The 177,951-nt window shown below is 61.1% G+C and carries 149 protein-coding genes, 4 pseudogenes and 1 riboswitch; of the genes and pseudogenes, 78 read left to right on the top strand and 75 right to left on the bottom strand.

What is annotated here, in order from left to right; genetic code table 11:
• On the bottom strand, positions 1-975 hold a 975-nt coding region (locus L6D81_RS17340; protein WP_236181203.1), incomplete at its 3' end, for an NAD(P)H-hydrate epimerase.
• 63 nt (positions 976-1,038) lie between these two features.
• On the opposite strand from L6D81_RS17340, the gene queG reads away from it, so the two are divergent.
• Positions 1,039-2,139, top strand: a complete 1,101-nt coding sequence (gene queG / locus L6D81_RS17335; RefSeq protein ID WP_236181202.1) for a tRNA epoxyqueuosine(34) reductase QueG — start codon at positions 1,039-1,041, stop codon at positions 2,137-2,139.
• A gap of 49 nt (positions 2,140-2,188) precedes the next feature.
• Here the strand turns inward: queG and L6D81_RS17330 are convergent, their stop codons facing one another.
• The 6 genes from L6D81_RS17330 to orn all read right to left on the bottom strand — a co-directional run bounded on the left by L6D81_RS17330 (position 2,189) and on the right by orn (position 12,475).
• On the bottom strand, positions 2,189-6,910 hold the full coding sequence (locus tag L6D81_RS17330) for an RHS repeat domain-containing protein (RefSeq protein WP_236181201.1): 4,722 nt from the start codon (positions 6,908-6,910) through the stop codon (positions 2,189-2,191).
• A gap of 81 nt (positions 6,911-6,991) precedes the next feature.
• Positions 6,992-7,978, bottom strand: coding sequence for a hypothetical protein (locus L6D81_RS17325; protein WP_236181200.1), 987 nt, complete (start codon positions 7,976-7,978; stop codon positions 6,992-6,994).
• A gap of 355 nt (positions 7,979-8,333) precedes the next feature.
• Positions 8,334-9,851 carry a leucine-rich repeat domain-containing protein gene (locus tag L6D81_RS17320; RefSeq protein WP_236181199.1) on the bottom strand — a complete coding sequence of 506 codons (1,518 nt, stop codon included), beginning with the start codon at positions 9,849-9,851 and terminating at the stop codon, positions 8,334-8,336.
• 185 nt (positions 9,852-10,036) lie between these two features.
• Entirely contained in the window at positions 10,037-11,068 is a 1,032-nt protein-coding gene (locus L6D81_RS17315; protein WP_236181198.1) for a hypothetical protein, read from the bottom strand.
• Between the two features lie 169 nt (positions 11,069-11,237).
• The gene (locus tag L6D81_RS17310) at positions 11,238-11,849 is read right to left on the bottom strand and encodes a trimeric intracellular cation channel family protein (RefSeq protein WP_064379088.1); all 612 of its coding nucleotides are present in this window, start codon (positions 11,847-11,849) and stop codon (positions 11,238-11,240) included.
• A gap of 83 nt (positions 11,850-11,932) precedes the next feature.
• On the bottom strand, positions 11,933-12,475 hold the full coding sequence (orn, locus tag L6D81_RS17305; protein WP_007950739.1) for an oligoribonuclease: 543 nt from the start codon (positions 12,473-12,475) through the stop codon (positions 11,933-11,935).
• 107 nt (positions 12,476-12,582) lie between these two features.
• Between orn and rsgA the strand changes: the two genes are divergently transcribed.
• From rsgA to L6D81_RS17285, 4 genes are all read left to right on the top strand, one after another.
• On the top strand, positions 12,583-13,614 hold the full coding sequence (rsgA, locus tag L6D81_RS17300) for a small ribosomal subunit biogenesis GTPase RsgA (RefSeq protein ID WP_039766628.1): 1,032 nt from the start codon (positions 12,583-12,585) through the stop codon (positions 13,612-13,614).
• Positions 13,615-13,825: 211 nt separating this feature from the next.
• Positions 13,826-14,233 carry a TIR domain-containing protein gene (locus tag L6D81_RS17295; protein WP_236181197.1) on the top strand — a complete coding sequence of 136 codons (408 nt, stop codon included), beginning with the start codon at positions 13,826-13,828 and terminating at the stop codon, positions 14,231-14,233.
• A gap of 2 nt (positions 14,234-14,235) precedes the next feature.
• Positions 14,236-15,195: a caspase family protein gene (locus L6D81_RS17290; protein WP_236181196.1), complete on the top strand. Its 960-nt coding sequence runs from the start codon at positions 14,236-14,238 to the stop codon at positions 15,193-15,195.
• Positions 15,195-15,680 carry a toll/interleukin-1 receptor domain-containing protein gene (locus tag L6D81_RS17285; protein ID WP_236181195.1) on the top strand — a complete coding sequence of 162 codons (486 nt, stop codon included), beginning with the start codon at positions 15,195-15,197 and terminating at the stop codon, positions 15,678-15,680. Before L6D81_RS17290 ends, L6D81_RS17285 begins: the two co-directional genes overlap by 1 nt.
• Positions 15,681-15,728: 48 nt before the next feature.
• Here the strand turns inward: L6D81_RS17285 and motB are convergent, their stop codons facing one another.
• Together motB and motA are read right to left on the bottom strand one after the other, a co-directional pair.
• A complete protein-coding gene (gene motB / locus L6D81_RS17280; RefSeq protein WP_236181194.1) occupies positions 15,729-16,808 on the bottom strand; it encodes a flagellar motor protein MotB in 1,080 nt (359 codons plus the stop codon).
• A gap of 3 nt (positions 16,809-16,811) precedes the next feature.
• Positions 16,812-17,663, bottom strand: a complete 852-nt coding sequence (motA, locus tag L6D81_RS17275) for a flagellar motor stator protein MotA (RefSeq protein WP_236181193.1) — start codon at positions 17,661-17,663, stop codon at positions 16,812-16,814.
• A 167-nt stretch (positions 17,664-17,830) separates the two neighbouring features.
• On the opposite strand from motA, the gene L6D81_RS17270 reads away from it, so the two are divergent.
• From L6D81_RS17270 to asd, 3 genes are read left to right on the top strand one after another with little or no spacing between them, the layout of a single operon-like run.
• Positions 17,831-19,369: an HDOD domain-containing protein gene (locus L6D81_RS17270; protein WP_236181192.1), complete on the top strand. Its 1,539-nt coding sequence runs from the start codon at positions 17,831-17,833 to the stop codon at positions 19,367-19,369.
• A 39-nt stretch (positions 19,370-19,408) separates the two neighbouring features.
• A complete protein-coding gene (locus L6D81_RS17265; RefSeq protein WP_236181191.1) occupies positions 19,409-20,224 on the top strand; it encodes a rhodanese-like domain-containing protein in 816 nt (271 codons plus the stop codon).
• 18 nt (positions 20,225-20,242) lie between these two features.
• Positions 20,243-21,103 (top strand): archaetidylserine decarboxylase, encoded by an 861-nt coding sequence (asd, locus tag L6D81_RS17260; protein ID WP_134021611.1) that lies wholly within the window; start codon positions 20,243-20,245, stop codon positions 21,101-21,103.
• Between the two features lie 60 nt (positions 21,104-21,163).
• On the opposite strand, the gene L6D81_RS17255 is transcribed toward asd, so the two are convergent.
• Positions 21,164-21,565 (bottom strand): lectin OAA family protein, encoded by a 402-nt coding sequence (locus L6D81_RS17255; RefSeq protein WP_064379080.1) that lies wholly within the window; start codon positions 21,563-21,565, stop codon positions 21,164-21,166.
• A 222-nt stretch (positions 21,566-21,787) separates the two neighbouring features.
• Here L6D81_RS17255 and L6D81_RS17250 point away from each other — a divergent pair, with 222 nt between their 5' ends.
• Positions 21,788-23,542 carry a molecular chaperone gene (locus tag L6D81_RS17250; RefSeq protein WP_236181190.1) on the top strand — a complete coding sequence of 585 codons (1,755 nt, stop codon included), beginning with the start codon at positions 21,788-21,790 and terminating at the stop codon, positions 23,540-23,542.
• Between the two features lie 39 nt (positions 23,543-23,581).
• On the opposite strand, the gene serB is transcribed toward L6D81_RS17250, so the two are convergent.
• Positions 23,582-24,796 (bottom strand): phosphoserine phosphatase SerB, encoded by a 1,215-nt coding sequence (gene serB / locus L6D81_RS17245; protein ID WP_039766615.1) that lies wholly within the window; start codon positions 24,794-24,796, stop codon positions 23,582-23,584.
• A 134-nt stretch (positions 24,797-24,930) separates the two neighbouring features.
• On the opposite strand from serB, the gene L6D81_RS17240 reads away from it, so the two are divergent.
• Entirely contained in the window at positions 24,931-26,439 is a 1,509-nt protein-coding gene (locus L6D81_RS17240) for an AhpA/YtjB family protein (protein WP_236181189.1), read from the top strand.
• Positions 26,440-26,588: 149 nt separating this feature from the next.
• On the opposite strand, the gene L6D81_RS17235 is transcribed toward L6D81_RS17240, so the two are convergent.
• The 9 genes from L6D81_RS17235 to L6D81_RS17195 form a co-directional block, all read right to left on the bottom strand.
• Positions 26,589-27,299 (bottom strand): PqiC family protein, encoded by a 711-nt coding sequence (locus L6D81_RS17235; RefSeq protein WP_236181188.1) that lies wholly within the window; start codon positions 27,297-27,299, stop codon positions 26,589-26,591.
• Between the two features lie 177 nt (positions 27,300-27,476).
• Complete coding sequence (parC, locus tag L6D81_RS17230; RefSeq protein WP_236181187.1) at positions 27,477-29,741, bottom strand: DNA topoisomerase IV subunit A; 2,265 nt, start codon at positions 29,739-29,741, stop codon at positions 27,477-27,479.
• 7 nt (positions 29,742-29,748) lie between these two features.
• The gene (locus L6D81_RS17225; RefSeq protein WP_236181186.1) at positions 29,749-30,273 is read right to left on the bottom strand and encodes a retropepsin-like aspartic protease family protein; all 525 of its coding nucleotides are present in this window, start codon (positions 30,271-30,273) and stop codon (positions 29,749-29,751) included.
• Positions 30,270-31,259, bottom strand: coding sequence for an esterase-like activity of phytase family protein (locus L6D81_RS17220; protein WP_236181185.1), 990 nt, complete (start codon positions 31,257-31,259; stop codon positions 30,270-30,272). The genes L6D81_RS17225 and L6D81_RS17220 overlap by 4 nt, the downstream gene beginning before the upstream one ends.
• On the bottom strand, positions 31,259-33,166 hold the full coding sequence (parE, locus tag L6D81_RS17215) for a DNA topoisomerase IV subunit B (RefSeq protein ID WP_236181184.1): 1,908 nt from the start codon (positions 33,164-33,166) through the stop codon (positions 31,259-31,261). The genes L6D81_RS17220 and parE overlap by 1 nt, the downstream gene beginning before the upstream one ends.
• Before the next feature lie 41 nt (positions 33,167-33,207).
• The gene (locus tag L6D81_RS17210; RefSeq protein ID WP_236181183.1) at positions 33,208-33,816 is read right to left on the bottom strand and encodes a YqiA/YcfP family alpha/beta fold hydrolase; all 609 of its coding nucleotides are present in this window, start codon (positions 33,814-33,816) and stop codon (positions 33,208-33,210) included.
• Between the two features lie 96 nt (positions 33,817-33,912).
• Positions 33,913-34,728: a 3',5'-cyclic-AMP phosphodiesterase gene (gene cpdA / locus L6D81_RS17205; RefSeq protein ID WP_236181182.1), complete on the bottom strand. Its 816-nt coding sequence runs from the start codon at positions 34,726-34,728 to the stop codon at positions 33,913-33,915.
• 105 nt (positions 34,729-34,833) lie between these two features.
• Positions 34,834-35,286, bottom strand: a complete 453-nt coding sequence (locus L6D81_RS17200; RefSeq protein ID WP_236181181.1) for a DUF1249 domain-containing protein — start codon at positions 35,284-35,286, stop codon at positions 34,834-34,836.
• Positions 35,277-35,894 carry an NUDIX domain-containing protein gene (locus tag L6D81_RS17195; RefSeq protein ID WP_236181180.1) on the bottom strand — a complete coding sequence of 206 codons (618 nt, stop codon included), beginning with the start codon at positions 35,892-35,894 and terminating at the stop codon, positions 35,277-35,279. Before L6D81_RS17195 ends, L6D81_RS17200 begins: the two co-directional genes overlap by 10 nt.
• Before the next feature lie 221 nt (positions 35,895-36,115).
• Here L6D81_RS17195 and L6D81_RS17190 point away from each other — a divergent pair, with 221 nt between their 5' ends.
• Positions 36,116-36,862 carry an RsiV family protein gene (locus L6D81_RS17190; RefSeq protein ID WP_236181179.1) on the top strand — a complete coding sequence of 249 codons (747 nt, stop codon included), beginning with the start codon at positions 36,116-36,118 and terminating at the stop codon, positions 36,860-36,862.
• Here the strand turns inward: L6D81_RS17190 and cytX are convergent.
• Together cytX and thiC are read right to left on the bottom strand one after the other, a co-directional pair.
• Positions 36,831-38,123, bottom strand: a complete 1,293-nt coding sequence (cytX, locus tag L6D81_RS17185; protein WP_236181178.1) for a putative hydroxymethylpyrimidine transporter CytX — start codon at positions 38,121-38,123, stop codon at positions 36,831-36,833. The genes L6D81_RS17190 and cytX overlap by 32 nt on opposite strands.
• Positions 38,124-38,207: 84 nt before the next feature.
• The gene (thiC, locus tag L6D81_RS17180; protein WP_108559280.1) at positions 38,208-40,097 is read right to left on the bottom strand and encodes a phosphomethylpyrimidine synthase ThiC; all 1,890 of its coding nucleotides are present in this window, start codon (positions 40,095-40,097) and stop codon (positions 38,208-38,210) included.
• A gap of 146 nt (positions 40,098-40,243) precedes the next feature.
• A riboswitch (TPP riboswitch) is annotated at positions 40,244-40,349 on the bottom strand.
• A 196-nt stretch (positions 40,350-40,545) separates the two neighbouring features.
• Here thiC and L6D81_RS17175 point away from each other — a divergent pair.
• Positions 40,546-41,979, top strand: coding sequence for a TolC family outer membrane protein (locus tag L6D81_RS17175; protein WP_236181177.1), 1,434 nt, complete (start codon positions 40,546-40,548; stop codon positions 41,977-41,979).
• Positions 41,980-42,010: 31 nt separating this feature from the next.
• Here L6D81_RS17175 and waaA read toward each other — a convergent pair whose 3' ends face one another.
• Complete coding sequence (waaA, locus tag L6D81_RS17170) at positions 42,011-43,291, bottom strand: lipid IV(A) 3-deoxy-D-manno-octulosonic acid transferase (RefSeq protein WP_236181176.1); 1,281 nt, start codon at positions 43,289-43,291, stop codon at positions 42,011-42,013.
• An 11-nt stretch (positions 43,292-43,302) separates the two neighbouring features.
• Complete coding sequence (locus L6D81_RS17165; protein WP_236181175.1) at positions 43,303-44,205, bottom strand: LysR family transcriptional regulator; 903 nt, start codon at positions 44,203-44,205, stop codon at positions 43,303-43,305.
• A gap of 102 nt (positions 44,206-44,307) precedes the next feature.
• Between L6D81_RS17165 and L6D81_RS17160 the strand changes: the two genes are divergently transcribed.
• The 4 genes from L6D81_RS17160 (at position 44,308) to L6D81_RS17145 (ending at position 47,755) form a co-directional block, all read left to right on the top strand.
• Positions 44,308-44,640 (top strand): DMT family transporter, encoded by a 333-nt coding sequence (locus tag L6D81_RS17160; protein ID WP_085585270.1) that lies wholly within the window; start codon positions 44,308-44,310, stop codon positions 44,638-44,640.
• Positions 44,641-44,770: 130 nt separating this feature from the next.
• Complete coding sequence (locus L6D81_RS17155) at positions 44,771-45,946, top strand: NAD(P)/FAD-dependent oxidoreductase (protein WP_236181174.1); 1,176 nt, start codon at positions 44,771-44,773, stop codon at positions 45,944-45,946.
• Entirely contained in the window at positions 45,943-46,755 is an 813-nt protein-coding gene (locus L6D81_RS17150) for an aldo/keto reductase (protein WP_236181173.1), read from the top strand. Before L6D81_RS17155 ends, L6D81_RS17150 begins: the two co-directional genes overlap by 4 nt.
• A 31-nt stretch (positions 46,756-46,786) precedes the next feature.
• A complete protein-coding gene (locus L6D81_RS17145; protein ID WP_236181172.1) occupies positions 46,787-47,755 on the top strand; it encodes a metal ABC transporter ATPase in 969 nt (322 codons plus the stop codon).
• 66 nt (positions 47,756-47,821) lie between these two features.
• Here L6D81_RS17145 and hldE read toward each other — a convergent pair whose 3' ends face one another.
• From hldE to msbA, 4 genes and pseudogenes are all read right to left on the bottom strand, one after another.
• Entirely contained in the window at positions 47,822-49,246 is a 1,425-nt protein-coding gene (hldE, locus tag L6D81_RS17140; protein ID WP_007952241.1) for a bifunctional D-glycero-beta-D-manno-heptose-7-phosphate kinase/D-glycero-beta-D-manno-heptose 1-phosphate adenylyltransferase HldE, read from the bottom strand.
• A 102-nt stretch (positions 49,247-49,348) separates the two neighbouring features.
• Positions 49,349-49,872 (bottom strand): annotated as a pseudogene (locus L6D81_RS17135) (adenylyl-sulfate kinase).
• Positions 49,865-49,969 (bottom strand): annotated as a pseudogene (locus L6D81_RS17130) (sulfotransferase family 2 domain-containing protein); the annotation flags it as partial. The pseudogenes L6D81_RS17130 and L6D81_RS17135, both read right to left, overlap by 8 nt.
• Before the next feature lie 198 nt (positions 49,970-50,167).
• Positions 50,168-51,970, bottom strand: coding sequence for a lipid A export permease/ATP-binding protein MsbA (msbA, locus tag L6D81_RS17125; protein ID WP_236181171.1), 1,803 nt, complete (start codon positions 51,968-51,970; stop codon positions 50,168-50,170).
• Between the two features lie 154 nt (positions 51,971-52,124).
• Here msbA and L6D81_RS17120 point away from each other — a divergent pair, with 154 nt between their 5' ends.
• Entirely contained in the window at positions 52,125-53,987 is a 1,863-nt protein-coding gene (locus L6D81_RS17120; RefSeq protein WP_236181170.1) for a bifunctional O-antigen ligase/aminoglycoside phosphotransferase family protein, read from the top strand.
• Positions 53,987-55,204, top strand: a complete 1,218-nt coding sequence (locus tag L6D81_RS17115; RefSeq protein ID WP_236181169.1) for an acyltransferase family protein — start codon at positions 53,987-53,989, stop codon at positions 55,202-55,204. The genes L6D81_RS17120 and L6D81_RS17115 overlap by 1 nt, the downstream gene beginning before the upstream one ends.
• 18 nt (positions 55,205-55,222) lie before the next feature.
• Here the strand turns inward: L6D81_RS17115 and L6D81_RS17110 are convergent, their stop codons facing one another.
• From L6D81_RS17110 to glnE, 15 genes are all read right to left on the bottom strand, one after another.
• The gene (locus tag L6D81_RS17110; RefSeq protein WP_236181168.1) at positions 55,223-56,107 is read right to left on the bottom strand and encodes a glycosyltransferase; all 885 of its coding nucleotides are present in this window, start codon (positions 56,105-56,107) and stop codon (positions 55,223-55,225) included.
• The gene (locus L6D81_RS17105; protein WP_236181167.1) at positions 56,104-57,258 is read right to left on the bottom strand and encodes a glycosyltransferase family 4 protein; all 1,155 of its coding nucleotides are present in this window, start codon (positions 57,256-57,258) and stop codon (positions 56,104-56,106) included. The genes L6D81_RS17110 and L6D81_RS17105 overlap by 4 nt, the downstream gene beginning before the upstream one ends.
• Positions 57,255-58,700 (bottom strand): PIG-L deacetylase family protein, encoded by a 1,446-nt coding sequence (locus L6D81_RS17100; RefSeq protein WP_236181166.1) that lies wholly within the window; start codon positions 58,698-58,700, stop codon positions 57,255-57,257. Before L6D81_RS17100 ends, L6D81_RS17105 begins: the two co-directional genes overlap by 4 nt.
• 8 nt (positions 58,701-58,708) lie before the next feature.
• A complete protein-coding gene (locus L6D81_RS17095) occupies positions 58,709-59,605 on the bottom strand; it encodes an antimicrobial resistance protein Mig-14 (protein WP_236181165.1) in 897 nt (298 codons plus the stop codon).
• On the bottom strand, positions 59,605-60,735 hold the full coding sequence (locus L6D81_RS17090; protein ID WP_236181164.1) for a glycosyltransferase: 1,131 nt from the start codon (positions 60,733-60,735) through the stop codon (positions 59,605-59,607). The genes L6D81_RS17095 and L6D81_RS17090 overlap by 1 nt, the downstream gene beginning before the upstream one ends.
• Positions 60,719-62,476: a carbamoyltransferase family protein gene (locus L6D81_RS17085; RefSeq protein ID WP_007952261.1), complete on the bottom strand. Its 1,758-nt coding sequence runs from the start codon at positions 62,474-62,476 to the stop codon at positions 60,719-60,721. The genes L6D81_RS17090 and L6D81_RS17085 overlap by 17 nt, the downstream gene beginning before the upstream one ends.
• Positions 62,477-62,648: 172 nt before the next feature.
• On the bottom strand, positions 62,649-62,984 hold the full coding sequence (locus L6D81_RS17080) for a YceK/YidQ family lipoprotein (RefSeq protein WP_236181163.1): 336 nt from the start codon (positions 62,982-62,984) through the stop codon (positions 62,649-62,651).
• Positions 62,985-63,143: 159 nt separating this feature from the next.
• Positions 63,144-64,595: a lipopolysaccharide kinase InaA family protein gene (locus L6D81_RS17075; protein ID WP_236181162.1), complete on the bottom strand. Its 1,452-nt coding sequence runs from the start codon at positions 64,593-64,595 to the stop codon at positions 63,144-63,146.
• Positions 64,595-65,347 (bottom strand): lipopolysaccharide kinase InaA family protein, encoded by a 753-nt coding sequence (locus L6D81_RS17070; RefSeq protein ID WP_236181161.1) that lies wholly within the window; start codon positions 65,345-65,347, stop codon positions 64,595-64,597. Before L6D81_RS17070 ends, L6D81_RS17075 begins: the two co-directional genes overlap by 1 nt.
• Positions 65,344-66,078 (bottom strand): lipopolysaccharide kinase InaA family protein, encoded by a 735-nt coding sequence (locus L6D81_RS17065; protein WP_236181160.1) that lies wholly within the window; start codon positions 66,076-66,078, stop codon positions 65,344-65,346. Before L6D81_RS17065 ends, L6D81_RS17070 begins: the two co-directional genes overlap by 4 nt.
• Positions 66,078-66,884: a lipopolysaccharide core heptose(I) kinase RfaP gene (gene rfaP, locus L6D81_RS17060; protein ID WP_236181159.1), complete on the bottom strand. Its 807-nt coding sequence runs from the start codon at positions 66,882-66,884 to the stop codon at positions 66,078-66,080. The genes L6D81_RS17065 and rfaP overlap by 1 nt, the downstream gene beginning before the upstream one ends.
• A complete protein-coding gene (locus L6D81_RS17055; RefSeq protein ID WP_236181158.1) occupies positions 66,885-68,006 on the bottom strand; it encodes a glycosyltransferase family 4 protein in 1,122 nt (373 codons plus the stop codon).
• A complete protein-coding gene (gene waaC / locus L6D81_RS17050; protein WP_236181157.1) occupies positions 68,006-69,067 on the bottom strand; it encodes a lipopolysaccharide heptosyltransferase I in 1,062 nt (353 codons plus the stop codon). Before waaC ends, L6D81_RS17055 begins: the two co-directional genes overlap by 1 nt.
• A gap of 1 nt (position 69,068) precedes the next feature.
• Complete coding sequence (gene waaF, locus L6D81_RS17045; protein ID WP_039766536.1) at positions 69,069-70,103, bottom strand: lipopolysaccharide heptosyltransferase II; 1,035 nt, start codon at positions 70,101-70,103, stop codon at positions 69,069-69,071.
• A 51-nt stretch (positions 70,104-70,154) separates the two neighbouring features.
• The gene (gene glnE / locus L6D81_RS17040; RefSeq protein WP_236181156.1) at positions 70,155-73,094 is read right to left on the bottom strand and encodes a bifunctional [glutamate--ammonia ligase]-adenylyl-L-tyrosine phosphorylase/[glutamate--ammonia-ligase] adenylyltransferase; all 2,940 of its coding nucleotides are present in this window, start codon (positions 73,092-73,094) and stop codon (positions 70,155-70,157) included.
• A 384-nt stretch (positions 73,095-73,478) separates the two neighbouring features.
• Here glnE and aceE point away from each other — a divergent pair, with 384 nt between their 5' ends.
• The 5 genes from aceE to msrA all read left to right on the top strand — a co-directional run bounded on the left by aceE (position 73,479) and on the right by msrA (position 83,483).
• Positions 73,479-76,124, top strand: coding sequence for a pyruvate dehydrogenase (acetyl-transferring), homodimeric type (aceE, locus tag L6D81_RS17035; protein ID WP_064592997.1), 2,646 nt, complete (start codon positions 73,479-73,481; stop codon positions 76,122-76,124).
• Between the two features lie 11 nt (positions 76,125-76,135).
• Positions 76,136-78,100, top strand: coding sequence for a dihydrolipoyllysine-residue acetyltransferase (aceF, locus tag L6D81_RS17030; RefSeq protein ID WP_236181155.1), 1,965 nt, complete (start codon positions 76,136-76,138; stop codon positions 78,098-78,100).
• Between the two features lie 279 nt (positions 78,101-78,379).
• Positions 78,380-79,777, top strand: a complete 1,398-nt coding sequence (locus L6D81_RS17025) for an alkaline phosphatase D family protein (RefSeq protein WP_236181154.1) — start codon at positions 78,380-78,382, stop codon at positions 79,775-79,777.
• Positions 79,778-80,015: 238 nt separating this feature from the next.
• Positions 80,016-82,712, top strand: a complete 2,697-nt coding sequence (locus L6D81_RS17020) for a putative bifunctional diguanylate cyclase/phosphodiesterase (protein ID WP_236181153.1) — start codon at positions 80,016-80,018, stop codon at positions 82,710-82,712.
• A gap of 105 nt (positions 82,713-82,817) precedes the next feature.
• Positions 82,818-83,483: a peptide-methionine (S)-S-oxide reductase MsrA gene (gene msrA / locus L6D81_RS17015; protein ID WP_236181152.1), complete on the top strand. Its 666-nt coding sequence runs from the start codon at positions 82,818-82,820 to the stop codon at positions 83,481-83,483.
• A gap of 49 nt (positions 83,484-83,532) precedes the next feature.
• On the opposite strand, the gene L6D81_RS17010 is transcribed toward msrA, so the two are convergent.
• The 5 genes from L6D81_RS17010 to putP form a co-directional block, all read right to left on the bottom strand.
• Positions 83,533-84,372, bottom strand: coding sequence for a 23S rRNA (adenine(2030)-N(6))-methyltransferase RlmJ (locus tag L6D81_RS17010; protein ID WP_236181151.1), 840 nt, complete (start codon positions 84,370-84,372; stop codon positions 83,533-83,535).
• A gap of 240 nt (positions 84,373-84,612) precedes the next feature.
• Positions 84,613-84,933, bottom strand: a complete 321-nt coding sequence (locus L6D81_RS17005; RefSeq protein ID WP_236181150.1) for a hypothetical protein — start codon at positions 84,931-84,933, stop codon at positions 84,613-84,615.
• 328 nt (positions 84,934-85,261) lie between these two features.
• Positions 85,262-86,014, bottom strand: a complete 753-nt coding sequence (locus tag L6D81_RS17000; protein WP_236181149.1) for a DUF4123 domain-containing protein — start codon at positions 86,012-86,014, stop codon at positions 85,262-85,264.
• The gene (locus L6D81_RS16995) at positions 85,959-87,974 is read right to left on the bottom strand and encodes a type VI secretion system Vgr family protein (protein ID WP_236181148.1); all 2,016 of its coding nucleotides are present in this window, start codon (positions 87,972-87,974) and stop codon (positions 85,959-85,961) included. Before L6D81_RS16995 ends, L6D81_RS17000 begins: the two co-directional genes overlap by 56 nt.
• 228 nt (positions 87,975-88,202) lie before the next feature.
• On the bottom strand, positions 88,203-89,687 hold the full coding sequence (putP, locus tag L6D81_RS16990) for a sodium/proline symporter PutP (RefSeq protein WP_236181147.1): 1,485 nt from the start codon (positions 89,685-89,687) through the stop codon (positions 88,203-88,205).
• A 456-nt stretch (positions 89,688-90,143) separates the two neighbouring features.
• On the opposite strand from putP, the gene putA reads away from it, so the two are divergent.
• Together putA and L6D81_RS16980 are read left to right on the top strand one after the other, a co-directional pair.
• The gene (gene putA, locus L6D81_RS16985) at positions 90,144-94,097 is read left to right on the top strand and encodes a trifunctional transcriptional regulator/proline dehydrogenase/L-glutamate gamma-semialdehyde dehydrogenase (RefSeq protein WP_236181146.1); all 3,954 of its coding nucleotides are present in this window, start codon (positions 90,144-90,146) and stop codon (positions 94,095-94,097) included.
• Positions 94,098-94,255: 158 nt separating this feature from the next.
• Positions 94,256-96,058 (top strand): acyl-CoA dehydrogenase, encoded by a 1,803-nt coding sequence (locus L6D81_RS16980; protein WP_236181145.1) that lies wholly within the window; start codon positions 94,256-94,258, stop codon positions 96,056-96,058.
• 64 nt (positions 96,059-96,122) lie between these two features.
• Here L6D81_RS16980 and L6D81_RS29835 read toward each other — a convergent pair whose 3' ends face one another.
• The 4 genes and pseudogenes from L6D81_RS29835 to L6D81_RS16965 form a co-directional block, all read right to left on the bottom strand.
• Complete coding sequence (locus L6D81_RS29835) at positions 96,123-96,854, bottom strand: methyl-accepting chemotaxis protein (RefSeq protein WP_445009270.1); 732 nt, start codon at positions 96,852-96,854, stop codon at positions 96,123-96,125.
• Between the two features lie 135 nt (positions 96,855-96,989).
• Positions 96,990-98,015 (bottom strand): annotated as a pseudogene (locus tag L6D81_RS29830) (cache domain-containing protein); the annotation flags it as partial.
• 145 nt (positions 98,016-98,160) lie between these two features.
• The gene (locus L6D81_RS16970; protein ID WP_039766503.1) at positions 98,161-98,463 is read right to left on the bottom strand and encodes a cell division protein ZapA; all 303 of its coding nucleotides are present in this window, start codon (positions 98,461-98,463) and stop codon (positions 98,161-98,163) included.
• A complete protein-coding gene (locus tag L6D81_RS16965; RefSeq protein WP_007952320.1) occupies positions 98,460-98,690 on the bottom strand; it encodes a hypothetical protein in 231 nt (76 codons plus the stop codon). Before L6D81_RS16965 ends, L6D81_RS16970 begins: the two co-directional genes overlap by 4 nt.
• Before the next feature lie 251 nt (positions 98,691-98,941).
• Here L6D81_RS16965 and L6D81_RS29685 point away from each other — a divergent pair.
• The 5 genes and pseudogenes from L6D81_RS29685 to selO all read left to right on the top strand — a co-directional run.
• Positions 98,942-99,691 (top strand): annotated as a pseudogene (locus tag L6D81_RS29685) (MCP four helix bundle domain-containing protein); the annotation flags it as partial.
• Between the two features lie 30 nt (positions 99,692-99,721).
• A complete protein-coding gene (locus L6D81_RS29680; RefSeq protein ID WP_371850982.1) occupies positions 99,722-100,594 on the top strand; it encodes a methyl-accepting chemotaxis protein in 873 nt (290 codons plus the stop codon).
• A 172-nt stretch (positions 100,595-100,766) separates the two neighbouring features.
• Entirely contained in the window at positions 100,767-102,509 is a 1,743-nt protein-coding gene (locus L6D81_RS16955; RefSeq protein ID WP_236181142.1) for a potassium/proton antiporter, read from the top strand.
• 34 nt (positions 102,510-102,543) lie between these two features.
• Positions 102,544-105,897, top strand: coding sequence for a mechanosensitive channel MscK (mscK, locus tag L6D81_RS16950; RefSeq protein ID WP_236181141.1), 3,354 nt, complete (start codon positions 102,544-102,546; stop codon positions 105,895-105,897).
• A gap of 48 nt (positions 105,898-105,945) precedes the next feature.
• Positions 105,946-107,409 (top strand): protein adenylyltransferase SelO, encoded by a 1,464-nt coding sequence (selO, locus tag L6D81_RS16945; protein WP_236181140.1) that lies wholly within the window; start codon positions 105,946-105,948, stop codon positions 107,407-107,409.
• Between the two features lie 6 nt (positions 107,410-107,415).
• On the opposite strand, the gene L6D81_RS16940 is transcribed toward selO, so the two are convergent.
• Both L6D81_RS16940 and L6D81_RS16935 read right to left on the bottom strand, forming a co-directional pair.
• On the bottom strand, positions 107,416-107,817 hold the full coding sequence (locus L6D81_RS16940) for a helix-turn-helix domain-containing protein (protein ID WP_236181139.1): 402 nt from the start codon (positions 107,815-107,817) through the stop codon (positions 107,416-107,418).
• Positions 107,814-108,110, bottom strand: coding sequence for a type II toxin-antitoxin system HigB family toxin (locus tag L6D81_RS16935; RefSeq protein WP_207984807.1), 297 nt, complete (start codon positions 108,108-108,110; stop codon positions 107,814-107,816). Before L6D81_RS16935 ends, L6D81_RS16940 begins: the two co-directional genes overlap by 4 nt.
• 194 nt (positions 108,111-108,304) lie before the next feature.
• On the opposite strand from L6D81_RS16935, the gene trxC reads away from it, so the two are divergent.
• Positions 108,305-108,739, top strand: a complete 435-nt coding sequence (gene trxC / locus L6D81_RS16930; RefSeq protein ID WP_236181138.1) for a thioredoxin TrxC — start codon at positions 108,305-108,307, stop codon at positions 108,737-108,739.
• A gap of 6 nt (positions 108,740-108,745) precedes the next feature.
• On the opposite strand, the gene L6D81_RS16925 is transcribed toward trxC, so the two are convergent.
• The gene (locus L6D81_RS16925) at positions 108,746-109,516 is read right to left on the bottom strand and encodes a ParA family protein (RefSeq protein WP_236181137.1); all 771 of its coding nucleotides are present in this window, start codon (positions 109,514-109,516) and stop codon (positions 108,746-108,748) included.
• A 369-nt stretch (positions 109,517-109,885) separates the two neighbouring features.
• Here L6D81_RS16925 and L6D81_RS16920 point away from each other — a divergent pair, with 369 nt between their 5' ends.
• From L6D81_RS16920 to queC, 22 genes are all read left to right on the top strand, one after another.
• Positions 109,886-110,611: a beta-ketoacyl synthase chain length factor gene (locus L6D81_RS16920; protein ID WP_236181136.1), complete on the top strand. Its 726-nt coding sequence runs from the start codon at positions 109,886-109,888 to the stop codon at positions 110,609-110,611.
• Positions 110,587-111,396, top strand: coding sequence for a lysophospholipid acyltransferase family protein (locus L6D81_RS16915; protein WP_236181135.1), 810 nt, complete (start codon positions 110,587-110,589; stop codon positions 111,394-111,396). The genes L6D81_RS16920 and L6D81_RS16915 overlap by 25 nt, the downstream gene beginning before the upstream one ends.
• Entirely contained in the window at positions 111,377-111,637 is a 261-nt protein-coding gene (locus L6D81_RS16910) for a phosphopantetheine-binding protein (protein ID WP_085701087.1), read from the top strand. Before L6D81_RS16915 ends, L6D81_RS16910 begins: the two co-directional genes overlap by 20 nt.
• A 9-nt stretch (positions 111,638-111,646) precedes the next feature.
• Positions 111,647-111,901: an acyl carrier protein gene (locus L6D81_RS16905; protein ID WP_007947135.1), complete on the top strand. Its 255-nt coding sequence runs from the start codon at positions 111,647-111,649 to the stop codon at positions 111,899-111,901.
• A complete protein-coding gene (locus L6D81_RS16900) occupies positions 111,898-112,443 on the top strand; it encodes a COG4648 family protein (RefSeq protein ID WP_236181134.1) in 546 nt (181 codons plus the stop codon). The genes L6D81_RS16905 and L6D81_RS16900 overlap by 4 nt, the downstream gene beginning before the upstream one ends.
• Positions 112,440-114,119 (top strand): acyl-CoA synthetase family protein, encoded by a 1,680-nt coding sequence (locus L6D81_RS16895; RefSeq protein ID WP_236181133.1) that lies wholly within the window; start codon positions 112,440-112,442, stop codon positions 114,117-114,119. The genes L6D81_RS16900 and L6D81_RS16895 overlap by 4 nt, the downstream gene beginning before the upstream one ends.
• Entirely contained in the window at positions 114,112-114,846 is a 735-nt protein-coding gene (locus L6D81_RS16890) for a glycosyltransferase family 2 protein (RefSeq protein ID WP_236181132.1), read from the top strand. Before L6D81_RS16895 ends, L6D81_RS16890 begins: the two co-directional genes overlap by 8 nt.
• Positions 114,843-115,790, top strand: a complete 948-nt coding sequence (locus tag L6D81_RS16885; RefSeq protein ID WP_236181131.1) for an LpxL/LpxP family acyltransferase — start codon at positions 114,843-114,845, stop codon at positions 115,788-115,790. The genes L6D81_RS16890 and L6D81_RS16885 overlap by 4 nt, the downstream gene beginning before the upstream one ends.
• Positions 115,771-117,315 (top strand): HAL/PAL/TAL family ammonia-lyase, encoded by a 1,545-nt coding sequence (locus L6D81_RS16880; protein ID WP_236181130.1) that lies wholly within the window; start codon positions 115,771-115,773, stop codon positions 117,313-117,315. The genes L6D81_RS16885 and L6D81_RS16880 overlap by 20 nt, the downstream gene beginning before the upstream one ends.
• On the top strand, positions 117,308-117,733 hold the full coding sequence (locus L6D81_RS16875; RefSeq protein ID WP_085648031.1) for an acyl-CoA thioesterase: 426 nt from the start codon (positions 117,308-117,310) through the stop codon (positions 117,731-117,733). Before L6D81_RS16880 ends, L6D81_RS16875 begins: the two co-directional genes overlap by 8 nt.
• Positions 117,730-118,332: an outer membrane lipoprotein carrier protein LolA gene (locus L6D81_RS16870; RefSeq protein ID WP_236181129.1), complete on the top strand. Its 603-nt coding sequence runs from the start codon at positions 117,730-117,732 to the stop codon at positions 118,330-118,332. Before L6D81_RS16875 ends, L6D81_RS16870 begins: the two co-directional genes overlap by 4 nt.
• Positions 118,316-120,655, top strand: coding sequence for an MMPL family transporter (locus L6D81_RS16865; protein WP_236181128.1), 2,340 nt, complete (start codon positions 118,316-118,318; stop codon positions 120,653-120,655). Before L6D81_RS16870 ends, L6D81_RS16865 begins: the two co-directional genes overlap by 17 nt.
• Complete coding sequence (locus L6D81_RS16860) at positions 120,652-121,812, top strand: cation:proton antiporter (protein WP_236181127.1); 1,161 nt, start codon at positions 120,652-120,654, stop codon at positions 121,810-121,812. The genes L6D81_RS16865 and L6D81_RS16860 overlap by 4 nt, the downstream gene beginning before the upstream one ends.
• Positions 121,799-123,046 carry an NAD(P)/FAD-dependent oxidoreductase gene (locus tag L6D81_RS16855; protein ID WP_236181126.1) on the top strand — a complete coding sequence of 416 codons (1,248 nt, stop codon included), beginning with the start codon at positions 121,799-121,801 and terminating at the stop codon, positions 123,044-123,046. Before L6D81_RS16860 ends, L6D81_RS16855 begins: the two co-directional genes overlap by 14 nt.
• Positions 123,043-123,768, top strand: coding sequence for a class I SAM-dependent methyltransferase (locus L6D81_RS16850; RefSeq protein WP_236181125.1), 726 nt, complete (start codon positions 123,043-123,045; stop codon positions 123,766-123,768). Before L6D81_RS16855 ends, L6D81_RS16850 begins: the two co-directional genes overlap by 4 nt.
• The gene (locus L6D81_RS16845) at positions 123,768-124,250 is read left to right on the top strand and encodes a hypothetical protein (RefSeq protein ID WP_236181124.1); all 483 of its coding nucleotides are present in this window, start codon (positions 123,768-123,770) and stop codon (positions 124,248-124,250) included. The genes L6D81_RS16850 and L6D81_RS16845 overlap by 1 nt, the downstream gene beginning before the upstream one ends.
• Positions 124,247-125,443, top strand: a complete 1,197-nt coding sequence (locus tag L6D81_RS16840) for a beta-ketoacyl-[acyl-carrier-protein] synthase family protein (RefSeq protein ID WP_236181123.1) — start codon at positions 124,247-124,249, stop codon at positions 125,441-125,443. The genes L6D81_RS16845 and L6D81_RS16840 overlap by 4 nt, the downstream gene beginning before the upstream one ends.
• The gene (locus tag L6D81_RS16835) at positions 125,440-125,904 is read left to right on the top strand and encodes a hotdog family protein (protein WP_236181122.1); all 465 of its coding nucleotides are present in this window, start codon (positions 125,440-125,442) and stop codon (positions 125,902-125,904) included. Before L6D81_RS16840 ends, L6D81_RS16835 begins: the two co-directional genes overlap by 4 nt.
• Positions 125,897-126,625, top strand: a complete 729-nt coding sequence (gene fabG / locus L6D81_RS16830) for a 3-oxoacyl-ACP reductase FabG (protein WP_236181121.1) — start codon at positions 125,897-125,899, stop codon at positions 126,623-126,625. The genes L6D81_RS16835 and fabG overlap by 8 nt, the downstream gene beginning before the upstream one ends.
• Positions 126,625-127,860, top strand: a complete 1,236-nt coding sequence (locus tag L6D81_RS16825) for a beta-ketoacyl-ACP synthase (RefSeq protein ID WP_236181120.1) — start codon at positions 126,625-126,627, stop codon at positions 127,858-127,860. Before fabG ends, L6D81_RS16825 begins: the two co-directional genes overlap by 1 nt.
• A 20-nt stretch (positions 127,861-127,880) precedes the next feature.
• Positions 127,881-128,321, top strand: coding sequence for an excinuclease (locus L6D81_RS16820; protein WP_085648021.1), 441 nt, complete (start codon positions 127,881-127,883; stop codon positions 128,319-128,321).
• Between the two features lie 174 nt (positions 128,322-128,495).
• Positions 128,496-129,194, top strand: a complete 699-nt coding sequence (gene queC, locus L6D81_RS16815; RefSeq protein WP_108559214.1) for a 7-cyano-7-deazaguanine synthase QueC — start codon at positions 128,496-128,498, stop codon at positions 129,192-129,194.
• A gap of 48 nt (positions 129,195-129,242) precedes the next feature.
• Here the strand turns inward: queC and L6D81_RS16810 are convergent, their stop codons facing one another.
• Both L6D81_RS16810 and L6D81_RS16805 read right to left on the bottom strand, forming a co-directional pair.
• Positions 129,243-130,121, bottom strand: a complete 879-nt coding sequence (locus tag L6D81_RS16810) for a queuosine precursor transporter (protein ID WP_236181119.1) — start codon at positions 130,119-130,121, stop codon at positions 129,243-129,245.
• On the bottom strand, positions 130,105-130,707 hold the full coding sequence (locus tag L6D81_RS16805; RefSeq protein ID WP_236181118.1) for a helix-turn-helix domain-containing protein: 603 nt from the start codon (positions 130,705-130,707) through the stop codon (positions 130,105-130,107). Before L6D81_RS16805 ends, L6D81_RS16810 begins: the two co-directional genes overlap by 17 nt.
• A gap of 341 nt (positions 130,708-131,048) precedes the next feature.
• Between L6D81_RS16805 and L6D81_RS16800 the strand changes: the two genes are divergently transcribed.
• From L6D81_RS16800 to L6D81_RS16790, 3 genes are all read left to right on the top strand, one after another.
• Positions 131,049-131,378, top strand: a complete 330-nt coding sequence (locus L6D81_RS16800; protein ID WP_373874308.1) for a DUF6124 family protein — start codon at positions 131,049-131,051, stop codon at positions 131,376-131,378.
• Positions 131,379-131,449: 71 nt separating this feature from the next.
• Positions 131,450-131,734 carry a hypothetical protein gene (locus tag L6D81_RS16795; protein WP_230734898.1) on the top strand — a complete coding sequence of 95 codons (285 nt, stop codon included), beginning with the start codon at positions 131,450-131,452 and terminating at the stop codon, positions 131,732-131,734.
• A gap of 290 nt (positions 131,735-132,024) precedes the next feature.
• Positions 132,025-132,462, top strand: a complete 438-nt coding sequence (locus tag L6D81_RS16790; RefSeq protein WP_236181117.1) for an excinuclease — start codon at positions 132,025-132,027, stop codon at positions 132,460-132,462.
• Here L6D81_RS16790 and L6D81_RS16785 read toward each other — a convergent pair whose 3' ends face one another.
• Positions 132,463-133,359 carry a LysR family transcriptional regulator gene (locus L6D81_RS16785; RefSeq protein WP_236181116.1) on the bottom strand — a complete coding sequence of 299 codons (897 nt, stop codon included), beginning with the start codon at positions 133,357-133,359 and terminating at the stop codon, positions 132,463-132,465.
• Between the two features lie 178 nt (positions 133,360-133,537).
• Between L6D81_RS16785 and L6D81_RS16780 the strand changes: the two genes are divergently transcribed.
• From L6D81_RS16780 to L6D81_RS16770, 3 genes are all read left to right on the top strand, one after another.
• On the top strand, positions 133,538-134,755 hold the full coding sequence (locus L6D81_RS16780) for an MFS transporter (protein ID WP_373874310.1): 1,218 nt from the start codon (positions 133,538-133,540) through the stop codon (positions 134,753-134,755).
• 77 nt (positions 134,756-134,832) lie between these two features.
• Entirely contained in the window at positions 134,833-136,104 is a 1,272-nt protein-coding gene (locus tag L6D81_RS16775; RefSeq protein WP_236181114.1) for an AAA family ATPase, read from the top strand.
• A complete protein-coding gene (locus L6D81_RS16770; RefSeq protein WP_236181113.1) occupies positions 136,101-136,745 on the top strand; it encodes a retron system putative HNH endonuclease in 645 nt (214 codons plus the stop codon). The genes L6D81_RS16775 and L6D81_RS16770 overlap by 4 nt, the downstream gene beginning before the upstream one ends.
• Before the next feature lie 71 nt (positions 136,746-136,816).
• Here L6D81_RS16770 and hemE read toward each other — a convergent pair whose 3' ends face one another.
• From hemE to L6D81_RS16715, 11 genes are all read right to left on the bottom strand, one after another.
• Entirely contained in the window at positions 136,817-137,884 is a 1,068-nt protein-coding gene (hemE, locus tag L6D81_RS16765) for a uroporphyrinogen decarboxylase (RefSeq protein ID WP_007952372.1), read from the bottom strand.
• A 168-nt stretch (positions 137,885-138,052) separates the two neighbouring features.
• On the bottom strand, positions 138,053-139,471 hold the full coding sequence (locus L6D81_RS16760) for an FAD-dependent oxidoreductase (protein ID WP_007909438.1): 1,419 nt from the start codon (positions 139,469-139,471) through the stop codon (positions 138,053-138,055).
• Positions 139,472-139,504: 33 nt separating this feature from the next.
• Positions 139,505-143,950: a glutamate synthase large subunit gene (gltB, locus tag L6D81_RS16755; protein ID WP_236181112.1), complete on the bottom strand. Its 4,446-nt coding sequence runs from the start codon at positions 143,948-143,950 to the stop codon at positions 139,505-139,507.
• 349 nt (positions 143,951-144,299) lie between these two features.
• Positions 144,300-145,901, bottom strand: a complete 1,602-nt coding sequence (locus L6D81_RS16750; protein ID WP_236181111.1) for an AAA family ATPase — start codon at positions 145,899-145,901, stop codon at positions 144,300-144,302.
• Positions 145,902-145,911: 10 nt separating this feature from the next.
• Positions 145,912-147,012, bottom strand: coding sequence for a 3-dehydroquinate synthase (aroB, locus tag L6D81_RS16745; protein WP_236181110.1), 1,101 nt, complete (start codon positions 147,010-147,012; stop codon positions 145,912-145,914).
• A gap of 152 nt (positions 147,013-147,164) precedes the next feature.
• On the bottom strand, positions 147,165-147,683 hold the full coding sequence (aroK, locus tag L6D81_RS16740) for a shikimate kinase AroK (RefSeq protein ID WP_011332081.1): 519 nt from the start codon (positions 147,681-147,683) through the stop codon (positions 147,165-147,167).
• Positions 147,684-147,687: 4 nt separating this feature from the next.
• Positions 147,688-149,766, bottom strand: a complete 2,079-nt coding sequence (locus L6D81_RS16735; protein WP_236181109.1) for a type IV pilus secretin PilQ — start codon at positions 149,764-149,766, stop codon at positions 147,688-147,690.
• Positions 149,767-149,780: 14 nt separating this feature from the next.
• A complete protein-coding gene (locus L6D81_RS16730; RefSeq protein WP_236181108.1) occupies positions 149,781-150,305 on the bottom strand; it encodes a pilus assembly protein PilP in 525 nt (174 codons plus the stop codon).
• Entirely contained in the window at positions 150,302-150,925 is a 624-nt protein-coding gene (pilO, locus tag L6D81_RS16725) for a type 4a pilus biogenesis protein PilO (RefSeq protein ID WP_236181107.1), read from the bottom strand. The genes L6D81_RS16730 and pilO overlap by 4 nt, the downstream gene beginning before the upstream one ends.
• On the bottom strand, positions 150,922-151,488 hold the full coding sequence (locus tag L6D81_RS16720; RefSeq protein WP_236181106.1) for a PilN domain-containing protein: 567 nt from the start codon (positions 151,486-151,488) through the stop codon (positions 150,922-150,924). Before L6D81_RS16720 ends, pilO begins: the two co-directional genes overlap by 4 nt.
• Positions 151,488-152,552, bottom strand: coding sequence for a pilus assembly protein PilM (locus L6D81_RS16715; protein WP_236181105.1), 1,065 nt, complete (start codon positions 152,550-152,552; stop codon positions 151,488-151,490). The genes L6D81_RS16720 and L6D81_RS16715 overlap by 1 nt, the downstream gene beginning before the upstream one ends.
• A 219-nt stretch (positions 152,553-152,771) precedes the next feature.
• Between L6D81_RS16715 and L6D81_RS16710 the strand changes: the two genes are divergently transcribed.
• A complete protein-coding gene (locus L6D81_RS16710) occupies positions 152,772-155,216 on the top strand; it encodes a penicillin-binding protein 1A (protein ID WP_373874309.1) in 2,445 nt (814 codons plus the stop codon).
• 158 nt (positions 155,217-155,374) lie between these two features.
• Here L6D81_RS16710 and L6D81_RS16705 read toward each other — a convergent pair whose 3' ends face one another.
• The 3 genes from L6D81_RS16705 to rpmE all read right to left on the bottom strand — a co-directional run bounded on the left by L6D81_RS16705 (position 155,375) and on the right by rpmE (position 157,869).
• A complete protein-coding gene (locus L6D81_RS16705) occupies positions 155,375-156,643 on the bottom strand; it encodes a malic enzyme-like NAD(P)-binding protein (RefSeq protein WP_007952395.1) in 1,269 nt (422 codons plus the stop codon).
• Positions 156,644-156,826: 183 nt separating this feature from the next.
• Positions 156,827-157,609 carry a thermonuclease family protein gene (locus L6D81_RS16700; protein WP_236181103.1) on the bottom strand — a complete coding sequence of 261 codons (783 nt, stop codon included), beginning with the start codon at positions 157,607-157,609 and terminating at the stop codon, positions 156,827-156,829.
• Positions 157,610-157,650: 41 nt separating this feature from the next.
• The gene (gene rpmE, locus L6D81_RS16695; protein ID WP_236181102.1) at positions 157,651-157,869 is read right to left on the bottom strand and encodes a 50S ribosomal protein L31; all 219 of its coding nucleotides are present in this window, start codon (positions 157,867-157,869) and stop codon (positions 157,651-157,653) included.
• Between the two features lie 328 nt (positions 157,870-158,197).
• On the opposite strand from rpmE, the gene L6D81_RS16690 reads away from it, so the two are divergent.
• From L6D81_RS16690 to L6D81_RS16645, 10 genes are all read left to right on the top strand, one after another.
• Positions 158,198-160,417 carry a primosomal protein N' gene (locus L6D81_RS16690; protein ID WP_236181101.1) on the top strand — a complete coding sequence of 740 codons (2,220 nt, stop codon included), beginning with the start codon at positions 158,198-158,200 and terminating at the stop codon, positions 160,415-160,417.
• Positions 160,418-160,559: 142 nt separating this feature from the next.
• The gene (gene argS / locus L6D81_RS16685; protein ID WP_236181100.1) at positions 160,560-162,296 is read left to right on the top strand and encodes an arginine--tRNA ligase; all 1,737 of its coding nucleotides are present in this window, start codon (positions 160,560-160,562) and stop codon (positions 162,294-162,296) included.
• A gap of 1 nt (position 162,297) precedes the next feature.
• Complete coding sequence (locus L6D81_RS16680) at positions 162,298-163,011, top strand: SPOR domain-containing protein (RefSeq protein WP_236181099.1); 714 nt, start codon at positions 162,298-162,300, stop codon at positions 163,009-163,011.
• 155 nt (positions 163,012-163,166) lie between these two features.
• Positions 163,167-163,703 (top strand): ATP-dependent protease subunit HslV, encoded by a 537-nt coding sequence (gene hslV / locus L6D81_RS16675; RefSeq protein WP_236181098.1) that lies wholly within the window; start codon positions 163,167-163,169, stop codon positions 163,701-163,703.
• 49 nt (positions 163,704-163,752) lie between these two features.
• Positions 163,753-165,090 carry an ATP-dependent protease ATPase subunit HslU gene (gene hslU, locus L6D81_RS16670; protein WP_236181097.1) on the top strand — a complete coding sequence of 446 codons (1,338 nt, stop codon included), beginning with the start codon at positions 163,753-163,755 and terminating at the stop codon, positions 165,088-165,090.
• Between the two features lie 76 nt (positions 165,091-165,166).
• Positions 165,167-165,544, top strand: coding sequence for a gamma-butyrobetaine hydroxylase family protein (locus tag L6D81_RS16665; RefSeq protein WP_011332068.1), 378 nt, complete (start codon positions 165,167-165,169; stop codon positions 165,542-165,544).
• 258 nt (positions 165,545-165,802) lie between these two features.
• A complete protein-coding gene (gene phaC, locus L6D81_RS16660) occupies positions 165,803-167,482 on the top strand; it encodes a class II poly(R)-hydroxyalkanoic acid synthase (protein WP_039772445.1) in 1,680 nt (559 codons plus the stop codon).
• A gap of 69 nt (positions 167,483-167,551) precedes the next feature.
• On the top strand, positions 167,552-168,406 hold the full coding sequence (gene phaZ, locus L6D81_RS16655; protein ID WP_007952412.1) for a poly(3-hydroxyalkanoate) depolymerase: 855 nt from the start codon (positions 167,552-167,554) through the stop codon (positions 168,404-168,406).
• 152 nt (positions 168,407-168,558) lie between these two features.
• Positions 168,559-170,241, top strand: coding sequence for a class II poly(R)-hydroxyalkanoic acid synthase (gene phaC / locus L6D81_RS16650; protein ID WP_236181096.1), 1,683 nt, complete (start codon positions 168,559-168,561; stop codon positions 170,239-170,241).
• 28 nt (positions 170,242-170,269) lie between these two features.
• Complete coding sequence (locus L6D81_RS16645) at positions 170,270-170,890, top strand: TetR/AcrR family transcriptional regulator (RefSeq protein WP_236181095.1); 621 nt, start codon at positions 170,270-170,272, stop codon at positions 170,888-170,890.
• 100 nt (positions 170,891-170,990) lie between these two features.
• Here L6D81_RS16645 and L6D81_RS16640 read toward each other — a convergent pair whose 3' ends face one another.
• From L6D81_RS16640 to L6D81_RS16630, 3 genes are all read right to left on the bottom strand, one after another.
• Positions 170,991-171,857: a phasin family protein gene (locus L6D81_RS16640; RefSeq protein ID WP_236181094.1), complete on the bottom strand. Its 867-nt coding sequence runs from the start codon at positions 171,855-171,857 to the stop codon at positions 170,991-170,993.
• 10 nt (positions 171,858-171,867) lie between these two features.
• Positions 171,868-172,290, bottom strand: coding sequence for a phasin family protein (locus tag L6D81_RS16635; protein WP_039772451.1), 423 nt, complete (start codon positions 172,288-172,290; stop codon positions 171,868-171,870).
• A 161-nt stretch (positions 172,291-172,451) separates the two neighbouring features.
• Complete coding sequence (locus L6D81_RS16630) at positions 172,452-172,727, bottom strand: polyhydroxyalkanoic acid system family protein (protein WP_007952417.1); 276 nt, start codon at positions 172,725-172,727, stop codon at positions 172,452-172,454.
• Positions 172,728-172,891: 164 nt separating this feature from the next.
• Here L6D81_RS16630 and ubiE point away from each other — a divergent pair, with 164 nt between their 5' ends.
• The 8 genes from ubiE to tatC all read left to right on the top strand — a co-directional run.
• Positions 172,892-173,662: a bifunctional demethylmenaquinone methyltransferase/2-methoxy-6-polyprenyl-1,4-benzoquinol methylase UbiE gene (gene ubiE / locus L6D81_RS16625; RefSeq protein WP_007952418.1), complete on the top strand. Its 771-nt coding sequence runs from the start codon at positions 172,892-172,894 to the stop codon at positions 173,660-173,662.
• Positions 173,662-174,285, top strand: a complete 624-nt coding sequence (locus L6D81_RS16620; RefSeq protein ID WP_236181093.1) for a ubiquinone biosynthesis accessory factor UbiJ — start codon at positions 173,662-173,664, stop codon at positions 174,283-174,285. The genes ubiE and L6D81_RS16620 overlap by 1 nt, the downstream gene beginning before the upstream one ends.
• Positions 174,282-175,886 (top strand): ubiquinone biosynthesis regulatory protein kinase UbiB, encoded by a 1,605-nt coding sequence (gene ubiB, locus L6D81_RS16615; protein ID WP_236181092.1) that lies wholly within the window; start codon positions 174,282-174,284, stop codon positions 175,884-175,886. The genes L6D81_RS16620 and ubiB overlap by 4 nt, the downstream gene beginning before the upstream one ends.
• A gap of 80 nt (positions 175,887-175,966) precedes the next feature.
• The gene (gene hisI / locus L6D81_RS16610) at positions 175,967-176,368 is read left to right on the top strand and encodes a phosphoribosyl-AMP cyclohydrolase (protein WP_007909357.1); all 402 of its coding nucleotides are present in this window, start codon (positions 175,967-175,969) and stop codon (positions 176,366-176,368) included.
• On the top strand, positions 176,361-176,693 hold the full coding sequence (locus tag L6D81_RS16605; RefSeq protein ID WP_236181091.1) for a phosphoribosyl-ATP diphosphatase: 333 nt from the start codon (positions 176,361-176,363) through the stop codon (positions 176,691-176,693). Before hisI ends, L6D81_RS16605 begins: the two co-directional genes overlap by 8 nt.
• Before the next feature lie 25 nt (positions 176,694-176,718).
• A complete protein-coding gene (locus tag L6D81_RS16600) occupies positions 176,719-176,997 on the top strand; it encodes a twin-arginine translocase TatA/TatE family subunit (RefSeq protein WP_007952423.1) in 279 nt (92 codons plus the stop codon).
• Between the two features lie 10 nt (positions 176,998-177,007).
• Positions 177,008-177,454: a Sec-independent protein translocase protein TatB gene (gene tatB / locus L6D81_RS16595; protein WP_236181090.1), complete on the top strand. Its 447-nt coding sequence runs from the start codon at positions 177,008-177,010 to the stop codon at positions 177,452-177,454.
• Positions 177,451-177,951: twin-arginine translocase subunit TatC (tatC, locus tag L6D81_RS16590; protein ID WP_236181089.1), on the top strand; the 501-nt coding region annotated here is incomplete at its 3' end. The genes tatB and tatC, both read left to right, overlap by 4 nt.

Here is a 177,951-nt window from a genome sequence, read left to right as displayed (position 1 = left end):
CCCCAGCCCCGGCCCGACCACCAAAACCGACACCTTGTCCAGCAGCCCCATCAATTGATTGGCCGAAGAAGTGCCCAGCGCCATGGCTTCCGGCACCCTGCTCAACGCCGCTGGTACATGTTCCGGGCGAGTCGCCAGCGACACCATCCCGGCGCCACTGCGCAGCGCGCTTTCGGTGCTCAACAGGATCGCCCCGCCAAAGCCATGATCGCCGCCGATCAGCAGCACATGGCCGAAACGCCCCTTGTGCGCAGCCGGCGCACGGGCAGCCAGATGCGCAAGGTTAGTCACGTCAAGCCGACGCGCAGCGAGAGGCATGTCACTGAAGGTTTCGGCCGAGGCCTGCAGATCGTTAAACAGCAGTTCGCCGACGTGATCCGCCGCCGCCCCCGTGAACAGCCCGAGTTTCAGCCCGATGAAAGTCACAGTGAGGTCGGCGTGCACCGCTTCACCCAGCGCATGGCCGGTGTCGGCGCACAACCCGGACGGAATGTCGACCGCCACCACTGGCAGTCCGCTGGCATTGATCGTCGCAATCGCGGCGGCATAGGGCTCACGCACCTCCCCGCTCAGACCGGTGCCGAGCAATGCGTCAACGACGATACCGCGCAACTCGCAGGACAGATCCCATGGAGCAATCGAGACGCCGTCGGCCACGGCCTCGGCGTGCGCCACGGCGGCATCCCCCTTCAAACGCTGCGGCTCGCCGACAGCCAACACTCGTACCGACCATCCCGCCCGATGCGCCAGCGCTGCCACCAGATAACCATCGCCGGCGTTGTTGCCGTGTCCGGCCAACACCGTCAATTCATTCCCGGACGGCCATTGGCGCACCAGTGCGCGCCAGGTGGCGTGGGCGGCACGCTGCATCAATTCGAAGCCCGGCGTGCCGGCGGCGATCAGCCGTGCGTCGAGTGCCCGAACCTGCGCGGCGCGGTACAGCGCGTCGGGTAATTGATCTTTAGTGTGCGGCATGCGTCTTCGGGCTCCGATGTCTGGCAGAATTATACGCACCTCAGCTCCGGTTTCTCTCGCCTCATGTCCGCCATCACCACAGATCTGCCTGCCCTCGCCCAATCCATCAAGGACTGGGGCCGCGAGCTGGGCTTCCAGCAAGTCGGCATCAGCGGTCTGGACCTGGCCGAGCATGAGCAGCACCTGCAACGCTGGCTCGAGGCCGGCTACCACGGCGAAATGGATTACATGGGCGCCCACGGCAGCAAACGCTCGCACCCCGAAGAGTTGGTGCCGGGCACCCTGCGCGTGGTGTCGCTGCGCATGGATTACCTGCCGGGCGACACGCAAATGGCGCAATTGCTGGCCAAACCGGAAAAAGCCTACATCTCGCGTTATGCCTTGGGCCGCGATTATCACAAGTTGATCCGTAAACGTGTTCAACAACTGGCGGACAGGATCCAGTCCGAAATCGGCCCGTTCGGCTTTCGCGCCTTTGTCGACAGCGCCCCGGTGCTGGAAAAAGCCATCGCCGAGCAGGCCGGCCTGGGTTGGATCGGCAAGAACACCCTGGTGCTGAACCGCAAGGCCGGCAGTTACTTCTTTCTCAGCGAACTGTTCGTCGACCTGCCCCTGCCGGTGGATAAACCCCACGGCACCGAACACTGCGGACGCTGCACCGCGTGCCTCGACATCTGCCCGACCAACGCCTTCGTCGGCCCGTATGTGCTGGACGCGCGACGTTGCATTTCCTACCTGACCATCGAACTGAAAAACGCCATCCCCGAAGACCTGCGACCGCTGATCGGCAACCGCGTGTTCGGCTGCGACGATTGCCAGATCTGCTGCCCGTGGAACCGCTTCGCCCGCCCGTCCGGCGAAAGCGATTTCAAGCCACGGCACAACCTGGACAATGCCGAACTGGCCGAGCTGTTCTTGTGGGATGAAGACAAATTCCTCAGCCGCACCGAAGGCTCGCCCCTGCGGCGAGCCGGTTACGAGCGCTGGCTGCGCAATCTGGCCGTGGGGTTGGGGAATGCGCCTTCAACGATTCCGGTGCTGGAGGCGTTGAAGGCGCGACGGGACTATCCGTCGGAGTTGGTCAGAGAGCATGTGGAGTGGGCACTGGAACAGCATTCCAGATCTGCGCAGACAGTACCGGCGAACAACGTGCTCAAATCGTAGTTGAATGCCGTTACCGCATGCCAGTAATGCCCGGCCTTGTCATTGATGCCTATTTTTTTTCGTTATAGTGGCCACCCAACTGTTTGATGATGACGATCCTTTTTTCAGGGTTCTCCGTAATATAAATACGGTCCCCCTTCGACAAGTAAAGATGCATGGGTCTTGATGTCGAGGAGGACGGACCGTGCATTGGCGTATATTCGGCATGAATGAGTTTGGCCGCGTCGGCCGGGGAGTTATTCGCTTCAACATGCTTCATGAATATTTCTGCCCTGTCCTCCGAGGCCTTGCGCGCCTCAATCCTGAGAAAATTCATCTTGTCTTTGGGCCTGACCAGTGTCCATGGAATGTCGACCTCTTCCTCCACCGGTGCATTGGCTTTCTTGGCCGCGGCCTTGGCGCCTTTTCCCTTGGCGAGTACCTTGCCCATTTTCATCGTCCCCTTTGAACTGAGTCCCTGCTCAAAGGCTGACGCCAGCTTTCTCCCGGCATTAACAGCAGCTTTGGCGCCAGCCGCCAGACCGGCACCGAGCGAAGCCAATCCAAGGCCGGCACTGATCCAGCCCAACACCTCTCCCGCTGGCGAGTCCGGCGCATGGCCATTGACCACTTCGCTGGCGATACCGGTCAAACCCGAAGCGACGGTCAGTCCCAACGCCGCCAGCGCCCATGGCGTTGCGGCGCCCATCGTCAGCACGCTGGCAACAATCCCGAGAACACCGACTCCGACGCCCAGTATCGATTGCCAGGATATATGCCCTGTCGGGTCGACACGATTGACGGGATCGCCCAGGCAATAAGCGTAAGCACTCAATCCACCCCCGCCAAACGGACTCATGCTGTCGGGACTGAGAAAACGCATCAACGTCGGGCTGTAGGCCCTGTAACCATTGCCCAACAGGTAAAGGCCGGTTGCCCGATCGAGCTGCTCACCATTGAACCCCGCCAGACTGAACATCCCGCCTTCGGCAGGACGATGCCCATACGGGCTGTAAACGCAATCGGTCAGATTTTTTTCATCCAGTTCTGTCAGCACACTGTGTTGCTGATCGGTACCGAACAGCTGCGTGCCGGCGCTCGATCCCAGTTGCTGCTGCCCCACAAGCAGTCCACCGTGACGCACGACACTGGATGAACTTTTACCACTGACTTCATGGATGACACGCCCCTCGTGGTAATAACGCTGGGTAGGTGCATTTTCCGGTTGCGACAGTTCAACCAGATGGTCGAAGCCGTCGTAATGGTAGTTGCGAATGACCGTGCCTGCTGCACCGGTCAGTTGCTCAAGACGCCCGAATGCGTCATAGGCCAGGACTCGCGCCTGGTCATCCTTGATCATCCTGCCGTTGGCGTCGTATTCCAGAGTCACTGCCGGTGGATAGTCGACGTGGGAATGCCTGACGGCACTCAGTTGTACAGGGTCCGGATTGTCGTAGCTGAAGGTGGTCAGATTCACCCCCAGCGGGAACCGCGTCTGTACGGTCAGAAGGTTATCCAGCGCATCGAAAGTGAATGTCTGCTGAATAATCTCCTTGCCATAAGGATCCCGGGGTTTCTGGGTACCCGCACAGTCGTACTGGATCAGCCGCCCACGCACATCGTAGACAAATCGTTCATCACGTAACATTTGTGTACCGCGCATGGACACTTTCTGTGCCAGTTTGCCGGCGAGCGTATATGACGACACCAGTGTCTGGTCGGGCTGGCCCTTGATCTCGAAAGTACGGCAGGTCTCACGACCGATATCATCATAGGTAAACCGAGTGATCATGCTTCGCTTGATCGAAGTGTCTGCGGTCTTCGTCCATTCAAGCATCCCGGTCAGGGTGCTGTAGTGGAATTCGGTTTTCAGCGCCCCCCGCAAAGTTGACAACAAGCGACCGTGGTCATCGTATTCGCAAATTTGCTCGACCCCGAGTACATCGACATAGGTGAGCGGTCGCCCCTCGAGGGAATAGGTAAAGGACGTTGCTTTGCTGATATCACCGAAGGTCGTCGTTTCGGATTTGATACGCCCGGAGGGATGATATGCAAAACGATGTTCTCTGCCGTTTTCGGTGCAGGTCAACGGATGACCACTGACGGGATCGTACGTCATGGTCGTGAGCAACGCCCCCGCCTTGCGCTCAGTCAGTAAACCGCCCAGATCTCGCAAATAAGTGAATTCGGTCTTCTTGCCATCAGCGCTCCTGTACCACGTAGGTTGACTGAAGCCCGCTTCGTAACCAGCCTGCGACGTGCGCCCGCCCACCGTACTTTCCGTCAGACGATTCAAACCGTCATGGATCTGCCGACCCAACACCTTGCCATCGACATGGATCCCGACCGCAAGCGCTTCGTCAGTGTGATCGGCGTAGTCGGTTACTACCACGCTGGCGTCGGGCATGACATTGCGAATCAGGCGATCAAAGACGTCGTATTCATATCGAGTGGTATTGCCAACCGGATCGGTCTGGCTGACCGTGCGCCCGAGCCCGTCATAGGTATAAGCGGTTTTACCGAGGCTCTCGCCCCTCAGATTGAAGCGCTCGACACTCAGAGGTTTACCAAACTCGTTTAGGAGAGTGACTGTCTTGCCCATCCCCTGAAACCAGTTCGTTTGCTGGCGAGCGACCGGATCGATCTCGCTGTATTCGATACGCCCATCGGCATGGAGGGTCTTGCTGAGCTGGCCCCAGTGATCGAATTCGTAGCGGGTCGCCACTGGATAAGGCTTGCCATCACGCCAATCGGTCAGCGTGACTTTTACCTTGTGACCCGCCGAATCATGAATGGCGGAATAAAGCGTTCGACTCTGAATGAGTCCGTCCTCGTCCGGATGATCACAGTCCTTTTCCGCAACGGCGATCACCCTTTCCAGGCCGTCATAGGCCACTTTTTGCTCACCACCGGCAGGATCGGTGGTCACTACCGTAGCGGGCTGCTGCTTGCTGGAGGGTAAATAGGCCCATCGGGTAAAGGTTTCGCAGGGGGTATCACGGGCAACCGTTTTGCACACTGCCCGGCCGATCGCGTCATATTCATATTCGATGCGTTCACCATCGACACCGATGTTCGCGACCTGTAATCCGCTCAGCGTCGAGAGCACTTTCTCACTGGTCTGCAGCGAGCCATCAAACCCGTGTGTACTGGACTTTACCTCCAGTCGGGTGCCCTTGAGCTCATAGGAAAATTCAGTACGGGTTGTTTTACCCGCCAGGGTGATGCTTTGCTCTTTCATGGCCCCGTGCTTGAGCGGGTCCTCGGGTGTATTCAGGTAACGCTTGCCGGTCTTCGATCGCAGGATTTCAACCCCCTCCACCAGCTCGAAAAAACGCTCCTCAACCGGCAGGACGAAGGCCAGTTCCGCACCGTCCAGTGCGGGATGCTGAGCATAGTCATAGTACGTAACCGTCGAGTTTCCGCCCCCCGCGGCTGCGGTGACCGTTCTTCTTTTCTGAAACCTGGCGAAACCCAGCGGATCCTCAGGGCAGTTGTCCCCACCACTTGCCGGATAAAATTCCGACACAGTGGTCATTCCATTCGGCTCGACAAACCTGATCAAGTTGCCTTCACCATCGAACTCGGTAACGGTGACTTCCTCACGCATGTGTTGGGTACGCCGGTCGAGGTAGGTCACCTTCTGAACCTTCGGCATGCGGAACTGGGCGGGCTGCTCATTGAATGGCTTGGTGACGCTACAGTGATACTCGATAGTCGTTGAGGTCTGGGCATCGCCACTTGTCGTGACCTCTGCGACCAACAAATGGAATTTGTTGTAGGTGCGATTGATGCGAGTGTGCACCTTACCGTTGACCACCAATTGCTCGTCCGAGGAATAGACGTAGCTGGCGGGTGCCAGATAGAGAGGGTCTCCGTCATTGCTTCTGGTCGGGATGAGGCCCTGCCCGAGAAAATTATGGTCAGAATACGAGTAGGCCTTGCAGATCCTGGGTTGATGGCGCCCGGGGTAGATCTCGTGGGCAATGACAAATGGCAGTGTTTGTTCGACGCCATTCACGAAGCGGTGACCTTGTCGCTTGTAGCGAATGATTTCTACACCGCGCAACGGGTTGACGATACGCCGCAAATAGATAGCCTGATCAATGACTTCATATTCCAGCTCCCAGCCTTTGCCGACCGGAAGCTCGATTGCCGTTACCTGACTGTTTTTCAGGATCAATCCGTAATCGGAACGAGCCGAAGTATCGGGATGCCGGATCAGCGTTACCTGACCTGCATTGCGTGTGATTTTCAGCAGGCATCGCTTGGTGTCACTGATTTCAGCCAACATGGGAAACTGATTGAACAACACATGCTTCAGCGTGATGCTCACACCATTAGGGGCAATGATTTTTTCCACTACCGCAACTTGAGTGCCGGCCTGAACCTTCAGCAGCTCACGCCGACCGTCCTTGTAGCGAATTTCATAGCGCCCCGCCCCGATCTCCAGCACCTTGGCGGTTTGCAGTTTCATCTCCTTGAACTTCAAGCCGGTAGACGTCTCCACCGCCTTATAACGTTCACCGTTGGCCAGCGTCATGACTTTGCTGCGCAAGTCGTATTGCGCCATGGTCAAAGACCAGCCTACGCCGAAACCGGTATCCACCTGACTGAGCGGATTAAAGCCCAACGAAAGTGCAAGCTCAGGGCCATTGAGCTCCGCCGAGTGCAACTTGCCCAAGGACAGCGCACACGTATACATACCGGTGCGAGGATCAACGCCCCCGGAAACGAACTCACTGAAGTTGAAAGCATTTGAATGAGCATTGGAAGAAGAGTTACTTTCCATTGAAAAAACGTCCTTTATTTTCAGATTCAGACATTGGAAACATCATGTGACCTGCAATAATTCGCTGGTCACATGCCGAAATCAGGCAAGCTGTTTCATTGATCGCCGAGACTCATCCAAAATAAAAGTACGCTGTTCCTTATTACCGTCGAGAGAGAGCCTGTGCTCCGTGCCAAACTCATCGATTACTGCAAACTCGAATGCGCTTTCGTTCTCTCGAGCCACTTGCAGGTCTGCTGAAATATACTGAACAAGTGTCAATTGCCCGGGCACTTTGTTAATCGGTACGGTTACGTAGCCGAGAGGACTGCGAAACGTGGCTTTTCCCCCATAAATCGGCGCCAGATAACCGTAAAAATTTCTACGACCATCCTGTGTACCGGGAATATTGCCGGATACGTAGACCCGCACCGCTTCTTCGGAGTCATAAGGGTCAAGTTTTACCTCACTGCTGTACCAGTCGAGGAGATGAACCTGCCTTCCTTCCGCGTGCAGACCAATATGATAATGCTGAATCCAGTCGTAATTAGCCCTCCGCTGCATCTCTCCGTATTTCCTCAACGAAAAACTGCTCAGCGGGTAAACCTTCGGAGGAATAGCTTCCAGCGTAACACTGCTATCAAAACCGATTCCGTTAGTTCGCAATGTCACGTCATTCATGACGATTTCGGCAGCCACTTCCATAGTTCCAGGCCTGGAGGCGGAAACCCAGAATTCAAAAACCTGCACAGGGTCAGAATCGTCACTGATTCGATTGTCCGTTACACGAGGGACTTCAGTAATACGCGGTGCCCCACCCGACATTTCGTGTGCATAGCGATTTTCCTGGGTGGACACGCTCCAGTCGCCCTCCAGAGGCCGGGCGCCGTTATAGGCAATCAGTCGCAGCGTCTGCAAGGCGGGATGCCCATACAGGGACGCGTTGTCTCCACTATTATCAACGCCGTGTAAAAGTACCAACACGCGTACTTGCATGCGACCGTTGGCGTAAAGCACTTTATGCTGGCCAGACCTGCCGGCGTCAAACTTCACCTCGATACGGGAAATACTAAGCTGCTCATCAAACATCAAATAATACCTTGGCAATGAATAAGTTTCGCCCCTCTCAGGACGTGCCGAAGTATTGACGCACGATCAAAACGACAATAAAACCCTTAACACTCTACAAACTATTAACAGACCCAAGTGAGGAAACACCTGAATATCAAATAAAAACTCACACACATTTTTCAAACTTTCAAAAAAGCGGCACCCTTCGCAGACAAACTTAAAGACCATCTTTCCCGGTCCCTTGATTCTGAAGCCTTATTGCCCCCTTCCCTTCCTGCCCCAAGTGAAGCCAAAAGCGGAAGAGGGCAGATGGATTATCCATAGTTATCAAAACATGTTAGACAAACTGGAGATTTGTTACTTCCTCCAACATTCAGTCACTGTCTGAATCCGTCCCGAATCCGCTCTCCGAGGATTCACTGTCGGACTCCACCTCTGAAAGTGGCTCATCCATCTGGATTTCTATTTTTCGATCCAGGCTGGAATTGTCCAGATATTGCTCAATCCGCTGCCGCGATACGTGACTCAAGGGGTTATTCACCAGCCCGACAAACAAGCTCTGCGTGTCCGGAATATCGAACAAATCATCGCCCACATTGGAAATATTATTATTCTGCAACGCCAGCACCCCGAGTTCTTTCGGTGTATGTATTCCTGAAGGAACATTGGAGAGGTTGCCGTCATGCAGTATCAACTCTGTCAACTCCGACATGAAGCCCACGTGCGGCGCGACTGTCAGGGGATTGTGCGCCAGATTCAACAATGTGAGCGTTTCTATTCGAGACAGCCCCTCAGCCGTCACCTCTGTCAGTCTGAGCGAGCAATTTTTCAATGTAAGTTCGCGCAACTCACGCATTTGAAAGATGCCTGACGGAAACTCTTCCGCTCTTAGGCCAGTGACCATCAAGTATTGAACATTGGGAAAACTGTCAAGGAACGCGCCTATTCGTACACTGGTTACCGGCGCGGTCAGTATTAACTCTGTTACGTACTCGAAACGGGTGGACAACCTTGGCAATTCACCAGAAAAATCGACGCTGGAAGAAAAATGGTAGTCACCGTACCCCCATCTCGACACTGACTTGCGTTGCCAGATATCTTGCAGCATTGCGCTGAATTGCTCACGAGCCTGGCGTTCTGCGGCGAACATCGGCGCGCTGCCCGGCGCTGACGATTCCGAACGAGGCGAGGCCTCGCCGGCACTCCATATCGCCAGTTCATCACGCAACATCGCGAACTCTTTTTCAAGCCGCTTCATTACGCCGAATGGATCACTCCTCAAGTGCTGGTTGATAAACGTCGCGACCTCCTCGTCCGAGATCTGTGGATAAAGATCACGTACGCGCTCGGCAACAGACATCCGTCTGTGTACCGGGTCGAGACTTGCAAGGCGGTCAAGCGAATCATGGCTGTCCACCGCATGCCAGAACCTGCCTTCGCCACTGGGCTGCAGCAGCGGGCCGGAAGGGTTGAGCTCTCTGGCTTGTGTGGCACGAAACAAGCCACTCTCCGCGTCCGGAACCACTTGTACGAACTGGTTCTCGGCGACTTCCACAAACTGACGCCCCTTGTACATCCGGATGCCCTGCGCATCGGCGTCGCCGAGGTGTGTTGATTGGGGTATCCGGTAGTCAGCCAGCGAGGGGAGCGCGGAAAGTATCGCAAGCTCACTGGTCGCCAAAGAGATCGGGGTCGCGCTCATACTGGCCTCCTGCGTCAGTGCGCCCAAATCTTGCCGGGAAAAAGCGTGCGCCGGCTCCAGTCGATGCGGCATGGATATCTGCGGCGCTGCAGAAGTGGGGGGCGGTGGCCGATGTGAAAAATCGATGCTGAAATCGGGTGAATGGTTTGGGGTAGTAACAGGTTTGACCTTTGGCATTTTGTCGGCCATGAGCTCTCATCCTTGAGGGGTCGTTGCGCTGGCCCCGCAAAACCAAAGGGCCAACGCGAGTCATGAGTACTGCACTGTCTATGCGAATACCTGATGGTTGGACATCACAGCCTATCGATACTCGCAGTATAAAAGCGCATATATACCTACTACTCCCACCGCATGTGCATCAGCAAACCAGCAACTCAACCTCGCTCCAGCGTGAAGTTGCGCGTGTAAAAATCCAGCCTGAACGCCAGCTTGTGCTCGGTGCCATGTTGATCAATGGCACGAAAGTGAAGAACTTCGCCGTACCTGGAGACTGGGGCAAGTTCAGAATACTCGGACAGCGCCTGAACAACCGTCAGTTCTCCGTCGTGATCATTGACCCTTACAGAATACTTTTTAGATTTTCTTGTGATGGCATCGGGAAAAAGGAACGCAATAGGATCTCCATTAAATGGCAGTTGCACGTCCAGAGTGTGTCGTTCCGGGCGGACAAAAGTGGCCAGCATATAATTGGTTCTCGACTCTTCTAACTTGTTCCCTCCAGCAAAGGCGTAGTCCTCCCCTGCTTGAGCGCCGTCTGCAATCCAATCAATCAGTTTGATCTGCTGTCCCTGCGGGTAAAGCCCCAGATAATAGTTAAAGATACGATTACCGGATTGTTCATTGCCGCGCCGGGATTGATACCAGCGGAACTGTTCAATGGCATAGGCCGCAGGCGTCTGTGATTCGATCGTGATGCTGCTGTCATGGACGCTGGACAGCGTGGTCCCGTTACTGAGAACCCTCACCCCGTTCAGCGACAAGCGTGCAGCAATTCTGGTCGTTCCCGCGACCGACGAGGATACCCAGAAAGTGCGAACCTGAGGATGGACGCTATCACTTTCGGCATCGTCTTCGTGAACGATCCCGACTGCAGCCGAAGTCTGTGCTTCAAGGGTGTAACGCCCTTGCTCGGTGCTCGCGGCCCAGCCATCACGTAACGTCCTGCCAGTGCTGTAATGGATAAGCTCTATGCTATTCATTACATCATCCGGCACGTGCATGGCGTCGCCGTCGGCGTCTACCCCGGAAACCAGAACTTGCACTTTCACCTGCATACGGCCATTGCCGTAAAGCGATTTACTGCTAGTGCCATCACCGGTATCAAACTTTACCTTGAAACTGGCGAGTCCTTCGAGAACAGGCGGGGTAGTTTGCTGATGCCGTGTTGCGCTCACATCTTCACTCATGAAGTATTTCCTTTGAAAAGCTCTATTTAAGGTTTGTCCTTGAACAACCCATCAACAAAAGAAATAACACGACTTCAGAATAACCAACAAAGCGGAAAATGTAAGAAACATGCACTTGCAAGTCCCTCACCACTTGCAATCAAGCAAAAACAATTCGCGGCAAAAAATATCAATGCTCGTCGTTATAGACAAACTTTGGCATTTCCCAATGGAAACGAATCGCCAACAACCGCAACAAAAAACCGCCAAACAAGGTGATCAGGATTGCCTGCTCACTCGGCACATTGAGGTACAGGCACAGCATGTAACACCAGGCCGCTGCAAAAGAGACGCTGGCATACAGCTCGCGGCGGAAGATCAACGGAATATCGTTGCAGAAGATATCGCGCAGGATGCCCCCGAACACGCCGGTGATCACGCCACTGACCGAGGCCACCAGCATGCCGTGGCCCATTTCCAGGGCGGTCATGCAACCGATCAGGGTGAACGCCACCAGACCGACCGCGTCGAGCACCAGAAACAGCGAACGCAGGTGACGCATCCACCGTGCGGTGAACACGGTGATCATCGCCGCAACCGTCGTCAGCACCAGGTATTCCGGGTGTTTGACCCAGGTCAGCGGGTAGTGCCCGAGCAGCACGTCGCGCACCGAACCGCCGCCCAATGCCGTGACGCAGGCAATCAGCACCACGCCGAACCAATCCATGCCGCGACGGCCCGCAGACAGGGCGCCGGTCATGGCTTCGGCAGTGATGGCGACGAGGTAGAGCATCAGCAACATGGTGGCGATCCTGGCAGGAAGGCGCGCAGTCTACTCACTTCACCGAGGCACCAAAAGAGGGCGCCTCGGCGTGGGTGCCGATCTCAGAACTTGATGAAGTGCTTGCGGTAGTGCTGCAGCTCGGCGATGGATTCACGGATGTCGTCCAGCGCCAGGTGAGTGCTGCCCTTCTTGAAGCTGTCACGCACGTCCGGCGCCCAGCGCGCGGCCAGTTCCTTGAGCGTGGAAACGTCGAGGTTGCGGTAGTGGAAGTAGCTTTCCAGCGACTTCATGTGGGTATAAAGAAAGCGCCGATCCTGGCAGATGCTGTTGCCACAGATCGGTGACTTGCCTTTCGGCACCCATTTTTCCAGAAAGGCGATGGTTTCGGCCTCGGCCTCGGCCATGCTCACGCGGCTGTCGCGCACACGCTGGGTCAGGCCGGAGTTGCCGTGGGTGCGTGTGTTCCACTCATCCATGCGCGCGAGGACTTCATCGCTATGGTGGATGGCGATCACCGGGCCTTCGGCCAGGGTGTTCAGGTCACTGTCGGTGACGATGGTGGCCATTTCGATGATGACGTCGTTTTCAGGATCCAGACCGGTCATTTCGAGGTCGATCCAGATCAGATTCTGCGGGTTTTGCATATTTCGGCTCCTGAGCAATGCTGCGCAGTTTAGCCTAGGCAGCCTGCCGGGCGTGCTAAACTCGCGGCCGTTTTACCTAATCGCTGCATTCTTCAGACGGAACACCCATGGCCAAACGCCAACTCAATCGTCGTCAAAACTGGCGCATCGAAAAGATTCAGGGCGAGCGCGCCGCCCGCGCCGCCAAACGCGAGTCCTCGGCCGTCGAGGCGCTCGAAGGCGGCGACCTCGGCCCGGAACAGCACGGCCTGGTGATCGCCCACTTCGGTGTGCAGGTCGAGGTCGAGGCCGTTGACGGCGAACTGGCCGGCCAGGTCTTCCGCTGCCACCTGCGGGCCAACCTGCCTGCATTGGTGACCGGCGATCGGGTGGTCTGGCGCGCCGGCAACCAGGGCATCGGCGTGATCGTTGCGCAACTGCCGCGCACCACCGAGCTGTGCCGTCCGGACAGCCGTGGCCAGCTCAAACCGGTGGCCGCCAACGTCGACATGATCGTCATCGTTTTCGCCCCGCTGCCCGAGCCCCATGCCAACCTGATCGACCGCTATCTGGTCGCCGCCGAGCACGCCGGCATCCGCCCATTGCTGCTGCTGAACAAATTCGACCTGATCGACGAGCAGAACGCCCCGGCGCTGAATGCCCTGCTGGCGGTGTACCGCACGCTGGGTTATCCGGTGCTGGAAGTCTCGGCGCACCACGGCAACGGCATGGAGCAATTGCAGAAACAACTCGACGGGCGCATCAGCGTGTTCGTCGGTCAGTCCGGTGTCGGCAAGTCGTCATTGGTCAACAGCCTGTTGCCGGAAGTTGAAACCCGCGTCGGCCCGCTGTCCGAGTTGTCCGGTCAGGGCACGCACACGACGACCACTGCGCGCCTGTTCCATTTCCCCGGTGGCGGCGAGCTGATCGACTCCCCGGGCATCCGTGAATTCGGCCTCGGCCACGTCAGCCGCGCCGACGTCGAAGCCGGGTTCATCGAGTTCAACGACCTGCTCGGCACCTGCCGCTTCCGCGACTGCAAGCACGACCGCGAACCGGGCTGCGCCCTGCTCAAGGCCCTGGAAGATGGCCGCGTGCAGCAGCAGCGAATGAACAGCTACCGCTCGATCATCGCCAGCTTGCCGGAAAACGGTTACTGAACATCCGCGACGGCAGCACCTCGCCCGAGGGCTGCCGGATGTCGGACCGCGTCTGACAAATCCGGTAATCCGTTAAACGTCAGATTCTTCTGAAAGCCCCGACTGCACCTGCTTGCAGGACATTTCTCTTTCACCGCTCAGACCTTGCCGGCACGCGCCAGATGCCTAAATTGGGTTCCTCTTTCGCACTACGCGACCTCCGAGGAACCTCATGCAAACCTATCATTTGTTCATCAGTCACTCGTGGAACTACTCCGGCTCCCACGACAATCTGATCCGCCTGCTCAGCGATCACCCGACCTTCACCTTCAAGAATTTCTCGGTGCCACCGCATAATCCGATTACCGATGCGCGCACTGACAAACAGCTGGAAGAAGCCATCGAAAACAAGATCCGCCCCTGCTCGGCGGTGCTGGTCATGGCCGGGATGTACTCGGCCTACAGCAAGTGGATCCAGAAGGAAATCGAGATCGCCAAGCGTCTTGGCAAGGTGATCATCGCGATTCGTCCCCATGGCGCCGAACGCACCGCAAAAGTGGTCAGCGACGCCGCGCACGTCGAATGTGCGTGGAATACCAATAGCATCGTCAGTGCCATACGCCTTCATACGGCGGTGTAATCATGCGCAAGGGACTGTTTATCGGCATTAACCACTACACCCACGTTTCGCCGCTCAGCGGCTGCAACAATGATGCAATGGCCATGGCCTCGGTGCTGGAGCGCCATGCCAGCGGGCGACCGAACTTCAGCAGCAAGGTGCTGACTTCGTCGGAGGAAAACCTCTCGCTCGCGGCAATGAGGCAACACATACAAAGCCTGTTTTCGGGCGACTGCGATGTTGCGCTTCTGTATTTCGCCGGCCATGGCCAGTTCGACACCAGCATCGATGAAGGGCTGTTGATCCCGCAGGATTACCAGCCTGGCGGCGACGGCATTCGCATCAGCGACATTCTGCAGTGGGCCGACAACGCCCAGCAAATCAAGAACAAAATCATCATCCTCGACTGCTGCCAGGCTGGCGCCGCCGGTGCCCTGCGCAACTTGCGCGGCGGCAGCAGCGTGATCGGCGAAGGCGTGACCATTCTCACCGCCTGCAAAAAAGAGCAGTACGCCCTGGAAAGTCGTGGCCATGGCGTGTTCACGGATCTGTTGCTTCAAGCACTGCACGGCGGCGCGGCCAACGTGCTCGGCAAGGTCACTCCCGGCAGCGTTTACTCGTTCGTCGACAATGCCTTGGGGGCATGGGAGCAGCGGCCGGTGTTCAAGACCAATGTGTCGCAGTTCGTACCGTTGCGCGAAGTTGCACCGCTGATTGCCGAGGAGACCTTACGCAAACTCAAGGACTGGTTTCCAGAGCCGAGTTTTGTGTTCCGGCTAGACCCGAGTTTCGAACCCACCGCCGCCTCTTTCGATCCCGATCACGGTGACATCTTCAAACAATTGCAAATGTGCAACCGCCACAGCCTGATCGAGCCGGTGGACGCCGAACACATGTATTACGCCGCCATGCACTCTACCGGTTGTCGCCTGACAGCTCTTGGTGCCTATTACCGCGAACTCGCCCTCAAAGGACATTTCTGATGCCCGTATTCATCAGCTACCGCCACATGGACCGCGCCCACGCCCTCGCGATCGATGCGCGCCTGAAGCAGGCCAATATCAAAACCTATCTGGACGTGCTGGACCCCGAATCCCAGACCACCGACGACATCACCGGGGTCATCACCCGCAATATCACCGAATGCACACACCTGCTGGCGGTGGTCTCGGAATCGACCGCATTGTCATGGTGGGTGCCGTTCGAGATCGGCGAGGCGACGATCAGCAACCGGCGAATCTGCTCCTTCAGAACGGGCGCCGCACAGCTGCCGCTGTACCTGGACAAATGGCCGAAGCTGAGCACGGCCAAGGACCTGAACTTCTTCATCGACGCCTACCGCGAAGAGGTGACGAACAAACGCTCAATGACGCTGGATTCAAGTAACGAATCCTTCAGCGGCACCTACAGACGCAACGCCGAGATATTCCATGAACAACTGAAAAACCGTATTCGGCGCGGGCTCTGACATGTCTAGTCCTGAAACAGGTGTAAACCTTATTCAGGACTAGACACATCACTGTTTCGGCGCAGGCGCCGGTGCAGTGGCCGGTGCAGCAGGCGCCGGGGCTGGCGCCGTGCTGCCCGGTTCAGTCGGTTTCGGCAACGGGTCGTCGAACAGGTTCAGCCGTTCGCGCAACTCGTGGGCCGGTACCGGTTGCTGATCCGCCGGCAAGGCGTTCGGGTCGACCGGGGTAGCCGGAGCCGCGCCGTTCTGACCTTGGTCTGCCGGTGTTGCCGCATCGGCGCCTTGCGCACCTTCGATGGCGGCCTGGGCCTTCTTGGTCAGCACCACGATGTCGATACGGCGATTGACCGGGTTGAACGGGTTTTCCTTGTCGAACAGCGCCGACGAGGCATAACCCACCACGCGCGCCACTTGCGAGTCCGGATAACTGCCCGCCACCAGCGCACGCCGGGCGGCGTTGGCACGGTTGGCCGAGAGCTCCCAGTTGCCGAAGTCGCCGTTGCCCACGTAAGGCTTGGCATCGGTGTGACCGCTGATACTGATCTTGTTCGGCACCGCCTTGATGGTGTCGGCCATGGCCAGCAGGATGTCTTCGAAGTACGGCTTAAGGCGTGCAGAGCCGGAGTCGAACATCGGCCGGTTCTCGGCGTCCATGATCTGGATGCGCAAGCCGTTCGGCGTGATCTCGAACAGGATCTGATCCTTGAACTTCTGCAGCTGCGGGTTCTCGTCGACCTTGTTCTGCAGTTCCTGCAGCAACAGTTCCAGGCGTTCTTTCTCGACCTGCTCGGCCATGCCTTCGACCTGATCGGTATCGATCGTGACCTTGTCCGGCTGCGGCTGCGACTTCACTTCAGGGTTGAGGGTGTTTTCCGGCGCCAGGGTCGGCGTGCCGCCCAGATCGATGATGTAGGGTGTGCCGCTCTCGGAGAAACCGACCGGGTCCTTGAAGTAACCGGCGATGGCGATCTTCTGTTCCGGGGTCGCGGTGGACAGCAGCCACAACACCAGGAAGAACGCCATCATCGCCGTCGCGAAGTCGGCGAAGGCGATCTTCCACGCCCCGCCGTGGTGCCCGCCGGCGATGCGCTTGACGCGCTTGATGATTATCGGCTGGTTATTTTCCATGACTTAGCGACCGCGAACGGCTTGTTCCAGCTCGGCAAAGCTTGGACGGTGAGCCGGGTACAGAACCTTGCGACCGAACTCGACAGCCAGCGACGGCGGCATGCCGGAAGCCGAAGCCACCAGCGAGGCCTTGATGGCTTCGTAGACGTTCAGTTCTTCCTTGGCATCGTGGGCCAGGGAGTGCGCCAGCGGGCCGAAGAAACCGTACGCCGCGAGAATACCGAAGAAGGTACCCACGAGTGCCGCACCTACGTGCAGACCGATGGACTTCTGATCGCCGTCACCCAGAGACGCCATGGTCACCACGATACCCAGTACCGCCGCGACGATACCGAAACCCGGCATGCCGTCGGCAATGCCGTTGACGGCGTGCGACGGGTGCTCCAGTTCTTCTTTCAGGCTGTAAAGCTCCATGTCGAACAGGCCTTCCAGCTCGTGGGGAGCCATGTTGCCGGAGGACATGATGCGCAGGTAATCGCAGATGAACGCGGTCATGCGTTCGTCTTTCAGTACCGCCGGGTACTTGGCGAAGATCGGGCTCGCGGCGGCGTCTTCGATGTCGCCCTCGATGGCCATCATGCCTTCGCGGCGGCTCTTGTTGAGGATCTCGTAGATCAGGCCCAGCACTTCAAGATAGAACGTGTGACTGAAACGCGAACTGAACATGCTCAAGGACTTCTTGAGCACGTGCATCGTCATGTAGCCGGGGTTGGCCTGGAGGAATGCTCCGAGTGCCGCACCGCCGATGATCAGCACCTCGAAGGGCTGGATCAGAGCGGCAATCTTGCCGTGGGAGAGCACGTATCCGCCGAGCACGCTCGCGAATACGACGATGATGCCGATAATTTTAGCCATAGGTAGAAAGGTACTTGTTTAAGTCGGGTTCAAGGTCATATTCGGAAGTTAAAAAATCTCTTCTTCTACTTATCGGCAAAACTGCGCCAGACTATAGCCAGTTCAGGCGAAAAGCCAATTTAGCCCACGCCGGGCGCGTCTACAGTCAGTGAAGATCTCGTCCAGACATGGCTAATGAAACGAACGTCCCACACGCACAACCGACCACACTCGATGGCTGGGTGAAGCTGCTCGACAGCGTTCGCCTGCCGGTGCCGCAAGATGCCCATGACCGGGTGTGCCGGGCGATTCGCGATGACCGCAGATCGCTGCGCGACATCGCCGACCTGATGCAAGACAGTCCGGCGCTGGCCCTGAGCATCATCCGGGAGGCCAACCGCCACACCCACGGCAACATGGCCGCACCGGCAGAAAACCTCGAAGTGGCGATCAATCGCCTCGGCCTGGCCCGCACCGAAGAGTTGCTGGCGCGCCTGCCCGCCGAACCTGCCGCACAGATCCCCCAGGCCCTGCGCCAGTTGCAGATGATCAGCCAGCACGCCACGCAACAGGCCAACGGTTTTTTCGCCAGTCGCCTCGCGCGGCTGTGGCAGGACATTCATTGGGGCAGCCTGCTGTTTCTGTCGCCGCTGTGGCCATTGGCGCTGACCTTTCCCAAACTGCTTGAAGAGTGGGAAGTGCGGGTTATCCACAAGGGTGAATCCGCGCGAGTCGTGGAAAAACAGCTGTTCGGCGTGCGTCTGCTGAAAATCGGCGAAGCGCTGGTGCAAGCCTGGCGTTTGCCGATCTGGGTGCAGCAAGGCTATCGGCTGTTGCTGACCGAGCAACGTGAACTGGTCAAGGTCCTGCGCATCGCTCGCGATGTCGATCACCCGCTGCGCCAGCAAAACCGCCTCGACGACGATCCGACCCTGCGCCGCTGGCTCAACCAGCCGGCCAACACCGTGCTGTTGGCCAACGGTCTGGCACTCTCGGCGCAACAGGCCTGGGACTGTCCGCACAGCGAGCGCTGGCAATACCTGACCAGTCTTTACCTGCAAATTTCCATGGATGAAGTGCAACAGCAATTGCACCAGCAAGCCGCCGTCAGCGCTCGCCATCATTTCATGCCCGACCTGTGGCACCCGGCGGTCTCGCTGCTGTGGCCCTGGGGCACCCGGCGCCTGCCCGCCGGCATGCTGCCGGCCGCGGCGCCGTCCGCTGAAGACCTGACCCAGTGGCGCCGGCAATGCGCCGAACTGCTGGCGGTGCCAAGCCGTTTCACCAATGCCATGAGCCTGACCGTCGCCGCCCGCGACGCGCTGGTCGCCAGCGGCATGCGCCGGGTGATGATCCTGATGGCCGACCGCAGCCACGCCAATCTGCGCGTCCATCAAATTTCGGGATTGCCGAAGGACGCTGCTGCACTGAATTTCGTCGTCAGCCAGAGTTCGGTGCTACAACGCTTGCTCGCGCAGCAGGCGCAAGTGCGGATCACCCCGGACAACAACGCCCAGTTTTCCGCCCTGCTGCCGCCTTCGCTGCGTACGCTGTTCCGTGGCGAACACCTGTTCCTGCGTTCGCTGGTGAACAACGGCCGAGTGATCATGATCGTGGTCGCCGACCAGGGAGGCGGGCCGCTCGCCGACATCACCGTACAAGCCTTCGGCAAAACCGCGCAGTGCATCGAGAAAGCCCTGCACAGTTTTAGCCAGCGCGGCCAATGACAGCTACAATCCCTCCCCTTTGTGCTCTGGAGACCTCACATGTCTGATTTCTCTGGCCTGGCCCTGGTGATCGAGCCGAGCGACCTGCTGCCGCGCCTCGACTCCCGCGATCTGATTCTGGTGGATCTGACCAGTGCCGCCCGCTACGCCGAGGGACACATTCCCGGCGCACGCTTCGTCGATCCGAAACGCACCCAGCTGGGTCAGGCGCCGGCTCCGGGGCTGTTGCCGAGCAAGGAAAAACTCGAAGAACTGTTCGGTGAGCTGGGTCATCGCAAGGACGCGGTCTACGTGGTCTATGACGACGAAGGCGGCGGCTGGGCCGGGCGCTTCATCTGGCTGCTCGACGTGATCGGTCACGCCAACTACCACTACCTCGACGGCGGTCTGCCGGCGTGGCTGGCAGAAGGTTCGCCGATGTCGATCCAGGTGCCTCCGGCGGTGGGTGGGCCGGTTGCCCTGACCCTGCACGAGGACCCGACGGCCACCCGCGAATACCTGCAAAGCCGTCTCGGCGCCGCTGACCTGGCAATCTGGGACGCCCGCGGGCCGCTGGAATACTCTGGCGAAAAGGTCCTGGCGGCCAAGGGTGGACACATCCCCGGCGCGGTCAACTTCGAATGGACCGCAGGCATGGATCAGGCGCGCCAGTTGCGCATCCGTACCGACATGCCGAAGATCCTGGAAAACCTCGGGATCACCAAGGACAAAGAAATCATCACCCACTGCCAGACCCATCACCGGTCCGGTTTCACCTATCTGGTGGCCAAGGCCCTCGGTTATCCGCGGGTCAAGGGCTACGCCGGTTCCTGGGGCGAATGGGGCAACCACCCCGACACCCCCGTCGAGCTTTAAGGATTTTTAAGGACAGTCATGAAAGAGCGTTTGTTTATCATCAGCCAATACCTGCTGCCGCATCACCTGCTGTCGCGCCTGGCCGGCTGCGTCGCCGAGTGCCGCGTGCGCTGGTTCAAGAATGCCTTCACCACCTGGTTCGCCAAGCGTTATCAAGTGGACATGTCGCAGGCACTGGTTGAAGACGTGACCGCTTACGAGCACTTCAATGCCTTTTTCACCCGTGCGCTGAAAGACGGCGCACGTCCACTGGACCAGACCCCGGGCGCGATCCTCAGCCCGGCCGACGGTGCGATCAGCCAGCTCGGCCCGATCGAGCACGGTCGCATCTTCCAGGCCAAGGGCCACAGCTTCAGCGTGCTGGAACTGCTGGGAGGCGATGCGGCCAATGCGGCGCCGTTCATGGGCGGCGAGTTCGCCACCGTTTACCTGTCGCCGAAGGATTACCATCGCGTACACATGCCGCTGGCCGGCACCCTGCGCGAAATGGTCTACATCCCGGGCCGGATCTTCTCGGTCAACCAGACCACCGCAGAAAACGTTCCGGAACTGTTCGCCCGCAACGAGCGCGTGGCGTGCATCTTCGACACCGAGCGCGGGCCGATGGCCGTGGTGCTGGTGGGCGCGATGATCGTGGCATCGATTGAAACCGTGTGGGCCGGTTTGGTCACGCCGCCGAAGCGCGAGCTGAAAACCTTCCGTTACGACGAAGCCGCCCGTGCGCCGATTCATCTGGAAAAAGGTGCGGAACTGGGGCGCTTCAAGCTGGGTTCGACCGCGATCGTGCTGTTCGGGCCGGATCAGGTGAAATGGGTTGAAGAACTGAGAGCCGGCTCGCCGGTACAGATGGGCCAGGCCTTGGCACTGTCGAACGCCTGAACCGGTTGATCCGCCCTTTCGCACGTCTGCGAAGGGGCGGATACGACCTGGGTGGCGCCGTTACTCTATCTGCCCACGGAAGCCGATCGGCCCTTCGTTGGCGTAGGTGTTGGTGCCACTGAGGTTTTTCCCTCCGTCATTGGACGTGACGCTCAACGCGATAACGTTCTGGTTATCCCGCCCGCCGATCACCCACTTGCCACCTGGATGCCAGGGGGCATCGTTGCCACCCCACTGGTTCTCGACGTTGTACTGGTTCTGGCCAGTGCGCTGAGCCTTGAAGCCAATGGGGCCTTCGCCGGCGTAGGTCATGGTGCCGGTAAAGGTTTTGCCACCGTCGCCGGACTTGATGTCGATCGCGACGACGTTCTGGTTGTCCCGCGCGCCCAGTACCCAGGTTCCACCCGGATGCCAGGGTGCCGAACTACCGCCCCATTGATTTGCCACTGCGTATTTAGACATGAACCTCATCTCCTTGAAGTTTCGGGAGACCTGCCCCGACGTTGACGGCAGGCCGTGCAACCGTGCGTTTCCGATCGCACGTCTGAGAGCCTAGTAGCGCCTGCGGAAATGGCACCAGGCCAGCAGACCAACGGTAAAAAAGCCTGACAAACGCCTGCGAAACAGACCACAACTGCTAGAGTTTTTGGCATTGCCCTATTCGCCGCCGGAGCTTGTCACGGCATGAGTGAGCCACGATTCCGACCACCACTGAGCGCCCCGACGCCCACGCGGCTGCGCCTGTCCTTCTGTGAAGCCACCCCGCGCGACCTCAAACGCTGGATCGCCGACCTGCCCAAGGCCAACATCGGCGAGACCGCCCGCCTGCTGTACCAGGGCCTCGGCGAACTCAATCAACTGCTGACCCCCAGCGACAACCGCCTGCACCTGCTGGAACTGCTGCGGCCCGAGGTGTATTTCGTCTGCCAGTACCTTGAGCGGCATTTTCTGCATCAGGCGATCATGCTCGATGAGCGCTCACGCAAGATCAGCAACCTGTGCCAGGCCCTGCAAAGTCAGCTGGCCATCGGTTACAAACACATCATTCTGCGGATCGCCCCCAAGTACTCCCGGGATCGCGCAGCCCTGGTGAGCGAAGCGCTGCAACGTGCGGCTCATGCACTGAAAGGGCAACTGGTTCGCGCCACGCAGTTGTACAGCCCGCCGCCGGAACAGCTGTGGTTTGAACTGCATCAGTTGTTTCGCTGCGCCTGTGAACTGCAATTGCAGCATCGCCGGGTACGCGACGACCTCGCCAGTCTGACCGCAGAGCTGAGCGTCGAGCAGACCTACCTTGCGGCCCTGTTGCTGGGTAGCGCCCGCTGCAATCAGTTGCGGCAGAATCAGATCGCACGCCTGGCTCAAGTGGTGGAGCCCTGGAGCGCGTGGCTGAAGCTGCATCCCGCCAACCCGGGCGAGGGCTTGTTCGCGGTCTCGGCAGACATCGACGCCGGTCCGCGCTACCGCTCGCAGTTTCGCAGCCAGCAACAATCAGGGCTGCTCGGCTTCGATCCGCAACCGCTGGTGAATGCCATCGAGGCTCACCTGCTGCATCAGGACGCAACGACACCACTGCCGGTGCCGGCCGGCTTGACCCTCGACACCCTGCACCATTTGCACGCGACCTGGGGCGAAGCCGCCGAGCGCAGCTTCCAGCGCACCGTCGGCCAGGGCAACCTGACCGTGTGCGTCGGCATGAGCGCCCTGCACTTCTACCTCGGCGGTGAACGCACCTTCAGCGAACTGCTCAAGCACCCCGGAACCCGTGCGGCAAATTTCAGCCGCGCGGTGGCTCAGGGCGAGAAGGACAGCTGGAGCCAGGCGTTCGATGCCGCGCCGCAGGGCACGTCCGACGAATTGTTGCCCTACGAAGAAATCCGCTACGAACCGCTGGCCGACGACGAAAGCGACTCCGACAGCCCGCCGCATTACCCGACCTATGCGTTGCCCGTCATCAACCACAGCCCCGGCGGTTACTGCCTGGCCTGGCCAAAAGAAGTACCTGCCGAATTGCAGGCCGGGGAAATGGTCGGGATTCAGGACAGTCTCAATCAGGGCTGGAGCATTGCCGTGGTGCGCTGGATCCGCCAGGTGCGCGGCGCCGGCACGCAGATGGGCATCGAACTGGTGGCACCACACGCTCAGCCCTGCGGCTTGCAGTTGGTGCGCACCCGGGATGATCACAGCCATTACCTGCGAGGGTTGTTATTGCCGGAGATCAGTGCGATCGACTTGCCGGCGACGTTACTGGCGCCACGGCTGCCGTTTCAGGAAGGCAATAAAGTGCTGATCAACACCCAGGGTGAAGAGCACCGCGCCGGGCTGGATCGGCGAGTGGCCAGCACCCACAGTTTCAATCAGTTTGCCTATCGCTCGCTGGAAACCGCGCAGGATGGCGGCAGCGAAGAGGATTTCGACTCGTTGTGGAAATCCCTTTGAGCCAGGACCGCCGCCCAGGGCTGCGATCCTGTGCCTTGGTCAGAGCTGCCCGTCGCGATCGCGGAAGCCCAGCAGGTACAGCACGCCATCCAGCCCGAGGGTCGAGATCGCCTGCTTCGCCGACTGCTTGACCAGCGGTTTGGCGCGAAACGCCACGCCCAGACCGGCAATCGCCAGCATCGGCAGGTCGTTGGCGCCATCGCCCACGGCGATGGTCTGTTCCAGGCGCAAACCTTCTTTTTCAGCCAGCTGTTTCAGCAGATCGGCCTTGCGCTGGGCATCGACAATCGGCTCGATCGCCACGCCGGTGCACTTGCCGTCGACCACTTCCAGCTCGTTGGCGAACACATAGTCGATGCCGAGTTTGGCCTGCAATTGCTTGGCGAAGTAGGTGAAACCGCCGGACAGGATCGCGGTCTTGTAGCCCAGACGCTTGAGTTCGGCGAACAGGGTCTCGGCACCTTCGGTCAGACGCAGCGAGGCGCCGATCGAGTCGAGCACGCTCACGTCCAGCCCCTTGAGCAAGGCCAGACGCTCTTTGAAGCTGGCGCGGAAGTCCAGCTCGCCGGCCATTGCCCGTTCGGTGATTTGCGAAACCTGATCGCCAACGCCGGCGGCTTTGGCCAGTTCATCGATGACTTCGGCTTCGATCAGGGTCGAGTCCATGTCGAACACCGCCAGACGACGATTGCGACGGAACAGCGAGTCTTCCTGGAAGGCGATATCGACGTTGAGTTCCTGGGCTACGCTGAGGAACTCGGCGCGCAGGGCCTGCGGGTCGGCCGCTTCGCCACGCACGGAGAATTCGATGCAGCCCTTGCCCTTGTCGGCCGGGGTGTCGAGCGGCATGCGACCCGACAGACGGTCGATATGGTCGATGTTCAGACCGTATTTGGCGGTGATCGAGCTCACCGCCTGCAACTGGCCGGCGGTGACCTTGCGGGTCAGCAGGGTGACGATGTGGCGTTTTTTGCCCTGATTGCCCACCCATTGCTGGTAATCCTCTTCGGACACCGGGGTGAAGCGCACCTGCTGGTCGAGCTCGTAGCCTTTGAACAGGATGTCCTTGAGCACCGACTTGCCTTGCTCGGAGTCGGGAATTTCCACAAGGATGCCGAACGAGAGCATGTCGTGGATCACCGCCTGACCGATGTCGAGGATATTCACACCACCCTGGGCCAGAACACCGGTAATGGCCGCCGTCAGACCCGGACGGTCGACTCCCGTGATGTTAATCAGGACGATTTCGCGCAACGCGCACCCCCGCAACTGGAAAAAAACCGCATTCTACCCACTTTCAGTGACCATCGGGCACCGCCAGCGCTTTGCCGGTCTAGGGCCTGTCGCTATACTGCGCGTCAACTTCACGGACAAAAGAGCCGAGCTCAGTGAACCGGCCCACGCCAGTTAAAACCGATAACTTCTTTCTGCTGATCTTCCGTGCACTGCGCCACCGCCGTGTACCGATTGCACTGCGCATTGCCAGCCATAACGTGATCCTGGTCGCTCTGGCCCTGGTGATCTATGCCTGCGTGATGGGCCTGCAGTTCAAGCAGGCCATGCACGAGCAGGCTGATGCGCTGGGCGAAAGCCTGACCACGCAGACCGCCACCTCCGCCACCGAGCTGCTGGTGTCCAACGACATCCTCAGCCTCAACGTGCTGCTCAACAACCTGACCAAGAACAAGCTGGTGGCCCACGCCGCCATCTACAGCGTGGACAACCGCATCCTCGCCGAGTCCGGCCAGCGGCCCAAGCACGGCCTGCTGGGCGAGGCCGAGGGCATGTACGAGAGCAAGATCACCTTCCAGGACGTGACCGCCGGGCAACTGCGCATCAGCCTGGACATGGATCAGTTCCAGCAGCCGATGACCATCAGCCTGCAAAGCATGGGCATCCTGAGTGCGATCCTGCTGGCATTGTCCCTGGCCCTGAGCCTGCGTCTGGGTCGGCACATCTCTACACCGCTGCTGCAACTGCGCGTGTGGCTGCGTCGGATCGACGAATACACCCCGGGTATCGAGCGCCAGGATGAGATCGGCGATCTTGCCCGCCAGTTGCACGCCAACTACGCCCCGGAGCCGGCGGAACCGGAGCCAGAGCCGGAACCCGAATTCGAGGACGACGAGCCGGAATTCGAAGTGCGCAACCTGCGTGATCCGAGTTTCGACGAAAGCCGCCCGATGACCGCGCAGAAACCTGCGCCACGCCATGTCGTCAGCACCGTTGAAGACGACGATGACGAAGACCCGTTCGCCGATCTGCGTGACGAATCGCTGAGCGATGTCGCACAACCGGCGGTGCGCCGGCCGACTCCGAGCGTGCCGCAGCACTCGGCGGTGCTGGCGGTGCAACTGGGCTCACAGGAACAACTTCGGCGTTTGCCGCGGGCACGCCTGGAAGAGTTGCAGGATCGCTATCGCGATTGCCTGGAGCAGGCTGCTTCGCTGTATCAGGGCGAAATCGAAACCCTGAACGACGGCAGTACGCTAATGCTGTTCCACACCGAGGACAGCGGCGACGATTACCTGACCAACGCCATCTGCTGCGGCGAACTGCTGCGGGCACTGGGCCACCAGTTGCAGATCGAAGTCGCCGACAGCGGCATCACCCTGCAATTGCAGCTGGGCCTGACCCTGGGCGACGAGCTGTTCGGCCTGAGCCAGATCGACCTGCTGCTGACCGACTCCGCCCAGGACGCCCTGGCCCTGTCGCAACACAGCCGCAACCTGCTGCTGGTTGAGCGCAAGATCGGTGACGATGCACTGATCCGTCAGCGTGCGCGGATCCGGCCGATCGCCAGCCCTGAGGGTGCGTGCTGCGTAGAGCGATTGATGGAGCCCTATCCGTCGATGCTCGAGCGGCAACTGGCGCGGATGCATGAGCGCCGGGCCTGAGGCCTTGCCCTTGATGTGAAGAAGCCCGCAGACGAGTGATTGTCTGTGGGCTTTTTTGTGCGTGGTGTTTTGGTGATTGCGCCAGGCTTTGGAGCCCCAGAAACAACAAAGCCCGCACAAGGCGGGCTCTGTTCTGAGTCGATCCAGTCCTAGAAGCGAAACACTTCCATGTCGGTGCGAATCGGCGAAGCCATTGGAATCTTCGGCTGCTTCTCGGCTTCCGCCGCCGGTGCTGCCGGTTTCGCTGCCGATTTGCGCGGCGCCTCGGCGACCGGTGGCTGATTGGCCAAGGGCTTGAGCGCTACCGACAACTGCGCGGCCAAGCGCTGCAACAACACGCCTTGCGCCTGTACCTGAGCGGCGGTGGTGCCGGCATGCTGTTCCTGCAGATGCACGATGCGATTGTCCCGCACCTGACCACGACGGTCGATCAGACGCCACTGCGCGTCCAGAATCGCCGGTTGCTTGGCACCGGAATCCAGACGAGTGATGGTCAACAGCACCTGCACATCAGGGGTGAAGCCCACCGTGGCCGGCGCCAGCACTACGCGCTGACTGTCCAGATGCCCGGCAACCTGACGCAACAGCAGTTGATCGATGTCCGACGAAAGGCTACCGGCCCAGCGACCATCGGTCGAAGCCTGCAGGCTGCCGTCCGGTTGACGTTGCAACAACGTTTCCCGTTGCAGGTAATCGGCAACGATCACAGGGCCCAGCAAAACTGCCATGCCCGCGCTTTGCGCAGGCTGAGCCGGACTTCCGCTGTCCAGCTGATACAGCGACACCGGCTGGTGAACACTGCAACCCGCCAGGCCAAGAACGCCGGCGAGCAGGAAAATAAGGGGGCGCAGAGAAGTCATCATCCCGTCCAGGTGGCCGCCACAAGGCTGACCACAGTGAAAATACTCAAAAAATATGAAGAACGCTCGGCCACGCCGACGCTTTGAAAGGCCATATCATCCGTGAATATGCGTTCCGACTCCAGCGCCAAAGCGCCGATCTACGGGTTAAATCGTAGATCGGAGCCTCTAGGACGCTTAATTGAGGTTTTCGACGAGCAGCGCATCCACCCTTTGGAAGCCTCGTGGCAGTTTGTTGCCACGGCGACCACGCTCACCTTTGTAGTGTTCGAGGTCGTCGGCCTTCAGCGACAAAGTGCGTTTTCCGGCCTGCAGCACCAAGGTTGCGCCTTCAGGAAGAACGGCGATGTCCGTGACATATTCTTCGCGACTGGCCACGCGCTCACCGGAAATACCGATGATCTTGTTGCCTTTGCCCTTCCCTAATTGTGGCAGGTCGCTGATCTTGAAGATCAACAGGCGCCCCTCGGTCGTCACCGAAGCCAGCCAGTTGTGCTCGCGGTCGGCGACCGGACGCGGCGCAATCACCTTGGCGTTGTTCGGCAGGCTCAACAGAGCCTTGCCAGCCTTGTTCTTGGCTTGCAGGTCTTCGCCTTTCACCACGAAACCGTAGCCGGCATCGGAGGCGATCACGTACAGCGAGTCCTCCTCAGGCATCAGCACACATTCGAACGTTGCCCCCGGCGGCGGCGTCAGACGGCCCGTCAACGGCTCGCCCTGGCCCCGTGCCGATGGCAGGGTATGGGTTGCCAGCGAGTAACTGCGACCCGTGGAGTCGATGACCACGGCCGACTGGTTCGAACGCCCCGCCGCCGAAGTCTTGAAGCCATCCCCGGCCTTGTATGACAGGCCAGTGGCATCGATATCGTGGCCCTTGGCCGAACGGATCCAGCCTTTTTCCGACAGCACAACGGTGACTTTCTCGTTCGGCAGCAGATCGTGCTCGGTCAGCGCCTTGGCTTCAGCGCGTTCGACGATTGGCGACCGACGGTCGTCGCCGTAGGTTTCGGCGTCTTTCAACAGTTCACTGCGAACCAGCTTCTTCAACTTGGCTTCGCTGCCCAGCAGGGCTTGCAGCTTGGCCTGTTCCTTGAGCAGTTCGTCCTGCTCGTCGCGCAGTTTCATCTCTTCCAGTCGCGCCAACTGACGCAGACGGGTGTCGAGAATGTAGTCGGCCTGGATTTCGCTGAGGGCGAAACGCTCGATCAGCTTGGCTTTCGGATGCTCTTCGGTGCGGATGATGTGGATCACTTCATCCAGGTTGAGGTAGGCAATCAGCAAACCGTCCAACAGGTGCAGGCGGCGCTCGACCTTGTCGAGGCGAAATTGCAGGCGGCGACGCACGGTCAGCACGCGGAACTCCAGCCACTCAACCAGCAACGCACGGAGGTTTTTCAGCTGCGGCTTGCCGTCCAGACCGATGATGTTGACGTTGACCCGGTAGGTCGACTCCAGCTCGGTGCTGGCGAACAGATGCTGCATCAGCGCGTCGTGATCGACGCGGCTGTTGACCGGGATGATCACGATGCGGCACGGATTTTCGTGGTCGGATTCGTCGCGAAGATCGGCAATCTGCGGCGCTTTCGACGGTTTGGCCTGCATCAGCGCAGCGATCTGCTCCAGCACTTTGGCCCCGGAGACCTGGTGCGGCAGCGCGGTGACGATGATGTCACCGTCCTCGACGTGGTACACGGCGCGCATGCGCACCGAGCCCTTGCCGGTTTCGTACATTTTCAGCAGGTCGGCGCGCGGGGTGATGATTTCCGCTTCGGTCGGGTAGTCCGGACCCTGAATGTGTTCGCAGAGCTGTTCGACCGTGGCTTTTGGCTCATCGAGCAGGCGCACGCACGCGGTGGCGACTTCGCGCAGGTTGTGCGGCGGCACGTCGGTGGCCATGCCCACGGCGATACCGGTGGTGCCGTTGAGCAGGATGTTCGGCAAACGTGCCGGCAACACCAAAGGTTCCTGCAGGGTACCGTCGAAGTTCGGACCCCAGTCCGCGGTGCCCTGGCCCAATTCGCTGAGCAGCACTTCGGAGTAACGCGACAGCCGCGCTTCGGTGTAACGCATGGCGGCGAAGGATTTGGGGTCGTCCGGCGCACCCCAGTTGCCCTGGCCGTCCACCAGCGTGTAGCGGTAGCTGAACGGCTGGGCCATCAGCACCATCGCTTCGTAACACGCCGAGTCGCCGTGCGGGTGGAACTTGCCGAGCACGTCGCCGACGGTACGCGCCGACTTCTTGTGCTTGGAATCGGCATCCAGCCCCAGCTCGCTCATGGCGTAGACGATACGCCGCTGTACCGGTTTCAGGCCGTCGCCGATATGCGGCAGGGCGCGGTCCATGATCACGTACATGGAGTAGTTGAGGTAGGCATTTTCGGTGAAGTCAGCCAGCGAGCGGCGTTCTACACCGTCCAGGCTGAGATCAAGGGAGTCGCTCATGCGGGCCTCATCGGTTCGTTGTCTGGCGCAGCAGCATGGTGCCACCGCGCTGGGTAAATTCAAGTTTGTTCAGGGCGCTCATGCCGAGCAGCACCTGATCGCCATGCAGGCCGGGCGCCACCAGTGCGCGGACGTCCCGCAGCACGATGTCGCCCAGTTGCAGGCGGTCGATACGGGTGCGATAGCCCTGGCTCAGGCCATTGGCCGTGCTCAGGGTCACACCGAAACCTTCTTCCAGCCTGAGATCTTTCGCCACCTTGGCCGGGATTGCCACGTCGGTCGCGCCGGTGTCGAGCATGAACTCCACCGGCCGACCGTTGATCAGGCCGCTGGCGACAAAATGTCCCTGGGCGTTGCCGATCAATTTCACTTCGATAAAGCCCTTACCCTGCTGCGAAGCCACTTCCACATTGGGATTACGCTGGCGTTCTTCCCACTGGCCGAAAAACCGCGTGGCCAGAAACAGCGCCGCACACCACGCCAGAATCATCAGCACCCGGCCGGCGCGCCTGCCCGGTGGTTGCTGGCTCACGGCTTGGCGCTCCAGCCACCTTCAGGCGCGGCGAAACGCCAGATAATCGGGCGAACCTCGCCATCGGCGCGCGGGCCGAAATTGTTGTCGACGCCGATCCAGGCGCCTTGAGCATCGACGACCAGCGCCTCTTCCAGCCCGAAGTTCTGCGAATACCGCCGATTGGCCTGCAACAGCTCGGCCGCATACGACCAGCAGAGCTCGACCTTGGCCGTCTGCGCATCGCGACGGCAGATCTGGTAGGCGTTGCGCTCAAGGGTAAACAGTTTGCCGTTGAACAGGGACACGTCGGAAAAATCGCGATTGACCGGCCGGGCTTTCGGGAACTGCGGCGGTTGCATTTCCATCCCGCCTTCGCTGAGCAATACGCAGCGGCCGTCACAATCCCACACCGTTTGCTGGCGCTTGATCAGCAGCAAGCCGCGACTCTGCCGCTCGGCAGCCAGCCACATCTGGTCGCCCGCCGGGTTGATCGCCAAGCCTTCAAACAGAGCGTTGAACTGCAGCAGCATCCCGCTGGCCCGCGCTTCGCGAACCATCATCGGCGAGATTTTCAGCCACGCCGAAGGCCCCTGCGGCGGCACTTGCAACACCGCGGCATGGGCCTCGCTGACGATGTAACGGTTGCCGGCCCCGTCGCAACTGATGCCCTCGAAATCCAGATCGCCGCCACGAATGAATGACGCCGCCCAGGTGCGCGAACTGATGCCCCACGGCAAACCGCTGTCCGGCACTTTCGGCGGATCGATACGCACGGCCGTGGCTTGCCAGACCCGGTCGCGGGTGTCGAGACGGTAGATCTGGTCATCGTCGCGATCCGAAACGCTCCACAGGTCGTTGCCGCACAAGGCCAGCCCCGACAGGTTGCCGCCGCGCATGCCCTCGACCGGGTGTTCGGCGAGCACGCGCAGCTCTTGCACAGGCTCTGCCGACACCGTCATCGAACCCAGCAGCAACGCACCCGCCAAGGCCCAGCCAAACCGCATCAGGCCAGAACCTCGGCAAGGTTTCCCTTGGATTCGAGCCAGGTCTTGCGGTCGCCGGCACGTTTTTTCGCCAGCAGCATGTCCATCATTTCCGAGGTCTGGGCGAAGTCGTCCCCGAGGGTCAACTGCACCAGGCGCCGGGTGTTCGGGTCCATGGTGGTTTCGCGCAGTTGCGGCGGGTTCATTTCACCCAGGCCTTTGAATCGGGTGACCTGCGGTTTGCCACGTTTCTTCTCGGCCACCAGACGGTCGAGAATCCCGTCGCGCTCGGCGTCGTCGAGGGCGTAGTAGATCTCCTTGCCCAGGTCGATGCGGTACAGCGGCGGCATTGCCACGTAGACGTGACCGGCATCCACCAGCGGGCGGAAATGCTGGACGAACAAGGCGCACAGCAAGGTGGCGATGTGCAGACCGTCGGAGTCGGCGTCGGCGAGGATGCAGATCTTGCCGTAGCGCAGCTGGCTCATGTCCTCGGCGCCCGGATCGACACCGATGGCCACCGCGATGTTGTGCACTTCCTGGCTGGCCAGCACTTCGCTGCCGTCGACTTCCCAGGTGTTGAGGATTTTGCCGCGCAACGGCAGGATCGCCTGGAACTCCTTGTCCCGCGCCTGTTTGGCCGAACCGCCGGCGGAATCACCTTCCACCAGGAACAGCTCGGAACGCATCGGGTCCTGCCCGGCGCAATCGGCCAGCTTGCCCGGTAATGCCGGGCCCTGGGTGATGCGCTTGCGCTCGACCTTTTTGCTGGCCTTCAGGCGACGGCCGGCGTTGCTGATCGCCAGTTCGGCCAGCGCCAGACCGGTTTCCGGGTTGGCGTTGAGCCACAGACTGAACGCGTCCTTGACCACACCGGAGACAAACGCCGCCGCTTCACGGGACGACAGACGCTCCTTGGTCTGGCCGGAGAATTGCGGCTCCTGCATTTTCATCGACAGAACGAAAGCGATGCGCTCCCAGACGTCTTCCGGCGCCAGCTTCACGCCGCGCGGCAGCAGGCTGCGGAATTCGCAGAATTCGCGCATCGCATCGAGCAGCCCCTGACGCAGACCGTTGACGTGGGTGCCGCCCTGCTCCGTCGGGATCAGGTTGACGTAGCTTTCAGTGACCGAGGTGCCACCTTCCGGCAGCCACAGCAAGGCCCACTCGACCGCTTCCTTGGTACCGGCCAGGTTGCCGCAGAACGGCGCATCCGGCAGACGCTCGAATTCACTGACCGCATCCACCAGGTAGGAGCGCAGGCCATCTTCGTAGTGCCACTCGACCTTCTCGCCAGTGCCTTTGTCTTCGAAGCTGATCAGCAGCCCCGGGCACAGAACGGCCTTGGCCTTGAGCACGTGCTTGAGGCGGCTGATGGAGAATTTTGGCGAATCGAAGTATTTCGGATCCGGCGCGAAGTACACGCTGGTACCGGTATTGCGCTTGCCAACGGTGCCGATCACTTGCAGATCGGTGGCCTTGAAGCCGTCGGCGAAGGTCATTTCGTACTCGTTGCCGTCACGCTTGACCCGCACCCGCACCTGGGTCGACAGCGCGTTGACCACCGAAATACCCACCCCGTGCAGACCGCCGGAGAACTGGTAGTTCTTGTTGGAAAACTTGCCGCCCGCATGGAGCTTGGTGAGGATCAGTTCGACGCCCGACACGCCCTCTTCCGGGTGGATGTCGACCGGCATGCCACGGCCGTCGTCGCAGACTTCCAGCGAGTGATCGGCGTGGAGGATGACCTGGATCGATTTGGCGTGGCCGGCCAGGGCTTCGTCGACGCTGTTGTCGATGACTTCCTGGGCAAGGTGGTTCGGCCGACTGGTGTCGGTGTACATGCCGGGGCGTTTGCGCACCGGGTCGAGGCCCGAGAGGACTTCGATGGCGTCGGCGTTATAGGAGCTAGCGCTGGGAGTGGCCATAGGGTCTCGTCGTCAGTAATTCAATGAAATGGGGCAAGACTTCACAGTGCGTTGAAATCGATTGCCTGATAGGTATCGGCGCCAATCCCGGCAAAGCTGAGCAATGCCGGCAATTGTGTAACAAAACCCTGGAAACTGTGGTCGCCGCCGGCCTGAATGCGCAAGGCACAAGCCCGGTAATACTGCTGGGCAAGGCGATAATCCAGCGTTTCATCCCCGGTCTGCAACCACACCTGATAGCGCTGTGGATCCTGCGGTGCCGGCACTTCCAGCTCGGCCAGGGCCGTCACGTGATCGTGGGTCAGCTCCCAGGTTTCGTCGGTGTACAGGTTTTTCTGGGTGCCCAGGTATCCGTCGAACATCCGGTGCGGACTGACGGCCGGGTTGACCAGCAGGGCTTTCAGGCCATGGCGCTCGGCCAGGTGAGTCGCATAGTAGCCGCCGAGCGAGCTTCCCACCAGCAATGGCCGCCCCAGTTCGGCGATTGCCTGTTCCAGCTGACCGATGGCTTCGCGCGGGTGGTGATGCAGCGCCGGGACACGCAGTTGATCGCTCAGGCCCAGCCGTTCCATCACCTCGACCAGCTGACAGGCCTTCTTCGAGGCCGGCGCACTGTTGAAACCATGGATATAGAGAATCGAACCGGACATTTGAGCTCCCTGGGCGTCGGCTGAAGAAAGCGGAGTTTACAGGGAGTCGAGGGGTGTTGGGCCAGCACCCGAGGAAATCAGCGCTGCCCCCGTCCATCAGTAACCGTTGGAGCCGTAATCCACCTGAAAATTGAAACCGGTGACACGTTCCACGCCAGTCTCCAGCCGACCATCCGGCCACAACCGCAACCAGCGATACCCCGGCGCCTGCTCGCCGACCTTGAAGTCTTCACTGCCCGGCTCGAACTGAATGCAGGTCGACGGCGAGGCAATCAGCCGCACGCCGTTGCGCTCGCGATCGATCTCCTGATGGACATGCCCCCACAACACGGCGCGGGCCTGCGGGAAACGATCGAGCACCTCGAAAAAGGCTTCCGGATTGCGCAAACCGATCGGTTCCATCCAGGCGCAACCGATCGACACCGGATGGTGGTGGAAGCACACCAGATGATGGCGATCCGGCGCTTCGCTCAGGGAACGGGCGAGCAATTGCAGTTGATCATCCTGCAGATACCCCGGCACCGATCCGGGCACTGCCGAATCGAGCAGGGTCACGCGCCAGTTGCCGACATCCACCACGGACTCCAGCAATGCACTCTTCACCGTCGCCTGCGCCATGATGTGCGGTTCGTCGTGGTTGCCGGGGATCCAGCGGGCCGGCGCGTCGATCTGCGCCGTCATCTGGCGAAACAGCTGATAAGACTCCAGCGTACCGTCCTGGGACAGGTCGCCGCTGGCAACGATCAGGTCGATCCGCGGTTGCTGCTCAAGCACCAGCTCGATGACTTTTTGCAGGCTCTCGCGGGTGTTCATGCCCAGCAGCGTTCCATCCGCCTCGGCGAACAGATGACTGTCAGAGAGTTGCACCAGCAACGCCGTATCGGCGGTGGTCAAAGTCGATACGCTCGGCAAGGCGTTCTCCCCGGGGATCACGGGACTGGATAGGTGCGGCAATTATGCGGGGGGACAGCGCAAAGAGAAACCGGCGAACCGGACGCAGTTCACAACTTGCGGCGGTTATCGGACCGCCGCGTATTCGTGTCCGCACGCCAGGCAGTGACTCAACCATTCGCCCAGGAACAGATTGAGCTGGGACTTTTCATCCGGCTGATGCATGGCCGCATTCGGGTAAGGATAGACGCCGCGAAAACGTCGCGCATGCTCGGCGCTGACCACCTCGGCCATGCGCGCGTCGTGATAGACCTGCACTTCCAGTTGCGGCACCGGCAGCCACGGCAGGCTGTGTTCCTGGCGCACTTGCAGGGTCGTGGTGTACGGACAGGCCTGCAGCACTTCCAGAGTCAGCACGCCAAGCATCTGGTCGCCCTGGGTCACGGCGATGCGCCGGGCTTCGGGGTCGCTGCGCATGTCCGGCAACAGTCGCATCAGGCGCGCGTAGTTCGCCTCGCAGGCGGCTTGCAGCCCCACGAGGTCGACGCGGTAGCGATCGCGCAACTTGTTTACGACCATAGCCCCCTCACTTCGGCGCGATTGAGCGCCAGCCACTGCAAGGCGATGATGCTCGCCGCATTGGCAATCCGTCCGTCACGTACGGCCTGCAAGGCATCTTCAAAGGCCCAGACCGTGACGCGAATATCTTCGGCTTCTTCCTCCAGCCCATGCAGGCCGCCCGCGCCTTCGGTGCTGCAACGCCCCAGATACAAATGCACGAATTCGTTGCTGCCACCCGGCGACGGAAAGTATTTGGTCATCGGCCACAAGGCCTTGATGTCCAGCCCAGCTTCCTCCTGTGCCTCGCGGTGAGCAACTTCTTCCGGCTGTTCGTCCTTGTCGATCAGACCGGCGACCAGTTCCACCAGCCACGGGTTGTCCGCCTTGCCCAGAGCGCCGACACGAAACTGTTCGATCAGCACCACTTCATCGCGCTGCGGATCGTAAGGCAGCATGCACACGGCATCGTGGCGCACGAACAGCTCACGATTGATTTCGCGGCTCATGCCACCGGCGAACAGTTCGTGGCGCAAGTGCAGACGGTCGAGCTTGTAGAAGCCCTTGTAGCACTGCTCGCGTCGCACGATATCGACGGCGGTGGGAATGGCTTTGGCAAAATCGGTCATGAGCATCCTCTTTACTGCAAATCCAACACGAGGCGCCTTACCGGCAACCTCGACTTCGCGCCATCCTAACGCGCCCGTGACGTTTGATGCAGCCCCTTTACTGTCAGCGGGATGGACGGTGGAGGCGAAACCCACTCTAATTAGCTTAGTGGCGAACTGACCGCTTCGTTGAGAGTCGAAGCGGTAACTTTTTGCCTTCCCCTGCTTCAGAAAGGACGCCCATGTCGCTTTTCAAAATCGCCTCCGTGGCCGCCATCGCCCTGACCCTGGGCGCCTGCGCCAGCCTGTTCCAGCCCAACTACCGCACGCCGCTGGAAACCACCCGCGACGCCTCGGAAACGCTGAAACCGGGTTGTTCCAACCAGGACTGCCCGCTGGTGAACATCGATACGCTGCGCTTCCCGGCAGAACCGGCGCTGGACGGCATCATCGAAAAACGCCTGCTGCAAATGACCCGCACCGCACCGAACTCCCCGGTGGCGCCGACGCTGGCAGCGTATCGCGAGCAGTTCCTGGCCAACGCCGGCCCGCGCAACAGCAGCTATTTGCAGGCGAAAGTACGCGAGCAGCATGACGGTCTGGTGATCATCGAAACCTCGAGCTACCTGGACACCGGCGGTGCCCACGGTACGCCGGGACGCGGTTTCATCAACTATTCGCGCCAGCAGCACAAGGTACTGACCCTCTCGGACATGTTGCTGCCGGGTCAGGAAGAGGCGTTCTGGAAAGCGGCGCAAGTCGCGCACAACAGCTGGCTGATCAGCACCAAGCTCGATCAGGAACCGGAATTCGTGAAGAGCTGGCCGTTCGTTAAAACCCCGAACGTGGCACTGACCTACGGCGGTGTGATCCTCAAGTACGACGTGACCACCATTGCGCCTTATGCGCTGGGCCACGTCGAACTGAAGATCCCTTACCCGCGCCTGAACGGCATTCTCAAGCCCGAGCTGTTTCCCGGCCGTAACTGAAAGCCCGGCCGAGCACGAGTTGCAGCAGCCCTGCCAGCACCAGCGCCGGCAGGGTTGCGCCGACATCCGGGTACAGATTGGCCAGCAGGTGATAGGTGCTGATGCCACCCAGCCAGGCCAATAGCGCCGGCCAGCGCAACGCGGCCGACGCCACCTGAGCACTGCGCTTGCGCAGGATGAAATGATCCACCAGCACCACGCCGAACAGCGGCGCGAACACCGAACCGATCAACAGCAGGAAGTTCTGGTACTGCGCCAATGGCGCGAGCAAGGCGATCAGGGTGCAGATCACACCGATGGCCAGCGCCAGATGCTCGACTTTCAGACGCAACACAATCCCGCTGGAAACCGCCGCCGAGTGAATGTCGGCGAATGCGTTTTCCGACTCGTCCAGCAGAATCAGCAGCAGCGGAATGCCCAGGCCGGCACCGGCCAGTGCCAGCAGCAGCGCGTTGACTTCACCACTTGGCGCAAAGGCCAGGGTGTAGGCCACGCCCAGGCTCATCAGCCAGAAGTTGCCAATGAAGAAACCGATCGCCGTGCCGCCGAATACGTTCTTCGCCCGCTTGCCGAAACGCGAGTAGTCGGCAATCAGCGGCAGCCACGACAGCGGCATCGCAATCGCAATGTCGAAACCCACGGCGAGCGGCATCGAGCCATCCCCGGCCTGCGCCCACAAGGCGGCGAGATCGGCCTTGGCGAAGAGATTCCAGGTCAGCCAGAGGCACGCGGCCAGAATCAGCCAGATGCCCCATTTGCGCAGGATCTTGCGCACGAACGTCAACGGCCCGCTGACCGCGAGCAAGGTCGCCAGCGCACCGAAGCACAGCGTCCACAACATCGGACTGGCCCACAGCGAACCTTCGCTGAATGCACGAGTGCCGAGCAGGCTCGCCGCATCGCGCATGACGATGATTTCGAACGAACCCCAACCGATCAGTTGCAGCAGGTTAAGCAGCGCCGGCAGGCTCGCGCCTTTGCTGCCGAGGCTGAGTTTCAGCGCGGCCATCGACGACAGGCCGGTGTCGCTGCCGATCACGCCAACGGCAGCCAGCAACAGGACGCCGACCAGGGTGCCAAGGAAAATCGCCAGCAGTGATCCCGACAGGCCCAGCCCCGGCGCCAGCAACGCGCCGGTCTGCAACACCATCAGGCCGATGCCGAGGGAAAACCACAGGGAAAAGAGATCACGACCGCCGAACACACGCTTGTCGGCGGACACGGCGAGGTCGGGGGAATAAGTACCGGGTTGAATGCTCAAGGGTGTTATCTCGGAGGAGTATTTTTTGTCATTGAGATCTTTGTGATCGTTCCCACGCTCCGCGTGGGAACGATCAGTGCGGGATCAAACTTTTTTGTACAGCTGACTGCCTTCCTTCCTGAACCGCTCGGCCTGCTCCGCCAGGCCCTGGGCGACATCCACGTCGACCGCATCGATCCGCTGGTTGGCCGCGTATTCGCGGACTTCCTGTGTGATCTTCATCGAGCAGAATTTCGGCCCGCACATCGAACAGAAATGCGCGACCTTCGCCGAATCCTTCGGCAGGGTTTCATCGTGATACGAACGGGCGGTGTCCGGGTCCAGACCGAGGTTGAACTGGTCTTCCCAGCGGAATTCGAAACGCGCCTTGCTCAAGGCGTTGTCGCGGATCTGCGCGCCCGGATGTCCTTTGGCCAAATCCGCCGCATGGGCCGCGATCTTGTAGGTGATGATCCCGGTCTTCACGTCATCCTTGTTCGGCAGCCCCAGGTGTTCCTTCGGCGTCACGTAGCAGAGCATCGCGCAACCGAACCAGCCGATCATCGCCGCACCGATGCCGGAGGTGATGTGGTCATAACCCGGCGCAATGTCGGTGGTCAGCGGGCCGAGGGTGTAGAACGGCGCCTCGTCGCAGCACTCCAGCTGCTTGTCCATGTTCTCCTTGATCAACTGCATCGGCACGTGGCCCGGGCCTTCGATCATGCATTGCACGTCGTGCTTCCAGGCGATCTTGGTCAGTTCGCCGAGGGTTTCCAGTTCGCCGAATTGCGCTTCGTCGTTGGCGTCGGCAATCGAGCCCGGACGCAGGCCGTCGCCCAGCGAGAAGCTGACGTCGTAGGCCTTCATGATTTCGCAGATTTCGTCGAAGTGGGTGTAGAGGAAGTTCTCTTTGTGGTGAGCCAGGCACCACTTGGCCATGATCGAACCGCCACGGGACACGATGCCGGTCACCCGTTTGGCGGTCAGCGGCACGTAGCGCAGCAACACGCCGGCGTGGATGGTGAAGTAGTCGACGCCCTGCTCCGCCTGCTCGATCAGCGTGTCGCGGAACAATTCCCAGGTCAGGTCTTCGGCGACGCCATTGACCTTTTCCAGCGCCTGATAGATCGGCACGGTGCCGATCGGTACCGGCGAGTTGCGGATGATCCACTCGCGGGTTTCGTGGATGTGCTTGCCGGTGGACAAGTCCATCACCGTGTCCGAACCCCAGCGAATGCCCCAGGTCAGTTTCGCCACTTCTTCTTCGATGGACGAACCCAACGCACTGTTGCCGATGTTGCCGTTGATCTTCACCAGGAAGTTACGGCCGATGATCATCGGCTCGAGTTCGACGTGGTTGATGTTGGCGGGAATGATTGCGCGGCCACGGGCAATTTCCTCACGGACGAACTCAGGGGTGATTTCTTTCGGGATGCTCGCGCCGAAGCTGTGGCCGGCGTGCTGCTGCTTCAACAGGCCGGCAGCGCGGGCCTCTTGCAGCTTCATGTTTTCGCGGATGGCGACGTATTCCATCTCCGCAGTGATGATGCCTTTGCGGGCGTAGTGCATCTGACTGACGTTGGCACCGGCCTTGGCGCGGCGCGGGTTGTTGACGTGGGCGAAGCGCAGCTTGGTCAGCTCAGGGTCGGCGAGGCGTTCCTGGCCGAAGTTGGAGCTCAGGCCTGGCAGGCGCTCGGTGTCGCCACGGTCGTCGATCCACGCCGAACGCACATCACCCAGACCTTTGCGCACATCGATCACCACGTTCGGATCGGTGTACGGGCCCGAGGTGTCGTAGACGGTGACCGGCGCGTTGATTTCGCCGCCGAAGTCGGTCGGGGTCACATCGAGGGTGATTTCGCGCATCGGCACGCGGATGTCCGGGCGGGAGCCCTGAACGTAGACTTTTTGCGAACGGGTGAACGGTTGAACCGACTGCTCGTCGACCTTGGCCGAGTCACTCAGGTTGATCGCGTTTTTAGATTTTGTAGTCATCACGGGCTCTCCAGACAGCATCCAGGCAGTGGATTGTCGGAGCAGAACCTGAAAGGCACGGACGCACCAGGACTGGTGCTGTGCATCGTCGTCGAGCGTTCGATTGTCGAACAATATCCCGGACGAAGCACAAGAGGACTCGCCGGGTGACGAGAAATCTTGTTCCCTACGCAGGCGCTAACCTGATCAGGTTCAACGGGATCCGAAATTATTCGATCTCAGCCTCATATCAAGGCACCCCGACAAGAACCCGGCCAGTCTAGACACAACCGGCAAAGAACGCCAACACCGCGGCAAACACCATGATGAATGGCGCAATTGGCAGATTGTTGCCTGCGGCCTGCGCAACTACACTCGCTACGCCATGCTGCGCCTTGACGCTGCAGGGGCCGCGCCTTACCTTTGGCGCCCGGATTATTTCCATAATATTCATGCTAGGGATCGCCTCATGCTGCGCAAACTCTCACTGGCTGTCGCCGTGTCTTGTGCGTCCACCGCAACGGCCTGGGCAGCAGAAGCGCCTTTATCGACCAAGACTGATCTGGTCAGCGTCTATCAGGAAGCCGTCGACAACAACGCCGACCTGGCCGCCGCCCGCGCCCAGTACGGCGCGCAGAAAGAGGTCGTGCCCCAGGCCCGCGCCGGGCTGCTGCCGAATCTGTCCGGCGGTGCTGAAGTCGCCAACGTGCGCACGTCGATCGACCAGCCCTCGGCCATCGCCAATCGCAGCGCGCACTCCTATCAGGCGACCCTGGCACAACCGCTGTTCCGCGCCGATCGCTGGTTCCAGTACCAGGCCGCCAAGGACGTCAACGAGCAGGCCGCACTGCAACTCTCGGCCACCGAGCAGAACCTGATCCTGCAAACCGCCGAAAGCTACTTCAACGTATTGCGCAGCCAGGACAACCTGGCCTCGACCAAGGCCGAGGAAGCCGCGTTCAAGCGCCAGCTCGACCAGTCCAACGAGCGCTTCGACGTGGGCCTGTCGGACAAGACCGACGTGCTGCAATCGCAAGCCAGTTACGACACCGCACGGGCCAACCGGATCGTCGCCCAGCGTCAGGTCGATGATGCGTTCGAAGCGCTGATCACCCTGACCAACCGCCAGTACAACTCGATCCAGGGCATCGTCCACACCCTGCCGATCCTGCCGCCGGCACCGAACGACGCCAAGGCCTGGGTCGATACCGCCGCGAAACAGAACCTTAATCTGCTGGCCAGCAACTACGCGGTCAGCTCCGCCGAACAGACCCTGAAACAGCGCAAGGCCGGCCACCTGCCGACCCTCGACGCCGTGGCCAAATACGAAAAAGGCGACAACGACGCCCTCGGTTTCTCCAACCCGAACGCGTTCGGTACGCCTTACAGTGGCAACGTCGAGCAAAGCACCGTGGGCCTGCAACTGAACATCCCGATCTACAGCGGCGGGCTGACCAGTTCGCAAGTGCGCGAGTCCTATTCACGGCTCGACCAGACCGAACAGCAGCGTGAAGGCCTGCGTCGGCAAGTGGTAGAGAACACTCGCAACCTGCACCGTGCAGTGAACACCGACGTCGAGCAGGTGCAGGCGCGCCGCCAGTCGATCATCTCCAACCAGAGCGCGGTGGAAGCCACGGAAATCGGCTATCAGGTGGGCACGCGCAACATCGTCGATGTGCTCGACGCCCAGCGTCAGCTCTACACCTCGGTGCGCAACTACAACAACACCCGCTACGACTACATCCTCGATAACCTGCGCCTGAAACAGGCGGCAGGGACGTTGAACCCGGGTGACTTGCAGGATCTGACCCGCTACCTGAAGGCCGACTACAACCCGGACAAGGATTTCCTGCCGCCGGATCTGGCCAAGGCTGCCGAAGCCCAGCTCAAGGCCCGGCCCTGAACAAAAAACGCAGCCCTGAGGCTGCGTTTTTTTATGCGCGGTCGATCAACCTTCCAAGGCCATCGAGCAAGCGCTGCAACGCGCCCTGATTGCGGCGCATCACGCTCAGCCCGGCTTCTGCCATGCGTTGTGCGTCACGCGGCAGTTCAAACAGACGCTGCACTTCTGTCGCCAGACCTTCGGCGTCATCCACCTCGGCCAACGCCCCGGCGCTGCGCAATTGCGCGGCAATGTCGAGGAAGTTGAACAGATGGGGGCCGCTGATCACCGGTTTCGCCAGCGCGGCCGGCTCCAGCAGGTTGTGCCCGCCGTTGGGCACCAGGCTGCCGCCGACGAATGCGCTGTCGGCCAGGGCATAGAGAAACAGCAGCTCGCCCATGGTGTCGCCGAGCAGCACCGAAGTCTGCGCATCGACATTCGCACCGGTCGAACGGCGCACCGTGGCCAAGCCTTCACGCTGACACAACTCGAACACCGAGTTGAAACGCTCCGGGTGACGCGGCACCAGAATCAGCAGCGCATCGGGATGGTTGGCCAACAGGCGACGGTGAGCATTCAGCACCACTTCGTCTTCGCCTTCATGGGTGCTGGCGGCGATCCACACCGGACGCTCCAGCGCCTGCCATTGGCCACGCAGTTCAGCAGCGCGTTGCAGCAGTTGCGGGTCGATAGTCAGATCGAACTTGATCGAGCCGGTGACTTCGACTGTCTCAGGGCGCGCACCGAGATCACGGAAGCGCTGGGCTTCGGCCTCGGTCTGCACGGCGAACAGGCTCATCTCGGCGAGCATCGGCGCGGTCAGTTGGCTGAACCGGCCATAACCCTTGGCCGAACGCTCTGACAGGCGCCCGTTGGCCAATGCCACCGCAATCCCGCGTTTGGCACATTGGTGAATGTGGTTGGGCCACAGTTCGGTTTCCATGATCACTGCCAGTTTCGGCTGCACGCGATCCAGAAAACGCGCCGCCGCGCAGGGCAAGTCGTAAGGCAAGTAGCAGTGCTGGATGCGTGGCTCGTTGGCGAACATCGCGTGAATGCGTTCCGATCCGGTCGGCGTCATGCAGGTCACGGTGATCGGCAGTTGTGGATAACGTTGCAGCAGCGCACGGATCATCGGCGCGGCGGCGATGCTCTCGCCCACCGACACGGCGTGAACCCAGATGCCGCCCGGTTGCAAGGTCGGCATGCCATAGGAGAAACGTTCGCCAATCCGCTTGGCATACGCGGGCGCCTTGCGCGAACGCAGCCACAGCCGAATCGCCACCAATGGCAGCCCCAGGTAAAACAGCGCGGTGTAGAGAGTTCTATTCATGGCGGCGGAGTTTATCGGCTTTTGCCGCCGATCGCCCGCAGGTGTATGGCAAATCGCTCCGCCAGCCAGCGGGCGGCCGGCCCCAAGGGTTCGTCGCGGCGCCAGACCAGTTCCACCACCAGCGCCGGCGGCGTCCATTCGCTGTCCAGTTCCACCATCAGGTCCTGATACGCCGAGTACTGCACCACGTGGCGCGGCAGCCAGGCCCAGCCGAGGTCACGCACCAGCCATTCGGCCATCACGTAGAAACTGTCAGCGCGCCATACCTGCGGGCTCGCCGGTTCGTTGCCGGGATAAATGCTGGTCTGGGTCGACATCAACAACTGCCGATGCTGCGCCAGTTGCTGGCAGGTGACGTAAGCCTGCGCTGCCAAGGGATGGTTGACGCCGCAGACCGTGACCATTTCCACACTGCCCAACACCCGGCGCTCCAGCGCTTCAGGGATTTCATCGTGATAGAACAACAGCCCGAGATCGGCCCGGCGTTCCACCAGTTTGCGCGAGACTTCGCCCTGGGCGGCGCTGGTCAGCTGGACTTCCAGACTGGGAAACTGCTCGGCCAGCGCGGCAAAACTTTCCACCAGCGCCTGATAGGGCATCGCCTCGTCCTGCGCCACCCGCAGCTGCGCTTCCTGCCCACGCATCATCGCCACGGCCCGGCCATTCAGGCGCTCGCATTGACGCAGCACTTCCCGCGCCTCTTCCAACAGCGCCTCCCCGGCCTCGGTGAGAACCGGCTGGCGACCGCTGCTACGCTCGAACAGACTGACACCGAGGTCGTCTTCGAGCATGGCAATCGCGCTGCTGATCGCCGACTGCGCCTTGCGTTGCTGACGCGCCACGGCAGAAAACGAGCGCTGCTCGGCAACGCCGACAAACACCCGCAATTGCTCCAGATTCCACTGCATGCTCATCAGGCCGACCCATCTTGTAAACAGATAGGTAATGACTTTACCGCATCTGGGGAGTCTCTAGAATGCCGACCCAAGAGCAACGTTTCACATGAGGATCAAACCATGACCGCCTACGCCTACCTGGCCATTGCCATCTGCGCCGAAGTGATCGCCACTGTCTCGATGAAAGCCGTCAAAGGCTTCAGCACGCCGTTGCCGCTGCTGCTGGTCATCGTCGGTTATGGCATCGCGTTCTGGATGCTGACCCTCGTGGTACGCAGCGTGCCGGTGGGCGTGGCCTACGCGGTATGGGCCGGCATGGGCATCGTGATGGTCAGTGTCGCCGCGCTGTTCATCTATGGGCAGAAGCTGGATATCCCGGCGATGCTCGGGATGGCGCTGATCGTGCTCGGCGTGGTGGTGATTCAGCTGTTCTCGAAAACCGCCGGCCATTGATCCTGACTTGAGCCCTTGCAAGCACTCGCGCCTGTAAGGGCTCACGCCTTCCCTCTGTTGATCATCGACAAATCCCCCCTTTCCCCGAGTCTGTATACTGCGCCCTCGTCTTGAACACTGAGGTCGTTGCATGCCATCTCCAATTTCCACCGACGTGCTGATTGTCGGCGCGGGTGTCGCCGGTCTCTGGCTGAACGCGCGCCTGCGTCGCCAGGGTTTCTCGACCGTGCTGGTGGAAAGCGCCAGCCTCGGCGGCGGCCAGAGTGTGAAGTCCCAGGGCATCATCCACGGTGGCGCCAAGTACGCGCTGCACGGTGCGCTGACCGGTGCCTCGGAAGCCATCGCCGACATGCCGCGCCGCTGGCGTGAAGCCCTGGCCGGCAACGGCGAGCTGGACCTGAGCGGCGTGCGCCTGCTGTCCGAGGCCCATTACCTGTGGTCACCCGGCACCCTGGCCGGCAACCTCACCAGTTTCTTTGCCAGCAAAGCGGTGCGTGGCCGGGTCGATCAGGTCAAGGGCGATCAACTGCCGCCGGCCCTGCAGGACAAACGCTTCAAGGGCAAGGTCTACCGTCTCGCCGAACTGGTGATTGATGTACCGAGCCTGATTCAGCGCCTGGCCGATTTGTCGGGCGACGGCCTGCTCGCTGGTCAGACCCTCGAGCCGTTGCTCGAAAGCGGCGTGCTGGTTGGCCTGAAAGTCGACGGCCGCGAGATCCGCGCCCAGCGCATTGTCCTCAGTGCCGGTGCCGGCACGGCCGACCTGCTCGGCACGCTGGGCCTGAGCCAACCGGCCATGCAACGCCGGCCGCTGCACATGATCATTGCCAAGGGCCCGGGCCTGAAGCCGCTGTACGCACATTGCCTCGGCGGCGGTACCAAGCCGCGCATTACCGTGACCACCCACCCGGCAGCCGACGGTCAGTGGGTCTGGTATCTGGGCGGCGACATTGCCGAATCCGAAGGCGTGGCGCGCGAGCCGGCGCAACAGATCGCCACCGCCCAGAAAGAACTCGGTCAGCTATTGCCATGGATCGACCTGAGCACCGTGCAATGGGCGACCCTGCGCGTCGATCGCGCCGAACCGTTGCAAACCGGCCTGACCCGTCCGGACAATGCCTTCCTCGCCGAAGAAGGTCGCCTGCTGGTGGGTTGGCCAACCAAACTGGCCCTGGCGCCGGACTTCGCTGACCGGGTAATCGCCTCCCTGGAACGCGACGGTATTCAGCCGAGCCACCCTGCTCCGCTGCCAGAATTGCCAAAACCACCGATGGGCGTTCCCGCCTGGGAGCAACTGCTGCCATGAGCCTGCCGACCCTGCACGATTTGCATCGCCCGCTGGGCAGCACCGGACTGCTGGTTTCGCCGCTCGGCCTGGGCACCGTCAAACTCGGCCGCGACCAGGGCGTGAAATACCCCAACGGCTTTCAGATCCCCGACGACGAAGCCGCACGCATGTTGCTCAAGCAGGCGCGCGAGCTGGGTATCAACCTGATCGACACCGCCCCGGCCTATGGCCGCAGCGAAGAACGCCTCGGCCCGCTGCTGCGCGGCCAGCGTCAGGACTGGGTGATCGTCAGCAAGGTCGGCGAAGAATTTGTCGACGGCCAGTCGACCCACGACTTCAGCGCCGCTCACACGCGGATGTCGGTTGAGCGCAGCCTGCAACGGCTGGAAACGGATTTTATCGACCTGGTGCTGGTGCATTCCGACGGCAACGACCTGGCGATTCTCAATGACAGCGAGGTCTACGCAACCCTCGCGGCGCTGAAGGCCGAGGGCAAGATTCGCGGCTTCGGCTTCTCCGGCAAAACCGTCGACGGTGGCCTCAAGGCACTGGAGCAAGGCGACTGCGCGATGGTCACCTACAATCTGAACGAACAAAACGAGAAGGCGGTCATTGACTATGCTGCTGCCCACGGCAAAGCCATTCTGGTAAAGAAGGCCCTGGCCAGCGGTCATGTGTGCCTGAGCCCCGGGATGGACCCGGTGCGCGCCAGCTTCGAGTTGCTGTTCGCCCAGCCCGGCGTGGCCAGTGCCATCGTCGGGACCATCAATCCGCTGCACCTCGCCCATAACGTTGCGACCGTTGCCCAGGTCCTTCGTGATCACTGACGCCGCCTCGCGGCCTTAAGCAGGAGCCGACATGCCGCGTACGCTCATCAGAAAGAACCCCAGCAACTTCAAGACGCTGCCGTTGTTCGTCGAAGCCACGCCGGAAGGCCTGACCTACCAGAGCGTCGGCATGCCGCTGAATTTCGCCCAGACTCTGCAGCGGCGCAAACCGGTCAGCGTGGCCGATGCCGAGCGTTTTGCGCTGGAGCTGGCCAACCTCGGCGTCTCGGTGCGCCTGACCCTGCACTGGCAGAATCGCGATTACTGGGTGCTGGTGCGCCAACGTCGGCAGGATCGCGGCGATGTCGTGCTCAAGCTGATTTCCGGTTACGTACCGGCGCATGAGCTGAATATTCCGCTGCACACCGCGATCCAGGAGATCGCCGAAGAATGCCTGCTGGAAACCCCGGAAGGCTGGCTCGGCGGGCGCTTCAACGACACCTGGCTGCCGGCGCCGTACGCATCGGCGCTGCATTATCGCGAGGCCCTGCCCTTTCGCCTGACGCCGCTGTCCGGCTCGGCGCGGCCGGTGCGCTGCGCCAATCTGCAATTGCTCGAACGGCCGAGGGCCTACGTGCACTTGCCGACGGCGTCCCTGCAGTTGATCTACGACTTGCGGCTGGACGTGCCCAAGGAAGCCAAGAACCTCAGCCTGTTCCATGTCGATGAACGGCTGGAAGGCGACCAACTGGTGGCCCGGCTCGACCGCAAACGCCCCGACCTGTACTTGATGCCGTTGCAGGACGGCGAACCGCTGCCTGAGCTGTATACGCTGAAGAAGGGTCAGCTGTATCCGGCGGGCACTCGCGGTCTGTATCTGGCGGAGAGTTTCGCCAAACAGGACGGCTGGCTGGTGCGCGATGAGCGGATTCGCTGGAAAGACTGGCTGCGCCAGCAGGGTTTGACACCGCCGCCCAAGGACACGGGGCTGGCGCGGTTGCGCGGCAAGGCGAAGCAACTGCTGAAGAAGATCGTGCCGCGCAAGAAAGTGAATTCCTGAACGGCAAAAGACCGCGCCTGCGAGTGACTCCGGAGAGTCATCGCAGACGCGGTCTTTATGTTTGCATCACTCCGACTTGCGGATTTTTTCCACAATCGCCGTGGTCGAGCTGTTTTCCACCAGCCCCAGCACCTTGACGGTGCCGCCGTAGGCTTTGACGATGTCAGCGCCGACAACCTGGTCGATACCGTAATCGCCGCCCTTCACCAGCACGTCCGGCTTGACCTCGCGCAGCAGGTTTTCCGGGGTGCCCTCGGCGAAGCTGATGACCCAGTCCACCGCACCGAGACCGGCGAGAACCGCCATGCGCCGGTCAACGCTGTTGATCGGCCGGCCCGGCCCTTTCAGGCGGCTGACCGACGCATCGTCGTTGATTGCGACGATCAGACGATCGCCTTGCGCTCGCGCCTGCTCAAGATAGGTCACGTGGCCGGCGTGCAGGATGTCGAAGCAGCCGTTGGTGAACACGATCTTCTCGTTGTGCGCACGGGCATCGGCCACGGCCAGCAGCAGTTGCTCCAGACCCAGCACGCCACGCTCGGAACCTTCTTCACGCTGAATGGCGCGACGCAGTTCCGGAGCGCTGATCGCCGCTGTACCCAACTTGCCGACCACGATGCCCGCCGCCAGGTTGGCCAGCGCCACCGCGTGGGGCAGTTCTTCGCCGGCAGCAATCGCCGCGGCCAGAGTAGAAATCACCGTGTCGCCGGCACCGGTCACGTCGAACACTTCACGGGCCCGCGCCGGCAAATGCAGCGCCGGATGATCCGGACGCAGCAGGGTCATGCCGTGTTCGCCACGGGTCACCAGCAAGGCGCCGAGATCCAGGTCGTGCATCAGTGTCGCGCCCTTGGTCACCAGTTCGTGCTCATCGGCGCAACCGCCGACGATGGCTTCGAATTCGCTGAGGTTCGGGGTAATCAGGCTCGCGCCTCGGTAAATCGAGAAATCCTTGCCCTTGGGATCGGCCAGCACCGGAATGCCTTTGGCACGCGCGGCCTGGATCAGCGCCTGATGGTTTTTCAGCGCGCCTTTGCCGTAGTCGGACAACACCAGCACCTTGATGCCTTCGAGCAGGTCGTCGACCTGGGCGCCGAGGGCCAGTGCGTCGGTGGCGAACGGTTCTTCGAAATCGATACGCAGCAATTGCTGGTGCCGGCTCATGACCCGCAGCTTGACGATGGTCGGCTGGTGCGCGATGCGCTGGAACAAGGCTCGCACGCCCGCCCCCTTGAGGCTGTTGCTCAGGCTGTCGGCGGCTTCGTCGTCACCGGTCACACCGACCAGCGACGCCGGCGCACCCAGCGCGGCAATGTTCAAGGCAACGTTGGCGGCACCGCCCGGGCGGTCTTCGATTTGCTCGACTTTAACGACAGGAACCGGCGCCTCAGGGGAAATCCGTGAGGTACCACCATGCCAGTAACGGTCGAGCATGACATCGCCGACCACCAAGACAGGGGCTTGATCGAATCGCGGCATGGACAACTTCATGGAGCAACCCACATACAAAATGAACAGGGGCGCGATATTAACACAGGGTTGGCGAAGGCTTGTGCGGCGGCTGCAACAGGATGAAGCGACAGGCTTTCATGCTCATTTTTTGAGCAGAAAAGTGGCCAGCCGATGACAGGCATCGTCCAGCTCGACCGCATCGGTATCGATCCGGCACTCGGCGGCCAGCGGCGCCTCATACGGACTGTCGATCCCTGTAAAGTCCTTGATCCGACCTTCTCGCGCCGCCCGATACAGCCCACGGGCCGCGTCCCGCTCGACTCGAAACGGCGCGATGGCCGCGACGATCACGATCAGCCCGGCCTCCACCATCAACTTCGACACTTCGGCGGTGCGCCGGATATTTTCCCGGCGGCAGGCCTCGGCCATGCCCAGATCCCGGCAAAGTCCGCTGCGCAGATTGTCGCCATCGTATGCAGACCAAATTGATGCAGATGCAGCTCCAGCGCATTGGCCAGTGTCGACTTGCCGGCACCGGACAACCCGGTCAGCCACAGGCAGCGCGGTTGCTGCGACTTCAGCGCAGCCCGGGACCGAGCCGGGAGTGTCAGTAAATAGGGACGAATGGCCGGAGTTGGCAGGGAACCCGATAATGCTTCATTCATAGCCGAGCATCTCGTAGTCGCGTGCATAGACCCGGCGCACCAGACGTCGGGTGCGTTGCGTACAGAAATCCCGTGCCGGCAACGGCCGCCGCTGCTTGGGCAGCAATTTCCAGAGATAACGTTGCAGCATGCCTGCACCCGCGCGAAGAAGATGGCCCCTTCGATTTGAAGTCAGAGTTCGTTCAGGAACCTTAACAAGCGCGATGCCGGGTTTTATGCCGATTTGGTCAAGAAGGGTAAAGGTCTGGATACAAATCGCCGGGCGCATGGCGCGCCCGGCGTTATCGAGGCGGGATCAGGCGATGTCTTCGGCCGGGGCATCGAGACCCATGGCATTGAGACGCGCGTAGTAGCCGTTCTGTGCCAACAGGTCGTCGTGGGTGCCACGCTCGACGATCCGGCCCTGATCCATGACCAGAATCAGGTCGGCTTTCTCGATGGTCGACAGACGGTGGGCAATCACCAGTGTGGTGCGGCCTTTCATCACCTGATCCAGCGCGGCCTGAATATGCCGCTCGGACTCGGTGTCGAGGGCCGAGGTGGCTTCGTCGAGAATCAGCAACGGCGCATTCTTGAGCAGGGCGCGGGCAATTGCCAGACGCTGGCGCTGGCCGCCGGACAGCAGCACGCCGTTCTCGCCGACCTGGGTGTCCAGGCCTTCGGGCAACTGCGCAATGAAGTCCATCGCGTAGGCATCACGCGCAGCTTTCTCGATGTCTTCACGCGGCGCCCCGGCCAGATCGCCATAGGCGATGTTGTTGGCCACGGTGTCGCTGAACAGCGTCACGTGCTGGGTGACCTGGGCGATATGGCGGCGCAAGTTCAGCAGCTTGTACTGCTCGACCTCGACGCCGTCGATCAGGATCTCGCCCTTGTCGTGGTGATAGAAGCGCGGAATCAGATTGGCCAGGGTCGACTTGCCGCTGCCCGAACGCCCCACCAGCGCCACCATCTGCCCCGGTTCGACCGAGAAGCTGATGTCATCGAGCACCTGACGCTCGGTGCCTGGGTAGGTGAAGCTCAGGTTGCGTACATCGAGGCGCCCGCTGACCGAGTCGCGCTCGACCGTGCCGGTATCGACTTCCGGCTCGACGTCCAGTTGCTCGAAAATGCTTTCGGCACCAGCCACGCCTTTCTGGATGGTCGAACTGACTTCGGACAACTGACGGATCGGCTTGGGCAGCAGACCCGCGAGCGTGATGTAGGCGACCATGTCACCGGCAGACGCGTCGCCGCGAAGGTACAGCACAAGGAACATCAGGATCGCCATGGCGCTGTAGATCACCAACTGCAGCAGAGGCGTGTAGATGGCCCCGGTACGGGTCATGCGCAACTGTTTGTCGGTATTGCCCTGGCTGGCATCGAAGAAGCGCTTCTCTTCATAGGCTTCACCGCCGAAGCTGCGTACCACTCGGTAACCCTGGATGGTCTCCGACGCCACGTGGGTCACGTCGCCCATGGCCAGCTGGATCTTCTTGCTCTGCTTGCGGAATTTCTTGCTCGCGGTCCGCACCATCACGGCGATGAGCGGCAGAATCGCAATCATCACCAGCGTCAGCTTCCAGTTCATGAACAGCAGGGAGGCGAACAGGAAGATCACCGTCATGCCTTCACGGATTACGACCTTGATCGCATCTGTTGCCGCCCCCGTGACCATTGTCACGTTGAAGGTGATACGCGAAATCAGGTGACCGGAGTTATGCTTGTCGAAGTAACGGTTGGGCAGGACCAGCAGGTTGTTGAACAGTTGCACCCGCAGGTCATGCACCAGGCCCAGGGAAACCTTGGCCAGGAAATAGTTGCCCAGATAGGAGCCCAGTCCCTGCCACGCAGCGATCAGGATGATCAGCAGCGGAACGGCCTGCAACAGTTGCAGATCGCGCAGGTAAGGCACGGTCGGAAACAGCACGGCCTCTGGATTGGACAGACCGTCGACAAAGTACTTGAGGATGTAGCCCAACATCGGCTGGGTCGAGGCAAAAATCAGAAAACCGACGATGCTGATCAGGAACAGACTGATGTACGGCCGGACATAGCCGAGCAGGCGGAAGTAGATTTTCAAGCTCGAAGGGCTTGCGGCGGGACTGGAGTCGGTCATATCACGCGAAAGTCGATAAAAAGGACGCTGACTTTAGCACAGCTTCTTCAGGGTTCTGGCAATCGGCCAAAGGCTGTTATTGTTAGGCGTCTTTTTCAGCATCAAATAGCCATCATCGAAATGGCCGATCAACTTCAGGATTGAATCTCTCAGCATGCAACTTCGCGGCTTCAGCAGTACGTCCAATCGAATTTTCGATTTCATCAGCCTGTGGATACTTCCCATCGGCTACTTCCTGCTCTTGTGCGCGCTGTTTTTCCTGCCGGGTCGCAGTCTTCATCACAAGCTGTTTTATGGCCTGTTCAGCATTCCGACGCTGATTGCACTGTGCCTGCGCCCGCGAGAACTCAAGGAAATGCTGCGTGAGCCGGTGTTCATTGCGCTGCTGCTGTTCGCCGCCTGGGCACTGCTGAGCCTTTGCTGGGGTCCGCAGGACGAACCGATAGGCGGCATGTTCAAGCCTCCGCTGCATACCCTGATGCTGTTCGCCGGTTGTTTCCTGCTGGTTCGCTACCGCAGCGACATCCTTTCGCCGTTACTGTTCGCCGCGGCGCTGGTGGCCCTGGTCGCAACGATCAGTTTCCTGATTCCATTCGTGCTCCACTCTGAACCCGGCGCGCGCCTGATTGGCGGCGGCGCGTTCGACAACCCGTTGCTCAGCTCCCATCTGTTCGGATTTTTCTGTGCCTACTGGCTCAGCCTGAGCATGACCTGCAAGAATCGCCGACTGTACTGGCTGAGCATCCCCGCGATGCTGATCATGTTCATGGCCGTGATCGGAACGGGCTCGCGCACCCCGCTGGTGGCGCTGACCATGGCGGCATTGTGGCTGAGCCTGATTTGCTGGAACCGTCGCTCGCTGGTGCTGCTGGGGACATTGGCGGTCGGTGGCGCAACCGTGTCGGTGTTGTTCTCGAAGATGATCATCGAACGCGGTGACTCCTACCGTTTCGAAATCTGGCAGCAAGCCCTGGAAAAAATTGCCGAACACCCATGGATCGGCCACGGCTACAACGCCGCATTGGCGATTGACCCGGGTGTCGGTTACAACTTCCAGGAACCGCACAGCTTTGCGCTGGGCGTGCTTTATTACGTCGGCATCCTCGGCATGCTGCCCTGGCTGTTTTTTCAGGCCTGGGGATTGCTGAGCAGTTGGCGGCTACGGGTTCAGCCACTGCTGATCATTGCCTCGACCTGGCTGGTGTTCGGCATCGGTGCCGGGCTGACCGAGGGCGGCGGGATCATTTCGCGCCCCAAGGAGCACTGGTTCCTGCTGTGGATTCCGCTGGCACTGATTGCGGCCCTGAGCATCAATCAGCGGGCCCGGCGTCTCCTGACAATACCGGTACAGAAACTCTCGGCATCCGCTCTGCAACTGCTGAGCAGCGACGCTCAGGTCATCGAGGAAGACGGGTTGGGGCCCAAAGTCCTGCGCCTGTCCGATGGCAGCTTTCTCAAGCTGTTCCGTCGCCGCCGCTGGTACACCTCGGGCAGTTTCAATCCGTATTCCGAGCGGTTTGCCGTCAACAGCGAGCAATTGCGCCGGATGGGCATTCCCACGCCGCAGGTGCTGAACCTGTATCGCCTGGACGACGGCAGCAGCGCCGTGCATTACACCCCGCTGCCGGGCCATACCCTGCGCCAGGTCTTGCAGGGCATCACCGCGCCGGCCGTGCGACAGGCGCTGGTGGAACGTTTCGGCAAATTCATGGCCGGCCTGCATGAACAGGGCGTGTATTTCCGCTCGCTGCATCTGGGCAATGTGCTGGTGCTGGAGGATGGCGAGTTCGGGTTGATCGATCTGGCCGACCTGCGGATCTACCCTTCGCCCCTCAGCCTGTCACTGCGCCAGCGTAATCTGCGCCACATGCAACGCTACACCGTCGACAAACGCTGGCTGTTCGAGGATCACCTCGAAGCGCTGCTCCAGGGGTACGCCGTAACGGCGTCGAAATCCGCCGTAGACAATCTGCACAGGCAAGTGCTGGCCGGTAACACGCCGGCTCGGGTTCATTGATGATTCAGACCAGTCCGTTCATTGCGCTGGCCGCCTATCTGCTGGCCATCGTCACCGCCGCGTTGCTGCTGCGAGCCGTGCCGAAAATCGCACGCCATCTGCAGCATTCGGGTGAAAGCCGCTATGCCAGTATCGATGGCCTTCGCGGCTATCTGGCATTCGGTGTATTCGTGCATCACTCGATCATCACCTGGATCTTTCTGCGCACGGGCGTATTCGAATTTCCGCCGAGCAATTTCTACTCGATGCTGGGCCAGGGCAGCGTGGCCCTGTTCTTCATGATTACCGGTTTCCTGTTCTGGAGTCGCCTGCTGGCCCAGGGCCGTCAGCATGACTGGCTGGCCTTTGGTATTTCGCGGGTGTTCCGGTTGTATCCGCTGTATCTGCCATTGATGCTGGCGGTGTTCGTCACCGTGTTCTACCTGCAGGACTGGCAACTGAAGGAGCCGCTGTCACAACTGCTCAAACAGGGCCTGTTGTGGCTGACGTTCGATCGCCCCGACGTCAACCAGTATCCGCAGACCGGCATGCTGATCTCCAACGTCACCTGGACGCTGGCCTATGAAGTGTTTTTCTATCTGGCGCTGCCACTGGCAGCCCTGATATTCGTTTATCGCGGCAACTGGCTGCAGGTGGTGCTGTGCCTGATCGGGATCTATGCGCTGTACCAGTTGGTCGGTTGGGAGCATTCGCTCAAGAAGCATTTCCTGGCCAGTTTTCTCGGCGGAATTGCCGCCGCTTATTGGGTCCGGCGCCCGCAGCTGGTGGCCTGGAGCCGCACGACGCTGGCCAGCGTGATCGCCCTGGCGGCTCTGGCACTGGCCTTCACGGTGTTCAACCGGGCGTTCAAGACCGCGCCGCTGTTTCTGCTGTCGCTGTTTTTCGTGATCGTGGCTTCGGGCAACACCCTGTTCGGCGCCTTGAAGCCGCGCAGCATCCGCTGGCTGGGGGAAATCAGCTACAGCACTTACCTGCTCCATGGTTTCGTGCTCTGGCTGATGGTCCAGCGCCTGCCGCTGATACTGCACCTCGATGCGCGGGAGGCCTGGGTTTACCTGCCGTTGATGGCGGCCTGCACGTGCCTGTTGATTCTGGTCAGCAGCGCGACGTTCCTTTACATCGAACAGCCAGGCATGAACGCGGGCAGGAAACTGGTGCAATGGATTCGCCAGCGGCAAAAAGGCAGCAAGCAACTGGCGGAAAAAGTCGCTCGCTGAATGCGAGCGACAACGACCTCAGTCTTTTTCCAGCGGCGAAAACAGTAACCGGCCCAGCCCGCGCCAGGTCTTCTTGTTCCAGACCTTGAAAGGAATCTGCGCCAGCAGCTCCCGCGCCAGCTTGCGGTCACGGTTGGCGGTTTTCAGGAACATCGAATTGAGCGACTTGTAGCGCACTTCGTCGTACAGCGGATGATCGCTGAACAGCGCGTAGGTCCGCAGGATGTTTTCGATCATGAATCGGTGGTTCTTGTAGGAGTTAGTGGCGTGCTTGCGGTAGCGCGCCATCACCACGTTCAGGCCGTCAATGAAGTAACCGGCGCGGGTGATTTTCAACTCGATGTACAGATCCTCAAGCCGAATCGTCGGATCGAAGCCACCCACCTTGTCCAGCGCCTCGCGACGGATCATCAGGGTCGGTGCCGGCGGATACGGCTTGCGCTCCAGAAACATGTCATCGAAATCCAGACGCCGGAACGGCACGTCCCGGCGCTGACGTTTTTCCGGGTAGAGGTTGCCGTCGGCGTCCATCAGCTCGATGTTGCCGGCGCAAATGCCCACTTCCGGCTTGCCATCCATATAAGCGACCTGTGTCGCGATACGGTCCGGGTACATGATGTCGTCGGAACCGAACGGTACGATCAGGCTGCCTTTGGCCCGCGCGATCGCGCCGTTGAGCGTATTGGTCAGGCCCTGGTTCTGCTGCACCCGGAAGTCGAAGCCGTGCTGTTCCTGCAAGGCCTGGATACGCTTGACGCTGTCGTCCTTCGAACCGTCGTCGACCACCAGCAGCTCGATGTTCTTGTAGGTCTGGTTCAGGACGCTGAGGATGCTTTCCTCGATGTACGGCCCGTGGTTGTAGGACGCGATGATGACGGTGACGAGGGGCTGCTCGGCGCTCATGGCTGTTCCTTGCGGGCCTGCTCAAGGCCGGAGTCGATCAGGTTCAGGTATTCCTGGCGGAAGACTTCGATGTCGTGCTGTTCCTGCAAATAGCGGTAAGCCTGCTCACCCTTGGCCTTGAGCTCGTCATCCGACAGCGCGAGGTAGGTGTCCAGTGCCGCAACCAGGCTCGGTACGTCCTTGGGCGTGATCGACAAGCCACCGGCACCTTCGATCAGCGGCAGCATGGCCGGCACGTTCGAGGCAATCACCGGCAGGTGCCCGCTCATGCCTTCCAGCAAGGCCAGACCCAGGCCTTCGGCCAGCGACGGCATGGTCCAGATATCGAACGCACGCACGTATTGCAGGGCGTTTTCCTTGAAGCCCAGCAGATGCGCCCGGCCGCTCAGGCCCAACTGTTCAATCTCGGCGGCCAACGGCGCCTGCAGGCGTCCGGCACCAATGATGGCCAGCTGGGTGTTCGGGTATTTGTCTTTGAGTTGGGCGAAAGCCTGCAACAGATAAGTGTGGCCCTTGACCGACACCAGCCGCCCCAGCGCCCCGATCAGGCGCACCTTCGAATCGATGCCCAGCAACTCGCGCGCACGTTCGCGGCTGTGCTGCAAACCCTCGGCCTGTTCGATGTCGATGGCGTTGGTGATTGCGTACGTGTTCTGGTCAGTGAAACCGCATTCGCAGTCCAGCAAATACTGTTTGACCGCCGGCGACACGCCGACAAAACGCCAGTGCCGGTCGATCAGGCGCTGAGTCTGACGACGACGGTAGAAGCGGTCGTACTCGCCGAAGCCGTGGGAAATGCCGATGCACAATGGCACTTTCAACCAGCGGTTGAGCGTCAGCATCATGTTCACCGGTTTGAAACGGTTGCAGATCACCACGTCGAACTTTTCCCGGCGGCAGAACTTGTACAGCTGCCACATCGCCCGCAGACGCATGCCTTTGAGGGACTTGTCGGAAAACTCGAAATACACCGAGCGGTCGGCCCGGCTGACGGCTTCGCCCGGCCCGGGCTTGCCGCGCAGGAAGGCGGCGGTCACTTCGTAACGATCGGTTGGCAGTGCCTTGACGATCTGTTCGGCGAGGTCGGCGAAATCATGGGATTTGACGTTGTAGTCGGGCTGCAGCTGCAGCACCTTTGCGCGTTGACTCATACCTCTCCCTGGGGCGATCCCGTCGCCCCTGTTTCGCTCTGCTTCAGTACCCAGAACAACTCCTGGCGCCTGACCGCTTTGCGGAAAAATTCGTTCTCGCCGTAGACCGACGGACGCCGACCGGCCAGCAGTCGCTGAAACAACCGGCGCAGGCGACGCTTGAACGGCGCGGGAGGTTGCAGGTCATGCATCATGCCCAGCGCCATGGCCTTGTCCCGTTGCAGTTCGATCGACAGCGGCAGGCACAGCGGTTGCATTGCGAGGGTCGCCTCGAACGTCGGCGGCAAGGCGATGCCCTCCCCGCTGTCGCCCATCGGCCAGCGGTCGTTGTCGTGCAAGTGGTTGGCGTAACCGAGCAGGGTCGGTTGCCAGTCAAGGCCACGCAAGGCTTCCAGCACGGCTTCCTGGGCGCAGATGTGATCGGGATGCGGATCGAGCGTCGGGTGCGGCAGCACGATCACATCCGGGCGCGCACGCAACAGCACGTCACGCAGGTCGGCCAGCAGATTGTTCCAGGTCGGCGCGCCATCGGCATCGCCGGGCAAGGCAAACGGATTGAGCTGACGGAACATCCGCGTGTCGTTCAGATCGGCTTCCCGCGAGCCCACCGGTTGATTCGGCGCAGCCTGCATCGCCGCCAGTTGCAGGCAGAAATACCCGAGCTGCACGCAGTGTTCCTGCGGCACGCCAGCCCAGCGCGGTACGGCCAGACTGTCCCAGGCGCGCAGACGCCCCTTGAGCCGCGCCGCCTCGACCTTGTTCAGGCCCATCTGTCGATAGTGTTCGGCTTCGATCTCGCCGGCGGTCAGGGTCACGATCCAGGCTTCCTTGGCCTGACTGTACAGACCGTAGGCGGCCAGTTCGGCATCGTCGGCGTGCGGGGCGATGACCATCACCCGCTGCTGGCGGTAGTCCGGCTGCTCCAGCGCCCACAGCACCGGCTCGCCAGACACCCGGCAAAAGCGCCCGCGCAGGCGCAACTGGCCTTGCGACAGGGCCTGCGCCTGACCGCTGAGATTCAGATAGCGCAGGCCGTTGACGCCGCGCTCGAACGTCTGCGCATCGGGATGGGTGCCACCGGTCAACTCGACTCGCGGATCGAAGAAGCGTCCCAGCCAGCTGCTTTTAACCTTCACAGCGAGGATCAGCGTAGCGTCGTCCACCAGCATCACGCCCTCGTCGAGACGCAACTGTTCGCCGTTCAAATGCACCTTGGGCTGCGGGGTGAACGGCGGAAAGCTGTATTGGTAATCGTCTTTCGGCGAATAGAACAGGTGATCGGCAAACCACGCCTCATGGGCCATCCAGCCGAGCACCGCCAGCACCAGCGGCAGCCACCAGGCCACCAGCACGCCAAGGGCGATCAACACGATCAGTGCGATCAGCAGGCCGATTCGTTTGTTGCGCCGGTGACGCTTGAGCAGTTGCTGTTTGCGGCTCATGGGCTGACTCATACGGTGAAGACCGGCACAGGATTGCACCAGCGATCCTTGTATTCACGGTCGGCGCGACCGAAGGAAAAGCGCAGCGGCTTGTTCAGCGCTCGCGCCTGTTCCCAGGCACTTTGCGTGTTGAGGAAACTCAGGACGCTGCCGGGGCTGAATTCACGGGTTTCAGGATCGACACCGCCGTTGATGTACTCGACGCTGATCCACTCCGGTGCTTCGACGCGGTACACCAGTTGAATGGCGATCGGCGCGTCGTTGAGGAAGATCACCGAACCGATCAACAGCTCGCGCAGCAGCTCGATGACTTCCGCCATCCGCGCCGCGCCAGTGGCCGGGAAACCCCAGCGGCGCTGGAACAGGTCGCAATAAATGGCTGCCAGTTCAGCACTCGAGAACTCACTGACCGGCCGCACCACGCCGCCCGCCTCTTCCAGCAGGCGCAGTTCACGGCGCTGGTTGTAGCGAAACTTCTTCGACAGTTCTTCGGGCGTACGGGCCATGGCCAGTTGCTCGGTCTGCAACTTGAGGCCGCTGAAGCGGTTTTCGTTGAGTGCCGACAGGTAGCGACCACGATGGCGCAGCGGCGCCTGGGCATCGGCGGCGGCCGGCAGGATCAGTTCGGCGTTGCCGAGGTCGAACAGGCCTTTCTTGCCGTTGCGCTTGAGCACGTCCTTGGACAAGGCCAGGTCGCGGCCCCAGGTCGGGATCGCGGCTTTGACTTCGCCCTGCTGCTCCCAGGCCAGATAGCGCACCGGAATGCCCGCCAGACCCGCCAGACGCTCGACCACCATGGGATGAGTCGCGACGCTGCCGCCGAAACGTTGCCAGGCCTGTGCATAAGTTGAGGCGTCAACGGGCGACCAGCCACGTTCGCGCCAGCCCTGAAATCGGTTGAGCATCAGCCCCTCGGTGCCAGATCGGTAACTTGCGGCAAATGCCAGAAGGTGTCGCGTACGGCGCGGTCGGAAAAGCGCTCGCGCAGGCGGTCGAACATCATCTCGGCGCATTGACGACGCTGCTGCTCGTCCATGCCGGCCAGATGTTTCAGCCCCTGGGCCAGATGTTCGGCATCGCCCAGCGGAAACAGAATCCCGACGCCTTCGACCACTTCCTTCGCCCCGCCGCACGCCGTGGCCAGCAACGGCACGCCGGCGGCCATGGCCTCCAGCAGCACCATGCCGAACGGTTCGTGGTCGGAGCTCAGGGCAAACACATCGAACGCCCGGAAGTAATTGCGCGCGTCCGGTACCTGACCGAGGAACAGCACACGATCACCGACGCCCAGTTCACGGGCCAACGCCTTGAGTTCATCCTCAAGACGGCCCTTGCCGAGAATCACCAACTGGCTGTTGGCCGGCAGACCGGGCAACGCCGCAGCAAAACCGTGCAGCAGCGTGGCCTGATCCTTGTCCGGGTGCAGACGTCCGACGTTGCCGACAATGAATGCATCCGCCGACAGACCGAGGGTCTCGCGGGCTTCACGGGCGGACACCTGACTCATCTGCAACGTCGGGACATCGATGCGGTTGTAGAGGGTCTGGATGCGCGCCGCCGGCCATTTCGGCAGGCAGCGGCGCATGTCGTCGCGCACTGCATCGGACACGCCGAGCAGGCTCAGACGCTTGCGGAAAATGTGCGCAAACAGTTTGCGCGAACCGCGCTGGTAATCGCCAAACGCGTGATGCACGCCAATCACCGGCAGCGAAGTGCCGAGCAAGGCGATGTAGATCGGCTTGAAGCGATGGGCGATGCAGAAACTGAAATTGCGGGAAGCGGCGATCTTGCGCAGATCGCCGATGGCGCCCAGCTTCAGGCCACGAATGGCCTTGGAGCTGTATTCCATGAACAACACTTCATCGGAGGCGCAGGCCGCGGCCACCTCGCTATCGGCCGGCCCGGTCAGAAAGACCGTGGTGACCCGATAACCGGTGCCCGCGAACAGGCTGGCGTACTGCCGCGCGCAGTCCAGGAACGGCCCGTCATAGCCGTGACAGAACTGCAGCACATGGCGTTCAGCCGAGCGTGTCATAAGCGTTAGCGCCTTCTTTGACCACCAGGATGTCTTCCATGATCAGGTACTGCAGATCCGAGCCGAAGAACATGTTCAGGGCGTCGGTCGGCGAGCAGATCATCGGTTCACCACGACGGTTGAGCGAGGTGTTCAGGGATACGCCGTTGCCGGTCAGCACTTCCAGCGCCTTCATCATGTCGTAGTAGCGCGGGTTGTACTCACGCTTGAGCACCTGGGCCCGGGACGTGCCGTCTTCGTGGACGACTTCCGGTACGCGGGTCTTCCACTCTTCAGCCACTTCGAAGGTGAAGGTCATGAACGGCGCCGGGTGATCGATCTTGATCATCTGTGGTGCCACGGTGTCGAGCATCGACGGGCAGAAAGGCCTCCAGCGCTCGCGGAACTTGATCTGGTGATTGATGCGGTCAGCCACGCCAGCCACGCTCGGGCAACCGATGATCGAACGACCGCCCAGTGCGCGCGGACCGAACTCCATGCGGCCCTGGAACCAGGCCACCGGATTGCCATCGACCATGATTTTGGCGATCTGCTCCGGCATGTTGTCGAGCTTGCGCCAGGTCGGTTTGTTCTCGTGACGGGCGCACGCGGCGATCACGTCTTCGTTGCTGTACGACGGGCCGAGGTAGACGTGTTCCATCTTCTCGACCGGCACGCCACGGGCGTTGGACACATAAGCTGCTGCGCCGACTGCGGTGCCGGCATCGCCGGAGGCAGGCTGCACGAACAGCTCCTTGACGTCGTCACGGGCGATGATTTTCTGGTTGAGCTTGACGTTCAGCGCACAGCCACCGGCGTAGGCCAGCTTGCCGGTTTCCTTGAGCACGTCGCCCAGGTAGTAGTCGATCATCTGCAGCGCGATTTTTTCGAACAGCGCCTGAATGCTGGCGGCGTAGTGGATGTACGGCTCGTCGGCGATGTCGCCTTCGCGCTTCGGACCCAACCACTCGATCAGCTTCGGCGAGAAGTAGTAACCCTTGCCCTTCTCTTTATAACGACGCAGGCCGATCACGTTGGCGTAATCGGTATTGATCACCAGCTCGCCGTTCTCGAACGAGGCCAGGCGCGAGAAATCGTATTTGCTGGCGTCGCCGTACGGCGCCATGCCCATGACCTTGAACTCGCCATCGAGCATGTCGAAACCGAGGAACTCGGTGATCGCGCCATACAGGCCGCCGAGGGAGTCCGGATCGAAGAATTCCTTGATCTTGTGGATCTTGCCGTTCTCGCCATAACCGAAGAAGGTCGTGGCGTACTCGCCCTTGCCGTCGATGCCGAGGATCGCGGTTTTCTCTTTGAAACCCGAGCAGTGGTAGGCGCTGGAAGCGTGGGCCAGGTGGTGTTCAACCGGCTCGATCTTGATTTTCTTCGGATCGAAGCCCAGTTGCTCCAGGCACCAGACGATTTTGTTGCGATAGCGCTTGTAGCGACGGTTGCCCATCAGGATGGCGTCGAGTGCACGGTCCGGGGCGTACCAGTAACGCTTGGCGTACTGCCAGCGAGCCTTGCCGAAAATGCTGATCGGGGCGAACGGAATCGCCACCACGTCAACGTCGGACGGCTTGATGCCGGCCTGCTCCAGACAGAACTTCGCCGATTCGTAGGGCATGCGGTTCTTTGCATGTTTATCGCGTACGAAGCGCTCTTCCTCAGCCGCCGCGACCAGCTTGCCGTCGATGTACAAGGCTGCTGAAGGATCATGGCTAAGGGCGCCGGACAGGCCAAGAATCGTCAATGCCACAGGGGTCTAGCCTCTTTAGTCTGCATTCAGGCGCGATGCGCCTTGAAAAATGATGTGCCCTCGCACCGGGCGAGAGACAGCTAAAGGGCGGGATTATAGCGTAAACGTGGCGGGAATGACCCTGTGCGAATTGCCCCATGTCGTTCAACCCACAGAACCCTTGTCCATGGGCCTATCCACGGCCTGGTCGCCAATAAATACTGATATTCCCGTCCACCGCCTGGCGATAGATCGTATACGGCAAAAACGCCGTGTCGAAGACGCCGGACAGGGTCAGGTCGAGCAGGACGACCGGCACCAGAATGCCGGTAGGGTCGGGCGGCGCGTGCAGCAGGCAGAAATCATGGGCAAGCCCGCTGTAGAGGCGCGGAATCGACTGACAGTAGGTTTTCTGTTTGCGCAGGCCGCGCGTGGCAGCCGCGTCGTCCTGCAACACCGTGACAGCGGTGCCGCAGCCGGACAACGCCAGGAAACATGCACCAAGGGTAATAGCGTTTTTGATGGTCAAGATTTGCCCTCCGGGATCGTCGGGGCAAACTAGCATCGGGGTTTTGCAAAGGGCAGTTCATGGGTTCCGGAAAGGCCGTAGGACAAGTCACAAGGATTTGTCGCTACAACCCTCACCCGGATTCAACTGCAGAAATGCCCTACACGCTGGCGAAAGTAATCATGCAGCGCCCGACACATCCCTGGGCAAACGCTGATCTATCACCTGATACAGCGCACTGTTCTCAGGCCAGTTGCGCATGAACCGCGCGCGATCCCGGGCATAGGCCGGGGCGAAACTGCCCAGCGAGCCGTGCTGGCACATCGAATCCAGATCGATCAGCGCCCAGCGGTCTTCCTGCCAGAACAGGTTGTGCCCCTTGAAGTCGCCGTGGCTGATACGTTCGGCGATCAGCCGGGCAAACAGTTGGTCCAGGGCCTGCAATTCGGCTTCCGGCGCCGCGCCGCTTTCGACGTAAGGCGCAAAACGCTCGATGATGTCCGGCCCGGCCAGGTACTCGGTGATCAGATAGGCCTTGCTGCGCAGCCAGAAAAACCGTGTTTCCAGCACCGCCAGCGGTTTTGGCGTGGCGATGCCGAGGAACATCAGACGATTGCCTTCGCACCAGGAGTGCCAGGCGCGGCTCGGACGCCAGAAACGCTTGAGCCAATGGGCAAAATTCTTGATGTTGTAACGCTTGATCACCAGCGCACGCCCGGCAACCTCGACCTTGCCGACACTGGCCGCGCCGCCGGTTTTGTACAGGTGGCCCTGATCGAGCAAGGCATCGGCCTGCTCCAGCACCGGCTGCATCGCGGCCTCTTCCTCGCGGCGAATTGCACGCAAACCAAAAGCACCGCGCTTGACGCTGAACAGCGTGCACTCACGACCGACCTTGATCAGGTAATCCTTCAAGCGCCAGGCGCGCACCTTGTCGATCTGTTTTTGCAAGGCTTCCAGTGGCAGCGCGTGTTCGCTGTTGCTCAGCAGGTAATACACCAGCAATTCTTCGGTGAACGGCTCGAGCGACTTGGGCAGCTGGGCAAAGAACACCCCGAGATTTTCCAGCACTTTCTGCCGGGACAACGGCTGGCCAACAGTCTCCGCACGGATACCCGCGCCATCGATCAAATACAGATGACCGCCGTGGCGCAGCAGGTTGTCCAGGTGCAGGTCTTCCTGCCACAGGCCCTTGCCGTGCAACTGACCGATCGCGCCGAGCGCTTCGGCCAGCACCGCCGATTGTTCATCCGCCAAAACCGGCAGGGATTCGACCTTGCTCCAGGCATCACCCAGGCTTTCGGCGCCTTCAAGGAACTCAAACAGCAGCCAGCCGCCTTCGCCATCCTTCAGGCCATCGGCCAGCAACAACGGCGTGGTCATGCCCTGAGTGGCGAGCAACTTCACGCCTTCCAGTTCACGCTGAAAGTGCCGCGCGGCCTTGTTGCCGACCAGCAATTTGGCCAGCACCGGACGTCCGCGCCACACACCGGCACCGACGTAACGCTGCCCCGGCAACACCCGCAACAGACTGAGCAATTGCAAATCGGCAGCGCCCGCCGCATCGGCCAGCGAAACCGTCAGCGGCAGACTCGGCGTGCGCCCGGCATTTTTCAGGTCGGACAGCTGCATCAGCGGGTCTCCTTGCGACTGCGCCGCGCAGTCAGCCGCGTGACCCAGGCATCCACCAGCGAACTGTCCGTCGCCTGATCGAGATACGCCGCCAGCAGCTCACGCAATTGCGCTTCGCTCCACTCCGGCGCACGGCGCAGCAGTGGCTCCAGGTCCTTGACCCGGTCACGCAGGCCGAACAGCAACGGGCGGGTCTTTTCCAGGTCAATCAACTGCGCCAGATAGCCATCGCCCTCGGCGCGCAGAAAAATGTGCTTGGGATAGAAGCAGCCGTGTACCTGACGCATGCCGTGGAGGTGGCGCGCCAACAGTCCGCAAGACTTGAGAATCGCCGATTGCTGCGCAACCTCCAGGTCCGACCAGCGCTGCAACAGCGAATCGAGATCGTCCCAGCCGTCCAGCGCGCGGGTCAGCAGGATCGCTCGGACTTCGCCGTTGACTTTGCGCTCACCGAAGAACGCCGCCTGCAACGCCGGAATGCCAAGCTTGTTGTAACGACTGATGTTGCGAAACTCCCGGGCGAACGTCGGCTCGCCGAATGGCGCGTGCAAGGTGCGGGTCAGGTAATTGCACTGGCGCTTGAGGTAATAGCCATGCCCTTCCAGCTCCAGACGAAACACGCTGCTCCAGCCGCCGCCATCGGTGTTGGGCTCATCCACGGCGTCGAGCTGCTTGGACCACAGCGCATCGAACGTGCCGAGACCATTGCGCTCCAGGAGCGCACGGTCTTCAGCAGCCAGAAAATCAGTCATTCGCGTCCCTCAAAAAATCTCACCACGTGGCGAATCCGTTGCTTGTCGGCGGCATTCAGCCGATCACATCCACGGTATTGCAGGTAGAAGCGCAGGCGCTGGGTGTTCGACAGGTGATACTTGGCGACCTTGTCGAGGCAGGCCAGATCCTTGGTGATCCGGTACTTGAGCCAGAAACCGCGCCAGAAATCGCCGTTCGGGCAGTCGATTAAAAACAGCTGCGCCTGATCGTCGATCAGCAGGTTGCGCCACTTCAGATCGTTATGGGTGAAGCGGTGGTCGTGCATGACGCGGGTATAACCGGCCAGTTGCCGGCTGACGCCGTCGACCCAGGCGCGATCCTTGAGCTTGGGATCGTTGCGCTCGGCCAGTGCCGACAGGTCTTCGGTGCGCGGCAGTTCACGGGTGATCATCGCCCCGCGATCGTAAGCCATGCCTTTGCGTTCCAGCCCCCACGCCACGACTTCAGCCGTGGGAATGCCCCACTTGGCGAAGCGCTTGAGGTTCTGCCATTCCATCTTCACCCGGGGTTTGCCCAGATAACGCCGCAGGCCCTTGCCGGCTCCGCTGTAGCGCTTGACGTAATAGTTGACGCCGTTGAGCTGCACGCGAATGACTTCGGACAATGGATCGCGGGTCAGGCGCTCGCCCTGCAGGGCGAATACCGCTTCAAGGCTACCGAAATACTGCGCAAGTTCACGGTACTCAGGCTCCAGATTCCAACCCGCCATCAGAGCGCATCCCCGTAGCGTTGCTTGCGCGCGTAGAGCTTGTTGGCCTTGTCTTCGAGCCAGCTCAGCAACGGCGCTTCTTCAGCCAGGATCTGGCGCAGCGGTTGCTGGAAGTAGCCTTTGAGGAAGCGCAATTTGTCACGACGGGTCAGGCCGATGTCCAGCGCAGAGAAGTACAGCGCCGCCAGATCCTTGTTGCGCCAGCGCTGGGTGATCGCCGGACGGGTCTGGGCACGGTGCAGGTCGATCACCGAGAGTTTGAAATCTTCCGGGGTGACCGGTTTGTCGGTGTGCAGCAGAAAGTGGCAGATGTAGCAGTCGCGGTGATTGACCCCGGCGCGGTGCATCATGCCGGTCATGCGCGCAACCTCGGCGATCAGCGCCCGCTTGAGTTTCGGCTGCGGTGGCTGCTTGACCCAGTCGATGCTGAAGTCTTCGAGACTGATGGTCGGCGCCAGTTCTTCGGTGACGATGAACGAATGCTGATCCGCCGGGTTGCTGCCCTTCTCGCCGTACGCGACGGCGGTCATGGTCGGCACACCGACTTCCTGCAAGCGCTGGATGGCTTTCCACTCCTGGCCCGCGCCGAGTACCGGCAGCTTGGCGGTCAGCAGGTTCTTGAAGATCTCGCCCCAGCCGATACCGCGGTGAATCTTGACGAAAAAGCCATTGCCGTCGACTTCCGTGCGCAACGTCCGGCGGGCTTCCAGCTCGCGGTACACCTCGCCCTGCAAGCCCTCGACCTCGGCGAACGGGTCGCGCCCGGCCCACAGGCTCTTGAACGGTTCAGCCAGCATCAACTTCATTTAAGCGTGCTCCGCCAGAATCACATCGGCCGCGTGCTGCGGCATGCTGTAGAGGTCGGCCGTCTCGGCGAAGGCCAGACCGTTGCGGCTCCAGGCCGCCCGTGCAGCGTCGTCGTTCAACATGTCAGTCAGGTATTGCGTCAGTTGCGTCTGATCAAACGGCTCGTCCAGCACGCGCCCGGCATCGGCCTCGGCAATGTAATGGGCATAACCGCAGACCGCGCTGACCAGCACCGGCAACCCGGCGACCAGCGCTTCAAGCAGCACCGTGCCGGTGTTTTCGTTGTACGCCGGGTGAATCAACAGATCGGCGCCGAGCAGGAAACGCGGGATATCGCTGCGCCCCTTGAGGAACGTCACGTTGTCGCCCAGGCCCAGCGCTGCACTCTGCATCTGGAACAATTTGGGGTCATCCTGGCCGATTACAAACAGCCGGGTGCGTGTCTTCAGCTCGGCAGGCAGCGCGGCCAGCGCTTTCAGGCTGCGATCGACGCCCTTGGTCTTGAACCCGGAGCCGATCTGCACCAGCAGCAGTTCGTCGTCCTTGAGGTTGAATTCGGCGCGGAAACCGGCGCGAATCTGGTCGGCATCCGCCGGACGGCGACGATCCTGAGCGATACCCGGCGGCAGCAGGTGGAAGCGTTCCAGCGGCGTGTCGTAATGCTTGATGAACAGCGGCTGCTGGACTTCGGAAATCATCAGCACTTCGGTTTTCGCATCCTTGGCGAACACGGCGCGCTCGTATTCGGCGAAGTGGCGGTAGCGGCCCCAGCGGCGATACAGCGAATGGCGCAAGTTCTGCGCCTTGTCTTCGAAGCAGCCGTCGGCGGCGTAGTAGACGTCCAGCCCCGGCATTTTGTTGAAGCCGATCAGGCGATCCACTGGACGCTTGGCCAGGTCCGCTTCCATCCACGCGCTGAGCTTTTCATTGCGCCGGTGATTGAAGAACGCCTTGACCGGCGCCACCAGCACTTCGAAACCGGGCGGCACGTCGCCTTCCCAGATCAGGGTGTAGACGCGAATTTGATGGCCGCGCTTCTGGCATTCGAGGGCGATGCGCATGAAATCGCGCTGCAAACCGCCGAACGGGAAATATTTGTACAGGACAAAAGCCAATTGCATCAGCGCAGCTCCTCAGCCATCAACAACGTGCTCAGTCGGCTGGCAACACGCTCGGGATTCAGACGCGTGAAGCACAGGGGCCACTCGCGTTTCAGGTCAAACTGACGGGCATCCTGCGCGGTCGGTTGATACGTACATTTCTTTTGCAGGCACGGCGCGCACGGAAAATCGCTGCCGAGGTGAATCTGCAGCTTGCCGTAGGCGCCGGTCAGGCCCGGATTGGTCGGGCCGAACAGGGAAATCGTCGGCACATCCAGCGCTGCGGCCAGATGGCCGAGACCGGTGTCCACCGCGACGCAGGCCTGGGCGCCGGCCAGCACCTTGCCGACCCCGGCCAGGTTCAGCTTCGGCAGCACTTCGGCGTGTTTGAAACCGGCGGCGATGCGCTCGGCCCGTGCCTTTTCCAGCGGGTTGCCCCACGGCAGCCTGATCCCGACGCCGAGGTAGCCGACTCGCTCGGTCAGCTCGCGCCAGTAGGCCTCCGGCCAGTGTTTGGTGTCCCAGGTGGTGCCGTGGAGGAACACCACGTAGGCATTCTTGCGCGGCAATTCGACCAGGCGCTCAACGTTGAGGCCGTAATCGCCCAGCCCCTTGGGCAAGTCGTAACCCAAAGCAATCGCGAACAACTGGCGCACGCGCTCGACGGCGTGCTGCCCACGGGCCACCGCCAGTTTGCGGTCATAAAAACGCGCGGCGATCGGCTCACGGGCCGAGCCCTTGTCGAGACCGGCCACCGGAGCTTTGACGTAGCGAGTCAGCCAGGCACTTTTCAGCAGGCCCTGAGCATCGATCACCAGGTCATATTTGTTCGCCCGAACGGATTGCTTGAAGCGCTTCCATTCGCCGCTGGTGATGGTTTTCCAGAGGTTTTTGCGCCAGCGGCGGATCGCCACCGGAATCACCTTGCCCACGGCCGGGTGCCAGGTCGGAATCTCGGCGAAACCTTCTTCCACCACCCAGTCGAATTTGATCCCGGGAATCGCCCGGGCGGCGTCGGTCAGCGCCGGCAACGCATGAATCACGTCGCCCAGCGATGAAGTCTTGATCAGCAATACCCGCAAGTTAATGAACCTCGACCACAGAGCCCTGCAAACGCTGCAAGGCATCGTTGACCGCGTCCGGCATCAGCTGGCGCAGGCAGTTGTAATGGCCGAAACGGCAGGTGCGATCGAAGCAAGGGCTGCAATCGAGACCCAGACGGACGATTTCCACGTGCTCGGCCAGTGGTGGGGTAAAACCCGGCGAGGTCGAACCGTAGACCGCCACCAAAGGGCGATTCAGCGCAGCAGCCACGTGCATCAGGCCGGAGTCGTTGGAGACCACCGAGTCGGCGCAGGACATCAGGTCGATGGCCTCGGCCAGCGAAGTGCCGCCGCTGAGGTTCACCGATTCCTCGCGCAGCCCCGGAATCAGCCGCGCGCGGATGTCTTCACCGACCGCATGATCGTTCTTCGAACCGAACAGCCAGACCTGCCAGCCTTCACGGATGCGCGCCTCGGCGACCTTGGCGTAATGCTCGGACGGCCAGCGCTTGGCTTCGCCGAACTCGGCACCGGGGCACAACACCAGCACTGGGCGGTCGAGGGTCAGGCCGAACTTGGCCAGCGCCGCCTCGCGGGTGACCGGGTCGATTTGCAGACTCGGGCGTGGATAGGGTTTCGGCAGCTCGGCATTCGGCTCGTAAGCCAACGCCATGAAACGCTCGATCATCAGCGGATAACGTTCTTTATCCAGCGTGCGCACGTCATTGAGCAGGCCATAGCGGAATTCGCCGCGCCAGCCGGTGCGCTTCGGGATGCCGGCGAAGAACGGCACCAGCGCCGACTTCAACGAGTTCGGCAGCAGGATCGCCTGGTCGTACTGGCCGGCCAGGGACTTGCCGATCCGCCGACGGGTCGCCAGCTCCAGCGCGCCGTGGCCGAGCGGGAAGCTCAAGGCCTTGCGCACTTCGGGCATGCGTTCGAGGATCGGCCGACTCCACTCGGGGGCCAGCACGTCGATTTCGCACTGCGGGTGGCGCTGCTTGAGACACTGAAACAGTGTCTGCGCCATCACCATGTCACCGACCCAACTGGGCCCAACGATCAGAATATTCATGTGGTTTCCATAAACGAACCGGGGAGGCCTTACGCCTCCCCGTCTCGAGAATCAGCTTAGCCCCAGCTCACGCCAGATCCGCATCACCTGCCGCCGTTCGTCCGCGAACTGATCGCCCGGTATCACCCCGGCGTCCTTCTGCAAGGCCTGCCGGTGGGCAGCGGAACGATAGGCCTTGTAGGCCTCGCGCAACAGACTGGCATCTTCGGCAGGCATCAGCCTTTCGTGTTCCAGCTCTTCCAGAATGCGGATATTGTCCGTCCAGCGCAGCAACGGCGGGTGGGCCTGCGACCACGCCAGGGCCGCGTATTGCACCATAAATTCAATATCGACGATACCTCCGGCGTCCTGCTTGAGGTCGAACGGCGCCGTGGCCTCGAAGGCATTCGCCCCGGTACCGGCGGCGGTGCTCTTGCTGCCGAGGTTATCGCGCATCTTGGCGCGCATCTCGCTCACTTCCTGTTGCAGTTTCGCCAGATCCCGCGCCTTGCCCAGCACCTGGGCCCGGACGTTCTCGAACGCCTGGCCGACATCCTGGCTGCCCACCAGCACCCGGGCTCGCACCAGGGCCTGATGCTCCCAGGTCCAGGCTTCGTTTTCCTGATAGCGCGCAAATGCGCCGAGCGAACTGACCAATAACCCGGACGCCCCGGACGGACGCAGGCGCATGTCCACTTCGTACAGCTGGCCGGAGTTGGTCTGCGCCGTCAGCAAATGGATGATCCGCTGGCCGAGCCGGGTGAAGAACTGCGTGCCATCGATCGGTTTCGGGCCATCGGTTTCGGCCTGCTGATCGCCATCGTGAATGAACACCAGATCCAGGTCCGAACCATGCCCCAACTCGATCCCGCCGACTTTCCCATAACCGACAATGATGAAGCCGGGATCGCACAGCGTGCCATCGGTGCGCAGCGGCGTGCCGTACTTGGCCACGGTCTGGCGCCAGGCCAGGGCCAGCACTTGTTCCAGAATCGCCTCCGCCAGCCAGGTCAGGTAATCGCTGACTTTCATCAACGGCAGGCTGCCGGCGATTTCCGAGGCGGCGACGCGCAAGCGGTGCGCCAGTTTGAAATGGCGCAGGGCTTCCATCTGTTGTTCAAGGTCGTCTTCCGGGATTCGCGTCAGGCGCTCGCGCAACTCGGCGGCCAGTTCCGGCGCCAGCGGCGGCTTGAACAGCCGGCCTTCGTTGAGCAATTCATCGAGCAGCAGCGGGAAACGGGTGATCTGTTCGGCGATCCACGGACTGGCGGCGCACAACGTCAACAAGCGGCGCAGCGCGCCGGGGTTTTCCGTCAATAGCACCAGATAAGCCGAACGCCGGGCCACCGCTTCGACCAGCGGCAGCACCCGCTCCAGCACCAGATCGGGATTTTCATGCTCCACCGCCTGAGCGAGCAGGCGCGGAATAAAGGCATCGAGACGTTCGCGCCCCAGACGCTGCATCGCCCGCAGTTGCGGGCTGGTACGCAGGCTCGCCAGCGCCCTCAGGGCCTTGGTCGCGTCGGCGAAACCGCCCTCCTCCAGTTGGCGACAGGCCGCCTCTTCGTCCTGAGCCTCTTCCCACAGCGGCAGCCATTCGCCGCCAACCACCACTTCACTCTCGGCGCCCGCGTCCTCGTCGGGATCGGCGATCACTTGCGCGAAGTGCCAGGCCACGCGACCGCGCCAGAACATCAGTTTCTCGTGGAACGCCTCCCAGTCGGCGAAACCGAGCATGAACGCGATACGCGCCTGATCCTGAGCGCTGTCCGGCAGCATCTGGGTCTGGCGGTCGGCAATCGCCTGGATCGCGTGTTCGGTGTAACGCAGGAATTCGTAACCTTCGCGCAGCTCGCCGATCACCGTCGGCGGCAGATAGCCCTGCCCTTCGAGCGTGCTCAACACCTTTAATAGAGGCCGCTGTTGCAGACTCAGGTCGCGACCGCCGTGAATCAGTTGAAAGGCCTGGGCGATGAATTCGACTTCACGGATACCGCCGGAGCCAAGCTTGATGTTGTCGGCCATGCCCTTGCGCCGCACTTCCTGCTGGATCAGTTGCTTCATGGTGCGCAGCGCTTCGATCGCCGAGAAGTCCAGATAGCGCCGGTACACGAACGGCCGCAGCATTTCCTGCAATTGCTCGCCCGCCACCTGATCGCCGGCCACCACCCGCGACTTGATCATCGCGTAGCGTTCCCAGTCGCGGCCCTGATCCTGGTAATACTGCTCCAGCGCATTGAAACTCAGCACCAGCGCGCCGGACGATCCATACGGGCGCAGGCGCATGTCGACGCGGAACACGAAACCGTCGACAGTGATCGGATCGAGCGCCTTGATCAGGCGCTGGCCGAGGCGGATGAAGAATTCCTGGTTGTCCAGCGGGCGCTTCACGCCGACGGTTTCGCCGCCCTCGGGGTAGGCGAAGATCAGGTCAATGTCCGAGGACAGGTTCAGCTCGACCGCGCCGAGCTTGCCCATGCCGAGGATCACCATTTGCTGTGGTTCGCCGCTGCGCCGGCCGGTCGGCGTGCCGAACTGGTCGCAATGGCGGCGGTACAACCATTGATAGGCCTGGTCGATGCTGGCATCGGCCATGTCCGAGAGATCGCGGCAGGTCTGCACCAGATCGGCCTGACGGTTGAGGTCGCGCCAGATGATCCGCACCTGATGCCGGGCGCGCTGACGGCGCAGGACGCGGCCCAGTTCATCTTCGGTCTGCGCGGTGCTGACCGCCTGTGCGATCTGCCCACACAATTCGCCGGGGGCGAATGGCCGGTCGAGTTCGCCGGACTGCACCAGCGACAACAACATCAAAGGGTCACGAACGCTCTGTTCAATGACGAAATCGCTGGCGGCACTGACGCGGGCGAACTGCGCCCAGCGTTCCGGCGTCCAGGACGAGAAGCCGTGATCGTCTTCCAGTTGCGCGACGGCCGTACGGAACGACTGCTCCGATCGGCTGACCAACGGCAGGAGAATGGCGGGCAGTTCGGCAAGCGCGGGCAGGGTCATGGTCTATCCTTGATCGGCGTGTAAATGGCCGCTTGTAGTGATGAATGAAAAACCGCTACGCGAAGGACTGTCGAACAAAAGTGAGAAATAGCTGAAATTTCTTTTTCTTTGGCAGTCAGCATCAAACTTTCACCTTTTTCGGATAGCTAAAGACTAACCTTAACGATTATTCTCACAACGCAGTTGGAGGCCACAAGCCTTTCATCTGTAGTTTTACTACTCGTCTATACATTCGAAAGGCTGAAATGCCGGATGATTTGTAGTAAAACTACACGCCGCCGGAACAACCTGTCGGCAATCCAAGAATTTTAAATCGTCTGCCCACAAGGCCAGTCGCAAACTCAGGCAACCGATTCTGGAAGCCTTTCCGCCCTGGAGCAAGCCATGCAAGACCTCGATCCCGTCGAAACCCAGGAATGGCTGGACGCCCTGGAATCGGTTCTCGACAAAGAAGGCGAAGACCGTGCTCACTATCTGATGACCCGTATGGGTGAACTGGCGACCCGCAGCGGTTCGCAGCTCCCTTACGCGATCACCACGCCTTACCGCAACACGATCCCCGTTACCCACGAAGCACGCATGCCTGGCGACCTGTTCATGGAACGCCGCATTCGCTCGCTGGTACGCTGGAACGCGATGGCCATGGTAATGCGTACGAACCTGAAAGATTCTGACCTGGGTGGTCACATCTCCAGCTTCGCTTCCAGTGCGACCCTGTACGACATCGGCTTCAACTACTTCTTCCAGGCCCCGACCGACGAACACGGCGGCGACCTCATCTACTTCCAGGGCCACACCTCGCCAGGCGTTTACGCCCGTGCCTTCATGGAAGGCCGCATCACCGAAGACCAGATGAACAACTTCCGCCAGGAAGTCGACGGTCAGGGCCTGTCGTCCTATCCGCACCCTTGGCTGATGCCTGACTTCTGGCAGTTCCCGACCGTATCGATGGGTCTGGGCCCGATCCAGGCGATCTACCAGGCACGCTTCATGAAGTACCTGGAACACCGCGGTTTCATCCAGCCGGGCAAACAGAAAGTCTGGTGCTTCCTGGGCGACGGCGAGTGCGACGAGCCGGAATCCCTGGGCGCGATCTCCCTGGCCGGCCGCGAGAAGCTGGACAACCTGATCTTCGTCATCAACTGCAACCTGCAGCGCCTCGACGGCCCGGTTCGCGGCAACGGCAAGATCATCCAGGAACTCGAAGGCGTGTTCCGCGGTGCTCAGTGGAACGTGACCAAAGTCATCTGGGGCCGTTTCTGGGACCCGTTGCTGGCCAAGGACGTCGACGGCATCCTGCAACGTCGCATGGACGAAGTCATCGACGGCGAGTACCAGAACTACAAAGCCAAAGACGGCGCGTTCGTTCGCGAGCACTTCTTCAACACGCCTGAGCTCAAGGCGATGGTTGCCGATCTGTCCGACGACGAGATCTGGAAACTCAACCGTGGCGGCCACGACCCGTACAAGGTCTACGCGGCGTACCACGAAGCGGTCAACCACAAGGAACAACCGACCGTCATCCTGGCCAAGACCATCAAGGGTTACGGTACCGGTGCGGGCGAAGCGAAGAACACCGCGCACAACACCAAGAAAGTCGACGTCGACAGCCTGAAGCTGTTCCGCGACCGCTTCGACATCCCGGTAAAAGACGAAGAGCTGGAAAACCTGCCGTTCTTCAAGCCGGAACCAAACAGCGCCGAAGCCCGTTACCTGGCCGAGCGTCGTGCCGCACTGGGCGGTTTCGTGCCTCAGCGTCGCGCCCAGAGCTTCAGCGTGCCGACTCCGGACCTGGACACCCTCAAGGCGATCCTCGACGGTTCCGGCGACCGTGAAATTTCCACCACCATGGCCTTCGTGCGGATCCTCGCGCAACTGGTCAAGGACAAGGAAATCGGCCCGCGCATCGTGCCGATCATCCCGGACGAAGCCCGTACCTTCGGTATGGAAGGCATGTTCCGTCAGCTGGGCATCTACTCGTCCGTCGGCCAGCTCTACGAGCCAGTCGATAAAGACCAGGTGATGTTCTACAAGGAAGACCAGAAAGGTCAGATCCTTGAAGAAGGCATCAACGAAGCGGGCGCCATGAGTTCCTTCATCGCCGCCGGTACTTCGTACTCCAGCCACAACCAGCCAATGCTGCCGTTCTACATCTTCTACTCGATGTTCGGCTTCCAGCGCATCGGCGATCTGGCCTGGGCTGCCGGCGACAGCCGTACCCGTGGCTTCCTGATCGGCGGCACCGCCGGCCGTACCACCCTGAACGGTGAAGGCCTGCAGCACGAAGATGGTCACAGCCACCTGCTGGCTGCCACCATCCCGAACTGCCGCACCTACGATCCGACCTACGGCTACGAGCTGGCGGTGATCATTCAGGACGGCATGAAGAAGATGACCGAAGAGCAACAGGACATCTTCTATTACATCACCGTGATGAACGAGTCCTACCAGCAGCCAGCCATGCCGGCCGGTGCCGAAGAAGGCATCAAGAAAGGCATGTACCTGCTCGAAGAAGACACCCGCGACGCGGCGCACCACGTACAGCTGATGGGCTCCGGCACCATCCTGCGTGAAGTGCGTGAAGCGGCGAAGATCCTGCGTGAAGAGTTCAACATCGGCGCCGACGTATGGAGCGTCACCAGCTTCAACGAACTGCGTCGCGACGGCCTGGCCGTAGAGCGCAGCAACCGTCTGAAACCTGGCCAGAAGCCTAAGCAAAGCTACGTCGAAGAATGCCTGAGCGGCCGTAAGGGTCCGGTCATCGCATCGACCGACTACATGAAGCTGTTCGCCGAGCAGATCCGTCAGTGGGTACCGTCCAAGGAATTCAAAGTCCTGGGCACCGACGGTTTCGGCCGCAGCGACAGCCGCAAGAAACTGCGTCATTTCTTCGAAGTCGACCGTCATTTCGTGGTGTTGGCAGCCCTGGAAGCACTGGCTGACCGTGGTGATATCGAACCTAAAGTCGTGGCCGAGGCCATCACCAAGTTCGGCATCGACCCGGAAAAACGCAACCCACTGGACTGCTGAGGAGAAACTCTGTGAGCGAACTCATTCGCGTACCTGACATCGGCAGCGGTGAAGGTGAAGTAATCGAACTGTTTGTGAAGGTCGGCGACCGTATCGAAGCCGACCAGAGCATCCTGACCCTGGAATCGGACAAGGCCAGCATGGAAGTGCCGGCCCCGAAGGCCGGCGTCATCAAGAGCCTGAAAGTGAAGCTGGGCGATCGCCTGAAAGAAGGCGACGAACTGCTGGAACTGGAAGTCGAGGGCGCCGCGCAAGCGGCCCCTGCTCCGGCTGCTGCTCCTGCCGCCAAGGCTGAAGCTGCACCGGCCGCCGCGCCTGCACCGGCTGCGCCTGCCGCAGCCCCTGCTGCCGCTTCGGTTCAGCAAGTGCACGTGCCGGACATCGGTTCGTCGGGCAAGGCCCAGATCATCGAGATCCAGGTCAAGGTCGGTGACACCGTCGAGGCTGATCAGTCGCTGATCACCCTGGAATCCGACAAGGCGAGCATGGAAATCCCGTCGCCTGCCGCTGGCGTGGTCAAGGCCATCAGCGTCAAGCTGAACGACGAAGTCGGCACTGGCGACCTGATCCTGGATCTGGAAGTGGCGGGTGCTGCAACCCCTGCTGCGGCCGCTCCGGCCCAGGCTGCCGCTCCAGCCACTGCCACTGCGCCGGCGCCTGCCGCTGCTCCAGCCGCACCGGTTGCCGACAGTGTTCAGGACATCCACGTTCCGGACATCGGCTCGGCCGGCAAGGCCAAGATCATCGAAGTACTGGTCAAGGCTGGCGACAGCGTTGAAGCCGACCAGTCGCTGATCACCCTGGAATCCGACAAGGCGAGCATGGAAATCCCGTCGCCTGCCGCCGGCGTGGTGGAAAGCGTTTCCATCAAGCTGGACGACGAAGTCGGCACTGGCGACCTGATCCTCAAGCTGAAAGTCAAAGGCGCCGCTCCGGCTGCTGCCCCGGCTCCAGCTGCCGCTGCTGCACCGAGCGCTCCAGCACCAGCCGCTGCTGCTCCGGCCGCCGCTGCACCTGCTGCTGCCGCTCCGGCTGCCGCTCCTGCCAAGCCGGGCGCCAAGGTTCACGCCGGCCCTGCCGTGCGTCAGCTGGCTCGCGAATTCGGCGTCGAGCTGAGTGCCGTTGGCGCCAGCGGTCCGCACGGTCGCATCCTGAAAGAAGACGTGCAGGTGTACGTCAAAGCCATGATGCAGAAGGCCAAGGAAGCACCGGCCGCTGCGGCTGGCGCAACCGGTGGCGCGGGCATCCCGCCGATTCCGGTCGTCGATTTCAGCCGTTTCGGCGAAATCGAAGAAGTGCCGATGACCCGCCTGATGCAGGTCGGCGCCGCCAACCTGCACCGCAGCTGGCTGAACGTGCCGCACGTCACGCAATTCGACTCGGCGGATATCACCGAGCTGGAAGCGTTCCGCACCGCCCAGAAAGCCGTTGCAGAGAAGGCCGGCGTCAAGCTGACCATTCTGCCGCTGCTGCTCAAGTCCTGCGCCCACCTGCTCAAGGAACTGCCGGACTTCAACAGCTCGCTGGCACCAAGCGGCAAGGCGATCATCCGCAAGAAATACGTGAACATCGGCTTCGCCGTCGACACCCCGGATGGCCTGCTGGTACCGGTCATCAAGAACGTCGACCAGAAGAGCCTGCTGCAACTGGCCGCCGAGGCCGCTTCCCTGGCTGAAAAAGCCCGGACCAAGAAGCTCTCGTCGGACGAGATGCAAGGCGCCTGCTTCACCATTTCCAGCCTCGGCCACATTGGCGGCACGGGCTTCACGCCGATCGTCAACGCGCCGGAAGTGGCGATCCTCGGTGTTTCCAAGGCAACCATCCAGCCAGTCTGGGACGGCACAGCCTTCCAGCCGAAACTGATGCTGCCACTGTCGCTGTCCTACGATCACCGTGTGATCAACGGCGCCGCTGCTGCACGCTTCACCAAGCGTCTGAGCGACCTGCTGGCGGACATCCGCACCATCCTGCTGTAAAGCGTTCGGCCCTCCGGCAACGGAGGGCCGAACGTGTTCCACGTTTTCGAGCGCCACACGCTCGTACCTCAACCCCGTCAGTTTGGCGGGGCTTTTTTTTGCCTGAAATAACGGCCGCCTGAACTTTTCCCACAAAGGGTGCTGATATAAGCCACGAACTTAGTCCATTTCCTATCGATATTTTTCAGCAGCAGGCAACTAACCTTGGCGAATAAAAGTTGCACCAATAAACCCGAGCAACTTAGTTCATAACCAATACTTATTCGAATGGATTCGAACATGCACAAACCTACTGTCGGCCCGATCATCGGCCACACAACAACTAATCAGGCGCGGATTTTTATTCGTGGTGAACTGCAACATAACGCGGCCGTATTTGCCGGTATTCGTTATCGGTCACTGGATTCGAAACAATGGCAACCCGGTCAGTTTGTCAAACTTGATTCAACCCGCGACATGACGGAAGTGCTCGTACTCGATCATCTGGAGGCTGACACCGAATACGAATACCAGACCGGCTGGTTCAGCCCGATGAGTCCCGTCCACACCATCCACAGCGTGGCGGAGTTGCCGCTGCAATGGCCACGGGAAACCTATCGCCTGCGCACCCGCAGCAGCCAGCCCTTGCAGCCGCGCGCCTACATCCTCGGCTCATGCCGTTACCTGCGCATGACCGCCGGCATCCCGGTGCTCCCTCATCCGGGCGACCGGATCTTCGCCTCCATCAGCCAACTGATCGAGGGCGCACAACCGGCAATCCGCGCGATCATGATGTGTGGCGATCAGATCTACGCCGACGACTTGAACCTGTTCGCCCCGGATCGCGACTATGACGAGTTCATTGCGAAGTATCGTGCGGCGTTTTCCCTGCCTAATATCCGACGGTTGATGTCCGGCACTTCGACCTACATGATCCTGGACGATCACGAAATACAAGACAACTGGCCAGCAAACGCCAACGAGCACGATAAAACCCTCTATCGCAATGCAATGGCGGCTTACGATATTTATCAAGCGAGTCACAGCCCAATCTGCTCGACAACAACTAACGGCACAATCGACCGCACTTCGCTCAAGCACTATTGGTATCCATTCAGCGACGGCGATATCGAATGGTTTGTAACGGACAGTCGAACTCGCCGCAACTTGTCGACCGAGAACCGCCGCATCCTCGATGAAGAACAGGAACAGGCTCTGTGCAAGTGGCTGGTCAATAGCCCGGCGCGGGTCAAGTTTGCGGTCACCAGCGTCATGTTCTATCCCGACCGCAAAATGAACGGCGATGATGCGTGGGCGGGCTTCCCCGAACAGCGCCTGCGCCTGCTGGAAACCATCCGCCAGCATCGGCTCAGGAATGTCGTGTTCATTTCCGGCGATGTGCATGGCTCACTGACCAGTCGCCTGACCCACAGCGAAGACCCGGACTTCGAGGTGCACACCGTCGTGTCCTCGCCACTGAGCAACAGCAAACTGTTGCCCTATGCCACCCTCTCGACCTTCACGCTCGATCAGCCACTGGCGCAGACCGCGGCAGGCGAATACCGGCACGAACTGACCAGCCAGGTCGTCAGCCAGGACAACTTCGCGCACATGGTGGTCGAGACCGGGCGGATCCGGGTCAACTATCACGATCGGGATGGCAGGCACCTGCAATCCATCGACATTGCGTTGCGATGAATCCAGCGGCACGACCGTTCCGGATGTCGGAGGGCTCTGGAACGGCACTCTGCGCACTGAACGGCATTACTTTCCGGCAACCGCTGGAGAAATGTTCATTGCAGCCGACATATTCTTATAGCACTTGGCCTTCATGTCTCTTGTCAGTCGGTGCCGCAATGATGCAACCTTGCCGCAGGCAACAGTAAAGAGGGCGAGAGCCCGGCGCGTTCAGCAAATTTCCAAGCGAGTTCCCTTCATGAAGAGCCAACCCGATGCCGCCAGCCGTATGGTGGCCGAGGTAGTGACGCAGTTGCCTGTGCCCTCGCGGCTCGGCATGCTGCGTTTCGAGCGCTTGAATGAAGCCAGCTGGGCGATGCTGTTTCTCGACCCCAACTGCGAACGCCAGTTCGGCCAGCCTGCCGTCGAACTCTGCGCCCTGGTCGGTTCACCCTATGCCAGCCTGATGGAGCCCGAAGCACGCTATCAGTTGCATGACGCGATCCAGCAGCAACTTGGCGAAAGCCCGCACTATCTGGTGCGCTACACCCTGCATACCACCGCTGGTGCGCTGAGCATTCTTGAACTCGGGGAAGCCTACAAACAGCACAACCGCCACTTGCTGCGCGGTTACCTGATGGTGGTCGACAATGTATTCGAGGAAGCACAACCGCTGCCGTCCGTCGACCTGGAAACGCAGAATTCGCGCCTGCAAATTGCCCTTGAGCTCAATCAGCGCGCCCAGCAGGAACAGCTGCAACATCTGGAGCGGGTGCGCGCCCAGCAGGATCTGATCCTGTTGCTGGCCCGCCAGCGCTACAGTAGCCAGAACTCCCTGCAGGAAGCTGCCGAGTTGATTACCCGCTGCGCCTGCGATATCTACGAAATCGACTGCGCCAGCCTGTGGAACCTCGAAGGCCAGAAGCTGATACCGATCTCGGCCTACCACCGCGCCACCCAGGAATACATCCTGCCGGAGGTGATCGACGTCAGCGGCTTCCCCGATTACATGGACGCCCTGCACGGCAGTCGCGCCATCGACGCGCACAACGCAATGCGCGACCCGCGCACCCGGGAAATGGCCGAAGCCCTGCGCCCGCGCGACGTCAATGCCATGCTCGACGCCAGCATCCGCGTCGACGGCCAGGTGGTGGGCGTGTTGTGCCTGGAGCAGACCGGCGTCACCCGCGCCTGGCAGTCCGACGAAATCGCCTTTGCCGGTGAACTCGCCGACCAGTTCGCCCAGGTCATCAACAATCACAACCGCCGCACCGCCACCAGCGCGCTGCACCTGTTCCAGCGCGCGGTCGAGCAAAGTGCCAACGCCTTTTTGCTGGTCAATTGCGACGGCGTGGTCGAATACGTCAATCCGAGCTTCACGGCGATCACCCAGTACACCACCGAGGAAGTCCACGGCCAGCGCCTGTCGGAGCTGCCAGCCCTGGAAAACTTAAGCGAGCTGCTGTTCGACGCACCCTCGGCGCTGGCCAAGAGCAACAGCTGGCAGGGCGAGTTCAAGAGCCGCCGCAAGAACCTCGAACCCTACTGGGGCCAGCTGTCGATCTCCAAGGTCTACGGTGACAACCGTGAGCTGACGCACTACATCGGCATCTACGAAGACATCACCCAGACCAAACTGGCGCAGCAGCGCATCGAGCGCCTGGCCTACACCGACAACCTGACCAACCTCGGTAACCGGCCTGCATTTATCCGCAATCTGGATGAACGCTTCGCCCGGGATAGCGATACCCCGATCAGCCTGCTGCTGGTGGACATCGACAACTTCAAGCGAATCAACGACAGTCTCGGCCACCAGACCGGCGACAAACTGTTGATCAGCCTGGCCCGGCGCCTGCGCAACAGCCTGAGCCCGAGCGGCAGCCTGGCACGGTTCGCCAGTAACGAATTCGCCGTGTTGCTCGACGACACTGACCTTGCCACCGGGCAGCAGATCGCCAACCAATTGCTGGCGACGCTGGATAAACCGATGTTCGTCGACAACCAGCTGATCAGCGTCACCGGCTCCGTGGGCCTGGCCTGCGCACCGCTGCACGGTCGCGACCCGCAGACCTTGATGCGCAACGCCGGCCTGGCCCTGCACAAGGCCAAGGCCAACGGCAAACATCAGGTGCAGGTGTTCACCGAAGCGCTGAACGCCGAAGCCAGCTACAAACTGTTCGTCGAGAACAACCTGCGCCGAGCCCTGACCCAGAACGAGCTGGACGTGTTCTACCAGCCGAAGCTGTGCCTGCGCAGCGGTCGGTTGCTGGGCATGGAAGCGCTGCTGCGCTGGAACCACCCGGAGCGCGGCATGATCCGCCCGGACCAGTTCATCAGCGTCGCCGAGGAAACCGGACTGATCATACCGATCGGCAAGTGGATCGCCCGCCAGGCCTGCCGCATGAGCAAGGCGCTGACCGCCGCTGGCATGGGCAATCTGCAAGTGGCGATCAACCTGTCGCCCAAGCAGTTCTCCGACCCGGATCTGGTGGCCTCCATCGCCAACATCCTCAAGGAAGAAGCACTGCCGGCCAATTTGCTGGAGCTGGAGCTGACCGAGGGCCTGCTGCTGGAAGCCACCGAAGACACCCACTTGCAGCTCGACCAGCTCAAGCGCCTGGGCCTGACCCTGGCCATGGACGACTTCGGCACCGGTTACTCGTCGCTCAGCTACCTGAAGAAATTCCCGATCGACATCATCAAGATCGATCGCAGCTTCATCCATGAAATTCCGGACAACCAGGACGACATGGAAATCACTTCCGCCGTGATCGCCATGGCCCACAACCTGAAACTCAAGGTCGTGGCCGAAGGCATCGAGACCGCCGAGCAGCTGGCGTTCCTGCGTCGCCACCGCTGCGACGTCGGCCAGGGCTACCTGTTCGACCGGCCGATTCCGGGCGGCGAGCTGATCCAGGCGCTCAAGCGCTACCCGCGTGGTCCGCTCTCTCTGTAACCCACAGGACACTATCCGCACATTTTGCCTGGTGATTAACCGGGCATCATTGGGCACACTGTGGGTCTGCTTATAGACATCCCATCCTGACTGAGAGGAACGATCATGGTTCTGCGCTCGGAAATTCTGGTGAACAAAAACGTGCTACCGACTAAAGAACAAGCTCTGCCTGGCCGCGAAACCCCGATGGCCCTGCCTGAAAAACACTTTGTTTTCACCGAGACGCCGTTGCTGGGCCCGTTCTTTCAGGACGTCGACTTCGCGATCTTCGGCCTGGGTTGCTTCTGGGGTGCCGAGCGCCGCTTCTGGCAGCGCGAAGGCGTAGTCAGTACCGTGGTCGGTTACGCCGGCGGTTTCACGCCGAACCCGACCTACGAAGAGGTCTGCTCGGGTCTGACCGGCCATGCCGAAGTGGTGCTGGTGGTGTTCGACAAGGCCAAGGTCAGCTACGAAGAGCTGCTGGCGATGTTCTGGGAATTGCACAACCCGACGCAGGGCATGCGTCAGGGCAATGACATCGGCACCCAGTACCGTTCGGTGATCTACGCGACCCATCCGGAGCAACTGGAGGCGGCACTGAAGAGCAAGGCTGTCTATCAGGCTGAGTTGTCGAAGGCGGGCCTGGGTGAAATCAGCACCGAGATTGAACAGGCGCCGACCGTTTACTTCGCCGAGACCTATCACCAGCAGTACCTGGCGAAAAATCCGGAAGGCTACTGCGGGATTGGCGGCACGGGTGTGTGCATGCCACCGAGTCTGGCGGGTAACTAAGCCCGCCCTGATCGCTCCCGCGCTATGTGCGGGAGCGATTGACGGTTGATCAGCTCTCGGCGATCAACCAGTCCATCTGCCACCCACCCTGGGTCTGCCCCAGTTTCCTGGACAGCCACGGCAGCAACTCACGCAATTCTTCCTCCAGCCCCCACGGCGGATTGGCAATCGCCAGGCCAGAACCGTTCAGGCTGTTCGGCGTGTCCAGCGGATGCACCAGCAGTTCGACCCGCAGCAGTTTCGGCGCACCGGTGCCGGCCAGATCCTGATAGAAACGACGCAGCGCGCGCTGATCCTTCACCGGATACCAGATCGCCGCGACGGTCTGGCGCATCCGCGAGATCGCCTCTTTCAGCGACGCCGCACAACGCTGCATCTCGTCGAGTTTCTCGAACGGCGGATCGATCAACATCACTGCACGCTTCTCGGCCACCGGCAGCAGCGCCCGCGCTACATGCCAGCCCTCGCCCAGATGCACGGCCACACGGCGGTCACCCTTCATGTTGTCCTTGAGCAGCACGCCGTCTTCCGGGTGCTTCTCGTTGAGCAACACACGATCCTGGGAACGGGTCAGACGCCGCGCCAGCTCCGGCGAACCCGGGTAATAACGCAACTGGCCATCCGGGTTCATCTCGTGCAGCACCCTCATGTAGTCGGCGGTCAGCGCCGGCAGATCCGGCTGATCCCACAACCGCGCGATGCCTTCCAGGTACTCGCCGGTACGATTGGCCTGATCGCCCTGCAGGTCATACAGACCGATGCCAGCGTGGCTGTCGAGATAGGCAAACGGCTGCTCCTTGCGCGACATCAGGGCGATGAGGCGGGTCAAGGTCAGGTGTTTGAACACATCGGCGTGATTGCCGGCATGGAAGGCGTGACGATAATTCATGGCTGCTCCTGCGAGGGCCGTGAAGTTTACCTTTTACCGGGCGGCAAGTCAGGGGCTCGCAGCTGAGTGGCGTGCCGCTGCACTAATGATCGTTCCCACGCTCCGCGTGGGAATGCAGCCCGTGACGCTCCGCGTCGCATGGGGTATCAGCCACAATTGCGGTGGACGCCTGGAACGCGGTGCATCCCTGGAGGCATTCCCACGTAGACGGTTTGACGCCTCGACGTGGGAACGATCGAGTCAGGACGGTATGGCGTGTAGGCGCTTGCCAATCACATCCAACACATCACAGCCATCACGCAATGGAATCACACAGAGCTGGGCGAAGTCGCTGAGGATGACCGAGTCGCACTCGACCGAGCCGCGCATGCACATGTTTTCCAGGACCTGGATCACGGCGCGGATGCGGTAGTTGGCGGCGTCCATCAGGATGTCGAGCGGGGCGTGGGTGTCGATGAACAGGGTGGGCATGTCGTTGCAGTTGCTGGTCAGCGCCATGAGGCGGTTGTCGGGGTGGGGGATGAAGGGCTCGTAGGGTGGATCGGGATGAAGCTTGCTCATTTTTTAACCTCTGGTAGTGAAGTGAACGTCCACCGTTTCCTCCTACGGATTGGGTGGCAGCCATGCGCGGGGTAGGAGGACTGAGACCAGAGCACTCAGCCACGCCGAAGCGTGCCCGCGCATAACCGCCGCAAAAGATCTTACGGTCGAGCGAAGACTGCCGCAAATCGGGCAACGACGCTTATGCACTGCTCTGAAATCAGGGCTCCTACGCCCTGTCTCCACACTTGCGGAGACAGCCAAAGACTATCCCCGCACCACCGCGCCCACCAGTTCACGCAAACCGCCGCAACTCGCAGGAAACGTCCGAAGCCTTTGCCCGGAAATTTCACTCTGATTCGTCCCGTAAGCAGTCCAGCAATGCCGAAGCCGACGATTCGTCCGACGCTGAAGCCGCAAAGAATCTGACAACCTTGCAGCGCAAGACATCGGCGGGGAACGCTTCGAACAACGCCGGCTGCTCCTCGCTCAACCACTGCAAGGCGTTGTTGATCCGGGCATCATCGCCGAATTGCGCCAGCAGCTTTTCCGGCACCGACCACCAAGGAAACTCCCGACCCGAGACCCGCGCCCTGCCCCCGATCTCGACGGCCTGACCGTTGATCAATCCTCGCGAGAGGACCGGCAGTAATCGCCCGGCATCCACCTCGGGCCACTCAAGGATCGGCAACCAATACCGCCCATCCCAAAATCGGAAAAACACCGCTTTCCCGTCAGGCATCAGCACCTGGGTCAAACTGCGGAAGTGCTCGACCACCGCTTCAAGCCCCGCCGAAGATACGGCCAACCAACCCCAGTCGCGAGACTCCGTGGTCGCCACCCAATCCAGAAACTCACTGTCCGCTTCGACGATTCCCACGTAGGGCATCACCGCATCCCACTCGGCGTAGATCGTTTCCGCCCAGATCGGTTTCGGCACCTGCGCTTTCAGCGGCCAGGCCTTCAGTGGCTCTGCCGCACTGGCGCTACTGAAAATCGCGAACAACTGCTCCGACGGTTTCAGCGGCTCATCCTTCAACCATTGATCAGGCCGCACAGACACCGTCCTTGCAGCGCTCGCATTCTTCGCAGAACGGCGCATCACTTTTAAGGCTCATGATTTGCGCGGCAGTCAGAATAGCTGCCGGTGCCGCCATCAGGTTTTCCGGCAAGCCGGGCACTGTCGGCGCTGCACTCATCGCCGCCATCGGCGCGCCACCCACCACAATCGGCACGCTGCTGAAGATTCCGCCGGGGCCAATGTTGATCCACTGCCCGCCCGCCTGAATCGTCGCGCTCGCCCCGCCGTCGATCACCACTTGCTGGCCGGCGCTGACGTGAAATTGAGCACTGGCGTTGATCGCCTGATTGTTCACGCGGATGTGCCGGTCGCCGGTCACCGTGAGGTGGTCGTCCTGCTTCACTTCGGTCTGACGCTGGCCGTGGGTGATGCGCTGCTCATCGGCTTTCAGTTCATGTTTAGCAAGGCCCGTGACGACGACGCTGCGCTGGTTGTCGACCTGCACCTGCTGATCATTCAACACGTGCTGCGTCCAGTTTCGTTGGGCGCGCAGGTAGATTTCCTCGGCGCCTTTGCGATCCTCGATGCGCAATTCGTTGTAGCCCCCGCCGCCCGGACTACTCTGACTGCGGAAAATGCTGCGGGTCTTGTCGGCCGGCAGCTCCAGCGGAACCGGCGTGGCGGCGTTCGGCAGGCAACCCATGACCAGCGGTCTGTCGGCGTCGGAATCGATGAACCCCACCAGCACTTCCATGCCGACCCGGGGGATCAGCACACTGCCATAACGATCATGGGCCCAGCCGCTGGCGACCCGCAGCCAGCAGCTGGAATGCTCGTTGAGTTCACCGTCGCGATCCCAGGCCAGTTGCACCTTGACCCGGCCATATTCGTCGCAATGGATTTCACTGTCTTTCGGGCCGGTGACCACGGCCGGTTGATAGCCAAGCATCCGTGGTTTTTCCGGGCCGATGGGGGGGCGGAAGAACACGTCCCACGGCGTGGCGAGAAAGGTATTACGGTAACCCTGGAATTCTTCGCCATCGCTGGTCACCGATTCCTCCAGCACTTGCGGCTGCCGGCCATGGTGTTCGAGCGAGGTCAGCAGCCAGAGATCATTCAAATCCTGGCGCGGATGCTCACTCAGTTGCAGGAAATGTCCGCTGACCAAGGCGGATTGATCGCTGCGGCCCTCGGCCTGACGGTAGTCGGCGACATGTCGTTCAAGGGTGCGCTGGGCCAGTTGCTTGCCGGTTTCGCGCTCGGTGAACTGGCCAGGAAAGTGGTAATCCTCCAGCACCGGGCGCTGTTCGCTTTCGGCGCGACTTTGCAGCGCCAGCCGGGGTTTGGTGAAGTCGTAATCACGCCGGGTGACCACGCTGGTGCGGGTTTCAACGCGAACGGTGAAACGCTTGATCGCCGGTGCCGATGCGGCCATGCCGCTGCCCGGCAGGTACAGCGTCGGCCCGGCCAGACGCGGGAATACCGTCTGATCGTCGCCGAACACCAACAGATGTCCGTCCGGGCTGTGCTGAAAATGGAAATGAATGCCCACTTCGGCACACAGCCGCTGAATGAACGCCAGATCGCTCTCGGCGTACTGCACACAATATTCACGGGGCGGGTAATCGCTGCCGAGACGAAACGCGAAGGCATCGCGCAGGATCGCGTGATCCTTGAGGATCTGCGTCACGATCTGCGGCACGCTCTGGTGCTGGAAGATTCGCTGATTGATCCGATGCCCCAGATAGGCCAGACGCGGAACGAGACTGACGTGATAGCGGGTCAGACGCTTGCCGGAATCCCCCTGCCCGACCCGATAGATCTGACCGTGGATACCGGAACCGTCTTCATCAAAACCCAGAAACGCCTGACAGTGCAGCAGGCTTTCCAGATCCAGATCCGGCCGTTCACTGACCAGCTCCAGGTCAAAACGGAAGGGTTGGCTGATGGCTTCCTTGCCCGTGAACTCAAGGACTTTGAGGTCAAACTGGGCGCCTTCGACGGTCAACGTGAAACGCGGTTGATTGGCAGGCGCGAACATCCGATGTCTCTCTGCAGATGGAGGGCGGGCGATTCTGCATGAGGGGCAAGGGGTGCAGGTTGAGTGACTGGAAAATCAGATTTGCCCTACTTGAAACTTCGATATTCCCTTCAATAATCGGCGCATTCGACTACAGACTTTTCCTTCGGAAAAATCGCAGGCAATAAAAAACGGCTCGCTTCCTGGTAGGAAACGAGCCGTTTTCTTGTGAGCCTCAGCTCATTCCCATCACTTGTTCAGATGGAAATCCTTCTCGGCTGCTTCAAAGCGCTGAACCATGCCGGCGCTCGGCTGGCCCATCAGGCTGACCAGGTAGATCGCCAGGCTGGCGAAGATGAAGCCCGGGATGATTTCGTACAGGCCCAGCAGTTCGAAATGCTTCCACACGATCACGGTGATCGCGCCGACCAGGATGCCGGCCAGTGCGCCGTTACGGGTCATCTTTTTCCAGATCACCGAGATCAGCACCACCGGACCGAAGGCAGCACCGAAACCGGCCCAGGCGTAGGACACCAGACCCAGCACACGGTTGTCCGGGTTGGCGGCCATCGCGATGGCGATCAGTGCAACCAGCAACACCATCGCTCGACCGACCCATACCAGCTCGACTTGCGAAGCGGATTTACGCAGGAAAGCCTTGTAGAAGTCTTCGGTCAGGGCGCTGGAGCACACCAGCAACTGGCAGCTCAGGGTGCTCATCACCGCGGCGAGAATCGCCGACAACAGCACGCCGGCCACCCACGGGTTGAACAGGATTTTCGCCAGCTCGATGAACACGCGCTCGTGGTTCTCGGTCACTGGACCCGCGACTTCCGGGTGCGCCGAGAAGTAGGCGATACCGAAGAAGCCCACGGCCACGGTGCCGCCCAGGCACAGGATCATCCAGGTCATGGAGATGCGACGGGCCTTGGCGATCGATTTCACCGAGTCAGCGGCCATGAAGCGCGCCAGGATGTGCGGCTGGCCAAAGTAGCCCAGACCCCAACCCATCAGCGAGATGATGCCGATGAAAGTGGTGCCTTTGAGCATGTCGAAGTTGCTCGGGTCCTGTGCTTCGATGGCCAGGAACGTGGTGTCGACGCCGCCGGTAGCCAGCAGCACGATGATCGGCGTCAGCAGCAGGGCGAAGATCATCAGGGTGGCTTGCACGGTGTCGGTCCAGCTCACCGCGAGGAAACCGCCGACGAAGGTGTAGGCAATTGTCGCCGCAGCACCGGCCCACAGCGCGGTCTCGTAGGACATGCCGAAGGTGCTTTCGAACAGGCGTGCACCGGCCACGATGCCGGAAGCGCAGTAGATAGTGAAGAACACCAGAATCACGACGGCCGAAATGATCCGCAGCAGACCGCTTTTGTCTTCGAAACGGCTGGCGAAGTAGTCCGGCAGGGTCAGCGCATCGCCGTTGTGTTCGGTTTGAACACGCAGACGACCGGCGACGAACAGCCAGTTCAGGTAGGCACCGATGACCAGGCCGATGGCGATCCAGCCTTCGGACAGACCGGACATGTAGATGGCGCCCGGCAGGCCCATCAGCAACCAGCCGCTCATGTCGGAAGCGCCGGCGGACAATGCCGTCACCACGCTGCCCAGGCTGCGGCCGCCCAGAATGTAGTCAGAAAGGTTGTTGGTGGAGCGATAGGCCATGAAGCCGATCAGCACCATTGCTGCGATGTAGATCACGAACGTGATCAGGGTTGGGTTGCTTGCGCTCATTACGTACGTGCCCTGGCTTTGTTTTTATTTAGCGGCGGCGGTTGCACCGTTTGCAGACTGACGTCTGACAGACGATTCGCACGGCCGCGCATTTATGACCAATGTTTCCCCAGGAAAGCCATTGGCCGGTGCGCCGGGTTTCCCGGTTGCACCTTGGGCGCGAATCCTATGCAACAAAGCAAAACAGGTGCAACCAGTTTCTGGCGAATTAGTTGCACCCAGTCGGATTTATCCTACGGAAGGGATTTTTTGCTCCCTTTTAATGCAGTCACAACACTTTTCTAGAAGCAAAAGCACCAAGCAGGAGCAGCACTTTCGTACCAGAAATTATTTCCTGACGAGCTGCAGAATATTCCGACAAAAAAAGGGTTGCACCCGGTTGCACCTCATTCGGCTCGCGGCTAATCTTGCCGCCAGCTGTTGTCGCGCAACTGCGGCACCTATGAGGATAAAAATATGGCTACCACCACCCTTGGGGTCAAACTTGACGACCCGACCCGCGAACGCCTGAAGGCCGCCGCAACCTCGATTGATCGCACACCACACTGGCTGATCAAGCAGGCAATTTTCAATTACCTGGAAAAACTCGAGGGTGGTGCAACCCTGACCGAGCTGAACGGTCTGACCGCCAAGGACGCCGACGACGCGGGCGAAGTCCATACCGATCACGCTCACCAATGCTTCCTTGAATTCGCCGAAAGCATCCTGCCGCAATCGGTGCTGCGTGCCTCGATTACCGCCGCTTACCGTCGCCCAGAGCCGGAAGTGGTGCCGATGCTGATCGAACAGGCTCGCCTGCCGGCACCGATGGCCGAAGCCACCAACAAACTCGCCGCGACCATCGCGGAAAAACTGCGTAACCAGAAGAGTGCCGGCGGTCGTGCAGGCATTGTTCAGGGCCTGCTGCAGGAGTTTTCCCTGTCGTCCCAGGAAGGCGTGGCGCTGATGTGCCTGGCCGAAGCACTGCTGCGTATTCCGGACAAAGGCACTCGCGATGCGCTGATCCGCGACAAGATCAGCACCGGCAACTGGCAGCCACATTTGGGCAACAGCCCGTCGCTATTCGTCAACGCGGCGACCTGGGGCCTGCTGCTGACCGGCAAACTGGTCTCCACCCATAACGAAGCCGGCCTGACTTCGTCCCTGAGCCGCATCATTGGCAAGAGCGGCGAGCCGATGATCCGCAAGGGCGTCGACATGGCCATGCGCCTGATGGGCGAGCAGTTCGTGACCGGTGAAACCATCGCCGAAGCCCTGGCCAATGCGAGCAAGTTCGAAGCCAAGGGCTTCCGTTATTCCTACGACATGCTCGGTGAAGCGGCGCTGACCGAACACGACGCCCAGAAGTACCTGGCCTCGTACGAACAAGCCATTCACTCGATCGGCAAAGCGTCCCACGGCCGTGGGATTTATGAAGGCCCGGGCATCTCGATCAAACTGTCGGCCCTGCACCCGCGTTACAGCCGTGCCCAGTACGAGCGCGTCATGGACGAGCTGTACCCGCGCCTGCTGTCGCTGACCCTGCTGGCCAAGCAATACGACATCGGCCTGAACATCGACGCCGAAGAAGCCGACCGCCTGGAGCTGTCGCTGGATCTGCTCGAGCGCCTGTGCTTCGAGCCGCAACTGACCGGCTGGAACGGCATCGGTTTCGTGATCCAGGCTTACCAGAAGCGTTGCCCGTACGTGATCGACTACGTGATCGACCTGGCTCGCCGCAGCCGTCATCGCCTGATGATCCGCCTGGTGAAAGGCGCGTACTGGGACAGCGAAATCAAGCGCGCCCAGGTCGAAGGCCTGGAAGGCTATCCGGTCTACACCCGCAAGGTGTACACCGACGTTTCCTACATCGCCTGCGCGCGCAAACTGCTGTCGGTACCGGAAGTCATCTACCCGCAGTTCGCCACGCACAACGCCCACACCCTGTCGGCGATTTATCACATTGCCGGTCAGAACTATTACCCGGGCCAGTATGAGTTCCAGTGCCTGCACGGCATGGGCGAACCTTTGTACGAGCAGGTTGTAGGCAAAGTTTCCGAAGGCAAGCTGAACCGTCCGTGCCGCGTGTACGCTCCGGTCGGCACCCACGAAACCCTGCTGGCGTACCTTGTACGTCGTCTGCTGGAAAACGGCGCCAACACTTCGTTCGTCAACCGTATCGCCGACCAGTCGATTTCGATTCAGGAACTGGTGGCCGATCCGGTGGCCAGCATCGAGCAGATGGCGACCGTGGAAGGTGGTTTCGGCCTGCCGCACCCGCGCATTCCGCTGCCACGTGACCTGTATGGTTCCGAGCGCGCCAACTCCAGCGGCATCGACATGGCCAACGAACATCGCCTGGCATCGCTGTCCTGCGCCCTGCTGGCGACCGCGCACAACAACTGGAAAGCTGCGCCGATGCTCGGTTGCGCTTCCAGCAACGAAGCGCCGGCACCGGTGCTCAACCCGTCCGATCTGCGTGACATGGTCGGCCACGTGCAGGAAGCCACGGTCGAAGACGTCGACAACGCCATTCAGTGCGCCCTGAACGCCGCACCGATCTGGCAGGCCACCCCGCCGGCCGAACGTGCCGCGATTCTGGAACGTGCCGCTGACTTGATGGAAGGCGAGATCCAGCCGCTGATGGGCCTGCTGGCCCGCGAAGCCGGCAAGACCTTCGCCAACGCCATCGCCGAAGTCCGCGAAGCCGTCGATTTCCTGCGTTATTACGCGGTGCAGGCGCGCAACGATTTCAGCAACGACGCCCACCGCCCACTGGGCCCGGTGGTCTGCATCAGCCCGTGGAACTTCCCGCTGGCGATCTTCAGCGGCCAGGTTGCCGCCGCACTGGCCGCCGGTAACCCGGTGCTGGCCAAACCGGCTGAACAGACTCCGCTGGTGGCCGCACAAGCCGTACGCTTGCTGCTCGAAGCCGGGATTCCGGAAGGCGTATTGCAACTGCTGCCGGGTCGCGGTGAAACCGTCGGCGCCGGTCTGGTGGGCGATGAGCGCGTCAAAGGCGTGATGTTCACCGGTTCCACCGAAGTCGCGCGCCTGCTGCAACGCAACATCGCCGGTCGCCTCGACAACCAGGGCCGTCCGATTCCGCTGATCGCCGAAACTGGCGGCCAGAACGCGATGATCGTCGACTCTTCGGCACTGACCGAACAGGTGGTGATCGACGTGGTGTCGTCGGCCTTCGACAGCGCCGGCCAACGTTGCTCGGCCCTGCGTGTCCTGTGCTTGCAGGAAGATTCCGCAGATCGCGTCATCGAAATGCTTAAAGGCGCGATGGCTGAAAGCCGTCTCGGCAACCCGGAGCGCCTGTCCGTGGACATCGGCCCGGTAATCGACGCCGAAGCCAAGGCCGGTATCGAGAAGCACATCCAGGGCATGCGCGACAAAGGTCGCAACGTGTACCAGGTGGCCATCGCCGACACCGAGGAAGTCAAGCGCGGCACCTTCGTCATGCCGACCCTGATCGAGCTGGAAAGCTTCGACGAGCTGCAACGCGAGATCTTCGGCCCGGTGCTGCACGTGGTGCGCTACAAGCGCAAAGAGATCGACCAGTTGATCGCCCAGATCAACGCCTCCGGTTACGGCCTGACCCTCGGCGTGCACACCCGCATCGACGAGACCATCGCCAAGGTGATCGACAACGTCAACGCCGGTAACGTCTACGTCAACCGCAACATTGTGGGTGCCGTGGTCGGCGTCCAGCCGTTCGGTGGCGAAGGTCTGTCGGGTACGGGTCCGAAGGCCGGTGGCCCGCTGTACCTGTACCGTCTGCTGTCGACGCGTCCTACCGACGCCATCGAACAATCCTTCGCTCGCGGTGATGCTACCGTGGCGCCGGATGTTCGTCTGCGCGACGCCATGAGCAAACCGCTGACCGCCCTGAAAGCCTGGGCCGACAGCAACAAGTTCGCGGATCTGAGCACTCTGTGCGTGCAGTACGCAGCGCAGTCACAAAGCGGTATCACCCGCGTGCTGGCCGGCCCGACCGGCGAGAAGAACAGCTACGCGATCCTGCCACGCGAGCACGTGCTGTGCCTGGCGGACATCGAAGGTGATCTGCTGACCCAGCTGGCTGCAGTACTGGCGGTGGGCGGTTCGGCAGTCTGGCCGGAATCCGACACCAGCAAGGCATTGTTCGCACGCCTGCCGAAGGAGATTCAGGCGCGGATCAAACTGGTTTCCGACTGGAACAAGGACGACGTGGTGTTCGATGCGGTTCTGCATCACGGCCATTCCGACCAGTTGCGTGCGGTCTGCCAGCAGATTGCCAAGCGTGCCGGCGCCATTGTCGGGGTTCAGGGCCTGTCCCAGGGCGAGACCAACATTGCGCTGGAGCGCCTGGTGATCGAGCGCGCGCTGAGCGTCAACACTGCGGCGGCGGGCGGTAACGCCAGCCTGATGACCATCGGCTAACTCTCGCGAGAGCGTGGGAACGATCAGTACAGCAACCTGAAAATGGGCGTCCTCACCGGCGCCCATTTTTTTGGCCTGTCTATCACCGTTATCAATCTTGCTGTTCAGCCTTTATTCGCACACCTAGACTCGGCCCATTCCAAAAAAGGTAGGCCGCCATGTCCGAGACGCTGCTCAGTTCCCGCAATCTGGCTTTCGAGCTGTACGAAGTCCTCGATGCCGAGGGCCTGACCCGGCGCGAGCGGTTTGCCGAACACAACCGGGAAACCTTCGACGCCGCCATTGGCACGGCGCGCAACATCGCCGAAAAGTACTTCGCACCGCACAACCGCAAGGGCGATGAGAACGAGCCGCGCTATGAGAACGGTCAGGCGATTCTGATTCCCGAGGTGAAACCGGCGGTGGATGCCTTCCTCGAAGCCGGATTCCTCAACGCGGCGCGCAGTTTCGACGCCGGCGGCATGCAACTTCCTACACTGTTGTCCCAGGCCTGTTTCGCCCACTTCCAGTCGGCCAACGCGGCATCGACTTCCTATCCGTTCCTGACCATGGGCGCGGCCAACCTGATCGAAAGTTTCGGCACCGAAGAGCAGAAGCAACGCTTCCTGCAGCCGATGATCGACGGCCGCTTCTTCGGCACCATGGCCCTGACCGAACCCCATGCCGGTTCGTCGCTGTCGGATATTCGTACCCGCGCGGAGCCTGCGTCCGACGGCACTTATCGCCTCAAGGGCAACAAGATCTTCATCTCCGGCGGCGACCACCCGCTCTCGGAAAACATCGTGCACATGGTGCTGGCCAAGCTGCCGGACGCGCCGGCCGGGGTGAAAGGTATTTCGCTGTTTATCGTGCCGAAGTTTCTGGTCAATGATGACGGCAGTCTGGGCAAGCGGAATGACGTGTTGCTGGCCGGGCTGTTCCACAAGATGGGCTGGCGCGGCACCACGTCCACGGCGCTGAACTTCGGCGATAACGGTGAGTGCGTCGGCTATCTGGTGGGCAAGCCGCACCACGGTTTGAGCTACATGTTCCAGATGATGAACGAGGCGCGGATCGGCGTCGGCATGGGTGCAGTGATGCTCGGCTATGCCGGTTACCTGTACTCGCTGGAATACGCCCGCGAACGCCCGCAGGGCCGAGTGCCGGACAGCAAGGATCCGACCACGGCACCGGTGGCGATCATTCAGCACGCCGATGTCAGACGCATGCTGTTGACGCAGAAATCCTACGTCGAAGGGGCATTTGATCTCGGTCTGTACGCGGCGCGGCTGTTCGATGACACCACCACGCTGGAAACCGAAGCCGAGCGCAAACAGGCCCACGAACTGCTGGACTTGCTGACCCCGATCGTCAAATCCTGGCCGTCGGAGTTCTGCCTGAAGGCCAACGAACTGGCGATCCAGATTCTCGGTGGCCATGGTTACACCCGCGAATACCCGGTGGAGCAGTACTACCGCGACAACCGCCTGAACCCGATCCACGAAGGCACCCACGGCATTCAGTCGCTGGATTTGCTGGGGCGCAAACTGGCGCAGAACGGTGGCGCCGGACTCAAGCAACTGATCCGTCTGATCGCCGACACCGCCGAGCGCGCGGTGGCGTACGAATCGTTGACTACATTGCGTGAGCCGCTGGAGACACTGGTGGCGCGCTTGCAGAGCGTGACCATCGGTCTGCTGACCGATCTGGCCCAGGGCAAGGTCAACAGCAGCCTGGCGAATTCGGCGCTGTACCTGAAAGTGTTCGGGCACGCGGTGATTGGCTGGCGCTGGCTGGAGCAGGCGATACGTGCCGAGGAAGGCCTGGCCAAGGGGAATGCGGCAGATGCCGACTTCTATAAGGGCAAGTTGCAGGCGGCGCGGTACTTTCTGACGTGGGAAGTGCCGGGGTGTCAGCATGAGCTGGCGTTGCTGGAGGCGCGGGATGATACGTGTCTGGCAATGCAGGATGCGTGGTTTTGACCTCTTAATGATCGTTCCCACGCTCTGCGTGGGAACGATCAGTGCCTCGACAGGGAACGATCAGTCAGCTCAGTTTGAACCCACCCATCTGCCGCGCCAGATCATCTGCCAACCGCTGCAGCATCTGACAATCCTCACGACACGCCCGAACCTCCCCCGCCGTCGCCCGGGCCAGATCGGAGATGCCCTGCACGTTGCGGTTGATCTCCTCGGTCACCGCCGACTGCTCTTCCGTCGCCGTCGCGACCTGATGGTTCATGTCGCTGATGCGCTCGACCTGCCCGGTTATCGCCGTCAGCGACGCCCCGGTACGCTGGCTCGACTCGACTCCGGTGCCCGTCGCGGCCTGGCCGGTGCGCATCGATGACACCGCATTCTCCGCACCTTGCTTGAGGCTGCCGATCATCTGCTGAATTTCGTCGGTAGACGCCTGAGTCCGGCGCGCCAGCGTCCGAACCTCATCGGCCACCACCGCAAAACCACGCCCCATGTCCCCGGCCCGCGCCGCTTCAATCGCCGCGTTCAATGCCAAAAGGTTGGTCTGCTCGGACACCCCGCGAATCACCGCCAGCACCTGATCGATGGACGCCACCTGATGCGCCAGCTCACCCACCGCGCCGGCGGCGACGCCGATGTCATCGGACATGCTTTCAATATGGCGAATCGAACTGCCGACCACTTCCCGCGCCTGCATCGCTTCGTCACGGGCGGTTTGCGAGGCGAGCGCAGCATTGCCAGCGTTTTGGGCAATCTCCTGCACGGTCAGGCCCATTTCGTGGACGGCGGTAGCGACCATGTCGGTCATTTCCTGCTGACGGCCGGAGCGTTCGGCGGTGTTGTCCACAACCCTGGCCACCTGGCTGACGGCAACGCGCAGGCGCTCGCTGGTGGTCAGCACTTCGCCGATCATCCCACGCTGGCTGTCGAGGAAACGGTTGAAGCCCCGTGCAAGATCGCCCAGTTCATCGGCGCGACTGGAATCTAACCGGTGAGTCAAATCTCCACCACCGCTACCGATGGCTACCAGCGCAGCTGTTACCTGACGAATCGGTCGCACCAGCCCCTGGGCCAGCCAGATCACCAGCGCCAGACAAACCAGCGCCACCGTCAGACCGATCCCGCTGCTCATCCACATCGCCCGGCGGGCTTCGGCGTAGATCTGCGACTGTGGCACTTCGGCCACCAGGGTCCAGCCGAGGTCGCGCAAAGGCAGGCTGAAGGCGAGGAAATCTTCGCCGTCGCGCTGGAAGCTGCTGTTGCTCGCCGCTTTATGGCCCATGACTGCTTGTGCTGCTGAGGCGCCGATCTGCTCGCTCAAGGTGCGCTTGCCGCTGAACTGTGCCTCGGGATGGACCTGGATCAAACCGTCGGAACGCACGAGATAGACCTTGCCGCGCTCGCCGAAGCTGAAATTGTGGATCAGCTCCGACAGCTCTTTCATGCTCAGCCCGAGCCCCGCGACGCCCACCACTTTGCCGGCCTGCTCCACCTTCAAATCGATGAACAGCGCCAGCTCTCCGGTGGCTCCGTCGTTGTCGATGTTCAGGGTTCGCGGCTGATTGCTGTCGAGAAACGAGTAGAACCACGCATCGGCCGGTTTGTCGCGACTGAGGGTGCGATCCAGGCCTTTCTCGGTGATGTAGTGATTGGATCCGGTGCCGATGATCAAAGCAGTAAAAGCCTTGTGTTCGGCGCGGATGCCTTCCAGATACTGCGCGAAGCCCGCCGTTTTGCCGGATTCCTCACCATTGGCCAGCCAGTCGCGGACCATGGTGTTGCTGGCGATGTCCTTGGCGGCGGTGAGAGGTTGAACGAGGATTCGTTCGATGTCGTTGCGCGTCGCTTCGATGCTCGACGGCAGGGCCTGCTCGACCAGATAGCTCTGGGCGAGACGGTTGACCACCAGGGTATAAATGCCAACCACGATCAGAATGCTGACCAGCAGGGCGGTGCCCATGCCGAGGATCAACTGCCATTGAATACTGCGACGCCAGAACTGCATGGAGCACCCCCAAAGAATAAGAGGCTGAAACACTGCAACAGCCGTGCCGATTGTATACAACGCAATCGACAATCTTATTCCTTGGTTGTGCGCAACCCCATCAGCCCTGATTGATGGTTTTGGCGATGGTCTCGACCGTGGCGCTGACTTGCTCTTGGTAACGCTCGAGTTCCTGCTGGTGCTGCTTCTTCATTTCAATCTGCTGCGAGCACAGATTCATTGCCGCCAGCACCAGCAGGCGGTCACCGATCAGGGTCGGGTATTTCTTCTTGGTGTCGGCCAGTGCGGCCTTGAGCATCAACGCAGCGTCCAGCAGGGTCTGTTCTTCCCCGGCCGGTGCCTTGATCGAATAGTCCTCCCCCATGATGGAGATGACCTTTACCCCTGCTGTGCCGTGGTTCATGCGCTGACAGGACCTGCGTTGACGCGATCAACCAGGGCCTGGATGCGTGCGGCGGTGGCGCCGTGCTTTTCTTCCTGTTCCATCAGGCTCAGTTGCAGGCTTTCGTTTTCATCCTTGGCCTGGGCCAGTTCCGTGGACAGGGTCTGGTTGGTTTCCGACAGGGTCTGGTTCTGTTGCACCAGATCGCTGACGAGCTGTTCCAATTGGCTGAGGGATGCTTCCAACATTTTGATCTTCCAGGGCTTTTTCAAAGGGCGCGTACGATAAAGAAAAGTCGTCGTTGACGCCAGGGTTAAACCGGCGCAAGGCCTTGATTTTCCTGGCGGCCGACCGTTCTTGCGAGTGTTAGAGACTGTGATCTGCCGATCTGGTTCCTGCACTTCGTCGCCCGACGCCCCATGCGACAAATACGCACACGGCCTCAAGACTTTAGTCGTATGACCGATAAGTCACCCAACAGCAGTCTCAGCCCGCACGGATGCGGCCCTTCCCTGGTATTCGCACCATGTCCCTTCGCAACATGAATATCGCCCCCCGGGCGTTCACCGGTTTCGCCCTGATCGGCGGCCTGATGCTGATTCTCGGCGTGTTCGCCCTGAACCAGATGAGCAAAATCCGTGCGGCGGGCGAAGACATCGCCACGGCCAGCGTGCCATCGATCAAGGCCCTCGACGAATTCACCCAGTTGACCCTGCGCCTGCGCGTGCTGTCGTATCGGTTGCTGATCAACCGTGAGCCAGATGTCCAGCAAAAAACCATCGAACTGTTTGATCTGCGCAACCGGCAGATCGCCGACGCGCAACGCGCCTACGAACCCCTGATCAGTGGCTCGCAAGAACGCGCGGCGTACGATCAGTACCTGCAGTTGCTGGCGCAGTACCGCCAGCTCGAAGACCGCATGAAGACTCTGTCGCGCAACAACCAGGTCGATGAACTGCGGCAACTGCTCAACACCGATTTGCTCGCCAACTCCGAAGCGGTGAATACCGCCCTCGCGCGTTTGCTGGAGATCAACACCCAACAGATCGCCGAGACCAATCAGGGCGCCACTGATCAGTATTCGATGTCGTTCAATCTGGTGGTGACCCTGCTGGTGATTGCCACCGGCCTGACCTTGCTGTTCGCCTGGCTGTTGACCAGCAGCATCACCAAGCCGATCGCCAAGGCGCTGGATGCAGCGGAAACCATCGCCGAAGGCAACCTGACCCAGCCGATCCACGTGGACGGCACCGACGAAGCCGGACGCCTGCTGGCCGCCATGGCCAAAATGCAATCGAAGCTGCGCGACACGCTGCAACGGATTTCCGGCTCGGCCACCCAACTGGCCTCTGCCGCCGAAGAGCTGAACAGCGTCACCGATGAAAGCGCCCGAGGCCTGACCCAGCAGAACAACGAAATCGAGCAGGCCGCCACGGCGGTCAACGAGATGACCAGCGCCGTGGAAGAAGTTGCGCGCAACGCGGTCAGCACCTCGGAAGCCTCGAAGAACGCCACCACCTCCGCCGGCGACGGCCGTGATCTGGTGCAGGAAACCGTCAGCGCCATCGAACGCATGAGCGCCGACGTGCAGAGCACCGCGACCCTGATCGGCGATCTGGCCAACGAATCCCGCGATATCGGCAAGGTGCTGGACGTGATCCGTGGTCTGGCTGACCAGACCAACCTGCTGGCACTGAACGCGGCCATCGAAGCGGCCCGTGCCGGTGAAGCCGGTCGTGGTTTTGCCGTGGTGGCCGATGAGGTCCGTGCCCTGGCCCACCGCACCCAGCAGTCGACCAGCGAAATCGAGCGCATGATCGGCAGCATCCAGAGCGGCACCGAACACGCCGTGGACTCGATGCGCAACAGCACCGAACGCGCCGAGTCGACCCTGAACATCGCCCGTGGCGCCGGCCTGTCGCTGGACACGATCAACACGGCCATCGTCGAAATCAACGAGCGCAACCTGGTGATCGCCAGCGCCGCCGAAGAGCAGGCGCAAGTGGCGCGGGAAGTGGATCGCAACCTGGTGAACATCCGCGATCTGTCGGTGCAATCGGCGACCGGCGCGAATCAGACCAGTGCGGCGAGCAACGAGCTGTCGCGCCTGGCGCTGGATCTGAACAATATGGTTGGGCGGTTCAGCCTCTAACCCTCTGCATTGATCGCTCCCACGTCGAGGCGTCGAACCGTCTGCGTGGGAACGATCTTGCGCCAAGCTGAAAAAGCTTTTTGACAGCATCACATTTCAACAGGTTAGAATCGCTGGCACGCAGACTGCATGGTCAGTTTGTGCCCGTCTTTCCGCTTCTGGAGTACTGCCTTTGAATGCGACGACCATCAACAGCCTGTTCTTGATCGGCGCGTTGCTGGTAGGCGCAAGTATTCTTGTCAGCTCCCTGTCTTCGCGTCTCGGCATCCCGATTCTGGTGATCATCCTCGCGGTCGGCATGGCTGCCGGGGTCGATGGCGGCGGGATCATTTTCGATAACTACCCGACGGCCTATCTGGTCGGCAACCTCGCGCTGGCAGTGATCCTGCTCGACGGCGGCTTGCGCACCCGGGTGTCCAGTTTCCGCGTGGCCCTGTGGCCGGCCTTGTCGCTGGCGACGGTCGGGGTTCTTATCACCACCGGCCTCACCGGCATGGCCGCCGCGTGGCTGTTTGACCTCAATCTGATACAAGGCCTGCTGATCGGCGCCATCGTCGGCTCCACGGACGCCGCCGCGGTGTTCTCGCTGCTCGGCGGCAAGGGCCTGAACGAGCGGGTGACCGCCAGCCTGGAAATCGAATCCGGCAGCAACGACCCGATGGCGGTGTTCCTCACCGTGACCCTGATCGACATGCTTGCCAGCGGCCAGACCGGCCTGCACTGGAGCCTGTTGACCCACCTGATCCGCGAGTTCGGCATCGGTGGCGTGATCGGTCTGGGTGGGGGCTGGCTGATGCTGCAAATGGTCAACCGGATCAATCTTGCCGCCGGTCTGTATCCGATTCTGGTGATCGCCGGCGGCCTGGTGGTGTTCGCCCTGACCAACGCCCTGCACGGCAGCGGCTTCCTCGCCGTGTACCTGTGCGGCCTGGTGATCGGTAACCGCCCGGTGCGCAGCCGTCACGGCATTCTGCACATGCTCGACGGCATGGCGTGGCTGGCGCAGATCGGCATGTTCCTGGTGCTGGGCCTGCTGGTCACGCCGCATGATCTGCTGCCGATCGCCGTGCCTGCCCTGGGTCTGGCGCTGTGGATGATTCTGTTCGCACGGCCGCTGTCGGTGCTGGTCGGGCTGCTGCCGTTCAAGGCCTTCCACGGCCGCGAGAAAGCCTTCATTTCCTGGGTGGGCCTGCGCGGCGCGGTGCCGATCATTCTGGCGGTGTTCCCGCTGATGGCCGGGCTGCCGAATGCGCAGCTGTACTTCAACCTCGCGTTCTTTATCGTGCTGGTGTCACTGCTGGTGCAGGGCACGAGCCTGCCGTGGGTGGCCAAGCTGCTCAAGGTGACCGTGCCGCCGGAACCGGCGCCGATCTCCCGCGCCGCCCTCGAAGTGCACGTCACCAGCGAGTGGGAGCTGTTCGTCTACAAGCTCGGCGCGGAAAAATGGTGCATCGGCTCGCCCCTGCGCGAACTGAAGATGCCTGAAGGCACACGTATCGCGGCCCTGTTTCGCGGTCAGCAATTGCTCCATCCGTCGGGTAGTACGGTGCTGGAGGTCGATGATTTGCTGTGCGTCATCGGCCATGAACACAACCTTCCGGCCCTCGGAAAACTGTTCAGCCAGGCGCCACAACGCGGCCTGGATCTGCGTTTCTTCGGCGACTTCGTACTCGAAGGAGACGCCCAGCTCAAAGCGGTTGCCGCCCTGTACGGCCTGCCCGCCGAAGGCATCGATCCGGACATGACCCTGGGCCACTTCATTGCCCAGAAAGTCGGCGGTGCACCGATCGTTGGCGACCAGGTGGAATGGAACAACACCCACTGGACGGTTGCGGTCATGGACGGGAACAAGATCGCCAAAGTGGGCGTCAGATTCCCCGAAGGAAGTCGCCCGGGCCCCGGACTCTTCCTCTAAACTGCGTCCACTCTCACTTGCTTGACCGGTCTCTATGCCTACCCTGCGCTCCTTTTTCCTCGCGGCCCTGTTGGGCCTGAGTCTTTCCGTCGGCCCGCTGCAAGCCGCCGAACCGCCGTCCAGCGACGCCGTGCAGGCCAGCCTGGACAAACTCACCGACAGCAAACTGCCCGAGGCCGACAAGAAGGCCCTGCAGACGGTCCTGCAAAACACGCTGAACCAGCTCAACAACCGGCGTGACTACGAACAGAAGCTGATCGACCTCAAGCAGCAGTTGGCCACTGCGCCGAAGCAGACCATCGAGAATTCGCGCGAACTGACCCGCCTCAAGGCCAGCGCCGTGGTGCCGGTGGCGCAGCGCTTCCCCAAGGAAAACATCCAGCAGCTGGAGCAGATGCTCACCGAGCGTTCGACCCAGCAAAGCGATCTGCAAAAGGCCCTGGCCGACGCCAACAGCCTGATCATCACCGCCCAGACCCGCCCCGAGCGCGCCCAGGCCGAGATTTCCAGCAGCCAGACGCGCATCCAGCAGATCAACAACATCCTCAAGTCCGGCAAGGACGCCGGCAAGACCGTCAGCGCCGAGCAGCGCGACCTGCTCAACGCCGAGCTGGCGGCGCTCAACGCGTTGATCCCGCTGCGCCGTCAGGAGCTGGCCGGCAACAGCCAGTTGCAGGATCTGGGCAACAGTCAGCATGACCTGCTCTCGGAAAAATCCGACCGTCTGGATCGCGAGATCCAGGAACTGCAAACCCTGATCAACCAGAAGCGCTTGACCCTGTCGCAGGAAACCGTGACGCAGCAGTCGATCGAGGCGCAGAAGTCCGGCAGCAGCACTCTGCTCGCCACGGAAAGCGCGGCCAACCTCAAGCTCTCCGACTATCTGCTGAAAAGCACTGACCGCCTCAACGAACTGACCCAGCAGAACCTGCAGACCAAACAGCAACTCGACAGCGTGACCCAGAGCGACTCGGCTCTCGACGAGCAGATCAACGTGCTCAAGGGCAGCCTGCTGCTGTCGAAGATTCTCTATAAGCAGAAGCAAGCGCTGCCGCGCCTCAAGGTCGACCGCGACCTGGCGGATCAGATCGCCGACATTCGCCTGTACCAGTTCGAAATCAACCAACAGCGCGAACAACTGAGCAATCCGGCGACTTACGTCGACAACCTGCTGTCCACCCAGCCGCCGGAGCAAGTCACGCCACAACTGCGCAAGAGTCTGCTGGAGCTGGCCAACACCCGCGTCGATCTGCTGGAGCGGCTGAGTCGCGAACTGAGCGCGATGCTCAACGAGTCGATCACCCTGCAACTGAACCAGAAACAACTGCTGAGCACCGCGCAAAGCCTGCGCGCGACCCTCGACGAGCAGATGTTCTGGATTCCGAGCAACAAGCCGCTGGACACCGAATGGATGCGCGGCGTGCCGGAACGTCTCAAGCGTCAGATCGACACCTTGCCGCTGGCCTCGAGCTTGAGCGAACTGACCGACGGCCTGACCCAGCGACCGTTGTTGTTCCTGCCGCTGGCGCTGCTGATCGGCGCACTGCTGTGGCGGCGCAAGCAACTTTATTCGCGCCTGAACAAGGTTCACCAGGACATCGGTCACTTCAAGCGTGACAGCCAGTGGCACACGCCGCAGGCGATCCTGATCAATATTCTGCTGGCAATGCCCGTGGCGCTGGGCCTGGCCCTGTGCGGGCTGGCGTTGCAGATCGACGCTCGCGGGCAGAACGCCAACATGGGCGCGGCGCTGCTGCAAATGGCCCAGGCGTGGCTGGTGTTCTACACCGCTTACCGGATCCTCGCGCCGGGCGGCGTCGCCGAATTGCACTTCCGCTGGGAAAAGCCGCAGGTCGAATTCCTGCAAGGCTGGGTCCGTCGCCTCGGTCTGGTGGTCATGGCATTGGTGGCGGTGGTGGCGGTTGCCGAGCTGCAACCGGCGGCGCTGGCCGATGACGTTATCGGCATGCCGGTGGTGCTGACCTGCTACGCCCTGATGGCGTGGCTGCTCAGCCGCCTGCTGATCAGCAGCCCGACCCACGAAAACGCCTCGCTGTTTCGCAAGGCCGTGGGCGTGATGTTTACCTTGCTGCCCATCGCGCTGTTCGTCGCCGTGTGCTTCGGCTACTACTACACCGCGCTGAAGCTCAGCGACCGCTTGATCAACACCCTGTACCTGCTGATGTTCTGGCTGGTGATCGAAGCGACTTTCGTCCGTGGACTGGCGGTTGCGGCACGCCGCCTGGCTTACCAGCGCGCCCTGGCCAAACGTCAGGCCGCGAAAGAAGCCGGCGACGGCGAAGCGGTGATCGAAGAGCCGACCCTGGACATCGAAAAGGTCAACGAACAGTCCCTGCGCCTGATCCGTCTGGCACTGCTCGGCGGTTTCATCGCCGCGCTGTACTGGGTCTGGGCCGACCTGATCACGGTGTTCTCGTACCTCGACAACATCACCCTCTACGAATACACCAGCGGCACCGGCGCCAACATGAGCATGGTGCCGATCAGCATCGGCGACATGCTCGGCGCGCTGATCATCATCGGCATCACCTTTGCGCTCGCCCGCAACTTGCCGGGCCTGCTTGAAGTGTTCGTATTGTCGAAGCTCAATCTGGCCCAGGGCAGCGCCTACGCGACCACGACGCTGCTGTCGTACGTGATCGCCGGGGTCGGTTTCGTCTCGACCCTGTCGACCCTCGGCGTCAGCTGGGACAAGCTGCAATGGCTGGTGGCGGCGCTGTCGGTGGGCCTGGGTTTCGGCATGCAGGAGATCTTCGCGAACTTCATCTCCGGCATCATGATCCTGTTCGAACGTCCGGTGCGGATCGGCGACACCATCACCATCGGCAACCTCTCGGGTACGGTGAGCAAGATCCGTATCCGCGCCACGACCATCACCGACTTCGACCGCAAGGACATCATTGTCCCGAACAAGACGTTCATTACCGGGCAACTGATCAACTGGTCGCTGACCGACACCATCACCCGGGTAACCCTGAAACTGGGCGTGGATTACGGCTCCGACCTGGATCTGGTCAAGGAACTGCTGCTCAAGGCCGCCCGGGAAAACCCGCGCGTGCTCAAGGAGCCCGAGCCGCACGTGTACTTCCTCAACTTCGGCGAAAGCACCCTCGACCACGAACTGCGCATGCACGTGCGTGATCTCGGCGACCGTAACCCGGTGCTCGATGAGGTCAACCGCTTCATCAACCGCGAGTTCAAGAAGCAGCACATCAACATCTCGTTCCGCCAGATGGAGATTTACCTGAAGAACCTCCAGGGCCAGGAATACAAGATGGTGCCAATCGAGCCGGAAACCAAAACCATTGCGCCGGTCAGCGACGAGCAGAAACCGTTGCAGGATCCGCCACCGGCCAAACTCGACTAACCCGGCTAATCCCAGCAGAATGCTCGGACATTCTGCTGGAGCCGGTCCTTGAAATCCCTCGACGAACTGACCTTCGACAACCGCTTCGCCCGCCTGGGCGATGCGTTCTCGGCCCATGTGCTGCCTGAACCGATCGACAATCCGCGACTGGTGGTGGCCAGCCCTGCGGCCCTGGCGCTGCTGGATCTCGACCCGGCGGTGGCCGACACCCAGGAATTTGCCGAACTGTTCGGCGGCCACAAGTTGTGGGCCGATGCCGAGCCACGGGCGATGGTCTATTCCGGGCATCAGTTCGGCGGCTACACCCCGCAACTGGGCGATGGGCGCGGATTGTTGCTGGGCGAGGTCTACAACGCCGCCGGCGAGCACTGGGACCTGCACCTGAAGGGCGCCGGGCAGACGCCGTTCTCGCGCATGGGCGACGGTCGTGCGGTGCTGCGTTCGTCAATCCGCGAGTTTCTCGCCTCCGAAGCGCTGCATGCGCTGAATATTCCTTCGTCACGCGCCGCCTGCGTGATCGGCTCCGACACTCCAGTCTGGCGTGAAAAACAGGAGCGCGCCGCGATGGTGCTGCGTCTGGCGCCGAGCCACATCCGTTTCGGCCATTTCGAATATTTCTATTACACCAAGCGTCCTGAACACCAGAAGCAACTTGGCGAGCACGTATTGGCGATCCACTACCCCGAGTGCCTGGAACAGCCGGAACCGTATCTGGCGATGTTCCGAGAAATCGTCGAGCGCAACGCCGAACTGATTGCCAAGTGGCAGGCGTACGGCTTCTGCCACGGGGTGATGAACACCGACAACATGTCGATCCTCGGCATCACCTTTGACTTCGGCCCGTTCGCCTTCCTCGACGATTTCGACGCGAACTTCATTTGCAACCACTCCGACGATCAGGGCCGCTACTCCTTCAGCAATCAGGTGCCGGTCGGCCAGTGGAACCTCAGCGCCCTGGCCCAGGCGCTGACGCCGTTCATCAGCGTTGAAGCCCTGCGCGAAACCCTCGGCCTGTACCTGCCGCTGTTCCAGGCGCACTACCTCGACCTGATGCGCCGGCGCTTCGGCTTCACCACCGCTGAGGACGACGACCAGCAACTGCTGGAGCAGTTGCTGCAACTGATGCAGAACAGCGGCGTCGACTACACCCTGTTCTTCCGCCGACTGGGCGAAGAGTCAGCCGAACAGGCCGTCGCTCGCCTGCGCGATGACTTTGTGGATATCAAAGGATTCGATGCCTGGGGCGAGCGTTATGTCGCCCGCGTCGCACGCGATGGCGCGACCGATCAGGAACAGCGCCGTGCGCGGATGCATGCGGTGAATCCGCTGTACATCCTGCGCAACTATCTGGCGCAGAAGGCGATTGATGCCGCCGGGCAGGGTGACTATTCCGAAGTGCGACGGCTGCATGCGGTGCTGAGCAATCCATTCGAGGAACAGCCTGGAATGGAGAGCTACGCGGAACGGCCGCCGGAGTGGGGCAAGCATTTGGAGATCAGTTGCTCGTCGTGATCAAGGTCAGGTAAACACGTCGATCGGTACGTTGAAGCGCTCGGCCAACCAGCGGATCTGACGCAGGTTGAGCTTGCGTTTACCACTCAAAATTTCCGAAACAACCGATTGAGTACCGACACCTGGCAGGTCGCTTTGTGTCAGACCATGCTCGCGCATCATATAGCCGAGGACTTCTTCGCCGCTCGCCTCGGCCATGGGGTGATGCGTGCGATCCCATTCCGCAATCCAGTCACCAATGATGTCGACCAGACTCATCAATGGATGCGATTCATTATCACCGGTTATGTCGAGTATTTCTTCGACAGCCCGCACCAGCATGTCGTAATCCTGCTCACTTTTCGGCTTTCGAAGCAAAGGCGAGACAAACTCCCAGTGCTCGGCAACCGTTTTGATCAGAATGCTCATACCTTTCCCTCCTTCCATTTACCGCGCTCGTATTCGCGGTGATCAAGCACATGCTTTATGTAGAGCGTCCGAGATCGATAACTGACGAAAGCGATCAACCTCAGCTTGTTGCCTCCAATATCGAAAACATGAAACTCACCGACTTTATCTGTCGCAGGAAAAATTGCTTTCATCGCCGCGAAATCACACGGATTACTTCTTTTTGCCAAACGAAACCACTGTGCCAATGCACTTGCTGCCTGTGGCCAAATTTCCTTGGCCTCTCGAATAGGTTTTTCACTAAACACATGCATGCAACATCCTTATCGCATTCTGCTATGGGGAGTTAATCACAGATCAAAATTATCGCAAGTTGCGATACAGCCGAGCAGACCAACGGACTCAATCGGTTCATCTCAGCCTAGGCTCACAGCCAAACACTGCACGATTGAAAATATGAGCAAACGTCTCCAACTAAGAGTTATCAGCTCTCCACTGGATCCCGATCATGACCGACCCACTCCTCATCCCCTGCCCCTCCTGCAACGGTCTCAACCGCATCCCCGCCGAGCGCCTCAACGACCACCCGAAGTGCGGGCGCTGCAAGTCAGAGGTGTTGTTGAACAAGCCGTTTGAACTCAAGCAAGGCGATTACGCCAGTCAGATCAAGGGTGATCTGCCGTTGCTGGTGGACGTGTGGGCGGATTGGTGCGGGCCGTGCAAGTCGTTTGCGCCGGTGTTCGAGCAGGCGGCCGCGCAACTGGCGGGCAAGTGCCGGCTGGCCAAGCTGGACAGCGAGGCCAACCAGCCGTTGTCGGCGCAGTTGGGGATTCGTTCGATTCCGAGCCTGATTCTGTTTCGCAACGGCCGGGAAGTGGCCCGTCAGAGCGGGGCCTTCCCGTTGCCACAGTTGATGGCCTGGCTGCGCAGCCAGGGCATCTGACGGGGTTCAGGCGTCTTCGAGCAGGTTGTGCAGTTCGACGAACTGCTGCGTCAGCTTGTGCCGTGGATCGAGGTGGATCAGCGGCGTATTGGCCTGATGGGATTCGCGCATGCGCACTGAACTGGCGAGGTAGACCGGCAGCACCGGCAGGCCCTCGGCGATCAGTTCGTCGAGGATCTGCTGCGGCAGGCTGGCCCGGGCCTGGAACTGGTTGACCACAATGCCTTCGACTTCCAGGCCCTCGTTGTGGTCTTCCTTCAACTCGAAGATCTCGGCGATCAGACCATAGAGGGCCTGACGCGAAAAGCTGTCGCAGTCGAAGGGAATCAGTACCCGATCGGCGGCAATCAGTGCAGAGACTGCATAGAAATTCAGCGCCGGCGGCGTATCCAGATAAATCCGGTCGTAATCTTCCGACAGCTCGTCGAGCAGTTTTCGCAGCTTGTTGATCTTGTGTTTGGCCTCGAGCTTGGGCTGCAAGTCGGCCAGTTCGGCGGTGGCGGTGATGATGTGCAGGTTGTCGAACGGCGTTTCGTAGATATCCGCCTGATTCTTTTTCGAGAACGGCCCTGAAGACAGGGTCTGCTTGAAGAAGTCGGCAATGCCCATCGGAATGTCGTCACCCGTGAGCCCGGTCAGATACTGAGTGGAATTGGCCTGGGCATCGAGGTCGACCAACAGCGTGCGATAACCCTCGCTGGCGCTCACCGCTGCCAGATTGCAGGCAATGCTGGATTTGCCCACGCCACCTTTCTGATTGAACACCACGCGCCGCATGACAAAACCTCCGTGTATCAAAGAATGACCGAGTGTAGTGGTGCCCGGTGCCGGTTCGCTACCTCGATGGACACGGACTACAGCGTCAGACGCCAATATCCCAATGAATACGGCGTAAAGCCCCCCGTTGATCGCCGATCTGCCCGACAGACAGACGCCTGCCAATCTGGATAATGGCCAAGTGACAGTTTCTTGCTGCGTACCATTCGGTCCATTTCACTGCGCAAAGTGTAACCAGCATTTGCTACACACTCGTCGCACCGGGATAATGCGCGCCACCCGGCGCCACGCGCCATGCCATTTCCGGCTAAATCAGCTCAGCGGCGACGTTGGCGAAACCGCGTCAAATCAGCCGCAGGGGCGGGATAAATGTCCGTGATCAACTTCAACATCGCCCAATGGCGGGCCTGGGCTCCCGGGCTCGACAGTGTGCAAGCCTGGCAAGCCTGGAGCCGACAGCCGGTCGTGCTTGAAGGCAGCGATGCCGCACCCGACGTGTCGTTTCTGCCGGCCATGCAGCGCCGTCGTCTCAGTCGTCTGGCGCGGATGGCGTTCAGTGTCGGCTGGCCGCTGGCCGACGGTCGGGAAAATCTGCCGCTGGTGTTCGTCTCCCGACATGGCGAAACCCCGCGCACCTTTGAAATTCTCAGCGATCTGGCCAACGAACAGCCGCTGTCGCCGACCCAGTTCAGCCTGTCGGTGCATAACGCGATCATCGGCCTGTGGTCGATCATGCGTGGCGAAACCAGCGAAATGACCGCACTCGCCGCCGCTGGTGACGGCCTCGAACACGGCATGCTTGAAGCGGCGGCATTGCTGAACGAAGGCGCCCCGGCGGTGCTGCTGGTGATCACCGAGGAACAACCGCCCGAAGCCTATTCAACATGGATCGACGACGTTCCGTTTCCCTATGCAGTCGGGCTGCTGCTCACCCCCGGTACCGACTGGCGGCTGACGCTGAACAGCGCCCCGCAAGCACGGTCAAAAACGCAGTGGCCCCACGCACTGAATCTGCTGCGAACCCTGCTCGATCAGCAATCCCATTGCCAACATGCCTGGAAAAATCGTCTATGGACCTGGCAACGCAACCCGTGATCGGAAAAAACCGCGACGGCTATTACTGGCGCCTGCTGGCCACTGCCACCAGCTTCGCCCTGTTCGGGCTCGGTGGCCTGTGCCTGCGCCTGCTGGTATTTCCATTGCTCGGTTGCCTGCCGGGCGACGCCATTGCGCATCGCGAACGGGCACGCCAGACCGTCAGTCGGCTGTTCTGGTTTTTCGTCCGGTTCATGGCCCGTACCGGCGTGCTGACCTACGACATTCAGGGCGCCGAACGACTCGGCCGTCCGGGGCAGATGATCATCGCCAACCATCCCTCGCTGATCGACGTGGTGTTCCTGATCGGTCTGGTGCGCGGGGCCAATTGCGTGGTGAAGAAAAGCCTGTGGGAAAACCCCTTCACCCGCGGCCCGCTGCGCAGCACCGAATACATCAGCAACGATGGCAGCATGGACATGCTCGATGCTGCCGCCGGCGCGTTGCAGAGCGGGCAGACCCTGATCATTTTCCCCGAAGGCACCCGCACTCAACCGGGTCAGGCACCGGCCTTTCATCGGGGCGCGGCGGCCATCGCGCTGCGCGGTGCGAAAATCATTACCCCGGTGGTGATCAAGGTCAGTCCGACCACCCTGACCAAGGCCGAGCCCTGGTATCGCATTCCCAGTCGCCGCGTGCACTTCAGTTTTCACGTCGGGGCCGATATAGACCCACAGACGTTTGCCGCGCAGGGCCCCGCGCCCCAGGCTTCGCGCAAGCTCAACGACTATTTGCACCAATTTTTTATCAAGGAGCTCGCCGAAGATGAGCGATCTAAACCGTGACATCAAAGAGCTGATCATCGACGCCCTGGGCCTCGAAGACATCAGCGCAGAGGACATCGGCGACGACCAGACGCTGTTCGGCGAAGGCCTGGGCCTGGATTCCGTCGACGCCCTGGAGCTCGGCCTGGCGATCCAGAAAAAGTACGGCATCAAGATCGACGCCGACGCCAAGGACACCCGCAACCATTTCACCAACGTGGCGAGCCTTGCGGCGTTCGTCACGGCAAAACAGGCAGCTTGAGACCGGACCATGCAAACTCGTGACGACATTTTCAACACCCTGCGCGATGCCCTGGTCGAGCTGTTCGAACTGGACCCGGCCCGCGTGAGCCTGGAATCCAACCTGTATCAGGATCTGGAAATCGACAGCATCGACGCGGTCGACCTGATCGATCACATCAAGCGCCAGACCGGCAAGAAAATCGCCGCCGAGGAATTCAAGTCGGTGCGCACCGTCAGCGACGTGGTCGAGGCGGTCTACCGTCTGGTTCAACCGGCCGCATGAGCCGACTGATCGGCCTCGGCCTGCTGCTGGCGGGCCTGCTGTATCCCTTCGCGGTGTATTTCGGCATGGAGCATTTTGCGCCATGGCAGTTCGGTCTGCTGCTGGGCGGCCTGTGGCTGGCCCGCGCGCTGACCGGCGAACGCAAGCCCGGCAGCCTGTGGATGGCCGTTGTGGCGATCGTGTTCTGCCTGCTGCTGGCGGTGTTCGACAGCCCTCTGCTGTTGCGTTGGTACCCGGTGCTGATCAGCGGCTTCATGCTCGTGCTGTTCAGCCTGAGCCTGAAATACGGCCCGCCGATGGTCGAGCGTCTGGCTCGCCTGCGGGAACCGCAACTGCCGCTCAAGGCGATTCGTTACACGCGCCGGGTCACCGTGGCCTGGAGCGTGTTTTTCTTTTGCAACGGTTTGTGCGCCGCCCTGCTGACACTCTGGGCGCCGCTGAACTGGTGGATGTTGTACACCGGCCTGATCTCCTATGGATTGATCGGCCTGATGTTTGCCATTGAATGGCTGATACGACAACGGGTAAGAGGTCGCCCATGAACTGGATAAAACTTGAGCAGCTGTTGCTCAAGGCCCTGCCGGCGCGTGCTGTAACAAGCGCACCGGCACTCGATCACGCACAACTGCGCGAACAGGCCCTGGGCCTGGCCGCCGGTCTGCAAGCCAAGGGCGTGCAGCGCCTGGCGGTGCATCTGGAAGATGCCGCCGATCTGGCTATCGCGCTGCTCGGTGCCTGGCGCGTCGGCGTCAGCGTGCTGCTGCCCTCGGATCTGCAAGCGCAGACCCGTCAGCGCTGGTCGAACGACGTCGATCTGTGGCTGACCGATCAGCCCGATGACGCTCGCCTGAGCGATCTGCAGCAACCGGCCCTGCCCGCTGCCGAACTGGATCTCGACCAGTGCCGCCTGAGCCTGTGCACCTCCGGCTCCAGTGGCGAGCCCAAGCGCATCGACAAATCCCTGCGGCAACTGGCCAACGAAGTCGAAGCGCTTGAGCAATTGTGGGGCGCGGATCTCGGCGAAGCCTGCATCCTCGGCAGCGTCGCCACCCAGCACATCTACGGTTTGCTGTTCCGCGTGCTGTGGCCGCTGTGCGCCGGGCGGCCGTTTCTGCGCAAGCAACTGGCTTTTCCGGAAGACCTGCAACGGGCCAGCCGCGAGCACCCGGCCTTCGCCTGGGTCGCCAGCCCGGCGCTGCTCAAGCGCATGGGCGACAACCTCGACTGGCCGGCGCTGAGCGCCGTGCGCCGGGTGTTTTCCTCCGGTGGCGCACTGCCCGCAGACGCCGCGCACAGCCTGAATCAACGCCTGGGACAGTGGCCGACGGAAATCCTCGGCAGCTCGGAAACCGGTGGCATCGCCTGGCGTCAGGGCGAATCGTTGTGGCAGCCGTTTGCCGGGGTCGAGTTGAGCCAGGACAGTGACGGTGCCTTGCTGATCGCTTCGCCTTATCTGCCCGGCGGCCATGTCGAACACACCGCCGATGCGGCGCGCATTCAGGCCGATGGCCGCTTTGAGTTGCTCGGGCGGCTCGACCGGATCGTCAAACTCGAAGAAAAACGTATTTCACTGCCGATGCTTGAACAGGCGCTGATGGCCCACGACTGGGTTGCCGAAGCGCGTCTGGGCGTGGTGCAGGAAAACCGCGCGTCCCTCGGTGCCCTGCTGGTGCTCAGCGAATCGGGCCTGTTTGCCCTGCGCGAACACGGTCGGCGCAGTCTGACCGAAACCCTGCGCCGTCATCTCGGCGACCATTGCGAAGCCCTGGCCCTGCCCCGCCGCTGGCGCCTGCTGCGACAGTTGCCGCTGAACTCGCAGGGCAAGTTGCCTCAGGCCGACGTCGAAGCCTTGCTGCTGGCACCACGGCCAAAGGCGCCGGAGATTCTGGAGCAGGCCGAAACCGAGGGCGAATGGAACCTGCAGTTGAGCGTCCCGCCGGACCTCGCGTACTTCAGCGGGCACTTTCCCAAGGCCCCGGTGCTCCCCGGTGTGGTGCAAGTCGAATGGGCGCTGAACCTGGGTCGGCAACTGCTGAACCTGCCCGGCGCGTTCGCCGGCATGGAAGTGTTGAAATTCCAGCAACTGGTGCGCCCCGGCGATGAAATCCAGTTGCACCTGCGCTTCGACCCGGAACGCGGCAAGTTGTATTTCGCCTACCGCAACGACACCGCCACCTGCTCCAGCGGGCGGATTCTGCTGGGGGCTGGCGATGCATAACCCTTGCGCCGTGATCCCGGTCTACAACCACGAAACCGCCATCGGCACGGTGGTCGACGCTCTGCTCGCCGAGGATCTGCCGTGCATTCTGGTGGACGATGCCAGCAGCAAATCCTGTGCGGCAGTGCTGGACGTGCTGGCCGAGCGTGAGCGGGTTCATCTGGTGCGCCTCACCGCCAACCAGGGCAAGGGCGGCGCAGTGATGACCGGTCTGCGCGAAGCGGCGCGACTGGGCTTCAGCCATGCCCTGCAGGTCGACGCCGACGGTCAGCACGACTTGCAGGATGTCGCGCGCTTCATCGAAGAATCTCGCGCTCACCCCAGGTCGCTGATCTGCGGCTATCCGCTGTACGACGCCAGCGTGCCCAAGGGCCGTTTGTATGCGCGTTATCTGACCCACGTGATGGTGTGGATCAACACCCTGTCGCTGCAGATCCGCGACTCGATGTGTGGCTTTCGGGTGTATCCGCTGGAACCGACGCTGGGCGTGATCGACTCGGCGCGGATCGGCAAGCGCATGGATTTCGACTCGGACATTCTGGTGCGCCTGGCCTGGCGCAATCAGCCGATGCGCTGGCTGCAGACCAGCGTGCATTACCCGCTGGACGGCGTGTCGCACTTTCGCCTGTTCCACGACAACGTGCTGATCTCGAGCATGCACACGCGCCTGTTCTTCGGCATGTTGCTGCGCCTGCCCGCGATCCTCTGGCGACGGTGGCGCCCATGAGCGTCGAGACCGACAAAAAGCACTGGGCCGACCGCGAAGAACGCGGCAGTTTCCTGCTGATGAAATTCACCGCGTTCGCCGCCAAGGTTCTTGGCCGACGCCTGCTGAGCCCGTTGCTGTACGGCATCGTTCTGTACTTTTTCCTGTTCGGCCGCACTGCCCGGCGCAGTGCCTGGCAGTATCAGCAGCGCCTGGCCGACTGGAGCGGTCGCCACGAATTGCGCCCGACCCGGTGGCGGGTGTTCCGTCAGTTCATGGCATTCGCCGATTCGCTGCTCGACAAGCTCGACGTGTGGAACGGCAAGCTGAAGATCGAGCAGATCGAAATCATCGACCCGGCGCTGTTGCGCAACCAGTTGCGCGGCAGTCGCGGGCAACTGCTGGTGGGCGCGCATCTGGGCAACCTCGAGGTGTGCCGGGCGCTGGCGGAGCTGGGCGAGAAAGTCACGATGAACGTGCTGGTGCACACCAAGCACGCCGAGCAATTCAATCGCCTGCTGGGCGAAGCCGGGGCGACCAACCTGCGGCTGATTCAGGTCAGCGAGCTGGACCCGGTGATCATGCTGCAACTGCACGAACGGCTGGAGCGCGGCGAGTGGCTGGCCATTGCCGGCGACCGCGTGCCGCTGCATGGCGGGCGCAGCGTGACCGTGGACTTTCTCGGTCACCCGGCGCCGTTCCCGCAAGGGCCGTGGCTGCTGGCCGGCCTGCTGAAATGCCCGGTCAATCTGCTGATGTGCCTGAAACAGCCCGACGGCCACTATCGCCTGACGCTGGAACCGTTCGCCGATGCCGTGGTGTGGTCACGCCGCGAGCGCGAACAGGTCATTCATCAGTGGGCCACCCGCTATGCGCAACGCCTGAGTCACTATTGCCTCGAAGCACCGTGCCAATGGTTCAACTTTTACCCATTCTGGAAAACCGATGACAACGCCAACTCCTGAGCCGGTCACCTTCGGCGAACGCCCTTTGCGCATCGAAGACGTGCTGGCCCTGGCCAACCGTCAGGCGCCTGTGCAGTTGCAGAGCGACGCACCGTATCGCGAACGCATCGCCAAGGGCGCACGGTTCCTCGATTCGCTGCTGGACAAGGAAGGCGTGATCTACGGCGTGACCACCGGTTACGGCGACTCTTGCGTGGTCGCGGTGCCGCTGCATCACGTCGAGGCGCTGCCGCGTCATCTCTACACGTTCCACGGTTGCGGACTCGGCAAGCTGCTCGACGCCCAGGCCACCCGCGCGGTGCTGGCGGCGCGTTTGCAGTCGTTGTGCCACGGTGTATCCGGGGTGCGCATCGAACTGCTCGAACGTCTGCATGCCTTCCTTGAACACGACATTTTGCCGCTGATCCCCGAAGAAGGTTCGGTGGGCGCCAGTGGCGATCTGACGCCGTTGTCCTACGTCGCCGCGACCCTGTCCGGCGAGCGTGAAGTGATGTTCCGTGGCGAGCGTCGCCAGGCTGCCGACGTGCACCGCGAACTGGGCTGGACGCCTTTGGTGTTGCGCCCGAAAGAAGCGCTGGCACTGATGAACGGCACCGCCGTGATGACCGGCCTGGCGTGCCTGGCTTATGCCCGCGCCGATTACCTGCTGCAACTGGCCACCCGCATCACCGCGCTGAACGTGGTGGCGCTGCAAGGCAATCCAGAGCACTTCGACGAGCGCCTGTTCGCCGCCAAGCCGCATCCGGGGCAGATGCAGGTTGCCGCGTGGCTGCGCAAGGATCTGGCGATCGACGCGCCGACCGCGCCGCTGCACCGTTTGCAGGATCGCTACTCGCTGCGCTGCGCACCGCATGTGCTCGGCGTGCTGGCCGACAGCCTGAACTGGCTGCGCTCGTTCATCGAGACCGAACTCAATAGCGCCAACGACAACCCGATCATCGACGCCGAAGCCGAGCGCGTGCTGCACGGCGGGCATTTCTACGGCGGACACATCGCGTTCGCCATGGACAGCCTGAAAAACCTCGTGGCCAACGTCGCCGACCTGCTCGACCGACAACTCGCGCTGCTGGTGGACCAGCGTTACAACCACGGTTTGCCGAGCAACCTGTCCGGCGCCAGCGCCGACCGGGCGATGCTCAACCACGGTTTCAAGGCTGTGCAGATCGGCGCCAGCGCCTGGACTGCCGAAGCGTTGAAAAACACCATGCCGGCCAGTGTGTTCTCGCGCTCCACCGAGTGCCACAACCAGGACAAGGTGAGCATGGGCACCATCGCCGCCCGCGACGCCATTCGCGTGCTGGAACTGACCGAACAGGTCGCCGCCGCCACGCTGCTGGCGGCCAATCAGGGCGTGTGGCTGCGCGGCCGCGATGCAGACGCCCGTCCGCTGCCGCCATCGCTGGCCGCCATGCATGAACAACTGGCCGAGGACTTCCCGCCGGTCATCGAAGACCGCGCCCTGGAAGGCGAACTGCGCCTGTGCCTGCAACGCATCGCCGAACAACACTGGAGGCTGCATGCGTAGTGCCGGAGTGCTTCACGCCGATACGGAAATCCTCGTGCCGTTCTTTGACGTGGACACCATGCACGTCGTCTGGCACGGCCATTACGTGAAATACCTGGAAGTGGCGCGTTGCGCATTGCTCGACAAGATCGGCCACAACTACAACCAGATGGTCGACTCGGGCTACGCCTGGCCGGTGATCGACCTGCAACTGCGCTACGTGCGCGGCGCGGTGTTCGGTCAACGGTTGAACGTGCGCGCCAGTCTGGTGGAGTGGGAAAACCGCCTGAAGATTAACTACCTGATCACTGACGCCCAGACCGGCGAACGCCTGACCCGCGCCAGTTCGGTGCAGGTCGCCGTCGAAGTCAGCAGCCGCGAGATGCAACTGGCCTCACCGAAAGTCTTCACCGATGCCGTGGAAAGGATGCTGCGATGAATGTGTGGTTGAAATCCCTTGGGGCCCTGGCGCTGCTGACGCTGTCGTCACTGGCCAATGCCTTCGACCTGCAACAGTTGAGCGAGCAACTGGCGAAGCCGGACGTGATCCACGGCCAGTTCATCCAGGAAAAACACCTGCGCGCCCTGCCCCAGCCGCTGATCAGCAAGGGCAGTTTTGTCCTCGCCAGAAACCACGGCTTGCTGTGGCTGCTGAAAACCCCGCTGCAACAGGATTACCGGATCAGCGCCAAGGGCATTGCCCGTCGTGACGTCAGCGGTTGGCAACTGTTGCCCGGCAAGAGCGCCGGCGCCGAACAGAACCGCTTGTTCCTCGCCGTACTGCAAGGCGACAGCAGCGGTCTGCAACGGGATTTCGAACTGGCCCTGAGCGGCGATGCGCAGCAATGGCAATTGACCCTGACCCCGCGCTCGGTGCTGCTCAAGCAGGTGTTCAATCAGATCAACATCAGCGGCGGCACGCTGGTGAACACCATCGAACTGCTGGAAACCCAGGGCGACAGCACCGTATTGCGCATGCAGGACAGCACCGCCGACCAACCTCTGAGCGACGCGGAGCAACATGACTTTGCCGAGTGAACGCAGGCTGCCCTGGCTGTTCCTGATCCTGCTGCTGGCGGTCGTCGCACTGGGCGCCTGGCAGTGGCGCGACGGTGCGCCGCTGTCGGCCAACCTGATGGAACTGGTGCCCGGCACCCACCCGGACGCCCTCGAACTGCGCGCCGAACAACGCATGCAGGAACCGCTCAACCGCGACATGCTGGTGCTGGTCGGCCACGCCGATCGCCAGCAAGCCGTCGCCATGGCCCAGACCCTGGGCGAGCAATGGCAGGCCAGCGGGCTGTTCGAAAAGGTCCAGTGGAACCTGCAAGCCGACCTGCCGGCCCTGCGCACGCAATTGCTGCAAGGGCGGCTGGCGATGCTTTCGGCGGATGACCGGCAACTGCTGACCGAACATCCCGACGCTTTCATCCAGCAACGGGTGCAGGCACTGTTCGATCCGTTCACCGGCTTCAGTCTGGTGCCGAGTCAGGACGACTGGCTGGGCCTGACCGGACGCATCCAGAACAGCCAGCCGCAACATGGCGCGGTGCAACTGGACATCGGCAGCGGCGCGTTGATCGCCGACGCCGATGGCAAGAGCTGGGTGCTGCTGCGCGCACGCACCACCGGCAGTGCCTTCGACATGAATCAACCGCTGCAAGTCGCCGCCCTGCTGCAACACAGCCGTGAACAAGCGGCTCGCGCCGACGTGCAATTGCTGGCCGCCAGCGGTCTGCTGTACGCCGCCAACGGTCAGCAGCAGGCGACCCGGGAAATGACCTGGGTCGGCGGCGGCGCCACCATCGGCATCCTGTTGCTGTTGCTGCTCGCCTTCCGCCGCTGGCGGGTGCTGTTGGCGTTCATTCCGGTGCTGGTGGGCATGTTGTTCGGCGCGGTGGCCTGTGTCGCGCTGTTCGGGCACATGCACGTGATGACCCTGGTGCTCGGTTCCAGCCTGATCGGGGTGGCGGTGGATTACCCGCTGCACTACCTGTCCAAGAGCTGGAGCCTCAAGCCGTGGCACAGTTGGCCGGCGTTGCGTCTGACCCTGTCCGGGCTGACGCTGAGCCTGATCACCAGCGCCGTCGGCTACCTGGCGCTGGCCTGGACACCGTTCCCGGCACTGACGCAGATCGCCGTGTTCTCCGCCGCCGGTTTGCTCGGTGCCTACCTGTCGGCGGTGTGCCTGTTGCCGGCGCTGCTAAAAAACGTCGAGCTGCGCCCGGCACAATGGCCGTTGCAACTGGCCGAGCGTCTGCTGCGCCTGCGGGAAAACCTGCTCGAACACATCAAGACGCCGGTGCTGCTGGCCCTGCTGATCGCCTTCTGCGTCGGCGGCCTGCTGCAACTGGAGAGCAAGAACGACATTCGCCAGTGGGTCGGTGCGCCGCAACGCCTGACCGATGAAGCGCAGACCATCGCGCGGATTACCGGCTATCAGCCGACCAGCCAGTTCTTCCTGGTGCGCGCCGCCGATCAGCAGCAATTGCTGGAACGGCAAGCGGCCCTGAGCGAGCGCCTGGATCAACTGGTCAACCTCGACAAACTGCAAGGTTATCTGGCGCTCAATCAACTGGTCAGCCCGCCGGCACAGCAGCAACAGGTGCGTGAAGCGCTGAGCAAGTTGCCGCAAGTCTGGCAGCCGTTGCTGGAGGTCGGCGTGCCGCTGGCGGCGCTGCAAACCGAACTGCAACAGTTGCAGGCCCTGCCCGCCGAAGACATCGATACGGCGCTGGCCGGCCCGCTCGGCGAGCCGTACCGCACGCTGTGGCTGGGGCCGACCGAGGACGGCGTGGCGGCGATGGTCAGCCTGCAAGGCCTGAACAATCCTTCGCTGCTGCGGGTGCAGGCGCTGGACCTGCCCGGCGTGATGCTGGTGGACCGGCTCGGTGATCTGAACAAGGTGTTCGCCCAGACCCAGATCAGCGCCGCTGAACTGAAACTCGCGTCCTGCGTGTTGATCGTGTTGGTGCTGATGCTGCCGTTCGGTCTCGGTGGCGCGCTGCGGATCGTTGCTCTACCGCTGCTCGCTGCGCTGTGCAGCCTCGCCAGCCTGGGCTGGCTCGGTCAGCCGCTGACCCTGTTCAGCCTGTTCGGCCTGCTGCTGGTGACGGCGATCAGCGTCGACTACGCGATCCTCATGCGCGAGCAGGTCGGCGGCGCGGCCGTCAGCCTGCTTGGCACCTTGCTCGCGGCGGTCACCACCTGGCTGTCGTTCGGCCTCTTGGCGGTGTCGAGCACACCGGCGGTGAGCAACTTCGGCCTGTCGGTAAGTCTCGGGCTGGCCTTCAGCTTCATGCTTGCGCCGTGGGCCGGGCGTCAGGCCCACGCGGTTGCCGTCACGGAGCCTTCAGCATGATGGTGGTGATGTTCTGGCTGATGGCCCTGGCGCTGTTCTTCGTCGCCACCCGGGTCGGCCGGCATTTCGGGCTGATCCCGATCGTCAGTCAATTGCTGCTGGCCAGCTTCGGCCTGCCGCTGCTGATGTACTTCTGGATCGCACCGGGCTGGCAACTCAACGGCGCCGAACTGATCGCGCCGGGCTGGCTGAAAAATCTCTACAGCCTGAGTTTCGCCCTGCTGCTGGGGCACATCCTCAGCGACGTGATCGACCTGCGCCTGGACCGTCAGAGCGTGAAAATCGCCCTGCCGAGTTTCGCTGTGCCGTTCGCCTGCGGCCTGGCGACGGCATACTGGCTGTTGCCGACGCAACCGTGGATCAACTCGCTGGCGATCGGTCTGGTGTTCGCCATCACCGCGATCCCGGTGTTGTACCTGTACCTGCGCCACATCGACTATCCGCCCGCCGCCACCCGGCGTCTGGTGCAGACCGCGATTCTGATCGACCTGACCTGCTGGACCCTCTTCGGCCTAGCTCAGGGCAGCCTGCACCTGAGCAGTCTGTTGCTGCCGCTTGGGCTGGCCTGCGTACCGGTGCTGCTGCGGGTGTTCGGCCTACACCGGCCATTGACCTACAGCCTCGGTTTCTTTGCCCTGTTGGTGCTGGCCGAACACTACAAACTCAACGCACTGATTTTCGGCATCGGTTACCTGCTGTGCATGGCCGCGCTCAAGGTGCCACTGGTGTTGCCGCTGCCGGCGCACTGGATGAACCGCTTGCAGACCTGGATCGCAATTCCGCTGATCCTGACTTTCGGCATCGTCCAGATCGATGTGCACAGCGCCCTCGCCAGCCTCGGCGCCATGCAATGGGCAGCGCTGCTGCTGTTGCCGGTCGCCAGCAAAATCGTGGGCAACTGGCTCGGCCTCGGCTGGGCCGGCGCGTCATTCGCAGGCGCCAGTCGCTGGCGCGAAAGCGTGCTGCTGAACATTCGCGGCTTGAGCGAAATCGTCTTTCTCAACCTGCTGTTGCAACAACAGCTCATCAGCCCGGCGCTGTACTTTGCGCTGATGCTGATGGGTCTGATCGCGACGCTGCTGCCGGCCTTCATCGGCCTGCACCGGGCGTCACTGAACCCTATTGCCGTCCCCAGGAGCTCGCGTGCCAATCGTTGAAATGGAATCCCGTCAGGTCGTGATCATCGGCGCCGGCCCCTCCGGCGCCATCGCCGCCGCACTGCTCAAGCGCAAGGGACACGACGTGCTGGTGATCGAGCGCCAGCACTTTCCGAGGTTCTCCATCGGTGAAAGCCTGCTCTGCCATTGCCTGGATTTCGTCGAAGAGGCCGGCATGCTCGAGGCGGTGAATGCCGCCGGTTTCCAACGCAAGAACGGTGCGGCCTTCGCTTGGGGCGAGCGCTACAGCGCCTTCGATTTTGCTGACACCTTCACCACCGGCAAGCCCACGACCTTGCAGGTGCAACGCGCCGACTTCGACAAGTTGCTGGCCGATCAGGCGGCATTGCAGGGCGCGGAAATCCGCTATGGCGACGCGATTGTCAGCGTCGATTTCGAGCGCCCGCGACCGCTGCTGGATGTACGCCGCGAAGACGGCAGCGAGTACCGCGTCGAAGCCGATTTTGTCCTCGATGCCAGCGGCTACGGTCGCGTGCTGTCGCGTCTGCTCGACCTGGAAGCACCGTCGAATTTCCCGGTGCGCCAGGCCGTCTTCACCCACGTTGAAGACCACATCGATCACCCCGGTTTCGACCGGGAAAAGATCCTTATCACCACTCACCCGCAGCACCGCGACATCTGGTTCTGGTCGATCCCGTTCAGCAACGGTCGCTGCTCGGTGGGTGTGGTAGCGGCTGCCGAACATTTTGCAGGCCGCGATACCGACCTCGATGCCTGCCTGCGCGGGTTCATCGCCGAAACCCCGAGCCTGGCCAAGGTGCTGAACAACGCCGTGTGGGATACCCCGGCGCGCACGCTCGGCGGGTATGCGGCCAACGTCAAAACCCTGCATGGCCCGGGCTTTGCGCTGTTGGGCAACGCCGCGGAATTTCTCGATCCAGTGTTCTCCTCGGGCGTGACCATTGCCATGCGTTCGGCGAGCATGGCCGCCGCTGTGCTGCATCGACAGTTGCAGGGCGAACCGGTGGACTGGCAACGGGAATTCGCCGAGCCACTGAAACGCGGGGTCGACACCTTCCGCTGCTACGTCGAAGGCTGGTACGCCGGCACCTTTCAGGACGTGATTTTCCACGAGCAAGGCTCGCCGGAAATCCGCCGCATGATCTGCTCGATCCTCGCCGGTTACGCCTGGGACGAACGCAACCCGTTCGTCAGTGAAGCGCGCCGTCGGCTGAAGACCATCTCCGAACTCTGTGCAAGGGACGACACATGAATTACTTGAGCGACAGCTACGTCGAGGAAACCCGCTTCGGCTTCTGGTTCCTGCGCAGCCACACCTGGCAGCACCATGTGCTGCGCGTGGCGATCAACGATCTGCGCGGGCTGTTCAGCGAATCGTTACCGGCCAATCCAGTGCTGCTGGATGCCGGCTGCGGCCAGGGCAAGTCGTTCGGCCACCTGCGCCAGACCTTCGCGCCCCAGCGCCTGATCGGCGTCGATGCCGACCCGCACAGCCTGGAATTGAGCGCAGAAGAAGCGGCGCGCCAGGGCTTCACCGTCGAGCTGATCGGCAGCGACTGCGCGACACTCAATGTTCCCGATGCCAGCGTCGACCTGCTGTTCTGTCACCAGACCTTCCATCATCTGGTGGAGCAGGAAAAAGCCCTGGCCGAGTTCTATCGGGTGCTCAAGCCGGGCGGTTATCTGCTGTTCGCCGAGTCCACCGAGGCTTACATTGATACGTGGGTGATTCGCTGGCTGTTCCGGCATCCGATGCACGTGCAAAAGAGTGCGGCACAGTACCTGGAGATGATTCGCCAGCAGGGTTTTGAGTTCGGCGAACAGAACGTTTCGTACCCGTATCTGTGGTGGAGCCGGTCTAAGGATTTCGGTCTGCTTGAACGTTTCGGTCTGCGCCAGCCCAAGCCCTTTGGCCAGCGGGAAGAAACCCTGGTCAACGTGGTGGCCCGCAAACCCTTGAACGAGGCTGTCTGATGTTGCGTGTTCTGTTGCTCGCCTGCGTCCTCCTGCTCGGTGCCTGCGCCAGTCAGGCGCCGCTGCCGGCCGGCAACCCGAGCCTGCCGCTGCCGCTGCAATTGCATATCGAGCGTTACCTGGCCGGGCAGCAGCAAGACTGGTTGCTGGTGATCCAGCGCGAAGGATCCGGCATCCGCTGGTCGATGATGGATCCGCTGGGCATTCCCCAGGCCCGTCAGCAGTTGATCGACGGGCACTGGCAGGCCGACGGCCTGCTGCCGCCCAACCCGGAAGCGCGGGAGCTGTTCGCCGCGCTGCTGTTCGCCCTGACCCCCTCGGGCGAGCTGGCGCGCAACTACCCTGACGCGCAGCAACGGGGCGGCCAACGTTCCCTGCCGGCGCGCTGGGACATCCACTACACCCAACCCTTGAGCTTCGAATTGAACCTGCCACAAGGCCCGCACTATCGCGTAACGCCACTCGGTGAACCGACGTCATGACCGCCTACCTCAATGCCCTCGGCGTGATCTGCGCCCTGGGACGCGACAAGCAAACCGTGGCACGCAACCTGTTTGCCGGCGACTGCTCGGGCATGCGCCGCGAGTCCGGCTGGGTGCCGGAGCGCGAGCTGCCGGTGGCCGCTGTGCATGGCGATCTGGCGCCCATTCCCGAGGCGCTGGCCGACCAGCGCAGCCGCAACAATCAACTGTTGCTGGAAGCCGCGTTGCAGATTCACGATGACATCGAACAGGCGATCCAGACTTACGGCCGCGACCGCATCGGCGTGGTGCTCGGCACCAGCACTTCCGGCATCGACGAGGCCAGTCGTGGCCTGGCGCACTACATTCACGACCGACAGTTCCCGGCCGATTACGACTACCGGCAACAGGAACTCGGCGCCCCGGCGAATTTCCTCGCCGACTGGCTGCAACTGAGCGGCCCGACCTATGTGATCTCCACTGCCTGCACCTCCAGCGCACGCGCGCTGATGAGCGCCCGGCGCCTGCTCGATCTGGGTCTGTGCGACGTCGTGCTGTGCGGCGGGGTCGACAGCCTGTGCAAACTGACCCTCAACGGTTTCAGTGCCCTGGAAGCGGTGTCGGACCAGCGCTGCAATCCGTTTTCCGCCAACCGCAACGGCATCAACATCGGCGAAGCGGCGGTGCTGTTCGTGATGAGCAAAGCGCGCGGCACAGGGCCGGGCATCGCCCTGCTCGGCGCTGGCGCCAGCTCCGACGCGCACCATATTTCCGCGCCGGAACCGACCGGCCGTGGCGCCCTGCAATCGATGCAGAAGGCGCTCGACCAAGCCCATCTGCAAGCCGGCGACATCAGCTACCTGAACCTGCACGGCACCGCGACCCAGCACAACGACGCCATGGAAAGCCTGGCCGTCGCCGCTCTGTTTGCCGAAGGCGTGGCGTGTTCCTCGACCAAACCGATGACCGGCCACACCCTCGGCGCCGCCGGCGCACTGGAAGCGGCGTTCTGCTGGTTGAGCCTGAGTGCCGACAACCCTGACCACGCCTTGCCACCGCACGTCTGGGACGGCCAGCCAGATCCCAACCTGCCAGCGCTCAAGTGGGTGACCGCAAGCGAACGCCTGGCGTCCATTGCACCCCGCTACCTGATGAGCAACTCATTTGCCTTCGGTGGCAATAACGTCAGCCTGATTATCGGAGACGCTCCATGACCGACTGGCCGCTCGCCGAACTGCTGCCCCACGCAGGCGACATGATCCTGATCGACCGGATCCTGAGCTTTGACGACGAACAGATCCACACCACCCTCACCGTCCGGCCCGGCGGCCTGTTCAGCCTGCCCGACGGCAGCCTGCCGGCGTGGGTCGGCGTCGAGCTGATGGCGCAAACCGTCGCCGCATTCGCCGGCTGCCATGCGCGGCAGAAAGGCAACCCGGTGGAGCTGGGCTTTCTGCTCGGCACACGCAAGTTCGAATGCAACGTGGCGGCTTTCCCGGTCGGCAGTGAACTGACCATCCATGGCTTGCGCTCGCTGGAAGACGACAACGGCATGGGTGTATTCGAATGCCATATCAACGCGCCCGGCATCGAGGCCAGCGCCCGGCTGAACGTGTTCCGCCCGCCGCAGGCGGCGGACTATCTGGAACAATCCAAGGAGTCGAACGATGACTGAATCCATCCTGGTCACCGGCTCCAGCCGTGGCATCGGCCGCGCCATCGCCCTGCGTCTGGCCAACGCCGGTCACGATATCGTCCTGCATTGCCGCAGCGGCGTGAGCGACGCGCAGGCGGTACAGGCTGAAATCCAGGCCCTGGGCCGCCAAGCGCGCATCCTGCAATTCGACGTGGCTGACCGCGAAACCTGCAAAGCCATCCTCGAAGCCGACGTTGAAGCCCACGGCGCCTACTACGGCGTGGTGCTCAATGCCGGCCTGACCCGCGACGGCGCCTTTCCGGCCCTGAGCGACGACGACTGGGACGTGGTGTTGCGCACCAACCTCGACGGTTTCTACAACGTCCTGCACCCGGTGATGATGCCGATGATCCGTCGCCGCGCGGCCGGGCGCATCGTCTGCATCACCTCGGTCTCGGGGCTGATCGGCAACCGTGGCCAGGTCAATTACAGCGCGTCGAAGGCCGGCGTGATCGGCGCGGCAAAGGCCTTGGCGATCGAACTGGCCAAGCGCAAGATCACGGTCAACTGTGTTGCGCCGGGCCTGATCGACACGGCGATGCTCGATGAAAACGTGCCGGTGGAAGAGCTGATGAAAATGATCCCCGCGCAACGCATGGGCACACCTGAAGAGGTGGCCGGTGCGGTGAATTTCCTGATGTCGGCGGAAGCGTCGTACATCACCCGCCAGGTGCTGGCGGTCAACGGAGGCTTGTGCTGATGAAGCGCGTCGTCGTCACCGGCATGGCCGGCATTACTTCGCTGGGCAGCGACTGGGACACCATCGCCGACAATTTCGCCGCCAATCGCAGCGGCATCCGCCGGATGGACGAGTGGGATCGCTTCAGCGAGCTCAACACCCGTCTGGCTGGGCCCATCGACGATTTCCAGGTGCCGGCGCACTGGACCCGCAAACAGCTGCGCAGCATGGGCCGGGTTTCACGGCTGGCCGTCGGCGCGGCGGAAAAAGCGCTGGCCGATGCCGGCCTGCTCGGCGACGAATCGATCAAGGACGGGCGCATGGGCGTGGCCTGTGGTTCGTCCACCGGCAGCACCGACGAGATCAAGGCGTTCGGCAACATGCTGCTCAACTCGGTGGCCGAAGGCCTCAACGCCAATTCCTACGTGCGGATGATGCCGCACACCACGGCGGCGAACATCAGCATCTTCTTCGGCCTCACCGGCCGTTTGATCCCGACCTCCAGCGCCTGCACCAGCGGCAGCCAGGGCATCGGTTACGCCTACGAGGCAATCAAGTTCGGGCGCCTGCCGCTGATGCTGGCCGGTGGCGCCGAAGAGCTGTGCCCGACCGAGGCCATGGTGTTCGACGCGCTGTACGCCACCAGCCTGAAAAACGATGCCCCGCACACCTCGCCACGCCCGTACGACAAGGGCCGCGACGGTCTGGTCATCGGTGAAGGCGGCGGCATGCTGGTGCTCGAAGAGCTGGAGCACGCCTTGGCACGCGGTGCGCACATTCACGCCGAAATCGTCGGTTTCGGCAGCAACGCCGACGGCCAGCACACCACCCGTCCGGAACAGGTCACCATGCGCCGGGCAATGGAACTGGCACTGGAAGACGCAGGCCTTGCGCCGGACGTCATCGGCTATGTCAACGGCCACGGCACCGCCACCGAACAAGGCGATGTCGCTGAAACCCTGGCCACCAGTGCCCTGTTCGGCGAGCGCATGCCGATCAGCTCGCAAAAGAGCTTCCTGGGCCACACCCTCGGCGCCTGCGGGGCGCTGGAATCGTGGTTCAGCATCGAGATGCTCAACCGCGACCTGTACGTGCACACGCTCAACCTCGACGAGGTCGATCCGCATTGCGGCAAGCTCGACTACCTGCGCGGCGAGTTCCGGCAGATGAGCCACGAATACGTAATGAACAACAATTTCGCTTTCGGCGGGGTCAACACCTCGCTGATCTTCCGTCGCTGGCCCCAACCGAATTAATCCAGGTCAAGGAGACCTCCATGCACTTCAAGAAACTCGCTGCCACCCTGCTCATCTGCGCCTTGCCGGCCGTCAGCCAGGCCCGTGACACGGCGGTGTACCTGCCGTTCGACAAGGCCGTCGCCGAAGCAACCCGCACCGGCAAGATCGATGGCAGCGTGAAGTTCTATCTGGCGGGCAACGCCCCGGCCGGCAAAGTCACCGTCGTCAGCCCCGGCGCCGTGACCAACAAAAAGACCAACGCCTTCAACAAGACCGACCAGGAAGCCTGCGAGTGGGTCGTGCAATCGGCCATCATCAGCCTGCACCAGGCCGCGAAAAACGCCGGCGCCAACGCCGTGACCAACATCGTCAGCTTCTACAAGAGCAACGAGCGCAAGGATGCGAAAACCTACGAATGCCACGCGGGCGCCATCATGGCCGGCGTAGCGTTGAAGGGCGATCTGGCGACGGTTCAGTAACCGCCGGAACGACGAAGGGCGCCTTTCGGCGCCCTTTTTTTCATCTATTGCACAAAAAACTGCACACAAGGAAAGCTCAGCGTTTCTTTTCGGAAACGTCCCACATTCAGCGCATTTTCTACTCTGTAAGGTCAGTGGTGCCGCGATCAAGCGGCACACCTCAAGGACGAAAAAATGCGTAAAAAGGCGGTTATCGTTTTCAGCGGCGGTCAGGATTCAACCACCTGTTTGATCCATGCCTTGCCGATGTACGACGAAATTCACTGTATTACGTTTGATTATGGCCAACGCCATCGCGCAGAAATCGACGTAGCACGTCGACTAGCGAAAGAGTTGGGTGTGACTGCACACAGCGTGCTGGACGTGAAGGTACTCAACGACTTGACCATCAGTAGCCTGACGCGTGACAACATCCCCGTACCGTCCGCCAATTCATTCGGAAGCGATTTGCCCAACACGTTCGTACCTGGAAGAAACATTCTGTTTTTAACGCTGGCGTCGGTTTATGCGTATCAAATTCGGGCTCAGACTGTGATTACAGGTGTCTGCGAAACAGATTTTTCTGGCTACCCGGATTGTCGTGATGATTTCGTTAAAACGCTAAATGAAGCTATCAACTTAGGCATGGAATATGAACTGCAGCTTGAAACGCCATTGATGTGGCTGACCAAGGCCGAAATCTGGGCGCTGGCCAACTATCATGGCCAACTCGATTTTGTTCGCGAACATACACTGTCTTGCTATAACGGAATAAAGGCTAGTGGCTGTGAGGAATGTGATGCTTGTGGCCTTCGCTCGAAGGGGCTAGACGACTTCCTGAAAAACAAGAAAAAATTCACAAACAGTTTGAGATATCGATTGAGCTTAAGCTAACTCCCCAACGAACAGGAGGAGCGTAATAACGCCCCTCCCCTGATGCCATTACGCGACCTTACTCTCCGCAACAAACCTTCTAAAAAGCGACCTTGCTCCGTACGCGGGAAAAACATTGAAAAATGCGAAAAACATCTTGATAGTGATTTGCACCATCACGATTGACAATATTTCATTACTCTCCAGCACACCATAAAAAGCTATAAAGCAAAAAAGTACACTATCGATCAAAACTGCAAAAAACGTGCTAAAAAAGACACGCAAGAAGAGATACTTGGAGTTTGTCAACTGCTTAATTTTGCACAAGAGGTATGAATTAATATATTCGGAAAACAGAAACGAAACCGATGAGGCCAACAACACTGAGGAAACATGCGATACCACCTCACCATAAGGTGCATCAAGTTTCCAATCCGGCACTCCCGGCATCATTTTTGCCGCACTCAACAATAAAATGATCAGCGTATTGCTCAGGAATCCAAAAAAAATTGCTCTTCTTGCTAGCTTGAACCCATACAACTCATTCAACATATCGACTACAAGAAAGGTTAGAGGATAGAGAAAAACTCCTGGAGTTAAAACGACGTCAAATTGCTCGATATATATCAGCTTCGTGGCACCAATATTCGAGAACACATACAACACCAAGAGCAACAGGTTTAATACAACGTAGACCATCCAGGATCGCTCATGCCGATCGGTCATATCATAGGCGGTCACGGCTGTACTCGTAGAATAATATTTCCTGTATATACTTTTGACTTCGGCTCTACTGAGATTATCTATCAAATCACTTTTTATCAGCTCTGCCAATTTCAGTTTAATCAGCTTCCCGGTTGAGACAACCATTACTACAGCGAGCTTCTTATCCGGCTCAAACCCCAGCAGCTTATATTTGCTGCTTACAGCCTCAATACCTTCCGACATTAAACCTTTCCTCTATCAATTCCCCTATGACAAGTACATCAGCATCAAACTCCGAGTCGGCGACGATGGCGAGTTTTCTAGTACGCTTGTCATATACAAGCTTTTCACCCCTACTAATCGATACGCCTTTCCTAACTATCAGAAGGTCACCCACTTCATTGGCACCGACTATCTCACTCTCCAAAAGCACACCTATCAGATTACTCGCCGCTCCGAAGTAATAGGTCAAAGGGTGCGATATAGCCAATTCGCCAATCCTTTTCTCCAAACTCTGAAGCAACAAGCTTTCCTTGATGACCGGCACTGCGGCTGGATTCATATTTCCGTGCAAAGAAACAGTGGATTCAATTATCTCCCGCTCTTCAAAATCGACTGTTTCTATCTCTTTGTAAGACACCCCGAAAAAATCCGAGATCTTGCGGATTGTAGATTGCTGTACATTAACTACTCTACCTTCCAGAATATTGTAGATTGTTGTCCTGGTTAACCCGCTGGAGTTACACAGCGAAATTCTTGTCTCGCCCCGGCTTTCTATCAGGTACTTAATATTCCTTTTTAGCTTTTCTGTTTTTTCTTTCTTATGCATTAAATATCTGCCAATCACTTGATAGTTTGAAACGCATCCGCCATTCGTTGGAATTATGCAGAATACTGCCACACGCGGATAAATTGTACATCCACAGCAGCATGTTTAATTCGATGTTGAATACCAAACACCATAGATAGGATAAATCCCACAACATTGAGAGAGCTTGCTTACATACGCCTACAAAGAATCATTTAATTACACAAACGTTCAATTATTTGATTAATAGAAGCGAAATTATTAGTTATAAATACGTTCGTTATCCACGCCCTTCGCTGAGCACCTATGAATAACTGGAATTGGATGTTGCTATTCACTAAAAAACCAGAGGGAGTTCCGAAATGAAAAAAGTTGATTCCGACCACCCGCAATTCTTGGGCAAAAGTAATCCAGACATGCCCGACCAAACCCGAACTACTGCCCCCGTCACCTCCCACCGCTCGCGTAAACCGGAGCCGCTCAGCCACATTTTCACGATACTGCCGGATGTCGACACTGAGTCATTGCTTTGCCATGCATGCGAAAACCTCGCTTCGCTCAATGTCATGGCTACGAATCTCGCGGGCGAGGTAGAAGGGCCGCAGCGGAACGTAACGTTGGCTATTCAGCAGCTCACCGTCCTGAGCGAATTGCTGGTCAATAGGGCGCTGGACAACCTGGATCCGCCTTGAGAGAGCCCGCGCTTTCACTGAACACTGACTACCGAGTACCCGCGCCTTTTACCTAATGGAGTTGTTCTGTCATGGATCGATACAGACCTATCACCGGAATTGACTGCGAAATACCTTCACTGCTGATCGACACTGAAGCACCACTGGACGTACTTCACGAAATAGCCGCCTACCGCATACGCACAGCGACACAGTTTCTCGAAAACCTGGCGTTCGCTGAGGGCATTTACAGCGAGTTGGCGAAGGTATTGGTCACATCGTTGCGCGATGGCTGCGACTTGTTGGATGTGATCGGGCGCAGATTGCAGGATGAGGCTTCGGCTCAGGAAGTAACGCAATCAAACCTTCAAAAATGACAAAGGGCGCCTTTCGGCGCCCTTTTACAAACAGATTCGCTTGTCATCGCCTCTCATCTGTTTGGCTCTGCGATGGCTGGTTGCCCAGGATTCTCGGAGTCTCACAAGCCCCTTTCGGCAACGCCGGCAGTATTGCCTGAAAAGGTACTCCCGACAGCGCTGGCATTTCGCTGCACCTTCGCAAGCACCATCTACACTCGCTCAAACAGGCCAACGCACAGCGCCTGCCGGAACGGCGAGCCCTGCCGGTCAAGTACTCGCCGTTCTCTTTCACCGTCAAGGAGACAACCATGCAAGCGAAAGCCCTGATCGCCGCCGCCCTTCTCGGCCTGCTGCCCGGTACCAGCCACGCCACCAATCTGATGTACATGCCGTTCGAAACAGTCGTGTCAGATGCGATGCGCGCCGGGCGGCTGGATGGCAGTGTGAAGTTTTATCTGATCGGCAACGGACCTCAGGGCACTCAGCGGTTGTTGCAGCGCGGGGTGGTCAGCGATTTGAAGACCAACGGTTTCAACAAGAGCGATCACGACTCCTGCGAGTGGGTGTTGCAGTCGAATCTGATTGCGCTGCAGGCCGAGGCCAAGCGTGTCGGGGCGAATGCGGTGACCAATATCGTCAGCTATTACGACCAGCATGTGCGCAAGGATCTGAACACTTACGAGTGTCGGGCCGGGGTGTTTGTAACGCGGGTGGCGTTGAAGGGGGATCTGGTTCGGCTGCCCTGATCAACCGGCTTCGACCTTGCGCGTGAGCAGTTCGACAAACGCCTTGGCCATCGGCGATTTCTGATCCTTGCGCTGCACCAGCCACACCGCCGTCACGGCCTCGGGATCGAGCAGCGGCCGATAGACCACGCCGTCGATGCGCATCCGCTGATACGAGGCCGGCATCACCGATACGCCCAGACCGGCTGCCACCAGACCGATGATGGTCATGGCTTCGCCGGCCTCCTGGGCGAAGTGCGGACTGAACCCGGCATCACGGGCCAGGCTGATCAACTGTGAATACAGACCGCTGCCGTAGCTGCGCGGGAAGAACACGAACGGTTCAAGCGCCAGTGCCGAAAGGAACAGCCCCTCTTCAGTGCCCTGCGCCAACGGATGCTTGGAGCTGAGCACGGCCACCAGCGGCTCGCGCGTGAGCTCGACCACGCTCAATGAATCCGGCAAACCCAGCGGACGCATGATGCCGACTTCGATCGATTGGTCCACCAACGCGTCGGCGACCATGGTGCTGCTCATCTCGCGCAGATTCAGGTGCACCGCCGGGAAGCGCTGGCGGAAGGAAAAAATCGCCTGGGGAATGGTCGAGTTGAATGGCGCCGAGGAGGTGAAGCCGATCTTCAATTCACCCAGCTCGCCGAGTTGCGCGCGGCGGGCCACGTCGGCCGCTTTATCGACTTGCGCGAGCACCAGCCGCGCTTCCTCCAGAAACAGTCGCCCGGCCTCGCTGAGCTCGACCCGACGATTGGTACGCTCGAACAGTCGCGCGCCGACTTCCTGTTCCAGCGCCTGGATCTGCTGGCTCAGCGGTGGCTGGGAGATGCCCAGCACCTGTGCAGCACGGCCGAAGTGCAGTTCTTCGGCGACGGCGATGAAGTAGCGCAGATGACGTAATTCCATGGGCACCCCATTAGGTCGTTAAAGCTATCAAACAGGTCGAACAATATATTGGATAGAAACATTAGCCAGCTATATGATTTTTTCATTGCCTGCCTGCCCGCGCCCTCCGAGGTCTGATGTGAAAACCGCCGTCGCTCCACTGGCCCATGAAGTCCCGCCCGCTGCGGCGGACGATGTGATGACCGAACTGCAAGAGATCTACATCGAAAAAGGCACGCCGGCGTTCATGCGCACGGTACTCGCGCTGTTCAGCGGCGGCTTTGCGACCTTCGCCCTGCTCTACTGTGTGCAGCCGATGATGCCGCTGCTGTCCCACGAATATTCGATCAACGCGGCGCAGAGCAGCCTGATCCTCTCGGTGGCCACCGGCATGCTGGCTTTCGGCCTGCTGATCACCGGTCCGATTTCCGATCGGGTCGGGCGCAAACCGGTGATGGTCGCCGCGCTGTTTGCCGCGGCGCTGTGCACCATCGCCAGTTCGATGATGCCGAGCTGGCACGGTGTGCTGATCATGCGTGCGCTGATCGGGCTGTCATTGAGTGGTCTGGCGGCGGTGGCGATGACTTACCTGAGCGAGGAAATCCATCCACAGCACATTGGTCTGGCGATGGGTTTGTATATCGGTGGCAACGCGATTGGCGGGATGAGCGGACGGTTGATCACTGGCGTGCTGATCGACTTCGTCAGTTGGCACACGGCGATGATGGTGATCGGCGGCCTGGCGCTGATCGCAGCGGCGGTGTTCTGGAAAATCCTGCCAGAGTCGCGCAACTTCCGCTCCCGCTCGTTGCATCCGCGCAGCCTGCTCGACGGCTTCACCATGCACTTTCGCGATGCCGGCCTGCCGCTGCTGTTCCTCGAAGCGTTCGTGCTGATGGGCGCATTCGTCACCCTGTTCAACTACATCGGTTATCGGCTGTTGGCCGCCCCGTACCACATGGATCAAGTGTTCGTGGGGCTGTTGTCGGTGGTCTACCTGTCGGGCATCTACAGCTCGGCGAAAATCGGTTCGCTGGCCGACAAACTGGGCCGCCGCAAAGTGCTGTGGGCGACCATCGCCCTGATGTTCGCCGGCCTCGCCCTGACGATGTTCACACCGCTGCCGCTGGTGATCATCGGCATGCTGATCTTCACCTTCGGCTTCTTCGGCGCCCACTCGGTGGCCAGCAGCTGGATCGGCCGTCGGGCGCTCAAGGCCAAGGGCCAGGCGTCGTCGCTGTACCTGTTCAGTTATTACGCCGGTTCGAGCATTGCCGGGACGGCGGGCGGGGTGTTCTGGCACCTGGCGGGGTGGAACGGGATCGGCCTGTTCATCGGCGCGTTGTTGCTGGTGGCGCTGTTGGTGGCGTTGAAGCTGGCGAAGTTGCCGCCGCTGGGTGGTGGCGAAAAGGTTTAGCCACAACTGCGCCCTAGCGGTAATCACGGGCCAAGGTACACTGACGGCATTCATCTGCTTTGGTAAAGGAAGCCAGAATGCGCCTGGACCGTCTCCACATTAAAAATTTTCGTTGCTACGAAGATGCCACATTCGACTTTCAACCAGGATTCAATCTGGTGGTGGGGGTTAATGGGAGCGGGAAGACTTCTTTGTTGCAGGCGGCGGCGGCATCCTTCCATGAATTTGGCGCTGTGATGGCATCAGACAGCCTCAAGTTAAATGACGAAAACGTTCGTTTTTTCATTGATAAGTTTGAAGGCCGCAGTCGCTTTGAGAGAAAGTTTCCGCATCTGATAGAAGCCAAAGGAAAACTGCTGGGCGCCTCTGAGTGGAAGATCATCAGACAAGCAATAGAATCGCCTCACCTCACAGACACGGGTGTTGCTGATGAACTTTTTGAACTGACCAACAAAATCAATCGACGAGAACAGATTGATTTACCGGTGCTTGCTTTTTATCGATCCAACCGCCGCTGGAAGGCCGCGGGTGTTTCTGCGGAGTCGGCAGCGCAACAAAAAATATCTCGTTATGACGGCTATTCAAACTGGCTGGATGCGGTCACCGATCTGAAAGACTTTGAGACCTGGCTGATCGGACGAACGCTGGATCGAATACAAGACATGCTGGACTCGGGATCTGCCAGTTCAGAATTCGACGATGAATTAGCGTGGGTAAATGCCGCTATTCAAATCGCGTTGCCGGATGTCAGAGATTTGCGTTACGACTTGAGACTACAAAGTCTGCTGATCGATTTTCACGGCGGCGTAACTGTGCCTTTCAACGAACTTAGCGACGGACAAAGAGGCATGATCGCGCTGTTCGCCGATATCGCTCGACGCATGTGCATTCTCAACCCACACATGGGCATGAACGTTCTGACTAGGACTTCAGGAGTAGTGATCATTGATGAGTTGGACATCCACCTTCATCCAGCTTGGCAGCGGAGTATCGCACCGGCATTAAAACAGGCGTTTCCCAAGGTCCAGTTCATTGCAGCCAGCCACTCCCCACAGATCATTGGCAGCCTCAGACCCGAAGAGGTCGTAGTACTAAACAATGGTGACCCATCTCACCCACAAGTAACTTACGGCCTGGATTCGAGCAGTGTGCTCGAAGAGGTCATGGGTGTTAAGCAGCGTGAGCCAGAGATTGAAAACCTCCTCTCTGAGCTCTTTTCAACATTGGAAGATAACGATCTAAAAAAAGCAAAATCGCAGCTTGCTGCGTTGAAGAAAAAAGCTCCTGACCTTCCAGAATTTGCAGGCGCAGAGGCTCTGATCAGGCGCAAGGAGATTCTCGGCAAATGAAGCGAGTGCTCAAAGGAACTGAACCCGCTTCATTTACAGATTGGAAAAACTCGGCGAACGAGGAGTGGAGTCCGACCTACCCCACTCTGCAAAACCCAGAGAAACGAGATCTGCACAACGCCCTTCTGCGGGAGCAAGGCTTCTTCTGCTGTTATTGCGGCCGGGAAATAGATGCTTCGACCAGCCATATCGAACACTTCAGACCACAAGAGCATTTCGAAGAGCTGGCGTTGGAGTTTCACAACCTTCATGCCTCCTGCCTGCGAGAAACCAAGCCCGGCAACCCGTTGCACTGCGGCCATAAGAAGGGCAACTGGTTCGACGAAAACCAACACATTTCTCCCACCGACGAGAACTGTGAAAAGCGCTTCCGATATCTGCGAACCGGCGAAATCCAGCCAAAAGATTCTGACGACCTTCCCGCCACAAAGATGATCGAGGTATTGGCGCTAGACATCGCCTACCTCAAAAATCGACGTCAGGACACAATCCGCCGCTTCTTCGATGATGAGTTCGTCATGCAAGTCAGCGAAGAAGAGCTTGAGCGGTTAGTGACGGCGATCAGAACTACCGCTATCCCCAATCAAAAGCCTTTCGACCACATCATCGCCCGCTACGCCGAACAACTCCTCGGTCGTTAAACACATCGCAAACAAAAACGCCCGGCATAAGCCGGGCGTTTTTGTTTTCTACCCTTAGAGCTGAGCGCCGATCACTCGTGATACTGCGCCGACAACTCGTGCACCGCACGCAGGAACGCGCCGGCGTGTTCCGGATCGACTTCAGGCGTGATGCCGTGGCCAAGGTTAAACACGTGGCCGCTGCCCTTGCCGTAGCTGGCGAGGATGCGCCCGACTTCGGTGCGGATCGCTTCCGGCTTGGCGTAGAGCACGGTCGGGTCCATGTTGCCTTGCAGCGCGACCTTGTCGCCAACGCGGGCGCGGGCGTTGCCGATGTCGCAGGTCCAGTCCAGGCCCAGTGCGTCAGCGCCGGCGTCGGCGATGCTTTCCAGCCATAGGCCGCCGTTTTTGGTGAACAGGATCACCGGCACTTTGCGACCGTCGTGCTCACGGATCAGGCCGCTGACGATTTTCTTCATGTAGGCCAGGGAGAATTCCTGATACGCCGCCGCCGACAGGTTGCCGCCCCAGGTATCGAAGATCTGCACCGCTTGGGCGCCGGCCTGGATCTGGCCGTTGAGGTACGAAGTCACCGACTGTGCCAGCTTGTCCAGCAGCAGGTGCATGGCTTGCGGGTTGTCGTAGAGCATCGCCTTGGTCTTGCGGAAGTCTTTCGACGAGCCGCCTTCGACCATGTAGGTGGCGAGGGTCCACGGACTGCCGGAGAAACCGATCAACGGTACACGGCCGTTCAGTTCGCGGCGAATGGTGCTGACCGCGTCCATTACGTAACCGAGGTCTTTGTGCGGATCCGGGATCGGCAGGGCTTCGATGTCGGCCAGGGTGCTGACGACTTTCTTGAAGCGCGGACCTTCACCCGTCTCGAAGTACAGGCCCTGGCCCATGGCATCGGGAATGGTGAGGATGTCGGAGAACAGGATCGCCGCGTCCAGTTGCGGATAGCGGTCGAGCGGTTGCAGCGTGACTTCGCAGGCGAATTCCGGATTCATGCACAGGCTCATGAAGTCACCGGCCTGGGCGCGGCTGGCGCGGTATTCCGGCAGGTAGCGGCCGGCCTGGCGCATCATCCACACAGGGGTGACGTCTACGGGTTGCTTGAGCAGGGCGCGGAGGAAACGGTCGTTCTTCAGGGCAGTCATGTCGGCATCCGGAAAAAAAGTGCGGGCATTTTCTCAGAGCGCGACGCAAAAGGCACGAATGCAGGTCAGCCTTTTGTCTATCGGGTCAATTTGTCGCGGTTTTCTCACAGAAAATCGTTCCCACGCAGACGGTTCGACGCCTCGACGTGGGAACGATCAGAGGAAGGTTTAGACGCCCAGGTAATCCAGGATCCCTTCCGCCGCATTGCGGCCTTCGAAGATCGCCGTCACCACGAGGTCGGAACCGCGCACCATGTCACCACCGGCGAAGATTTTCGGGTTGCTGGTCTGGTGCTTGTACTGACCCTGCTCGGGCGCAACGACGCGGCCCTGGCTGTCGGTCTGGATTTCGAACTGCTCGAACCACGGCGCCGGGCTCGGGCGGAAACCGAAAGCGATGACCACGGCGTCGGCCGGGATGATCTCTTCGGAGCCCGGGATCGGCTCGGGGCTGCGACGGCCACGGGCGTCCGGCTCGCCGAGACGGGTCTCGACCACTTTCACACCTTCGACCTTGTCCTCGCCAACGATGGCGATCGGCTGGCGGTTGTAGAGGAACTTCACGCCTTCTTCCTTGGCGTTTTTCACCTCTTTGCGCGAGCCCGGCATGTTCGCTTCGTCACGACGATAGGCGCAGGTCACCGATTTGGCGCCCTGGCGGATCGACGTGCGGTTGCAGTCCATCGCCGTGTCGCCACCGCCCAGCACCACGACCTTCTTGCCTTTCATGTCGACGAAATCTTCCGGCGACTTTTCAAAGCCCAGGTTGCGGTTGACGTTGGCGATCAGGAAATCCAGCGCGTCATAGACGCCTGGCAGGTCCTCACCGGCAAAACCGCCCTTCATGTAGGTGTAGGTGCCCATGCCCATGAACACGGCATCGTATTCGGCGAGCAGTTGCTCCATGGTCACGTCCTTGCCGACCTCGGTGTTGAGGCGGAACTCGATGCCCATGCCGGTGAAGACTTCGCGGCGATTGCTCAGCACGGTCTTCTCGAGCTTGAACTCGGGGATGCCGAAGGTCAGCAGACCGCCGATTTCCGGGTTCTTGTCGAACACCACCGGGGTCACGCCGCCGCGCACCAGCACGTCGGCACAACCGAGGCCCGCCGGGCCTGCGCCGATGATCGCGACACGTTTGCCGGTCGGTTTGACCTTGGACATGTCCGGGCGCCAGCCCATGGCGAACGCGGTGTCGGTGATGTACTTCTCGACCGAACCGATGGTCACCGCGCCGAAGCCGTCGTTAAGGGTGCAGGCACCCTCGCACAGACGATCCTGCGGGCACACCCGGCCGCAGACTTCCGGCAGGGTGTTGGTCTGGTGCGACAGCTCGGCGGCCTGGAGGATGTTGCCCTCGGCCACCAGCTTCAGCCAGTTCGGAATGAAGTTGTGCACCGGGCACTTCCATTCACAATACGGGTTGCCGCAACCCAGGCAGCGGTGGGCCTGGTCGGCCGACTGCTGGGGTTTGAACGGTTCGTAGATTTCCACGAACTCTTTCTTGCGTTGACGCAACAGTTTCTTCTTCGGATCCTTGCGCCCGACATCGATGAACTGGAAGTCGTTATTCAGACGTTCAGCCATTGTTAAAACCTCATCAAACTCTTCAGGCGCATATCACTGCGGGTTGGCACGGGTGCTGGAAAGCAACGACTTCAGGTTGGCAGCCTTCGGCTTGACCAGCCAGAAGCGGCGCAAGTAGTCATCGAGGTTCTCGGCGAGTTCACGACCCCACTCGCTGTCGGTTTCCGCGACGTACTCGTTCAGCACGTTCTGCAGGTGGCTGCGATAGGCTTCCATCGCCTCGCCGCTGATCCGCTGGATTTCCACCAGTTCGTGGTTGACCCGGTCAACGAAGGTGTTGTCCTGGTCGAGCACGTAGGCGAAACCGCCGGTCATGCCAGAGCCGAAGTTGTAACCGGTCTTGCCCAGAACGCAGACAAAACCACCGGTCATGTACTCACAGCAGTGATCGCCAGTGCCTTCCACGACCGTGTGGGCACCGGAGTTGCGCACGGCGAAACGCTCGCCGGCGGTGCCGGCGGCGAACAGCTTGCCGCCCGTGGCGCCGTACAGGCAGGTGTTGCCGATGATGGCGCTTTCCTGAGTCTTATAAACGCTGCCCTTCGGCGGCACGATGGTCAGCTTGCCACCGGTCATGCCTTTGCCGACGTAGTCGTTGGCGTCGCCTTCCAGGTACATGTTCAGACCGCCGGCGTTCCACACGCCGAAGCTCTGACCTGCAGTGCCCTTGAAGCGGAAGGTGATTGGCGCTTTCGCCATGCCCTGGTTGCCGTGCTTGCGCGCGATTTCGCCGGAGATCCGTGCGCCGATAGAACGGTCGCAGTTGCAGATATCCAGATCGAACTCGGCGCCGCTGAGGTCGTTGATCGCCGACGTCGCCATCTCGACCATTTTCTCGGCCAGCAGGCCCTGGTCGAATGGCGGGTTGCGCTCGACGCCGCAGAACTGAGGCTTGTCCGCCGGGATGTGATCGCTGCCCAGCAGCGGGGTCAGATCCAGGTGATGCTGCTTGGCGGTCTGGCCTTCGAGGACTTCCAGCAGATCGGTGCGGCCGATCAGCTCTTCGAGGGAACGCACGCCCAGCTTGGCCAGCCATTCACGGGTCTCTTCGGCGACGTAGGTGAAGAAATTCACCACCATGTCGACGGTGCCGATGTAGTGATCCTTGCGCAGCTTCTCGTTCTGGGTCGCGACGCCGGTGGCGCAGTTGTTCAGGTGGCAGATACGCAGGTATTTGCAGCCCAGCGCGATCATTGGCGCGGTGCCGAAGCCGAAGCTTTCGGCGCCGAGGATGGCTGCCTTGATCACGTCGAGGCCGGTTTTCAGGCCGCCATCGGTCTGTACCCGAACCTTGCCGCGCAGGTCGTTGCCGCGCAGGGTCTGGTGGGTTTCGGCCAGGCCGAGTTCCCACGGTGCACCAGCGTATTTGATCGAGGTCAGCGGCGAAGCACCGGTGCCACCGTCGTAACCGGAGATGGTGATCAAGTCCGCGTAGGCCTTGGCCACACCGGCGGCGATGGTGCCGACGCCCGCTTCAGCCACCAATTTTACCGAGACCAGCGCCTTCGGGTTGACCTGTTTCAGGTCGAAGATCAGCTGCGACAAGTCCTCGATCGAATAGATGTCATGGTGCGGCGGTGGCGAAATCAGGGTCACGCCCGGCACTGCGTAACGCAGTTTGGCGATCAGCCCGTTCACTTTACCGCCCGGCAGTTGCCCGCCCTCGCCCGGCTTGGCGCCCTGGGCGACCTTGATCTGCAGCACTTCGGCGTTGACCAGGTATTCCGGGGTCACCCCGAAACGGCCGGTCGCGACCTGTTTGATTTTCGAGCTCTTGATGGTGCCGTAGCGCGCCGGGTCTTCGCCGCCTTCGCCGGAGTTGGAACGCGCACCGAGGCGGTTCATGGCTTCGGCCAGGGCTTCGTGAGCTTCCGGCGACAGGGCGCCCAGCGAGATGCCAGCGGAGTCGAAGCGCTTGAGCACCGATTCCAGCGGCTCGACTTCACTGATGTCCAGCGGCGTGTCGAGGGTCTTGACCTTGAACAGGTCACGGATCATCGACACCGGACGGTTGTCCACCAGCGAGGTGTATTCCTTGAACTTGGCGTAGTCGCCCTGCTGCACGGCGGCTTGCAGGGTGTTGACCACGTCCGGGTTGTACGCGTGGTATTCGCCACCGTGAACGAACTTCAGCAGACCGCCCTGCTGGATCGGCTTGCGCGGACTCCAGGCTTCGGTGGCCAAGGCTTTCTGTTCGGCTTCGATGTCGACGAAGCGCGCACCCTTGATACGGCTCGGTACGCCACGGAAGCTCAGCTCGCAGACTTCTTCGGACAGGCCGATGGCTTCGAACAGCTGCGCACCGCGGTACGAAGCGATGGTCGAGATGCCCATCTTCGACAGGATCTTCAACAGACCTTTGGTGATGCCTTTGCGGTAGTTCTTGAACACCTCGTAGAGGTCGCCCAGCACTTCACCGGTGCGGATCAGGTCGCCCAGCACTTCGTAGGCCAGGAACGGGTAGACCGCCGAGGCGCCAAAGCCGATCAGCACGGCGAAGTGGTGCGGATCGCGTGCGGTGGCGGTTTCCACCAGGATGTTGGAGTCGCAGCGCAGGCCTTTTTCGGTCAGGCGGTGGTGCACCGCGCCGGTGGCCAGCGAGGCGTGGATCGGCAGTTTGCCCGGAGCGATATGGCGGTCGCTCAGAACGATCTGGGTACGACCGGCACGCACGGCTTCTTCAGCCTGATCGGCGACGTTGCGGATCGCCGCTTCGAGGCCGACGCTTTCGTCGTAGTTGAGGTCGATGATCTGCCGCTCGAAACCCGGGCGGTCGAGGTTCATCAGCGAACGCCACTTGGCCGGGGAAATGACCGGCGAGCTGAGGATCACGCGCGAAGCGTGTTCCGGCGATTCCTGGAAGATGTTGCGCTCGGCACCGAGGCAGATTTCCAGCGACATCACGATCGCTTCACGCAGCGGGTCGATCGGCGGGTTGGTCACCTGCGCGAACTGCTGGCGGAAATAGTCGTACGGCGTGCGCACGCGCTGGGACAGCACGGCCATCGGCGTGTCGTCGCCCATCGAGCCAACGGCTTCGTAGCCCTGCTCGCCGAGCGGACGCAGTACCTGATCGCGCTCTTCGAACGTGACCTGATACATCTTCATGTATTGCTTGAGCTGATCGACGTCGTAGAAAGCCGAACCGTGATCGTTGTCTTCCATGGTGGCCTGGATGCGCAGGGCATTCTTGCGCAGCCATTGCTTGTACGGATGACGGGATTTCAGACGGTTGTCGATCGCGTCGGTGTCGAGGATCTGCCCGGTTTCGGTGTCCACGGCGAAGATCTGGCCCGGGCCGACACGGCCTTTGGCAAGCACGTCTTCAGGCTGGTAGTTCCAGACGCCGATTTCCGAAGCCAGGGTGATGAAGCCGTTCTTGGTGGTGACCCAGCGCGCCGGGCGCAGACCGTTACGGTCGAGCAGGCACACCGCGTAGCGACCGTCGGTCATGACCACGCCGGCCGGGCCGTCCCACGGCTCCATGTGCATCGAGTTGTACTCGTAGAACGCACGCAGATCCGGGTCCATGGTTTCGACGTTCTGCCACGCTGGCGGAATGATCATCCGCACGCCACGGAACAGGTCGATGCCACCGGTGACCATCAGCTCGAGCATGTTGTCCATGCTCGAGGAGTCGGATCCGACACGGTTGACCAGCGGGCCGAGTTCTTCCAGATCCATCAGATCGTTGGTGAACTTGGTGCGACGGGCCTGGGCCCAGTTGCGGTTGCCGGTGATGGTGTTGATCTCGCCGTTGTGGGCGAGGAAGCGGAATGGCTGGGCCAGCGGCCATTTCGGCAGGGTGTTGGTGGAGAAGCGCTGGTGGAACACGCAGATCGCGGTTTGCAGGCGCTGGTCACCCAGGTCCGGATAGAACGCGGCCAGGTCGGCCGGCATCATCAAGCCTTTATAGATGATGGTCTTGTGGGAAAAGCTGCAGATGTAGTGGTCGGTATCCGCGGCGTTGGCCACCGACGAACGACGACGGGCGCTGAACAGCTTGACCGCCATGTCCTGATCGCTCAGGCCTTCGCCACCGATGTACACCTGCTCGATCTGCGGCAGGCGCTCAAGGGCCAGGCGGCCGAGGACGCTGGTGTCGATCGGCACTTTGCGCCAACCAATCAGTTGCAGGCCTTCGGCCAGGATCTCACGGTTCATGTTCTCGCGAGCGGCTTCGGCCTTGGCCGGATCCTGGTTGAAGAAGACCATGCCCACGGCATATTGCTTGGGCAGCTCGACGCTGAAGGCTTCCCGGGCAATGGCACGCAGGAAGGCGTCGGGTTTTTGAATCAGCAGACCGCAACCGTCACCGGTCTTGCCGTCGGCATTAATCCCACCGCGGTGGGTCATGCAGGTCAGGGCCTCAATGGCCGTTTGCAAAAGGGTATGACTGGGTTCGCCCTGCATATGGGCTATCAGGCCGAAACCGCAGTTATCCTTGAATTCATCTGGTTGGTACAGACCTGCTTTCATAGACACTTTCTCACCAGGCTGCCTCTTTACGAGGCAAATTTCTTTTCAATTCAACCACTTGCATCTCGCGCCGAACGTACGCCGGCTTTGCGGGGGCAAAAGGGTGGTCATTGTACACAGCGACACAGAGGCTCACAAATTTGACGACGAAATGTCGCAAATTCATGTCGCATTTGTGAAAGGTTTAAAGCGATCTGCTGTGCTAGTCAAAACTTTTTTAATTTTGACCGCAACGACTCAAAGACTACTGTGACGCAGACACCACAAGGCACGCGACCTGAAAGGAAGCGCGCACTTGTAGAAATTTTGAGGTGCTTGGAGAGGCGGCCTGGGTAAGGCCGCCGAATCTTCAGCGAGTTGTTGCCAGTTCCTGTTGGACGCTGGCGACAGTGCGAGGCCAAGGTTTACCAGCCTGAACCTTCGCTGGCAAGGCCTTGATGGCAGAAACGGCTGCATCACGATTGGCGAAGTTGCCGTAGGTGATCACGTAGAGAGGCTTGCCGTTGAGGACTTTCTTGAAATAACGGTACTCGCCGCCCTGCTCCTTGACGAAGTTTTGCGCAGTCGCTTCGGAGCTGGTGCCGAGGATCTGCACCACGTAGTTGCTGGTCGGCTGACCGGCGTACCAGCTGCCACCGGCAGCCTTGGCGACGGTAACCGGCTTCTCGGCAGGTTTGGTGGTGGCAACAGGCTTGGCAGGCGCCGGAGCCGGTTTGGCCACTGGAGCGGCCGGAGCAGGTGCCGGCTTGGCGGTAGCAACCTGGGTTGGTGCGGGGGTCGGTTTGGCCGCCGGGACAGGAACCGGGGTCGGTGCAGGACCGGCCTGAACGCCCGCGGGAGGGGCGGTGGTGGTCACGGTCGGCGGCGTATTGCTGGAACCTTCGACCGGCACGCCGTCGTCGCCCTCGGTGATTCCACCCGCCGCTTCAGCCAGCGGACCGCGCATCACCGGCTGCGAGTTGCCGACCAGCGGCAGCGGCATCGGCTGAGTATTGCCGTTGAATTCGACGGACGGCGCGCCACCCGCCTGCGGCGTGCCCTGGCCCAATGGCAGTTGCGCCTGCTCGTTGGCCGGCGCACCGGTGGTCGGTGCCTTGTTGCGACCCGGCATCAGCCAGGCCGCCGCGACCGCGACCACGACCACGGCGGATATCGCCAATACGTGTTTCTTCGGCATGTTGAACCCCATACTTGGACGCTTGACCGCAGAGCGGCTGGCAATCATGACTTCGATCAGAGCATCGCGAGCGACCTGGTTGATGTTGCCCGGCCAACCCTCTGAGCTTTCGTGAATATCAGAGATCTGATCCGCGGTGAAAAGTTCGACACCCCGGCCGGCGCCTTCGAGCCGCTGGTCGAGATACTCGCGGGTTTCTTCTTCGGTGTACGGCTGCAGTTCAATGACGTGAAAGCGCTCTTCCTCAAGGTGCAAAGCCTCGAGCTGCGCGATCAGCGACGACTCGCCGAACAGGAACACATGCGGGCGGCCTTCCGGTGCGCCGGCGCCCAGCGCCATCAGGGCTTCAAGGGCGGACTCGTCGAGCTGCTCGGCATCATCCACCAGCAGATAGACTTCCTGCCCCGTCAGCGCCAATTGAACGACCTGATCGAGGATCGCCCCGACCTCGGCCTGCGCCACGTCCAGCGCCTGGGCCACCTGACGCAGCACACCAGCGGCATCGCCGGCACCACGAGCGGAAACGACGACGCTCTGCACCGATTGCTTGTTGGTGCTGGCAACCAGCGCCTGACGCAGCAGGGTCTTGCCGCTGCCCTGGGGGCCGGTGACCACCAGCAGCAACTGGCTGTAACGCGCCAGATGATGCAGTTGACCCAGCACCGGCTTGCGCTGGGCCGGGAAGAATTTGAAGCCCGGCACCCGCGGCGCGAAAGGGTCGTGACTTAACTGGAAATGGCCGAGGAACGCCTCGTCGGCATGCAAACTAGTCATCGGAATCTTATTAACCTTTAAGCTGAGCCAGAGCGCGGTAATCCGCTCCCAGCGTGGCCTGTAGAACCTCTTTCGGATAATCGTCGGTCACCACCGCTTCGCCCATCCGGCGCAGCAGCACCAGACGCAAGCGACCGTCGATCACTTTTTTGTCAATTGCCATGTGTTCAAGAAAATCGGCTTCGGTCATCTCTTCCGGCGGGATCACCGGCAGACCGGCACGCTGGAACAAACGGATGCCGCGATCGCGCTCCTGCTCGCTGATCCAGCCCAGGCGCGCAGACATTTCCAGCGCCATCACGGTGCCAGCGGCGACCGCTTCACCATGCAACCAGACACCATAGCCCATGTGGGTTTCGATGGCGTGGCCAAAGGTGTGGCCGAGGTTGAGGGTGGCTCGTACGCCGGTTTCTTTCTCATCGGCGCCGACCACCGCTGCCTTGGCGGCGCAGGAGCGTTCGATGGCATAGGTCAGGGCCGATTGATCCAGCGCACGCAGGGCGTCGACGTTGTCTTCGAGCCAGGTCAGGAACGGTTCGTCGCAGATCAGACCGTACTTGATGACTTCCGCCAGGCCGGCCGACAGCTCGCGCGCTGGCAGGGTTTTCAGGGACGCGGTATCGATCAGCACCACGTTCGGCTGATAGAACGCGCCAACCATGTTCTTGCCCAGCGGATGGTTGATCCCGGTCTTGCCACCCACCGACGAATCGACCTGGGACAGGAGTGTGGTCGGAATCTGGATGAAATCGACGCCGCGCTGGTAGCAGGCGGCCGCGAAACCGGCCATGTCGCCGATCACACCGCCACCGAGGGCGATCACCGTGGTACGACGGTCATGACGGGCGGTCAGCAGTCCGTCGAAGATCAGTTGCAGGGTTTCCCAGTTCTTGAAAGCTTCACCGTCGGGAAGCACCACGGAAACCACCGAGAACTGCGCCAGGCTGCGGGTCAGACGCTCGAGATAGAGCGGCGCAACGGTCTCGTTGGAGACGATTGCCACTTGCCGCCCGTGGATGTGCGGAGCCAGCAGCTCAGGCTGATCCAGTAATCCTTCGCCAATGTGAATCGGGTAGCTGCGCTCGCCGAGGTCGACCTTGAGTGTCTGCATGTGTCCCCACAGTGAAGATGGAAGCAGGCGTCCTGCCCTGAATTATTGGTTGTCTGCCGCCTGTAGCGGGTATGACGCCGCTCGCACGCCATCCGCCACAACCTCGGCGGGTTGTGACAGGACGCCGAGGATAGCGCATTTCGAGCGACGCTTTAACGGGGCGGAAGCTGTGCCAGGCGGTCGAGAATATCGAGCACGACCATGCGGGGCGGCCGCTCGTCGGTTTCCACCACCAGATCGGCAATTTCCCGATAGAGCGGATCACGGATCGCCAGCAGATCACGCAGGGTTTTCTCGGGATTGGCGGTGCGCAGCAACGGCCGGTTGCGATCGCGGGAGGTGCGGCCGACCTGCTGCTCGACGGAGGCATGCAGATACACCACCCGCCCGCCCTCGTGCAGGGCCTTGCGATTGGCATCGCGCATCACCGCGCCGCCGCCGGTCGCCAGCACCACACCGTCGAACGCGCACAGCTCGGCGATCATCGCCTGCTCTCGGTCACGAAAGCCGGGCTCGCCTTCCTTGTCGAAGATCCACGGAATATTGGCGCCCGTACGCAGTTCAATTTCCTTGTCGGAATCCTTGAACGGCAGGCGCAGCTCTTTGGCCAGTAATCGGCCGATGGTGCTTTTTCCAGCCCCCATCGGTCCTACAAGAATCAAATTTCGCACAGAATCAACGACTCACAGCAATCGCCTGGTTATTCATGATACGCGGAGTGAGAAATACCAGCAGCTCGGATTTTTTCTCCGAAACCACATCACGCCGGAAAAGGCGGCCAAGATACGGCACATCGCCAAGAAATGGCACCTTATCTACAACCTTGCTTTGAGTATTTGAGAAAACGCCCCCGATCACGATGGTCTCGCCGTCGTTCACCAGCACCTTGGCATTGACCTCGTTTTTCTTGATCGGCGGTACATCCTGCACTTTGTTAAGGTAGTCCGGTTCGTCCTTGGTGACCTTCACCTCCATGATGATGCGGTTGTCCGGAGTGATCTGCGGCGTCACTTCCAGCGACAGCGACGCCTCCTTGAAGGACACCGACGTAGCGCCGCTGGAGCTGGCTTCCTGGTACGGAATCTCGGTGCCCTTGAGGATCTTCGCGGTTTCCTTGTCAGAGGTGACCACCTTGGGCTGCGAGACGATTTCGCCGTTGCCGGTCTTCTCCATCGCCGTCAGTTCAAGGTCGAGCAAGACATTGTCGGTGATGAACGCGATGCCGATTCCGGAGGTGTTGTTGACCGTGCCCATGTCGACGAACGGCGAGTTGGTGCTGGTGCTGCCCGGCGTGCCGATGGTGGTCGACGAACCGTTGCTGACCCCGGAGGTGTTCCAGTTGCCCTTGTTCTGGATCGAACCGCCCCAGCGCACGCCCAGGCTCTTGTCGTAGTCGACGTTGGCCTCGACGATCCGCGCCTCGATCATCACCTGGCGCACCGGGATATCCAGTTGCGCCACGATTCGCCGCAGCTCGTCGAGGCGATCCTGGGTCTGGTAGGCAATGATGTTGTTGGTTCGCTCATCGACGGTGATCGAACCCCGTTCGTCGACCTTGGCTTCTGCGCTGGTGACCGACTGGAACAGCTTGGCGATGTCGGCGGCCTTGGCGTAATTCACTTGCAGCAGCTCACGGCGCAGCGGGGCCAATTCGGCGATCTGTTTCTGCGATTCCAGTTCCTGCCGCTCACGGGCGGCGATTTCGTCCGCCGGCGCCACCAACAACACGTTGCCGACCTTGCGCTTGTCCAGGCCTTTGGTCTTGAGCACCAGATCCAGCGCCTGATCCCACGGCACGTTCTGCAGGCGCAAGGTGATCCCGCCTTGCACCGTATCGCTGGCTACCAGATTGAGGTTGGTGAAGTCGGCGATCAGTTGCAGCACCGAACGCACATCAATGTCCTGGAAATTGAGAGAGAGCTTTTCGCCGCTATAGCTGTTGCGGTCGGCGTTGCGCTTTTGCAGGTCATCGACGGTCAGCGGCCGGATGCTGACGGTCAGCTTGTTGTCGGTCTGGTAAGTGGAATAGTCGAAAGTACCGCTGGGTTCGACAGTGATCGTCGCCCGATCACCGCTGACACCGGCATTGACGAATTGCACCGGGGTGGCGAAATCCTTGACGTCGAGGCGCACCCGCAGCGGTTCGGGCAATTGGGTACGCGCAAAGTTGAGGATGATCTTGCCGTCGTGTTCCTGGATGTCCGGTGCGATGGCCGGATCGGACAAATCGATGACCACATTGCCCTCGCCCGCCGTGCCACGCTGGAAATCCACGCCGCGAATGGCCCTGGCGGTCGGCGCAAACGTGCGGACCGGCGCTGCCGCCGGTGCTGCGCGCGGCGCACGAGCCGCCGTACGCGGGGCAGCGGTCTTGCTGCCTTGCCCGACCACAATGAACACCGTATTGCCTTCGACCCGGGTGTCGTAAGGGGCCAGTTGCGTCAGGTTGATGATCAGTCGCGTACGATTATTGGCTTCGACCACCGTGGCCGTGCGGGCATTGCCACTGCCCAGGTCACGGATCTTGCTTGCCAGCTGACTGGCGACACCCGGCAGATCAAGGGCGATCCGTGCCGGCGAATCGGTGGTGTAGCCCTTGGGCTGCGGAGGCGGGCCGTCGAACGACAGCTTCAGCTCGACCCGGTCGCCCGGCAACGCCGCGACGTCCAGCGCCTTGAGATTGGCTGCCTGTACCATCGGCGAAAGCAGCGCTATCCATAGCGAAAAACCGAGGGTGGAGAAAATCCTGTTCATTGTTCGACTTCCACTTATGAATGCTCTTTCAAAGGAATGGTGCGTGGCCGCTCAAGCCAGGCGCCCTGGCCATCCGGAACGATTTCCACCACGTCGACCTGTGAAGCGCTGATGGCGACGATGCGCCCGTCGTTGCGGCCCAGGTAGTCGCCGACCTTGAGCCGATGGACACCGCCCGCACCCCGCAGCAGCGCGAAAGAACCTGAGGCGTTGGCAATTGTGCCGACCATTTCGAATTGCTCGATGTTGAAACCTTCGAGGTATTGCTTGACCCGGTGGGGATCGGGCTTCACGTCACGCGAACCCTGTTTCTGCCCGGCGAGATCGACCCGCAGTTGACGCGAAAACGGACTGCGCAGGTTGGCGGCGCTGTAGGTGAACGTCGGGAAGGCGCGGAATGTCGGGGTCGGCTCGATCTTGCCCGGCGGGCGCAGGCGCACTTCATTCATGTAGGCGTCGAGGTCGCTGAAGTCATCGCCGCCACAGCCACCGAGCACCGATAACAGTGCCGACAAGGCGATAAAACGGATCGGGGTCATTTCTGCTGCCCCTTGTCGTTATAGCGGTAGGTCTTGGCGAGAATGCTCATGCGCAACTTCGGCCCGCCTTCAGGACTGGCCGGCGCCAGCTCGAAATCGTGCAGGGTGACGATGCGGGGCAGCCCGGCCACGCCACTGACGAAGGTCGCAAGGTCATGATAGGCACCGGTCACGGTAATCTGGATGGGCAGCTCGATGTAGAACTGCTGGGTAACCTCCTGCAGCAGTTTGATCTCTTCGAACTCAAGACCGCTGCCCAGCCCGGTACGGGTGATGTCTTCCAGCAAACCCGGCACTTCGGTGTCACTGGGCAGTTGCCGCAACAGCACACCGAACGAGTTTTCCATCTCTTTCATCTGCTGGGTGTACAGCTCCAGATTGGCCGCCATACGCGCCTTGCTCGCGAACTGCTCCTTGAGGGTGATCTCTTCCTCACGCTTGAGTTCGAGCTGACTCTGCATGTCACTGATGAAAAAGTTATAGCCAAGCGCCAGAACCAGCACCATCAACAGCCCGCCGGCCAGGCTTTTGACCGCCGGGGGCCAGGAGCCGATATTGCTGGTGTCCAGGTCGTTGAAATCGACATTGCGCAGGCTTTCCAGCCATTCGGACGGCTTCATTGGTCGTCCTCCTCGAGCCGGGGTCGAGTCTGGCGAACGGTCAGCTGAAAAACGTTGGCCTGATCCACCTGTCCGGCGGTGGTGGCCTTCACTTCATTGAGGTTGGGCGCATCGAACCAGTCGGAGGCGTCGAGGTTGCGCATCAGGTCGGACACCCGATTGTTCGACTCCGCCGCACCGCTGATCGAGAGGGTCTCGCCGACCCTTTTCACGTCGGTGAAATACACCCCGTCGGGCAAGGTGCGCGCCAACTGATCGAAGATCCGTCCGCTGATCTGCCGGTTGCCCTGCAAGTCCTGGATGATGCGCATGCGCTCCACCAGTTGCTGGCGGTGAGCCTTGAGGTCGCTGATCTGCTTGATCCGTTCGTCGACCACGGCGATCTGCTTGCCGATGTAGTCATTGCGTACAACCTGCCGGGCGATGGCGCCGCTGATGATCTGATCAGCGATGAGCACTGCCCCCACCGAACCGACCACCACACCGATCAAGGCCAGCAGGAAGCGTTTGCGCCGCTCTTCGCGACGCTCCTCGCGCCAGGGTAAAAGGTTGATCCGCGCCATCAGTCGAAACTCCTGAGCGCGAGCCCGCAGGCAATCATCAGGGCCGGTGCATCGCTCGCCAGGGCCCCGGCGTTGACCTTGCTGCTCAAGGCCATGTCGGAAAACGGGTTGGCGACCTGGGTCGGGGTGTTCAAACGTTCTTCGATCAGCCGGTCGAGCCCGGGCACCGACGCTGTGCCGCCCGCCAGCAGAATATGGTCGACGGCGTTGTACTGGCCGGAGGCGAAAAAGAACTGCAGGGAACGCGATACCTGCTGCACCAGCGCCTCGCGAAACGGCTGCAGCACCTCGCTGACGTAGTCGTCCGGCAGGCCGCCCTGCTTCTTGGCAAGTCCCGCCTGCTCAAGGGTCAGGCCATAGCGACGCTGGATTTCCTCGGTCAGTTGTCGACCGCCGAACAGCTGTTCGCGGGTGTAGATGATCCGGCCGTCGTGCAGGACGCTGAGGGTGGTCATGGTGGCGCCGATGTCGACCACCGCCACCGTCAACCGATCCTGGGACGCGGCCAGTTGCCGGGCCAGCAGGCCGAACGAACGCTCCAGCGCATAGGCTTCGACATCCACCACCCGCGCCGTCAACCCGGCGAGGGCAAGCGCCGCCTCGCGGACCTCGACGTTTTCCTTGCGACAGGCGGCCAGCAGCACGTTGACCCGCTCAGGGTTGCGCGGCGAAACGCCCTGGACTTCGAAGTCGATGGCGACCTCGTCCAGCGGATAGGGGATGTACTGATCGGCCTCGATCCTGAGCTGGTTTTCCAGTTCATCGTCGGACAGCCCGGCGTCCATCTCGATGACCTTGGTGATCACCGCCGAGCCGGCCACCGCCACCGCCACGGTTTTCAGCCCGGTGCGCGCCTTGACCAGCACCCGGGACAGGGCCTGACCGACGCCCTCGAGTTCGGCGATGTTCTTTTCGACCACGGCACTCGCCGGCAACGGCTCCACCGCATACGCCTCGACCCGGTAGCGCTCTCCCTGACGGCTCAGCTCCAGCAGCTTCACCGACGTGGAGCTGATGTCGATCCCCAGTAACGTATTGGCCTTTTTATTGAAGAGTCCTAGCACTACCAATTCCCTATGACTTTCCGTGAGTTACGGACTCTGTAATGCGCATTGCGTTCCCTCGCCCCGTCTTGACAGAAGCGCAAATGACGCCCCCTGCGGAAAAGTGCTTATAATGCCCAGCGATTTTTTCCGCTTTTTACTGCTGGCGCGGGTCGTTCTGTGTGTTGCCCGGAACCCTGTCGCCCAATTCATTCTTTGCGTGGATGTCCAAAAGCCTTGATTCGTCTGCTGAAATTTTTCGGTTGGTCCATCGTCGCCGTTTTCTGCGGACTGCTTTTAGGTCTCAGCGGCGCGTTTCTTTACCTTAGTCCGGGTTTGCCGTCTGTGGAGGCGCTGAGAAGCATTCAGTTGCAGATTCCCCTGCGGGTGTACAGCAGCGACAACAAGCTGATCGCAGAATTTGGCGAAATGCGCCGCACACCGATCCGTTTCGCCGACATTCCCCCCAATTTCATCAATGCGTTACTAAGTGCTGAAGACGACAACTTCGCCAACCACTACGGCGTCGATCCGAGCAGCCTGATGCGTGCCGCGACCCAACTGGTCAAGAGCGGCCACATCCAGTCCGGTGGCAGCACCATCACCATGCAAGTGGCGAAGAACTTCTTCCTGACCAGCGAACGCAGCTTTTCGCGCAAGGCCACGGAAATCCTTCTGGCCCTGCAGATCGAACGACAGCTGACCAAGGACGAGATCCTGGAGCTGTACGTGAACAAGATCTATCTGGGCAACCGCGCCTACGGCATCGAGGCGGCGGCGCAGGTGTATTACGGCAAGTCGATCCGCGACGTCAGCCTGGCGCAGATGGCGATGATTGCCGGCCTGCCGAAAGCCCCGTCGCGCTTCAACCCGCTGGCCAACCCGGCGCGCAGCAAGGAGCGGCGTGACTGGATCCTCGGCCGCATGTACAAACTCGGCAAGATCAGCGAAGCCGACTACACCGCCGCGATCAACGAGCCACTGAACGCCAGCTATCACGTGCCGACCCCGGAAGTGAACGCGCCGTACATCGCCGAGATGGCCCGTGCGGAAATGGTCGGCCGCTACGGCAGCGACGCCTATACCGAAGGTTTCCGCGTCACCACCACGGTGTCGAGCACCCTCCAGGAAATGGCCAACACCGCGCTGCACGAAGGCCTGATGACCTACGACCAGCGTCACGGCTACCGTGGCCCCGAGTCGCGCCTGCCGGGTAAGACCCGTGAGGCCTGGGCCACTGAACTGACCAAGCAACGCACCATCAGCAGCCTTGAACCGGCCATCGTTACCCAGGTCGACAAGAACGGCCTGCAAGTACTCACCCGCACCGGCGAAGAGCACGTGGCGTGGGACACCATGAAATGGGCCCGTCCGTTCCTCAATACCAACAGCATGGGTGCCAACCCGCGCCAGCCGTCGGATGTGGCACAGATCGGCGACCTGATTCGCGTGCAGCGCCAGCCGAACAATTCGTTGAAGTTCAGCCAGATTCCACAGGCGCAGGGCGCGCTGGTGTCGCTGGATCCGCAGAACGGCGCGATCCGTTCGCTGGTCGGCGGTTTCGCCTTCGAGCAGAGCAACTACAACCGCGCGATGCAGGCCAAGCGGCAGCCGGGCTCGAGCTTCAAGCCATTCGTCTACAGCGCTGCGCTGGATAACGGCTACACCGCCGCCAGCCTGGTCAACGACGCGCCGATCGTGTTCGTCGACGAATACCTGGACAAGGTCTGGCGTCCAAAGAACGACAACAACACCTTCCTCGGTCCGATCCGCCTGCGTGAGGCGCTGTACAAGTCGCGCAACCTGGTGTCGATCCGCCTGCTGCAGGCGATGGGCGTGGGCAAGACCATCGACTACATCACCCGCTTCGGCTTCAACAAGCAGGACCTGCCGCCCAACCTGTCCCTGGCACTGGGCACCGCGACCCTGACGCCGATGGAAATCGCCACCGGCTGGAGCACCTTCGCCAACGGCGGCTACAAGATCACTCCGTTCATCATCGACAGGATCGAAAGCCGCAACGGCGACACGCTGTTCGTCGCCAACCCGCCGACCGTACCGCAGGGCGACGCAGCCACCGACGGCATCGCAGCACCGGCAACCCAGTCGTTCACCGTCAACGCAGCGCCGGTTCCGGGCGAAGCACCAGGCAGTACTGCCGTGCCGCAAGCCCCCGCAGTCGCCGAGCGAATCGTCGATGGCCGTACCACTTACATCCTCAACAGCATGTTGCAGGACGTGATCAAGCTCGGCACCGGCCGTCGCGCACTGGCCCTGGGTCGCAGCGACATCGCCGGCAAGACCGGTACCACCAACGAATCCAAGGATGCGTGGTTCTCCGGCTACAACGCCGATTACGTGACCACCGTGTGGACCGGTTTCGACCAGCCGGAAAGCCTCGGTCGCCGGGAGTTCGGCGGCACCGTGGCACTGCCGATCTGGATGAACTACATGGCCGCCGCGCTCAAGGACAAGCCACCGCATGTCCAGCCGGAGCCGGAAGGCATCCTCAGCCTGCGGGTGGATCCAGTCAGCGGTCGCGCAGCATCGCCGAGCACACCGGGCGCCTACTTCGAGTTGTTCAAGGCCGAAGACACGCCACCGTCGGTCAACGAGATCGGCAGTGGCGCAGTGCCGGGCAGTCCGTTGCCGGCGGATGAACAGGCGCCGATCGATCTGTTCTGATCCTGATCCGCTGAAAAGCCCCGCCTTCGTGAGAAGTGCGGGGCTTTTTATTGCCTGCGTTTTTTGCAGCGATGCGGCCGGCCCGATGCAAAACCCTCAGGCAATAAAAAGCCCCGACTCTCAGGAGCCGGGGCTTTCGGTTGAAGCGCTACAACGACTTAGCCGTTGAACACGTCATCCACGCTTTTCAGCGGGTAGTTCTTCGGATACGGCAGGGTCGCCACACCAGTCTCGATCGCGGCCTTGGCCACGGCGTCGGAGATCACGGTGATCAGGCGCTTGTCCATTGGCTTCGGAATGATGTACTCACGGCCGAATTCCAGGGAGATACCGCCGTAGGCGTCGCAGACTTCCTGCGGTACCGGCAGCTTGGCCAGTTCGCGCAGGGCGTTGGCGGCAGCGATCTTCATTTCTTCGTTGATGCGCTTGGCGCGAACGTCCAGGGCACCCCGGAAGATGAACGGGAAGCCCAGTACGTTGTTGACCTGGTTCGGGTAGTCCGAACGGCCGGTGGCCATGATCACGTCGTTACGGGTGGCGTGAGCCAGTTCCGGGGAGATTTCCGGATCCGGGTTGGAGCAGGCGAAGACGATCGGGTTGGCCGCCATGCGCTTGAGTTGCTCGGCGCTCAGCAGGTTCGGGCCCGACAGGCCGACGAATACGTCAGCGCCTTCGATGGCGTCGTCCAGGGTGCGTTTCTCGGTAGGGTGAGCAAACACAGCCTTGTACTGGTTCAGGTCGTCACGGCCAGCGTGGATCACGCCAGTACGGTCAACCATGAAGATGTTTTCGACCTTGGCGCCCATGCTCACCAGCAATTTCATGCAGGAGATGGCGGCGGCGCCAGCACCCAGGCAGACGATCTTGGCGTCGGCCAGGGTTTTGCCAGCGATTTCCAGGGCGTTGATCATGCCCGCAGCGGTCACGATCGCGGTGCCGTGCTGGTCATCGTGGAAGACCGGAATGTCGCACTGCTCGATCAGCGCGCGTTCGATCTCAAAGCACTCGGGTGCCTTGATGTCTTCCAGGTTGATGCCACCGAAGGTGATAGAGATGCGTTTTACGGTGTCGATAAAGGCTTGCGGGCTTTCGGAGTCGACTTCGATGTCGAAGACGTCGATGCCGGCGAAGCGCTTGAACAGCACGCCTTTACCTTCCATGACGGGCTTGGAAGCCAGTGGGCCGAGGTTACCCAGACCCAGAATCGCGGTGCCATCGGAAATGACTGCAACCAGGTTGCCCTTGCCGGTGTACTTGTAGGCCAGTTCAGGATCGCGGGCGATCTCGCGCACTGGTTCAGCTACGCCGGGGCTGTAGGCCAGCGAGAGGTCGCGGGCGGTAGCAGTGGCCTTGGTGAGCTCGACACTCAGCTTTCCTGGACGAGGATTGGCATGATATTCGAGAGCGGCAGTTTTCAGATCAGACATTTTGGCATTCCGCTTTTTACTGTTGGACAGACTGGTCAGCGAGGATACGCGCCTCGCAAAGTCCCCACAAGACTGACCGGTCACCCCTGTCAAGCGCCCTGCCCTACGACTTTGGGCCAAGAGCCACGGCGCACAAGGGCTACACTGTTCACAATCGACAGAAAAAATGTCTACAATTTTTTCTCAACGGGACGGCTGGAGCATCGAGGGATCGGTCAGCGGCAAGAGCCAACGCGCCTGACCTGATTTCAACCCACCGCGCCGAGCACGGTCGACCACCCAGCCACGGGCCTCGATCCTCTTGCCCTTCAACGCTTGCAGCGAAGTGCCGGCGAAGCGATCCAGCAGATTGGGTGCAACGCGCAGTACAAGCTTGTCCTGTAACTCGATCCAGATTCCGCCGCGATTGCGTTGGACCTTGCTCACACGACCGCTGACCAGCGCGAAACCCGAGCGCTCGATCTGCTCCGCTTTCAGTACAGGAGAGCGCTTCCAGAGGCCAAACCCGGCCTGCCGCGCACGGCGTTCGGCGGCTTGCTGACAATCGACCAGATCGACATTCGGCGCGACCGCGACCTGGAAACCAAGGCCATCGGCGAGCATCTGCGCTTCGAGGTTCTCACCCTTGGCATTGAACACGTGGGCCAGGGTACGGCCGTAATGGTCTTTGGCCTGGGCACCCAGTCGCAGTCCAACCCGCCCGTCGCTCTCGGCGACCAGCGCTTCGAGGCGCCTGCGCGCAGCCACCGCAAACGGCTCGTCGCTGCGGCCCTGCTTGCCGAGTTCGGGCGTATTGAGGCCGATCATCCGCACATTGCGCCCGTCGCTCAGGCGCAGGGTGTCGCCGTCGACCACCCGCTGCACCGTGACGCTGTCCAGCCCGGCCGGCGCCGGACAGAAGGCCTGGGCGGCGGAGAGCCAAATCGCGGACACAAAAAAGGCGCCCGCAAGGGACGCCTTTTTCATCAGACCGGAAAAGCCGCTGAGGTTTTCCAGAATGAAGGGCCTTAGGCCTTTTTCGCGCCGAAAGCACCGAAACGGTCGGCGAACTTCTGAACGCGACCACCGGTGTCCAGAGTCTTCTGCTTACCGGTGTAGAACGGGTGGCACTCGTTGCAAACGTCGATCGCCAGGGCTTTGCCGAAGGTCGAACGGGTTTCGAACTTGTTGCCGCAGCTGCAAGTTACTGCAACTTCTGGGTAATTCGGGTGGACATCGGCTTTCATGGTGTTTTCCTCAGCTGGCGTGCCGCCATCCAACACGATTGTTGAATACCGCACGTAATTAGGCCGCGGATTCTACCAGACAATGCTAATCACGCAAGCTGTCAGGGGTGCCCTCCATCAGAAAAGACTGTTCAATGTTGACGGCGTCTTTTGACGTCAGGCTGCGTTGCTACTCCTCCCCATAGCAAGCGATGAGTCGTCGTAGCGCCTTGCCTCACGCCAAAATCCACTCGTCAACATTTGAACGCTTTCCTGATGGAGGACACAGAACCGACCGTCTGCTAGGCTCCCGCCCTTCTCCACCGCCCCGCCTATGAGAATCCCCCGCGTGCCCGACGCCATTCTGCGCCTCGCCCTGCCTTCGCCCCTGCGCCGCCTGTTCGACTATCGGGCCCCGGCCGGCGTGCTGCGTTCGCAGTTGCAAGCGGGCATGCGCCTGCGGGTGCCGTTCGGCCGGCGGGAGATGATCGGGATTCTGGTGGAAGTGACCGACACCAGCGAAGTGCCGGTGGAAAAGCTCAAACCGGCGCTGGCCCTGCTCGACGCCACCGCTCCGCTACCGCCGGCACTGTTCAAGCTGTGCCTATGGACGGCCCAGTATTATCAGCACAGCCTCGGCGACACCCTGAGCTGGGCCCTGCCGGTGCTGCTACGCCAGGGCGAGCTGGCCGAAGCCCGTCAGGAGCGCTTCTGGTCGGTGACTCCCGGCGCCAGCCTCGATGACCCGCGCATCGCCCGCGCCCCGCGCCAGCGTGAAGCCTTGGCGACGCTGGCCCAGCACCCCCACGGCGTCGCCCATCAGTTGCTGAGCAAACTGATGCTGAGCAAGGACAGCCTCGATCTGCTGCTGGCCAAGGATCTGGTGCAGGTCGAAGTGCGCCGCCACGCCCCCGGCGCACGCCATGAACACTGGCTCGCCCAGCCCGAGCTGCCGCTCAACAGCGAACAACGTGCTGCCTACGAGGCGATCCGCGCCGGGTTCGACAGTTATCACGCGTTTCTGCTCGCCGGGGTCACCGGCAGCGGCAAGACCGAAGTCTATTTGCAGCTGATCCGCGAAACCCTCGAGGCCGGCAAACAGGCGCTGGTGCTGATCCCGGAGATCAACCTCGGCCCGCAGACCCTGGCCCGTTTCGAACAACGCTTCAATGCGCGCATCGCCCTGCTGCACTCGGCGGTCAACGATCGCGATCGCCTCGACGCCTGGCTCGCCGCCCGCGATGGCGAGGCCGACATTATTATCGGCACCCGCTCGGCGCTGTTCACCCCGATGAAAAATCCGGGGCTGATCATCATCGACGAAGAACACGACGGTTCCTATAAACAGCAGGAAGGCCTGCGCTACCACGCGCGGGATCTGGCGCTGGTGCGGGCGCGGCAGGAAAACATCCCGATCGTGCTCGGTTCCGCGACGCCATCGCTGGAAAGCCTGCACAACGCCTACACCGGTCGCTACGGACTCCTACGCCTGAACGAACGGGCCGGTGGCGCCAAGCAACCGCGTTTCCTGCGCCTGGATGTGAAAAGTCGCCCACTGGACAGCGGCATCTCCGGGCCGATGCAGCAAGCCATCGGCCAGACCCTCGCCGCCGGCCAGCAGGTATTGGTGTTCCTCAACCGCCGGGGTTTTGCTCCGACACTGCTGTGCCACGATTGCGGCTGGATGTCCGAGTGTCAACGCTGCGATGCGCGGATGACCGTGCACCAGCGCTACGGCGAACTGCGCTGCCACCACTGCGGTTACGTCGAGCGCGTGCCGCGCCAGTGCCCGAAGTGCAACAAGGTCGATCTGCGGCCCGTGGGCGCCGGCACCGAGCGGGCCGAGGAACGGCTGGCGATTCTGTTCCCGGATTATCCGGTGTTGCGCGTCGACCGTGACAGCACGTCGCGCAAGGACGCGATGAACCAGTTGTTCGCCACGATCCAGAAAGGTCAGCCGTGCATTCTGGTCGGCACCCAGATGTTGGCCAAGGGGCACCATTTTCCCCGAGTCACCCTGGTGTCGATCCTCGATGCCGACGGTGGGCTGTTCTCCGGCGACTTCCGCGCCAGCGAGCGCATGGCGCAGCTGATCGTGCAGGTCGCCGGGCGCGCCGGGCGTGCAGAAGAGCCGGGCAAGGTGATCATCCAGACCCACCTCGCCGACCATCCTTTATTGGTGCAATTGACCGAGCAGGGTTACTTCGCCTTCGCCGAACAGGCCCTGAGCGAACGCCGCGCCGCCGGCCTGCCGCCGTTCGCCCATCTGGCGCTGCTGCGCGCCGAAGCGCACAAACCGGGACAGGCCGAAGGTTTTCTCGATGAAGCCTGCAGCGAGGCCGAGCGCTTGCTGACCGAGCAGAACCTGAGCGGCATTGAACTGCTTGGCCCCGTGCCGGCGCCGATGGAACGTCGGGCCGGACGCTACCGCGCGCAGCTGCTGTTGCAGGCCACGGCCCGGGCGCCGCTGCACCGATTGCTGGCGAGCTGGCTGCTGGTGCTGGAACAGATGCCAAGCGGCCGGGCGGTGCGCTGGTCGCTGGATGTCGATCCGGTGGATCTGTACTGACCGGGCAAAACCGGCCGAATTGTCACCACACATCCACATCCTGCCTGCTAAGGTTGGCAAGCCCGTCTTCGCAACGGATAATGCCCAGTTTTTCCACCCGCGCATCGATGCGCCGCCGCGCTTGCGGTCGAAAGAGAAGACCATGAAAGACACCATTCGCCAGCTGATCCAACAAGCCCTCACCCAACTCGTCAACGAAGGTGTGTTGCCTGAAGGCCTGACGCCGGCGATCCAGGTGGAAAACGCCCGGGACAAGACCCACGGCGACTTCGCCAGCAACATCGCGATGATGCTGGCCAAGCCTGCCGGCATGAAGCCGCGCGATCTGGCGGAAAAAATCATCGCCGCCCTGCCGGCTGACGAAAACGTCACCAAGGCCGAAATCGCCGGCCCAGGCTTCATCAACTTCTTCCAGAACACTCAAGCACTGGCCTCGCGCCTCGACGCCGCCCTGGCCGACGATCACGTTGGCGTACGCAAGGCCGGCCCGACGCAACGCACCGTGGTCGACCTGTCGGCACCGAACCTGGCCAAAGAGATGCACGTCGGCCACTTGCGCTCGACCATCATCGGCGACGGCGTGGCCCGTGTGCTCGAGTTCCTCGGCGACACCGTGATCCGCCAGAACCACGTCGGCGACTGGGGCACCCAGTTCGGCATGCTGATGGCGTACCTGCAGGAAAACCCGATCACCAGCGACGAGCTGTCGGACCTGGAAAACTTCTACCGCGCCGCCAAGCAGCGTTTCGACGAGTCCCCGGAATTCGCCGACCGCGCCCGTGGTCTGGTGGTCAAGTTGCAGGCCGGCGATGTCGAATGCCTGGCGCTGTGGACCAGGTTCAAGGACATCTCGCTGTCGCACTGCCAGAAGATCTACGAACTGCTCAACGTCAAACTGACCATGGCCGACGTGATGGGCGAAAGCGCCTACAACGACGACCTGATCAACGTGGTCAACGACCTGAAAGCCGCCGGCATGCTGGTCGAAAGCAACGGCGCCCAGTGCGTGTTCCTCGACGAATTCAAGAACGCCGAAGGCGAGCCGCTGCCGGTGATCATCGTCAAGGCTGATGGCGGCTATCTGTACGCCACCACCGACCTGGCGGCCGTGCGTTATCGCAGCGGCAAGCTGAAGGCCGACCGAGCGCTGTACTTTGTCGACCAGCGTCAGGCCCTGCACTTCCAGCAGGTGTTCGCCGTGGCGCGCAAGGCCGGCTTCGTGACCCATCCGATGGAAATGGAACACATGGGCTTCGGCACCATGAACGGCGCCGACGGCCGTCCGTTCAAGACCCGTGACGGCGGCACCGTGAAGTTGATCGATCTGCTGACCGAAGCGCAGGAACGTGCCTACAGCCTGGTGAAGGAAAAGAACCCGACACTGGCCGAAGAAGAACTGCGTGCCATCGCCAAAGTGGTCGGCATCGGCGCGGTGAAATACGCCGACCTGTCCAAGCACCGCACCAGCGACTACAGCTTCAACTTCGACCTGATGCTCAACTTCGAAGGCAACACCGCGCCATACCTGCTGTACGCCTACACCCGCGTGGCCGGTGTGTTCCGCAAACTGGGCAAGGATTTCAGCGAAGTCGACGGCCAGATCGTCCTCGAAGCGGCGCACGAACAGGAACTGGCGGCCAAACTGGCGCAGTTCGGTGAAGTGCTGAACAACGTCGCGGAAAAGGGTACGCCGCACACCCTGTGCACCTACCTGTACGACGTTGCCGGCCTGTTCTCCAGCTTCTACGAGAACTGCCCGATCCTCGCCGCCGATACCCCGGCACAAATGCAAAGCCGTCTGCGCCTTGCCGCGCTGACCGGCCGTACCCTCAAGCAAGGCCTGGAACTGCTCGGCCTGGAAACCCTGGAGCGCATGTAAGTTGGCTGCCAAGAAAAAACCTGCACCCAAGCGTGGCGCCAGCCGTTACCAAGCTCCAGCGAAGCAGCCGATTCCGGGCTGGCTGTGGATGGCCATCGGCCTGACGGTCGGCGCGTTCATCGTGTTCCTGATGAAACTGGAGCCGGGCAAGGGCAGCGACACGGTCAAGCGCGAGAAGGTCGAGCAACAGCAACAACAGAAAGCCACCAGGATCGCCGAGGCCAACAAGACCCCGCCGAGCCCGACGCAACCGGTGAAGCCGAAGTACGACTTCTACACCCTGCTGCCGGAATCGGAAGTGATCGTGCCGCCGGAGGCGGTGCCGGAGAAAACCCTGCCGACGCCACAAGTGCCGGCGATCCCGACCACGCCGGTGACCCCGGCCGAAGCGGCGAAGATCGACACGGCGCGCGCCCAGGCAGCACTGGCCGGGATCACCCCGCCGCCAGCGCCACCGGTGAAGGCTGCACCCGTGACCAAGTTCTTCCTCCAGGCCGGCTCGTTCCGCAAAGAGACGGATGCCGACAAGGTGCGCGCGCAGATCATTCTGCTCGGTCAGGCGGTGGCGGTTGAGTCCGGGACGGTGAAGGATGAAACCTGGTATCGCGTACTGGTCGGCCCGTTCAGCAACCGCGAACAGCTGACCACTGCCCAGAAACAACTGGCGGGCGCGGGTTTCAGCAACCTGTTGTTACAACAACGCCAGAGCCGCTAACAACTCCCCACTGATCGTTCCCACGCTCTGCGTGGGGACGATCACCTGGAAACCACCGCTCGTCCCCTCTCCCGCCCCGCAGTTGAAATCCTCTCCATCACCCCCATATGAATGGGCATAAGGCATTTTCGCCCCGCAGTGTGGAGACTCTTCCCTTGACCACCATCGTTTCAGTCCGCCGCCACGGCAAAGTCGTCATGGGCGGCGACGGCCAGGTTTCTCTCGGCAATACCGTGATGAAAGGCAACGCGAAGAAAGTTCGTCGCCTGTACCACGGCGAAGTCATCGCCGGTTTCGCCGGTGCCACCGCCGACGCCTTCACCCTGTTCGAACGTTTCGAAGGCCAGCTCGAGAAACACCAGGGCCACCTGATCCGCGCCGCCGTCGAACTCGCCAAAGAATGGCGCACCGACCGCTCCCTGAGCCGCCTCGAAGCGATGCTCGCGGTCGCCAACAAGGACGCCTCGCTGATCATCACCGGCAACGGTGACGTGGTCGAACCCGAAGACGGCCTGATCGCCATGGGTTCCGGAGGCGGCTATGCGCAAGCCGCCGCCAGCGCCCTGCTGAAGAAGACCGATCTGTCGGCCCGGGAAATCGTCGAGACCGCTCTCGGCATCGCCGGCGACATCTGTGTATTCACCAACCACAACCAGACCATTGAGGAGCAGGATCTCGCTGACCAAGCCTGACGCGGCCCCTGTGCCACGGCTTGTTTCTGCTTGAGGACCGTCAATTATTATGTCCATGACTCCCCGCGAAATCGTCCACGAACTCAACCGCCACATCATCGGCCAGGACGATGCCAAGCGCGCTGTCGCGATTGCCCTGCGCAACCGCTGGCGCCGCATGCAGCTGCCTGAAGAGCTGCGCGTTGAAGTGACCCCGAAGAACATCCTGATGATCGGCCCGACCGGCGTCGGTAAAACCGAGATCGCCCGTCGCCTGGCCAAACTGGCCAACGCGCCGTTCATCAAGGTCGAAGCGACCAAATTCACCGAAGTCGGCTATGTCGGCCGCGATGTCGAATCGATCATCCGTGATCTGGCCGACGCCGCGATCAAGATGCTGCGCGAGCAGGAAATGACCCGCGTTCGCCACCGTGCCGAAGACGCCGCCGAGGACCGTATTCTCGATGCTCTGCTGCCGCCGGCCCGCATGGGCTTCAGCAACGAAGAAGCGCCGAGCCAGGATTCCAACACCCGCCAACTGTTCCGCAAACGCCTGCGCGAAGGTCAGCTGGACGACAAGGAAATCGAGATCGAAGTCGCCGAAATGGCCGGCATCGAAATCGCCACGCCTCCGGGCATGGAAGAAATGACCAACCAGTTGCAGAACCTGTTCGCCAACATGGGCAAGGGCAAGAAGAAGGCCCGCAAGCTCAAGGTCAAGGAAGCACTGAAGCTGGTCCGCGACGAAGAAGCCGGTCGCCTGGTCAACGAAGAAGAGTTGAAGGCCAAGGCCCTGGAAGCGGTCGAGCAGCACGGCATCGTGTTCATCGACGAGATCGACAAGGTCGCCAAGCGCGGCAATGTCGGCGGTGCCGATGTGTCCCGCGAGGGCGTGCAACGTGACCTGCTGCCGCTGATCGAAGGCTGCACCGTCAACACCAAGCTGGGCATGGTCAAGACCGATCACATCCTGTTCATCGCCTCCGGTGCGTTCCACCTGAGCAAGCCGAGCGACCTGGTGCCGGAGCTGCAAGGTCGCCTGCCGATCCGTGTCGAGCTCAAGGCCCTGAGCCCGCAGGACTTCGAACGCATCCTCAGCGAACCGCACGCCTCGCTCACCGAGCAATACTGCGCGCTGCTGAAGACCGAAGGCCTGAACATCCAGTTCCAGCCGGAAGGTATCAAGCGTCTGGCGGAGATCGCCTGGCAGGTCAACGAGAAGACCGAGAACATCGGTGCCCGTCGCCTGCACACGCTGCTCGAGCGTCTGCTGGAAGAGGTGTCGTTCAGTGCCGGCGACCTGGCCAGCGCCCACGACGACAAGGCGATCCAGATCGACGCCGAGTACGTCAACAGCCACCTGGGCGAATTGGCGCAGAACGAAGACCTGTCCCGTTATATCCTGTAAGCCATACTTACAGTGGTCGTGAAACTGTGGGAGCCATCGGCTCCCACAATTTTTTCCACCTGACGGAACGCCGGCGATGACCCAACTCCCCACCGACATCAAACTGCACAAAGCCTCGAAAACCCTGTCGCTCAAATACGCGTCCGGCGAGGAATACACCCTGCCCGCCGAATTCCTGCGCGTGCATTCCCCCTCCGCCGAGGTCCAGGGCCACGGCAAACCGATCCTGCAATTCGGCAAGCTGCACGTCGGCCTGACCAAAGTAGAACCGGCCGGTCAGTACGCACTGAAACTGACCTTCGACGACGGTCACGACAGCGGTCTGTTCACCTGGGATTATCTTTACGAGCTGGGGCGACGTCATGACGCACTCTGGGCCGATTATCTGGCCGAGCTCAAAGCCGCCGGCAAAACCCGCGACCCGGACCAGTCCGTCGTCAAGCTGATGCTCTAGTCCGCGCCTCGGACTGTTTAGAGGGCATTTTCTAGATTCATCTGTTTGAATGCTCCGCTAAAGCGGCCCGGGATCGGCTGCTTGCGAAAAAAATCAATCTCGGGTAACCAATGGAACTGGCAAGTTCCCTGCAGTGCTCTACGACTGTAAAGCAGCTATGCAGAATCAACGGTCACCCGAGCAGTAGTACCTGGCATTGGCTGTGGAACTGCACAGCAGAAAACCGGGTACTCGTCTCAGGACAATGGAGCGTCGTAGATGAGTAACAAGAATAACGATGATTTGAAGTACCAGGCCTCGGAGAACACCCTGGGGCTGAATCCTGTCGTTGGGCTTCGCGGAAAGGATCTGCTGGCCTCTGCTCGAATGGTGCTGACCCAGGCCATCAAACAACCGATCCATAGCGTCAAACACGTCACCCAGTTCGGCCTCGAACTGAAGAACGTGCTGTTCGGCAAATCCGACCTGCAACCGGCGGGCGATGACCGTCGCTTCGTCGATCCGGCGTGGAGTCAGAACCCGCTGTACAAACGTTATCTGCAAACCTACCTGGCGTGGCGCAAGGAACTCCATGCCTGGATCGACGACAGCAGCCTCTCGCCCAAGGACATCGCACGCGGCCACTTCGTGATCAACCTGATGACCGAGGCCATGGCGCCCACCAACACGGCAGCCAACCCGGCGGCGGTCAAACGTTTCTTCGAGACCGGCGGCAAGAGCCTGCTCGACGGGCTCTCGCACCTGGCCAAGGATCTGGTGCACAACGGCGGCATGCCGAGCCAGGTCAACATGGGCGCGTTCGAGGTCGGCAAAAGCCTGGGCGTGACCGAGGGCGCGGTGGTGTTTCGCAACGACGTGCTGGAGCTGATCCAGTACAAGCCGATCACCGAACAGGTGCACGAGCGCCCGCTGCTGGTGGTGCCGCCGCAGATCAACAAGTTCTATGTATTTGACCTGAGCCCGGACAAGAGCCTGGCGCGTTTCTGCCTGCGCAACAATGTGCAGACCTTCATCGTCAGCTGGCGCAACCCGACCAAGGAACAGCGCGAGTGGGGCCTCTCGACTTACATCGAAGCCCTGAAGGAAGCGGTCGACGTGGTCACCGCGATCACCGGCAGCAAGGACGTCAACATGCTCGGCGCCTGCTCCGGCGGCATCACCTGCACCGCCCTGCTCGGCCACTACGCGGCGATCGGCGAGAACAAGGTCAACGCCCTGACCCTGCTGGTCAGCGTGCTCGATACAACGCTGGACAGCGACGTCGCGCTCTTCGTCGACGAGCAGACCCTGGAGACCGCCAAGCGCCATTCGTATCAGGCCGGCGTGCTCGAAGGCAAAGACATGGCCAAGGTCTTCGCCTGGATGCGCCCCAACGATCTGATCTGGAACTACTGGGTCAACAACTACCTGCTCGGCAACGAGCCGCCGGTGTTCGACATCCTGTTCTGGAACAACGATACGACTCGACTGCCGGCCGCGTTCCACGGCGACCTGATCGAGATGTTCAAAAACAACCCACTGATTCGCCCCAATGCACTGGAAGTGTGCGGCACGCCGATCGACCTCAAGCAGGTGACCGCCGACATCTTCTCGCTGGCCGGCACCAACGACCACATCACGCCATGGAAGTCCTGCTACAAGTCGGCGCAGCTGTTCGGTGGCAAGGTGGAATTCGTGCTGTCCAGCAGCGGGCATATCCAGAGCATCCTGAACCCGCCGGGCAACCCGAAATCGCGCTACATGACCAGCGACGAAATGACCGCCAATGCCGATGACTGGCAGGAAAACTCGACCAAGCACGCCGACTCCTGGTGGCTGTACTGGCAGGCGTGGCAGGCCGCGCGTTCGGGCGAGCTGAAAAAGGCGCCAACCAAACTGGGCAACAAGGCGTATCCGGCAGGTGAAGCTTCACCAGGCACTTACGTACACGAGCGGTAACCGACACACCTCACTCCCTTTTCGGGAGTGAGGTGAACACTGAGATTGCGACCCACAGGGCCTTGAAGCATGCCGCACCCGTTCATCTTTCGAACTGTCGAGCTCGATGGCCAGACCATCCGCACGGCGGTCCGCCCCGGCAAGCCTCACTTGACGCCCTTGCTGATATTCAACGGCATCGGCGCCAACCTGGAGCTGGTGTTTCCTTTTGTCGCGGCGCTGGATCCGGACCTGGAAGTGATCGCCTTCGACGTGCCCGGTGTCGGTGGTTCTTCGACGCCGAGCCGACCGTATCGCTTCCCCGGGCTGGCGAAACTCACCGCGCGGATGCTCGATTACCTCGACTACGGACAGGTCAACGTGATCGGCGTGTCGTGGGGTGGCGCGCTGGCGCAGCAGTTCGCCTACGACTATCCCGAGCGCTGCAAGAAGCTGGTGCTGGCGGCGACCGCGGCCGGTGCGGTGATGGTGCCGGGCAAGCCGAAAGTGCTGTGGATGATGGCCAGCCCACGGCGCTACATCCAGCCGTCCCATGTGATCCGCATCGCCCCGATGATCTACGGTGGCTCGTTCCGTCGCGACCCGACACTCGCCGCCAGCCATGCGGCCAAGGTGCGTTCGGCGGGCAAACTCGGCTACTACTGGCAACTGTTCGCGGGCCTGGGCTGGACCAGCATTCACTGGCTGCACAAGATCCACCAGCCGACGCTGGTGCTGGCCGGCGATGACGATCCGCTGATTCCGCTGATCAACATGCGCATGCTCGCCTGGCGAATCCCCAACGCGCAGCTGCACATCATCGACGACGGGCATCTGTTCCTGATTACCCGGGCCGAGGCGGTGGCGCCGATCATCATGAAATTCCTCCAGGAGGAACGTCAGCGTGCGGTGATGCATCCGCACCCGACACCGCTGGGCGGATAACGGTCCCGACCCGGTTTTCTGGACAGTTCCTTGCACAGTATTTTTTGAACATGCGTGGCAGGACGCCGCGCAGGCAACAACCCGCAACAGCGTCTATGGTGTTCTGGTTCGGTGTGTTTGTTTTTGGCCTGAAGACGAAGGAGTGTTGAGTCATGCGTGACAAACCAGCGACGGGCGTCGTGCCCAGCCCCGCCGTGTTCATCAATGCACAGAGTGCCATGACCGGTCTGCGTGGCCGCGATCTGATCTCGACCTTGCGCAGCGTGGCGGCCCACGGCCTGCGCAATCCGATCCACAGTGCAAAACACGCCTTGAAGCTGGGGGGCGCGCTCGGACGCGTGCTGCTCGGCGAAACCCTGCATCCGACCAATCCACAGGACAGCCGTTTCGCCGATCCGGCGTGGAGCCTGAACCCGTTCTATCGGCGCAGCCTTCAGGCTTATCTGGCCTGGCAGAAACAGGTCAAGAGCTGGATCGACGAGAGCAGCATGAGCGACGACGACCGCGCCCGCGCGCACTTCGCCTTCACCCTGCTCAACGATGCCGTGGCGCCCTCCAACACCCTGCTCAATCCGCTGGCGGTCAAGGAACTGTTCAACTCCGGCGGCCACAGTCTGGTGCGCGGTCTGAGCCATCTGGTCGATGATCTGCTGCACAACGACGGTCTGCCCCGGCAGGTGACCAAACAGGCTTTCGAAGTCGGCAAGACCGTCGCCACCACCACAGGGTCAGTGGTGTTTCGCAACGAAATGCTCGAGCTGATCCAGTACCGGCCGATGAGCGAAAAACAGTATGCGAAACCGCTGCTGGTGGTGCCGCCGCAAATCAACAAGTACTACATTTTCGACCTCAGCCCGAGCAACAGCTTCGTCCAGTTCGCCCTGAAAAACGGTTTGCAGACCTTCATGATCAGCTGGCGCAACCCGGATGTACGGCATCGCGAATGGGGCCTGTCGACCTACGTCGAAGCCGTGGAAGAAGCGATGAACATCTGCCGGGCGATCACCGGCGCCCGCGAGGTCAACCTGATGGGCGCCTGCGCAGGCGGGCTGACCATCGCCGCGCTGCAGGGGCATCTGCAAGCCAAGCGGCAGTTGCGGCGGGTCTCCAGCGCCACCTATCTGGTGAGCCTGCTCGACAGTGAAATGAACACCCCGGCCACTCTGTTTGCTGATGAACAGACCCTGGAAGCGGCCAAGCGGCGCTCCTATCAGAAAGGCGTGCTGGACGGCCGCGACATGGCCAAGGTGTTTGCCTGGATGCGCCCCAACGACCTGATCTGGAGTTACTTCGTCAACAACTACCTGCTGGGCAAGGAGCCGCCGGCGTTCGACATCCTCTACTGGAACAACGACAGCACCCGCCTGCCCGCCGCGTTTCACGGCGACATTCTGGACTTCTTCAAGCACAACCCGTTGACCCATCCGGGCGGCCTGGAAGTGTGCGGCACGCCGATCGACCTGCAGAAGGTCACGGTCGACAGTTTCAGCGTGGCCGGCATGAACGACCACATCACACCCTGGGATGCGGTGTATCGCTCGACGCTGTTGCTGGGCGGTGAGCGGCGCTTCGTGCTGTCCAACAGCGGCCACGTGCAGAGCATTCTCAACCCGCCGGGCAACCCGAAAGCCCATTACGTCGAGAACAGCAAGCTCAGCGGTGATCCGCGCGCCTGGTACTACGACGCCAGGAAAGTCGACGGCAGCTGGTGGCCGCAGTGGCTGGAGTGGGTGCAGCAGCGCTCCGGTACCCTGCACGAAACCCAGATGACCCTCGGCAACGCCAATTATCCACCGATGGAAGCGGCACCCGGTACCTATGTGCGTGTGCGCTGACTGACCCGAACCCTTTTAAGAAGACTGGATGAAAACAAGCGAACGGATCCTCGAATGTGCCCTGCAGTTGTTCAATGAAAAGGGCGAGCCGAACGTCTCCACGATGGAGGTTGCCAATGAAATGGGGATCAGCCCCGGCAACCTCTACTACCACTTCCACGGCAAGGAACCGCTGATTCTCGGATTGTTCGAGCGTTTCCAGAACGACCTCGCCCCGCTGCTCGACCCGCCCGCCGATGTCGAACTGGCGCCGGAGGATTACTGGCTGTTCCTGCACCTGATCGTCGAACGGCTGGCGCAATATCGTTTCCTGTTCCAGGACCTGTCGAACCTCGCCGGGCGCCTGCCGAAACTGGCCAAGGGCATTCGCCAGTTCCTCAATGTACTCAAGCGTACGCTGGCCTCATTGCTGGCTCGGCTGAAGGCGTCGGGGCAACTGGTCAGCGACACCCAGGCACTGGGGCAACTGGTGGAGCAGATCACCATGACGTTGCTGTTCTCGCTGGATTATCAGCGGATTCTTGATCGTGAAGGGGAAGTGCGGCTGGTGGTGTACCAGATCATGATGCTGGTGGCGCCGCATCTGTTGCCGCCGGTGAAGGTGGCGACAGAGAGGATGGCTTTGCAGTACCTCGAGGATCAGGAGTAACGGAAAAGCCCTCTCCTTTGGGGAGAGAGACGACTTCTAAATCGCCCAAACAAAAACGCCCGACCTTCACAGGCCGGGCGTTTTCTTGAGCCCTGAAAAATCAGGACTGACTGGTTGGCGTCGACGGCGTCGATGCAGCAGTCGGAGCAGGCGCCGGGGTTGGAGCCGAGGCGGAGTTCGACGTGCTTGCCAATGCTTGCGGTGTGGTCACCGGTTTTGGTGCTGCAGCTTTCGGCGCAGCGGCTTTCGGCGCGGCCGGTTTTTTCACTGCAGGCTTTTTCGCCGCAGCCGGTTTGGTGGCAGGCTTGGCAGCGGGTTTGGCGGCAGCGGTTTTCGCGGCCGGTTTGGCCGCAGTTTTAGCGGCTGGTTTTGCAGCTGGCTTGGCGGCAGCCTTGGCGGCAACCGGTTTGGCCGCGGCTTTCGCTGCAGGCTTGGCGGCAGCGGTTTTGGCTGCTGGTTTTGCGGCCGGTTTGGCGGCGGCTTTAGCCAGTGGCTTGGCAGCGGTTTTGGCCGCAGGCTTGGCTGCTGCGGTTTTCGCCGCGACAGGTTGAGCTTTCAGGCCGGTGAGTTTTTCGATCTGCTTGGTCAGGGTATCGACCTTTTTGTGCAGATCCTTCACCTCATTGCGGCTCGGTACGCCCAGGCGCGAAATCGCACTGTTCAGGCGCTTGTCGAAAGCCCCTTCCAGTTGATCCCAGGTGCCCAGCGCGCGATCTTTCACGCCGCTGATGCGCGATTTTGCCGAGCTTGCAGAATCCTTGGCAGCATCGACTTTCTTGCCTACTGCAGCCTTGGTGAGCTTCTCGGCTTTCTCGCCGTCTTTGACCAATGTATCGAAGAGCTTGCTGCCGTCAGTGTCGATCTTCGAGTACACGCCTAAACCAGCCAGCCAGATCTTGCGGGAATAGTCTTCGACTTTTCCGATCCACGAGCTGCCTTCTTTATCGGTGTTCTTTTTACCAGCCATCCCGTTCTCCTTAAGATTTACGCGCGACGCGTTCGAGCAATGCCGTCAGCTCATCGAGCTTAGCAGAGAGTGTCTCAACGTCATGTTTAGACGGAATGCCGATACGATTCAAGGCACTGGCGACACGTGTGTCGAACGCCTTCTCGACCTTGTCGAGCTGAACTTCGACACGCCCTTTGAAAGAGCTGACTTCGCTCTTGGCTTCATCGATCTCGGCGTTGGCCGCTTCGAGTTTTTCGGTGACGGCTTTTTTGCCTTTCTTTTCAACAGTTTGACCAGCCTTGATCAACTCCTGAAAGTACTCGCTGCCCTCCTGACCGACCTTGGTGTAGGCACCCAGGCCTGCCAGCCAGATCTTGCGGGCATAGGACTTGACGTCGCTCAGAGCAGAAGTCGAGGCGTCGATTTTTTTCTTCAAAATGACTTTGGCCATGGTGCACCTCACGCGCAGAAGATTTGAGGAACTGCCCTGACGAGTGTCGGGCTCAGGCACAAAGTAGGGAGAAAAATTAGAAACGGCACCCTAACAACTGACATAAAAGGCAGGTGCACGAGAAAAAAACGGGGAGCCCGAAGCTCCCCGTTTTGTCCTGATCAGACCAGCGCTTTGTCCAGCGCCTTTTCGATCTCGGCTTTGATCATGCCGCTCATGGCCGACATCATCAGGCCCAGTTCCACGTCGACCCGGATCGAATCCTCGGCCACATGCACCGCGCCCTTCACGCCCGACCGCTTGAGGTTCAGGACATCACCCGACCACTGCGGCTCCAGGCCATATTGATCGGAGAGTTTCTGCGCCAGTTTGTCGGCTTTCTCGCGGGCTGCTTCCTTGCCCAGGCTGTGGGCACGCTCAACACTGATATGGGCCATTGAATGACTCCTGCTTTTGAATGGGGCTATGAATGCCTGCAACGAATCTTGACCGCCACTGCGGCAAATCGTCCCGAAGGTTGCCCATCTTACCTTTAGCCATTCCAAGACAAAGCATGGCTTGGGGATTAGAATGTCGCGCATTCTCTTTTGGTGACAGCGATATGACTGATCAGCGCAAAGGCAGCGATGCCGAACCCACCACTCACTTCGGCTTCAAAAACGTTCCGGAAAGCCAGAAAGCGGAAAAAGTCGCTGAGGTGTTCCACTCCGTGGCCGCCAAGTACGACCTGATGAACGACCTTCTGTCGGGCGGCATGCACCGTCTGTGGAAGCGTTTCGCGATCGAACTGTCGGGCGTGCGCGCCGGCAACCGCGTGCTGGACATCGCCGGCGGCACGGGCGATCTGACCAAGAAGTTCTCGCACCTGGTCGGCCCGACCGGTCAGGTGGTGCTGGCCGACATCAACGAATCCATGCTCAAGGTCGGTCGTGACCGCCTGCTAGATGTCGGCGTGTCCGGCAATGTCGAGTTCGTCCAGGCCGACGCTGAAAAGCTGCCGTTCCCGGACAACCACTTTGACTGCGTGACCATCGCTTTCGGCCTGCGCAACGTGACGCATAAAGAAGACGCCCTGCGCTCGATGCTGCGCGTGCTCAAGCCGGGCGGCCGCCTGCTGGTGCTGGAATTCTCCAAACCGACCAATGCGCTGATGTCCAAGGCCTACGACGCCTACTCGTTTGCCTTCATGCCGCTGATGGGCAAGCTGATCACCAACGACTCGGAAAGCTATCGCTACCTGGCCGAATCGATCCGCATGCACCCGAATCAGGAAACCCTGAAGTCGATGATGGTCGACGCCGGTTTCGACCGCGTGACCTATCACAACATGACCGCAGGCATCGTCGCCCTGCACCGCGGCATCAAGCCCTGATGCTGCTGACCGGGCTGCTGGCCAGCGTCGAACTCGGCCTGAACCGCATGGTGCGTCTCGACAGCACGGCGCTGCCGCGACTGGCCCACCTGACCGGCAAAGTGATTGCCGTGGATTGCCGCAGCCCGGCGCTGCAACTGTTCATCCTGCCGAGCGACGAAGGCCTGATGCTGTCATCCCATTGGGAAACCGGCGTCGACTGCACCCTGCGCGCCCCGGCCTCGAGTCTGATGAAACTGGCCCTGAGCAAGGACAAGACGGCGGTGCTGCACGCACCGGAAGTCGAACTCGACGGCGACAGCGGCGTGCTGCTGGAGCTGGCGGGCGTGCTGCAGGACCTGGAGCTGGACTGGGAGTACGAACTCTCGCGCTGGCTGGGACCTGTCGCCACGCAACTGGTCGGCGGTCACCTGCGCAGCCGCGCCCGCTGGTATCAACAAGGATTTGCCAGCCTCAACCAGAACCTCGCCGAATACCTGGCCGAAGAGTCGCGCACCCTCGTCGGGCAGCGCGAAGCCGAAGCCCGCTTCAGCGAACTGGACCGGATCAAACTCGATCTGGAACGTCTCGAGGCGCGCTTCGAGCGCCTTTCCCGATCCCTCGACCCAAGCGATAACGCATGAAGCTGCTCGCCGTCCGCCGTCTGTTGCGCATCCAGCGCGTCGTGATCCGCTACCGCCTCGATGACCTGCTGTTCGATCTGCCTTTGCCGTGGTTCCTGCTGGCGCTGCGCTACGTCCTGCCGTGGCGCTGGTTCCCGCGCAAACCGCTGGAGCTCAGCCGTGGGGCACGCCTGCGCCTGGCGTTGCAGGACCTGGGGCCGATTTTCATCAAGTTCGGGCAGATCCTCTCGACCCGCCGCGACCTGCTGCCGGAAGACATCGCCGATGAGCTGATGCGGTTGCAGGATCGCGTGCCGCCGTTCGATTCGCAGCTGTCGGTCAAGCTGATCGAAGAGCAACTGGGCAAGAAGATCAGCGAAGTGTTCAGCCGTTTTGACGTCGAGCCGCTGGCCTCGGCCTCGGTGGCGCAGGTACACGCCGCGCAACTGAAGACCGGCGAAGAAGTGGTGGTCAAGGTGATCCGCCCGGGCCTGAAACCGGTGATCGCTCAGGATCTGGCGTGGTTGTTCATCCTCGCCCGCGCCGCCGAAAAGGTCTCCGCCGACGCCCGTCTGCTGCACCCGGTGGACGTGGTCAGCGACTACGAAAAAACCATCTACGACGAACTCGACCTGTTGCGCGAGGCGGCCAACGCCAGCCAGTTGAAGCGCAACTTCGAAGGCTCGCCGCTGTTGTATGTGCCACAAGTCTATTGGGACTGGTGCCGGCCGAAAGTGCTGGTGATGGAGCGCATCTACGGGATTCAGGTGACCGATCTGGCGACCCTCGCCGACCAGCGCACCGACATGAAGATGCTTGCCGAACGCGGCGTGGAGATTTTCTTCACCCAGGTGTTCCGCGACAGTTTCTTCCACGCCGACATGCACCCGGGCAACATCTTCGTCAGCACCGTCAACCCGTGGAGCCCGCAGTACATCGCGATCGACTGCGGCATCGTCGGCAGCCTGACCCCGGAAGACCAGGATTATCTGGCGCGCAACCTGTTCGCCTTCTTCAAACGCGACTACCGCCGCGTGGCGCAATTGCACATCGATTCAGGCTGGGTGCCGGCGGAAACCAAGCTCAACGAATTCGAAGCGGCGATCCGGACCGTGTGCGAACCGATCTTCGAAAAACCATTAAAAGATATTTCATTTGGCCAGGTGCTGATGCGCCTGTTCCAGACTGCGCGGCGCTTCAACATGGAAGTGCAGCCGCAACTCGTATTGCTGCAAAAGACCCTGCTGAACATCGAAGGCCTGGGCCGTCAGCTGTACCCGGACCTCGATCTGTGGAACACCGCGCAGCCGTTCCTCGAACGCTGGATGCGCGAGCGTGTCAGCCCCAAAGCCTTGCTCGGCAACGTCCAGAGCCAGTTCGAACAGCTGCCGCACCTGGCCAACATGGCCCGCGACCTGCTCGAACGGATGTCCCAACCCCACGCCAACGACCCGCCACAACCGTGGAAAAAACGCAAGGACGACTGGTTCCTGCGCCTGCTCGGCAGCGCTCATCTGGCGGGCGGTACGATCCTCGCCGCCGGTGGCCCGTTGCACGAACTGGGGCATTGGCCCGCCGGGATCATGGTGGCCGTCGGCTTGTATCTGGTCGTTCGCCGATAGCCAGTTCCGTGAACGGCTGGCACACTGTTTCAACGCCTGAACCCGACTATTGAAGTGTGGGTTCGCTGTCGGAGTCGAAGATGAAAAACTGGCTGGACGAGATCAAGTGGGACGCCGATGGCCTGGTGCCGGCGATTGCCCAGGATCACAAGACCGGACGCGTATTGATGATGGCCTGGATGAACCGCGAAGCCCTGGAGCTGACTGCCGCGGAAAACCGTGCCATCTATTGGTCACGTTCCCGTGGCAAGCTGTGGCGCAAGGGCGAAGAGTCCGGCCACGTACAGACGCTGCATGAAATGCGGCTGGACTGCGACGCCGACGTCATCATCCTGATGGTCGAACAGATCGGCGACATCGCTTGCCATACCGGCCGTCAAAGCTGCTTCTACCGCGTCTTCGAAAACGGCGACTGGAAAACGGTCGACCCGGTCCTGAAAGACCCGCACGCCATCTATTCCGCAGGACACAAACATGAGTGACACCCTGACCCGCCTTGCTCAGGTACTTGAGGAGCGCAAAGGCGCAGCCGCCGACAGCTCGTATGTCGCCAGCCTGTACCACAAGGGTCTGAACAAGATTCTGGAAAAGGTCGGCGAAGAGTCGGTCGAAACGATCATTGCCGCCAAGGACGCCGCCGTCAGCGGCGACTGCAGCGACGTGATCTACGAGACGGCCGACCTGTGGTTTCACAGCATGGTCATGCTCGCCCAACTGGGGCAGCATCCGCAGGCGGTGCTGGATGAACTGGATCGCCGTTTCGGCCTGTCCGGACACGTCGAGAAAGCCTCGCGTCCGTCCACCTGAACAACTATCAGAGAGGAACAGCAACATGGGCATTTTTGACTGGAAACACTGGATCGTCATCCTGGTGGTCGTGGTACTGGTGTTCGGTACCAAGAAACTGAAAAACCTCGGCACCGACGTTGGCGAATCGATCAAGGGCTTCCGTAAAGCCATGAACGACGACGAAAAACCGGCCGATCCGACCGTCACGCCTGCGCAACCGGTGCCACCGGTCCAGCCGCAAGCCACCGCTCAGGCCAACCCGCCGCACACCATCGACGTGCAGGCGCAGAAAGTCGAAGAGCCGATCCGCAAAGACGTGTGAGCACTGACGAATGTTTGGTATCAGCTTCTCTGAACTGCTGCTCGTCGGCCTCGTTGCCCTGCTGGTGCTGGGCCCCGAGCGTCTGCCGGGTGCTGCGCGCACCGCCGGCCTGTGGGTCGGACGGCTGAAGCGCAGCTTCAACGCGATCAAACAGGAAGTTGAGCGTGAAATCGGTGCCGACGAAATCCGTCGGCAACTGCACAACGAGCACATCCTGTCGCTGGAACAGGAGGCGCGGAAGATTTTCACGCCGGTTCAGCAGGAGCCGACGCCGGTCGAGCATGTGGGTGAGCAGACGATTCACAGCCCTGCCGCTCCAACGCCAGCGGCACCTGCTGTAGCGCCAACCGAATCAGCGCCTGTCGTCGCGCCAGCCTCGGTTGAACACGTAGCCCAAACCGCCGCGCCGACCACACCAGCGCCTCACGACACCACTCAGCCGCCGCGAGCCCCATGAGCGATCTCCCCGAAAACGACCAGCACATGCCGCTGGTTTCGCACCTCACCGAGTTGCGCACCCGCCTGCTGCGTTGCGTGGCGGCGATCTTCATCATCTTCGCCGGGCTGTTTGCCTTCACCCAGCAGATCTACACCTTCGTCTCGACGCCGCTGCGTGAATACCTGCCGGCCGGCGCGACGATGATCGCCACCGACGTGTCGTCGCCGTTCCTGACGCCGCTGAAGCTGACGATGATGGTCTCGCTGTTCCTGGCGATCCCGGTGATCCTGCATCAGATCTGGGGCTTCATCGCACCCGGCCTGTACAAGCACGAGAAGCGTATCGCGGTGCCGTTGCTGATCTCCAGCATCCTGCTGTTCTACACCGGCATGGCGTTCGCCTACTTCTTCGTGTTCCCGCTGATCTTCAAGTTCTTCGCCTCGGCCACCCCGGCCGGCGTGGAAATGATGACCGACATCACCAGCTACCTCGATTTCGTCATGACGCTGTTCTTC

Source organism: Pseudomonas sputi (assembly GCF_021603585.1).
Classification (GTDB): Bacteria; Pseudomonadota; Gammaproteobacteria; order Pseudomonadales; family Pseudomonadaceae; genus Aquipseudomonas; species Aquipseudomonas sputi.
The sequence above is the reverse complement of the archived record's forward strand: the minus strand, read 5'-3'. Positions and strand labels throughout refer to the sequence as shown.

Bases quoted from the DNA above. Each gene is read 5' to 3' on its own strand.
- queG (WP_236181202.1), top strand. From the start codon at position 1,039: ATGTCCGCCATCACCACAGATCTGCCTGCCCTCGCCCAATCCATCAAG.
- L6D81_RS17330 (WP_236181201.1), bottom strand. From the start codon at position 6,910: ATGGAAAGTAACTCTTCTTCCAATGCTCATTCAAATGCTTTCAACTTC.
- L6D81_RS17325 (WP_236181200.1), bottom strand. From the start codon at position 7,978: ATGTTTGATGAGCAGCTTAGTATTTCCCGTATCGAGGTGAAGTTTGAC.
- L6D81_RS17320 (WP_236181199.1), bottom strand. From the start codon at position 9,851: ATGGCCGACAAAATGCCAAAGGTCAAACCTGTTACTACCCCAAACCAT.
- L6D81_RS17315 (WP_236181198.1), bottom strand. From the start codon at position 11,068: ATGAGTGAAGATGTGAGCGCAACACGGCATCAGCAAACTACCCCGCCT.
- L6D81_RS17310 (WP_064379088.1), bottom strand. From the start codon at position 11,849: ATGTTGCTGATGCTCTACCTCGTCGCCATCACTGCCGAAGCCATGACC.
- orn (WP_007950739.1), bottom strand. From the start codon at position 12,475: ATGCAAAACCCGCAGAATCTGATCTGGATCGACCTCGAAATGACCGGT.
- rsgA (WP_039766628.1), top strand. From the start codon at position 12,583: ATGGCCAAACGCCAACTCAATCGTCGTCAAAACTGGCGCATCGAAAAG.
- L6D81_RS17295 (WP_236181197.1), top strand. From the start codon at position 13,826: ATGCAAACCTATCATTTGTTCATCAGTCACTCGTGGAACTACTCCGGC.
- L6D81_RS17290 (WP_236181196.1), top strand. From the start codon at position 14,236: ATGCGCAAGGGACTGTTTATCGGCATTAACCACTACACCCACGTTTCG.
- L6D81_RS17285 (WP_236181195.1), top strand. From the start codon at position 15,195: ATGCCCGTATTCATCAGCTACCGCCACATGGACCGCGCCCACGCCCTC.
- motB (WP_236181194.1), bottom strand. From the start codon at position 16,808: ATGGAAAATAACCAGCCGATAATCATCAAGCGCGTCAAGCGCATCGCC.
- motA (WP_236181193.1), bottom strand. From the start codon at position 17,663: ATGGCTAAAATTATCGGCATCATCGTCGTATTCGCGAGCGTGCTCGGC.
- L6D81_RS17270 (WP_236181192.1), top strand. From the start codon at position 17,831: ATGGCTAATGAAACGAACGTCCCACACGCACAACCGACCACACTCGAT.
- L6D81_RS17265 (WP_236181191.1), top strand. From the start codon at position 19,409: ATGTCTGATTTCTCTGGCCTGGCCCTGGTGATCGAGCCGAGCGACCTG.
- asd (WP_134021611.1), top strand. From the start codon at position 20,243: ATGAAAGAGCGTTTGTTTATCATCAGCCAATACCTGCTGCCGCATCAC.
- L6D81_RS17255 (WP_064379080.1), bottom strand. From the start codon at position 21,565: ATGTCTAAATACGCAGTGGCAAATCAATGGGGCGGTAGTTCGGCACCC.
- L6D81_RS17250 (WP_236181190.1), top strand. From the start codon at position 21,788: ATGAGTGAGCCACGATTCCGACCACCACTGAGCGCCCCGACGCCCACG.
- L6D81_RS17235 (WP_236181188.1), bottom strand. From the start codon at position 27,299: ATGACTTCTCTGCGCCCCCTTATTTTCCTGCTCGCCGGCGTTCTTGGC.
- parC (WP_236181187.1), bottom strand. From the start codon at position 29,741: ATGAGCGACTCCCTTGATCTCAGCCTGGACGGTGTAGAACGCCGCTCG.
- L6D81_RS17220 (WP_236181185.1), bottom strand. From the start codon at position 31,259: ATGCGGTTTGGCTGGGCCTTGGCGGGTGCGTTGCTGCTGGGTTCGATG.
- parE (WP_236181184.1), bottom strand. From the start codon at position 33,166: ATGGCCACTCCCAGCGCTAGCTCCTATAACGCCGACGCCATCGAAGTC.
- L6D81_RS17210 (WP_236181183.1), bottom strand. From the start codon at position 33,816: ATGTCCGGTTCGATTCTCTATATCCATGGTTTCAACAGTGCGCCGGCC.
- L6D81_RS17200 (WP_236181181.1), bottom strand. From the start codon at position 35,286: ATGGTCGTAAACAAGTTGCGCGATCGCTACCGCGTCGACCTCGTGGGG.
- L6D81_RS17195 (WP_236181180.1), bottom strand. From the start codon at position 35,894: ATGACCGATTTTGCCAAAGCCATTCCCACCGCCGTCGATATCGTGCGA.
- L6D81_RS17190 (WP_236181179.1), top strand. From the start codon at position 36,116: ATGTCGCTTTTCAAAATCGCCTCCGTGGCCGCCATCGCCCTGACCCTG.
- thiC (WP_108559280.1), bottom strand. From the start codon at position 40,097: ATGACTACAAAATCTAAAAACGCGATCAACCTGAGTGACTCGGCCAAG.
- L6D81_RS17175 (WP_236181177.1), top strand. From the start codon at position 40,546: ATGCTGCGCAAACTCTCACTGGCTGTCGCCGTGTCTTGTGCGTCCACC.
- waaA (WP_236181176.1), bottom strand. From the start codon at position 43,291: ATGAATAGAACTCTCTACACCGCGCTGTTTTACCTGGGGCTGCCATTG.
- L6D81_RS17165 (WP_236181175.1), bottom strand. From the start codon at position 44,205: ATGAGCATGCAGTGGAATCTGGAGCAATTGCGGGTGTTTGTCGGCGTT.
- L6D81_RS17160 (WP_085585270.1), top strand. From the start codon at position 44,308: ATGACCGCCTACGCCTACCTGGCCATTGCCATCTGCGCCGAAGTGATC.
- L6D81_RS17155 (WP_236181174.1), top strand. From the start codon at position 44,771: ATGCCATCTCCAATTTCCACCGACGTGCTGATTGTCGGCGCGGGTGTC.
- L6D81_RS17150 (WP_236181173.1), top strand. From the start codon at position 45,943: ATGAGCCTGCCGACCCTGCACGATTTGCATCGCCCGCTGGGCAGCACC.
- L6D81_RS17145 (WP_236181172.1), top strand. From the start codon at position 46,787: ATGCCGCGTACGCTCATCAGAAAGAACCCCAGCAACTTCAAGACGCTG.
- hldE (WP_007952241.1), bottom strand. From the start codon at position 49,246: ATGAAGTTGTCCATGCCGCGATTCGATCAAGCCCCTGTCTTGGTGGTC.
- msbA (WP_236181171.1), bottom strand. From the start codon at position 51,970: ATGACCGACTCCAGTCCCGCCGCAAGCCCTTCGAGCTTGAAAATCTAC.
- L6D81_RS17120 (WP_236181170.1), top strand. From the start codon at position 52,125: ATGCAACTTCGCGGCTTCAGCAGTACGTCCAATCGAATTTTCGATTTC.
- L6D81_RS17115 (WP_236181169.1), top strand. From the start codon at position 53,987: ATGATTCAGACCAGTCCGTTCATTGCGCTGGCCGCCTATCTGCTGGCC.
- L6D81_RS17110 (WP_236181168.1), bottom strand. From the start codon at position 56,107: ATGAGCGCCGAGCAGCCCCTCGTCACCGTCATCATCGCGTCCTACAAC.
- L6D81_RS17105 (WP_236181167.1), bottom strand. From the start codon at position 57,258: ATGAGTCAACGCGCAAAGGTGCTGCAGCTGCAGCCCGACTACAACGTC.
- L6D81_RS17100 (WP_236181166.1), bottom strand. From the start codon at position 58,700: ATGAGCCGCAAACAGCAACTGCTCAAGCGTCACCGGCGCAACAAACGA.
- L6D81_RS17095 (WP_236181165.1), bottom strand. From the start codon at position 59,605: ATGCTCAACCGATTTCAGGGCTGGCGCGAACGTGGCTGGTCGCCCGTT.
- L6D81_RS17090 (WP_236181164.1), bottom strand. From the start codon at position 60,735: ATGACACGCTCGGCTGAACGCCATGTGCTGCAGTTCTGTCACGGCTAT.
- L6D81_RS17075 (WP_236181162.1), bottom strand. From the start codon at position 64,595: ATGCAGCTGTCCGACCTGAAAAATGCCGGGCGCACGCCGAGTCTGCCG.
- L6D81_RS17070 (WP_236181161.1), bottom strand. From the start codon at position 65,347: ATGACTGATTTTCTGGCTGCTGAAGACCGTGCGCTCCTGGAGCGCAAT.
- L6D81_RS17065 (WP_236181160.1), bottom strand. From the start codon at position 66,078: ATGGCGGGTTGGAATCTGGAGCCTGAGTACCGTGAACTTGCGCAGTAT.
- rfaP (WP_236181159.1), bottom strand. From the start codon at position 66,884: ATGAAGTTGATGCTGGCTGAACCGTTCAAGAGCCTGTGGGCCGGGCGC.
- L6D81_RS17055 (WP_236181158.1), bottom strand. From the start codon at position 68,006: ATGCAATTGGCTTTTGTCCTGTACAAATATTTCCCGTTCGGCGGTTTG.
- waaF (WP_039766536.1), bottom strand. From the start codon at position 70,103: ATGAATATTCTGATCGTTGGGCCCAGTTGGGTCGGTGACATGGTGATG.
- glnE (WP_236181156.1), bottom strand. From the start codon at position 73,094: ATGACCCTGCCCGCGCTTGCCGAACTGCCCGCCATTCTCCTGCCGTTG.
- aceE (WP_064592997.1), top strand. From the start codon at position 73,479: ATGCAAGACCTCGATCCCGTCGAAACCCAGGAATGGCTGGACGCCCTG.
- L6D81_RS17025 (WP_236181154.1), top strand. From the start codon at position 78,380: ATGCACAAACCTACTGTCGGCCCGATCATCGGCCACACAACAACTAAT.
- L6D81_RS17020 (WP_236181153.1), top strand. From the start codon at position 80,016: ATGAAGAGCCAACCCGATGCCGCCAGCCGTATGGTGGCCGAGGTAGTG.
- msrA (WP_236181152.1), top strand. From the start codon at position 82,818: ATGGTTCTGCGCTCGGAAATTCTGGTGAACAAAAACGTGCTACCGACT.
- L6D81_RS17010 (WP_236181151.1), bottom strand. From the start codon at position 84,372: ATGAATTATCGTCACGCCTTCCATGCCGGCAATCACGCCGATGTGTTC.
- L6D81_RS17005 (WP_236181150.1), bottom strand. From the start codon at position 84,933: ATGAGCAAGCTTCATCCCGATCCACCCTACGAGCCCTTCATCCCCCAC.
- L6D81_RS17000 (WP_236181149.1), bottom strand. From the start codon at position 86,014: ATGCGCCGTTCTGCGAAGAATGCGAGCGCTGCAAGGACGGTGTCTGTG.
- L6D81_RS16995 (WP_236181148.1), bottom strand. From the start codon at position 87,974: ATGTTCGCGCCTGCCAATCAACCGCGTTTCACGTTGACCGTCGAAGGC.
- putP (WP_236181147.1), bottom strand. From the start codon at position 89,687: ATGAGCGCAAGCAACCCAACCCTGATCACGTTCGTGATCTACATCGCA.
- putA (WP_236181146.1), top strand. From the start codon at position 90,144: ATGGCTACCACCACCCTTGGGGTCAAACTTGACGACCCGACCCGCGAA.
- L6D81_RS16980 (WP_236181145.1), top strand. From the start codon at position 94,256: ATGTCCGAGACGCTGCTCAGTTCCCGCAATCTGGCTTTCGAGCTGTAC.
- L6D81_RS29835 (WP_445009270.1), bottom strand. From the start codon at position 96,854: ATGGTCGCTACCGCCGTCCACGAAATGGGCCTGACCGTGCAGGAGATT.
- L6D81_RS16970 (WP_039766503.1), bottom strand. From the start codon at position 98,463: ATGAACCACGGCACAGCAGGGGTAAAGGTCATCTCCATCATGGGGGAG.
- L6D81_RS16965 (WP_007952320.1), bottom strand. From the start codon at position 98,690: ATGTTGGAAGCATCCCTCAGCCAATTGGAACAGCTCGTCAGCGATCTG.
- L6D81_RS29680 (WP_371850982.1), top strand. From the start codon at position 99,722: ATGGCCAAAATGCAATCGAAGCTGCGCGACACGCTGCAACGGATTTCC.
- mscK (WP_236181141.1), top strand. From the start codon at position 102,544: ATGCCTACCCTGCGCTCCTTTTTCCTCGCGGCCCTGTTGGGCCTGAGT.
- L6D81_RS16940 (WP_236181139.1), bottom strand. From the start codon at position 107,817: ATGAGCATTCTGATCAAAACGGTTGCCGAGCACTGGGAGTTTGTCTCG.
- L6D81_RS16935 (WP_207984807.1), bottom strand. From the start codon at position 108,110: ATGCATGTGTTTAGTGAAAAACCTATTCGAGAGGCCAAGGAAATTTGG.
- trxC (WP_236181138.1), top strand. From the start codon at position 108,305: ATGACCGACCCACTCCTCATCCCCTGCCCCTCCTGCAACGGTCTCAAC.
- L6D81_RS16925 (WP_236181137.1), bottom strand. From the start codon at position 109,516: ATGCGGCGCGTGGTGTTCAATCAGAAAGGTGGCGTGGGCAAATCCAGC.
- L6D81_RS16920 (WP_236181136.1), top strand. From the start codon at position 109,886: ATGTCCGTGATCAACTTCAACATCGCCCAATGGCGGGCCTGGGCTCCC.
- L6D81_RS16915 (WP_236181135.1), top strand. From the start codon at position 110,587: ATGGACCTGGCAACGCAACCCGTGATCGGAAAAAACCGCGACGGCTAT.
- L6D81_RS16910 (WP_085701087.1), top strand. From the start codon at position 111,377: ATGAGCGATCTAAACCGTGACATCAAAGAGCTGATCATCGACGCCCTG.
- L6D81_RS16905 (WP_007947135.1), top strand. From the start codon at position 111,647: ATGCAAACTCGTGACGACATTTTCAACACCCTGCGCGATGCCCTGGTC.
- L6D81_RS16900 (WP_236181134.1), top strand. From the start codon at position 111,898: ATGAGCCGACTGATCGGCCTCGGCCTGCTGCTGGCGGGCCTGCTGTAT.
- L6D81_RS16895 (WP_236181133.1), top strand. From the start codon at position 112,440: ATGAACTGGATAAAACTTGAGCAGCTGTTGCTCAAGGCCCTGCCGGCG.
- L6D81_RS16890 (WP_236181132.1), top strand. From the start codon at position 114,112: ATGCATAACCCTTGCGCCGTGATCCCGGTCTACAACCACGAAACCGCC.
- L6D81_RS16885 (WP_236181131.1), top strand. From the start codon at position 114,843: ATGAGCGTCGAGACCGACAAAAAGCACTGGGCCGACCGCGAAGAACGC.
- L6D81_RS16880 (WP_236181130.1), top strand. From the start codon at position 115,771: ATGACAACGCCAACTCCTGAGCCGGTCACCTTCGGCGAACGCCCTTTG.
- L6D81_RS16875 (WP_085648031.1), top strand. From the start codon at position 117,308: ATGCGTAGTGCCGGAGTGCTTCACGCCGATACGGAAATCCTCGTGCCG.
- L6D81_RS16870 (WP_236181129.1), top strand. From the start codon at position 117,730: ATGAATGTGTGGTTGAAATCCCTTGGGGCCCTGGCGCTGCTGACGCTG.
- L6D81_RS16865 (WP_236181128.1), top strand. From the start codon at position 118,316: ATGACTTTGCCGAGTGAACGCAGGCTGCCCTGGCTGTTCCTGATCCTG.
- L6D81_RS16860 (WP_236181127.1), top strand. From the start codon at position 120,652: ATGATGGTGGTGATGTTCTGGCTGATGGCCCTGGCGCTGTTCTTCGTC.
- L6D81_RS16850 (WP_236181125.1), top strand. From the start codon at position 123,043: ATGAATTACTTGAGCGACAGCTACGTCGAGGAAACCCGCTTCGGCTTC.
- L6D81_RS16845 (WP_236181124.1), top strand. From the start codon at position 123,768: ATGTTGCGTGTTCTGTTGCTCGCCTGCGTCCTCCTGCTCGGTGCCTGC.
- L6D81_RS16840 (WP_236181123.1), top strand. From the start codon at position 124,247: ATGACCGCCTACCTCAATGCCCTCGGCGTGATCTGCGCCCTGGGACGC.
- L6D81_RS16835 (WP_236181122.1), top strand. From the start codon at position 125,440: ATGACCGACTGGCCGCTCGCCGAACTGCTGCCCCACGCAGGCGACATG.
- fabG (WP_236181121.1), top strand. From the start codon at position 125,897: ATGACTGAATCCATCCTGGTCACCGGCTCCAGCCGTGGCATCGGCCGC.
- L6D81_RS16825 (WP_236181120.1), top strand. From the start codon at position 126,625: ATGAAGCGCGTCGTCGTCACCGGCATGGCCGGCATTACTTCGCTGGGC.
- L6D81_RS16820 (WP_085648021.1), top strand. From the start codon at position 127,881: ATGCACTTCAAGAAACTCGCTGCCACCCTGCTCATCTGCGCCTTGCCG.
- queC (WP_108559214.1), top strand. From the start codon at position 128,496: ATGCGTAAAAAGGCGGTTATCGTTTTCAGCGGCGGTCAGGATTCAACC.
- L6D81_RS16810 (WP_236181119.1), bottom strand. From the start codon at position 130,121: ATGTCGGAAGGTATTGAGGCTGTAAGCAGCAAATATAAGCTGCTGGGG.
- L6D81_RS16805 (WP_236181118.1), bottom strand. From the start codon at position 130,707: ATGCATAAGAAAGAAAAAACAGAAAAGCTAAAAAGGAATATTAAGTAC.
- L6D81_RS16800 (WP_373874308.1), top strand. From the start codon at position 131,049: ATGAAAAAAGTTGATTCCGACCACCCGCAATTCTTGGGCAAAAGTAAT.
- L6D81_RS16795 (WP_230734898.1), top strand. From the start codon at position 131,450: ATGGATCGATACAGACCTATCACCGGAATTGACTGCGAAATACCTTCA.
- L6D81_RS16790 (WP_236181117.1), top strand. From the start codon at position 132,025: ATGCAAGCGAAAGCCCTGATCGCCGCCGCCCTTCTCGGCCTGCTGCCC.
- L6D81_RS16785 (WP_236181116.1), bottom strand. From the start codon at position 133,359: ATGGAATTACGTCATCTGCGCTACTTCATCGCCGTCGCCGAAGAACTG.
- L6D81_RS16780 (WP_373874310.1), top strand. From the start codon at position 133,538: ATGACCGAACTGCAAGAGATCTACATCGAAAAAGGCACGCCGGCGTTC.
- L6D81_RS16775 (WP_236181114.1), top strand. From the start codon at position 134,833: ATGCGCCTGGACCGTCTCCACATTAAAAATTTTCGTTGCTACGAAGAT.
- L6D81_RS16770 (WP_236181113.1), top strand. From the start codon at position 136,101: ATGAAGCGAGTGCTCAAAGGAACTGAACCCGCTTCATTTACAGATTGG.
- hemE (WP_007952372.1), bottom strand. From the start codon at position 137,884: ATGACTGCCCTGAAGAACGACCGTTTCCTCCGCGCCCTGCTCAAGCAA.
- L6D81_RS16760 (WP_007909438.1), bottom strand. From the start codon at position 139,471: ATGGCTGAACGTCTGAATAACGACTTCCAGTTCATCGATGTCGGGCGC.
- gltB (WP_236181112.1), bottom strand. From the start codon at position 143,950: ATGAAAGCAGGTCTGTACCAACCAGATGAATTCAAGGATAACTGCGGT.
- L6D81_RS16750 (WP_236181111.1), bottom strand. From the start codon at position 145,901: ATGACTAGTTTGCATGCCGACGAGGCGTTCCTCGGCCATTTCCAGTTA.
- aroB (WP_236181110.1), bottom strand. From the start codon at position 147,012: ATGCAGACACTCAAGGTCGACCTCGGCGAGCGCAGCTACCCGATTCAC.
- L6D81_RS16735 (WP_236181109.1), bottom strand. From the start codon at position 149,766: ATGAACAGGATTTTCTCCACCCTCGGTTTTTCGCTATGGATAGCGCTG.
- L6D81_RS16730 (WP_236181108.1), bottom strand. From the start codon at position 150,305: ATGACCCCGATCCGTTTTATCGCCTTGTCGGCACTGTTATCGGTGCTC.
- pilO (WP_236181107.1), bottom strand. From the start codon at position 150,925: ATGAAGCCGTCCGAATGGCTGGAAAGCCTGCGCAATGTCGATTTCAAC.
- L6D81_RS16720 (WP_236181106.1), bottom strand. From the start codon at position 151,488: ATGGCGCGGATCAACCTTTTACCCTGGCGCGAGGAGCGTCGCGAAGAG.
- L6D81_RS16705 (WP_007952395.1), bottom strand. From the start codon at position 156,643: ATGTCTGATCTGAAAACTGCCGCTCTCGAATATCATGCCAATCCTCGT.
- L6D81_RS16700 (WP_236181103.1), bottom strand. From the start codon at position 157,609: ATGAAAAAGGCGTCCCTTGCGGGCGCCTTTTTTGTGTCCGCGATTTGG.
- rpmE (WP_236181102.1), bottom strand. From the start codon at position 157,869: ATGAAAGCCGATGTCCACCCGAATTACCCAGAAGTTGCAGTAACTTGC.
- argS (WP_236181100.1), top strand. From the start codon at position 160,560: ATGAAAGACACCATTCGCCAGCTGATCCAACAAGCCCTCACCCAACTC.
- hslU (WP_236181097.1), top strand. From the start codon at position 163,753: ATGTCCATGACTCCCCGCGAAATCGTCCACGAACTCAACCGCCACATC.
- L6D81_RS16665 (WP_011332068.1), top strand. From the start codon at position 165,167: ATGACCCAACTCCCCACCGACATCAAACTGCACAAAGCCTCGAAAACC.
- phaC (WP_039772445.1), top strand. From the start codon at position 165,803: ATGAGTAACAAGAATAACGATGATTTGAAGTACCAGGCCTCGGAGAAC.
- phaZ (WP_007952412.1), top strand. From the start codon at position 167,552: ATGCCGCACCCGTTCATCTTTCGAACTGTCGAGCTCGATGGCCAGACC.
- phaC (WP_236181096.1), top strand. From the start codon at position 168,559: ATGCGTGACAAACCAGCGACGGGCGTCGTGCCCAGCCCCGCCGTGTTC.
- L6D81_RS16645 (WP_236181095.1), top strand. From the start codon at position 170,270: ATGAAAACAAGCGAACGGATCCTCGAATGTGCCCTGCAGTTGTTCAAT.
- L6D81_RS16640 (WP_236181094.1), bottom strand. From the start codon at position 171,857: ATGGCTGGTAAAAAGAACACCGATAAAGAAGGCAGCTCGTGGATCGGA.
- L6D81_RS16635 (WP_039772451.1), bottom strand. From the start codon at position 172,290: ATGGCCAAAGTCATTTTGAAGAAAAAAATCGACGCCTCGACTTCTGCT.
- L6D81_RS16630 (WP_007952417.1), bottom strand. From the start codon at position 172,727: ATGGCCCATATCAGTGTTGAGCGTGCCCACAGCCTGGGCAAGGAAGCA.
- ubiE (WP_007952418.1), top strand. From the start codon at position 172,892: ATGACTGATCAGCGCAAAGGCAGCGATGCCGAACCCACCACTCACTTC.
- L6D81_RS16620 (WP_236181093.1), top strand. From the start codon at position 173,662: ATGCTGCTGACCGGGCTGCTGGCCAGCGTCGAACTCGGCCTGAACCGC.
- ubiB (WP_236181092.1), top strand. From the start codon at position 174,282: ATGAAGCTGCTCGCCGTCCGCCGTCTGTTGCGCATCCAGCGCGTCGTG.
- hisI (WP_007909357.1), top strand. From the start codon at position 175,967: ATGAAAAACTGGCTGGACGAGATCAAGTGGGACGCCGATGGCCTGGTG.
- L6D81_RS16605 (WP_236181091.1), top strand. From the start codon at position 176,361: ATGAGTGACACCCTGACCCGCCTTGCTCAGGTACTTGAGGAGCGCAAA.
- L6D81_RS16600 (WP_007952423.1), top strand. From the start codon at position 176,719: ATGGGCATTTTTGACTGGAAACACTGGATCGTCATCCTGGTGGTCGTG.
- tatB (WP_236181090.1), top strand. From the start codon at position 177,008: ATGTTTGGTATCAGCTTCTCTGAACTGCTGCTCGTCGGCCTCGTTGCC.